Origin of the sequence: Labrenzia sp. VG12, from assembly GCF_002237595.1 — a bacterium.
Lineage (GTDB): Bacteria > Pseudomonadota > Alphaproteobacteria > Rhizobiales > Stappiaceae > Roseibium.
This window is the reverse complement of record NZ_CP022529.1, coordinates 3150168-3380853: the sequence shown is the minus strand read 5'-3', so window position 1 is coordinate 3380853 and position 230686 is coordinate 3150168. Positions and strand designations below refer to the sequence as shown.

193 protein-coding genes and 1 pseudogene (2 of these 194 only partly in view) are annotated in these 230686 nt (G+C 60.4%); 105 read left to right on the top strand and 89 right to left on the bottom strand.

All coding sequences use genetic code 11. The annotated features are described in order from the left end of the window. Window positions 1-743, top strand: partial view of a hypothetical protein gene (locus CHH27_RS15555; protein WP_157738951.1) — the 3' portion only. The gene continues 37 nt to the left of window position 1, outside the view; 743 of the gene's 780 nt are visible here — the last part of the coding sequence; its start codon lies beyond the left edge, outside the window; the stop codon is at window positions 741-743. Window positions 744-793: 50 nt separating this feature from the next. Here CHH27_RS15555 and CHH27_RS15550 read toward each other — a convergent pair whose 3' ends face one another. Continuing rightward, the gene (locus CHH27_RS15550) at window positions 794-2002 is read right to left on the bottom strand and encodes an MFS transporter (protein WP_157738950.1); all 1209 of its coding nucleotides are present in this window, start codon (window positions 2000-2002) and stop codon (window positions 794-796) included. A 66-nt stretch (window positions 2003-2068) separates the two neighbouring features. Here CHH27_RS15550 and CHH27_RS15545 point away from each other — a divergent pair, with 66 nt between their 5' ends. Both CHH27_RS15545 and CHH27_RS15540 read left to right on the top strand, forming a co-directional pair. Beyond that, window positions 2069-2641 carry a CGNR zinc finger domain-containing protein gene (locus tag CHH27_RS15545; protein ID WP_094072402.1) on the top strand — a complete coding sequence of 191 codons (573 nt, stop codon included), beginning with the start codon at window positions 2069-2071 and terminating at the stop codon, window positions 2639-2641. Between the two features lie 21 nt (window positions 2642-2662). Then, window positions 2663-3463, top strand: a complete 801-nt coding sequence (locus CHH27_RS15540; RefSeq protein ID WP_157738949.1) for a hypothetical protein — start codon at window positions 2663-2665, stop codon at window positions 3461-3463. Between the two features lies 1 nt (window position 3464). On the opposite strand, the gene CHH27_RS15535 is transcribed toward CHH27_RS15540, so the two are convergent. Beyond that, complete coding sequence (locus tag CHH27_RS15535; protein ID WP_094072400.1) at window positions 3465-5906, bottom strand: Tex family protein; 2442 nt, start codon at window positions 5904-5906, stop codon at window positions 3465-3467. A 402-nt stretch (window positions 5907-6308) separates the two neighbouring features. Between CHH27_RS15535 and CHH27_RS15530 the strand changes: the two genes are divergently transcribed. After that, window positions 6309-6959, top strand: a complete 651-nt coding sequence (locus CHH27_RS15530) for a TetR/AcrR family transcriptional regulator (RefSeq protein WP_094072399.1) — start codon at window positions 6309-6311, stop codon at window positions 6957-6959. Here CHH27_RS15530 and CHH27_RS15525 read toward each other — a convergent pair. Together CHH27_RS15525 and CHH27_RS15520 are read right to left on the bottom strand one after the other, a co-directional pair. Continuing rightward, entirely contained in the window at window positions 6943-8064 is a 1122-nt protein-coding gene (locus CHH27_RS15525; protein WP_094072398.1) for an ATP-dependent RecD-like DNA helicase, read from the bottom strand. The genes CHH27_RS15530 and CHH27_RS15525 overlap by 17 nt on opposite strands. A gap of 87 nt (window positions 8065-8151) precedes the next feature. Next, window positions 8152-9474, bottom strand: coding sequence for an FAD-binding oxidoreductase (locus tag CHH27_RS15520; protein ID WP_094072397.1), 1323 nt, complete (start codon window positions 9472-9474; stop codon window positions 8152-8154). Window positions 9475-9754: 280 nt separating this feature from the next. On the opposite strand from CHH27_RS15520, the gene CHH27_RS15515 reads away from it, so the two are divergent. Both CHH27_RS15515 and CHH27_RS15510 read left to right on the top strand, forming a co-directional pair. Continuing rightward, window positions 9755-10690, top strand: a complete 936-nt coding sequence (locus tag CHH27_RS15515; protein ID WP_094074785.1) for a fatty acid desaturase — start codon at window positions 9755-9757, stop codon at window positions 10688-10690. After that, on the top strand, window positions 10687-11514 hold the full coding sequence (locus CHH27_RS15510) for a phosphate/phosphite/phosphonate ABC transporter substrate-binding protein (RefSeq protein WP_208988243.1): 828 nt from the start codon (window positions 10687-10689) through the stop codon (window positions 11512-11514). Before CHH27_RS15515 ends, CHH27_RS15510 begins: the two co-directional genes overlap by 4 nt. 17 nt (window positions 11515-11531) lie before the next feature. Here CHH27_RS15510 and CHH27_RS28525 read toward each other — a convergent pair whose 3' ends face one another. Continuing rightward, the gene (locus CHH27_RS28525; protein WP_256386388.1) at window positions 11532-11666 is read right to left on the bottom strand and encodes a hypothetical protein; all 135 of its coding nucleotides are present in this window, start codon (window positions 11664-11666) and stop codon (window positions 11532-11534) included. A gap of 164 nt (window positions 11667-11830) precedes the next feature. Here CHH27_RS28525 and CHH27_RS15505 point away from each other — a divergent pair, with 164 nt between their 5' ends. After that, window positions 11831-12733, top strand: coding sequence for a LysR family transcriptional regulator (locus CHH27_RS15505; RefSeq protein WP_094072395.1), 903 nt, complete (start codon window positions 11831-11833; stop codon window positions 12731-12733). Between the two features lie 3 nt (window positions 12734-12736). On the opposite strand, the gene CHH27_RS15500 is transcribed toward CHH27_RS15505, so the two are convergent. Further along, window positions 12737-13618 (bottom strand): LysR family transcriptional regulator, encoded by an 882-nt coding sequence (locus tag CHH27_RS15500; RefSeq protein WP_094072394.1) that lies wholly within the window; start codon window positions 13616-13618, stop codon window positions 12737-12739. A gap of 153 nt (window positions 13619-13771) precedes the next feature. On the opposite strand from CHH27_RS15500, the gene CHH27_RS15495 reads away from it, so the two are divergent. From CHH27_RS15495 to CHH27_RS15485, 3 genes are all read left to right on the top strand, one after another. Next, window positions 13772-14797 (top strand): haloalkane dehalogenase, encoded by a 1026-nt coding sequence (locus tag CHH27_RS15495; protein WP_094074784.1) that lies wholly within the window; start codon window positions 13772-13774, stop codon window positions 14795-14797. A gap of 23 nt (window positions 14798-14820) precedes the next feature. Continuing rightward, complete coding sequence (locus CHH27_RS15490) at window positions 14821-15297, top strand: SRPBCC family protein (protein WP_157738948.1); 477 nt, start codon at window positions 14821-14823, stop codon at window positions 15295-15297. A gap of 185 nt (window positions 15298-15482) precedes the next feature. Then, on the top strand, window positions 15483-15785 hold the full coding sequence (locus CHH27_RS15485) for a hypothetical protein (RefSeq protein WP_094072392.1): 303 nt from the start codon (window positions 15483-15485) through the stop codon (window positions 15783-15785). An 867-nt stretch (window positions 15786-16652) separates the two neighbouring features. Here the strand turns inward: CHH27_RS15485 and CHH27_RS15480 are convergent. The 3 genes from CHH27_RS15480 to CHH27_RS15470 form a co-directional block, all read right to left on the bottom strand. Further along, entirely contained in the window at window positions 16653-18029 is a 1377-nt protein-coding gene (locus tag CHH27_RS15480) for a Xaa-Pro peptidase family protein (RefSeq protein ID WP_094072391.1), read from the bottom strand. Between the two features lie 60 nt (window positions 18030-18089). After that, window positions 18090-20525 carry an FAD-dependent oxidoreductase gene (locus tag CHH27_RS15475; RefSeq protein ID WP_094072390.1) on the bottom strand — a complete coding sequence of 812 codons (2436 nt, stop codon included), beginning with the start codon at window positions 20523-20525 and terminating at the stop codon, window positions 18090-18092. A 61-nt stretch (window positions 20526-20586) separates the two neighbouring features. After that, window positions 20587-22161, bottom strand: a complete 1575-nt coding sequence (locus CHH27_RS15470) for a trimethylamine methyltransferase family protein (protein ID WP_094074783.1) — start codon at window positions 22159-22161, stop codon at window positions 20587-20589. 251 nt (window positions 22162-22412) lie between these two features. Between CHH27_RS15470 and CHH27_RS15465 the strand changes: the two genes are divergently transcribed. Then, window positions 22413-23324 carry a phosphotransferase gene (locus CHH27_RS15465; RefSeq protein WP_094072389.1) on the top strand — a complete coding sequence of 304 codons (912 nt, stop codon included), beginning with the start codon at window positions 22413-22415 and terminating at the stop codon, window positions 23322-23324. A 63-nt stretch (window positions 23325-23387) separates the two neighbouring features. Next, the gene (locus CHH27_RS15460; RefSeq protein WP_094072388.1) at window positions 23388-24434 is read left to right on the top strand and encodes an ABC transporter ATP-binding protein; all 1047 of its coding nucleotides are present in this window, start codon (window positions 23388-23390) and stop codon (window positions 24432-24434) included. Window positions 24435-24591: 157 nt separating this feature from the next. Here CHH27_RS15460 and CHH27_RS15455 read toward each other — a convergent pair whose 3' ends face one another. Both CHH27_RS15455 and CHH27_RS15450 read right to left on the bottom strand, forming a co-directional pair. Then, window positions 24592-26292 carry an iron ABC transporter permease gene (locus tag CHH27_RS15455; RefSeq protein ID WP_094072387.1) on the bottom strand — a complete coding sequence of 567 codons (1701 nt, stop codon included), beginning with the start codon at window positions 26290-26292 and terminating at the stop codon, window positions 24592-24594. A 95-nt stretch (window positions 26293-26387) separates the two neighbouring features. Further along, window positions 26388-27368 (bottom strand): ABC transporter substrate-binding protein, encoded by a 981-nt coding sequence (locus CHH27_RS15450; protein ID WP_094072386.1) that lies wholly within the window; start codon window positions 27366-27368, stop codon window positions 26388-26390. A gap of 261 nt (window positions 27369-27629) precedes the next feature. Between CHH27_RS15450 and gndA the strand changes: the two genes are divergently transcribed. Next, window positions 27630-29054, top strand: coding sequence for an NADP-dependent phosphogluconate dehydrogenase (gene gndA / locus CHH27_RS15445; protein ID WP_094072385.1), 1425 nt, complete (start codon window positions 27630-27632; stop codon window positions 29052-29054). 60 nt (window positions 29055-29114) lie between these two features. Here the strand turns inward: gndA and CHH27_RS15440 are convergent, their stop codons facing one another. The 5 genes from CHH27_RS15440 to CHH27_RS15420 form a co-directional block, all read right to left on the bottom strand. Then, window positions 29115-29525, bottom strand: coding sequence for a thioredoxin family protein (locus tag CHH27_RS15440; protein WP_208988242.1), 411 nt, complete (start codon window positions 29523-29525; stop codon window positions 29115-29117). A gap of 36 nt (window positions 29526-29561) precedes the next feature. Beyond that, window positions 29562-30278 (bottom strand): cytochrome c biogenesis CcdA family protein, encoded by a 717-nt coding sequence (locus tag CHH27_RS15435; protein ID WP_094072383.1) that lies wholly within the window; start codon window positions 30276-30278, stop codon window positions 29562-29564. A gap of 125 nt (window positions 30279-30403) precedes the next feature. Further along, window positions 30404-31222 carry a sugar phosphate isomerase/epimerase gene (locus tag CHH27_RS15430; RefSeq protein WP_094072382.1) on the bottom strand — a complete coding sequence of 273 codons (819 nt, stop codon included), beginning with the start codon at window positions 31220-31222 and terminating at the stop codon, window positions 30404-30406. Between the two features lie 84 nt (window positions 31223-31306). Then, a complete protein-coding gene (locus tag CHH27_RS15425) occupies window positions 31307-32254 on the bottom strand; it encodes a glyoxylate/hydroxypyruvate reductase A (RefSeq protein ID WP_094072381.1) in 948 nt (315 codons plus the stop codon). Further along, complete coding sequence (locus CHH27_RS15420) at window positions 32251-32664, bottom strand: VOC family protein (protein WP_094074782.1); 414 nt, start codon at window positions 32662-32664, stop codon at window positions 32251-32253. Before CHH27_RS15420 ends, CHH27_RS15425 begins: the two co-directional genes overlap by 4 nt. A 90-nt stretch (window positions 32665-32754) precedes the next feature. On the opposite strand from CHH27_RS15420, the gene CHH27_RS15415 reads away from it, so the two are divergent. The 4 genes from CHH27_RS15415 to CHH27_RS15400 all read left to right on the top strand — a co-directional run bounded on the left by CHH27_RS15415 (window position 32755) and on the right by CHH27_RS15400 (window position 37079). Then, the gene (locus CHH27_RS15415) at window positions 32755-33609 is read left to right on the top strand and encodes a LysR family transcriptional regulator (protein ID WP_094072380.1); all 855 of its coding nucleotides are present in this window, start codon (window positions 32755-32757) and stop codon (window positions 33607-33609) included. A gap of 489 nt (window positions 33610-34098) precedes the next feature. Then, complete coding sequence (locus CHH27_RS15410) at window positions 34099-35091, top strand: ABC transporter substrate-binding protein (protein ID WP_094072379.1); 993 nt, start codon at window positions 34099-34101, stop codon at window positions 35089-35091. 76 nt (window positions 35092-35167) lie between these two features. Next, on the top strand, window positions 35168-36055 hold the full coding sequence (locus CHH27_RS15405; protein ID WP_094072378.1) for a proline/glycine betaine ABC transporter permease: 888 nt from the start codon (window positions 35168-35170) through the stop codon (window positions 36053-36055). Further along, window positions 36048-37079 carry a glycine betaine/L-proline ABC transporter ATP-binding protein gene (locus CHH27_RS15400; RefSeq protein WP_094072377.1) on the top strand — a complete coding sequence of 344 codons (1032 nt, stop codon included), beginning with the start codon at window positions 36048-36050 and terminating at the stop codon, window positions 37077-37079. Before CHH27_RS15405 ends, CHH27_RS15400 begins: the two co-directional genes overlap by 8 nt. Before the next feature lie 77 nt (window positions 37080-37156). Here CHH27_RS15400 and CHH27_RS15395 read toward each other — a convergent pair whose 3' ends face one another. Genes CHH27_RS15395 through CHH27_RS15385 form a run of 3 tightly spaced genes read right to left on the bottom strand, consistent with a single transcriptional unit; the run spans window position 37157 to window position 42401 of the window. After that, on the bottom strand, window positions 37157-38497 hold the full coding sequence (locus tag CHH27_RS15395; RefSeq protein WP_094072376.1) for an HlyD family type I secretion periplasmic adaptor subunit: 1341 nt from the start codon (window positions 38495-38497) through the stop codon (window positions 37157-37159). Between the two features lie 52 nt (window positions 38498-38549). After that, on the bottom strand, window positions 38550-40736 hold the full coding sequence (locus CHH27_RS15390; RefSeq protein WP_094072375.1) for a peptidase domain-containing ABC transporter: 2187 nt from the start codon (window positions 40734-40736) through the stop codon (window positions 38550-38552). A gap of 9 nt (window positions 40737-40745) precedes the next feature. Next, window positions 40746-42401, bottom strand: coding sequence for a peptidase domain-containing ABC transporter (locus CHH27_RS15385; RefSeq protein WP_198338228.1), 1656 nt, complete (start codon window positions 42399-42401; stop codon window positions 40746-40748). Window positions 42402-42687: 286 nt separating this feature from the next. Between CHH27_RS15385 and CHH27_RS15380 the strand changes: the two genes are divergently transcribed. After that, window positions 42688-51981, top strand: coding sequence for a cadherin domain-containing protein (locus tag CHH27_RS15380; RefSeq protein WP_157738947.1), 9294 nt, complete (start codon window positions 42688-42690; stop codon window positions 51979-51981). A gap of 69 nt (window positions 51982-52050) precedes the next feature. Here CHH27_RS15380 and CHH27_RS15375 read toward each other — a convergent pair whose 3' ends face one another. From CHH27_RS15375 to CHH27_RS15350, 6 genes are all read right to left on the bottom strand, one after another. Beyond that, window positions 52051-53553: a TolC family outer membrane protein gene (locus tag CHH27_RS15375; protein WP_208988241.1), complete on the bottom strand. Its 1503-nt coding sequence runs from the start codon at window positions 53551-53553 to the stop codon at window positions 52051-52053. Between the two features lie 193 nt (window positions 53554-53746). Further along, window positions 53747-55648: a bifunctional diguanylate cyclase/phosphodiesterase gene (locus CHH27_RS15370; RefSeq protein ID WP_198338227.1), complete on the bottom strand. Its 1902-nt coding sequence runs from the start codon at window positions 55646-55648 to the stop codon at window positions 53747-53749. 271 nt (window positions 55649-55919) lie between these two features. Beyond that, a complete protein-coding gene (locus CHH27_RS15365) occupies window positions 55920-56843 on the bottom strand; it encodes a metal ABC transporter permease (protein ID WP_094072371.1) in 924 nt (307 codons plus the stop codon). A gap of 9 nt (window positions 56844-56852) precedes the next feature. Next, window positions 56853-58079 carry a metal ABC transporter permease gene (locus CHH27_RS15360; RefSeq protein WP_094072370.1) on the bottom strand — a complete coding sequence of 409 codons (1227 nt, stop codon included), beginning with the start codon at window positions 58077-58079 and terminating at the stop codon, window positions 56853-56855. 3 nt (window positions 58080-58082) lie between these two features. Further along, window positions 58083-58904, bottom strand: coding sequence for a metal ABC transporter ATP-binding protein (locus tag CHH27_RS15355; protein ID WP_247646114.1), 822 nt, complete (start codon window positions 58902-58904; stop codon window positions 58083-58085). Then, a complete protein-coding gene (locus tag CHH27_RS15350; RefSeq protein WP_094072369.1) occupies window positions 58904-59899 on the bottom strand; it encodes a metal ABC transporter solute-binding protein, Zn/Mn family in 996 nt (331 codons plus the stop codon). The genes CHH27_RS15355 and CHH27_RS15350 overlap by 1 nt, the downstream gene beginning before the upstream one ends. 426 nt (window positions 59900-60325) lie before the next feature. Here CHH27_RS15350 and CHH27_RS15345 point away from each other — a divergent pair, with 426 nt between their 5' ends. Then, window positions 60326-60997: a GntR family transcriptional regulator gene (locus CHH27_RS15345; protein ID WP_198338226.1), complete on the top strand. Its 672-nt coding sequence runs from the start codon at window positions 60326-60328 to the stop codon at window positions 60995-60997. Window positions 60998-61043: 46 nt separating this feature from the next. Here CHH27_RS15345 and CHH27_RS15340 read toward each other — a convergent pair whose 3' ends face one another. Beyond that, window positions 61044-62078 carry a LacI family DNA-binding transcriptional regulator gene (locus CHH27_RS15340; protein WP_094072367.1) on the bottom strand — a complete coding sequence of 345 codons (1035 nt, stop codon included), beginning with the start codon at window positions 62076-62078 and terminating at the stop codon, window positions 61044-61046. Window positions 62079-62327: 249 nt separating this feature from the next. Between CHH27_RS15340 and CHH27_RS15335 the strand changes: the two genes are divergently transcribed. From CHH27_RS15335 to CHH27_RS15285, 11 genes are all read left to right on the top strand, one after another. After that, window positions 62328-63695 carry an ABC transporter substrate-binding protein gene (locus CHH27_RS15335; RefSeq protein ID WP_094072366.1) on the top strand — a complete coding sequence of 456 codons (1368 nt, stop codon included), beginning with the start codon at window positions 62328-62330 and terminating at the stop codon, window positions 63693-63695. 163 nt (window positions 63696-63858) lie between these two features. Next, entirely contained in the window at window positions 63859-65100 is a 1242-nt protein-coding gene (locus CHH27_RS15330) for a carbohydrate ABC transporter permease (RefSeq protein WP_094072365.1), read from the top strand. Beyond that, window positions 65100-66248 (top strand): carbohydrate ABC transporter permease, encoded by a 1149-nt coding sequence (locus tag CHH27_RS15325; protein WP_094072364.1) that lies wholly within the window; start codon window positions 65100-65102, stop codon window positions 66246-66248. Before CHH27_RS15330 ends, CHH27_RS15325 begins: the two co-directional genes overlap by 1 nt. 33 nt (window positions 66249-66281) lie before the next feature. Further along, the gene (locus CHH27_RS15320) at window positions 66282-67373 is read left to right on the top strand and encodes an ABC transporter ATP-binding protein (RefSeq protein WP_094072363.1); all 1092 of its coding nucleotides are present in this window, start codon (window positions 66282-66284) and stop codon (window positions 67371-67373) included. Window positions 67374-67873: 500 nt separating this feature from the next. Beyond that, window positions 67874-68680, top strand: a complete 807-nt coding sequence (locus CHH27_RS15315; protein ID WP_094072362.1) for a DeoR/GlpR family DNA-binding transcription regulator — start codon at window positions 67874-67876, stop codon at window positions 68678-68680. Next, on the top strand, window positions 68677-69750 hold the full coding sequence (locus tag CHH27_RS15310; RefSeq protein WP_094072361.1) for an ABC transporter ATP-binding protein: 1074 nt from the start codon (window positions 68677-68679) through the stop codon (window positions 69748-69750). The genes CHH27_RS15315 and CHH27_RS15310 overlap by 4 nt, the downstream gene beginning before the upstream one ends. Window positions 69751-69816: 66 nt before the next feature. Continuing rightward, complete coding sequence (locus CHH27_RS15305) at window positions 69817-71100, top strand: ABC transporter substrate-binding protein (RefSeq protein ID WP_094072360.1); 1284 nt, start codon at window positions 69817-69819, stop codon at window positions 71098-71100. A gap of 104 nt (window positions 71101-71204) precedes the next feature. Then, window positions 71205-72092: a carbohydrate ABC transporter permease gene (locus CHH27_RS15300; protein ID WP_094072359.1), complete on the top strand. Its 888-nt coding sequence runs from the start codon at window positions 71205-71207 to the stop codon at window positions 72090-72092. Next, on the top strand, window positions 72089-72910 hold the full coding sequence (locus CHH27_RS15295) for a carbohydrate ABC transporter permease (RefSeq protein ID WP_094072358.1): 822 nt from the start codon (window positions 72089-72091) through the stop codon (window positions 72908-72910). The genes CHH27_RS15300 and CHH27_RS15295 overlap by 4 nt, the downstream gene beginning before the upstream one ends. 206 nt (window positions 72911-73116) lie before the next feature. Beyond that, on the top strand, window positions 73117-74025 hold the full coding sequence (locus CHH27_RS15290; protein WP_094072357.1) for a sugar kinase: 909 nt from the start codon (window positions 73117-73119) through the stop codon (window positions 74023-74025). A 223-nt stretch (window positions 74026-74248) separates the two neighbouring features. Beyond that, window positions 74249-76672, top strand: a complete 2424-nt coding sequence (locus CHH27_RS15285; protein ID WP_247646113.1) for a methyl-accepting chemotaxis protein — start codon at window positions 74249-74251, stop codon at window positions 76670-76672. Between the two features lie 71 nt (window positions 76673-76743). Here CHH27_RS15285 and CHH27_RS15280 read toward each other — a convergent pair whose 3' ends face one another. The 9 genes from CHH27_RS15280 to CHH27_RS15240 form a co-directional block, all read right to left on the bottom strand. Further along, window positions 76744-77511: an ABC transporter substrate-binding protein gene (locus tag CHH27_RS15280; protein ID WP_094072355.1), complete on the bottom strand. Its 768-nt coding sequence runs from the start codon at window positions 77509-77511 to the stop codon at window positions 76744-76746. 372 nt (window positions 77512-77883) lie between these two features. Then, the gene (gene iolB / locus CHH27_RS15275) at window positions 77884-78705 is read right to left on the bottom strand and encodes a 5-deoxy-glucuronate isomerase (protein ID WP_094072354.1); all 822 of its coding nucleotides are present in this window, start codon (window positions 78703-78705) and stop codon (window positions 77884-77886) included. Beyond that, window positions 78702-79598, bottom strand: a complete 897-nt coding sequence (gene iolE, locus CHH27_RS15270; protein ID WP_094074779.1) for a myo-inosose-2 dehydratase — start codon at window positions 79596-79598, stop codon at window positions 78702-78704. Before iolE ends, iolB begins: the two co-directional genes overlap by 4 nt. Window positions 79599-79973: 375 nt before the next feature. Next, window positions 79974-81815 (bottom strand): 3D-(3,5/4)-trihydroxycyclohexane-1,2-dione acylhydrolase (decyclizing), encoded by a 1842-nt coding sequence (gene iolD / locus CHH27_RS15265; RefSeq protein WP_094072353.1) that lies wholly within the window; start codon window positions 81813-81815, stop codon window positions 79974-79976. Continuing rightward, window positions 81812-83758 (bottom strand): 5-dehydro-2-deoxygluconokinase, encoded by a 1947-nt coding sequence (iolC, locus tag CHH27_RS15260; RefSeq protein ID WP_094072352.1) that lies wholly within the window; start codon window positions 83756-83758, stop codon window positions 81812-81814. The genes iolD and iolC overlap by 4 nt, the downstream gene beginning before the upstream one ends. A gap of 31 nt (window positions 83759-83789) precedes the next feature. Beyond that, window positions 83790-84569, bottom strand: coding sequence for an ATP-binding cassette domain-containing protein (locus CHH27_RS15255; RefSeq protein ID WP_094072351.1), 780 nt, complete (start codon window positions 84567-84569; stop codon window positions 83790-83792). Between the two features lies 1 nt (window position 84570). Then, the gene (locus tag CHH27_RS15250) at window positions 84571-85713 is read right to left on the bottom strand and encodes an ABC transporter permease (protein WP_094072062.1); all 1143 of its coding nucleotides are present in this window, start codon (window positions 85711-85713) and stop codon (window positions 84571-84573) included. A gap of 190 nt (window positions 85714-85903) precedes the next feature. Continuing rightward, a complete protein-coding gene (locus CHH27_RS15245; protein ID WP_094072350.1) occupies window positions 85904-86845 on the bottom strand; it encodes a sugar ABC transporter substrate-binding protein in 942 nt (313 codons plus the stop codon). 145 nt (window positions 86846-86990) lie between these two features. Continuing rightward, window positions 86991-87833, bottom strand: a complete 843-nt coding sequence (locus CHH27_RS15240) for a MurR/RpiR family transcriptional regulator (RefSeq protein WP_094072349.1) — start codon at window positions 87831-87833, stop codon at window positions 86991-86993. 115 nt (window positions 87834-87948) lie between these two features. Between CHH27_RS15240 and iolG the strand changes: the two genes are divergently transcribed. Together iolG and CHH27_RS15230 are read left to right on the top strand one after the other, a co-directional pair. Next, window positions 87949-88947 (top strand): inositol 2-dehydrogenase, encoded by a 999-nt coding sequence (iolG, locus tag CHH27_RS15235; protein ID WP_094072348.1) that lies wholly within the window; start codon window positions 87949-87951, stop codon window positions 88945-88947. Window positions 88948-89149: 202 nt separating this feature from the next. Continuing rightward, window positions 89150-90364, top strand: a complete 1215-nt coding sequence (locus CHH27_RS15230; RefSeq protein ID WP_247646112.1) for a Gfo/Idh/MocA family protein — start codon at window positions 89150-89152, stop codon at window positions 90362-90364. Here the strand turns inward: CHH27_RS15230 and CHH27_RS15225 are convergent. Next, entirely contained in the window at window positions 90361-90732 is a 372-nt protein-coding gene (locus tag CHH27_RS15225; protein ID WP_208988239.1) for a helix-turn-helix domain-containing protein, read from the bottom strand. The two genes, CHH27_RS15230 and CHH27_RS15225, sit on opposite strands and share 4 nt — an antisense overlap. Before the next feature lie 214 nt (window positions 90733-90946). On the opposite strand from CHH27_RS15225, the gene CHH27_RS15220 reads away from it, so the two are divergent. The 5 genes from CHH27_RS15220 to CHH27_RS15200 all read left to right on the top strand — a co-directional run bounded on the left by CHH27_RS15220 (window position 90947) and on the right by CHH27_RS15200 (window position 95799). Then, window positions 90947-91666, top strand: a complete 720-nt coding sequence (locus CHH27_RS15220) for a glutathione S-transferase family protein (RefSeq protein WP_094072347.1) — start codon at window positions 90947-90949, stop codon at window positions 91664-91666. A gap of 109 nt (window positions 91667-91775) precedes the next feature. Next, window positions 91776-92393 carry an NAD(P)H-dependent oxidoreductase gene (locus CHH27_RS15215; RefSeq protein WP_094072346.1) on the top strand — a complete coding sequence of 206 codons (618 nt, stop codon included), beginning with the start codon at window positions 91776-91778 and terminating at the stop codon, window positions 92391-92393. Continuing rightward, window positions 92393-94279, top strand: a complete 1887-nt coding sequence (locus CHH27_RS15210) for a monovalent cation:proton antiporter-2 (CPA2) family protein (RefSeq protein WP_094072345.1) — start codon at window positions 92393-92395, stop codon at window positions 94277-94279. Before CHH27_RS15215 ends, CHH27_RS15210 begins: the two co-directional genes overlap by 1 nt. A gap of 23 nt (window positions 94280-94302) precedes the next feature. After that, a complete protein-coding gene (locus CHH27_RS15205) occupies window positions 94303-94974 on the top strand; it encodes a DsbA family oxidoreductase (protein ID WP_094072344.1) in 672 nt (223 codons plus the stop codon). Window positions 94975-95601: 627 nt separating this feature from the next. Then, window positions 95602-95799, top strand: a complete 198-nt coding sequence (locus CHH27_RS15200; protein ID WP_157738946.1) for a hypothetical protein — start codon at window positions 95602-95604, stop codon at window positions 95797-95799. Window positions 95800-95856: 57 nt separating this feature from the next. On the opposite strand, the gene CHH27_RS15195 is transcribed toward CHH27_RS15200, so the two are convergent. From CHH27_RS15195 to CHH27_RS15155, 9 genes are all read right to left on the bottom strand, one after another. Continuing rightward, window positions 95857-97758: a beta-galactosidase gene (locus CHH27_RS15195; protein WP_094072342.1), complete on the bottom strand. Its 1902-nt coding sequence runs from the start codon at window positions 97756-97758 to the stop codon at window positions 95857-95859. A gap of 210 nt (window positions 97759-97968) precedes the next feature. Next, window positions 97969-98808, bottom strand: a complete 840-nt coding sequence (locus tag CHH27_RS15190) for an SMP-30/gluconolactonase/LRE family protein (protein ID WP_094074776.1) — start codon at window positions 98806-98808, stop codon at window positions 97969-97971. A gap of 5 nt (window positions 98809-98813) precedes the next feature. Beyond that, window positions 98814-99428, bottom strand: coding sequence for a 2-dehydro-3-deoxy-6-phosphogalactonate aldolase (locus tag CHH27_RS15185; RefSeq protein WP_094072341.1), 615 nt, complete (start codon window positions 99426-99428; stop codon window positions 98814-98816). Next, entirely contained in the window at window positions 99425-100345 is a 921-nt protein-coding gene (locus CHH27_RS15180) for a 2-dehydro-3-deoxygalactonokinase (RefSeq protein WP_094072340.1), read from the bottom strand. Before CHH27_RS15180 ends, CHH27_RS15185 begins: the two co-directional genes overlap by 4 nt. Then, window positions 100342-101106, bottom strand: a complete 765-nt coding sequence (locus tag CHH27_RS15175) for an SDR family NAD(P)-dependent oxidoreductase (RefSeq protein ID WP_094072339.1) — start codon at window positions 101104-101106, stop codon at window positions 100342-100344. Before CHH27_RS15175 ends, CHH27_RS15180 begins: the two co-directional genes overlap by 4 nt. A 63-nt stretch (window positions 101107-101169) precedes the next feature. Then, entirely contained in the window at window positions 101170-103257 is a 2088-nt protein-coding gene (locus CHH27_RS15170) for an alpha-galactosidase (RefSeq protein WP_208988238.1), read from the bottom strand. Continuing rightward, a complete protein-coding gene (locus tag CHH27_RS15165; protein WP_094072338.1) occupies window positions 103254-104102 on the bottom strand; it encodes a carbohydrate ABC transporter permease in 849 nt (282 codons plus the stop codon). Before CHH27_RS15165 ends, CHH27_RS15170 begins: the two co-directional genes overlap by 4 nt. 1 nt (window position 104103) lies before the next feature. After that, window positions 104104-105021 (bottom strand): carbohydrate ABC transporter permease, encoded by a 918-nt coding sequence (locus CHH27_RS15160; RefSeq protein ID WP_094072337.1) that lies wholly within the window; start codon window positions 105019-105021, stop codon window positions 104104-104106. Between the two features lie 82 nt (window positions 105022-105103). Next, window positions 105104-106363 (bottom strand): ABC transporter substrate-binding protein, encoded by a 1260-nt coding sequence (locus tag CHH27_RS15155; protein WP_094072336.1) that lies wholly within the window; start codon window positions 106361-106363, stop codon window positions 105104-105106. Between the two features lie 118 nt (window positions 106364-106481). Between CHH27_RS15155 and CHH27_RS15150 the strand changes: the two genes are divergently transcribed. Further along, window positions 106482-107270, top strand: a complete 789-nt coding sequence (locus CHH27_RS15150; protein WP_208988237.1) for an IclR family transcriptional regulator — start codon at window positions 106482-106484, stop codon at window positions 107268-107270. Window positions 107271-107295: 25 nt separating this feature from the next. Then, on the top strand, window positions 107296-108357 hold the full coding sequence (locus CHH27_RS15145) for an ABC transporter ATP-binding protein (RefSeq protein WP_094072334.1): 1062 nt from the start codon (window positions 107296-107298) through the stop codon (window positions 108355-108357). 157 nt (window positions 108358-108514) lie between these two features. On the opposite strand, the gene CHH27_RS15140 is transcribed toward CHH27_RS15145, so the two are convergent. Both CHH27_RS15140 and CHH27_RS15135 read right to left on the bottom strand, forming a co-directional pair. Then, window positions 108515-109321: a hypothetical protein gene (locus tag CHH27_RS15140; protein WP_094072333.1), complete on the bottom strand. Its 807-nt coding sequence runs from the start codon at window positions 109319-109321 to the stop codon at window positions 108515-108517. Between the two features lie 143 nt (window positions 109322-109464). Continuing rightward, complete coding sequence (locus CHH27_RS15135) at window positions 109465-110361, bottom strand: dienelactone hydrolase family protein (protein ID WP_157738945.1); 897 nt, start codon at window positions 110359-110361, stop codon at window positions 109465-109467. Window positions 110362-110884: 523 nt separating this feature from the next. Here CHH27_RS15135 and CHH27_RS15130 point away from each other — a divergent pair. The 6 genes from CHH27_RS15130 (at window position 110885) to CHH27_RS15105 (ending at window position 116621) form a co-directional block, all read left to right on the top strand. Beyond that, window positions 110885-112084 (top strand): substrate-binding domain-containing protein, encoded by a 1200-nt coding sequence (locus tag CHH27_RS15130; protein ID WP_094074774.1) that lies wholly within the window; start codon window positions 110885-110887, stop codon window positions 112082-112084. A 136-nt stretch (window positions 112085-112220) separates the two neighbouring features. Then, window positions 112221-113003: an ABC transporter ATP-binding protein gene (locus CHH27_RS15125; protein ID WP_094072331.1), complete on the top strand. Its 783-nt coding sequence runs from the start codon at window positions 112221-112223 to the stop codon at window positions 113001-113003. Further along, window positions 113003-113728: an ABC transporter ATP-binding protein gene (locus CHH27_RS15120; RefSeq protein WP_094072330.1), complete on the top strand. Its 726-nt coding sequence runs from the start codon at window positions 113003-113005 to the stop codon at window positions 113726-113728. Before CHH27_RS15125 ends, CHH27_RS15120 begins: the two co-directional genes overlap by 1 nt. Beyond that, window positions 113725-114753: a branched-chain amino acid ABC transporter permease gene (locus CHH27_RS15115; RefSeq protein WP_094072329.1), complete on the top strand. Its 1029-nt coding sequence runs from the start codon at window positions 113725-113727 to the stop codon at window positions 114751-114753. The genes CHH27_RS15120 and CHH27_RS15115 overlap by 4 nt, the downstream gene beginning before the upstream one ends. Before the next feature lie 15 nt (window positions 114754-114768). Then, entirely contained in the window at window positions 114769-115830 is a 1062-nt protein-coding gene (locus CHH27_RS15110; protein ID WP_094072328.1) for a branched-chain amino acid ABC transporter permease, read from the top strand. Further along, on the top strand, window positions 115827-116621 hold the full coding sequence (locus tag CHH27_RS15105; RefSeq protein WP_208988236.1) for an alpha/beta fold hydrolase: 795 nt from the start codon (window positions 115827-115829) through the stop codon (window positions 116619-116621). Before CHH27_RS15110 ends, CHH27_RS15105 begins: the two co-directional genes overlap by 4 nt. Before the next feature lie 271 nt (window positions 116622-116892). Here CHH27_RS15105 and CHH27_RS15100 read toward each other — a convergent pair whose 3' ends face one another. From CHH27_RS15100 to hemA, 10 genes are all read right to left on the bottom strand, one after another. Beyond that, entirely contained in the window at window positions 116893-117144 is a 252-nt protein-coding gene (locus CHH27_RS15100) for a hypothetical protein (protein WP_094072327.1), read from the bottom strand. After that, entirely contained in the window at window positions 117141-117902 is a 762-nt protein-coding gene (locus tag CHH27_RS15095; RefSeq protein WP_094072326.1) for a hypothetical protein, read from the bottom strand. The genes CHH27_RS15100 and CHH27_RS15095 overlap by 4 nt, the downstream gene beginning before the upstream one ends. Continuing rightward, complete coding sequence (locus CHH27_RS15090) at window positions 117899-118966, bottom strand: Rieske 2Fe-2S domain-containing protein (RefSeq protein WP_094072325.1); 1068 nt, start codon at window positions 118964-118966, stop codon at window positions 117899-117901. The genes CHH27_RS15095 and CHH27_RS15090 overlap by 4 nt, the downstream gene beginning before the upstream one ends. Then, window positions 118963-119133 carry a hypothetical protein gene (locus CHH27_RS27960; RefSeq protein ID WP_198338225.1) on the bottom strand — a complete coding sequence of 57 codons (171 nt, stop codon included), beginning with the start codon at window positions 119131-119133 and terminating at the stop codon, window positions 118963-118965. The genes CHH27_RS15090 and CHH27_RS27960 overlap by 4 nt, the downstream gene beginning before the upstream one ends. Next, window positions 119130-119351, bottom strand: coding sequence for a hypothetical protein (locus CHH27_RS15085; protein WP_094072324.1), 222 nt, complete (start codon window positions 119349-119351; stop codon window positions 119130-119132). Before CHH27_RS15085 ends, CHH27_RS27960 begins: the two co-directional genes overlap by 4 nt. A gap of 361 nt (window positions 119352-119712) precedes the next feature. After that, the gene (locus CHH27_RS15080; protein ID WP_094072323.1) at window positions 119713-121689 is read right to left on the bottom strand and encodes a thiamine pyrophosphate-dependent enzyme; all 1977 of its coding nucleotides are present in this window, start codon (window positions 121687-121689) and stop codon (window positions 119713-119715) included. 29 nt (window positions 121690-121718) lie between these two features. Next, window positions 121719-123329, bottom strand: coding sequence for a glutamate synthase-related protein (locus CHH27_RS15075; protein WP_094072322.1), 1611 nt, complete (start codon window positions 123327-123329; stop codon window positions 121719-121721). Window positions 123330-123371: 42 nt separating this feature from the next. Then, window positions 123372-124625 carry a cation:proton antiporter gene (locus tag CHH27_RS15070; protein ID WP_094072321.1) on the bottom strand — a complete coding sequence of 418 codons (1254 nt, stop codon included), beginning with the start codon at window positions 124623-124625 and terminating at the stop codon, window positions 123372-123374. Between the two features lie 117 nt (window positions 124626-124742). Continuing rightward, window positions 124743-125525 carry a DUF1194 domain-containing protein gene (locus CHH27_RS15065; protein ID WP_094072320.1) on the bottom strand — a complete coding sequence of 261 codons (783 nt, stop codon included), beginning with the start codon at window positions 125523-125525 and terminating at the stop codon, window positions 124743-124745. A gap of 639 nt (window positions 125526-126164) precedes the next feature. Then, window positions 126165-127382 (bottom strand): 5-aminolevulinate synthase, encoded by a 1218-nt coding sequence (gene hemA, locus CHH27_RS15060; RefSeq protein WP_094072319.1) that lies wholly within the window; start codon window positions 127380-127382, stop codon window positions 126165-126167. Window positions 127383-127726: 344 nt separating this feature from the next. Here hemA and CHH27_RS15055 point away from each other — a divergent pair, with 344 nt between their 5' ends. From CHH27_RS15055 to CHH27_RS15035, 5 genes are read left to right on the top strand one after another with little or no spacing between them, the layout of a single operon-like run. Continuing rightward, complete coding sequence (locus CHH27_RS15055) at window positions 127727-128353, top strand: TetR/AcrR family transcriptional regulator (RefSeq protein WP_247646111.1); 627 nt, start codon at window positions 127727-127729, stop codon at window positions 128351-128353. Between the two features lie 10 nt (window positions 128354-128363). Continuing rightward, a complete protein-coding gene (locus tag CHH27_RS15050; RefSeq protein WP_094072318.1) occupies window positions 128364-129137 on the top strand; it encodes an enoyl-CoA hydratase/isomerase family protein in 774 nt (257 codons plus the stop codon). Window positions 129138-129183: 46 nt separating this feature from the next. Further along, window positions 129184-130725, top strand: coding sequence for an AMP-binding protein (locus CHH27_RS15045; protein ID WP_094072317.1), 1542 nt, complete (start codon window positions 129184-129186; stop codon window positions 130723-130725). 3 nt (window positions 130726-130728) lie between these two features. Continuing rightward, the gene (locus CHH27_RS15040; protein WP_094072316.1) at window positions 130729-131118 is read left to right on the top strand and encodes a MaoC/PaaZ C-terminal domain-containing protein; all 390 of its coding nucleotides are present in this window, start codon (window positions 130729-130731) and stop codon (window positions 131116-131118) included. After that, window positions 131115-131486 carry a phosphate acetyltransferase gene (locus CHH27_RS15035; RefSeq protein WP_094072315.1) on the top strand — a complete coding sequence of 124 codons (372 nt, stop codon included), beginning with the start codon at window positions 131115-131117 and terminating at the stop codon, window positions 131484-131486. Before CHH27_RS15040 ends, CHH27_RS15035 begins: the two co-directional genes overlap by 4 nt. Before the next feature lie 18 nt (window positions 131487-131504). Here the strand turns inward: CHH27_RS15035 and CHH27_RS15030 are convergent, their stop codons facing one another. Next, window positions 131505-131894 (bottom strand): DUF427 domain-containing protein, encoded by a 390-nt coding sequence (locus tag CHH27_RS15030; protein ID WP_094072314.1) that lies wholly within the window; start codon window positions 131892-131894, stop codon window positions 131505-131507. A gap of 187 nt (window positions 131895-132081) precedes the next feature. Between CHH27_RS15030 and CHH27_RS15025 the strand changes: the two genes are divergently transcribed. From CHH27_RS15025 to CHH27_RS14985, 9 genes are all read left to right on the top strand, one after another. Then, the gene (locus CHH27_RS15025; RefSeq protein ID WP_094072313.1) at window positions 132082-133338 is read left to right on the top strand and encodes a glycerate kinase; all 1257 of its coding nucleotides are present in this window, start codon (window positions 132082-132084) and stop codon (window positions 133336-133338) included. A 76-nt stretch (window positions 133339-133414) separates the two neighbouring features. After that, the gene (locus tag CHH27_RS15020) at window positions 133415-134596 is read left to right on the top strand and encodes a GAK system CofD-like protein (protein ID WP_094072312.1); all 1182 of its coding nucleotides are present in this window, start codon (window positions 133415-133417) and stop codon (window positions 134594-134596) included. A gap of 28 nt (window positions 134597-134624) precedes the next feature. Continuing rightward, window positions 134625-135035: a D-ribose pyranase gene (gene rbsD / locus CHH27_RS15015; RefSeq protein ID WP_094072311.1), complete on the top strand. Its 411-nt coding sequence runs from the start codon at window positions 134625-134627 to the stop codon at window positions 135033-135035. Between the two features lie 269 nt (window positions 135036-135304). After that, the gene (locus tag CHH27_RS15010; protein WP_094072310.1) at window positions 135305-136411 is read left to right on the top strand and encodes a LacI family DNA-binding transcriptional regulator; all 1107 of its coding nucleotides are present in this window, start codon (window positions 135305-135307) and stop codon (window positions 136409-136411) included. A 1-nt stretch (window position 136412) separates the two neighbouring features. Further along, complete coding sequence (locus tag CHH27_RS15005; RefSeq protein ID WP_094072309.1) at window positions 136413-137762, top strand: ABC transporter substrate-binding protein; 1350 nt, start codon at window positions 136413-136415, stop codon at window positions 137760-137762. 270 nt (window positions 137763-138032) lie between these two features. Continuing rightward, the gene (locus CHH27_RS15000) at window positions 138033-139280 is read left to right on the top strand and encodes a carbohydrate ABC transporter permease (RefSeq protein WP_198338224.1); all 1248 of its coding nucleotides are present in this window, start codon (window positions 138033-138035) and stop codon (window positions 139278-139280) included. Next, complete coding sequence (locus tag CHH27_RS14995) at window positions 139277-140509, top strand: carbohydrate ABC transporter permease (protein ID WP_094072307.1); 1233 nt, start codon at window positions 139277-139279, stop codon at window positions 140507-140509. Before CHH27_RS15000 ends, CHH27_RS14995 begins: the two co-directional genes overlap by 4 nt. A 43-nt stretch (window positions 140510-140552) precedes the next feature. Then, window positions 140553-141842, top strand: coding sequence for a hypothetical protein (locus CHH27_RS14990; RefSeq protein ID WP_094074771.1), 1290 nt, complete (start codon window positions 140553-140555; stop codon window positions 141840-141842). A gap of 17 nt (window positions 141843-141859) precedes the next feature. Then, window positions 141860-142918, top strand: coding sequence for an ABC transporter ATP-binding protein (locus tag CHH27_RS14985; RefSeq protein WP_094072306.1), 1059 nt, complete (start codon window positions 141860-141862; stop codon window positions 142916-142918). Window positions 142919-142934: 16 nt separating this feature from the next. Here the strand turns inward: CHH27_RS14985 and CHH27_RS14980 are convergent, their stop codons facing one another. From CHH27_RS14980 to CHH27_RS14965, 4 genes are all read right to left on the bottom strand, one after another. Continuing rightward, complete coding sequence (locus CHH27_RS14980) at window positions 142935-144374, bottom strand: serine protease (RefSeq protein ID WP_094072305.1); 1440 nt, start codon at window positions 144372-144374, stop codon at window positions 142935-142937. A gap of 167 nt (window positions 144375-144541) precedes the next feature. Beyond that, the gene (locus tag CHH27_RS14975) at window positions 144542-145417 is read right to left on the bottom strand and encodes a transglutaminase family protein (RefSeq protein WP_094072304.1); all 876 of its coding nucleotides are present in this window, start codon (window positions 145415-145417) and stop codon (window positions 144542-144544) included. A gap of 56 nt (window positions 145418-145473) precedes the next feature. Next, complete coding sequence (locus CHH27_RS14970; protein WP_094072303.1) at window positions 145474-147879, bottom strand: circularly permuted type 2 ATP-grasp protein; 2406 nt, start codon at window positions 147877-147879, stop codon at window positions 145474-145476. 153 nt (window positions 147880-148032) lie between these two features. Further along, the gene (locus CHH27_RS14965) at window positions 148033-151368 is read right to left on the bottom strand and encodes a DUF2126 domain-containing protein (RefSeq protein ID WP_094072302.1); all 3336 of its coding nucleotides are present in this window, start codon (window positions 151366-151368) and stop codon (window positions 148033-148035) included. Window positions 151369-151873: 505 nt separating this feature from the next. Here CHH27_RS14965 and CHH27_RS14960 point away from each other — a divergent pair. From CHH27_RS14960 to CHH27_RS14950, 3 genes are all read left to right on the top strand, one after another. Next, window positions 151874-152962, top strand: coding sequence for an ABC transporter substrate-binding protein (locus CHH27_RS14960; protein WP_094072301.1), 1089 nt, complete (start codon window positions 151874-151876; stop codon window positions 152960-152962). 145 nt (window positions 152963-153107) lie between these two features. Further along, window positions 153108-153962 carry a tryptophan 2,3-dioxygenase gene (gene kynA / locus CHH27_RS14955; protein WP_094072300.1) on the top strand — a complete coding sequence of 285 codons (855 nt, stop codon included), beginning with the start codon at window positions 153108-153110 and terminating at the stop codon, window positions 153960-153962. A gap of 125 nt (window positions 153963-154087) precedes the next feature. After that, complete coding sequence (locus CHH27_RS14950) at window positions 154088-155224, top strand: ABC transporter substrate-binding protein (protein WP_094072299.1); 1137 nt, start codon at window positions 154088-154090, stop codon at window positions 155222-155224. 255 nt (window positions 155225-155479) lie between these two features. On the opposite strand, the gene CHH27_RS14945 is transcribed toward CHH27_RS14950, so the two are convergent. Next, window positions 155480-156535, bottom strand: a complete 1056-nt coding sequence (locus CHH27_RS14945; RefSeq protein WP_094074770.1) for an NAD-dependent epimerase/dehydratase family protein — start codon at window positions 156533-156535, stop codon at window positions 155480-155482. A gap of 524 nt (window positions 156536-157059) precedes the next feature. On the opposite strand from CHH27_RS14945, the gene CHH27_RS14940 reads away from it, so the two are divergent. From CHH27_RS14940 to CHH27_RS14880, 13 genes are all read left to right on the top strand, one after another. Continuing rightward, window positions 157060-158799 carry an ABC transporter substrate-binding protein gene (locus CHH27_RS14940; protein ID WP_094074769.1) on the top strand — a complete coding sequence of 580 codons (1740 nt, stop codon included), beginning with the start codon at window positions 157060-157062 and terminating at the stop codon, window positions 158797-158799. A gap of 126 nt (window positions 158800-158925) precedes the next feature. After that, window positions 158926-159990, top strand: coding sequence for an ABC transporter ATP-binding protein (locus CHH27_RS14935; RefSeq protein WP_094072298.1), 1065 nt, complete (start codon window positions 158926-158928; stop codon window positions 159988-159990). An 11-nt stretch (window positions 159991-160001) separates the two neighbouring features. Further along, window positions 160002-161090, top strand: a complete 1089-nt coding sequence (locus tag CHH27_RS14930) for an ABC transporter ATP-binding protein (RefSeq protein ID WP_094072297.1) — start codon at window positions 160002-160004, stop codon at window positions 161088-161090. Then, window positions 161087-161956, top strand: coding sequence for a carbohydrate ABC transporter permease (locus CHH27_RS14925; protein ID WP_208988965.1), 870 nt, complete (start codon window positions 161087-161089; stop codon window positions 161954-161956). The genes CHH27_RS14930 and CHH27_RS14925 overlap by 4 nt, the downstream gene beginning before the upstream one ends. Window positions 161957-161967: 11 nt before the next feature. Next, on the top strand, window positions 161968-162765 hold the full coding sequence (locus CHH27_RS14920) for a carbohydrate ABC transporter permease (RefSeq protein WP_094072295.1): 798 nt from the start codon (window positions 161968-161970) through the stop codon (window positions 162763-162765). Beyond that, the gene (locus CHH27_RS14915) at window positions 162765-163043 is read left to right on the top strand and encodes a DUF2160 domain-containing protein (protein ID WP_094072294.1); all 279 of its coding nucleotides are present in this window, start codon (window positions 162765-162767) and stop codon (window positions 163041-163043) included. Before CHH27_RS14920 ends, CHH27_RS14915 begins: the two co-directional genes overlap by 1 nt. A gap of 134 nt (window positions 163044-163177) precedes the next feature. Then, window positions 163178-163573 carry a BlaI/MecI/CopY family transcriptional regulator gene (locus CHH27_RS14910; protein WP_094072293.1) on the top strand — a complete coding sequence of 132 codons (396 nt, stop codon included), beginning with the start codon at window positions 163178-163180 and terminating at the stop codon, window positions 163571-163573. After that, window positions 163560-164747: a M56 family metallopeptidase gene (locus CHH27_RS14905; protein ID WP_094072292.1), complete on the top strand. Its 1188-nt coding sequence runs from the start codon at window positions 163560-163562 to the stop codon at window positions 164745-164747. Before CHH27_RS14910 ends, CHH27_RS14905 begins: the two co-directional genes overlap by 14 nt. Window positions 164748-165067: 320 nt before the next feature. Continuing rightward, on the top strand, window positions 165068-166963 hold the full coding sequence (locus CHH27_RS14900; protein ID WP_208988235.1) for an NAD(P)H-dependent oxidoreductase subunit E: 1896 nt from the start codon (window positions 165068-165070) through the stop codon (window positions 166961-166963). After that, the gene (locus tag CHH27_RS14895) at window positions 166960-167688 is read left to right on the top strand and encodes a 2Fe-2S iron-sulfur cluster-binding protein (RefSeq protein WP_094072291.1); all 729 of its coding nucleotides are present in this window, start codon (window positions 166960-166962) and stop codon (window positions 167686-167688) included. The genes CHH27_RS14900 and CHH27_RS14895 overlap by 4 nt, the downstream gene beginning before the upstream one ends. After that, a complete protein-coding gene (locus tag CHH27_RS14890) occupies window positions 167685-168254 on the top strand; it encodes an NADP oxidoreductase (protein ID WP_094072290.1) in 570 nt (189 codons plus the stop codon). Before CHH27_RS14895 ends, CHH27_RS14890 begins: the two co-directional genes overlap by 4 nt. Before the next feature lie 14 nt (window positions 168255-168268). Next, window positions 168269-169711: a Ni/Fe hydrogenase subunit alpha gene (locus CHH27_RS14885; protein WP_094072289.1), complete on the top strand. Its 1443-nt coding sequence runs from the start codon at window positions 168269-168271 to the stop codon at window positions 169709-169711. Between the two features lie 20 nt (window positions 169712-169731). Then, entirely contained in the window at window positions 169732-170190 is a 459-nt protein-coding gene (locus tag CHH27_RS14880) for a hydrogenase maturation protease (RefSeq protein ID WP_157738944.1), read from the top strand. 13 nt (window positions 170191-170203) lie between these two features. On the opposite strand, the gene CHH27_RS14875 is transcribed toward CHH27_RS14880, so the two are convergent. The 8 genes from CHH27_RS14875 to CHH27_RS14835 form a co-directional block, all read right to left on the bottom strand. After that, entirely contained in the window at window positions 170204-170479 is a 276-nt protein-coding gene (locus CHH27_RS14875; protein WP_094072287.1) for an amphi-Trp domain-containing protein, read from the bottom strand. Further along, window positions 170476-171828 carry a metallophosphoesterase gene (locus CHH27_RS14870; RefSeq protein ID WP_094072286.1) on the bottom strand — a complete coding sequence of 451 codons (1353 nt, stop codon included), beginning with the start codon at window positions 171826-171828 and terminating at the stop codon, window positions 170476-170478. The genes CHH27_RS14875 and CHH27_RS14870 overlap by 4 nt, the downstream gene beginning before the upstream one ends. Window positions 171829-171846: 18 nt before the next feature. Next, window positions 171847-172548: a histidine phosphatase family protein gene (locus CHH27_RS14865; protein ID WP_094072285.1), complete on the bottom strand. Its 702-nt coding sequence runs from the start codon at window positions 172546-172548 to the stop codon at window positions 171847-171849. Next, complete coding sequence (locus CHH27_RS14860; protein WP_094072284.1) at window positions 172545-173645, bottom strand: HprK-related kinase B; 1101 nt, start codon at window positions 173643-173645, stop codon at window positions 172545-172547. Before CHH27_RS14860 ends, CHH27_RS14865 begins: the two co-directional genes overlap by 4 nt. Next, window positions 173642-174532 carry a GAK system ATP-grasp enzyme gene (locus CHH27_RS14855; RefSeq protein WP_094072283.1) on the bottom strand — a complete coding sequence of 297 codons (891 nt, stop codon included), beginning with the start codon at window positions 174530-174532 and terminating at the stop codon, window positions 173642-173644. The genes CHH27_RS14860 and CHH27_RS14855 overlap by 4 nt, the downstream gene beginning before the upstream one ends. Next, the gene (locus CHH27_RS14850; RefSeq protein WP_094072282.1) at window positions 174525-176159 is read right to left on the bottom strand and encodes a phosphotransferase; all 1635 of its coding nucleotides are present in this window, start codon (window positions 176157-176159) and stop codon (window positions 174525-174527) included. Before CHH27_RS14850 ends, CHH27_RS14855 begins: the two co-directional genes overlap by 8 nt. Further along, a complete protein-coding gene (locus tag CHH27_RS14845) occupies window positions 176152-176721 on the bottom strand; it encodes an NUDIX domain-containing protein (protein WP_094072281.1) in 570 nt (189 codons plus the stop codon). Before CHH27_RS14845 ends, CHH27_RS14850 begins: the two co-directional genes overlap by 8 nt. Window positions 176722-177510: 789 nt before the next feature. Further along, the gene (locus CHH27_RS14835; RefSeq protein WP_094072279.1) at window positions 177511-178380 is read right to left on the bottom strand and encodes a MurR/RpiR family transcriptional regulator; all 870 of its coding nucleotides are present in this window, start codon (window positions 178378-178380) and stop codon (window positions 177511-177513) included. Window positions 178381-178554: 174 nt separating this feature from the next. Between CHH27_RS14835 and CHH27_RS14830 the strand changes: the two genes are divergently transcribed. The 7 genes from CHH27_RS14830 to CHH27_RS14800 all read left to right on the top strand — a co-directional run bounded on the left by CHH27_RS14830 (window position 178555) and on the right by CHH27_RS14800 (window position 186995). Further along, a complete protein-coding gene (locus CHH27_RS14830) occupies window positions 178555-179313 on the top strand; it encodes an N-formylglutamate amidohydrolase (RefSeq protein ID WP_094072278.1) in 759 nt (252 codons plus the stop codon). Beyond that, the gene (locus tag CHH27_RS14825; protein WP_247646110.1) at window positions 179306-179902 is read left to right on the top strand and encodes a TRAP transporter small permease subunit; all 597 of its coding nucleotides are present in this window, start codon (window positions 179306-179308) and stop codon (window positions 179900-179902) included. The genes CHH27_RS14830 and CHH27_RS14825 overlap by 8 nt, the downstream gene beginning before the upstream one ends. Then, on the top strand, window positions 179902-181242 hold the full coding sequence (locus CHH27_RS14820) for a TRAP transporter large permease subunit (protein ID WP_094072277.1): 1341 nt from the start codon (window positions 179902-179904) through the stop codon (window positions 181240-181242). The genes CHH27_RS14825 and CHH27_RS14820 overlap by 1 nt, the downstream gene beginning before the upstream one ends. 114 nt (window positions 181243-181356) lie before the next feature. Continuing rightward, on the top strand, window positions 181357-182406 hold the full coding sequence (locus CHH27_RS14815; protein WP_094072276.1) for a TRAP transporter substrate-binding protein: 1050 nt from the start codon (window positions 181357-181359) through the stop codon (window positions 182404-182406). Window positions 182407-182543: 137 nt separating this feature from the next. Next, window positions 182544-183911 carry a glutamine synthetase family protein gene (locus CHH27_RS14810; RefSeq protein WP_094072275.1) on the top strand — a complete coding sequence of 456 codons (1368 nt, stop codon included), beginning with the start codon at window positions 182544-182546 and terminating at the stop codon, window positions 183909-183911. A 227-nt stretch (window positions 183912-184138) separates the two neighbouring features. Beyond that, window positions 184139-185527, top strand: a complete 1389-nt coding sequence (locus CHH27_RS14805) for an aldehyde dehydrogenase family protein (protein ID WP_094072274.1) — start codon at window positions 184139-184141, stop codon at window positions 185525-185527. A gap of 304 nt (window positions 185528-185831) precedes the next feature. Continuing rightward, window positions 185832-186995, top strand: coding sequence for an iron-containing alcohol dehydrogenase (locus CHH27_RS14800; protein WP_094074766.1), 1164 nt, complete (start codon window positions 185832-185834; stop codon window positions 186993-186995). Window positions 186996-187275: 280 nt separating this feature from the next. On the opposite strand, the gene CHH27_RS28360 is transcribed toward CHH27_RS14800, so the two are convergent. Then, window positions 187276-187665 carry a hypothetical protein gene (locus CHH27_RS28360; RefSeq protein WP_247646109.1) on the bottom strand — a complete coding sequence of 130 codons (390 nt, stop codon included), beginning with the start codon at window positions 187663-187665 and terminating at the stop codon, window positions 187276-187278. Window positions 187666-187850: 185 nt separating this feature from the next. Beyond that, window positions 187851-188957 (bottom strand): NmrA family NAD(P)-binding protein, encoded by a 1107-nt coding sequence (locus tag CHH27_RS14790; RefSeq protein WP_157738941.1) that lies wholly within the window; start codon window positions 188955-188957, stop codon window positions 187851-187853. Window positions 188958-189053: 96 nt separating this feature from the next. Between CHH27_RS14790 and CHH27_RS14785 the strand changes: the two genes are divergently transcribed. Beyond that, the gene (locus CHH27_RS14785; protein ID WP_157738940.1) at window positions 189054-189623 is read left to right on the top strand and encodes a TetR/AcrR family transcriptional regulator; all 570 of its coding nucleotides are present in this window, start codon (window positions 189054-189056) and stop codon (window positions 189621-189623) included. Between the two features lie 6 nt (window positions 189624-189629). Here CHH27_RS14785 and CHH27_RS14780 read toward each other — a convergent pair whose 3' ends face one another. Beyond that, entirely contained in the window at window positions 189630-190772 is a 1143-nt protein-coding gene (locus CHH27_RS14780; RefSeq protein ID WP_208988234.1) for an AraC family transcriptional regulator, read from the bottom strand. Window positions 190773-190855: 83 nt separating this feature from the next. Here CHH27_RS14780 and CHH27_RS14775 point away from each other — a divergent pair, with 83 nt between their 5' ends. Beyond that, window positions 190856-191905 (top strand): dienelactone hydrolase, encoded by a 1050-nt coding sequence (locus CHH27_RS14775; RefSeq protein WP_198338223.1) that lies wholly within the window; start codon window positions 190856-190858, stop codon window positions 191903-191905. A 59-nt stretch (window positions 191906-191964) separates the two neighbouring features. Here CHH27_RS14775 and CHH27_RS14770 read toward each other — a convergent pair whose 3' ends face one another. Together CHH27_RS14770 and rtcR are read right to left on the bottom strand one after the other, a co-directional pair. Continuing rightward, a complete protein-coding gene (locus tag CHH27_RS14770; protein ID WP_208988233.1) occupies window positions 191965-192477 on the bottom strand; it encodes a hypothetical protein in 513 nt (170 codons plus the stop codon). A 113-nt stretch (window positions 192478-192590) separates the two neighbouring features. Then, window positions 192591-194176: pseudogene (rtcR, locus tag CHH27_RS14765) on the bottom strand (RNA repair transcriptional activator RtcR). A 206-nt stretch (window positions 194177-194382) separates the two neighbouring features. On the opposite strand from rtcR, the gene CHH27_RS14760 reads away from it, so the two are divergent. The 6 genes from CHH27_RS14760 to CHH27_RS14735 all read left to right on the top strand — a co-directional run bounded on the left by CHH27_RS14760 (window position 194383) and on the right by CHH27_RS14735 (window position 202112). Further along, window positions 194383-195957, top strand: a complete 1575-nt coding sequence (locus tag CHH27_RS14760) for a TROVE domain-containing protein (protein WP_094072268.1) — start codon at window positions 194383-194385, stop codon at window positions 195955-195957. Between the two features lie 1069 nt (window positions 195958-197026). Next, window positions 197027-198433: an RtcB family protein gene (locus CHH27_RS14755; protein ID WP_094072267.1), complete on the top strand. Its 1407-nt coding sequence runs from the start codon at window positions 197027-197029 to the stop codon at window positions 198431-198433. 224 nt (window positions 198434-198657) lie between these two features. Then, on the top strand, window positions 198658-199632 hold the full coding sequence (locus CHH27_RS14750) for a CPCC family cysteine-rich protein (RefSeq protein ID WP_094072266.1): 975 nt from the start codon (window positions 198658-198660) through the stop codon (window positions 199630-199632). 29 nt (window positions 199633-199661) lie between these two features. After that, window positions 199662-200072: a hypothetical protein gene (locus tag CHH27_RS14745; RefSeq protein WP_094072265.1), complete on the top strand. Its 411-nt coding sequence runs from the start codon at window positions 199662-199664 to the stop codon at window positions 200070-200072. A gap of 42 nt (window positions 200073-200114) precedes the next feature. Next, complete coding sequence (locus CHH27_RS14740; protein ID WP_094072264.1) at window positions 200115-201110, top strand: hypothetical protein; 996 nt, start codon at window positions 200115-200117, stop codon at window positions 201108-201110. A gap of 123 nt (window positions 201111-201233) precedes the next feature. Continuing rightward, window positions 201234-202112, top strand: a complete 879-nt coding sequence (locus CHH27_RS14735; RefSeq protein WP_157738939.1) for a PhzF family phenazine biosynthesis protein — start codon at window positions 201234-201236, stop codon at window positions 202110-202112. Window positions 202113-202182: 70 nt separating this feature from the next. Here CHH27_RS14735 and CHH27_RS14730 read toward each other — a convergent pair whose 3' ends face one another. From CHH27_RS14730 to CHH27_RS14700, 7 genes are all read right to left on the bottom strand, one after another. Further along, entirely contained in the window at window positions 202183-202515 is a 333-nt protein-coding gene (locus CHH27_RS14730) for a DUF4265 domain-containing protein (RefSeq protein ID WP_157738938.1), read from the bottom strand. A 173-nt stretch (window positions 202516-202688) separates the two neighbouring features. After that, the gene (locus CHH27_RS14725) at window positions 202689-204266 is read right to left on the bottom strand and encodes a serine hydrolase (RefSeq protein ID WP_094072261.1); all 1578 of its coding nucleotides are present in this window, start codon (window positions 204264-204266) and stop codon (window positions 202689-202691) included. A gap of 208 nt (window positions 204267-204474) precedes the next feature. Further along, window positions 204475-205557 (bottom strand): polyphosphate kinase 2, encoded by a 1083-nt coding sequence (gene ppk2 / locus CHH27_RS14720; RefSeq protein WP_208988232.1) that lies wholly within the window; start codon window positions 205555-205557, stop codon window positions 204475-204477. A 319-nt stretch (window positions 205558-205876) separates the two neighbouring features. Further along, the gene (locus CHH27_RS14715) at window positions 205877-206353 is read right to left on the bottom strand and encodes a DUF6505 family protein (protein WP_094072260.1); all 477 of its coding nucleotides are present in this window, start codon (window positions 206351-206353) and stop codon (window positions 205877-205879) included. Window positions 206354-206357: 4 nt separating this feature from the next. Continuing rightward, on the bottom strand, window positions 206358-207059 hold the full coding sequence (locus CHH27_RS14710) for a biotin/lipoate--protein ligase family protein (RefSeq protein ID WP_094072259.1): 702 nt from the start codon (window positions 207057-207059) through the stop codon (window positions 206358-206360). Beyond that, on the bottom strand, window positions 207056-208147 hold the full coding sequence (locus CHH27_RS14705; protein WP_198338222.1) for an Mrp/NBP35 family ATP-binding protein: 1092 nt from the start codon (window positions 208145-208147) through the stop codon (window positions 207056-207058). Before CHH27_RS14705 ends, CHH27_RS14710 begins: the two co-directional genes overlap by 4 nt. A 7-nt stretch (window positions 208148-208154) precedes the next feature. After that, window positions 208155-208343, bottom strand: a complete 189-nt coding sequence (locus CHH27_RS14700) for a DUF6494 family protein (RefSeq protein WP_094072257.1) — start codon at window positions 208341-208343, stop codon at window positions 208155-208157. 93 nt (window positions 208344-208436) lie between these two features. On the opposite strand from CHH27_RS14700, the gene CHH27_RS14695 reads away from it, so the two are divergent. Further along, window positions 208437-209201 carry a hypothetical protein gene (locus CHH27_RS14695; RefSeq protein ID WP_208988231.1) on the top strand — a complete coding sequence of 255 codons (765 nt, stop codon included), beginning with the start codon at window positions 208437-208439 and terminating at the stop codon, window positions 209199-209201. Window positions 209202-209217: 16 nt separating this feature from the next. Here CHH27_RS14695 and CHH27_RS14690 read toward each other — a convergent pair whose 3' ends face one another. Next, window positions 209218-211182: a 4Fe-4S binding protein gene (locus CHH27_RS14690; protein ID WP_094074763.1), complete on the bottom strand. Its 1965-nt coding sequence runs from the start codon at window positions 211180-211182 to the stop codon at window positions 209218-209220. Window positions 211183-211385: 203 nt separating this feature from the next. Between CHH27_RS14690 and CHH27_RS14685 the strand changes: the two genes are divergently transcribed. The 10 genes from CHH27_RS14685 (at window position 211386) to CHH27_RS28520 (ending at window position 220306) form a co-directional block, all read left to right on the top strand. Next, on the top strand, window positions 211386-211955 hold the full coding sequence (locus CHH27_RS14685) for a DUF3305 domain-containing protein (RefSeq protein WP_247646289.1): 570 nt from the start codon (window positions 211386-211388) through the stop codon (window positions 211953-211955). Next, entirely contained in the window at window positions 211952-212635 is a 684-nt protein-coding gene (locus CHH27_RS14680) for a DUF3306 domain-containing protein (protein ID WP_094072255.1), read from the top strand. The genes CHH27_RS14685 and CHH27_RS14680 overlap by 4 nt, the downstream gene beginning before the upstream one ends. Before the next feature lie 84 nt (window positions 212636-212719). Further along, on the top strand, window positions 212720-213328 hold the full coding sequence (locus CHH27_RS14675; RefSeq protein ID WP_094072254.1) for a molecular chaperone: 609 nt from the start codon (window positions 212720-212722) through the stop codon (window positions 213326-213328). Between the two features lie 58 nt (window positions 213329-213386). Continuing rightward, window positions 213387-213587: a twin-arginine translocation pathway signal protein gene (locus CHH27_RS14670; protein WP_094072253.1), complete on the top strand. Its 201-nt coding sequence runs from the start codon at window positions 213387-213389 to the stop codon at window positions 213585-213587. Window positions 213588-213790: 203 nt separating this feature from the next. Next, on the top strand, window positions 213791-216682 hold the full coding sequence (locus tag CHH27_RS14665) for a formate dehydrogenase subunit alpha (RefSeq protein WP_094072252.1): 2892 nt from the start codon (window positions 213791-213793) through the stop codon (window positions 216680-216682). Between the two features lie 12 nt (window positions 216683-216694). Then, window positions 216695-217300 (top strand): formate dehydrogenase FDH3 subunit beta, encoded by a 606-nt coding sequence (gene fdh3B, locus CHH27_RS14660; RefSeq protein ID WP_094072251.1) that lies wholly within the window; start codon window positions 216695-216697, stop codon window positions 217298-217300. Between the two features lie 157 nt (window positions 217301-217457). After that, entirely contained in the window at window positions 217458-218675 is a 1218-nt protein-coding gene (locus CHH27_RS14655; protein ID WP_094072250.1) for a formate dehydrogenase subunit gamma, read from the top strand. A gap of 106 nt (window positions 218676-218781) precedes the next feature. Beyond that, window positions 218782-219543 carry a WD40 repeat domain-containing protein gene (locus CHH27_RS28115; protein WP_208988229.1) on the top strand — a complete coding sequence of 254 codons (762 nt, stop codon included), beginning with the start codon at window positions 218782-218784 and terminating at the stop codon, window positions 219541-219543. 98 nt (window positions 219544-219641) lie between these two features. Beyond that, on the top strand, window positions 219642-220181 hold the full coding sequence (locus CHH27_RS28110; protein ID WP_247646287.1) for a cytochrome c family protein: 540 nt from the start codon (window positions 219642-219644) through the stop codon (window positions 220179-220181). Next, window positions 220178-220306 carry a hypothetical protein gene (locus CHH27_RS28520; RefSeq protein WP_256386387.1) on the top strand — a complete coding sequence of 43 codons (129 nt, stop codon included), beginning with the start codon at window positions 220178-220180 and terminating at the stop codon, window positions 220304-220306. The genes CHH27_RS28110 and CHH27_RS28520 overlap by 4 nt, the downstream gene beginning before the upstream one ends. 59 nt (window positions 220307-220365) lie before the next feature. On the opposite strand, the gene CHH27_RS14645 is transcribed toward CHH27_RS28520, so the two are convergent. The 3 genes from CHH27_RS14645 to CHH27_RS14635 all read right to left on the bottom strand — a co-directional run bounded on the left by CHH27_RS14645 (window position 220366) and on the right by CHH27_RS14635 (window position 223853). Next, window positions 220366-221277 carry a DMT family transporter gene (locus CHH27_RS14645; protein WP_094072249.1) on the bottom strand — a complete coding sequence of 304 codons (912 nt, stop codon included), beginning with the start codon at window positions 221275-221277 and terminating at the stop codon, window positions 220366-220368. Window positions 221278-221340: 63 nt separating this feature from the next. Then, window positions 221341-223359: an MBL fold metallo-hydrolase gene (locus CHH27_RS14640; protein WP_094072248.1), complete on the bottom strand. Its 2019-nt coding sequence runs from the start codon at window positions 223357-223359 to the stop codon at window positions 221341-221343. A gap of 74 nt (window positions 223360-223433) precedes the next feature. Beyond that, on the bottom strand, window positions 223434-223853 hold the full coding sequence (locus CHH27_RS14635; RefSeq protein ID WP_094072247.1) for a MarR family winged helix-turn-helix transcriptional regulator: 420 nt from the start codon (window positions 223851-223853) through the stop codon (window positions 223434-223436). Window positions 223854-224268: 415 nt separating this feature from the next. Here CHH27_RS14635 and CHH27_RS14630 point away from each other — a divergent pair, with 415 nt between their 5' ends. Further along, a complete protein-coding gene (locus CHH27_RS14630; RefSeq protein WP_157738937.1) occupies window positions 224269-225012 on the top strand; it encodes an ABC transporter substrate-binding protein in 744 nt (247 codons plus the stop codon). A gap of 26 nt (window positions 225013-225038) precedes the next feature. Here the strand turns inward: CHH27_RS14630 and CHH27_RS14625 are convergent, their stop codons facing one another. Beyond that, the gene (locus CHH27_RS14625) at window positions 225039-226844 is read right to left on the bottom strand and encodes a sulfatase-like hydrolase/transferase (RefSeq protein ID WP_094072245.1); all 1806 of its coding nucleotides are present in this window, start codon (window positions 226842-226844) and stop codon (window positions 225039-225041) included. 247 nt (window positions 226845-227091) lie between these two features. Here CHH27_RS14625 and CHH27_RS14620 point away from each other — a divergent pair, with 247 nt between their 5' ends. Continuing rightward, a complete protein-coding gene (locus CHH27_RS14620) occupies window positions 227092-227403 on the top strand; it encodes a multidrug efflux SMR transporter (RefSeq protein WP_094074761.1) in 312 nt (103 codons plus the stop codon). 73 nt (window positions 227404-227476) lie between these two features. Then, the gene (locus tag CHH27_RS14615) at window positions 227477-227875 is read left to right on the top strand and encodes a nuclear transport factor 2 family protein (RefSeq protein WP_094074760.1); all 399 of its coding nucleotides are present in this window, start codon (window positions 227477-227479) and stop codon (window positions 227873-227875) included. A gap of 85 nt (window positions 227876-227960) precedes the next feature. On the opposite strand, the gene CHH27_RS14610 is transcribed toward CHH27_RS14615, so the two are convergent. Then, the gene (locus CHH27_RS14610; protein ID WP_208988227.1) at window positions 227961-229760 is read right to left on the bottom strand and encodes an amidohydrolase; all 1800 of its coding nucleotides are present in this window, start codon (window positions 229758-229760) and stop codon (window positions 227961-227963) included. Window positions 229761-230261: 501 nt separating this feature from the next. On the opposite strand from CHH27_RS14610, the gene CHH27_RS14605 reads away from it, so the two are divergent. Next, window positions 230262-230686: the 5' end (the start) of an adenylate/guanylate cyclase domain-containing protein gene (locus CHH27_RS14605; protein WP_094072243.1), read on the top strand. It continues 970 nt past the right edge of the window; the window shows 425 of its 1395 coding nt (coding positions 1-425); it begins with the start codon at window positions 230262-230264; its stop codon lies beyond the right edge, outside the window.

The window sequence follows — 230686 nt, the reverse complement described above, 5'->3', positions numbered from 1 at the left end:
CAGCAATCGTCGCCAGTCGTGGCATGACGCTGGCTTATCTCTGCTTCGTTTTCCTGATTGGTGTTCTCCAGTCCCGGGAGGCCGAAGACACCGGGTTTTCACTTGAAACCGGTCTGACAATTGGCGAGGCCTTTGCTGAAGCAGGTTTGCTTTATGTGTATTGCCTGTTCCTGCTCGGGATTGAGCGTACTTCAGCCGAAACGAGGAAAAGCGTTTGGCAATTTACCGCCCGTTACGTGTTGCTCATCTTCATGCCGTTCTATCTGATCAGTTTTGCTGCCGTTTTCGGCGTGATCTACGCAATGTCATCTCTGTTGACGCCCCTGGAAGGCACGCTTGTGCTGCTTCTGCCCATCATGGTGACAAGTTATCTCCTTCTGTTGCTGGGATTTGGCACAGCACTCCCCTCAAAGCTTGTGGGAACACAGGCTGGCATAAGTGAAGCCTTGCGCCGGGGGTGGCGTCAGTTCCGGTATCAATTTCCACGTCTTTTGGTTGGAGTGGTCGCGTTGAACCTGTTAGCTGTGGCCGTTCAGTTTCTAGCGGAAGGGTTCGCGATCAATCCCGCACCTGTGTCTTCCGAGGATGGTTTCGATCTGCCGGGATCGCTTATTCACCTGGGTGTGCGTTGCATTGATATGTTGGCGTTGGCGGTGCTTTCGGTGGTTGTTTGCGAAGCCTATCTGAGAGACTTGCGCGCCCAGGGGGAATTGATTTCAAAGGACGTTGAAGTGTTCTCGTGAAGGTGATTTGCCCCGGATTGAGCGGGTACGCTCCAGACACTTGGGTTGGTTTAGAAACGCAGCTCATTGGCTTCTGCGACTTGCCGGAACCCCTGTTTTGAAAACACAAAGATAAGCAGTGCAGCCATTGCCGGCGCAGCAAATACCAGAAACGCCAATTGCAATCCGACGAGATTGGCGACAAAACCGCTTAAGCTGGCCCCAATGAAAAATCCACTCCAGCCGATCCAGCGATAGGCGGCGACCACGCGCCCGAGTGAGCTCGCCGGGATGGTCGATTGCTGATGGGTGGCAATGGAAATGGCCCAGGTCACGCCGCCGATGCCGGCAAGGAAAGAAGTGGCCAGGACAGGCCAGAGCCCGAAACCGGCTGCCGGCACCAGCACGAATATGAGAGTTGCGACCGGGTCCAGGAGACGGGTTCTGCCATCACCCAGACGGCTCCGCAGCCAGCGATAGCAGGTAGCGCCCAGGAGTGAGCCGCAGCCCATGGCCGTCATGACATAACCAATGCCGGCAGTGCCGATGTTCAGGAAATTCTCGGACAGCGCATAGGGCACGATCAAGGTCATCCAGGCCCCCCAGGAAACGGACATCAGCGCGAGAAGAAGTGTCAGCCCTCGCTGATCCGGGCTGGCCCACAAGAGATGCGCGCCTTCCAGAAAACCGGCGAAGCCTTTCTGTCCGGAACGCGTCATGCGCTGCGGTTTCGGCAGGGCCAGGAAGCTGACCGCGACCGCAACAAAAGCCACGAGGAACACCGAGAAGGGACTGATACCCAGGAGAAGTGCAATCAGCAGCGGTGCCAGGAGCGTGGCGAAAACAGTTTTCACCCCTTGCAGCAGACTGTTGCCGTCATGAAAGCGGTCTCGGTCAACCAGATCCGGCAAGATGGTCTGGCCCGCAGTCTCTGTCAGCACTTCGCCGATGCCGACCAGGAGGCCAAGGCCGCACAGGAGCAGGACCGGGCTGGCGTCCTGTCCCGCCAGACTCAGCAAGGCGGCTGCAGCAAAGCCCGCTGCAAACAGACCGGACCAGAAACCGGCGATCCTGCCGAACCTGTCCAGGACCCAGCCGGCCGTCAGGCCGAAGAGCGGCCACGCCGCGGCAATGGCGCCGGCAACCAGCCCAACCTTCGCCGGGGAACAGCCAAGTGTGCCAGACAGTGTCGGCAGGGCGATCTTCATCAGCGTGATGCCGAGGCCGGATGCTGCCATGGCGACTGTCATGCGGAATAGAGACTGATTGCAAGGGTTCATTTGTAAGCGCCTTTTTGTATAATGGCGCTTACTAGCATGGATGAGCATGGTTGGTAATCAGATAAAATGAAAATATTGCTTACAATGGATGGGCTGGGTGAAGCGGCGGCCTTCGCGATTGACTTCGTGAACACCTTCGATCCGATGCGAGAGCCAGTGGACCTGCTGGTGGATCACGAGAAGACGGCGCGGTTCCTCGGCGGGTATCTTGAGGAAGGTGAGGTTACGGAAGAGATCGGATCGGCTCTCGTCACACACCGGGACCAATTGCGGGCAGCGTTCAAGGCGGCAGCAGAAGGTGAGCGCCTCCCGGGATCGCAGCAGGCGCAACTTGCGGGGATACCGGAGGTGACCTGGACAATGTCCCTATCGGAAGACGGCGCGCCAGTTCTGCAGATCGACCGGAACATCCCTGTGGTTCAGCGCCTGGAAGCCTGGAGCACGCTCGGCTTCCTGGCTCTTGCAAAACATGCGCCGGACCGCATTCGGGTCTGCCAGTCCGCTCCGTGCGAGGAAATCTTCCAGGATCAAACCAAGGCGGGGCGCCAGAAATTCTGCTCCAAACGCTGCAACACCAGGTTCAACGTGGCTCAACACCGTTTGAGAGAACGGGTAGAGCGGTCACGTCCGGTCAAGTGATGCCGGGCCGGCACTACCTGTTTGCAAACAGGTGCAAAAGGTGATTATTGGCAAAATTATCAATTTCATGGTGGTGACTTGAACCGCGACAAGGGACTGTTTGGGCAAACGTTCGAAACGTTGTTTGCACTCCGAAACCTCGCTCTGGCGTATTTTGTGGTCTACAGCGCGATTTCGATCGTTGATACCTGGTATGAAGACAGCTGGGAAACACTTGCCGCAATTGCAATTGTCGGGGCGGTGTTCAATTTCTTCTTTCTCTGCCGGTTGCTCGGCATCCCAAGGGAACGGCAAGGTTGGCGTTTGTTCGCCGGCTATGCGCCCTGGCACGTGCTGTTGCTCTATGTTGCCGGTTTCGCCGGTCTCCATTTTCTGGAGTGGGTATTTGACCCGCTGATTGCGCAAGCTGAAGAAAACCCGCTGCTGCTGCTGGGGTACCTCCTGTGCGCCCTTTTGCTGATTCTTTTTCCACCCGTTCTGTGTGGAACGGTGTTGCCGGCAAGGCTTCTTCGCCTGCAGGAAGCTGTCTTCAGGGGAGTGCGTCAATCCGGTTATCTGCTGCCAAGGATCATCGGCGTTTTTCTGCCGATTCTCATTTTTGAAGCTGCGCTGGCCGCAAGTGTCTATCTGACCGGCCCCGAGACCCTGCCGGTGACACCCTCCGGGCATATCAGTTCATTCAGTCTCGTCAGTCTTCTTCTGTCAAACCTTATCGGCCTGCTTGCGGAGGCTGTGTTCATGGTGATCACAGCCAACACTTATCTGAAAGATCTGCGGGAACGCGGTGAGCTTCCCGCCGTGGATGCGGACGTTTTTTCCTAGGTCACTTCCGCTTCTTGTTCATGGCCGCGGCCAGGGCTGCCGCCATGGCATTGTTGCCGCCATCGCCACCGGATCCTTTTGGCGCCTCGCCCTTGCCGCCACGCGGTCCCGAGCCGCCGGGACCACGTCCACCCGGGCCCTTGCTTCCCGGACCGCCCGGTCCGCGGCCACCGCGATCCTGCTGGCCCCGTTCGCGCTGACCCTGGTAGTCGGCCTGGGATTTCATGGTCATGGAAATGCGCTTGCGCGGCACGTCCACCTCCAGGATGGTCACCTTGACGATGTCTCCGGCCTTGACGATCTTGTGCGGGTCGTCGACGAAACGGTCTGCGAGCTGCGAGACATGCACCAGCCCGTCCTGGTGTACGCCGACATCGACAAAGGCGCCGAAATTGGTGACGTTGGTGACCGTGCCTTCCAGCTTCATGCCGGGTTTCAGGTCCTTGATCTCCTCGACACCGTCCTGGAGCGCCGCCGTCTTGAATTCCGGGCGCGGGTCACGGCCGGGCTTTTCCAGTTCCGACAGGATATCCTTCACCGTCGGCAGGCCGAAAGTGTCGTCGGTGAATTCAGCCGGGTCGAGGCCGCTCAGAAGTGAAGCGTCGCCCATGATCTGGCGCAGGTCCCGGCCGCAGGCTTTCACGATGCGCTTGGCCAGCGGGTAGGCCTCCGGGTGCACAGAGGAGGCGTCCAGCGGTTCCTTGCCGTCGGTGATGCGCAGGAAACCTGCGCAGAGTTCAAAGGCCTTGGCGCCGAGACGTGGCACGTCCTTCAGCTGCGAGCGCTTTTCGAAGCGGCCGATGGAGTCCCGGTGTTCGACGACCGCCTTGGCAAGGCTGTCGGAAAGACCGGAGATGCGCGACAGCAGGGCCGGGGAAGCGGTGTTGAGATCGACGCCGACGGCGTTCACCGCGTCTTCGACAACGGCATCCAGCGCGCGGGCAAGCTTGCTCTGGTTGACGTCGTGCTGATACTGGCCGACGCCGATGGATTTCGGTTCGATCTTGACCAGTTCGGCCAGTGGATCCTGCAGACGCCGGGCAATCGACGCTGCGCCGCGCAGGGAGACATCGATATCCGGCATTTCCCTTGCCGCCAGTTCGGATGCGGAATAGACCGAGGCACCGGCCTCGTTGACGATCACCTTCACCGGGCGCTGAGCGGACGGAATGTCTGAGAGTACATCGCCGGCCAGTTTATCGGTCTCGCGGCTGGCCGTGCCGTTGCCGATGGCGATCAGGCCGACCTTGTGCTTGGCGATCAGTGCCATGAGCGTTGCCCTGGAACCGGTCAAATCGTTCCGCGGCTGAAACGGATAGATGGTTGCTGTGTCGACAAGCTTGCCGGTTTCGTCGACCACGGCCACCTTGACACCCGTGCGAATGCCCGGGTCAAGGCCAAGCGTCGCCCTGGCGCCGGCCGGAGCGGCGAGCAGAAGGTCCTTGAGGTTGCGGGCAAAGACCTGGATTGCCTCTTCTTCGGCCTTGTCTCGCAAGACCCCCATCAGGTCGAGTTCCAGATGAAGCGCGAGTTTCACCTTCCAGGCAAAGCGGGCCGCTTCCATCAGCCACTTGTCTGCCGGCCGGCCACGATCGGCTATCCCGTATGTGTCGGCGACCATCCTGACGGCCGGGAGCACCGGTGAAACGTCATCGTCATCGACCGTCAGGTCGACGGAGAGAATGCCTTCGTTGCGTCCACGAAAGAGGGCAAGCGCCCGGTGGCTGGGGATCTTCGACCATTTTTCCGAATAGTCGAAATAGTCGGTGAATTTGGCGCCCTTGTCGGCCATGCCGTCAATCAGTTTCGACTGCACGACGCCGCGCTCCTCGACATGACGGCGCAGCCGGCCGACCAGCTCGGCGTTCTCGGCAAAGCGTTCCATCAGGATCTGGCGGGCCCCGTCGAGAGCCGCCTTGGTGTCGGCAATGCCCTTGCCGTCATCGAAAAAGGCCTTCGCTTCCGTTTCCGGGTCCCTTGAGGGATCGGACAGGAGCAGGTCCGCCAGTGGTTCCAGGCCGGCCTCGCGGGCGATCTGGGCTTTCGTGCGGCGCTTTTTCTTGAACGGCAGATAGATGTCTTCCAGCTGGGACTTGGTCTCTGCGGCCTGTATGCTGTTCGTCAGATCGTCGGTGAGCTTGCCCTGCTCTTCGATCGACTTTGTAATGGCAACGCGTCTGTCCTCAAGCTCCCGAAGGTAGATCAGGCGCTCTTCCAGTTTGCGCAGCTGGCTGTCATCCAGGCCGCCGGTGGCTTCCTTGCGGTAGCGGGCGATGAAGGGCACGGTCGAACCTTCATCGAGCATCTGAACGGTGGCGTTGACCTGACCGGCCTTGCAGCCGATTTCGTTCGCTATCCGGTGTGCGATGCGCAGCGCCGTTTCGGCGCCGGCAGGTGCCTTGGTGGCAGGAAGGGTGGTGTCAGAGGTGGGAACACTTGCCATTTACGAAGGTGCTTTCGCTACTGAAAATCCGAGCCGCGAAGATAAGCCGCCTCAATCGGGTGGAAAAGAGACCAGAGGGCTCCTTCCACCATCATTTCGGAAATCGCTCGATTCAGTAAGGTTTTCTTCCGTTCTCAAACCCGACCTGAAACCGGATCGTCTGAATTGCACAACCGCATGCAATTTGGTACGCGCTTATGGGTTGAATCTGCCGTTTTTGTGTACGTGCTGCAATAAAATGCGTATTCTGCGTTCAAAAGGACACGCTATCCTTTTGACAAAATACCGTGTTTGATTTCGCATCATGCAGATCCGAGCCGCGATGGCGGCGTAGCTCAGGCGCCGGGTAAGTGGGCACCCGCAGGACTTGGGCGGACGGTTTGTTATAGGGAGGACAGACCGATGGCCCGTGGCCGACCGAGAAAAGTGAGTACCAAGGACGCGCTTCATTCCGTGATGGTGGCCTTCTGGCAGAACGGCTATTCGGGCACCTCCATGAGCGATCTGGCGGAAGCCTCCGGAATGGCCAAGCCAGGCCTCTATGCAGCCTTTGGCGACAAGGAAGCGCTGTTTGAAAAGGCGCTGCTCCATTACTTCGAAACCTATGGCGGACCGGTCTTTGCCAGGCTGAACCTTGCAAGCAAGGATGTTGTCAGCGACTTCCGCGATTTCCTCGGCGCCATTGCCGACCTGACGCTCGACCGGAACACGCCGGCGGGCTGTTTCCTGGTCAATGCGCTGGTGGACTGCACCTACGGACCGGAACGTCACCAGGAGGTGGTCACCGGCTTGCGCGAGTCGCGGTTCAACGCGATCCGGGACCGCTTGCTGAAAGCCGCAGACGCTGGTGAGCTTCGCGATGACGCGGATATCGACCGCGCGGCGACCTTCCTCGACGGACAGTTTTCGGCAATCGCGCTTCTTGGCCGCAGTGGCATCAGCGAGCCCGAGCTGAAGACCTTTGTCGAGACCGGCCTGCAATCCCTGCCGGTGCGGGACGAGCTGGCCGGGTTTTCCGACAGCGCCTTGAATTCGCCTATCTTACGACAGTAATCCGCTCGGCCGCCCGGGTGACGGCCGTATAGAGCCAGCGGCTCTTGTGTTCGCGAAACGCCCAGCTTTCGTCGAACAGGACGACGCTGTCCCATTGTGAGCCCTGGGCCTTGTGCACGGTGAGCGCATAACCGTAGTCGAATTCGTCGGCCTTGCGCCGGATGGTATAGGGTATGGCCTCGGCGCCATCCTCGAACATGGCCGGCAGCACCTTTACCTTCACGGCCGTCCGCGAAAGTTCGTCCTCCGACACAACATCGAAACGAAGCGTGTTGCCACGCGGCGGTCGTAGCCGCTTGACCGTCCAGAGACCGCCATTGAGCAATCCCTTGGTCTTGTCATTGCGCAGGCAGACGAGTTTGTCACCGACAGCCGGCATCGGCGTGTCGAATTCCTTCAGCTCCCGGATGCGTCCGTTATAGAGCCGGCGGGTCTTGTTGGTTCCGACCAGCACCTGGTCGGCGTCCAGGATCTGGTCCTTGTCGATCTCGCGCCGGTGAATGACCTTGCTCTCGCCAAAGACGCCATAATCGAGCTGGCCGCCGTCCCGGATGGTCATGGACATGCGCACGATCGGATTGTCCTGAGCCTGCCGGTGAACCTCGGTCAGCATCACATCCGGTTCGGCTTCGGTAAAATAGCCTCCGCCCTTGACCGGTGGCAACTGGGCAGGGTCGCCCAGGACAAGCACCGGCGTGCCGAAGGACAGAAGATCCTTGCCGAGCTCTTCGTCGACCATCGAACATTCGTCGATGACGATCAGGCTCGCCGTGGCCGCTGCGCTGTCGCGCTTGATGGCGAATTGCGGTCCGCTGTCCTCCTCATCGTCATCGAGCTCTTCTTCCTCCTTGGCGGAGCGCGGACGGTAGATCAGCGAATGGATCGTCCCGGCATCCTCACAGCCCTTCTGGCGCAGAACATGGGCTGCCTTGCCAGTGAAAGCACCAAAGCACACGTCCCCGTCGATGCCTTCGGCGAGATGACGTGCAAGCGTGGTCTTGCCGGTGCCTGCGTAGCCAAACAGGCGGAACACCTGACGGTCGCCGCGCTTCAGCCAGTCGGCGGTTTGCTGCAGGGCGTCATCTTGTTGCGGGGACCAGGCCACGGAGAAGCTCCTTCGGGATCAGACCCGGTTGCTTACCCTGAAATGTGCGATTCGACCACGGTGGATTTCCGGTTCCCGGCGGTCGGGTCACCCCAGCACGGAGAAGGAACTTTCTTTCGTCAATTCCCGCTTTCTGGAGAAGGTCGCCGTGTTGAGGGCATGGTCGACATGGCTGAGACGGAACTGCAAGGGCGCGTTGTCCTGGTCGCCGCCGTCTTCGCAGTAGGAGATGAGATCGGTCATCAGGCGGCCTGCAACCGGCGCGTTCTTGAACTGGTTGCCGCTGGTGCCGATGGCCAGGTAATAGCCGTCGACATCGGTGCGGTCATAGACCGGCAGCCAGTCGTCGGTGGCATCATAAAGATCGGCAATGCCGACCGGATGCTGCGAAACGCCAAGCTCGGGCAGGCGCTGCGAATAGCGATAGGCATAGGCCAGCGCGCGATCGGTGAGGTCGCGCGCAAAGTTGTCCGGGTTTTCCTCGATATGGACGTCGCAGGCCGGGTTCTGGCTGCCGATCATCAGCTGGCCGCCGCTGCCGGGTTTGACATAGACCGCAATGTCGTTGTCGGAGACAATCAGTCCTTCCCGGGAATAACCGAGGCGTTCCGGTGGCTTGATCTGCACCACTTCCTGCCGTAGCGGGCGATGGCCGATCCTGATGCCGGGATCGCCTTCAAGCAGCGCGTTCACCTTGCCGGAATGCGGCCCGGCGACATTGATCACGATACCGCCCGGAACATGCGTTCCGTCTGCGCACGAGACACCGGTTACCCGGTTGTCCTGGACGGGAATGGCCGTGACCCTGGTGTTGAAGCGGAACTCCGCGCCCAGGCGTGCAGCAGCGTCCTTGAGGTTTCGTGCGGCGATCTGCGGGTCGTCCACATAACCGCTCCAGGGAAAATAGACCCCGCCGTCAAGCACGCCGCCAGTTGGCGTGCCGAAGTCGTCGTCCTCCATGGTCTTGGCAGGTGCATAGCAGGTAAGGTCATAACCGGGCAGCTCTTCCTGGATTTTCTCCGCCCCCCAGTGTTCGTAGGGAATGCCAAGCCGGTCGGCATGTTCCAGCACGTGTTTCTGATAATTGTCCGCGGCCGTCTTCATGACCAGCGTGCCGGTTTCAACAAAGCGTGCAAGGCCTTCCTCGGTATCGGCCCCGATCGTCTGCTGCCAGGCTTTCCAGTCATGATAGCCTTCCAGGGCCATCGCGGTGCCGTCGAGCGTGGAATAATAGGTCCGGATGACGGCGGCAGAGGAAGAGGTCGATCCATAGCCGGCTGCCGGCAGGGCATCGACATTCAGGGTCTTGTAACCCTTGCGAGAAAGGGACAGGGCAACGGCGCAGCCAATGATACCGGCACCGATGATGATGACGTCATAGCGGGCAGGGGAGGCGTTTGGTGCAGCCATTGCAGGTTTCCTTTTGACTTTTGGTCCAAGAACAAAAGACGCGCCGGTCTTTGTCTACCGTTAAAACCGCCACTCGGTGTTCAGATCCGGCCATGGCGGTTAGAAAAACTACGAGAATGAAGATAATTTTCTTCAACTATTTAACTTTGTCACCAATATGGTGAATTTGGTAACCTGTGCAGAATTTGTTCCCAAGTCTCAAATTGAAGCCTGAGATTCTCTTCCGCATAGTGGAGGCGTTCTCGGTTTTTACCGCTATTTCAACAATTTGGAGACTTTCGTGCTGCGCGCAAACTTCTGCGAATGGCCGACGCTGGCGCTGATATTGGCCACGTCGGCAACTTGGATGCTGTTGATTGGATTATACGGCGAACTTGGCCCCTGGGTGGTTTGTCCCTTGGCCGTGCTCACGGTAACGCTGCAATCCTCCCTGCAACATGAAGTGCTGCATGGGCACCCGACCCGCAATCCGGCGGTCAACGAGGCGCTCGTCTATTGCTCGCTCGGTCTCTGGATTCCCTATCGCCGGTTCAAGTCGCTGCATCTGCGTCATCACAACAATGACCGCCTCACTGATCCTTACGATGATCCGGAAAGTTTCTATCTGGCATGGCGCGACTGGCAGAGCCTGCCACGGCCGATCAAATTCGTCCTGACGCTCAACAATTCCCTGCTCGGGCGTCTGTTGATCGGTCCGGCGGTGTCCATGGTCGGTTTTCTGGGAGCGGAAATCCGGATGATGCTGGCCGGAGACCGTGTGGTCATGCGGGCCTGGTTGCACCACATAGCCGGCGCGGTGCCGGTGGTGCTCTTCGTGACACTTGTTGGCGGCATGCCGCTCTGGTTCTATCTTCTGACCGTCGCCTATCCGGCCATGAGCCTGTTGATGCTGCGCACCTTTGCCGAACACCGGGCCCACGAAAATGCCGAAGCCCGGTCGATCATCGTGGAGTTCTGCCCGCTGTTTTCACTTCTGTTCCTGAACAACAACCTGCATGTCGTCCACCATGCCAATCCGAGAACGGCCTGGTACAAGCTGCCGGGGATCTATCGCAGCAATCGGGACGACTGGCAGAAACGCAATGAAGGTTATGTCTTCGCGAGCTATTTCGCTCTGGCGACGCGGTATTTCTTCAAAGTGAAAGAACCTGTGGCCCACCCGCTCAGGCACACGCCGGCTCAGGCGGGCAACGTACCGGAAAGGGTGGCGTCTTGACGGATAGTCCCTTTTTGCAAGTCCGGCTGCCGATGTATGACTGGCCGGAAGTGCGGGATGCCACGGCGGAACTTGAAAGCGCGCTGCAAGGCGCGCTTTCCGGCGTTCTGGGGCTGGCTCCCGGAGATCTGCGGGCCTGGCCGGTGACCGATGATCTTGAAGCGGTCTGGCGGCATCCGGATCTGCTGCTGACCCAGACCTGCGGTTATCCATTGAGCCACGCGCTGGACGGCAGGGTACGGGTGCTGGGCGCGCCGGTTTATGATGCCGAGGGCTGTGACGGTCCGCGGTATTGCAGCCATCTTGTGGTGCACAGTGACAGCCGGTTTCAAAGCCTGGATGAGTTGCGCGGGCGGCGGGCGGTCTTTAACGGATCGGACAGCCAGTCCGGCATGAATGCCTTTCGGCATGCGGTGGCGCAGCTGACATCCGGCCGCGTGTTCTTTTCCGATCTCGTGCAAAGCGGCAGCCATCTCGGGTCGATGAAAGCCGTCGCAGCCGGTGAGGCGGATGTTGCCTGTATCGATGCGGTCTGCTGGTCACTCGCCCGCCAGGAACTTCCCGAACTGACAGCTTCCTTGCGCGCAATCGGGCAGACGGCGAGCGTGCCCGGCCTGCCGTTCATTACATCGCTTCGCTTCTCCGATGCTGAAGCGGATTTGATTGCGGACACGGTTGGAGAGGTTCTGACAGGGCCTGAAACGGCAAAAAGCCGCGAGCGCCTGGGCATTCGCGGCTTTTCAAAACTCAATGTCAGCGACTATTCCGGTATCCTGGCCATGGAAAGCCAGGCGGCTGCGCTGGGATATCCGGAGCTGGCCTGACGGCCAGCTGATCCGGTTCAGCGACCGGTTTTCCGGACTGTTGCGGTTTCACGCAGGCGCAGCGCCTGGTTCATGCGGGCCAGTTCTGCAGCGGAATGGCCGGAGACAACACCCATGAGGTTGGTGCCGAGTGCTTGTGCAAGATAGGTCATGGCGTTCCCAATCCTGATTGTTCGATTGTGAGTAAAACTGCGGTCCACTGCTTTAATTTCAGGCCGCTTGCCCCTTATATGTGCGTTTCTTGCCTTTCAATCAATCGAATAGTATTCATCTATTGGTTCAATTTTTTTGAACTGAGCGCCGGAGGCCCCTTCAGATGCAAAAATTGCCGGGAACAGGCATTCCGCTGATCGATCTCGAACTCTACCGAACCTTTGTAGTGATTGCGGAAACGTCAAGTTTTACAAAGGCTTCCGAGCTGGTTGGGCGAACGCCATCGGCCGTCTCCATGCAGATTAAGAAACTGGAAACCATCCTGGGACTTGCAGTCTTTGCAAGGGAGGGTCGCACGGTGCGCTTAACTCCTGAAGGCGAAGCGCTTTTGGGATATGCCCGCCGGATCCTGATGCTGAACGAAGAAGCGGTCGGTCTGTTCCTGTCGCCGGCCGTTGAAGGCGAGGTGAGATTCGGGGCGCCGTCCGATTTCGGGACGCGATTTCTGCCCAATATCCTGTCGCGTTTCGCACGCTCTCATCCCGGTGTGAATGTCGATGTGCATCTGGATGGCAGTCCGGTGCTGGATGAAAAGATCCGGAAGGGGGAACTGGACCTTGCCCTCTTTACGGCCCGGCCGGATACCGGTCTCGCCAAGGGCGGCGAGATCGTTTTCACCGAGCCGCTGGTCTGGGTCGGCCTTGAAGGCGGCATCGCCTATGAGCGCGATCCCTTGCCCCTTGCGGTCTCAACGCCCGGCTGCCCCTGGCGCCGGGCTGCGCGGATCGCGCTCGACGATGCCCAGAAGCCCTACCGGATTTCCTATACGAGTTTTCACAGCGCCGGACAGGAAGCGGCCCTTCTGGCCGATCTCGCGGTCGCGCCCTTTCCGGCAAGCGTGATTGAAACCCCGCTTCAGGTGCTGGACGAGCGTCACGGGCTTCCGGAAATCGGCGACTATCACATTGTCATGCGCGAGCGCGCCAAGGCCGGCAAGGCAACCCATGCCTTTGCCCAGCATGTCGAGGAGTGTTTCAAGGAACTTGGCTATGGCATGACCGCCTGACGGTCAGCGCGTGAACACGGCCTTCTTCTGAGAGAAATAGTCCTTGGTGAAATCGGCAAAGGCCCGGACCCTGGCAACGCGCCTCAAGTCGCCGTGGTAGAGGATCCAGATGTCATAGCCGCTCTGAACCGGAATTCCCGGTATGCGGACAATGCGGGGGTCGGCATCACCGGCAAAGGCCGGCACCTTGATGAGACCCAGGCCGTGCGCGGCTGCTTCGATCTGCATGGAAACTTCGGGCAGGACATGGCGCACGGCGGCTTTCGGAAACGGGCTCGTGGCTACCCAGTCCTGATGTTCGCTCCAGGCGATCCAGTGTGCCCCTTCTCCGCGGGAGCGAGCGAGTTCCGGATGGCGCTCCAAATAGGCAGGGGCGGCGTAGACAGCCTGGACGAATGTCACCAGCTTGCGCCCATAGACGTCCTCATCGACTTCGCGGGCAACGCGCAGGGAAACATCCGCTTCGTGGCGGCTCAGGTTCGAGATCCGGTTGGTGGCGATCGTGTGAACCGAGATCTCCGGATAGGCTTCTGCAAATCCACACAACATGTCGGCCAGAAGGCCATGTGACAGCGCGGGCGGCAGGCTCAGGCGGATGACGCCGGAGGGTTTGAGATCCAGACCGGACAGCTTGCGGGCGATGCTGCTGACCTGCATTTCCATGTCCTCAGCAGGCTCGATCAGGCTTTCTCCTGATGCGGTCAGCTGTAATCCGCCTGTCGTTCGGTCGAAAATGCGGGTGCCGAGATCCCGTTCAAGCGCGGAGACCGCTCGGTGGACGGTGCCGTGATTGACGCCGAGTTTTTCCGCCGCCTTGCGAAAACTGCCGGTGCGCATGGCGATTAGAAAAATGCGCAGGTGATCCCAGTCGAGGGTCTGTTTCATGACAGATACCGTTGCAGCTCAAAGGTTTGGGTGGGTGGATTGTTTTTTATCCACTCCGGCCAGAATGAGCGTATTCCTTAGTGAAAATCAATCCACCACCTTGGGGAAAGGCGGAGGTCCGCCGGCTCCAATTGATTGTGTGATGGATTGATGATGACCAAAAGTTCTGACCTTGAAACGAACCGGCGCGGATTGCTGAAAGGCGTCGTGGCAGGCGCCGCCGCAGCAACGCTCGCGCCCTCGGCAGCCGCTCGGGCCCAGACGCCTGATGCCGCAGCGAACGCACCCTACGGCGTTCCGATTTCACCGGACTTCCCTTTCACCAAGAAGCAGGCTTCGGTGAAGGGGTCGACGATCAGCTATGTCGACGAAGGCGATGGACAGCCTGTCGTCTACCTGCATGGCAACCCGACGTCGTCCTATCTCTGGCGCAACATCATTCCGCATCTGCCGGAAGGCCACCGGGCCATCGCGCCGGATCTGATCGGCATGGGCGACAGCGGCAAGCCGGACATTGACTACACTTTTGCCGACCATGCGGCCTATCTTGATGCTTTTCTGGATCAGCTGGATTTGAAGAACGCGATCCTGGTGGTGCATGACTGGGGCTCGGCGCTTGGCATGCGCTACGCGCGGCGCAATCCGGAACGGATCGCCGGTCTTGTCTTCATGGAAGCCATCGTGCCGCCCGCCATGCCGGCACCGTCCTACGAAGCGATGCCGGAGCCGATCGCGGACTTCTTTCGTTTGATGCACACCGACGAAGGCGCAGAGCTGGTGCTGCAAAAGAACTTCTTCGTTGAGGAAGTGCTGCCCAGTCTCGGTGTCATGCGCGAAATGACGAAGGCTGAGATGGACGCCTATCGCAAGCCGTTTCCGACGCCGGCAAGCCGGAAGCCGGTTCTGGCCTGGCCACGCGAAGTGCCGATTGCCGGAAAGCCGGCCGATGTGGTTCAGGAAGTGACGGAAAATGGGGCTTGGCTGCTGTCCAGCCAGATCCCGAAGCTGATGTTTTTTGGCGAGCCGGGGGCGATCGCTCCGAAACCCGTCGTCGACTATCTCGCAGCGAATGTGCCGAACCTGGAAGTTCGCTTCGTCGGGGCGGGCACGCATTTCCTGCAGGAAGATCATCCGCATGTCATCGGCCAGGGGATTGCCGACTGGTTGCGCCGTCTTTGACGTTCACTGAGGAGGAAAACATCATGGCCGAACTTGTTGTGGCGCAGACCGTCAAGGCACCGCTCGCCGAGCTCTGGCGGAGCTGGGACCGGTTTGACGAAATCTACCGGTTCAATCCGGTGATCAACCAATCACCGTTGCTGCCCAGGAGTACGGCAACCGGCCTCGGTGCCGAGCGGGTGTGCAAGCATGTCGACGGCAAGACGTTTCTGAAAGAGCGGATCATCGGCTATCAGCCCGAAGAGCATATTGTGGTCGACATCTTCGAAGCGAATGTCCCGCTCAAGCAAGCAAGGGTGACACTCGATTTCGAGGCTCTTTCAGCCATTGAAAGCCGTGTCACCATGCGTTTCAGCTTCACGCCCAAGTTTGGTTTGCTTGGGCGGCTGATGATCCCGCTGATGAAATCCCAGTTCCGCAAGAACCTCGCCGGCCTGCTCGCAGCCAATGCGGATTTCGTCGAGAACGGTGTCGAGACCCATCCGAAGATGGCGGCATGAAACACCTTCGCTAGAGATCTGCAAGGTCCCGGTCTCTGGTCCGGGGCCTTGTGGTGCCGCCTCGTGTCCTTGACGTGTTAACCATGTTTTGGCTTTCCGGGGATGGTTGGCAGCTGGTGACTGGCGCAAAAGTTAACGAGCGGTTACGATTCATGGTAAATGAACCGTTAACAGCGAGACGCGTCATGAAAACCATCTGCAAAACCCTGCTGGCTGCAACCGGCCTCAGCCTGATGGCAAGCGGTGCAGCCCTTGCAGGCGATACCACGCGCATCCTGCATGACGAGCCCTATGGGGCCATCGTCACCAAGGAAGCCGGCGTGCTGGTGTTCCGCGGTCTGCCGCCGACCCGCAAGGTGGTCGTCAATCCGGGCGGTAAAACCCCACTTGAGTTGAAACAGACCGAAGTCAACGAAACCAACGTGGTCGTTGTTACGCAAAGCGACTATGTGCGCAGCCTTGGCGCCAAGATCCTTCGTCTGAAATAGGCTTTCCCGATAGCTCTCGATTGTCACCCCGGACAAGCGCGGCGCAGATCCGGGGGGCAGGACTCCGGGCAGGCAGATGAGCGCATTGCGGCAGCCATGGGAGTGTCCTTGGTCCCCGCTTTCGCGGGAGGACATTGCAAGACCCCCGCACGGCTTATCCATTTTCGTCATTGCAGGGCAGGGCCCTGCAATCCATGCCGTTCCGTCGCTTCAAGCGCAGCGCTGTTCGCGGAGAGCCTATGGCATGGGTCCCATGGTCAAGCCATGGGATGATGAAGAAACGATGGGCGAGCGGTATTCGTGCGTCCCGACGCTCTGCGCCTGCTGTTTGTCATCCCGGACGAAGCGAAGCGGAGATCCGGGACCCAGTACTCCCGGCTCCCTGAATGACGGAACTTGCCTGGCTCAGTGCCTACTGGATCCCGGTCTTGCCGCTGTGCGGCAAACCGGGATGACAAGGTAAGGCCAGTTTCGCGCTGTAGCGGCATGGATGCCATGGTCGAGCCATGGCATGACGAACCGGGATTTGGTGACGGGTCGCCCCTTACTGCATTCCGGCCCCTCAGCTGTGCATCCAACTGAACCCTGCAAAGGCGCTCAGGTGTGGAGCTTCGGGATGATAATTCTTCGGGTGACGCAGGCGGTTTCAAAACTTTCCGTTGTCATCCCGGCCAAGCGAAGCGCGAGCCGGGACCCAGTACACTGTGGGTCCCTGAATGAGGGAACCCGCCTGGTTCTGTGTCTACCGGATCCCGGTCTTGCCGCTTTGCGGCAAGACCGGGATGACAAGGTAAAGCCAGTTTCGCTAGGCAGCGGGTTGGAGGCCATGGTCGAGCCATGTCCTGACGAAGCAGGGGGAAAGAGGTCCTAAACAGCCTGGCCCATGAGCCGTGCATCCCAGGGATAGGTGCTCAGGCGGTCGTAACCAGTTTCGGTGATCAGCAGCTGGTCTTCCAGCTTGACCCCTTCCTGGCCGCCATGGCGGCCGACATAGCTTTCCACACAGACCACCATGCCTGGCTCCAGAAAACCGTCATAGCCACCTGCGGCCCAGTCGGCCGGGTAGGGTACTGCCGGATATTCATCACAGAGGCCAACGCCGTGGAACAGCACGGAATACCGGTTGGCGAGATAGTCTTCCGGCAGGCTCGTCGCTTTGTGGGACAGTTCTCGGAAACTGCGACCCGGGGCCAGCATCTCGATATTGGCCTCGATCTGGTCGACCGCCATCTGGTAGAGCGACCGCTGTTCGTTGGTGGGCAGGCCGTCGCCACATAGCCAGGTGCGGGAAATGTCGCAACACATGCCGTAGGGCCCGACGAGGTCCGTGTCGAAGGCGACCAGCTCGCCGGCGTTGATGACCCTGGCGGAGGCCTCCTGGAACCAGGGATTGGTACGCGGACCGGACGCCAGCAGATGGGTTTCGATCCATTCGCCGCCGCGGCGGATGTTGCCGGCGTGTAGCATGGACCAGAGATCCCATTCGGTCATGCCTGGTCGAAGGGCCGCTTCCATTTCCTTCATGGCCGCTTCACAGGCCGCGATCGAGCGGCGCATGGCCCTGATCTCGTCCGGACATTTGATCGCGCGGGCAAGTTCCATCACCTCTTCGCCGTCATGGATGGTGATGCCATGGCCCTCGAGCGCTGCCACGCCTTCGCGCCGGGCCTTGTCCAGAGCAATCCGGTGATTGCCGCCGCCATGGAGCTTGACCAGATCGGCAAGCTCGTCCGCCCATCTTTGGGCAAGCTCCTCGGAGCGCGGGCCGGATTCAAAATAGAACCAGGGCACACCATGCCGGATTTCGTCGACAAGGTAGTTGTGCGCCGACAGATGTTCGCAATTGTGAAAGTCGAAAGCGACGACCGGTCCTTCCAGCGCCACGAACGTGTAGCGCACGGCGTTGTGCATCGACCAGACCTGCATGTTGGTGGCGTCGGTTGCGTAGCGCACGTTGAGCGGATCGCAGAGGATCGCGGCGGAGAGGTCGAAACGCTCAAGCTGTCCGCGGATGCGCTCCAGCCGGTAGCGGCGCACGGTGTCCAGATCCGGTGCGGCGAGACCCAGGGCCGCCCATTCGCTTTCGGCAAGGTCGCCATAGCCGAGCACATGCCGGTTCAGCACCGTGGCCTTTTCCGTGGCATAGGCGGCCAGCGCCTCGTAGCCTGCCGCATCGCCCGGGTGTGCCGGCAGATGTGCAGGCATGATCTTGCGCCGATGGCGGCCGAAATGTTCTGTATTCATGCAGGCCCACACTCCTCCTTTGTGGCACTCCCTTGTGGCACCACCCGAGCCGGGTGGGATTTACATGCGCATGCGTTCCGCCTTCGGGTCGAACAGCGGCTCCGGGTTGATGGTTGCCTTGCGGCGTTCCCCGAGAATTTCGATCTCGAAGGCGCCGTCGCCGAAGTCCCGGGCGAGCTCGGTCGAGACATAGCCCTGGGCGAGCGACCGGCCGACAAAATGGGCATAGCCACCGGACGTGATCCAGCCGATCACCTTGCCGCCATGCCAGATCGGCTCGTCGCCCATGACGTCGGCATCGCCCGCATCGACCATGAAACTGACGCGCATCCGTTTTGGACCTTCGTCGAACTCCTTCTGGGCAGCCTCGCGGCCGATGAAGCGGTTCTTGCCCAGCTTCACGAACCGGCCGAGGTCGGCTTCATACGGACCGTAGATCGGGCGGAACTCGCGGAACCAGGTGCCGAAGTTTTTTTCCAGTCGCAGCGCCAGCAAAGCCCGCATACCGAAATTCCGGATGCCGAACTCCTCGCCGGCTGCCATCAGAGCTTCATAGACCTGCCGTTCATATTCCGGTGTCATCCAGATCTCGTATCCGAGATCGCCGGTGTAGCTGATCCGGTTGACTTTGCAGGGTGCGTTGGCAACGTCCATCTCGCGGAAATCCATGAAACGGAAAGCGTCCTTCGAGACATCGTCACCTGTGACCTTCTCCAGCACCTTCCGGGCATTCGGCCCGGCAATGGAGAGGCCGACCCAGCCGAGATTGATGGCCCGGAGCGTGACCGAACCGTCCTCCGGCAAATGCTGCTCGAACCAGCGCATGTGGTAGACCTCGGCCTGGGACGAACCGAACATGTAGAAGGTTTCGTCCGCTGCCCGGGCGATGGTGAAGTCACCGATGATCTTGCCGTTTTCATTCAACATCGGGGTCAGCACGATGCGGCCGACCTTGGGCATGGTGTTGGTCATCAGGTTGGAGAGATAATCCTCCGCGCCCGGTCCGCTGATCTCGTACTTGGCGAAGTTGGCGATCTCGGTGATGCCGACGCTTTCCCGGACAGCCCGGCATTCGGCGCCGATCGGATCGAAATCGTTGGACCGGTGGAACGAGAAGATGTCCTTGGCTTCGCTGCCCTCCGGTGCAAACCAGAGCGGCGTTTCCAGGCCCCAGCTGTCTCCCATCACCGCGCCCTGCTGCAGCATGCGGTCATAGAGCGGGGTGGTCTGATGGGGACGGCCGGCCGGCAGTTCCTCGTTTGGAAACCGGATGCGGAACCGGCGGCGGTAGTTTTCCTGCACCTTGGCGTTGGTATAGGCGAGCGTTGCCCAGTCGCCATAGCGGGCGACATCCATGCCCCAGATGTCATAACCGGGATCACCATTGACCATCCAGTTGGCAAGCGTCAGGCCGACGCCGCCGCCCTGGCTGAAGCCGGCCATGACACCGCAGGCGACCCAGTAGTTCCTGAGGCCGCGTACCGGACCGACAAGTGGGTTGCCATCCGGGGCGAAGGTGAAGGGACCGTTGATGATCTGCTTGATGCCGGCATTTTGCAGCGCCGGGAAATGCTCGAAACCGACTTCCAGTTCCGGTGCGATGCGGTCCAGATCCGGGGCGAGCAATTCGTGACCGAAGTCCCAGGGTGTCTCGCGCGGGCACCATGGGCGGCAGTTCTGCTCATAGGTGCCGAGCAGCATGCCCTTGCCTTCCTGGCGGGTGTAGATCTCACCGCCAAAATCCAGAACCCCGATCAGTTCCTTGCCGGTTGCCTCATTGTGGGCGACGACTTCCGGCATCTCGTCGGTGAGGAGATACATGTGCTCCATGGCAAGAACCGGCAGTTCGATGCCGACCATACGGCCGCATTCACGTGCCCAGAGACCACCGGCATTGACCACGTGCTCTGCATGGATCGTGCCCTTGTTGGTAATGACATCCCAGGTGCCGTCCGGCGTCTGAACCAGTTCCTCCACCTTGGTGTGCCGGTAGACGGTGGCGCCGCCGACACGGGCGGCCTTTGCATAGGCATGGGTGGTTCCGGACGGGTCGAGGTGACCTTCGATCGGGTCCCAGAGCGCGCCGATGAAATGCTTCTCGTCCAGCATCGGGAACATGGTCTTGGCCTCGGCCACCGAGATCAGTTCCAGTTCCATGCCAAGATAGCGCCCCTTCGCCTGGGCAAGGCGCAGGAAGTCCATGCGTTCCGGGGTATCGGCGAGCATGACACCGCCGGTCAGATGCAGGCTGCAGGACTGGCCGGAGATTTCCTCCAGTTCCTTGTAGAGATCAACCGTGTAGCTCTGCAACTGGGCGACATTCGGATCACCGTTGAGCGTGTGAAAGCCGCCGGCGGCATGCCAGGAGGAGCCGGAGGTGAGTTCGTCGCGCTCCACAAGCGTGACGTCCTTCCAGCCGAGCTTGGTCAGGTGGTAGAGCACGCTGCAACCGACAACACCGCCGCCAATGATAACAACCTGGGTATGGGTCTTCATGAATTCCGCTCCGGAGTGGCCTGTTCATCGCGGGCAGGCCTCAAGATGTAAGGGTTGAAATCTAGAAATCGGTCGGTGCGCCGCCCTCGGCCTTGCGCTTTTCGACAAAGGCGGTGACTTCCTCGTCGACAGCCGGGTCGAGGGGCGGTTGCTCATAGGCCTTGAGCGCTTCCTTGTAGAGCCTGTTTGCCTTGTCATAGGCGATCGGGCTGCCGGCCTCCTGCCAGGTCTCGTAATTGCGCCAGTCCGAGACGATTGGCGGGTAGAAGGCGTCCTTGTAACGGGCCTGGGTGTGCTCGGTGCCGAAGAAGTGTCCGGCCGGGCCGACATCCCGAATGGCGTCGAGGGCGAGGCTCTCTTCGGAGACGTCCAGCGGCGTCAGGTATTCGGCGATCTTCTGAAGCAGGTCGATATCGGTGATGAATTTCTCGAAACCAGCGCTGAGCCCGCCTTCCAGCCAACCGGCCGCATGCTTGATGATGTTGGCGCCGCCATTGATCGCGCCCCATTCCGACAGGGTCGATTCAAGAGCCGCCTGATAGTCGACCGTGTTGGCGGCACACACGCCGGAGGAGCGGAACGGCAGGTGGTAGCGTCTTGCAAGCTGACCGCTGACCAGCGCCGCTTTCATGTATTCCGGTGTGCCGAAAGCCGGGGCGCCGGACTTCATGTCGACATTGGAGGTAAAGCCGCCATAGACAACTGGCGCGCCCGGACGCACCAGCTGGGCAAAGGCAATCCCCGCCAGTGCTTCGGCATTTTGAAGCGTCAGGGCACCGGCGACCGTGACTGGCGCCATGGCACCTGCGAGCGTGAACGGCGTCACGATGGACACCTGTCCGGCACGGGCCATCTCGATCAGGCCCTGCAGCATCGGCGTGTCGAGACGCAGTGGCGACGAGGTGTTGATCACGGTCACGATGCACGGTGTGTCCACCAGCTCCGACGGTGTCAGGCCAAGAGCGATCCTGGCCAGCTCGATGCCGTCCTGATTGCGTTCCTTGCCGAGCGAGTAGAGATGTAGGGCCTTGTCGGTCAGCCGGACCGCATCGGCGATGCAATCGAGGTGCCGGACGGAGGCGTGAATGTCGACTGGTTCGACCGGGTAGCCGATCGGGGTATGAATGATGTTGAAGAACTGGGCCAGCTTCAGAAGCTTCCGGAAATCCTCCTGATTGCCCGGGCGCCGTCCGCCGTCGCGGTCCACCACATTGGGCGCGCTGGCAACACAGGAAAAGACGATGGCATCGCCGCCGATCTGAAGATTGTGGCTCTTGTTGCGGGCGTGCAGTGTGAACTCGGCGGGTGCCTTGGCGATCAGCTCTTCAACCAGGGCGCGGTCCATGCGGACGCGGTCCTGACCCGGTGTCACGTCTGCGCCGGCGGCCTTCAGCATTGCCTTTGCTTCCTCGTGCAGGAAGTCGATGCCGATCTCTTCCAGAACGCGCATGGAGGCGTCGTGGATCGATTCCAGTTCGTCTGCGGAAATCGCTTCGACAGGCTTGAAGATATGCCGCGGCTGTCTGAACGGTTTTTGCGGGAAGAGGTCCGGCGTTGCCTTTTCGCCGCCGCGGCGCCGACGGCTGCGCCGGGCCGGTTGCGCCTCGCTGACCACTGCCGTGTCGATATCCGCCATCTGCCTGTCCGTTCGCTGGTTTGAAATGTCGGGGTCCGGCTGCTGAAATTTGCAGGACCTCATTCCTGTCAGTGTCATTGACTGTAGCGGAGCGAAGTAATTTTCCGGGCAGTCTCAGAACGACCATCAGTGCTCCGTCTCCGACATTGCGGCCAAGAGCGGGGTTTCAGCCTGCCCGGTGTGCAAGTTTGGCTTGACGCAATGCGCTGTGAAGGCGATCAGGACAGAGGTGACAGGCAAAGAGGATTGGCGTGAACGCTCAGCTGTCGGATACAGATCTACTTGGTTTTCTGCGGGGGCGTCTGCCGGTCAGGGACTGGGGCGCCGCGCATTTGCGGCCATTGCCGGTCGCCTATACCTGCCGGTTCTGGCGTCTCGACGTGCCGGGCCGCAGCTATGTCATCAAGGAGTTTTTTCCCGAGAGCGAAGACAATCCGCTTTTCCCGACCCTGCCGGCACAGGAGGCCGATGCACTTGCTGTTCTGGCGCGGCACGACCTGTCACCGGAACTGGAACTCTTTGCTACCAGTCCGGTCGGCACTCCGGTCCTGGTCTATGGCTATCCAAGCCCTGAAAAGAATGAAATCGACGTTGCCGAGGTCGCCGAGCTGATCGGCCGGTTCGCCGCCCTTGAAGAGCCGATCCAGGGGCATCAGGTCTTTCCGGCGGGCTTTCATGAAGTCCTGGCCAAGGGCGACGAGATGCTTGCTCTCATTCCGGACAGCCGCAAGGCGGCCAATCTCAAGCGCCTGCGACCGGAAGATGCTCTGGTGAGCATGGGGAAGCTTCACCGGTCGCTGGTGCATCGAAGCCTTTGCCTTGGAACCATTCAGGCCACCGGCGTTGGAGCCCGGCTCATTGACTGGCAGTTCGCTGGCCTGGGGGATCCGGTGGAGGACATCGCCTGTTTTGTCTCTCCCGGCCTGGCAACGCTTTACGGCCTGCACCCGCTGGTGGCTCATGCCGAAGAGCTCTTCCTTGAAAGCTACCCGGATCAGAAGATTGTGGAGCGGTTCAAGGCTGAGCGGACCGGTTATCACTGGTGTTTTGCCGCCTATTGCCTCTTCCGCCACGAGACGCTGATGCACACAAATGCACCTGCGGCGCGCGCCTATGGCCGCGCGCTCGAAGAGGAAGTCGATCTGCTGCTGAAGCTTCGATAAACCAGGTTATCGATATTATTTTCGATGTAATCAGCCTGTCACAGGAGAGCGATAACGGGAGGCATGTCCATCCAGCTTGCTTCCGTTACCAAGGCCTTCGGTCCTCACAAGGCACTCAACCAGGTCAATCTTTCGATCGAGGACGGCACTTTTTTTGTGGTTCTTGGGCCGTCCGGTTGTGGCAAGTCCACGCTCTTGAGAGCGATTGCCGGTCTGGAGCCCATCGATGCCGGCGAAATTGAACTGGACGGTGTGCCGGTGGCGCGGGACGGCTTTCATCTGGCGCCTGAAGATCGCCAGGTCGGTGTTGTGTTCCAGTCCTATGCATTGTGGCCGCATATGAGCGTCGCCGGCAATGTGGCCTTTCCCCTGGAAACAGCGGGAAAGCGGCGTGCGGCCGTCTCATCGCGGGTCGCGGAATGCCTGGAGAGCGTTGCGCTGACGCCGTATCTCCATCGCAAACCGGCCGAGCTTTCCGGTGGTCAGCGTCAGCGCGTCGCTCTGGCACGCTGTCTGGCGCAAGGGGCCGGCACCGTGCTCATGGACGAGCCGCTCGCCAATCTCGATCCGCATTTGCGCGCTGCGATGGAAGAGGAGCTTGCCGCGTTTCACAAGGCGAGCGGCGCCACCACGCTGTTCATCACGCATGACCAACGGGAGGCCATGGCTCTGGCGGACCAGGTCGCGGTGATGTGGGATGGCAAGATCCTGCAAGTCGCAGATCCCGACACGCTTTACCGTCGTCCGACAACGAAACAGGTTGCCGGTTTCATCGGCCGCAGCACACTTGTGCCCGTGACGGTGGAACGGGTGGAGGACGGCGAAGCGCTGGTCAGGTTCGGCGAGGTGACCCTCGAGGTCGATTGTCCGGACAATTGTGCGCCCGGCGCGGCGACGCTCTTGTTGCGTCCGGAACATCTTGTCCTGGCCACCGGCGCTCGGGGGTTTGAAGGGACTGTTGAACGGACCATTTATCGAGGCGGCTATTGGGAGGCCTTTGTTCGTGTTCCGGGTGTCGATCAGCCAATGATGATGCTCCTGAACCGCAGAGCTGCAGCCGGCGATGTGCTTCGCCTGGATGTGCTGCGGGGTTGGGTTCTGGCGGATTAGTGGCGTACCCAGATTGTCATCTCCGCGAAGGCGGAGACCCAGGAACACTCATAGCTAGTTTTTTTGCCAAGCAACATTTGCCTGGGAGTCCTGGGCCCCGGATCTCCGCTGCGCTGCGTCCGGGATGACAAGCAGAGAGAGCTGGTTTGCTTGCAGCCTAATCCTTCCAGGGGATGGTGCCGGACGGCACTCTTTTCGACAGCGCATTCATGGCGATCATGATGAAGATGGTGGCGACGACCACGACAGTGGACATGGCTGCCGCCAGGGTCGTGTAACCGCCGTCCTCATAGTTGAAAATCGTGGTGCCGATGGTCTCGTTGCCCGTCGACCAGAGCAGGGCGGAGACCGTGACTTCATTGTAAGCGGTCAGGAAGACCAAGATTGCGCCCGAGGCAGCGGAAGGTGCGGCCAGAGGGGCAAAGATCCGTCGCATGCGCCGGAAAAAACCGGCGCCCGACACCCGGGCAGCGTCTTCCAGCGCACCATCCATCTGCAGAAAGGCGGCGGCGACCGGTTTCAGACCGACGGCCAGGAACACCGAGACATAGGCAAGGCCGATGATCCAGAGCGTGCCGTAAAGCGAGATGTTCAGGATTGGCAGAGGCCGGATGAAAGCCAGGATGAAAGCGATGGACATGACGAGGCCGGGAACTGCAAAGGCGATTTCCGACTGGGTCAGGGCGAGCCCCGCCCACCGTCGGTGACCGGGGCTTTTGTGGGCCAGGAAATAGCCGAGCAACAGGCTGATCAGGGCAATGACGGCGGCTGCCATGCCGGCAATGATGGTGGAATTGGCGAAGGCCCTCAAGGTGACCGATTGGCGCCAGAGCACTTCGGTGAAGTTGTCGAGCGTCAGCGTCTCCAGCGACAGCGGCAGGCCATAGGTCTTCACCAGGGACGTTGCCAGGAGAGATGCAGCTGGCAGCAACAGGACGCCGCCGACGAAACTCCAGAGCAGGGCTTCGACTAAGGGGCGCTTGCGGCCGAGCGAGATTGCCAAGGGGTCCTGAGGCAGTCCGATCAGGCTGGAGCGCATGCGCCGCTGCAACAGGCTCTGCAAAAGGATTGCGACCAGAGCGACACCGGCGAGAATGACGGAGATAACGGCGACATTCGGCAGGACATCCGGTCCGAAGCTGGCAAGACGGCGCCAGACCAGCACAGGCAAGGTGGTGTAGCGGGCAGGAATGCCGATCAGGGCATTGATGCCGAAGTTCCCGAGCGCGGCGACGAAGGCAAGCGCAAACCCCGCAAGCAGGGAAGGCCCCAGCAAGGGCAGGGTGATCCGGCGCAACATCAAAAAGGCGCCTGCTCCGGACACTCTGGCTGCATCTGACAGTTCGCGCGGAAAAGACCTTAAAGCTGCCCGGACCAGCAGGAAGACCAGCGGGCTGTGCTGCAAAGTCAGCAGCAGCACCAGGCCTTCGCGGGAATAGAGCGCATGGGTGGAGCCAAGTTCCGGGGCAATCCCGATCCAGCGCAGCACTGGACTGGCAGGGCCAAGGGCCTGGATCCAGGCAATCGCCGTCACATGCGGCGGGATCATCATTGGCAGCAGGATCAGGAAAACGAGCAGACCCTTTGCCCGAATGTCTGTGAGGCCGACCAGAAGGGCGAGCAGAGTGCCGAGACAGGTGGCCGCCAGCGCGGACCAGAAGCTGCTTTCAATCGAATGCCAGAGCGCGCGGCGCACGGATCGGCTCTCGAGAGCCTCCAGCAGCGGGCCGAGTGCCAGGCCACCTTCGTCTGTCAGGCCGGTCTTGAACAGGAGCAGCAGCGGCAGGCCGCAGATCAACGTGGCGCCGAGGACCAGGAGCAGCAGGGTTGATTTTTCGGAGGTGAATCTAAGTGACATGGGCGCTTTCAGCTACCGCGTCATTCCGAGCAGTTACATAAACGGAGAGGCAGCGCAGGTTTCCCGCGCTGCCAGTAACTTCCTGCAGAAGCCGATTAGCCGCCGAAGATCTCGGTGAACTTGATCTTGTTGGCCTGGTCCTGTTCCAGGGCCTTGGCCGGATCAAAGTCCATCAGCTTGATCTGGTCGCGCGCCGGGAAACCCTCCGGAGCCGCAACGGCCGGGTGGGCCGGCAGATAGCCCTGGGAGGCTGCCAGTTTCTGACCTTCTTCAGAAATCAGGAAGTCGACAAAGGCCTTCGCCGCATCCGGGTTCTGCGCGGTGGAGAGGATGGCAACCGGTTCGGTGACGGCGGAGACACCTTCTTCCGGGAAGACGAACTCAACCGGTGCGCCTTTCAGCTTTTCGCGGATCGGCAGGAAGTCGACGACGAAGCCGTAGAGCTTCTCACCGCCGGCGATGGCCTTGTAGGTGCCGCCATTGCCGCCCTTCGGGTTGGCGCCCTGGTCGGCGAGACCTTCATAATAGGCCCAGCCGAGATCCGGGTTCGAGGTCAGGGCCGCCATGTGAATGGTCGCAGCGCCGGAGGTCAGCGGCGACGGCATGGCCAGCTTGTCCTTGGCTTCCGGCTTCAGCAGATCCTTGTAGGAGGTCGGCTTGATCGGGGCATTGGTGTTGTAGACGATGCCCGACGTGATCAGCTTGGTGGAGAAATAGGTCTTGTCGTCATCCATGATGGCCGGGTCGTAGGCGGAGACGTCCGCGCCTTCGTGGGCCATCAGGCGGCCTTCCTGCTTCAGGCCTTCCATGGTGACCATGTCCGCAATCAATAGAACGTCCGGCTTCGGCGCGCCGGCTTCGAATTCGGCGCGCAGCTTGGCCATCATCTTGGTGGTGCCGTCGCGCACCCACTCGACTTCGACGCCCGGATGTTTGGCGGTGAAGGCATCGACAGTCGCCTGGGCGTCTGCGTTTGGCTGGGAGGTGTAGAGAACCAGTTTGCCGGTAATATCTTCGGCATAAGCGGAGGTGGTTGCCGCTGCCAGAAGGCCGGCTGCAATCAGAAGATTTTTCATGTGACAGATCCCTTGCGCAAAACCGCGTTCATTGGGTGCGGATAAGGCATCGCGTAGCAGGCTTATGTGACAGATTTTTTTGACCGCCAGGTATAATTGCGGTCGGTGCTGATTTCGTTTGGCTTTCCTGTGCCGTTTTTTGAGACGTCTTTGCTTTGAAGCTGAAAATTGTGTTCGCTCGTATGCAAGCATTGCCGGAGGCGCGCAGGTCGGCTATCACCGCCCAACCAGGTGTAAATCGATTTAGGAAAGGCGTCATTCATGAGCTCTCAAGGTGCGGTCGCGGAGATCGGATTGATCGGGTTGGGCACGATGGGCGGCAATCTGGCGCTCAACATTGCCGAAAACGGCTTTCAGATCGCAGTCTATAATCGCACGACCGAAAAGACCGATCAGTTCATGGATAAAGCCGGCGAGCTGGCGCCCCGGCTGGTACCGACCAAGAGCCTGGAAGATTTTGTTGGCTCCATCAAATCCCCGCGTGCGGTCATTCTGATGGTGCCGGCGGGTGAGGCCGTCGATGCCCAGATTGAAGCCTTGCGGCCGCTGCTTAACGCTGAAGATCTGATCATTGACGCCGGTAATGCCAATTATCACGACACCAACCGGCGCGCCGAAGAGGCTGCGGACAAGGGCCCGCGCTTTATGGGGATCGGTGTCTCCGGCGGCGAGGAAGGGGCCCGTTTCGGCCCGTCGATCATGGGCGGTGGCGCCAGGGATGCCTGGGATCAGGTGGGCCATATTCTGGAAGCGATTTCCGCCAAACATGAGACCGAACCTTGTGCAGCCTATCTCGGCGAAGCCGGGGCTGGCCACCTGGTCAAGACCGTTCACAACGGCATCGAATATGCCGACATGCAGATGATTGCCGAGGTCTATGGCGTGATGCGTGACGGTTTCGACATGTCGGCCAATGAGATTGGCGATGTCTTTGAAAAATGGAACGGCGGTATCCTGCAGTCCTATCTGATCGAGATCTCAGGCAAGGTCGCCAAGGCCGCAGACCCGGAAACCGGCAAGCCGATGCTGGATATCATTCTGGACAAGGCGGGGCAGAAGGGCACCGGTCGCTGGACCGCAATTGAAGCCCTGATGCTCGGCACACCTGCCAGCGCCATTGAAGCGGCGGTCGCCACCCGGAACATGTCGGCTCGCCTGGAAGAGCGCAAGGCGGGCGAGGCCGCCTTTGGTGCGGCACCTTCCGGCATGGACCGCGAGGTTGTCACCATCGATGCCCTGGAAGCAGCGCTCGTGGCAGGCAAGATCATCTGCTACGCGCAGGGCTTCGGGCTGATCCTGGAAGCGGCCAGACAATATGGCTGGGCCATGCCTCTGCCGCAGATCGCACGAATCTGGCGCAATGGCTGCATCATCCGCTCCGCCATGCTGAACGACATGTCCGCCGCACTTGCCGACGATGCTGAGCGCAACCTGATGCTGGCGCCGTTCTTTTCGGAAAAACTCAAGCAGACCGAGGCAATGCTGCGCCAGGTGGTTGCCCAGGCGGCGTTGCATGGACTGCCGGTGCCGGCACTCTCCGCGGCGCTGTCCTATTTCGACATCATGCGCACCGGCCGCTCCACGGCCAACATGCTGCAGGGCCAGCGGGACTTTTTCGGCGCGCACGGGTTCGAACGCACGGACAAGGACGGTGGCGGTTACCATGGCCCCTGGGCAATGGGTTAAGCCAGAAGACAAAGAAAAGCCCCGCGATTGCGGGGCTTTTGCTTGCAGCTGTGAGGTTGATCAGCTGCCGGCCTGAAGGCCGGTGTTCATCAGGGCCTTGATCTGGCCTTCGGCGGTGCCGGCGACGATCCGTCCGAGCTCCTGGTCGCCTTTCAGGACGAGCAGTGTGGAGCGGCGCGGGATCCGGCGGGAGGTCGAGACCTCGTGGCCGCCATAGGCATCCCAGTCAACACGCACAAAGACCATGGCTTCGTCATAGGCGGGATTGGCGGCGCGCAGGGCGCTGATCACCCGTTCCTGACGGGCACAGGTGCTGCACCAGCTGGCAGCATAATCGACAAAGACGGTCTTGCCCGCGGCCAGGTGTTCCTCAATGAGACCCGGCGTGTAATCGACCATACCGCTTGCCAATGCGCCCCTCGGAAACAGCCCGGTGCTGAGAACGGTGCCAGCGGCCAAACCAAGAAACATGCGTCTGTTCATCGGAGTTCCTTTCAAGTTCGAAGATCAGAAGCGGACCGAAAGGTCCTGCAGCCAGATGGGCATGATCTGCATCACCCACTCGTCGATGATGTGGTTGATGTTGAAGAAGAGCAGCAGGCCGACCCCCAGAAAGACAGCGCCCATGATCGGTTTGGAGCGCTCGGCTATGCCGCGCAGTTTGTCGGTCCGGCTGCGCAGGGTCTCCCGGGCACCGAACCCGAGGCCGACGATCAGAGTTGAAACGCCCAGGGCGAAGAACACCATGATGAGGGCCGCCCAGGCGAGGTTTTGGCCCTGCGAGGCAAGCGCTATTGCTCCGCCGAGGGTGGGGCCGATACAGGGCGACCAGACGGCGCCCAGAAGAATGCCACCCAGAAACTGCCCTTTCAGACTGCCGGAATCCGTTTCGGTCATTTTCTGACCCGCTGACCCGGAAAAACCGGCAAAGGCCACTTCGAAGCGCTGGGCCAGGGCGGGAACCAGCAAGATCGTTCCGAAGACCATCATCAGGACAGCGCCGACCCTTGACATCAGCTCCGCGGTCAGTCCGATCGCGTAGCCCACTGTTGCGATCACCATGCCGACGGCGACAAACGAAACGCTCATGCCGGCTGCAAGTGCCAGCGGTGCGCGTCGGTCCTGGTTTAGAGCAGAAGCGATTACGATGGGAAGGACAGGCAGGACGCAGGGGTTGATAAGCGTCAGCAACCCGGCGAGATAGGCTAGCGGCAGTTCAAGCATGCGGTTGTCCGGCCCTTGTCCAAGATCAGCTGCAACCGGCCTGCGCAATGCAGGCCGGACAAGCGACTAGATAGGCCGGTGGTTGGCACCTGTCCGCTAACGTTCGATCACAAACGTGTGGGTGACTACCGCGCCAGTCCGAGGTCTTCCAGGTAGGCGATCGAGGACGGCAGGCCAGAAGGGTCGCGCAGTTCGATGATCAGGCGCGGATCGCTGTCGAGCTTGCCAAGCGCTGCGAAGACCGAATGCCAGTTGATGGTGCCTTCACCGAGCGACCAGTGCCGGTCTGCATAACCGTCGGCATCCTGCAGATGGATGTGGCGCAGCCGGTTTCCTGCCGCCTTGACGTAATAGTCGACCGGCGGGGCACCCGTGGACCCATGGGCATAGTGGGCGTGACCGGTGTCAATGGAGATCTTCACGGCCTCCGAGCCGAAGCTTTCGGCAAGTTCGATGCGGGCGTATGGGTCCTTGTCCTCGATATTCTCGATGACCAGTTCGCAACCGATGTCTTCCGCACGCTTGACCGCGTCTTTCAGGCTCAGGTGGCAGAGCTCGATTTTTGTAGCGCGGCCATTTTCGTAGTTGTCGAGATTGTTGTAGTCCCAGGTCGAATAGGGGCTGTGCACCACCATGTGGGTGCCTCCAAGGGCCTCACAGATCTTCAGACCCTGTGCCAGGCGCTTCTTGACGATCTCACGAACGTCCGGGTCCTTGCTGTCGATGGAAAACCCCCAGAAAGGACCGTGAATGCCAACCCGGCCTTCATGGCTGCCGAGAAGGTTTTTGGCCTTGTCCACCAGTGGCTGCCAGTCACCCGTCAGAACCTCGCTGTGAACGAAGTCCTGCAACTCGATGTCGCGCGGCTTGTCGCGCATGAGTTTCAGATGGGTTTCAAGAGCGCCCAGGTTCAACGCGGCGCCGAGGATCGGGAGGTCGGACATAGATTACCTTTGGCAGAAGCAGTAAATTCCCTGCCTGATAGACCGTGTTCCTTGACAGGAATGCGACGGACGCCGAGGAAAATCTCAGTATCCACGCTCCCGGTCGACGCTTGGCGGGATGGTGCCGTCTGCAAAGAAGTGGGCGATGTTTTCAGCGACAATCTTCGAGGCGGTGCTGGTGATGGTGGGCGCGGAGATATGCGGGAGCACCGTCACCTTCTCGTGGCTCCAGAACGGGTGACCGGCTGGCAGGGGCTCCTCGTTGAAGACATCGAGAATCGCGTGTCCCACAGGCCCTTCATTGAGGGCCTTCAGCAGGGCGGTTTCGTTGATGATAGGCCCGCGGGCGAAATTGATCAGAGCGGCCCCGGGTTTCATCTGCGCCAGCTGCGAAGGGCCGATCAGGTCGTGAGTTTCTGCGGTCAGGGGCATAAGCAAAACGGAAATGTCCGTTTGGGCGAGCACTGCCGTCAATCCTTCTGCGCCATGGAAACAGTCGATGCCGTCGACCGATTTGGGGCTGCGGCTCCATCCCAGAACCCTGAACCCATTGGACTTGAGGCGCTGCGCCGCTGCGCTTCCGAGCTTGCCGAGGCCGAGGACACCAACTGTGCGCTCTTCGGGCAGCAGGAGTGTATGGCCTTTCCAGGTCCCTTCGCGCTGCTGAGCCATGTAGCGCGGCATGTCCCGATGAAGATATAGCGTCCAGGCCAGAACGGCTTCCGACATGGTCTCGGCCATTTGCGGGTCGGTCAGGCGCACGATCAGTGGGCCGTCTGCGGGCAACTCCGTCACCAGCCGTTCCACGCCGGCCCAGAGGCTCTGCACCCAGACCAGGTTTGGCAGGGCGGCAACCTGAGCCGGGTCCGGGTTGGCGACGATGGCCACGCGCGCAGCCACACGCTCTTCTTCCGTCAAGGTGTCGAACGGTTTCACCACGGCAATGTCCGCCAACGCCTCCGGCAGGGCATCGCGCCACTCCCGGCGTTCGTCCTGACTGGCTTCGGAGACAAAGGGGATAATCTGCGTCATGTGGCGAACACTCCAGCTTCGTCGGCAAAGCCTTTGATTTCAATCGGGTTGCCGCTCGGATCCATAAAGAACATGGTGCTTTGTTCGCCCGGCTGACCCTCGAAACGAATGGTCGGGGCGATGATGAAGGCGAGATTAGCCTCCGTCAGCTTTTGCGCAAGAGCCTTCCAGCAGTCCATCGCCAGCACCACGCCCAGATGCGGCATCGGCACCATGTGATCGCCCACCTTGCCGGTGTTTGTGGTTTCGAAGGGTTTGCCGAGATGAAGCGAAATCTGGTGCCCGAAGAAGTTGAAGTCGACCCAGGTTTCGGTGCTGCGCCCTTCCTGGCAACCCAGAAGGCCGCCGTAAAACGCACGGGCCTCGTCCAGGTCGGTGACATGATAGGCAAGGTGAAAACAGGGTTGCATGAGCGTCTCCAATTCGGTTCGCCCCTCTACTAGCAGAGCCTATTCAAAACATTTAAGATGTTTTTCTGTCTTTCAGCATAGGAAAAAGTTTTGGATACGCGCTTTCTTGAAAGCCTGCTGGTGGTCGCCGAAACCGGATCGATCGCGGCTGCGGCCAGGCAGCAGGGGCTGACGGCCGCCGGGGTCAGCCAGCGTATCAGGGTGCTCGAAGCACAGCTTGGTGTCGGGCTTTTAAACCGCAGTGCGCATGCCGCGCTGCCGACGGATGCGTGTCTGCGGCTGTTGCCGGCCGCGCGCAAGCTGGTCAACGACGCCCACGACCTGAGCCGGCACATCGATCCAACCGGCCTATCCGGTCCCTTCCGCCTCGGTGCCGTTTCCACCGGGCTTCTGGACTGTGCCCCGGCCGTGAACCGGTTGTTTCAGGAAGAAGCTCCAGAGGCTGAACTCACGTTTCGTCCTGGAACGTCCGCCGGGCTCTATCAGGATCTTCTGGACGGCGCACTTGATGCGATCATCACGGTCGCCGCACCGTTCGAATTGCCCAAATCCCTGCAAAGCACGATCATTGCCACCCAGCCGGTTCTGCATGCCGCGCCACCTCCTGCGTTTGCCCCCGATACAGCGGCCTTGCCCTGGATCGTCTATGACCGCGCCTCCTGGGGTGGCCGGAAGATCTGGGAAGTGCATGGGCGGGAGGTCAACCAGGGCCGGATCCTGTGTGAACTCGATGCGCTGGAAACCATTGCCCTCATGGTCTCGCAGGGCATGGGCCAGGCCTACATCCCGGCCTGGAACCGGCTGGCCGACCAGTTCCCCGATCTTACCCTTTCAAGCAAAGCTGCAAACAGTCACCGTGACATGGTGTTCCTGCGACCGCATGCGTCCGGGGCTTCAGCGCTCGCCAATCTGGTCTTGAAAGCGCTGCAAACACAGGTGGCATGATGTTGCGGAAACTCTTCCCCATGCGTGTATGACGCGCGTTGATGAGGGCGGAAAACTGCCAAAAAGAATCACCTGGAAGGTAAGAAAATTAGCGATCATGACGAATACAGGCATGAAAATGTCGTTTGCAGACGCGTTGCTGAAATTTGCGACATGATCGCCATGAGATTTGCGTCTATACTGTTGTGCTGGGGGCTGCATAATGCAATGGTATCGACCGTGAAGCACCTGGGCTGGAACAAATACCGGCCATGACCTTTTCCGACAGAGAAAGGGTCAATTGAGGGGTGATGGAGCAAGAACAACGTATATGCGTTCGATGAAGGCTAAATTAAATAAAGTTAATCTAACAGCCTTCACGGCTATACTGCGTTCTTTGCGTGTTATACTTTTCCATTGGACGCGTTGGGAGGGGAATGCCTTGGTGAAGGCCTTTTCGCGTTGCGCCCAATTCAAAATCAAACAAACAGACTGCACAGGAGTACCCTCATGAAGAAGTTGTTTGTCTCGGTGGCTGCGACCGCCCTTATCGGCATGGCCTCGTCGGCCATGGCGGAAGACTGCGGAACGGTCACGGTTGCGGAAATGAACTGGGCATCTGCAGGCGCGATCGCTCACATCGACAAGATCATCCTGGAGAACGGCTACGGCTGTAACGTTGAACTGGTGACCGGCGACACCATGCCGACCTTCACCTCCATGAATGAAAAGGGCGAGCCGGACATGGCGCCGGAGCTCTGGATCAACGCCGTGCGCGAGCCGCTCGACAAGGCTGTTGCAGAAGGCTCCCTGATCATCGGTGGCGAGATCCTCAATGAAGGCGGCGTCGAAGGCTTCTGGGTCCCGACTGCCATCGCCGAAGAACACGACATCTACACGGTCAAGGATGCCCTGGCAAAACCGGAACTTTTCCCGGGTGCTGAAGATTCCAGCAAAGGCGCGTTCTTTACCTGCCCGACCGGCTGGAACTGCCGCATCACCACCGGCAACCTGTTCCGCGCCTTCGGTTTCGACAAGGGCGGCTTTGAACTGGTCGATCCGGGTTCTGCAGCCGGTCTCGACGGCTCTCTGGCCAAGGCAAACGAGCGCGGCGACGGCTGGCTCGGCTATTATTGGGCGCCGACTGCGATCCTCGGCAAGTACGACATGACGCTGCTCGACTTCGAGACGCCGCACAACAAGGAGCAGTGGGACAGCTGCACCGTGATTGAAGACTGCCCGGATCCGAAGCCGAATTCCTGGGTCAAGTCCGAGGTCTTTACCGTTGTGACCGACGACTTCGCCAAGAAGGCAGGTCCGACCATGGATTACGTCAAGGGCCGTACCTGGGACAACCGCACCGCCGGTAAGGTTCTCGCATGGATGAGCGACAACCAGGCCACCAACGAAGATGGCGCCTACTACTTCCTGGAGAACTTCGAAGACGTGTGGACCAAGTGGGTCAGCCCGGAAGTTGCCGAGAAGGTCAAGGCCGCTCTCTAAAACGGCAAATCGAACAAGGAGCCCGCGCCAAGGTGCGGGCTCTTCATTTTAGGGGCAAACCAGCGGGACAAGCGTAATGGAGTGGCTACAAGAATTCCCCCAGATGAGTCGGGGCGACCTGCGCGCAATGCGTCAAACATTCGACGGGGCATTCAAGGAATTTACCGGCGCCTATGGTGAGGCTATCGAAGCGGCCTTCGATCCGATCAAGAACTTCCTGATCTTTCTGGAACAACTGCTGATCAACTCGCCTTGGCCGATCATCCTGGCCGTGCTGGTCGGTATTGTGTTTCTGATGAGCCGCAACACCAAAATCACGATCGGCTCTCTCATTGCGCTTTGCGTGATCGGTTATCTGGGCATGTGGGAAGACACCATGCGCACGATCGCCATGGTCACGGTGTGTACGATGCTTGCCATTGTCCTCGGCATTCCGCTCGGTATCCTGATGGCGCGCTCCGATCGTGTGCAGAGCGTTGTCAATCCGGTGCTGGACCTGATGCAGACGATGCCGAGCTTCGTCTACCTCATCCCGGTTGTCATGATCTTCGGCATCGGCAAGGTGCCGGGCCTGATCGCGGTTGTGATCTACGCCATTCCGCCGATGATCCGCCTGACCAATCTGGGCATTCGCCTGGTCGACCAGGACGTCCTGGAAGCGGCCGATGCGTTTGGCTCCAATTCCTGGCAAAAACTGAAGAACGTTCAGCTGCCATTGGCCCTGCCGACCATCATGGCGGGCGTCAACCAGACCATCATGATGGCTCTTGCCATGGTCGTTGTTGCGGCTCTGATCGGCGTCAAAGGCCTCGGACAGCCGGTGCTGAACGCCATTGCCAACCAGTATCTGACGATGGGTGTGATGAACGGTCTGGCGATCGTCGGTATTGCCATCATCTTTGACCGCGCGACCCAGGCCTACGGCAAGCGCCTGCAGAAACACTCGGAGGTCATCCATGGCTGAGGCGACCGGTATTGAAATCAAGAACCTCTACAAGATCTTCGGCCCGAACGGGGCGGACATGGTCCAGAAGGTCAAGGACGGCATCTCCAAGGCCGAGCTGAACGAAAAGTTCAACCATGTGCTGGGTCTGAACAACATCAACATCTCGATGCCCGGTGGCAAGCTCCAGGTGGTGATGGGCTTGTCGGGCTCCGGCAAGTCGACATTGATCCGGCACATCAACCGCCTGATCGACCCGACGGCCGGCGAGGTGCTCTACGGCAACGAGGACGTCTGCAAGATGTCCCAGACGGAACTCCGCGAGTTTCGCCGGCACAAGACGGCGATGGTGTTCCAGAAATTCGCCCTGTTGCCGCACCGGACCGTGATGAAGAACACGATCTACGGCCTGGAAATCCAGGGCGTGCCGATCGGTGAAGCGGAAGAACGGGCGTCGCGCTGGATTGCCCGGGTCGGACTGGAAGGGTTTGAAAACCACTACCCGAACCAGCTGTCCGGTGGCATGCAGCAGCGTGTCGGCCTGGCGCGCGCCCTGACCAACGATGCCGATATCCTGCTGATGGACGAGGCCTTCTCGGCGCTCGATCCGTTGATCCGCATGGACATGCAGACCGTGCTCCTGGACCTGCAGGAAGAGCTGCACAAGACCATCGTCTTCATCACCCACGACCTGGACGAGGCGCTGCGGCTCGGTGACAACATCACCATCTTGCGGGATGGCGCGATCATCCAGCAGGGAACCGGGCAGGAAATCGTCTTGAACCCGGCGGATGCCTATATCGCCGACTTCGTCAAGGAAGTGAATCGCGGCCGGGTGATCCTGGTCGATACCGTGATGGACAAGTCCCGCACGGTGGAAGGCGCGCCGACCATCGCCAGCGGCATCATGCTGGAAGAAGCTGCCCGCACCTTTGCCGATTCCGGTCAAGGCGAGGCCAATGTGGTCAATGGCGAGGGCCGCCCGATCGGGGTCCTGAACGTGCATGACACCATCCACGCCATGGTGACGCCGGCAACGCACTGACCCTCAAGGTCTTTTAAGACAAGAAAAGCCCCGGAGATGTCTCCGGGGCTTTTTGTTGTTTGAAGCTGATCCGGTCTCTAGCGCTCGGAGAAGACCGTCCGCGCCGCTCTGGTGACCGGGTTCAGCAGGTAAACCAGGATCGACTTCGAACCGGTGACGATTTGGGCGTTCACCTGCATGCCAGGGCGGATCGGGCGTTCGTTCGAGCCCTTGCCGATGATCTGTCCGGGGAAGGCGAGGGTCGCCTTGAAGTAATACTCGCCATATTCGTCCTGGAAGCTGGAGGCGGATATCGTGTCCACTTCCGCTGACAAGGTGCCATAGATATTGGGGTCATAGCTGGTGATGGTGATATCGGCCTTGTCGCCGACATTGATATGACCGATGTCCTTCGGATTGACCTTCACATCAGCAACCAGGTTTTCAGACAGCGGCACGATTTCCGCGATCATGTCGCCCGGATTGACAACGGCGCCGCGCCCGGTCTGGCCGAGAGACTTGACGAAACCGTCGACCGGGGCCTTGACGAACAGACGCTCCTGGCGGTCCTTGAGCTTCGCAACTTCCTGGGTCAGTTCTGCGCGTTCCTGGGCGATCCTTGCGCGCTCATCGGCAACTTCGCGGTTCACTTCAGCACCCGCCTGGGCGAGGCTGGCCTGGGCTTCGGTAAGCGTTTCGCGTGCCTGTGCCAGATTGCCGATCAGCTGCTCCAGCGCCACTTGCGAACGCTGATACTCACCTTTGGCCTCAAGATAGCGGCGGCGGGAGGTGTAGCCGTCTTTCAGGAGACCTTCCTGGATCTCGAATTTCTCCTTTTCCAGGGCGACCTGGGACTTCTGCAGCTCGATCTGGGCTTCGAGGCTGACCACTTCGGCGCGCCGCTGCGCCACGCGGGCCGTGTAGGCTTCCTGTTCATCCGCCACGGCCTTCCTGTTTGCCGTCAGCGCGGCGCGCTGCTGTGTGCTCAATCCGTCAACGGCCGGGTCAAGGCGCAGACCCACGGTGTTGGCGTCGCTGTATTCCTGCGCCAGCAGACGGCGTTCTTCCAGCTCGAGGTAGCTGAGACGGCTCTGGATCCGGGCGAGTTCGGCTGTCGTGTCCTGCTTTTCAAGCCTGGCAATCGGGTCGCCGGCGTTTACCAGCTGGCCTTCCTCGACAATGATTTCGTTGACGATGCCACCTTCCAGATGCTCCACCGTGAGGATCTGTCCGGCCGGCGTGATTTCACCGATCGTGCTGGCGACTTCGCGGATCTGGCCGATGGCTGCCCACACAAGAAGCAGGATCGTCGCGATCGCAAGCCCCATGAGAAGCCGTGAGTAGAAGGCGGGCGGGACGCCGTCTTCCAGCTCCAACGGGAGGCCGACGCGGCCGTAAACGGCTTTGCGGAGTGTGTCGGGATCGTCTTTTGCTGCCATTGGAGTGTCCTCGGCGGTTGTCTTTTGCTGTGTCCGGTTACCGTGCGGACTGTTATCGGGATTGCTGTTTCAGAACGTCGTCCAGGATTTCCTTGGGCGGACCGGCCATCGCCACCATGCCGTTCTGCATGTAGACGAGGTTGTCGGCCATGCGCATGTGGCTCGGCCTGTAGGTCGTCAGCAGGACGGTCGACTTGCCACGCACCTGTTCGATCTTCTTCATCAGGAGCTTGTCGCCCTCAAAATCGAGATTGCCGGCCGGGTCGTCCAGAACGTAGATCGGCGCGGGCCGTACGAAGGCACGGGCCAGCAGCAGGCGCTGTTTGACATTGTCCGGAAGCATCGCGATCAGCTGTCCGGTCAGGCGGGTTTCAACCCCCTGGGGAAGCAGTTCCGCGTAGGCATTGAGCCCGAATTCCTCAAAGGCCGAGCGCACCTGATCATTGTCCGCCTGCGGGTTTGCCATGCGGAAATTCTGGGCAATGGTTCCATAGAAGAAGTCGTAATGCTCCGGGGCGTACCCGATGGCATTGCGCCATTCGCCAGGATCCAGCTGGCGAATGTCCAGGTCGTCGACCAGGACCGCCCCCATCTGGGGCCGGTAGAGGCCAAGCGCGGCGCGCACCAGCGAGGTCTTGCCGCAGCCGCTCGGACCGGTGATGGCCGTGACCGACCCCTTGTCCAGTTGCAAGGAGAAATTGCGCAGGGCCGGTTCCTGACGTGCCGGATAGCGCAGGACAACGTTTGAGAACCGGACAGTGCCCTGGAACTGCCGATGCAGGCTTGGCAGCTTGCCCGGCTGGCGTTCCATGTCGATTTTCAGGAGGCCATTGATGCGTTCGATGGTCTGTTGGGCCTGGCCCAGCTGAGAGAGGCTCAAGAAGGCCTGATGCATCGGGCTGAGGGCGCGCCAGGACAGGGCCATGACCGCGATCAGGGCGCCCTGGGTGAGATCCTGGTTCATCACGAGGATCGCGCCGAAGCCAAGGACGCCGATACCGCACATGGTCATGAACATCTGCGACAGAACCTGCATGACCTGAGACAACTGTTTGGTCTTGAGGTTCTTCAGGGCGAAGTCGGCGGAGATGGCCCGGTATTTTTCAACCCAGATGTCGTCGGCCGACAGTTCGCGAATGGACTTGCGCTTTGACAGGATCTCCACGGTGATGTTCTGCATGCGCGACTTGGCGTCACCGGCAAGATTGATCGCCGTTTTCATGCGGGGCACGATAATCAGGGCCGACAGGACATACAGCAGCAGCAGGCCGGCCGGCAGCAGAGCAAGCGGCCCGCCAATCAACGCCAGAACAAGCACGAAGAGGGCCGAGAAGGGCAGGTCGATCAGGGCATTGGCGAGGTTGCCGTGAAAGATCTCGCGTACGCCGTCAAACTGCTTCAGCCGCGTGATCTGGGCGCCGATCGGCGCTGAGGAGATCAGCGGCAGCGGCAGATGGAGGAAGTGCCGGAATGTGGAATTGGCGACAACGGCATCCAGACGCGCACCGAGATAGGCCTGCAGATTGGATTTGGTGCCCTTCACCATCCAGTCCATGCACAGGATGACGGCCATGCCGATCAACAGGGTGATCAGCACCGACACGGATTTTGCACCGATGGCCTTGTCGTAAACATTCATGACGAAGAGCGGCAGGCCGAGCGCCAGGATGTTGGACAGGAAACCAACCGCCATGATGGAAAAAAGCGTGCCCCTGAACTGATGGAAAAGGCGCGACGACCAGTGCCGGAACCCGGCATTGACCGCATCTTCCTCCCGTTCGATCAGAAACAGTTCCACGTCCTTGAGTTCGCTGAAGGCCAGGGCGACCGTGCGCCGGGCTTCGCCGCTATAGGCCTTGAAACGGCCATCACTTGTCCGGCCCAGTCCCACAAGAACGTTGCCGCCCTGCTTGATCAGGCAGGGGAATTGTTCCGCAGTGAGCTGCTTCGGTGCACGCGCGCAGGTCGTGACGCGAAAGTTCAGCCGGGTCAGCACGGCGCGGAGATCGAAAATGCCCTTGATACCTTCCAGGTGCGGCAAGGCCTCGAACAGGTGGCGTTCCATGCCATCCCAATCCAGGGCCTCGAGCAGCGGCAGAAGGCAAGCCTCGGCCGGCGAGGCGCGTTCAATGGTGCTGCCGGAATGCTGCTGAACGCGCGTTTCCAGGTTCATCCGGCTTTGGGCCGGGTTCATGTCCTGGAACATGGTGTCTGCATTTTCAAATGCGGCCAGGGACATTCTGGGCTCCTAAGCTTGCTTCTTGGCGCTGGCGGGGTTCCGCCTGCGGAACTTCGCGCGGGGAGGTTCTGCCGGCTTGGGAGCTGCAGTGAGGCGCCCCTGATCCAGGTGGAACTGTTTGTCGGCAATTGCTCGGAAGGACGGCCGGTGGCTGACGATCAGGGTGGTCAACTGGCCCTTGAGCCGCTTCAGGGCCTCCACCAGTTCGGCTTCGCTCTTGTGGTCGAGTGCACCGTTGGCGTCATTCAGGATCAGGATCTTGGGCTCGCCAGCAAGCGCACGCGCGATTGCGATTCGCTGGACCATGGAATCGGTGAGGTTCTCTTCGATGGCGTTGCCGAGCTGCGTGTCATAGCCGAGGGGAAGCAGATGAATATCCTTCTCCAGGCCGATCATGTCGGCGGCCATGCGGGCCTTTTGCGGCGATGCATGGGACCCGAACAGGGTCAGGTTCTGCAGGATCGTGCCGGAAAACATCTGGGCGTCATTGCCGACATAGGCAATGTGCTTGCGCATGGCGCGGTGGTCCGGCCCGTAGAGATTGTGCCCGTCGATCAGGACCTGGCCGGAGGTTGGTTCCACGTCTCCGGAGACAAGACGCGCAAGCGTCGTGCGGCCACTGCCGTCATTGCCTTCAAAGGCGACGGTCTCGCCGGCATTGATGGTGAGCGTCAGGTTCTGGACGGGAACAATGGCGTCCCCATGAGAGCGCAGGCTGGCACCCTGCAGCTTGATGTTGCCGATGATGGCCAGGTCCGGGTTTTCACTGCGTTCTTCCCGGGGCAGGTCGAACAGGGCGCTGGCCTCGCGATAGTCGTGCTTGACCCGCTGCATGTCGGTCCAGTGATTGATGCCGCGCAGCAGGGGCTGCACCACCTGGCCGGCCAGAAGCGTGCAGGCAGCGACCGCGCCAATGCTGATCAGGCCACCCATGACAAGCAACGCCCCGGCGGAGACAACGCAAACGGTGGTCAGAACCGTGAAGAACCCGGAGGAGTTCCGCGCCTTGTTGTTCAGGTCGATATAGTCATAGCCCAGACGGGAGATCTGGGTTTGCAACCGTTCGAACCGTCGCAGGATCACCGGCTCGAAGGCCATTGCCTTGATGGTGTTGAGACCAGACAAGACCTCGAAGATGAAGTCGTATTTTCTCTGGTCCTGCTCGGCCCGCTTTTCAATCAGCTTGTTGATCCGCACGTTCAGGCTCGCGGTGCGCAGGGCAAAAAGCGCGAGCAGCGCCAGCGGAATGAAGCCGATCGGGCCGCCAATCATGAACAGCACAACCAGAAAGATCAGGCTGGCCGGCAGGTCGATGGAGAGCAGCCGGGCCTGGCCGCCATATTGATCGCCGAGCGCCTGCAGGGAACGGAAGGAGTCGAGATGCTTGGAGACCGTTGCTTCTGAACTGACGTCGGCCCTGGAATTCAGGAGACGTCGTGTGGCTTCCAGATTGGCCTGATGGGTAAACGAAGCGGCCAGCCAGCCAATCAGGTAGGACCGGATGGTTTTCAGGACGGCGTCAATCACCAGGACAAAACCAAGCCCGACGATGAGAATGACAAGCGTGTCGGTGGCATTGTTCGGCAGGATCCTGTCATAGACCTGCAGGATGGTCAGCGGCATGGCCAATCCGAGAATGTTGATCAGAATGGAGGCGGTGATCACCGAGCGCGGTAATCCCGGTGTTTTGATACGGTCGCCAGTCTCTGATGAAAAGAACTCCAGCTGCGGAAGTTTAACACTGTTAAAAGTATCAGTGATAAAAGATGCCATAGTAACCGCCTCCTCAAATACAATTTAGACGCAGAATTGTTTCAAAACCGTTTACCAAGAAATTCAGAAATTCTAAATTTTGCTCAAGATGTATATGTATTTCGAGGAATGGAGTTGGTTTTTATTAAGATAAGCCTGCGCGTGATAAGGCCACGATTTAATGGAGCACGTGCGAGTCATGGCCAACACCGATACTTCAGTAAAAGATGTCAAACCCACTGGAGCTTCCTCTGGGGCAGAATCTGCAAAAGGCAATGCTGGAGACACGCCAACCGCGGCACGCGTAGAAGCGCAAGCCGGTGATCCCTATCGTCCGGATAGCGGAAATGACTATTCTCTCTCGATCGAGCCGGAAGACACGGGCGAGGCAACGATTGCCAACCTGTTCCAGGCGGTTCCTCTGGAGCATGAAGGCTCGGGGGCTGCCCAGGCGGATGGCGCCGGTGACGGCGGCAACGGCATCGGTGGCGGTGATGCGGGCGCAGGCGGCCTCGGCAAAGGGCGGGGCGATGGCCAGGGCGACACGCTGATGCCGGACGGGGCGACCGAAGTGGTGGAAACCGCGGACGGTGGGCCGAATGATGACGGCGGTCTTGGCGACGGAGAGGTGCCCGATGCCCGCGGGTTGGATGCGGGGCTCCCGCAGTTTGATCTTGGCGGTGACGGCATCAGTGCTGCAGGGTCGCAGATTGGTGATGGAACATCGGGAGGGGTCGCCCCGGACGATGATGACGATGGAGGCGATGACGGCGGTGAAAACTCCGATATCGGTCCCGTTGCAGACAGCGACACAACCGTCAACGAGGTTTCCGAGTTTGCGACCGGTGGTGAATACACCGGTGTGACCGCGTTTGCGGACGACCCGGATGTGACCGACATTGTCTCCTACGAGATCACCGGCGGCGACGACCGGTTCGAGATCGACCCGGACACCGGAGAGATCACCGTCAAGTCCGGTTCCTCGTTTGATGCAGAGACGGAGCAGTCCGTCGAAGTGGAAGTGACGGCGACATCGTCTGACGGGTCAACATCAACCGGCACGTTCACGATCACCATCGGTGACGAGAACGAAGATCCGATCGGTCCTGTGACAGACAGCGACACCACGAGCAACGAGGTTTCCGAGTTTGCGACGGGCGGCGAATATTCCGGCGTGACCGCGTTTGCGGACGATCCGGATGTGACGGATGTGGTCTCCTACGAGATCACCGGCGGCGACGACCGGTTCGAGATCGATCCGGATACGGGCGAGATCACGGTGAAGCCTGGCTCGAGCTTCGACGCGGAGACGGAACAGTCTGTCGATGTGGAAGTGACGGCGATCTCTACCGATGGCTCGACCTCCACGGGCACGTTCACGATCACCATCGGCGACGAGAACGAAGATCCGATCGGTCCTGTGACAGACAGCGACACCACGAGCAACGAGGTTTCCGAGTTCGCGACGGGTGGTGAGTACTCCGGCGTGACCGCGTTTGCGGACGATCCGGATGTGACGGATGTGGTCTCCTACGAGATCACCGGCGGCGACGACCGGTTCGAGATCGACCCGGATACGGGCGAGATCACGGTGAAGCCTGGCTCGAGCTTCGACGCGGAGACGGAACAGTCTGTCGATGTGGAAGTGACGGCGACCTCCACGGATGGCTCGACCTCCACGGGCACGTTCACGATCACCATCGGCGACGAGAACGAAGATCCGATCGGTCCTGTGACGGACAGCGACACCACCAGCAACGAGGTTTCCGAGTTCGCGACGGGCGGTGAGTATTCCGGCGTGACCGCGTTTGCGGATGATCCGGATGTGACGGATGTGGTCTCCTACGAGATCACCGGCGGCGACGACCGGTTCGAGATCGACCCGGATACGGGCGAGATCACTGTGAAGCCGGGCTCGAGCTTCGACGCGGAGACGGAACAGTCCGTCGATGTGGAAGTGACGGCGACCTCCACGGATGGCTCGACCTCCACGGGCACGTTCACGATCACCATCGGCGACGAGAACGAAGATCCGATCGGTCCTGTGACAGACAGCGACACCACGAGCAACGAGGTTTCCGAGTTCGCGACGGGTGGTGAGTACTCCGGCGTGACCGCGTTTGCGGACGATCCGGATGTGACGGATGTGGTCTCCTACGAGATCACCGGCGGCGACGACCGGTTCGAGATCGACCCGGATACGGGCGAGATCACGGTGAAGCCTGGCTCGAGCTTCGACGCGGAGACGGAACAGTCCGTCGATGTGGAAGTGACGGCGACCTCCACGGATGGCTCGACCTCCACGGGCACGTTCACGATCACCATCGGCGACGAGAACGAAGATCCGATCGGTCCTGTGACAGACAGCGACACCACGAGCAACGAGGTTTCCGAGTTCGCGACGGGCGGCGAATATTCCGGCGTGACCGCGTTTGCGGACGATCCGGATGTGACGGATGTGGTCTCCTACGAGATCACCGGCGGCGACGACCGGTTCGAGATCGACCCGGACACGGGCGAGATCACGGTGAAGCCTGGCTCGAGCTTCGACGCGGAGACGGAACAGTCCGTCGACGTGGAAGTGACGGCAACGTCTACCGATGGCTCGACCTCCACGGGCACGTTCACGATCACCATCGGCGACGAGAACGAAGATCCGATCGGTCCTGTGACGGACAGTGACACGACCAGCAACGAGGTTTCCGAGTTTGCGACGGGCGGCGAATATTCCGGCGTGACCGCGTTTGCGGACGATCCGGATGTGACGGATGTGGTCTCCTACGAGATCACCGGCGGCGACGACCGGTTCGAGATCGACCCGGATACGGGCGAGATCACGGTGAAGCCTGGCTCGAGCTTCGACGCTGAGACGGAACAGTCCGTCGATGTGGAAGTAACGGCGACCTCCACGGATGGCTCGACCTCCACGGGCACGTTCACGATCACCATCGGCGACGAGAACGAAGATCCGATCGGTCCTGTGACAGACAGCGACACCACGAGCAACGAGGTTTCCGAGTTCGCGACGGGTGGTGAGTACTCCGGCGTGACCGCGTTTGCGGACGATCCGGATGTGACGGATGTGGTCTCCTACGAGATCACCGGCGGCGATGACCGCTTCGAGATCGACCCGGATACGGGCGAGATCACGGTGAAGCCTGGCTCGAGCTTCGACGCTGAGACGGAACAGTCTGTCGATGTGGAAGTGACGGCGACCTCCACGGATGGCTCGACCTCCACGGGCACGTTCACGATCACCATCGGCGACGAGAACGAAGATCCGATCGGTCCTGTGACGGACAGTGACACGACCAGCAACGAGGTTTCCGAGTTTGCGACGGGTGGTGAGTACTCCGGCGTGACCGCGTTTGCGGACGATCCGGATGTGACGGATGTGGTCTCCTACGAGATCACCGGCGGCGATGACCGCTTCGAGATCGACCCGGATACCGGTGTCATCACCGTGAAGGCCGGGTCTTCGTTCGATCACGAGACCGAGCCGAGTGTCGATGTGGAAGTGACGGCCACCTCGACGGACGGCTCGACGTCCACGGGTACCTTCAGCATTGATATTACGGACGGAAACGAACCGCCCGACCTGGTCGTGTGTCTTGAAGACGGACAGTTTGTGGTCAACGGCAGCTTCGAACAGTTCGAGGGCACCCTGTCGGGCACGGATCCCAAAGGATACTACGAGAACCCGACTTCAATCGAAGGCTGGTCTTACCAGGACGTGGACGTTCAGCAGTCGGCACGCTGGGGCACAGGTACGAGCGATGGCGATCATCGCCTGGACCTGTCTGCCAACCAGAACGGCATGGCCTCGCAAGAAATCGAGGGCATGCTCGAGGGGCAGGTCTATACGTTCAGCTTCGATTCCGCTCCGCGCGGTGACGTCGGCGAGACCGTCGCGGAAGTCTACTGGAACGGTGAGCTGATCGATACGATCGACCCGGCCGAAGCCGGCGCAGGCTGGAACACGTACACCTACAATATTGTGGGCGGTTCGGGCGACGGCACGGACACGCTGACCTTTGTTGAGGTCGGCGGCAAGAACGCAAGCTTCGGTACGTTCATCGACAATGTTTCGATCGTCTCTGACAATCGAATCGCCGTTGTCGAAGAATTCTATGGTGCCGAGATCGCGCCCTTGCAGGTCTTCGATCCGGACGTGGGTGACACGCACACCTTCAGCGTGTCCGACGACCGGTTCGAGGTGGTTGTTTCAGACGGCAAATATGTCCTGAAACTCAAGGACGATCAGGCCTTTGACTACGAAACCGAAACCCAGGTCACCGTTGACGTGACGGTGACGGATTCCGGCGGTCTTTCGGACACGGAAACCGTTGTCATCGATGTTCTGGACATTGACGAAAACCTTGGCCCGATCGGCCCTGTCACGGACAGTGACAATGCCTTGAATGCCGTCGCCGAGAACGGTACGGGCGGTGAATATGTCGGCGTGACCGCCTTTGCGGAAGATCCGGATGTCACGGACACGGTCACCTACTCGATCACGGACGACCGGTTCGAGATCGACCCGGACACCGGCGTCATCACTGTCAAGGACGGTGTCAGCTTCGATCATGAAACGATGCCGACCGTTGATCTCGAAGTGACGGCGACTTCTTCTGACGGTTCGTCTTCGACGGGCACGTTCACGGTGAACATCACCGATGTCAACGAAGCGCCGGATCTGGACTTCGATCCGGAACTCGGACCGGGTTGTTCGGTGACGCTGACCTTCGTGGAAGAATATGCCGGCTACAGCAACTCGCTTGGCGTCTTCTACATGGATGGCAACGGCAATCCGATCGGCGGCGAGATCGTCTGGGTCAACCAGAACGAACTGACCCCGGGTGACACGGCGACGGTCTACCTGGAAGGTGTGGAAGCGGCTGAAGTCGGCTACTTCCTGATCCCTGACGGGGCCGACTACAACACGCTGGCCAGCGGCGACGAAGTCACCTTCCAGAAGGATGGCGACGGCAACTGGCAGGCCGTGCTGAACGGTACGCCGCTTGTCGGCAAGGACGCCAACGTGTTCTTCTCAGGCGACGGCTCGCTCAACCCGAACGGTTACGACTACACGGTCGAAAGCGGCATCACCATCGGCTTTGAAGACATTGCCGGCGGCGGTGACGAGGACTTCGATGATCTGGTCTTTGATCAGACCACACAGGAGACCGATGCAACGGCTGCGGTCTACGAAGAAGAATTCGGCGCGGAAGTCGGCGGTCTGTCGGTGTTCGATCCGGATGTCGGCGACACGCATACCTTCACCGTTTCCGACGACCGCTTCGAGGTGGTTGCCCAGAACGGCGAGTATGTGCTGAAGTTGAAGGACGACCAGAAACTCGACTACGAAACCGAAACCCAGGTGACGGTGGACGTGACGGTCACGGATTCAGGTGGTCTCACTGACACGGAAACCATCGTCATCGATGTCATCGATATCGACGAGAACACCGCGCCGGTCGGCCCGGTCAGCGACGTCGACAACGATACGAACTTCGTTCAGGAGAATTCTGCCGGTGGCACGGTTGTCGGCGTGACGGCCTTTGCCAGCGATCCGGATGCCTCCGACAGCGTGACCTATTCGATCACGGACGATCGCTTCGAGATCGATCCGGACACCGGAGTGATCACGGTTGCCGATGGTGCGGTGATCGACCGCGAGGCAACGGCGTTCATCGATATCGAGGTCACCGCGACCTCGACGGACGGCTCGACCTCGACCGGTACGTTCCGCGTCAATATCGGCGACGAGGACGAATATGACATCGGTCCGGTGAGCGACAGTGACACCACGCTGAACAGCGTTGCCGAAAACGGCGCCGGTGGCGAATATGTCGGCATCACGGCGTTTGCCGAGGATCCGGACGCGACCGACAGCGTGACCTATTCGATCACGGATGACCGGTTCGAGATCGACCCGGATACCGGTGTCCTGACCGTCAAGGACGGTGTCAGCTTCGATCACGAGGCAACACCGACTGTCGATGTTGAAGTGACAGCCACCTCAACGGACGGTTCGACGTCGACGGGCACGTTCACGGTGAACATCACCGATGTCAACGAAGCGCCGGATCTGGATTTCGATCCGGAACTTGGACCGGGCACGGCCGTGACGCTGACCTTCGTGGAAGAATATGCCGGTTACAGCAACTCGCTCGGCGTCTTCTACATGGATGGCAACGGCAATCCGATCGGCGGTGAGATCGTCTGGGTCAACCAGAACGAACTGACCCCGGGCGACACGGCGACGGTCTACCTGGAAGGTGTGGAAGCGGCTGAAGTCGGCTACTTCCTGATTCCGGACGGGGCTGATTACAACACGCTGGCCAGCGGCGACGAAGTCACCTTCCAGAAGGATGGCGACGGCAACTGGCAGGCCGTGCTGAACGGTACGCCGCTTGTCGGCAAGGACGCCAACGTGTTCTTCTCCGGCGACGGCTCGCTCAACCCGGACGGTTACGACTACACGGTCGAAAGCGGCATCACCATCGGCTTTGAAGACATTGCCGGCGGCGGTGACGAGGACTTCGATGATCTGGTCTTTGATCAGACCACACAGGAGACCAATGCTACGGCTGCGGTCTACGAAGAAGAATTCGGTGCGGAAGTCGGCGGTCTGTCGGTGTTCGATCCGGATGTTGGCGACACGCATACCTTCACCGTGTCCGACGACCGCTTCGAGGTGGTTGCCCAGAACGGCGAGTATGTGCTGAAGCTGAAGGACGACCAGAAACTCGACTACGAAACCGAAACCCAGGTGACGGTGGACGTGACGGTCACGGATTCAGGTGGTCTCACTGACACGGAAACCATCGTCATCGATGTCATCGATATCGACGAGAACACCGCGCCGGTCGGCCCGGTCAGCGACGTCGACAACGATACGAACTTCGTTCAGGAGAATTCTGCCGGTGGTACGGTTGTCGGCGTGACGGCCTTTGCCAGCGATCCGGATGCCTCCGACAGCGTGACCTATTCGATCACGGACGATCGCTTCGAGATCGATCCGGACACCGGTGTGATCACGGTTGCCGATGGTGCGGTGATCGACCGTGAGGCAACGGCATTCATCGATATCGAGGTCACCGCGACCTCGACGGACGGCTCGACCTCGACCGGTACGTTCCGCGTCAATATCGGCGACGAGGACGAATATGACATCGGTCCGGTGAGCGACAGTGACACCACGCTGAACAGCGTTGCCGAAAACGGCGCCGGTGGCGAATATGTCGGCATCACGGCGTTTGCCGAGGATCCGGACGCGACCGACAGCGTGACCTATTCGATCACGGATGACCGGTTCGAGATCGACCCGGATACCGGTGTCCTGACCGTCAAGGACGGTGTCAGCTTCGATCACGAGGCAACACCGACCGTGGATGTCGAAGTGACGGCCACCTCGACGGACGGTTCGTCTTCGACGGGCACGTTCACGGTCAACATCACCGATGTCAACGAAGCGCCGGATCTGGACTTCGATCCGGAACTCGGACCGGGTTGTTCGGTGACGCTGACCTTCGTGGAAGAATATGCCGGCTACAGCAACTCGCTTGGCGTCTTCTACATGGATGGCAACGGCAATCCGATCGGCGGTGAGATCGTCTGGGTCAACCAGAACGAACTGACCCCGGGTGACACGGCGACGGTTTACCTGGAAGGTGTGGAAGCGGCTGAAGTCGGCTACTTCCTGATCCCGGACGGGGCCGACTACAACACGCTGGCCAGCGGCGACGAAGTCACCTTCCAGAAGGATGGCGACGGCAACTGGCAGGCCGTGCTGAACGGTACGCCGCTTGTCGGCAAAGACGCCAACGTGTTCTTCTCAGGCGACGGCTCGCTCAACCCGAACGGTTACGACTACACGGTCGAAAGCGGCATCACCATCGGCTTTGAAGACATTGCCGGCGGCGGTGACGAGGACTTCGATGATCTGGTCTTTGATCAGACCACACAGGAGACCAATGCTACGGCTGCGGTCTACGAAGAAGAACTCGGTGCGGAAGTTGGCACACTGTCGGTGTTTGATCCGGATGTCGGCGACACGCATACCTTCACCGTTTCCGACGACCGCTTCGAGGTGGTTGCCCAGAACGGCGAGTATGTCCTGAAGCTGAAGGATGACCAGGCGCTCGACTATGAGACGGAGACACAGGTCACCGTTGAAGTCACGGCTACGGATAGTGGCGGTCTGTCCGACACGGAAACCATCGTGATTGACGTCATCGACGTCGAACCCGAGGGACCTGTCGACAACAATGCTCCTATTGGTCCGGTCAGCGATACCGATACTGCGCAGAACCTGGTGGCCGCGACCGCGGCAGCCGGCATGGTGGTTGGCCTGACGGCCTTTGCCCAGGATGCGGATGCCGGCGACACGGTAACCTACGAGATCGATGACGACCGGTTCGACATCGATGCGGATACGGGTGTCGTCACGGTGGCCGACGGCGCGACGCTGATCGCGGGGCAGACCCTCAATGTCACGGTCACGGCGACCTCCAGCGATGGGACGCAGTCAAGCGCCGTGTTCCCGATCGATGTCACCTCCGGAGGTGATGACAATTCGCCGCCGGATCTGATTGTCGGCGCGGCGATCTACGAGCCTCCCAAGTCCGGTGGCCACTATGACGATCATCACGATGATCACCATGGTCATATCAAGGACGGCGACACGGGAACGCATGACCATGATGATGACGATGAGAAGCCGCATGGTCATACCGATGATGAGGGTGGTTTCTATGTGCCGGAAAACGAAGCCGGTGTGGAACTGGTCGAGTTGTCGGTCGTCGATCCGGATGTTGGTGATACTCACACCTTCACCGTTTCGGACGAGCGTTTCGAGGTTGTCTCCGATGGCCAGAACTATCTGCTGAAGCTGAAAGACGATGCAGCGGTCGATTATGAAACCGAGCAAAGCATCACGCTGGATGTGACGGCCACCGATAGTGGCGGCCTGTCGGACACCGAGACCATCACGCTGGATGTCCTGGATGCCAAGGACAAGGCCTTGTGCGAATATGGTACGCGCGGGGACGACACCATGGTCGGCAGTGACTATGGCGATACGCTGGTCGGTCGCAGCGGCAATGACATCCTGATCGGTCAGGGTGGAGCCGACCACCTCTATGGCGGTTCCGGTGACGACGTGATCCGCGGCGGCACCGGCAACGACCATATGGTCGGTGGCGATGGGTCGGATCTGTTCGCCTACATGCTCGGCGACGGTAACGACACGATCGCAGGCGGCGCCGGCGGCAACTGGATCGACATCGTCGATCTGGCCAACGCGGCCGATGGCACCGCACTTGGTGAATATGGCACGGACTGGTCGATCACTATGACCGAAGGCTCCATCGAACAGGTTGACGCGCTTGGCGGCGAAATCACCCTGTCCCAGGATGCCGGTGGTTACATCGAACTGGCCGATGGCGGCCGGGTCGACTTCTCGGATCTGGAAGGCATCCAGTACTGACGACAAGTCCAGTTGACAGAACAATAGGCGGGTCCTCTTGGACCCGCCTTTTTGTGTGCTGTCGTATGATTACTTGATTGACGGCAGTGGCTGGGTCTCGACCACAGGCACAGGGGCCGGAACCGGGTCCGATGTCGCCACTTCGATCACGTAATTCTGGAAGGGATCGTTTTCAGTCGGACCAAGGCGCAGGTCCCAGGTGTTGAACTCCGGCATGATGCGCGGGATCGGGTCCGGGCGTTCCTCGACGATCGAGAAATGCTGCGGGGCCAGCCGGCCGATATTGGCAAGCAGGAAGAAGTCGGCAATGCGTGCGTCATAGCGGGCACGGACATAATCGACCTGGCTGAGCAGCAGCTCCCGTTCGCCATCCAGAACATCCAGAAGCGAGCGCTGGCCGCTGTCGAATTCCACCTGCAGGCCCTTGACGGCGCGGCGGTTGGCCTCGATCGCCCGCTTGCCCGCTTTCGCGCGCAGACGGGAGGCCGCCCGCTGCTTCATCGCCCGGATGACATTCTCGCGAATGATCTGCTGCGTGTCGTCCAGTTCGTACTCTTCCTGTGCGGCCGTGAACTTGGCTTCTCGAACGGAGGCAATGTTGCGCCCGCCGGTAAAGAACGGAGCGGTGACCCGAACGCCGAAGCGCCAGTCTTCCTCGTCCCGGTTGCCCAGATTGCCGCGATAACCGTTCTCCCATTCGCTTTCCAGCGTGACGCGCGGCAGCATGTCGCCAACAGCGGCCCGGGCGGCGTAGCGGGCAGCGCGCGCATCGTTGGTCGCAGCCCGGATGGACGGATTGTTCTGATAGGCAACCGTGATCGCGTCGTCGAGCCCGGTCGGTTCGATGGATTTCGGAATGCCGGGCCAGCCGAGCTTGCCGGGTTTCTGGCCGGTCAGGCGTTCGTAAAGGGCTTCGGAAGCTTCCAGGTCACCGACGGCCTGGTCCGAATTGCCCTGGGCTTCGGCCAGGCGGGCTAGGGCCTGCTCGATATCGGTGCGGGTCGCATCGCCGGACTTGTACCGGGCTCGCGCCGCGTTGACTTCCTTCTGAACCACGTTGGTATAGGCCCTCAACCGGGCAAGAATGGCCCGATCCCGGCAGACGCGCAGAAACGCGTCGGCCGTGTTGAAGAGCAGCGTCTGCTCGACACCGATTAGCTGGTTGCGGCCGGAATTGGCTTCTTCATGCGCCTGGTTCAGCCGGTTGACACCGGCAAAGCCCTGGAACAGCGTCTGCGACATGGAAACGCCGAGTTCATGGAAAAAGGCGCGGTCACTGGTGCCGCTGCGCGTTTCAAAGGCGTTGTGTTCACCCAGATAGGTTCCGGTCACGGTCGGCAGGAATTCCGACCGGGCGGTCCAGATGCCCTGGTTGGTTGCCTGGTATTTCGACCGTTCGGCTTTCAGGGCGGGGTTGATGGCATAGGCGGCCGCCATGGCCTCTTCCAGGGACTGGGCCGCGGCAGGAACACTGGCAATGGACAGGCTGACAAGGGATGCGCCCGCCAGAAGTCCGGCAAGATGAGATCGGGCGATGTGCATCAGCTTTTTTGTGGCAAAGAAGGTCGTCATTGCAGCACCTGTTTGTTGTCTGCACTTACGGTAAATTTTTATAGTTAATCAAAGGTAAGTCGTTGGCGAGAATTATGGTTAATATCTATTAGCAATTACCCAGGGTAATATTTGGATTTACTGGATTGATTAAATATTGATATTAATTACAAGGTGCAAATATGCAATGTTTTCAGTCTGGGTGCAGCTGCGATCAGCTTCCGGTTTTTTGTAAACTGTCCTGTTTCTTTTTTATCTGTGACGCAAGTACATGTTTTCCAAAAAGAAAGCCTTGTACTTGCAGGCAGCCCGCTTCTTTCAGGAATTCCAACTGCCGTTCTGTTTCAACGCCTTCCGCGATCACTGGAATTCCGAAACTGTGTCCGAGCAGGATCGCGGAGCGCAAGATCGCCCTCGCGTGCGGATTTGTCTCCAGAGACTGGGTGAAGGCGCGGTCGACCTTGATCTTGTCGAAGGGGAACGCCTGGAGGGTGTTCAGCGAGGAATACCCCTTGCCGAAATCGTCCATGGCAACTCTGACGCCCATCTGGCGCAGGGACAGGATGGTTTCGTGAACCCTTTCGTGGTCCTCGATGGGCGTCGATTCGGTCAGCTCGATCTCGAGGCGTTCTGCCGGCAGGCCGGTCTTGATCAGAACGGTGGAGACGAGCCCGGCAAAATCGCTGCGTGAAAACTGTAAGGGGGACGCGTTGACTGCCAGCGAGACGGGTTCGGCCCAATTGGCCGCTTCCGCGCAGGCGGCTTCCAGGACCCAGTTGCCGATGTCCAGAATGATGCCCGAGCGCTCCGCGATCGGAATGAAATCCTCCGGGGCGATTGGTCCTTTTTCCGCGTGGCGCCAGCGCACCAGTGCCTCGTAGCCGATCAGGGAGCCCGTTTTGGTGAGATTCTGTTTCTGGAATACCAGGCTCAGCTGGTTCTCCAGGGTGGCGTTGCGCAGGTCGGAGGCCAGGCTGGTTTCCCAGCGATTGGATTCCTCCATGCCGGTCACATAGGGCTGAATGAGATTGCCGCCGATCGACTTGGCCTGTTTCGCGGCAAGATTCGCCCGTTGAACCAGTTTGGTCAGGTCGTTGCCGTCTCTTGGAAACACCGCCAGTCCGATACTGGAACGGATGGACAGGCGGTAGGACCGCCACTGGATCGGCCGGCGGGCGAGTGAACGAACCAGCCTGGCAAATTCGACGGCCTCGTCCTCTGAATTGAGAGCCGGGTTGATGATCAGGAACTCGTCGCCGTAAAAGCGGCTGATGAAAACCTTTTCGCTGAGGTTGTTCTTGAGCGTCTCCGCCATGCTGCACAGGACCATGTCGCCGACTTCGTAGCCGTGAAGGTCGTTGATCGCCTTGAACTGGTCCAGGCTGATCAGCACCACGGAGCAGATCTTGCCGTTCTGGTCGGCCTTTTTAAGAAGATCGGCGGCAACTTTCTGCACATAATGACGGTTCGGCAGATGGGTCAGCGAGTCCTGCAGCGAGAGATGCTGATAGGCCCGGCGCGCGGCTTCCTTTCGTTCCTTTTCCAGTTCACAGCCTGTTGCGGCAAGGGCGGCGCAGAGCGCGCAGATCAGCAACGCCACGCTGATCATCTGACCTTCGCTGAGAAGGCCGGCTTGCGACAACAGGCCGAGCTGGCTGGCGAAGGTTTCAGGCACCGGCATGGACAGATGCAGGGTTACCACCGCCAGGAACAGAAACAGTGTTGCACTCAACAGGGCGCGTCTTGATCGCAGTTGTGGCACGAAACTGAGGGCGATGGCCCCCAGACAGGCGCTCAGCAGCAGGGACCACAAGCTGAAGCCGGCGCCATTGCTGTCAGCGCCCGCAATCACATGGGCAGCGGAAGTGGTCATGCCCATGACCGCAACGGTCAGGCCGAGGACGATGCCGCCGAATTCGGGCGCCAGTCGAATGTCCCGTTTGGTGGAAAGTGCAAATCCGGCGAACACCCCGGCAAACGTGACTGCCAGTGCCAACAGGGCCGTGGGCAGTCTGAAGCCTTCATCTGCGGGCAGAACCATTGCGGCAAGGGCAATGATGTGTGCGGCCCAGATCGCGGACGCGCCGATCAGCGCAGACCAGACCAGCCAGATCAATCGTGTCCTGCTGGCGTCCCGGTGCGCTTTGGAAAGAAGGTAAAGTGAAAACGCGCTTCCGCCGAGGCAAACCACAACGGAAAGCAGGAGAAGAGCAAAATTATGCTCAGTACTCAGTCCTGCTGCAACACGTTCCATAGAAGCCCCCGCCAACGGATGCTTCCATCAAAGCGTAAAAAACATAACAAACAGTATTTTAGACGGGAATTTTTTGCCTATGTCTTTGTGTTTTAAATAATATTGTGGGAAATGACATGTTCTGCTTCGAGATCTAGGCCTCGGTTACTGTCAATTTTGACCTGGCTGGTGCGTAAAGGCAGGCAAGGCCCAGGATCAGGCCGGATATGGTGGCAATCATTCCGGCGGCGCTGACAGCATGTTCGCTGCCCAGCCAAAGGGGGCCGTAACCTGCCAGCACGTAGCCCGCAATGGCGGAGCCGGCGCCAAAGAAGATGCTCCAGGCCAGCTGGCTCTCGAGCCTGTTGGTCATCAGGCGCGCGGCGGCAGGCGGGCAGATGAACATGGCGATCACGATGATGGAGCCAACGGCATCGAACGCGGCCACCGCTGCAACGGCCGACACGATCACCAGGCCGAACCCGAGTGTTTTTACCGGGACGCCAAGCGTGCGTGCGTAACCTTCATCGAACGTGGAGATCTTCAGAACACGCCAGAAGAGCGCGGTCAGGATCAAAATGACCAACGTGGTCAATGCCATACGCGTCAGTTCCGGGGGAAGATCGGCGAGCGCGACCGGATCAAGCAGCGACTCCCAGCCTGTGGCCGACAGCCAGATCAGGCTTTCGAGGTTGCCGTAGAGCGCATGTTCGACGTCGAGATGAACCGAGCTCGTGTCCGTCTGCTCCAGAAGCAGCACGCCGGCTGCAAAGAGCGTGGTGAAGGTGACGCCCATGGCGGCGCCGGTCTCGATGCGGCCAAGGCGGCGGATCGCTTCAATCATGACAACAGCGACGACGGCGGCCCCGGCTGCGCCAAGCATCATCGGCCAGGTCGAGATCGTGCCGGTGAGCAGGAACGCGGCGACGATACCCGGCAGCACCACATGGGAAATGGCATCGCCGATCAAAGCCTGTTTGCGCAACAGCAGAAAGTTGCCAGGGACTGCGCAGGCGATGGCCGCGAGCAGTCCGATCAGGATGGGGGTGAGACTCAATTGAACAAATTCGGCGCCCATGGCGTTTCCTCAGGCCTTGACCGGGGCGGGGGTGCCCAGGGCGGTATCAATGTCGCGGATCTGGTCCGCCGTCAGGACGGCTTCAATCGGGGTCAGGCCGTCATAGCTGGCAAAGATCGCTTCATCCTGAATGATCTGCCGCGCCTTGGCCCAACGGGCTTCGTCGAGAACGGTTTTGGCTGCTGCAGCCCGCCCCTTGTCGGTGGCGACGAGGTCGTCACGCAGATACCCGGCGCGGCGCATGATCTTCTGGGTCAGGCGTTCGTGTATGGTCTCGCCCCGGGCAAGGGCGCTCAGCCCCTGGTGCAAATGCACATCGACCTGGAATTTCCGGTGGCGCAGATAGGCGGCCAGCACGCCACGCTTGGGGGACAGCAGCAGAGACACGACGAAGAAGGCGAAGTTGACCAGCACGATGATCGGGCCGGTCGGTACGTTCGGTGCGGCAGCGGAGAGCGCCGTGCCGACATAACCGGCCAGACCGCCCACGACAGCTGCGATGACCAGCAGCCGGTCCGAGCGATCCGTCCAGAACCTGGCGGACACCGACGGGATGATCAGCGAGGAGACGATCAGGATCAGGCCGACAAGCTTGAGGCCGACCACGGTCACCATCATCACCACGGTCATCATGGCAAGGTCGATCAGCCGGACCGGAACGCCCGAGGCGCCGGCATGTTCCGGGTCGAAGGCCACCAGTGTCATGGGGCGCCTGAGCAGCACCACGATGGCCGTGGAGAGTGCGCCGCCGAGCGCGATGATGACCGCGTCCTGAAACAGCATGCCAGCGGTTGAGCCAAGCAGAAATCCTTCCAGGCCGGCCTGCTTGCCGCTCGACAGGGTCTGGATGACGGTCAGCAGAACAACGCCAAATCCGAAAAACACCGACAGAACGGCGCCGATTGCGGCATCTTCGCTGAGGCGGGTGCGGCGGGTGATCCAGTCGACGGTCAAAAGACCCAGACCGGCTGTAACGGCGGATCCAAGCAGAAGGCCCGGCAGATTGCGGCCGTCACTGCCCAGGAACACCATCAGCATGAAGGCGATGCAGACGCCGGGCAGGGTGGCGTGGGCGACCGCATCACTGACCAGCGTGCGCTTGCGCAGGAACATGAAACAGCCGGCGCAGCCGCCGGCCATGCCAAGCAGCGTGGCGCCGATCGCCACAAGCGCGGCGTTGTAGCCGGCCTGAAAGGTCAGGGCCCCCAGGAACGCGGCCAGGAAATCGGGAAGCATGGCTCAGTCCAGTTTGAGCTGATCGATATGGGCTGTCGCGAGCCGGCCGCCATAAGTGTCGTGCAAAACCGGACCGGTGAAGGTCGTTGCGACAGGTCCTTCCGCAATCTTGCGGATGTTCAGCATGAGCACATGATCGAAATAGTCGGTCACGGTCGCCAGGTCGTGATGCACGCAGACCACTGTCTTGCCCGCCGCCTTGAGCGACTTCAGGACATCGATGATCGCCTTTTCGGTGGCGGCGTCCACGCCGGCGAAGGGTTCGTCCAGGAGGTAGAGATCCGCCTCCTGGGCCAGGGCCCGGGCGAGAAAGACGCGTTGCTGCTGTCCGCCGGACAGCTGGCCGATCTGCCGGTCCGCAAAATCGGCCATGCCCACACGTTCCAGGCAGTCCAGGGTCTTCTGTTTGTGGGAGGGGCGCAGCCAGCCGAGCAGGCCGAGCTGGCGGAACTGGCCCATCGTGACAACATCGTGGACACGGGTCGGAAAATCCCAGTCGACAGAGGCCCGCTGCGGCACATAGGCAATGGCGCTGCGCATGGTTTCCAGCGGTTTCCCACTGACAAAGGCCGAGCCGGACAGGCGCGGTACAATTCCGAGCACGGCCTTCAGGAAGGTCGACTTGCCGGCGCCGTTGGGGCCGATAATGGCCGACATGCTGGCCTTCGGAACAGTCGCATCGACGGAGAAGACTGCGGGCTTGGTGCCATAGGAAACCGTCAGCCCCTTTACCAGAAGGGCGCTCTTGTCCTTACCGGCCGCCGGCTCAGCCGGGCTGCCGTCCAGGGTAGCAAGCTCAGGGCCTGACTGGGCCGTCATGGTCATTACATCGTCTCCGCCAGCTGGCCCAGACGGCCTTTTTCGGGCGCCTCGCCGCCGAGGGCGCGGGTAATCGTCGTGGCGTTGTGGTCGATCATTCCCAGATACGTGCCTTCATAGGTTCCCGGTTCACCCATTGCATCAGAGTAAAGTGATCCACCGATCACAACCTCGTGGCCCTTTGCCGCAGCCCCTTCGATCAGGGCGCGAATGCTGCGGTCGGAAACGGAAGACTCAACGAAGACCGCGTTGATCTTGCGATCCACGAGCAGATCAACCAGCTCGGCGACGCGGTGCAGGCCGGCCTCGCTCTGGGTCGAGATACCCTGAATGCCGATGACTTCGAAATCATTGGCCTTGCCGAAATAGTTGAAAGCATCATGTGCGGACACAAGGACGCGGCTTTCCTTGGGGACCGTTGCCAGAGCCTCGACAGCAAAAGCATTCAGTGCCTCGATTTCTTCCAGATACGCAGCCGTGTTCGCTTCGAACGCAGCGCGCTGGTCCGGACGTACCTCGATCAGGGCATCGCGGATGGCGATCACAACATGCTGCCAGCGGGCGGGATCCATCCAGACATGCGGATCGAACTTGTCGGCGTAGTCGTCATGGCTGATCAGCAGATCTTTCGGCATGGCTTCGGCAACGGCGACCACATTGCGGGTCTTGCCAAGCTTTTCGAAGAAGCCCTCCATCTGAGCTTCCAGGAAGAGGCCGTGCCAGAGGATCAGGTCCGCCTTGGTCATTGCAACAATGTCGGAACGCGTCTGGCGATAGGCATGCGGATCGACACCCGGCCCCATCAGGGCACGCACGTCGACGGTGTCGCCGCCGATCTGCCTGGCGGCATCTGCAATCATGCCGGTTGTCGCAACCACCTGTAGCTTGTCTTCGGCTGCAGCGGTCTGCGGCAAGCTGACGGCAAGGGCTGCAGCGGCGAAGGCGCCTGCCGCGGCAGACAAGAACTGGCGGCGGGAAGCAGAGAAAATCCGGTGAAACATGGAGCTGACAATCGACCCTGGTTGAGATTGCTTTTGCGAATGAGTTGCAACAATAATGCTTTTAAGAATGATTTGCAAGAAGTCATTCGATTGATTTCCCGGTGCAGATCTGACGTTGGGTCCAGCAACGATACCGTAATTTTTGACAATATTTTTTCTATGAGGCGAAACTGAAATTCGACTGAAAAATCAAGGTCTCAGACGTTTGTCAGGGCAAATTGCCGGTCCATCTTGCCGTGGCGGAAGGGATTTTGATAAAATTCTAAAGATATTGTTAGCGATACGGCATTTATTTTACCTTCAAAACAGACCGGCCGCGTCGGGAGCATGACTTCCTGCGCTCAAAACAAGGTGCCGGCTACGCTTAGGAGCGTGCGGGACAATGCAATCTGCATATTCACATCAGGAGACTGGGTGCATCCCGCGATGTCATCGAAAGCCAAATCCACACGCGTCGACAACGCTTATGATCGTTTGAAATCGGAAATCCTGAAAGGGGAGCTGCCTCCCGGGTTTCAGGCCCCGGAACCGGATATCGCCAATCGACTCGGCATGAGCCGAACGCCCGTACGAGAGGCGCTGATCCGCCTGGAAGCCGATGGGCTGGTCGGTCTGGTGCCGCGCCGCGGCGCCAAAGTACTGCCAATCTGCAGCAGGGACATCTGTGAGATCTACCAGATCCTGTCGGCGCTGGAGGCCCTCGCAGTGCGCTCTGCCGCAGGCAAGAAGATCGAGAGTTCGGCGACCGGCGCGATCCGGGATCTGCTCGATCAGTCGGATGAGGTTCTGAAAAAGGGCGACATCGAAGGCTGGGCCGTACTGGACGACCGGTTTCACCGGTGGATGGCGAGCGTCAGCGGCAACAGGCGCCTGGAGGCCGAGATCGGCGGGTTCCTGGACCAGATCTATCGGGCGAACAATGTTCTGCTGCGGCTCAACAAGGCGCCGGCCGCCAATGCGGCGGACCACCGCAAGATCTATGAGGCGATCCTGGCAGGAGATGCGGAGCTGGCGGCAGAAACCGCAAGTGTCCATCGTCTGAACGGCCTCAGCCGGATGAAGATCCTTCTTGAGACCTGCGGTCTGTCGCAGGTCTGATCCGCTTGCAAGAGTGGATGATGAAGAAAGGCGCCTTGCGTTTCGGTCAGGCCGGGGCCGGGCCGGTTGACTGGCCGATAATCAGTTCTGCGTCGAGATGAAGCGAGGCCGGTTTGGCGAGCGGATCGGCAATCATGTTGAGCAGCAGCTCGGCTGCCTTCTGGCCGGCATAGCGCACCGAAGACCGGGTGCAGGTGAAAATCGGCACTTCGCCGCTGTTCGGCAGGAAGGACAGGGCGTCATCATGGGTGATGATCGAGATCTCCTTGCCGGTCTTGAGGCCGCATTGGCCAACCGCGCGGGCCACGCCGATCGCCGAAATCATCGATGAGACGAGGAACGCGGTCGGTGGATTGTCGCTTTTCAGCATGTCCATCGCGTTGTCGCAGCCGAAGGGCTCGGTCATGTCTGCGCTGCGCATGAGCCGCGGGTCGGGTGTCAGGCCCCGGGCAATCAAGGCTTCCTCGAACCCCTTGCGGCGCCGCCGGGCGAAATCCATGTGCTCCAGCCCGTTCAGGAGCGCGATCCGCTTGTGGCCGAGATCGAGCAGCAGGTTGGCTGCACGCTCGAAGGCGCGCCGGTTGTTCATGTCGATCCAGGAGGTTTCTTCCTCGGCGCCCGGAATGCGTCCATGAACGACGAAGGGCAGATTGAGCTGCTGCAGCAGCTTGTGGCGTTGCTCGTCATGGCCCGGGCCATGAATGATCACGCCGTCGGCCTTCTTGCGCGAGGCGATCTGGCGATAGGCGTCTTCTTCCTTGTCATCCTCGACCACGGAGATGATCATGTCGTAGCCGTGCCCGGAATAGGTCTCTCCGGCGCCGGCAATGAATTCCAGGAAGATCGGGTTCATCATCTCGTGAATTGAGCGGGGTATCACATGGCCGATGGCCATGGCGCGGCCGGTGGCAAGGCGCCGTGCCTGGCTGTTGGGGGCATAGCCAAGGCGCTCGGCCATTTCGGTGACACGCTTGCGTGTGTCTTCGCTTACTTCGGGGTAGCCGTTGAGCGCGCGGCTGACGGTTGTCTGCGACAGCTTGAGGCGCTGCGACAGTTCTTTCAGGTTTATGCCATTGCTCATATTGCCCAAAACGCTTTGAAAGCGTTCCTCCCGATAGGCTGTTATTGAAATGCAACAATAATTGGCGAGTTGTATGCTTGACAAGTCCGTTTTGGATCGACATGGTTAGGGCGAAATCCAAAGCGGTTTGGATGACCGGTTCTGGCAGAATTGCTGATCATACCTAGAGGATGGGTATTGCTGCCAGGTGGTGAGGTATGCCACTTTAAATGGAGTGTCCCAGCATAGGGACAATCTGGGAGGACTGACATGAAAACACGTTTGATGGCCTGTGCCGCAGGCCTGGCACTGTCTGTGGGCTTTGGCATGAGCACTGCCATGGCCGCCGACCTGAAATTCACGCCGGGCGAAGGCCCGTTCAACTGGGACAGCTACAACGCATGGGCGGAGAAAGCGCCTGACCTGAAGGGGCAGACCGTGACCATCGCGGGTCCGTGGCTGCAGCCGGAAGACGGCTATTTCCGAAATGTTCTGGCCTATTTCTCCGAAGCCACCGGCGCGGAAGTGATCTATACCGGCTCCGATTCCTTCGAGCAGCAGATCGTGATCGACGCCGAAGCCGGCGCAGCTCCGAACATCGCCGTCTTCCCGCAGCCGGGTCTGGCCGCCGACATGGCTGCCCGCGGTCTGCTGACGCCGCTTCCGGACGGCATGGCCGACTGGGTGGCCGACAATTACGGCGCCGGCGAAAGCTGGGTCAACCTGGGGACCTACAAGGACAAGGACGGCGCGGACCAGCTCTACGGCTTTTTCTACAATGTCAACGTGAAGAGCCTTGTCTGGTACGTTCCGGAAAACTTCGAGGATGCCGGCTACGAAGTGCCGACCACCATGGAAGAGCTGAAAGCGCTGACCGAGCAGATCGTCGCAGACGGTGAAACGCCGTGGTGCATCGGTCTTGGTTCCGGGGCAGCCACCGGCTGGCCGGCGACCGACTGGGTGGAAGACCTGATGCTGCGCACCCAGCCGGCCGATGTCTACGACCAGTGGACCAAGAACGAAATTCCGTTCGATGACGAGCGCGTTGTTGCCGCCATCGAGGAATTCGGCTGGTTCGCACGGGACGATGCCAAAGTTGCCGGTGGTGCCGGCGCCGTCGCATCCACCGACTTCCGCGACAGCCCGAAAGGCATGTTCTCCTCGCCGCCGCAGTGCTACCTGCACCGCCAGGCGTCCTTCGTTCCGGCATTCTTCCCCGATGGTGTTGAATTCGGCACGGATGTCGACTTCTTCTACTTCCCGGCCTATGCCGAGAAAGACCTTGGTAGCCCGGTTCTCGGCGGCGGTACGCTGATGGCGATCACCAACCCGTCCGATGCGACCAGCGAACTGATGAAGTTCTTCGAGCTGCCGATCTCGCATGAAGTGATGATGGCGCAGACCGGCTTCCTGACGCCGCACAAGGGGGTCAACCCGCAGGCCTACAAGGACGATACGCTGCGTGGTCAGGGTGAAATTCTGGTCAATGCCAGCACCTTCCGCTTCGACGGATCCGACCTGATGCCAGGCGGTGTCGGTGCCGGCACGTTCTGGACCGGCATGGTCGACTATACCGGCGGCAAGGATGCCAAGGCCGTGGCCGAGGAAATCCAGAAGAGCTGGGACGCTCTGAAATAATCCTCCAGATGGCCGGTTCTCTTCGGGGAGCCGGCCGTTTTTCTGAAGGACCGGCGCAGGCGCCGTAAAACAACAAAATCACGTCCAAAATCTGAAGTTCCTCAAGACAGGGGTGTGTCCGGTCCGCCGGGCGTGCCCGATAATCAAACGGGAGGGAACGGCCATGTTCACGGACAACCCGGCCTTGTTGGGTCTGTTCACCATCGTCTTTGGCGTTGGGGCATGCTTAGGGTATTTTTTCTTTTCGAATGTCATCCTCGACAAGGTGATCTTTCCTGCCAGGGGGCCGAATGCGGGGAAGAACATCAACCGCGCCAACATGGTGCGTCCCTGGTTGTTCCTGTTTCCGGCCATCTTCGCACTGACGCTCTATCTCGCCTACCCGGTGTTCGAGACCCTGCGCCTGTCGCTGACCGACCGGTCGCTGGACGGGGCATTCGTCGGGTTCGAGAACTATCGCAAGATGATGAACGAGTCGAAGTTCTGGGAAGCGGTGCGCAACAACATGCTTTGGCTGATCGTTGTGCCGGCGGCGTCCACCGCCTTCGGCCTTCTGGTCGCGCAGCTTACCGACCGCATTCGCTGGGGCAACCTGGCGAAGTCTCTCATCTTCATGCCGATGGCGATTTCCTTTGTCGGCGCCTCGGTGATCTTCAAGCTGATCTACGACACCCGTCCGGCTGATCAGAACCAGATCGGCGTGCTCAATCACGTCTGGCTCAAGTTTGACGGCGGCGTCGGGTCAATCCTGATGCTGCAGGTTCTGCCGACGCTGCTCTATCTCGCCTTTGCCGGCATCGTTGCCTATGTCGCCTGGTTGTTTGCCAAGGACATCATCGCCAAGGGCCAGGACCGCTCGCCATGGCTGTTGCCGCTTCGCCTTTTGGTGGCGGTCGCAGGCGTCTGGCTGGTCTGGCTTTCCGTCAGTTCCGCGGTCGGCGTCTGGATTGTCGAGCTGCCCTATGGCGAGCCGCAGACCTGGCTGACGCTGCCCTTCTGGAACAACTTCTTCCTGATGGTGGTCCTGATCTGGATCCAGACCGGCTTTGCCATGGTCATTCTTTCCGCGGCCCTGCGCGGCATCCCGGAAGAAACCGTTGAAGCCGCCATCGTCGACGGCGCCAATCCGTTTCAGATCTTCTTCAAGATCAAGGTGCCGCAGATCATGGGCACGATCGTTGTCGTCTGGACCACGATCACACTCACCGTTCTGAAGGTCTTCGACATCGTCTTTGCCATGACCAACGGTCAGTGGGAAACCCAGGTTCTGGCCAACTATATGTATGACAAGCTCTTCCGCGCCAATGACTGGGGCATCGGCTCGGCAAGCGCGATCATCATCATGCTGCTGGTGACACCAATCCTCGTCTGGAACGTCTACAACGCCCGGAAGGAGATGAAATAATGGCCAGTATCGCCGGTAAAAAATCGGGCCTGACCTGGGCCGTCCACATCTCCGTCGCCGCCCTGGTGCTTTTATGGCTGTTTCCGACCGTCGGCCTGTTCGTGTCGTCCTTCCGCTCCGCGGACCAGATTTCCAGCTCGGGCTGGTGGGCGGCCCTGTTTCCGTCGCAGCAGAACGAGGTTTACCGCACGAGTGATCCGGACGACACGCGCGTTGCCGAAGGCGACCGGTTCGTGGTGACCGGAAATATCTTCGAAGGCGCTCCGCGCGATATTCTCGCCTGGGGTGTGTCCTCGCGGAACATCGATGCCTTCCAGCCCGGCGATACGGCCGAGATGAAGGACGGTGAAACCGTGACGCTGCAGCCGGACGGCAGCTATGTCTGGAGCGGCAACGACAAGCAGATCTCCGGGCGGGGGCAGCGCATCTTCATCACTGCGACCGTGCCGCCGGAATTCTCCCTGGAGAATTACCAGACAATCCTCTTCTCCGGATCGGGCCAGGACAACATGGCCAAGGCGTTCTTCAACACGCTGACCGTGACCATTCCGGCGACGATCATCCCAATCGTGATCGCGGCCTTTGCCGCCTATGCGCTGGCCTGGATGGAGTTTCCGGGCAGGGCTCTGCTGATCGCCGCGGTCGTGGCGCTTCTGGTTGTGCCGCTTCAGCTCGCCCTGATCCCGCTCTTGCGTCTGCATCTCGGTATCGGCATCGGCAAGGGCTATATGGGGGTCTGGTTGGCACACACGGCCTTCGGCATGCCGCTGGCGGTCTATCTCTTGCGCAACTACATGGTCGGTCTGCCTCGGGACATCATCGAGAATGCCAAGGTCGATGGGGCGACGGATTTCCAGATCTTCACCCGGATCATCCTGCCGCTCAGTTTCCCGGCACTCGCCTCCTTTGCGATCTTCCAGTTCCTGTGGACCTGGAACGACCTGCTGGTGGCCAAGGTGTTCCTGATCGACGCGACCGGATCGACCACCGTCATGACCAACCAGATCGTCGAGCTGCTCGGAACGCGCGGCGGCAACTGGGAAATCCTGGCGACGGCCGCCTTCGTTTCGATCGCGGTGCCGCTGGCCGTCTTCTTCCTGATGCAGCGCTATCTGGTGCGGGGTCTCCTCGCAGGATCGGTCAAATAACATGAACAAGATCAAGAATTGGGAGCAGCCGGCATGACCTCCTTGTCTCTGAAAGGCGTCTGCAAGTCCTACGGCACCGTCGAGGTTCTGCGGAACATCAATCTGGAAATCGAACCGGGCGAACTGATCGTCTTTGTCGGTCCCTCGGGCTGCGGAAAGTCGACGCTCCTGCGCATGATTGCAGGGCTGGAAAAGATCACCGGCGGAACGCTGGAAATCGACGACATGGTCGTCAATGACGTGCCGCCGGCGCAGCGCGGCATTGCCATGGTGTTCCAGTCCTACGCGCTCTATCCGCATATGACGGTCTACGACAACATGGCTTTCGCGCTGAAGCTGGCCGGCAAGTCCCGCGACGAGATCGACACGGCCGTGCGGGCGGCGGCGGACCGGCTGCAGCTGACGCAATATCTGGACCGCCTGCCGAAGGCATTGTCCGGCGGTCAGCGCCAGCGTGTTGCCATCGGCCGGTCGATCGTGCGGGACCCGAAGGTGTTCCTCTTCGACGAGCCGTTGTCGAACCTGGATGCGGCCCTGCGTGTCGCAACCCGGATCGAGATCGCTCAGCTGAAGGAAAGCATGCCCGACAGCACGATGATCTACGTCACCCACGACCAGGTGGAGGCCATGACGCTGGCCAGCCGGATCGTTGTCTTGCACGGCGGCGATGTCGAGCAGTTCGGCGCCCCGCTGGATCTTTACGAGCGCCCGGCCAACACGTTCGTTGCCCAGTTCATCGGCTCACCGGCGATGAACCTGGTCGAGGCCAAGGTCACGGCGACGGGCAGCCAGACGTCGGTCGTCATGTCCGACGGCGGCCATGCAGATGTGCCGATCGCCTCGCAGGACAGCGACAAGGACCAGACGGTCAAGCTGGGCGTGCGCCCGGAAGACCTGACGGTGACGGAAAGCGACGACTATCTGGTGTCTGCCGAAGTGGAGATTATTGAGGCGCTTGGCGAAACCACCGTGCTTTACTTCAAGGCGCAAAACGGTGGCGCGCCGCTGATCGCCAAGTTGCCGGGCATTCACAAGATCTCCCGTGGCACCACGATCCGTCTGACCGCGGCCCCGGAAAAACTGCACCTCTTCGACGGCAACGGGAAATCATTCCTGTACCGGTAACCAGGCGCACGTCCTGCGTGGGCCGGGGCTGTCTCGGAAAGTAGATCCTGCGTCCTCCCTCTTCTCGCAAGAGGGCGGACGCCTTACCATTGATGTCGGCCTGTCCATCAGCCAGTTTGGTTGTGCCTATCCTTTGACATCCGGCCTTCAGCCTGCATAGCTGGAGGGACAGCTGCGGCCCTTGTCTTGGGCCAACGGAACTGTCGCCTTGATGCGGCGTGCGTTGTTTTGGAAGGCATTGCAAAGACCCGATTTCGGTCCGGTCAGCAGTCTCAGGTGTGCAAACCGGGACTCGCGATAAACGTGTTTTCTCTCCGGATGCACACGTTTACCGAAAAACCTCTTCCACCAAATCCACTATTGTCACATCATGTTCATATGAGCGTCGAATAACGTTCATATGAACATGATTTAACCGGGCTTCGAAGTCAGGCTCTTTCGAGTCAACACCGGGCCCTTGAAAACAACCAGCCTTCGGGTTTTCCGGAGCAGGTGAGACGATGTCGGATCCAAAGAATATGCTTGGGCAGATAGATATTTCCAAACGCCAGGCCGAGATTGCCGATCTGGTGCAAAAGGCCGGGTTTGCTTCCGTCGAGGAGCTTGCCGAACGGTTCGATGTAACCACCCAGACCATCCGCCGGGATGTGAATGGCCTGTGCGAGCTCGGCATATTGCGCCGAACCCATGGCGGCGTGGAGCCGCCGGCGCCGGCCTCGAACATCCACTATTCCACCCGGCAGATCCTCAATCTCGCCGAGAAGCAGCAGATTGCAAATCTGGTTGCCGGGCATGTCGAGAACAATCAGTCCGTCGCATTTTCGATCGGCACCACGCCGGAAATCGTCATGCAGGCGCTGACCGGGCATGACAAGCTTGCCGTCTTTACCAACAATCTGAACGTTGCCTTCTCCGCGTCCACCAATCCCTCTTTTCAGGTCACGATCGCCGGTGGTCGTCTGCGTCATGGCGACAGGGACGTCCTGGGCTCGGCAGCCCAGGCATTCTTTGCAAATTACAAGGTCGATGTCGGTATTTTCGGCGTGGCGGGTGTCGATGAAGACGGCACGCTGCTCGACTTTCATGAAGACGAGGTGGCCGCGCGTCAGTCGATCCTCGCCAATTGCAGAAAATCCTATCTGGTGCTCGACCACAGCAAGTTCGGCCGCAGCGCTCATGTCCGCGGCGGACGTCTGGAAGAGGTCGACGCGATCTTCACGGACAGGCCGGTTCCGGCCAGCTTTTTGGAAAACCTGAAAGGATCGAAGACGGAAGTCTTCGTGGCCGAACAGGAGGGCAGGGGGTGAAGGCCGACGTCTTCCAGGAAAGCTCGGGCAAGCCGATCACACTCGACGCCGTTTCGCGTGTCTGGGGTGAGACCGTCGCCGTGGACGCCGTGTCGATCGAGATCCCGGCCGGATCCTTCACGGCGTTGCTCGGCCCGTCCGGCTGCGGCAAGTCGACGACCTTGCGCATGATTGCCGGCCTGGAAAACGTCAGCAGCGGCAAGATTCTGATTGGCGGCGAAGACGTGACCGCACGGCCGTCGTCGAAACGGGACCTTTCCATGGTGTTCCAGTCCTACGCCCTGTTTCCGCATCTGAGCGTTGCCGAAAACATCATCTTTGGTCTCAAGGTGCGCAGGGTTGGCCGCGCGGATCGCGATGAACGCCTGAAGAAAGTCGCCGATCTGCTTGGCCTCAGCCAGCTGCTTGACCGCAAGCCGGGACAGCTGTCCGGCGGTCAGCAGCAGAGGGTTGCGCTGGGACGGGCGATCATCGGCGAAAAGCCGATCTGCCTGATGGACGAGCCGCTGTCCAACCTTGATGCCAAGCTGCGCCATGAAATGCGGGTGGAGATCCGCGCACTGCAGCAGCAGCTCGGGTTTACCATGGTCTATGTCACCCATGACCAGGTGGAAGCGATCACCATGGCGGACCAGGTTGTTCTTCTGAACAAGGGGCGGCTTGAGCAGGTCGCAAGCCCTAGGGATCTTTACGAAAAGCCCGCCAATCCGTTTGCGGCCCGCTTTATCGGTACGCCGCCCATGAACCTGTTCCCGGCCAATGCCTTCAAGAAACTGAGTACTGCGCCCGATTTCCAGCTGGGTGTGCGGCCGGAAGCCATGCATGCGCAAGAAGGTGGGCCGCTGCGTGCCGAGATCCGGACCGTTGAATATCTTGGCGCCGACATTCTGGCGGACTGCGCAATCGCCGAAACTTCATTTCAGGTGCGCCTGCCGACCGGCAAATCCGTGACGCCTGGCGACCGGATCGAGCTCGGTTTCGCGCCAGACGCCCTTCACGTTTTTGATGCCGATACCGGCGGCCGCCGGGACGACCTTGTTTCCGAATTTGGAGCGCTGTTGCGCTCCTGACCAGCTGTGCGTGTCAGCGCAGACCGACCGCCCCGGGCGGATGTTCAAATCTTAGGAACCAAACTGATGTTGAAGTCCACTTTCCTGAAAGCCGTTGCTGCAACGGCGCTTTCCCTCAGCACCTGGGCCTCTGCTCAAGCTGTTGATCTGCAATTTTATTTCCCGGTCGCCGTTGGCGGCAAGGCCGCTGATACCATCCAGGAGCTGACGGCCGAATATGTCGCCCAGAACCCGGATGTGAACATTGACGCCGTCTATGCCGGCTCCTACCAGGACACCGTTGCCAAGGCGATCACTGCGTCCCGTGGTGGCAACCCGCCGCAGCTTTCCGTGATCCTCTCGGTCGACATGTTCACCCTGATCGATGAAGACCTGATCGTTCCTTTCGACGACTACCTCTCCACAGAGGAAGACAAGAAATGGATCGAGGGTTTCTACCCGGCATTCATGGAAAACAGCCAGACCGGTGGCAAGACCTACGGCATCCCGTTCCAGCGTTCCACGCCGGTTCTTTACTGGAACAAGGAAGCCTTCAAGGCTGCCGGCCTTGATCCGGATGTTGCCCCGGCAACCTGGGAAGAAATGGTCGAATTCGGCAAGAAGCTGGTGAAGAAAGACGACAGCGGCAACGTCACCCAGTGGGGCGTGCGCATTCCGTCTTCCGGTTTCCCGTACTGGCTGTTCCAGGGCCTGGCCATCGAAAACGGTGCGATCCTGGCCAATGCCGAAGGGAACAAGACCAACTTTGACGATCCGAAAGTGGTCGAGGCCCTGCAGTATCTGGTTGACCTGTCCACCAAATACGACGTCATGGCACCGGGCATCATCGAATGGGGCGCAACCCCGAAGGCTTTCTTCGAGGGCCAGACCGCAATGATGTGGACTTCCACCGGCAACCTGACCAACGTGCGCACCAATGCTCCGTTCGACTTCGGCGTCGCCATGTTGCCGATGAAAGAACAGCGCGGCGCTCCGACGGGCGGCGGCAACTTCTACCTGTTCAAGGGCGCATCTGATGAACAGAACAAGGCAGCTGTCGAGTTCGTCAAGTGGATCACCGCTCCGGAACAGTCCGCCAAGTGGACCATTGCCACCGGTTATGTCGCTCCGCGCGCCGAGACCTGGGAAACCGAAACGATGAAGGCCTATACCGCCGACTTCGCTCCGGCCCTGGTTGCCCGTGACCAGCTGGAATTCGCCAAGGCCGAGCTGTCGACCTACCAGAACCAGCGTGTCACCGGCCTCTTCAACGATGCCCTGGCTGCTGCCATCACCGGCAAGAAAGACCCGGCGACGGCGCTGAAGGAAGCCCAGGAACAGGCTGACGAGATCCTGGCAGAATACCGCTAGGACCTCCGAAAAGGGCGGTGCGCCGGTTTCCCACCCCGGCGCACCGTCTTTTTGCTCTCCCATCCTTTTCCTTTTTTTCTCCAATTGTTGATCACGTGACGCCGATGCGGGACCTCACACTCAAACGCGACTGGATCTATGGCTGGCTGCTGCTGTTGCCGGCGCTGGTGTTCCTGTTTGCCTTCACCCATATTCCTGCGGTCACGACCTTTCTGAACAGCTTCTTTTCAACGCCGCGCGGACGCCGCCCGGCCAAGTTCATCGGTATCGACAATTACGAGCGCATGATCGGCGACCCGGTGTTCTGGAAGGTGCTCTGGAAAAATCTCTGGTACGCCCTCGGCACGATACCGCTGTCGGTCGGCCTGGCGATCGTCATGGCGCTCTGGGTCAACGAGAAGCTGGCCGGACGCAGCTTCGTGCGCATGGCCTATTTTACGCCGACGGTGCTGCCGCTGATTGCGGTCGCCAATATCTGGATGTTCTTCTATACGCCCGGCTTCGGCCTGTTCGACCAGATCACCGGCGCCCTGTTCGGCTGGCCGGCCTCCAACTATCTCGGCAATCCGGACACGGCACTGAATGCGATCATCGTGGTGACCATCTGGAAGGAAGCGGGCTTCTTCATGATCTTCTACCTGGCGGCCCTGCAGGCAATCCCCGTGTCACTGAAGGAAGCGGCGCAGATCGAGGGCGCCGGGCGCTGGACGATCTTCTGGCGGATCACCTTTCCGCTGCTGATGCCGACCACCCTGTTCGTCTGCGTCAATGCGGTGATCAATTCCTTCCGCCTGGTCGACCATATCTTTATCCTGACCGACGGCGGGCCGGACAATGCCTCCGCACTGCTGCTCTTCTACATCTACGAAGTCGCGTTCCGCTTCTGGGAAACGGCCTATGGGGCGACGCTGACCGTGGCCCTGCTGGTGCTGCTGTCGCTGCTTGCGATCGGCCAGTTCTTCTTCTTCGACCGCAAGGTGCATTACAAATGACCGGCGCCGGCCTTGATCTTGACAAGCTGCTGAACACGCTGGCTGCCTGGGCGCTGGCGCTCCTGTGGGTGCTGCCGCTTGCCTATGCGGTCTGGACCGCATTTCATCCGGCCGCCTATGAGGCGCGGTTTGATCTGTTTGCTCCGCTGACGCTGGAGAATTTTTCCAAGGCCTGGGAGGCGGCGCCGTTTGCCCGGTACTTTCTCAACACCTTCCTCCTGGTGAGCATGATCCTGGCCGGGCAGTTCTTCCTCTGTACGCTGGCTGCCTTTGCCTTTGCCCGGTTCCAGTTTCCGGGGCGCACTATCCTCTTCACCCTGGTGCTGCTGCAGCTGCTGGTCATGCCGGACATCCTGATGGTGGAAAACTACCAGACCATGCGGCTCCTGAATCTCGTTGACACGATCCCAGCCATCGCATTGCCCTATATCGCGTCCGGGTTCGGGATCTTCCTGTTGCGCCAGACCTTCATGACAATCCCCAGGGAGCTGGATGAAGCGGCCCGGATCGAAGGGGCTTCCTTTCTGGGGGTGCTCTGGAAGGTCTATATTCCGCTCGCCAAGCCCACCTATCTTGCCTATGGCCTTGTCTCGGTCAGTCACCACTGGAACAATTTTCTCTGGCCGCTGATTGTCACCAATTCGGTGGATACGCGGCCCGTCACGGTCGGGCTCAGCATCTTCTCCGCGATTGACAGTGGCATCGAGTGGTCGGTGATCAACGCGGCCACTCTGATGACATCCGGCCCGCTCCTGATCGCGTTTCTGCTTTTCCAGCGCCAGTTTGTGCAGAGCTTCATGCGCGCCGGCATCAAGTAGTCCGAAATTTTTTTGACCAACCGGGAAGAGCGGCTTTCTGCGGGTTTGAACGTGTGGGTCAGACGGCCAAACCGCTTTGGCCGTTGCCTTGCGCCTTTGGTCGTGTTTCGCGTTTCAGGCATTCTATGCTAATGGATTTAAATCCCGGATTTCTGCGGGATTTTCGCCTTAAGTTTTTCCGCTCTCAAGCGCTTCAGGAGCCCCTCGTGTCGACAAGATTTCTGGCTGTTGGTGAATGCATGGTGGAGATGGCTCCAACCGCCGACGGCACGTTCAAGATGGGGTTTGCCGGCGATACGCTGAACACCGCCTGGTATGCACGCAAATGTCTGCCGCGAAGCTGGGATGTGAGCTATGTCACCGCTGTCGGCAAGGATCAGGTCTCTGCGCAGATGCTGCGGTTCCTGGAAGGCTCGGGTCTTGAAACTGACCGCATCCAGCAGATGGATGACCGCACTGTCGGGCTATATCTGATCCAGTTGAAAGAGGGCGAAAGAAGTTTTGCCTATTGGCGCTCACAGGCGGCGGCCCGATGCCTGGCATCCGACCCTGCGCAGCTTGAAGCGTCGCTGGCGGAGGCCGGTCTTATCTATTTCAGCGGCATTACATTGGCCATTCTGCCGCCAGATGACCGTGCCGCCTTTCTGGAGGCCTTGCGGGTAGCACGTGCGAATGGAGCCAAAGTTGCCTTCGATCCCAATCTGCGGCCGCGTCTCTGGGAGGATGCCGACACGATGCGGGCCTCTGTCACGGAAGCCGCCGGGGTGTGCGACTTCGTCATGCCGTCCTTTGAAGACGAGCTGGCACATTTTTCAGATGAAACGCCCGATGTGAGTGCCGACCGGTATCTGGCCGCAGGCGCTGCCATGGTTGTGGTGAAGAACGGATCGGAAGACGTCATCTGTGCCACCCAAGGGAAGCGTGAGAAATTTCAGCCGCAACCGGTCACGCAGATTGTCGATACCACGGCGGCCGGGGACAGCTTCAATGCCGCTTTTCTTGCGGAGTACCTCGTCACCGGAAATATTGCGGCCAGTGTCGATGCCGGGGCCAATCTCGCAGGACGGGTCATTCAGCAGCGCGGCGCCCTCGTTGAGGCTCTGGTGCCTGCGTGACGGCCCGCGGAGAGGGCTTGTCGCAATTGATTCGGTCACCGGATCTTAAGATAACAGGTATTTCTAACTAAGAATTTTTCTCTTTTCATCGAAGTGCCATTGGTGGTTTTTACTATATTTTTTCACCAGATTATAGTTAACGCATCGTTTTACTAATTGAGCTTACGTTGGGGTGTTTTCGACCGAATGGTTACGTCCCTGGGGGAAGCTCATGTTTTCGGGAATGCGTTTGTCAAAAAAAATTCCGGCGCTTGTTGTAGGGGTCGCTGCCCTGGTCGGTGTCGGTATTGGTGTCGCCAGTTACCTGACATCGGTTGCCAGTCTGGAGCAGCTGACGAAGCAGCGATTGCTTGCGGCCGCCGAAACCGGTGCGGACGAACTGCAAACTTACCTGACGACTATCGAGAAAGAGCTGGTGCTGACGGCCGAACACCCCGGTACGGTCACGGCGGTCAAGGAGTTTGCAAATATCTGGAGCTTCTGGAGCATGTCCGGAGGCGACCCCAAGACATCGCTGCAGGCAGCCTACATCACCGAAAACTCCTATCCGACCGGCGAAAAGGACAAGCTTTATCGCGCTGATACGGGCTCTGCCTATGACGACGCTCACGAAAAATACCACAAGTGGTTTCACAAGCTGCAACAGGACCAGGGCTATTATGATGTGTTCCTGTTCGACACTGAGGGAAACCTTGTCTATTCCGTCTTCAAGGAGCTGGATTATGCCACCAACTTCATGGAAGGCGGGGGCAAATGGGCGGACACCGATCTGGGCAAGGTGTACCGGGCCGCGCTGAAGATTACCGACCACAGCGACGTCGCGTTCACCGATTTTGCGCCTTACGGACCGAGTTATGACGCCCCGGCCAGTTTCATGGCCCATCCGGTGGTCGATGGCGACGGGGAGACCGTAGGCGTGCTGGCCTTTCAGATGCCGGTCGATCGTACCAACGAGCTGATGCGCCATAATCTTGGCCTTGGGGAAACCGGCGAACTCGTTCTGATCGGCGAAGACGGCCTGATGCGCAACGATTCGGCCAATACGGCGGATGTAAATGATATTCTGACCACGAGTATCACCAGCCCCATTGTCGAGGAGGCCAAGGAAATTGGCGCCGCCTTCGGGTATGACACGCTCCATCGCGGCGAACTGCTTGATGTCGAGGCCGTCAAGTTCGACTACCAGGGCAATCACTACATCCTGTTGGCAATGCAGGCCTATGACGAGGCGATTGCACCCGTTGTGACCATGCGCAATCGAATGCTGCTTGCGGGAATGGTTCTCCTTGCGGTCGCGGCCGTTGCCGGCTTCTTTGCAGCGCGGACAGTGACGTTGCCGATCAGCCGGATCGTTGACGCTATGGAACGACTTGCCGGTGGCGACACCAAGGTGGAGACGGGTGGCGCCGACCGGCAGGACGAGATAGGCGACATGTACAAGGCCGTTGATGTCTTCAGGGAAAACGCCATTCAGCGTCTGCATCTGGAAACCCAGACACGCGGCGAACGAGACAAGGAGCGTCAGCGCCAGACCTTCCTGGAGAACCTGATCAAGGACTTCAAGTCGGTCATGTCCGACCGCCTGGCAACCGTCAGCGACCAGATGGGTCGCATGCGCGAAGCAGCTCATACGCTTGAGGAACTGGCCATCAACGCCAAATCGGAATCCGACACGGCCGGGAAGGCCTCCAACAGCGCGTCTGAAAACGTTGCTGCCGTTGCCGCGGCGACGGAAGAGATGACCGCGACCGTCCAGGAAATCGCCCACCAGACGGAAGCGACCACACGCATTGTCACGGAAACCGTGGAAGCTGCCGAGGCGACCAATCGCAACGTGCAGACCCTCTCGGAAGCAGCAGAGCATATCGGCAGCGTGGTCAACCTGATCCGCGATATTGCTGAACAGACCAACCTTCTGGCCCTGAACGCGACCATCGAGGCTGCGCGGGCCGGGGAGGCGGGTCGCGGATTTGCGGTTGTCGCGTCCGAGGTCAAGGAGCTGGCGGAGCAAACCTCCAAGGCGACGGATGAGATTTCCGGCCGCATCACCGGAATTCAGACGTCGGTCAAGGACGCGGCCGGGGCCATTGAGCATATCGCCGACAAGGTGTCCGAGATTAGAAATCTGACCAGTTCCGTCGCCGGCGCAATCGAGGAGCAGCGTGCAGCAAACCAGGAAATCGCACGGTCGGCCCGGTCGGCCAGTGACAGCACCGGTGAAGCGGCCAACAGCATGTCTACCGTGTCTGGTGCCGTCATGCAGACCTCCGATGAGGCCGGTTCGGTCAACAACGCGTCCAATCTTGTTTCGGAGGCCAGCGACAGCCTGGCGACCGAGGTCGAGAAGTTCCTGGCCGATGTCACAAGGGATGTCGAAGACCGGCGCCGCAGCGTCCGCAAGGCGATTTCCGAAGATGTCACGCTCACGTTCAAGGACGGGAGCAAGCGAGTCGCGCAGCTGATAGACGTCAGCATCTCCGGGGCACAGATCCTCGACATGCACGACATTCCGATCGGCGAAAAGATGACGCTCGACTTCCTGGATGGCACATGCCTGCATGGCACGGTGGTGCGCGAGACCGGCTCGGGATCCGGTGTGCAGTTCGATGAAAGGCTGCCGGAGGACCACATCCTGATCGCCGCCTGAGAAAGCTGAACCTTCATGAAAAAGGGCGCCGATCGGCGCCCTTGGCATATTGAAATGGGGATCAGGAGCGCTCAGTCCAGCGTCACGTTGTACTCTGCCTTGAGCGCAGCCACCTTGTCCGTGTTTTCGGCCATCCACGCGTTGAAATCCTCGATCAGCGCCGGTTTGGTTGTCGTGCTGAGATAGTAGAAGTCGCGGGTGTGTTTCAGGTCCGGGTCGAATTTCAGGCTGCCGCTCTGACCCATTTCGCCAAGCTGGTGCTGGATCACGGAGACGTTGGCATAAGCTGCGTCGATGCGGCCAGCCGCGGCCTGTTTGATCAGGCCGTCGAGAGCTCCGAGCTCGGACAGTTCGACGGAGCCGCCGTTGATTTCGTCCAGCCAGGCCCAGGGCGTGAAGCCGCGCACGGTGCCGAGTTTCTTGACGGATCCCATGCCCTTGCCGACATTGTCCGGCGCGACCGAGACACCGTCGATATATTCAACGACGGCCTCCGAATAGGTCACGTTCTTGCCGTCCTTGAGGTCGGAGGACCAGTAGGCATTGTCCGGATATTTCAGGTCGATCTGGCCTTCGACCAGCATCGACATCAGCCGTTTGATCGGAAAGGCCTTGTAGGTCACGGTGTGTCCGTTGTCGGCGGCCCAGGCATCCAGCACAGCGCGGCCGAAGCCGGCATATTCGCCACCTTCCATCGTGTAGTGCGGATAATAGGTCAGATCCTCGACGCCGATGAGAATGTCCTCCGCGAGCGCAGAGCCCGGAACCAGCAGCAGGCTGGCGGCGAGTGCGGTGTGTCTGGAGCACTTCTTTGCGAGGGTAAGTATATTGTAAGCCATGTTCACCTCTTAAGGGAGTTGTGATCGACTGACTTGGGAGTGTGGAGTTTCTTCCTCTGAGGAAATATTAATAGAAATTCGCAAATGCCGCTTTATTGCCTTGCCTGTTTTGAAGCTATTTCAAAAATTATAGTTGTTGTTGCGTAAAGTCGCAGTTGGTGCTTGAGGAAAGTAGCAGTGTTTTTCCAGTCCAACCGGCAAGTGCTCTGGTGACCTCATCCTGAGGCGGCCGTCAGGTTCGCCTCAAGAAGATCGGCAACGTCTCAAGGAACAAGCGGCCGATCCTTAAAGACAGAGCGACGCGCTTCCTCAGGATAAGGTTGATGGGAGAGGCGTGCCCTGAAATGCGGCGGGCAGGCAAAAGGCCTTCGTTTACCCGGCATCCCTTTGAGCGATCCAGTCGTGGTCCGGATGGTTCTGGAAGCGCCACTTGCGCATTGGGCCGGCCATGACGTTGAGATAATACATCTCGTAGCCATAGGGCGCGCCGCAGGGATGGTGGCCCCTGGGGACCAGCACCACGTCATGGCTGTTCATGGAGATGGTCTCGTCCAGGCTGCCGTCTTCGGTGAAGACCCGCTGGTGGCCATAGCCCTGGTCCGGGTTCAGGCGGTGGTAATAGGTCTCTTCCAGATAGGTCATGTCGGGGAAGTTGTCCTCGTCATGCCGGTGCGGCGGATAGGACGACCAGTTGCCCTGCGGTGTGAACACTTCGGTCACCAGAAGACTGTCGGCAACGTCAGATTCTTCCATGGCGATCGGGAAGATGTAGCGCGTGTTGGCGCCCTTGCCGCGCGTGACCTTTTCCGGTGTCGGCAGGACCCGTGCCTTGTGGCCGCCCTTGCCCGGGGCCGTGCAGACACCGATCGTGCAGTCGGTCACGGCCGCCGCCGACCAGTCCGTGCCGTTCGGCACATAGACACTGTGGGGCGGAAGCTGTTCGAAGACACTCATGCGCTCGCCCTGGGTGCCGAAGTCCTCGCCGCCGGCGGAGATGCCGGCCTTGCCCTCGACCATGACCAGGATCACCTCGCGGTCGCCGGTCTGCTCGGCGACCGTCTCGCCCGCTTTCAAGCGGTAGAGGCCGAAGCCAACGTAGCCCCAGTCCGGCGCCTTCGGTCCCCTGGCGGTGTCGACGGTGATGTCATGCACCTTGCCGCTGGTGCCATCGGGTTTGCGGAGCAGCTCGCTCATTTAAGGTCCACCTCTTTTGCAATGTCCTTCAGAGTTCTGAGACCCAGGCTCTGATACTGGAACGGTTCGCGGACCTCCGGGTCCTGTTCCGCCTCGATCACGATCCAGCCCTGATAGCCATTGTCCTTCAGGATCTGGATGAGCGGCCTGAAGTCAATGCCGCCGTCCTCATCTCCCGGCACCGTGAAGACCCCGGCGCGTACGCCGTCCATGAAGGATTTCCCGTTGTCGCGGATGTCCTTCATGACTGCGGGGCGTACGTTCTTGGCATGGAAGTGTTTCATCCGGTCGGCGTATTTCTTCAGGACCGGGGCCGGGTCGGCGCCCCTGGCGCCGAAGTAGCAATGACCGGCATCGAAGAGCAGCTTCGTGGCTGGTCCTGTTGCCGACATGAAGGCGTCGATCTCTTCCAGCGTCTCAACAACCGTGCCCATGTGGTGATGGTAGACAAGATCGATGCCTTGCTCTGCACAGAAGGCGGCCAGCTCTTCCACCTTTGCCCCAAAGGCGGTCATCTCTTCCGCCGACAGGACCGGGCTGGTGTTGATGTCAACATCAGACCCCTGAATGGTGTTGGAGGTCTCGCAGGCAATGCAGACCTTGCAGCCATTGTGTTTCAGCTTGTCGAGATGCGGCTGGATTGCCTTTTTCTCGTCCTCGACGGACTGTGCCAGCAGGTTGAGCGAGTACCAGCCGGAGATGAACTTGAGACCGTGGCTGCCGAGCAGCTGTTTCAGGGCCTCCGGTTCGTCCGGCCAGCGGTGGCCATTCTCGATGCCGTCAAAGCCGATCTCTGCGGCTTCCGCCAGGATCTGCTGCGTCGGAATATGTGCGCCAAGGCTCTGGTCGTCGTCATTGGCCCAGGCAATCGGGTTGGTGCCGTAAAGGATCATGTTGGTGTCCTGGTCCGCGAATACGGGACTGTTGTTGATGCCATTTTTCTCCGACCTCATCCTGAGGAAGCGCTTCAGCGCTGTCTCGAAGGATGGGCCGCTTGCTAGGAATTCGCCGCCCATCCTTCGAGACGGACCTGAGTGTCCTCCTCAGGATGAGGTTAGAGTTTGTTGAAGCGCATGAAATGCGCCGGTTCTTCACTTCGAGTTCGTCATTGCAGGGCTTGACCCTGCAATCCACGCCGTTTCCGTGCCAAAGGCATGGAAGTGTTGGGTTCGTGAACGGCATGGATCCCCCGATCCAGTCGAGGGCAGGCCCATGGTCAAGCCATGGGATGACGAGGTGTGGAGTGGAGGCTTCTTGTTTTGCTCCCTTCACTCCACAAGGCTCTGATCCTTCAGCGCTGCGACATAGCCTTCGCGCGCCGCCCGGACCTGCGGTCTTTCGGAGACTTCCGGAACAGCCACGTCCCACCAGTGGCCGCCACCGGCTTCGCCGGGCCCGTGCATCGGGTCCGTGTCGATCACGATCACCGTTGGGATCGCACGCTCCCTTGAGGCCAGGATCTGCGCTTCCAGGTCGGCAATGTCCCTTGCCTTGACCGCATGAGCGCCCATGGCGGCGGCATGGGCAACGAAGTCGATCTCCGGCTGGGCCTCGACATTGCAGTTCTTGTAGAGATTGTTGAACTGCTCCCCGCCGGTGCCCATCTGCAGCCGGTTGATGCAGCCAAAGCCGCGGTTGTCGGTCAGGACCACCGTGAACGGCACCTGCCGCATGACGGCGGTGGCAAGTTCCGAATTGGCCATCATGTAGGAGCCGTCGCCGACAAAGCAGACCACATCCCGCTCCGGCTGCGCGAGCTTCACACCCATGGCGCCGGCAATCTCGTATCCCATGCAGGAAAAGCCGTATTCCATGTGATAGCCGCCCTGCGGCGCCTGCCACAGAAGCTTCAGCGCGCCGGGCATGGTGCCTGCCGCACACATGGCGATGGTCTTGTCGGTCGAGGTCCGCTGGACGGCTCCAATCACCTCCGCATCGAGAGGCAGATACCCCTCCGGCACATCCGTGCGGGCGCTGCAATGGGCGTCGACCCTTGCCAGCCAGTCGAGGCGGGCTTCAGGATCGAACGCGCCGGACTGGTAATCGCCGAGAACAGCCGACAGGTTTTCCAGCGACACTTTGGCGTCGCCGACTACACCGACTGCACCGTGTTTGTCGGCGTCATAGCCCTGCACGTTGAGGGAGACGAGCTTGCGGCCCGGCTCCTTGAACAGCGCCCAGGACCCGGTGGTGAAGTCCTGGAAACGGGTGCCGACGCCAATCACGAGATCGGCGGCTTCGGCAAGCGCGTTGGCGCTCGCAGCACCATCGACACCGGCAGCCCCAAAGTTCATCGGATGCGCCTGGGCGAGGGCTGACTTGCCGGCCTGGGTCTCGATCACCGGAATGCCGTGGGTGGAAGCGAAAGCGCCCAAGGTCTCTTCGGCCCGGGAATAGACAACACCTCCACCGCAGACGAGGACGGGCCGCTTTGCCTCCTTGATCAGGGCAGCGACATCGGCAATGTCGCGTCTGTCAGGCTCGGGCCGGCGGATACGCCACACCTTCGGTTCGAAGAAACTTGCCGGATAATCGAACGCCTCGGCCTGGGTGTCCTGGCAGAAGGACAGGGTCACCGGGCCGCACTGCGCCGGATCGGTCATCACGCGGAAGGCACGGGGCAGCGCGGTGAGCAAGTGTTCCGGTCGGCTGATCCTGTCGAAATAGCGCGAGACCGGCCGGAAGCAGTCATTGGCCGAGACCGTGCCGTCGTCGAAATCCTCGACCTGCTGCAGGACCGGGTCGGGCGCGCGGTTTGCGAAGACATCGCCCGGGATCAGCAGCAGCGGCAGGCGGTTCACATGGGCAAGCGCCGCAGCCGTGACCATGTTGGTGGCGCCCGGCCCGATGGAGGAAGTCACCGCCATGGCACGCGTGCGTTTCTTCGCCTTGGCATAGGCAATGGCCGTGTGGGCCATGGTCTGTTCATTCTGGCCGCGCCAGGTCGGCAGGGCGTTGCCGGCCTGCTCCAGCGCCTCGCCCAGCCCGGCCACATTGCCGTGGCCGAAGATCGCCCAGATCCCGTCAATGAAGCGCTCGCCGTCTTCGGTCATTTGCGCCGACAGGTAGCGGACCATCGCCTGGGCCGCGGTCAGTCGAAGGGTGCTCATGCAGGGGTTCCTTGGGTGTCGTTGAAACGGGCCTGTGCGCGGGCCTCGTCCCAGAGGCTGCAGAGGCGTTCAAATCGGGTGCTCATGTCGGCAACAGCGTCTTCATCGGAAAGGTCACCGGCCAGCCACTTTCGGGCCGCATCGGCGAAGATCGTGCGTCCAACGGCGAAGCCCTTGACCAGACTGAACTGAGCGGCTTCGGCAAAACTTGCGGCCAGCTGGTCTTCCGGGGCGTCCAGACCCAGAACGACAATTCCGCGCGTATAGGGATCATTCTCGGTGATGGCGGCGCAGGCCCTGGCCCAGGCGGTTTTGGACGTCATGGGTTCCAGTTTCCACCAGTCCGGATAGATGCCGATCTCGTAGATCCGCCGGATGACGTCGGCCGTGGTGTCGTCGTTGACGGGGCCCACCTTGGAGGGAATGACCTCCAGAAGCATTTCCAGGCGGTTGCGCCGGCAGGCCGCGAAGAGGCGCTTGAGCACGTCTTCCTGTTGCGCCTTCATGGTGTCCGTGTCTTCCGGATGATAGAAGCAGAGCACCTTGACCACATGCTCCGCAGGCCATTCGGCCAGGCCGCCGAAATCGGGTCCGATTTCCGGTTCAAGCGTCAGTGGCCGGGAGGCTGGCCACTCCACCGGATGACCGATCCAAAGACCCGTTCCGGCGGCCTGATAAAGGGCCTCTCGGCCGAGGCGGCTGTCGCAGAGGATGCCATAGCCGGGCTGGCCGCCGGCGACGTTCTTTGCCGCATCAAGACACAGTGCCTTGAACGAGCCGATCCGGTCGTGGGCCGCGCCGGCCTCGTCCGCCATCTGCTCCAGCTGGATGCGATGATCGAAGGCGAAGACCCGCATGGTCGACCAGTCGCCGCCATGGGTGAACCGGCGGTTGGTCGACCAGTGGATCTGCTCCAGGTCCGGATCCTTGCGGAGGGCCTTGTCCCTGACGCCGCGCTTCAGGAAAAATTGCAGTTCCTCCCAGCTCGGATAGGCGGGGGTGCAGCCATGGCGGGAGACCGCAAAGGCGCCACAGGCATTGGCATAGGTGAGGGACTTGACCCAGTCCTCGCCTGTGATCCAGCCCTTCAGCAGACCGGACATGAAGCCGTCGCCAGCGCCAAGCACGTTGAACACGTCAATCGGAAAACCCGGGCCGGAGACACCGTCGTCGAGACTGTCCGGAATGGCGCCTTCAAAAGCGGTGGCCCCCATCGGTCCGCGTTTGCAGACGAGGGTAGCGCCAGACACCTTGCGCACGTTCCGGAGCGCCTCGATCGTGTCGGTGGTTCCACCGGCGATATGGAACTCTTCTTCCGTGCCGACGATCAGGTCGAAGAGATGCAGCGTCGATTGTAATTTCGCCGTGACCTTGTCGGAGGCGATAAAGCGGTTCTCACCGTCGCCGTGGCCCGACAGGCCCCAGAGATTGGGCCGGTAATCGATGTCGAGCGCCGTCTTGCTGCCATTGCCGCGGGCGAGCCGGAGCGCCTTCAGAACGGCGGCTTCCGTTTGTGGATGGCTGAGATGGGTTCCCGTGGCCACCACCGCCTTGGCCGAGGCGATGAAGGCCGGGTCGATGTCGTCTTCACAAAGCGCCATGTCGGCGCAGTTCTCGCGGTAGAAAATCAGCGGGAACTGTTCCTGGTCGCGAATGCCGAGAAGCACCAGCGCCGTCAGCCGCTCCTTGTCCGTGACGACGCCTTTGGTATCGACCCCGTGCCGTTCCAGTTCCTCACGGATGAAGCGGCCCATATGTTCGTCGCCGACACGGGTGATCAGGCCGGACTTCAGGCCAAGACGCGCCGTGCCGGTGGCCATGTTGGTGGGGGAGCCGCCGATATACTTGTTGAAGCTGGCCATGTCCTCCAGGCGGCCGCCCACCTGCGCGCCATAGAGGTCGACCGACGAGCGGCCGATGGTGATGACATCGAGTTTGGTCACGTGCACATTCCGTCCGTTTGGATCTTTCCCGTCAGATTGTCCCGCCGAGGGAACCTTCGAGTTCTGCGAGTTCCTGTCCGCCGGCCATGAGGTCCTGAAGTTCCTCGGCCTTGATCTCGCCGCGGGTGGCGGTGCCGAGGGTCTTGCCGCGGTTTAGCACGGTGAAGCGGTCGCCGACAGCCATGGCATGGCGGACATTGTGGGTGATGAAGACCACGCCGATGCCCTTCTTGCGCACCTTGTCGACGGTCGCCAGGACGTTGGAGGTCTGGCGGACACCAAGGGCAGAAGTCGGCTCATCGAGGATCAGCACCTTGGCCCCGAAATAGACCGCCCGGGAGATGGCCACCGTCTGGCGCTCGCCGCCCGACAGCGTGCCGACCGCCTGGTCGGGCGAGCGCAGATGAATGCCCATCCTGGCCATCTCGCTCATGGTGACCTCGTTTGCTTTGGCAAAGTCGAAGAACTTGAACGGGCCGATGCTCTTCTGCGGCTCGCGCCCCATCCAGAAATTCCGCGTCACCGACATCAGCGGGATCATGGCCAGATCCTGATAGACGGTGGCAATGCCGGCATTCATGGCATCGCGCGGGCTGGAGAAGTTGACCTCCTTGCCCTCGATCAGGATCTTGCCTTTCGTCGGCTTGTGAACGCCGGACATGGTCTTGATGAAGGTGGACTTGCCGGCGCCGTTGTCGCCCAGAAGGCAGTGGCATTCCCCCGGCTTGACGGACACGGTGACGCCGTTGAGCGCAATCACCGGGCCGAAGTGCTTTTCGATATCGACGAGTTCGATCAATGCATCGGACATCTTAGCGTTCTCCCGTGATCATGCGGCGAATGTAAGTGTTGAGGATCACGGCGAGCAGCAGGATCACACCGAGGAAAACGCGGAAGAGAGAGCTTTCAACGCCTGCAAAGAACAGGCCCTGCTGGACGACGCCGAAGACGAGAGCGCCGAGGGCGGCCCCGATGACCGAGCCGTAGCCTCCGGTCAGAAGCGCCCCGCCAATGACCACGGAGATGATCGCCTCGAACTCCTTCAGAAGACCGCGGTCGGCCGCCGCCGAGCCGAACTCCATCACCTGGCAGGTGGCAAAGACGGTGGCGCAGAAGGCGGAGAACATGAACATCAGAACCTTCACCCGGTTGACCGGAACGCCGACATAGCGGGCGGCCTGGGCATCACCGCCGGAGGCGAAGATCCAGTTGCCGAAGCGGGTGCGGGTGAGGAGGAAGTGACCGAAGATGATCAGGATGATGGCCCAGATCATGAGCATCGGGATGCCCTCGACCACGGGCTGACCGGCCTTCGGCCCGGCCACGAACTTGCCGACGACGCCCAGATCGGCGAGCCAGACAAAGAGGCCGTTGAAGACCTTGCCACCGAAGAGCCAGGCGATGGGATCGCCCTCGGCCGCATCCTTGACGCCGCCGATGATGGTTTTGCGGGTGGTGGCGATGGCGGTGAAGATGGTCAGGCCGCGCAGGATGTAGAGAAAGGCGAGGGTGACGATGAAGGAGGGCAGGCCGGTCTTGATGACGAGGTAACCGTTGAGGGCGCCGATGGTGAGCGCCAGGAGGAAGGCGACGACGATGGCGAACCAGACGGGGTAGCCCCATTGCACGGAGATGAGGGCAATGACGATGCCGGAAAAGCCGATCATGGAGCCGACGGAGAGGTCGAACTCGCCGGCGATCATGAGAAGACAGGCGCCGACGGCGATGATGGCGAACTGGGCGGCGACGGTGCCCCAGTTGATGATGCCTTCGGGGGCGAACATGCCGCTGTCGCGGGCGATGGCGACGAAGAACATGAAGACCAGGATGGTGCCGCAGATGGCACCGAGTTCGGGTCGGATCAACGCCTTGCGGAGCGCCGACATCTCGCGGACACGTTCGTCCTTTTCGGGCGCGGCCGGATCTGGCGCTGATGGCGTCTGTGTCTCAGACATGAGGTTCCTCCTGCGGTCCGGTCAGCCGGCCGCCTTGACTGCTGCGGCCCGGCCGCTTGGTGTGTTCCGGATAGGGGCGCTCGACCGCGGGCATCTGCCCAAAGGAGCGCGGGTCGTTTCAAAGTGGAGAGGCAGCAAGCCGCCTCTCCAGTTGGCCGCAAAGGCTGTCGGATGTGGGCAGAAACAGCCCTTAGCGGTATTCGCCTGCGTATTTCTCCACGAGGGCAATGTTGCCTTTGGTGACGAAGCCCGGGCCGGAGTTGATGGAGTTGCCCGGAACCACGCCGTAGCGGGAGAGGTTCGTCAGGATGACCACCGGCAGGTAGCCTTGCAGGTAAGGCTGCTGGTCGATGGCAAAGGCAATCACGTCGGACTTGATGCCTTCGGCGATTTCACCGGACAGGTCGAAGGTGCCGAAGTGGATCGAACCGGACTTGCCCATTTCCTCAAGCGCGGCCAGCGTCGGGTGCGCGGAGGTCGGGCCAAGCGTCAGGACGCCGTTGGTGTCCGGGTTGCCCTGCAGGTAGGCCATGACCTTGGACTTGATTTCGGCCGGGTCCTGGCCGCTGTCGATCATCTGGCCGCCGAGTTCCACGCCGAGTGCATCTGCATAGCCCTGGCAGCGCTCAACGGAGGCCGGGTTGGTGATGTAGTGATTGACACAGAGGAAGCTGGTGACCCCGGCCGCCTTGGCCTTTTCGCCTGCCCCCTTGCCGGCGTCATATTCCGGCTGGCCGACATGCATCAGCGCGCCGAGTTCCCGGGACTGGTCCTGGGTGCCGGAGTTGATGGTGATCACCGGAATGCCCTTGGCAACCGCGTTGGACAGCGGGCCGGAGAGGACGTCGTAGTCGGCGATGGTTGCGATGATGCCGTCCGGGTTGGACGCGGAAGCCTGTTCGATGATGCGGGCCATGTCGGCCAGGTCACCGGTCGGCGGGTTGCGGTATTCCACCTCGACGCCCATCTGGTCGCCGGCAACTGCAATCGCGTTCTTGATGGTGTTCCACCAGCTGTCACTGTCCGGCGCATGGCTGACAAGCACGAAACGCTCGCCCTCTGCGGATGCCGGAGCCGTCAGGCCGGTAAAGGCAACGGCGGCAGCTGCCATTGCGATCAGTGTCTTTTTCATCGTGTTCCTCCCAGAACGTTACTTCGCGGGCCTCAATGTGTCCCGCCCGCGGTTCAGAAGTCGTGGGTGGTCCCGGTCTGCCGAAACCACTTTTGGAATTTAAATTCTATTTTTTGTTTATTGCAACAGATTTTTTCCAAAATCGTCAGGAGCGGTTGCGCTGCGCCCCCACCGAAACGGCCAAAGCGATGGCCAGAGAAAGACTTGCAGAGAGCGCACGGAACGCGCCGACATCCAGTTCCGAGACCAGCAACTGGATCGCCTTGAGCCGCGCGAGCGGGCTGGTGACCACGTCCGTGATCGCGACAATATCGGCCCCGACAGCGCGGGCCCTGGTGGCCATGTCGATGGTCATCTCGGTGTAGGGTGCAAAGGTGACGGCAATGACGGCATCGTTCGGCCGGATCAGATGCTCCATGTTGATGCTGGCGATGCCGGAATGCAGGACAGCCGGTACATCCATTTTTTCAAAGGCATAGGCGAGGTAGGAGGTCACCGGAAAAGCCCGGCGGAAACCGATCATGTGAATGGTTTCGGCACGCGCCAGCACGTCGACCGCCTGCTGAAGCGACGTCGGGTCGACCGTGGTCAGCAGGTTCTCAAGGGACGAGCGTCCCACCTCAACAAATTCGGCCAGAAGCGCGGACGGCGATTCGGTGCCGTGTTCCCTGAGCTTCGCCAGGCGCGTTGCATAGTCCGGCCACTTCTGGGAATAATTGGAGCGGAACAGTTTCTGCATTTGCGAAAAGCCGGAAAACCCCATTTCCTGGCAGAAGCGCATGACGGCAGAGGGTTGCACGTCCGCGCCTTCGGCGAGCTCCGCGACGGTGGAGACCGCGACGCGGTCGGGGTTGGCGGCGATGAAGTCGGCAAACTGCTTGAGCCGTTTTGGCAGCCTTTCGGCCGTGGCGCCGAGACGCTTGAAAAACGCGTCGATGGTCTCGGGCGGCGAGGAGGGGAGAGGGGCTTCCGGTTCGGTTTCGGGCATCCGTTTCTTCTTTTCCGACTTGACACATTCCGTGGAAAGTGATTTTGGAATTTTTATTCTATATTTGCAAGATGGTCCGGTCATGACGCCGCGCCAACACCCGGGAGGAATACACATGGCCGTCAATGTTGCGCTGCTCGGCGCCGGGCGTATCGGCAAGGTCCACGCCAAGGCCATCGATGCGACCGCTGGAGCAAAACTCGTTGCCGTTGCAGACACCTTCCCGGAAGCCGCCGAAACGCTGGCTGCCGCCTATGACGCACGTGTCGGCAGCATCGACGAGATCGCGGCGGCCGGTGATGTCGATGCGGTGGTCATCTGCACGCCGACCGATACCCATGCCGACCTGATCGAACAGTTCGCACATGCCGGCAAGGCCGTCTTCTGCGAGAAACCGATCGATCTGTCGCTGGACCGGGTCAAGGCCTGCCTCAAGACCGTCGAAGATCTCGATGCCACCTTGATGATGGGGTTCAATCGCCGTTTCGACCCGCATTTCAGTGCGGTCCGCGCCGCGATCGATGAAGGCCGCATCGGTGACGTGGAGATGGTTCAGATCACCTCGCGCGATCCGGGCGCGCCGCCGCCCTCCTATATCCAGGTCTCCGGCGGCATCTTCCGGGACATGACCATCCATGATTTCGACATTGCCCGTTTCCTGCTGGGCGAAGAGGTCACCACCGTCTATGCAACGGCGTCCGTTCTGGTCGATCCGGAAATCGGCAAGCTTGGTGACTATGACAGCGCCAGCGTCGTTCTGACCACGGCGTCCGGCAAGCAGTGCTCGATCTCGAATTCGCGCCGGGCAACCTATGGCTATGACCAGCGCATCGAGGTGCACGGTTCCAAGGGCAGCGTATCTGCTGAAAACCAGCGGCCTGTCTCCATCGAGGTGGCGACCGCGGAGGGCTATCTGCGTCCACCGCTGCACGACTTCTTCATGACCCGTTACACCGAAGCCTATGCGGCCGAGATCACCGCCTTTGTCGAGGCGATGGAAAAAGGCGTCAAACCCTCGCCGAGCGGCGAGGACGGGTTGAAGGCGCTGGCACTGGCCGAAGCGGCGCTGAAGTCGGTCGCCGAACGTCGGGCCGTTGCTGTCGACGAGATCTGATCGAAGGAAACTTAACCCCGTTTGTTTGTCATCCCATGGCTTGACCATGGGATCCATACCGGTGCGGTCCCAGTTGTCAACGATTGCTTGTGGGGCGGTCACGGAAGGGATTACCGGGTCAGGCCCGGTAGTGACGAACAAAAAAAGTATCGAAGACAAAAGCGTGGCGCTGTCCTAAAGGACGGGCCGCGGACACGTGAACTTGCTGCCGCCCCTTCGAGACGGACCTGTCGGTCCTCCTCGGGATGACGTCTTCACCTGGGTGGCAAAGAAGCTACAGGAGATCCGGGACATGGACAGCCTCGGCATTGGATTGATCGGCACCGGCTTCATGGGCAAGTGCCACGCATTGGCCTATGGCTCGGTGAAAGCCGTTTTTGGCGACGTTCCGCCGACCAGGCTGGAAGTGTTGTGTGATGTGCCGTCCGAGAAGGCCGACGCCTTTGCGGATCAATTCGGTTTTGCGCGCGGCACAAGTGACTGGACGGATCTGATTGCCGACCCGAAAGTCGACATCGTCTGCATCACCACGCCGAACAAGGTCCACCGGGACATGGCCATGGCCGCGCTGGAGGCAGGCAAGCACGTCCATCTGGAAAAGCCGATGGCGCTGACGCTGGAGGATGCGCGCGAGATGCTGGCGCTTGCGGAGAAGACAGGCGCCAAGACCATCGTTGGCTACAATTACCTGCACAATCCCGCCATCGCACATGCGCGCAAGCTGATTGCCGAGGGCGCCATTGGCCGGATCGTGCATTTCCGCGGCATGGTCGACGAGGACTACCAGGCCGACCCGGAGCTGGCCTGGACCTGGCGCGCCACCAAGGCGGATGCAGGGCTCGGCACGCTTGGCGACCTCGGCTGCCATCTGGTCTCGCTGGCAACAGCCATGGTCGGGCCGGTCGAAAGCCTGATCGCCGAAACGAAAACGGTGCACGAGACCCGGCCGATGGGCGATGGTTCCAGCGAACGGCGTCCTGTCGAAAACGAGGACATTGCCTCAGCGCTCCTGACGTTTCAGAACGGCGTCCATGGCGTGATCTCCACGTCGCGCAGCGCCTGGGGCCGCAAGAGTTACATCGGTTTCGAGGTTCATGGCACGAAGGGCATGCTCACCTTCGATCAGGAACGCATGAACGAGTTGCGCCTTTACCAGAACCGCGGGCCGCTGGCCGAGCAGGGCTTCAAAACCCTGCTGACCGGACCGGCCCATCCGCCCTATGGCCAGTTCGTTCCAGCGGCCGGCCACCAGCTCGGCTTCAACGATCTGAAGGTGATCGAGGTGCACGAATTCCTGCGCGCCATTGCCGAGAACCGCCAGGCGGTACCGTCCTTCAAGGAAGCTCTGCATTTCGAGGCTGTCATCCACGCGATTGCCGAAAGCGGGGCGAGCTGCGCACGGGTCAGCGTCCGTTAAGCCAGGTCTATCTGGTCCCGGGGCAAGGACTCGGACCAGATCCTGAGCGCATCCAGGAAGGACAGGGCGGTTTGCCCGAATTCCGTGATCTCGTATTCGACCGAGACCGGAGCGGTCTGCAGAACCGTGCGCGAGACAAGGCCGCGCTCGTCCAGCTGACGCAGACGCTCGGCAACCATCTTCTTGCTGGCACCACCCAGCATGCGCGCCAGGTCGTTGAAACGCACCGGGCCATCCTTCAGGTGCCACAGGATCGAGCCGGTCCATTTGCCGCCCAGAATGCGCATGCCACGTTCGATCGGGCAGGGGCCTGCACAGGCGTCGCTGACCACCCTGCGGCGGCCTTCCGTCTTCAAATGTGCATCCAAGATCGTGTCCTCAACTAGGTTACCAAAAGTATACTGGTTGATATTTGTTTCCTTATCTCTCATCTGTGCAGCGAGATCAAGACGGCGCACAGTCTGAAGCGCCGAACCCAGCGGAGGGAGTTGCACATGGCGCATGGTCTGATCATCAACCGGCAGCCGGCTGAATTGAGTGCCGACAGCGGGGCGAAAACCGATTTCTGCAGGGAGGCCGGTCATGTCGAGGCCTGACATTCATCTTTATACAGCCGCCACGATGAACGGTTACAAACCGGTGATCTTTCTGGAGGAGGCCGGGGTGCCCTACGACCTGACCTTCATCGACTTCTCGAAGAAGGAACAGAAGGCACCGGACTACATGCAGCTCAATCCGAACGGGCGCATCCCGACGATAGTCGACCGGAGCAATGGTGATTTCCCGGTATTCGAGAGTGGGGCCATCCTCTGGTATCTGGCGGAGAAATATGGCCGGTTTCTTCCCGAGGACCAGAAAGCCAGATCGGAAACACTGCAATGGCTGATGTTCCAGATGGGCGGCATCGGGCCGATGATGGGCCAGGCCATGTATTTCCAGCGCATCGCGGCCCCCAACGGTCATGAAGAGCCTTTTTCCATCAAGCGCTATGTCGATGAAACCCGCCGGCTCCTTGAAGTGCTCGACACACGCCTTGACGGGCGCGACTGGCTCGCCGGGGATCAATACACGATTGCCGATATGGCAACCTATCCCTGGGCGCGGGCTTATGTCTGGGCCAAAGTGTCGGTCGACGGGCTGGACAATCTGAAAGCCTGGTTCGACCGGATCGATGCCCGACCGGCGGTCCAGAAGGCTTTGACCATTCCGAAGGCGCAACCTGCCTTCTGGGGAGACGCGGATGAAAGTGAATTCCTGAAGGAAAACGCTGCCCGTTTCGCCAGTGACGTGAAAACAGACTGAAGCGACGACACCGGAATTTGTCGGCGAGGCGCCGACGCTCTACCTTCAAGGAAACGTTGAGGGCCAGCCCGACCGGCTGGTCCTTTCTGTCCGCATATCGGGGGCTCCATTGGCCAAAGTTCTTGTTCTATTTGCCCACCCGCGACCTGACCGGTCCGAGGTGAATCTGCCGCTCTTTCAGACCGCGCAATCCGTGCAGGGCGTGACTGCGAAGGATCTTTATGCCGAATATCCGGATTTCGGCATCGACGTCGACAGGGAACAGGCCCTGCTGGTCGCGCATGACGTGATTGTCTTTCAGCATCCGCTCTACTGGTATTCGACCCCGTCCATCCTCAAGGAGTGGCAGGACCTGGTTCTGGAACACGGATTTGCCTATGGGCTGCACGGCAAGGCGCTGCGCGGCAAGACCCTGTTCAACGCGTTGACGACCGGTGCCAAGCCGGAGGCCTATTCCGCTGATGGCATGAACCATGCGGATCTGCGCAGCCTGCTGGCCCCGTTTGAAAAGACGGCGGACCTGTGCGGCATGCGCTACCTGGCGCCCTTCGTGATGTTTGGCGCAGGCCGGGCGGACGAGGAGAACCGGCTGAACATTCACCGCAATGCCTATGACGATCTCCTGAAAGCCCTGGTGGCGGACCGGTTCGATCTGGAAAAAGCGTCCAGCGCAGCCGTCCTGACGGACGTGCTCGATGACTTCATTCTGAAAGGGGAGGCTGTCTGATGGAGCTTTTGAGCGCAGCCTTCGTCTATCTCTGTGCCGCGGTGATCGCGGTGCCGATTGCCAATCGCCTCGGCCTCGGCTCGGTTCTGGGCTACCTGATTGCCGGTGTGGTGATCGGGCCTGTTATTGGCCTGGTCGGATCCGAAACAACGGATGTGCAGCATTTCGCCGAATTCGGTGTGGTGATGATGCTGTTCCTGGTCGGGCTGGAATTGAAGCCGGCCATGCTCTGGAAAATGCGTCAGCAACTGATCGGGCTCGGCGGCCTGCAGGTGGTCGGCACGACGGCAGTGCTGGCCGGGTTCGGCATCGCCTTCGGTCTGGCCTGGCAGAGCGCGCTGGCGCTTGGCATGATCCTGGCGCTTTCCTCCACTGCCATCGTGCTGCAGACGCTGAACGAGAAGGGCTGGCTGAAGACGCAAGGCGGGCAGAGCTCCTTCTCCGTCCTGCTGACGCAGGACATTGCCGTGATCCCGATGCTGGCGGTGCTGCCGCTGTTGGCGCTCGGTGGCAGTCACGGGGCGGACAGCCACGGCGATGGCCACGGAGGAGGTCATGGCGGCGAAGCGCTGGCCTCCCTGCCTGGCTGGGTCCAGATGCTGGTCATCCTGGCGGTGATTGCCGCAATCATCATTGCCGGCCGCCATCTGTTGCGCCCGATCTTCCGATTCATCGCCGAAGCACGGCTGCGGGAAATCTTCACCGCGACGGCTCTGTTGCTGGTGATCGGCATTGCCCTCCTGATGGATTTTGTCGGCCTGTCGCCCGCGCTCGGCACCTTTCTGGCTGGTGTTGTCCTGTCGGACAGCGACTACCGGCACGAGCTGGAAGCCGATATCGAGCCTTTCAAGGGACTACTGCTCGGCCTGTTCTTCCTGACCGTCGGGGCCGGTATCGATTTCAACCTGCTCTTCGGTGCGCCGCTTGTCATCGTCGGTCTGGCCCTTGGCCTGATGGCTGTGAAATTCGCGGTGCTTTTCGGGCTCGGCATGCTGTTCAAGCTGCAGGGGGCGGACCGCTGGCTGTTTGCGCTGGGTCTGGCGCAGGCCGGTGAATTCGCCTTTGTCCTCTTCGGCATTGCCTCTGGCAGTGGCGTTTTCGAACGGGATCTGCTCCAGACCATGACGCTGGTCGTGGCGATATCGATGCTGCTGACACCGGCGCTCTTCATCTTCTACGAAAAGGTCGTTGCACCGCGAGCGGTGGCCTCGTCCGACCGCGAGCCTGACGCGATCGACAGCCGCGGGCGTGTCGTTGTTGCGGGCATGGGCCGCTATGGCCAGATCGTCTCGCGCATGCTCATGACCAGCGGCTATGACGTGGTCATTCTGGACCACGATCCGCAGACCATTGATAACCTGCACCGCATCGGCATCCGCACCTTCTATGGCGATGCCACGCGGCCGGACCTGCTGCATGGAACCGGTCTCGACGATGCGGATGTTTTCATCGCGGCCGTCGACGACCGGGACAAGCAGACGCTGATGGTCGAGCATGTCGCCAAGACCTATCCGAAGGTGAAGATCCTGGCGCGCGCCCGCGACCGGCACCATGTCTATGAGCTGGAGAATGCCGGTGCACATTATGCCGAGCGCGAGGTGTTCGAAGGGGCGCTGTCTCTCGGACGGCAAGCGCTCGTTGAACTCGGCCGCCATCCTTATAGGGCGCGCAGCAAGGCGCAGGAGTTCCGGCATCACGATCTCGCGATGCTCGACGATCTGCGCACGAACTACAATGACGGCGGTGTCGACAAGTCCTATATCGACGCGATGCGCGCCCATTCCGAGACGATGTTCGAAATCATGCGGGCGGATCGCGGCGAGGACCGGCATGAACGGACGGAGCGGGGCTGGAACCCGCCACCCAAAGGCGATGCGACGCTCTGAGGGCGGAATACAAGGAGAAACTCATGACTGAGACGACCGACCAATCCCTCGATGATGTCCTGCAGATCGACATCGTTTCCGATGTGGTCTGCCCCTGGTGCATTGTCGGTTTCAAGCAGCTTGAACAGGCCATTGCAGACACCGGCATTTCGGCGGCGATCAAGTGGCACCCGTTCGAGCTCAATCCGGACATGGCGGACGAGGGCGAGAACCTTCGAGAGCATATCATGCGCAAATACGGGTCCACCGCAGAGCAATCCGCGGCCGCCCGTGACCGTCTGACTGCGGTGGGTGCGGATCTCGGGTTCGAGTTCCGCTTTACCGATGACATGCGCATGGTCAACACGTTCAAGGCGCATCAGCTGATCCACTGGGCCGGACCAGACGGCAAGGAACACCCGCTGAAGATGGCGCTGTTCGAGGCCTATTTCAAAGATCGCAAGGATCTGAATGATGATGCCGTCCTGGCCGACGTCGCTGCGACGGTCGGGCTTGACCGGGCTGAAGCGCTCAAGGTGCTGGAGGATGGGCGCTTCGCCGACACCGTCCGCCAGGAAGAAGCCTTCTGGACCGGAAACGGCATTCAGGGTGTTCCGGCTGTCATTTTCGAACGGCGGCACCTGATCACCGGGGCGCAGGGCGCTGACAATTATGCGTCGATTATCCGACAGCTGGTGGACGGCGAGGCGGCATAGGAAGCGGCCGCCTGTACACGATGTCATCCCCGCGAAAGCGGGGATCCCGGACCCTTCATCCTTTGACGTAGTGCCCGCAAGTGAGCGCCCAGGACTCCTGGGTCCCGGGTCTTCGCTGCGCTTCGCCCGGGATGACAATTAAAAGGAGCGCGCTGTGGCGCGCTTTTCTGTCTTCACAGCTTCTCGAACAACACGCCTGCCGCTTCGACCCGCCCTGCCGGCGTGTCCGCAACCTCGGCGCCGCAATTGACCTAGATCCTGAGAGCTTCCCTATTGTGGCAGCGAACATTGCCCGACGGTTCAGTGGATACGATATCGGCTTCCTCACAGAGCTGCCCATAGATCCGCTGCAGGCCTGTTCGTCGTCCGAGTTGAACAGCCGTCGGGACGCAGCAGGTGTTCCGACCCGCTGCCTTTCGAGATTCATTTCGCTCGCACGACGCTCGGGAAGGTCCGGCGGAATTTGCCGAAAACAGGAAGCTTCTTTTCTGTTTCGCGAATCCCGGGCAATATAGTTAACCTTGCAACTCATTTAACGCATTGAAATTAATGCTGAAAATTTGTCATGAAGGACTGGCTTCCGGTTTGCCACTTGTATTCCAGGACACTCTAACTGGAGGCAATGACATGACGCTCTATCTTTCCGACACGGTGAAAAACAACAAGCGCCAGAACAGACCTTGTCAGCATACCGGCTTGAGAAAATTCCCGACCACAAAACTCGGTCTGGCGAGCCACTACAAGCCTGTCGGGATTGCAGCCTTGTCTGCGGCAGCATTGTGCATGAAGACCGCCCGCAAGGCCGAGAGGCGAACTGTCAGCTGACAGGAGCGCGGACAATGCGACAAGAGCAAGAGGGCCGGGGTTTTCCGGCCCTTTCGCTTATTTCGGCTCAAACAAGACACCAGCCGCCTCAATTCTACCTGCGGGTGTCTCGGCAGCGTCGGCGCCATAATTGACCCAGATCCTGAGATCGTCTGTATCGCGGCAACGAACACCACCCGAAAGTTCAGTGGTTCCGATACCGGCTTCCTCGCAGAGTTGTTCATAGATCCGCTTGAGGGCATGTTCATCACCCCAGCCGCCGACATAGGTCAGGTTCTCCTGACGGATAACGGCCGGCTCACCGGTTTCCAGTTCCAGAATTGTTTCTGCGGCGGTTTCCAGCTCCTCGCGATAGCCGACAAAAGCCCCTCCGCCTTTCAGCGGCATCGGCATATCCGGGCGCAGGCTTTCCACGCGCGACACGGCGAGCTCCAGGCCGGGCATGTCGGGTGGCAATGGAACGGGAATGACCATATCGGCATTGCGGGCGGCGGAACGCGGGCCCAGCACGACGTCCGCATCGGCTTCCGCCAGAGCCTGTTTCAGGTCCTGGGGCATGTAGATCAGGCCGGGGGCGGCCACGATCTTGTAGCCAGTGAAGTCCCGGGTCTCACCGCGCAGGATATCCACGGAAAGACCGAGTTTGCGCAGCGCCTTGTATGTGTCGAAGACACATTGGAAATAGGAGAGGCCTGCCCCATGCGGCTGGGTCGCCCAGGCAAAATCGGCGTCATAATCGAAGAGAAGGGCAACGGGTGCCTGCGGCGCGGAAACGTCCGGGGCCTTGCGCAGTTCATCTGCCACCTTCCGGGCCTCGATCAGCGCGGGCGCATCGGCATTGTCCGGCCGCAGCATGCCGGCATGCATCTGTTCCTGGGCAAAGGGAGCCTGGCGCCAACGGAAATAGCAGACCGCCTCGGCACCGTGGGCATAGGCCTCCCAGGCCCAGAGCCGCATCATGCCGGGCAGGGGAGCCGGATTGTATGGGGCCCAGTTGACCGGGCCTGGCTGCTGTTCCATCACCCACCAGCGGCCTTTGCCGACGGCGCGGTAAAGATCGTGGTGGAAGGCCTGAAAATCCGGATCGCCCTGGCGCATATAGGTCCGTTGATGACCGGCATCGGCGCCGACCCGGTCTTCCAGAAAGCCGAGCGGATAGCTGTCCCAGGTGGCGATTTCGAGATCATCACCGACCTTGAAATGATCGAATTCGGTGATCCGGCCCATGTAGTTGTGGCTGATCGGGGCATCTGAATGCGCCCGGATGATGTCGACCTGGCGCTTGTTGAAGACGGCGACCTGATCGGAGGAAAACCGCCGAAACGCAAGCGTGTGCGACGGGTTCGGTTCGGTCACCGTCAGGTTGGGCAGATCGATCTCGTCAAAGGACGCGTAGTCCATCGACCAGAACACATTGCCCCAGGCGCGGTTGAGGGCCTCTATCGAACCGTATCGGTTCTGGAGCCAGATCCGGAAGCCCCGGCGGGCTGCTCCTGAATAGGAGATGACCGTGTCGTGGCAACCATATTCATTGTCTGTCTGCCAGGCCGCCACATGCGGGTTCCTGCCATAGCGCTCGGCGATCAACCGGACGATCCGGTCACTCTCTTCCCGAAAGCCCTCGTGGGAAAAGCAGTAATGTCTGCGGGAGCCGAACTTGCGCGGGTGACCATTGGCGTCGACGGCGACCATGTCGGGATGTCTGTCGATCATCCAGCGCGGCGGTGTTGCCGTCGGTGTGCCGAGCACGACCTTCAGACCCGCCTGGCCGAGCGTGTCGATGGCACGATCCAGCCAGTCGAATTGCAGATCGCCCGGAGCCGGTTCAAGCCGTGACCAGGCAAACTCGCCGATCCTGACCCAGGTCAGGCCGGTTTCTGCCATGCGGCGGGCATCCGCCTCCCACATCTCTTCCGGCCAGTGCTCCGGATAGTAACAGGTGCCAAGGGTGCGTTTCATGACGATTGCTCACTGATGCTTCGTGCTGCGACGCTCATCCGAGTGTGGATGCGTCGCCAGACATTCGGTGTCTTCCCTGCGAAGACAGGGAAAGAAAACCCTTTGCAGGGCCATTGAATTGTTGCCTTTGCCGTTGTCCAGGAGGCCTGGGTTCCGAAACTTCGCTACGCTCCGTCCGGAACGGCAATGGTATGGGATAAGGTGTCGGTCCTAAAGCGCCACACGGTGCTCGTTCTGGCCCTTGGCGCCGACTTCTGCGACATAGGTCCTGCCTTCCTCCTCCCCGGAAAGGCCGTCGGCGGCCGTCGTGGAAAAGAGCGACGTTAGGTCACTTCCGCCAAAGGCTGGGCAGGTCGCCTGTTTGCCCGGCAAGGAAACGGCATCGACAAAGCGGCCGTCGGGGGTGTAGCGGGCGACCCGGCTCGCACCCCACTGGGCGTTCCAGAGACACCCGTCTGCGTCGACAACGGCCCCATCCGGATTGAGATTCTCTGCGCTCAGATCCACGAAAGGTTCGGGGCTGCCTGTCGGCCAGCCGGCATCGTCAAGCGCGACCTTCTGGATGACCTGCGTTTCCGTATCGGCGAAATAGGCGGTCTCACCGTCCGGGGCAAAGCAGATGGCGTTGGAAATGGTGATGTCTCCAAACAGCTTGTGGAGCTGGCCGTGCTGGAAGCGGTAGATCGCGCCGGCGCCCTTTTCGGCGTTGATGCCCATGGTGCCGATCCAGAAGCCCCCTTTCGGATCCGCCCGGCCATCATTTGATCGGGTGACCGGGTTGTCGGCTTCCAGGTCGCAGAGCTTTTCCGAAGCACCCGTGTCGAGATTGAACAGGAACAGCTTGCTTTGGCTGGCAATCATCAATTCGGACCGGTTCACCCAGCCTGCGGCCGACACATATTCGTCGAACTGCCAGACCAGCGGTGTGTCACCCTCACGGGACAGCAATTGCCGGTTCAAAATGTCGAACCAGAACATCTGTTGGCGCTCGGGATGCCAAAGCGGTCCCTCGCCAAGAGTGCACCGGCGGTCATCAAATACCCTGGTCATGAAAGTCACCCGTTGTCAGAAACCGCCGCATCATAGGCTGCAACAATCGTTTCCGCACGGCTCCTGATCTCCGCGACCGAGAAACCGGGCTTGTAGAGCGCGGTGCCGATGCCGAAACCGGCGGCGCCGGCACGGATCCAGTCGGTAAAATTGTCTGGGCCGGCACCGCCGACTGCGTAGGTCGGCGTTCCCTTCGGCAAGACCGCCAGCATGGCCTTGAGGCCGTCGGGGCCGATCTGGGCCGCGGGGAAGAACTTCAGTCCGTCGGCGCCGTTGCGCAGGGCAGTGAAGCATTCTGTTGGCGTCATGACACCTGGAAACGAAGACATGCCACAAATCTTGGTGGCGCGAATGACATCGGGATTGCAGTCCGGCGAGACGATCAACGTGCCGCCAACGGACTTGACGTCGTTCACCTGGTCAGGTTCCAGGACCGTTCCTGCACCGATTTCAGCGCGGTCGGAGAAGCTCGCAGCCATGGAGCCAATGCTTTTCAGAGGGTCGGTCGAATTGAGCGGGACCTCGATGCGGGTGATGCCGGTGTCGATCAGCGCTTCGGTGACGGGAAGTGCTTCGTCCGGTGTAATACCTCGCAAAATGGCGATCAGATTGCGGCTCATGATGATCCTTTGGAAAAAGAAGAATAGGCAAGCGCAAGGCCGCGCAAGGTGATGCTGCCGGCATCCAGCATCTGCACCTGATAGCCGAGACAGCCAAGGGCGCTGCGATAGCTTGTGGCGATCCTGTCGCTTCCGAGCAGCACGACATCGTCCAGATTGAAATTGTCACGCACGGCTGCGAGTTCGGCGCCGATCAAAAGCCCGGACAGGCGGCCGCTGGCCTCTTCCGGTGTTTGGCCGGCGATCAGGCCGGCAGCACGTACGGCGAACAGCTCGGACGCAAACCCGGAGGGCGTTTCGACCGTTCTGACCACGGCGTCCCGGAACGTATCCATGTTGAGAGTGCCACTGGCCAGTCCGTGACGCAGGACCGAGTGTTCGGAATAAAGGGCGAAGCTTTCGCCGGTCATGAAGGTCTGGAAGCGTTCCACCCGGCCATCCTTCAGGGCGACCCATTTCGAATGTGTGCCTGGAAGGCAAAGGGTTCCGGAAAAGGCGGTGTGGTCGGCCAGAAACCCCGCGATCTGGGTTTCCTCGCCGCGCATGACGTCTGGCGGAGCCATCTGCTTGATGCCTGGCAGTATGCGTACGTCAAGCCGCGCGTCGTCGGATGATAAGATCGTAGCGTCGTCAATTGTTGGCGGTGCACAAGGCGCGGACTTGTAAGGGGCCTCTGCCCAGCCCTGACGGGAACCGGCCATGCCGCAGATGATGACGGGCAGACTGCCTTCTCCGGGAAGAAGGTCGGAAATCAGGTCCAGCAGGGCCGGTTCGAACCCATCCCTGTTGAGCTTGCCCATGCCCCTGTCCGACTGGCGGTGCGCGCGTATGTCACCAGCAGCGTCAAGCGCCCAGATACGCAGATTGGTCGTACCCCAATCCGCTGCGATCCAAGCAATTTCCGTTCCCGTTGTCATCCCGTCACCACGACGCCACCGTCAACCACCATGGATTGGCCGGTCATGGCCTTGCTGGCCCTGGAGGCCAGGAACAGCACCGGATCGATCATGTCTTCCGGCGCCAGTTCTTCCTTCAGACACTGGCGGCCGATGTGAGCAGCGAGGCCTTCCGGCGTCACCCACATGTCCTTCTGTTTCTGGGTCAGGACCCAGCCTGGCGCGATGGCATTGACACGGATGTTGTCCGGGCCGAACTCGCGGGCCAGGCTGCGGGTCAGGCCATTGATGCCGGAGTTCGCGGTCGTGTAGGCCGGATATCCGGCGTTGCCCATCATGTAGGAAATCGAGGTGAAGTTGACGATCGAGCCGCCGCCGGCGGCCCGCATTCCCGGCACCACGTGCTGACAGGCAAAGAAATAGGCTTTCAGGTTGATCGCCTGGGACCAGTCCCAGAATTCCTCGTCGACTTCCTCGGTCGTGTGCCGCTTGTCGTTGGCCGCATTGTTGACCAGCACGGTCACCGGACCGTGTGCTGCCGCGGACTTGTCGAGAGACGCCTTGAGGGCTGTCATGTCGGTGATGTCGCACGGGAGATAAAGCGGCCGACGGCCGTGCTTCTGTTCCATCTCGTCGCAAAACGCCGAGGCGTCGGAGCGCTGCACGAAGGCGACCTTCGCCCCCTGGGCGAGAAAGCCGTCGGTCAGGGCTGCGCCAATGCCGGAGCCGCCGCCGGTGATGAAAACCGAAGCGTCCTTGAGATCCGGAAAATTCGCGTACATGGACGGTCCTCTGTTCGGTTTGGCGGCAACGCCGCTCTATTGATATTCGAAGTGCAACAGCACTCAGAGCCGCTGGCCTTCCAGAACCCAGATCGTTTCCGGGAACCGCCAGGGCAGCGTCAGGCCATGGGACATCAGATACTGTCCGCTGACCTCAAGATCTTCTGTTTTCAGGAAAGGCGATCCGCGTGAAAGCTGCGGGGCCTGATCGCGATTGGCGAGAGATATCCTGTAAAGGCTTGCCGGGTCCAGCCCCGTCAACCGCACCGGATGCGGCAGGATCTGGTCGGAAGCACGTATCTGGGCCGCAAATACTGCAAATCGGTCGCCGTTTTCGGCCAGCTGCTGTTCGGCAATCACAGCCGGGTCGGAGCTGTCGAGGCGCAAGATGTCGGCACGCATCATCCAGTCCCGATTGGCTTTCCACCAGGATGTAACCTCACGCAGGACATCGGTTTCGTCTTCCGTCAGTTCGCGCGGGTCCATCTCGAAGCCCATGTGTCTTTGGGCGGCGGTCCAGGCGCGGATCCGGATGTCCAGCGTTCGGCCGGACGTGTGGCAGCGACGCGGTCCGACATGGGAGCCGGTGACAGCGGCGGGTAGATAAAGGGCCGCGTCATGCTGGATGCGCTGGCGTTCCAGGGCATCGTTGCTGTCTGACAGCCAGACCCGCTGGGTGCGCTCCAGGATGCCGAAATCAATGCGTCCGCCGCCGGAGGCGCAGCTTTCGATTTCGACCTGCGGGAAGTTGGCCCGCAGCCGATCGATCAGCTGATAAACCCCTTCGGTCTGGGCGGCATCGACAAGCGGCAGGACCCGGTTATGGTCCCACTTGATGTAGCCGATGTCATTGTCGCGCAGGATGGTGGCGATCTGGCCGTACAGATGGGTGCGGACGTCCTCGCGTGCCATGTCGAGCACCAGCTGCTGCCGGCCCCGGGTCTGGTCGGACGGGCCGAGCACCCAGTCGGGGTGCGCGCGGTAAAGGTCGCTGTCCTCGTTGATCATTTCCGGTTCGAACCAGAGACCGAATTCAAGGCCGAGCGCTTTGACATGGTCGATCAGCGGGGTCAGGCCGTCCGGATATTTCCGGCCGTCAATGACCCAGTCGCCAAGAGAGGACGTGTCGTCGTCTCTCAGGCCGAACCAGCCGTCGTCCAGTACAAAGCGCTCGGCACCCAGGCCCGCCGCATGCGTGGCAATGGCTTTGAGTTCATCGAGCTTGTGATCGAAATAGACCGCTTCCCAGCAATTGTAGTGCACCGGCCGAGGCGTGCGCATGTCCTTGACGACCGCATCCCGGACATGGCGCTGGAAACGGATGGCAGCACCGTTGAAACCGCCTGCCGAATAGGTGGCATAAAGCGGCGCTGTCACGAAATGCCGCCCTGCGGCCTGAGAGCCGCCCGCATGGCCGAACTGGACCTGGCGGCGGCCGTCGGCAAGTTCTTCGGCGACCATCCTGTGTCCGCCGGACCAGCCATAATGAAAGGCCAAAGCCTCGCCTTGCGTGTTGGATGTGCCGGGGGTGCAGACGATCAGACCCGGGAAATGGGCATGGTCCGTGCGTCCGCTGCGATTGTCACGCAGACGTGCGCCCGGCGCAAACGGCAGGCGGCGGGTCAGGAATTCCGCGCACCAGCGGCCGGAAAACTCGATCATCTCCCCGGTATGGGCAGGGACCGGCAGAACGGGCGCCGCAAGCCAGTCAACCTGGACGATGTCCGCGCTTTCCAGCCTGGTCTGCAGTTTCAGGAGCGACGTTTCCGGCGTCAGCGTCAGGTCGAGAACAAGAGTGAGGTCGAGCGCCTTGTCGGCAAAGACAAGGGACAGGCCGTGCTCCGATGCAGCCTCGCTTTCATATCGGAAGGCCGGCGCCAGCGGGTTGCCGTCGCGGCTCCGGACCGTCAGGCCGGTCTGTCCCGGAAAGGTCTGTGAGGCTTCCGGGCACAGGCTGATGGCTGCATTTTTATCGACCATGCCGCCGGTGACATCCATGAGCGAGGCTGCCGAAAGCGTCTTGTGGGACTCGCCTGTGGGAAGGGCTGGGCCCCAATAGACGGCTTCCGGCAACCTGTTGTCAAAGCTGGCCAGCACCAGGCTCTGGTGCTGATCCCCCAGATGCCAGGTTTTCACGGGCTGGCAGATCACTTCACGGCTCCCAGGGTCAGGCCGGCAATGAAATGCCGCTGCATCAGGAAGAACATGGCGACCGGCGGCAGCGCGGCGACGATGGAGCCGGCGCTCATCAGGTGGTAGGCGGCCCGGTACTGGGCGTTGAACGAGGTGATGCCGGCGGTGACGGGCTGGCTCTCGACGCCCTGGGTCAGCACGACCGCCCAGAAATAGTCGTTCCAGATAAAGGTGAAGATCAGAACGGACAGGGCGGCGATGGCCGGCTTCATAAGCGGCAGCACCACGTACCAGAAGATCTTCCATTCGGCGATGCCCTCGACCCGTGCGGCCTCGATCAGCTCGAACGGCAGGGCGCGGATGAAGTTGCGCATGAACAGGGTGCAGAAGCCGGTCTGGAAGGCGATGTGGAACAGCACCAGCCCGGTGATGGTGTTGTAGAGGCCCATCTGCAGGGTGAGATCGCGCACCGGCACCATCAGGATCTGGAACGGCACGAAGTTGCCGGCCACGAACATGAAGAAGATCCAGATATTGGCCTTGAACTTGTAGATGCCGAGCGCAAACCCGGTCATGCAGGACAGGGCAACGGCGCCGATCACCGTGGGAATGGTGATCTTGAACGAGTTCAAGAGATATTGCGGCATGTCCGAGCCGGTGAAGACCAGCGCGTAATTGGTGAAGCCCTCGAAGGAGGAGGGCCAGCCCCAGTAGTTGGCGTTGGCGAAGTCCGCGTCCGGCTTGACGGAAAAGATCGCGACGGCGATCAGCGGCAGCAGCCAGAGGATCAGGGCCAGCGGCAGGAGGGCCTGGTAGGTGACCTGCCAGGACCGGGAGGTGCGTTCGATCGGTGTCGGAAACATCTCAGCGCGCCCTTTCTTCTTTGTACATCGACCAGAGGAAATAGGCGATGAAGGCCAGCATGATCAGGAACAGGACAACCGCGATGGCGGCGCCATAGCCCATGCGGAAGCCGTATTCGGACAGCGCGACCTCGAACATGTAGAACGAGAGCACCCGGCTGGCGCCGAACGGCCCGCCATTGGTCATGACCGAGATCAGGTCGAAGGAGCGCAGCGCGCCGATGATGGTGACGACGAAGGCGATGAAGGTCGCCGGGCGCAGTTGCGGCACGATGATGTACCAGAGCATGCGCCAGCCCTTGGCACCGTCGAGGCGGCCGGCCTCGATCTGCTCCGGATCTACGGCGTTCAGACCGGTGAGATAGAGGATCATGCAATAGGCGGTCTGCGGCCACAGGCCCGCGACGATGATGCCGACGGTGACCCAGTTCTCGTCGCCGAGCACGTTGATCGGCGGCAGGCCGACGGCGCCGAGCAGCACGTTCAGGATGCCGAAGGTCGGGTCGTAGAACCAGGTGAACACAAGGCCGACAACGACCTGGGAGATCACGAAGGGAAAGAAGAACAGGGACTTGTAGAGCCGTATGCCGGTCACTGTCTGGTTCAGGAACAGCGCGATGAACAGGCCCGCCGGAATGGCGGCCAGATAGAGCAGAAGCCAGATGACGTTGTTCTTCAGCGAGGTGTAGAACGCATCGTCCCAGTAGAGTTCCTCGTAGTTGTAAAGACCGACATATTCCGCCTGGCCGAGCCCGTCCCACTCGTAGAGCGACAGGTTGAACGACTGGAAGATCGGAAAGATCACGTAGAACAGGAAAAACAGGATCCCGGGCGCCAGGAACAGCCATGGGGTCAGTTGCTGCTGGTTGCGGTGCCACCAGGAACTCTGGCGGGCCTCGGTAACGGACGCTTGGGCCATGTCGTGAACTCTTGGGCGCGGCGGCTGGAACGGGTCGGAGGACGGGGAGCAGGGCTCCCCGTCCGGCTACGCATTGCGCAGCTTACTTGTAGATGCGCTCCTGGGCGCGATCCAGGCGGGCCAGGATCTTGTCCAGGTTGTCAGGCTTGACCATGAATTCCTGCAGGCCTTCCATGGCCACCTTGGCCATCTCGGCCGGGGCGTCCCGGTCGAAGAACTGGGCAACGCCGCCCGGGGAGTTCGAGGACAGCATCTCGAAGCCCTGCTCCAGGAACTTGTCGTTGTCGACGGAGGACTTGGAGTTCACCGGCAGCTGGCCGAGGTGCTTGCCGTCGTTGATCCAGGTCTGGACGTCGGCGGAGGCCACGAACTTCAGGAATTCGCGGGCGTTTTCCTTGTTCTCGGCATTGGCCGGGATGTGGAACGTGTCCGTCGGCGCGTCTTCCGCCAGTTCGACGTCCGGGTTGATTTCAACGAACTGGTAGAAATCGATCTGGTCGTCGGAAAGGCCTGCCTCACGCAGCGGGGCGACGGCAAAGTTGCCCATCAGGTAGGCGGCGGCATCGCCCTTGACCATGAACGGCAGCGCTTCCTGCCAGGAATAGGTCTGGTGGTTGTCGATGAAGGCGCCCATGTCGATCAGCTCGCGCCAGTTGGCAAACGTCTGACGGACTTCATCGGACGTCCACTTGGCCTTGCCGGTCAGCAGGTCCATGTGGAAGTCGAAACCGTTGGTGCGCATGTTCAGGTAGTCGAACCAGCCGCCGGCGGTCCAGAGGAACTTGGTGCCGATCGTGTAGCATTTCTTGCCGGCATCGATGATCTTCTGGCAGTTGGCCTTTTCTTCTTCCCAGGTGGTGGGTTCGGACAGGCCGAGCTCGTCGAAGATGTCTTTCCGGTAGTAAACGCCCCACTGATAGTAGGTGTAGGGCACGCCCCACTGTTTGCCGTCAATGGTCATTGCGCCTTTCGTCGAGGCCAGGTTCTCGCCGAGGTCGGTGCCGTCCCACAGGTCGGACACGTCTTCAAACAGGCCGGCTTCCACGTAAGGACGCATGCGGTTCGCTGCATACCAGGTGGCAACATCCGGCGCATTGGCGGTCAGGAAGTTGCGGATCTGGGTCTTGTAGGCTTCCCGGTCGATCACCGTGGTCTCGATGGTCAGGTCCGGGTTCTTTTCCTGAAACTGGGCGATCATCTCTTCCATGGTCGCGCGGGGCGCCGGGTTCGACGTGTCGAGGAAGATTTTCAGATTGCCTGTCAGGCCGTCAGCATTGGCTGCGCCCATCGCGGTTGCCAACATGGCAAATGCCGCTACGGACGTTTTCAGCATGGAACGCATGGTGTCCTCCCTTTCGGTTCCATTATGTGAAACTTGGTTTTGTATATTGATACTTTGATCCCGTCGGGTTAAGTTGTCAACAGGTTCGACGTCAAGAAACGGGCCGATGGAGGAATGGATGAACAAACAGGCGGGTCCGGCGACCGGCGATGGCACGGTCGGAAAGGCGTTGGAAGTGCTGGACAGGGTGGCGGCCGTCGGCCGGCCCGTGCGCTTCTCGGAGCTTCTGGCCGACAGCACACATCCCAAGGCAACGCTCTACCGGTTGCTGCAGACCCTGGTGAGCCAGGGCATGCTGGCCTATGACGACAGCCAGCAGACCTATTCGCTCGGCATCCGTCTCGTGCGTCTTGCCCATGCCGCCTGGCGCCAGAGCTCGATCGCGCCGATCGCCCGGCCATTTGTCAGCGCGCTGTCCGAAGCCGCCGGCGAGACCGTTCACCTGGCGCAGCTCGACAGCGGCCAGGTGCTTTATGTCGACAAGCGCAATCCGCTCAATGCCATCGACATGTTCTCGCAGGCCGGCAAGGTCGGGCCGGCCTACTGCACCGGTGTCGGCAAGGCGCTGATGGCCTTTCTTGAGCCGGGCGAACTCGATCACGTCCTGCGCAAGCAGTCCTTCTATGCCTATACGCCGGCGACGCTCAGCACCGAGGCCGCCCTGCGCGCCGACCTGGAGAGGATCCGCCGGGAGGGCGTCGCCTTCGACCGGGAGGAGCACGAGCCGGGCATCATCTGCATTGCCGCGCCGATCCTGAATTCAAAGGGCAGGCCCATCGGGGCGCTGTCCGTGACCACATCCACGCAGCGGAAGAGCCTGGAGCAACTGATGGACGTGCGCCCGGTTCTGCTCGACACCGCCTCCAAGATTGCCGCGGCAGTCGAGGACTGGCAGTTCCCCGCCTGAACCTGATCCTGGGAGAGAGAATTTCATGTCTGGCGTCACCCTGACAAAAGCCGTCAAGCAATATGGCGATCTGGAAGTCATTCACGGAGTGGACCTTGAGATCGAGCACGGCGAGTTCTGTGTGTTTGTCGGTCCGTCCGGCTGCGGCAAGTCAACGCTTCTGCGCATGATCGCCGGCCTGGAGGAGACCACAGCGGGCAAGATCGAGATCGGCGGGCGCGACGTCACCAGGACGGATCCGGCGGAACGCGGGGTTGCCATGGTGTTCCAGACCTATGCGCTCTATCCGCACATGAGTGTCGAGGAAAACATGGGCTTCGGCCTGAAGATGAACGGCCATCCCAAGGCCGAGATCCAGGAGAAGGTCGCCGAAGCCAGCCGGATCCTGAAGCTCGATCCCTATCTGAAACGCAAGCCGAAGGCCCTGTCCGGCGGCCAGCGCCAGCGGGTCGCCATCGGCCGCGCGATCGTGCGCGGGCCGGAAGTGTTCCTGTTCGACGAGCCGCTTTCCAACCTCGATGCCGAGCTGCGTGTCGACATGCGCGTGGAAATCGCCCGCCTGCACAAGGACATCGGCGCGACCATGATCTACGTCACCCACGACCAGGTCGAGGCGATGACGCTCGCCGACAAGATCGTGGTGCTGCGTGGCGGCAATATCGAGCAGGTCGGCTCGCCGATGCAGCTCTACTCCGATCCCGACAACAAGTTCGTCGCCGGCTTCATCGGCAGCCCGAGCATGAATTTCGTCGAGGGTGTCGCCGGTGAGGGGGCTGTCAGCATTGCCGCCTTTGGCGACGTCTCCGTACCGACTTCCGTCACCTTGCCAGCCAAGGGAGAAAAGGTGCTGGTCGGCCTGCGTCCGCAGCATCTGCAGGTCTCAGCCGCAAGCGAAGGGGCCAAGGTGGACCTGTGCGAGCAGCTTGGCGGTGTTGCCTATTCCTATCTCATCTGCCCGACCGGAGAACGTGTGATCGTCGAAACCAAGGGCGAAGATGCGCCTGTTTCCGACGGGAGGGTCTCCATCAACTTCGACCCGGCCTCGGCGCTGTTCTTCGATGCCAGGACGGAACAGAGGTTGCGTTAGAAATCTCCCGCCTGCCGGAGTTATCTGCAAGAGTTTGCTGGTGATGTGCCTGCCCGGAACCGTGGGCAGGCGCCACTGCAATTCTGCGGGCTGATCATGTTCTGCAGCGCGGATGACATGACAAACCGGCTCGCTGACAGAGCGTCAATGGCGTGACTCAGGTGCGGCAGGAGCCTTGGACATAGTGATAAAACAGTCCTGTCAGCTCCTTTGCCTTCTCGTCGGAACCGACACTGAAGGTCAACTGTCTCGGGATCGTCACCAGGCCGCCAAACAGCTGGTCCGGGGCTGCGGTGTCACCGAGAAAGGTAAGGTTGACCAGCAGCGCCTCCGGTTTTTCCAGGGTAAGTGCATTTTCGGCAAATGCATGAAACGCCGGACCGTCCTCGTGCGGCGTTGGCAATTGGGTGACGCCGTTTGCGTCCCCGGTCATGAGGCTGGTCAGGCGAAAACTGACTGTTCCGCCGGGCTTTTGAAAGAGGTCTACGAGATCCTGCGCGTCTGCCCCCTGAAGATCGCTCGGTGTCATGCGTTTTTCTTCACTGACTGAGCCATCTGACGCCTTGAGTGTCAGCTCTCCAGGCTGAAAATCCTTGTGGCTCTGCGTTGAGAATTCGAGCAGCTTGCTTGCCAGTGGCGTCGGGTATTCCGCAGTTTCGAGCCATTTAGCGATGAGCACGGAACCACCGTCCGGCAGTGGCCGGATCCCGACCGTTTGAAAATCGAATTTCGAAAGGTCGGCCATGAGCACAGCCTTGCTCAGGAGCGCAATCGCGTTCGGTCCCTTTACATCACTCTCAAAGGATATCTTGAGGTGGCAGGCATCCAGCGAAATCTTCGCCTGATCAGCGCCCTGGGTATTGGCTTCAAGAAAGGCAACGACGTCGGAGGAGGTGGGAGCCGGATCGGAAGAGCAGCCAGCAACAATCAGGGCCAGGCTCAAAGCTGCAATTGAAATCTTCATTTCAGGTCCGAATCCGAGTTCTTTCGCGTGATCAGCCTCCCAGTAGCTGCCAATTGAGCCTGTGGCAATTGAATTGGGATTTCCGCCCTCTCCGCATTCGCGGTGAGGGCGGTTGGGCTGGTCGGGCACTGCATTTGACCCGCCTAGATTTTTTCCTTCAGAAACTCCAGGGCAGACGTTTCGGCCTTGGCGCGCGCTGCTTCGTCAAATCCGAAGGTGACGCCGTAGGTCGGGCTTTTCAGCGTGTTCTGATAGTCCGTCATCACGGTTTCCGTGCCCCATTTCGGATCATCAAACCCTTGAAGGACTTCGGGGAATTCGACGATCTCGACATTTGCATCCGCTGCGGCAAGGGAGGAGCAGAGCTCCGGCTGGGTCCAGTCATTCCTGCCGGCGTTCAGGATCAGGATCGGATCGGCAAAAACGGCCGACGCCACCGATTTGCAGTTGGGATAGAACGAGACGACCGCTTTGAAACCCGCCCCGAAAAACTGGCGCGAACCGTCCCTGAGAGCGCTGCCCGTGGTCGAGCTCCTCGACCAGCCAACGGCTCCGATCCGGTCCGGATCGATCTTCTGGTGTGCTTTCAGGTAGGCCAGGGCGCCAAAGGCGTCCATGACACGCTCCCCGCCGAGACCGCTGACGCCTTCCCCCAGCACGTCTTCACAGGTGCCCGAGACATCGCGGGAAGAAAAACTGTCGACCTGGAGTGTGGCGTAGCCGGACCGGCGAAAGATTTCGGCCCAGCTGTCCTGGAAGTCCTGAGGTCCCTGGCAGTCATGCAGCAGCACCAGGGCCGGAAAGGGGCCTTCGCCATCGGGAAAGCCAAGCTTGCCGGATATCGGAAAACCCGGCTTTGGCTTCAGCTCGATGCCCTTGGCCTTGGCCTGCTTGATCTTGAATTTGCTCGGTGGCGTGGTGGCGCTCGTGAAGTCGACAGCGCTGACCTCGTCTGCGGTGCCGAGCGCCGGAACGGCAACAATGGCTCCAGATGCTGCCAGCAGCAGTGATAACAAACGTCCCTTGATGGTCTTTGGCATGATGTTCCCCCGGTTAATTGTCATTTTTGACGATCATAGGTGGAGTGGATGCCGTTGTCTTGGTGTTTTCGGGCCTTTGTGGCTGCTAAGGCTGACCTCGCCATCATTGCGCTGATGTTTTTGAGGGAATGTACCGCCGGACGGGCCTGTCAAAACGCTTTGTCTTCCGTTCCGCGGCATTGTTCTTAGCCGGAGCAGCGGCGAAGCTTCATCAGCTGCAACTGTTGAACTTACAGGTTGCGGGTCTCGCGCAGGCTCTGTCATCATGACGTGTCAGCGACACGTTATCGGGTTGATCTCTCGGTGTGATTGCAGCGTTTGACCTGCTCACCACCGCTTCGAAATCGCACGGTGAACAGCGGCAACTTCACCAAACTGCCTGCAAATCCTTCGTTTTCTTTCTTGACATGAATACTGATTCATGTGTCATATGTTGCAGCGTCAGGCGGCAATTCGGGCGTTGGCGGGCTGTGGGAGCGGCTTCGTCAATACGCGAGCCTCGCGCGCAACGGGAGGAGAATTCATGACGAAACGCGTATTCCGCTGGGCAGTGCCGGTTCTGGCCGGTCTCGGCTTCGCGGCGGCTTCTGCGGCAGGTGCCATGGCAGAAGATATCAAGATCGCGCATGTCTACGGCAAGACCGGGCCGTTTGAAGCCTATGCCAAGCAATCGCATACCGGCCTTCTCATGGGGCTGGAATATGCCACTGACGGCACGATGGAGATCGATGGCCGCAAGATCGTGGTGATCGAAAAGGACACGCAGCTGAAGCCGGATATCGGCAAGGCGGCGCTGGCCGAAGCCTATGGCGACGATGAAGTCGATGTTGCGGTGGGACCGGTTTCCTCCGGTGTTGCACTGGCCATGCTGCCGGTCGCCGAGGAATATGAAAAACTTCTGATCGTCGAGCCGGCTGTGGCAGACTCCATCACGGGTGCCAACTGGAACCGCTACGTTTTCCGCACGTCGCGCAACTCCTCGCAGGACGCAATCGCCAATGCCGTCGCGCTTGGTCAGGAAGGTGTTTCCATCGCGACACTGGCTCAGGACTATGCCTTTGGCCGTGATGGTGTAGCCGCCTTCAAGGAAGCGCTGGAAGGCACGGGTGCCAAGCTGGTGTTCGAGGAATATGCGCCGACCGATACCAAGGATTTCACGGCCAATGCGCAGCGTGTCTTTGATGCGCTCAAGGACGAGCCGGGCCGCAAGTTCCTTTTCGTGATCTGGGCCGGTGGCGGCAACCCGATCAGCAAGATCAAGGCAATGGAGCCGGAGCGCTTCGGTGTCGAGATTGCGACCGGTGGCAATATCCTGGCGGCGATGAAGGCCTACAAGGAACTGCCGGGCATGGAAGGGGCGACCTATTACTACTACGAGATTCCGAAGAACCCGGTGAATGACTGGCTGGTGTCGGAACACCAGAAGCGTTTCGATGCGCCGCCGGACTTCTTCACCGCAGGTGGCATGTCTGCGGGGATCGCGATCGTTGAGGCCATCCGCAAGGCCGGGTCCACCGACACCGAAGAGCTGATCACGGCGATGGAAGGCATGGAATTCGACAGCCCGAAGGGCAAGATGATGTTCCGCGCCGAAGACCACCAGGCCCTGCAGCCGATGTATCACTTCAAGATCCGGGTTGATCCGGACGTCGAGTGGGGCATCCCGGAGCTGGTGCGCGAACTCAAGATCGAGGACATGAACATCCCGATCCGCAACCAGTAAAAATTTTCTTGGCGCGGGCCTTCGTGGCCCGCGCCATTGACCTTCAGGTCAGATTTCGACCGGCATTCGCTTGCCTGTGCAGCCGGTGTCTCATCCGATACAGTTTCGTCTTCGTTGCAACCTGGGAACACTTACCGTGGCCAAGGAACACCCGATTCTTGAAACCAAGGACCTCACGATCCGCTTTGGCGGTCACGTGGCGGTCGATCATGTCTCCTGCGCTTTCGACCGGGGCACGCTGACGGCGATTGTCGGACCGAACGGGGCCGGCAAGACCACCTATTTCAATCTCATCTCCGGCCAGCTGACCGCGACCAGCGGCACAGTGCTCCTGAATGGGGAAGTCATCACGAAGATGTCCGTGCCGGACCGTACGGATCGCGGCATCGGGCGGGCATTTCAGCTCACCAATCTCTTTCCGACCTTGAGCGTGCGCGAGAACGTGCGGCTGGTGGCTCAGGCCAAGGCACGCAAGGGCTTCGATCTCTTCTCCATTGCCGAAAGCCATGTCGAGCTTCTGGAGCGGGCCGACCATGTTCTGTCCGAAGTCCGGCTGATCGATCAGGCCGACCAGACAGTCTCGGCCTTGCCTCATGGCGATCAACGCAAGTTGGAAGTGGCGCTGCTGATCGCGCTCGGGCCGCAGGTGCTGATGTTCGACGAGCCGACCGCCGGCATGAGTGTCGATGAAGTGCCGGTGATCCTGGAACTGATCCAGAAGCTGAAGGCCGACATGGACCGCACCATCTTGCTGGTCGAACACAAGATGGACGTCATCCGCACGCTCGCGGACAGGATCATTGTCCTGCATAACGGCGAACTCGTTGCCGACGGCGAACCGGCCGAGGTGATTGCCCTGCCGGTGGTGCAGGAGGCCTATCTCGGCAAGGCGCCGGACGCGGCCGGGGAGGCAGCTTGATGGCCGACAATCTTCTGACACTCTCCGGTGTGCACACCCATATCGGCCCCTATCACATTCTCCAGGGCGTGGACCTGACGGTACCTGTGGGCGGTGTCACGGTGCTTCTGGGCCGCAATGGTGCCGGAAAGACCACCACCTTGCGCACGATCATGGGGCTCTGGACGGCCAGCCAGGGCGATATCCGTTTCGAGGACCATGTCATCACACGGCTGTCGACGCCGGAGATTTCCCGCCGGGGCATCGCTTTTGTCCCGGAAGACATGGGTATCTTCACAGACCTGACCGTGGCGGAGAACATGATCCTGGCCGCGGCCAGCGGACCCCTGGACACCAAGCGGCTCGCCTGGATCAAGGAACTGTTCCCGCCGATCGGCACGTTCTGGAATTCTTCTGCCGGAACCCTGTCCGGCGGCCAGAAACAGATGCTGTCGGTTGCAAGGGCGATCATCGAGCCGCGGCGCCTGATCCTGATCGACGAACCGACCAAGGGGCTCGCACCGGCGATCATCCGCGCGATGACCGATGCGCTGCGGGAGCTGAAGGAAACCGACACCACGATTCTGCTGGTGGAGCAGAACTTCGCGATGGCCTCTTCGATCGGCGACACGGTCGCCGTCATGGATGACGGCCGCATCATTCATTCCGGCTGCATGCAGGAGCTATCGAACGACGCCGGCTTGCAGGAAAAGCTGATGGGACTGAGCCTGGAGGCACATCAATGAGCGAAACTTCGATCAAACCCCGCATCGAGAAAGTGCCGATCAGCGAGCAGTTTTTCCAGAAGCTGCCGCTTCTGCTCGTGCCGCTGCTGGCGGTCGCCGGCCTTGTCGCGATCGGCAATCCGGCGAGCTGGCTGACACTGACGGTCGCCGGTCTTGCCATGGGCATGATGATCTTCATCATGGCATCCGGCCTGACGGTGGTCTTCGGCCTGATGGACGTGATCAATTTCGGCCACGGGGCCTTTGTGGCGGTCGGCGCCTTTGTCGGTTTCACTGTGCTCGCCTGGCTCGCCGGCTGGACGGCCTCGCCAAGCGTGATGATGAACCTCGTCGCCGTCCTGATCGCCATACTGGCGGCGATGCTGGTCACCGGGCTGCTTGGTTATGCCTTTGAACGGGTGATTGTGATGCCCGTCTATGGGGAGCACCTGAAACAGATCCTGGTGACCATGGGCGGACTGATCGTTGCCCAGCAGATGATCTACGTGGTCTGGGGCCCCGATGAGCTGCACATTTCACGACCCGAAGCCCTTCAGGGGTCCTGGGTGCTCGGAGAAGCCGCCATCGAGAAATACCGGCTGGTCGCCGTCGGCATTGGGGTCGCACTGTTTCTGGCCATGCGCCACATTCTCAAGAACACCAAGATCGGATTGCTGGTGCGGGCCGGCGTGGAAAACGGCGAGATGGTCGAGTCGCTCGGCTACCGCATCCGCCGCCTGTTCCTGATCGTCTTCATGACCGGTTCGGCGCTGGCCGGGCTCGGCGGTGTCATGTGGGGGCTCTACCAGGAAACGATCACGGCCCATATGGGCTCGGAGATCATGGTGCTGGTCTTCATCGTGGTGATCATTGGCGGGCTCGGCTCGGTCGAGGGCTGCTTTATCGGCGCGATGCTGGTCGGGCTCCTGGCCAATTACACGGCGTTCCTGGCGCCAAAGGTGGCGCTGATTTCAACGATTGCATTGATGGTGGTGATCCTGATGTGGCGGCCGCAGGGGCTCTACCCCGTGGTCAAGGCGAAGTAAGGGGCGGAAAGAGACATGCTGACAAGACTTCTTTCGGGCGACACACCGCGCAGCGGCCTCCTGACCGCGCTCTTGCTGATCGTACTGATCTCGCTTGCTTTCGCCCCCTTTCTGTTTCCGGGCACCAAGTCGCTGGAGACGGCGGCGCGCATCTGCATCTTCATCGTGCTGGTGGCCAGTTATGACCTGCTGCTCGGCTATGCCGGGATCGTGTCCTTTGCCCATACGATGTTTTTCGGGATCGGCGCCTATGGAACAGCGCTTGCGCTGTCCTCCACCGGACCCTCCTACACGTCACTCATCTGGGGCACGGCTGCCGGCGCGCTGGTGGCGGCCCTCTTCGCGCTGGCTATCGGACTGTTCTCCCTGCGCGTGAAGGCCATCTTCTTTGCCATGGTAACGTTGGCGGTCGCGAGCGCCTTTGCCGTTTTCATCTCGCAGATGTCCTGGCTCACCGGCGGCGAGGACGGGCTCAACTACAAGATCCCGCGAGAGCTGACGCCTGCCTTCAAGCTGGTGAAGGAGAAGGTGTTCGGGGTCTGGATCAATGGCAAGCTGCTGGCCTATTACCTGGTGTTCTTCGGTTCCGCGATCCTGTTCCTGGTCATGCTGCGCATCGTCAACTCGCCCTTCGGCCGAACGCTGAAGGCGGTGAGGGACAATGCCTTCCGTGCCGAGGCGATCGGCTATCGGGTGGTCTGGTACCGGACGACGGCAACGGTTCTGTCCGCCGTCATGGCTGCCCTGGCCGGGTCGCTGCTGGCCATCTGGCTGCGCTACACGGGTCCGGCAACTACACTTTCGATGGAAATCATGATCGACATACTGCTCATGGTCGTGATAGGGGGCATGGGGACGCTCTATGGAGCCGTGCTCGGGGCCACCTTGTTCATCCTGGCGCAGACCTATCTGCAGAACCTGATGGGCGTGGCGGCCGACGCGACCAGTGCCGTACCGTTTCTGTCGACACTGGTGGCGCCCGAACGCTGGCTGCTCTGGCTGGGTGTCCTGTTTATTTTGTCGGTTTATTTCTTCCCGTCAGGCATTGTCGGGCGATTACGGGCAGGGCGTGCGTGAACGACAATTTGCTGCATATCCGGGATGAAGGCACGGGCCGGCCGCTGGTCCTGATCCATGGCTGGTCCTGTCCCGGGCAGTTCTTTCAAGGCCAGATCGATGCGCTGAAATCACACGCGCGGTGCATTGTTCCAGATCTTCCCGGCCATGGCATAACGGCGGGGCGCTTGCCGCTCTCCATCGCTTCGGCGGCCGATGCGGTCTATGCCGCCCTGGTCGAGCGGGAGCTTGAGAACATCATTCTGGTTGGCTGGTCGATGGGAGCGCTGGTTTCCTACGCCCTCATCGAGCGTTACGGCGCCGACCGGATTGCAGAATTCGTGGCCATCGACATGTCGCCGAAGGTGCTGAACACGGCAGACTGGACGAACGGCACCCTGAACGGCCTGAATGCGGACCTGAACCGGCATGTTCTGGAGGCCATGGTGGCCGACTGGCCAAAACTGCCCGGCCGGATTGCGTTGCGGCTGTTCGCGGAAGGGATTGAACCTGCTCCGGGGCAACTGGCTGCCGCCCGCAAGGAAATTGCTGCGGCAGACCCGGAAATGCTGCGCCCGATGTGGGCGTCGCTGACGGCACAGGACTTTCGGCCGCTCCTGAAAGACTTCCCGGTGCCGTTCCATCTGGCGGCGGGCCTCAAGAGCCAGCTTTATGGTGAAGGCGTGCATGCCTGGCACGCCGCGAACGTACCGGATTATCATTTCCACGGCTTCGAAAACTCCGGCCATGCGCCGCACATGGAAGAGCTGGATAAGTTCAACGCGTTGCTGCGGGACCTGGTGCGCGGTTAACTAGCCAGCTCCCTGTGAAACCTCATCCTGAGGAGCGCGCTTGCGCGCGTCTCGAAGGAGTGGTCGCTTGTTCCAGTGTTTGCTGCCCCCCCTTCGAGACGGGCCTTCGACCCTCCTCAGGATGAGGTGAAAAGGTGGAGACCGATAGCCATCCTGGACGGAGCGTATCGGAGATCCGGGGCCCTGATCCCCACAACAACTTGATTGAAGCTGCTAGTTTTGAAGCTTCCTGGGTCCCCGCTTTTGCGGGGATGACAGGGAGAGATAAGGCCTAGTGTCCGCCGCCGCTTTTCGATTTCACGAATTCGATGATCCTGTCGAGCACTGACAGGACCAGAAACACCGCGAGCAGACCGATGAAGAACCTGAGATCGGTGAACAGTGTGCCTTTGGTGAGGTCGAACGTTCTGACACCGATATTGGCGTAGATCCAGACGTAGTAGGCGGCGGTGACAAAGATCGCGGTTGCGATCAGTGCCACCAGGATGGTCTGCCAGGCGGGTTTTTGCGGGGTGTCGCTCATTTCAGGATCCTCGCACTTGCCAGATCCACCTTGAAGACCAGGAGATCGTCAAGCTGTTCGACATCGCCTTCCACCTCGATGAAAAGGGCCAGCAGCGGATCGATCTCGTCGCCCAGGAGATTGCCGTCGCTGTCGGCCATCAGGAAAAAGTTGCGGCCGTTGACGTCGCCTGAGGAGACGAAGACGGGCGGGATACCGCCGGTGAGGCACAAATCGGCACAGGCCTTGTGGGCGAGGCCCCGGCCCGGACGCATGGCTCCGGCGTAGCATTTGCCGTCGCAGATCTCGCCGGTCAGTTTCCAGCGACCGAGGGGGACAGGTTCTGATGGAGTAAATCCGGCAACTTCACCTTCAACGGCTTCAACACGGCCGACCTGGATCATCGTGAGGTCGCCCCGTGCGACCGGGACACCGCGCAGGGTCACGGATTCGCCCCTGTTGGTTTCGGCCTGGTCAAATGCGCCGCGTTTGCCCTGTCCGGTCAGCATGTAGGTCCGCGCAGGTGTCTCGCCGTCCGAAGGGACGCGCAAAACGGGGTAGGGGCGGAGTTCCAGGATGCCGACATTTTCAAAGCGGTTGCCCCACTGAAAGCCGCCGCTGCCCGGGTCGTTCTGGGTGGAGGACAGCGCCAGCGCCGCCAGTCCGAGGCCAGCGGCAAAGCAGACCGAGAAGACGGCCAGGAACATCACAAGGGGTTTTGGCACTGCGTTCAGGTAGCCGACGAAAAACGGTGCATCTTTTGTCTGTCTCCAGCTCATGCCGCGTCTCCGATCTCGACTGGGTCCACATGGGTTCCGGGGGGAAGGGCGTTCGGATCCAGCAGGATGGTCGAGCCGATCAGCTGCAGCCGGTAGGTGGAGATCTTTTCGGTAAACGGTGCCGGGGCGCGCCCGTCAGCCAGATTGTACTGGTAACCATGCCAGGGACAGGTGATGCAGCCCCAGAGCACCTTGCCCTCACCGAGCGGACCATTCTGGTGGGCGCAGGCATTGGTGATCGCCGACAGCTTGCCGTCATACTTGAAGATGGCGACCCGTTCGTCTTCGGCGAGGGTGACGACCTTCGCGCAGTCGTCATCGATCTCGTCGAGGTCACCGGCAACGACCCAGCCCTGCTGCTCCAGCGAGGCTTGAGCGGTGCGTTCACCGCGTTCGCGCCTCGCTTCCATGCGACCGGTCGCAAAATGAAGGCCGGAGACAAGTACGACGCTCGCAGCCACGACACTGGTGAAGATCGGATCGGCCGGGCCCTGCAAGGCTCCAAGCGCCACATGCAGGACGACACAGGCATAGGCCACGTAAATGGACATATGCAGCGCCTTCCAGATCGGTGCGCCCAGGAAACTCAGCCAGAAATCATGGCTGGTGGCTGCCAGGACGAACAGGATCAGAAGCGCGACGATCCCCAGGGTCTCGAACGGAAATCCGAGAAGCTGACCATAGCTGGTGTTGGAAGAAAGAAGCGCGACATAGCGATCCGTCGGCGAGAAGTTGAAATACCAGGTCAGGACGTAGTTGGCGTGCACGGCCGCGATGCCGGCAGTCATCACGCCAAAATGCCGGCGATTGTACAGGAGCGGCAGGAAGCGCCGGTCAAGCCGGGCAAGCGGTCCGATGCACAGGATCACGGTCAACATCAGGAAGGCGCAGCTGCCGAAGGCCCGCATGCGCAGGATGGCGCCGTCGATCGGCTTGCTGACATCCTCATAAGACGGGCCGACGCGGATGAAGACATAGAGATAGAGCGCAACGGCAATCAGAAGGACCGCGTCGTAGAAGATCTTGTTCCGGTTCCAGATGACCGGGGTGTATTGAACACTCATTGTGCGGTCTCTCCGGCGGAGGTAGCGGCAGGAGCCTCGATCAGGACGGCAGGACGGTCGGCCGGTGGTGTCTGCCTCAGGGCCAGGATCGTGAAGAAGACCAGCGGCAACAGGATGCCGAGAACGGTCCAGATCCGGGCATGGGCGGTTCGGTGGGCACGTTTCATCTTGCGTCCTCCTCGCCGCGTTCAAGCTTGAGCCAGCGGTAGAGCACAAGGGGCCAGATCAGGCAGATGCCGGGAATGAGCAAGGGCCGGAAGACGTATGAGCCGCGCGCGGAGGGCTCGACCCGGTCAATGCCGATCACCAGGAAGGCGGCGGCGACCACGCCGCCGGCCATCAGGTAATAGCGGCCGATCTCTAGCAACAAGGATGCTGTCTGCACTGCGTGCTCCCCTCCCTCAGCTCGGAATGCCCTGACAACAGACTAGCCGAGACGGCTGCGTTGCCAAGAGCTGAAAAGCCATCTGTTTGCGTTATTGCGGGGCTCGACCTCGTCGTCCGTAACCCAACCATGCCCCCGAAACGAGCATTCAAGCGGATGGGAAACGGTGTGGATCCCATGGTCAAGCCATGGGATGACGACGTGAAGAAGGTGTTGCCCCAACCTGTCATCCCCGCGACAGCGGGGACCAAGGACCTTTCATCATCAGACGGTCGATGGCACCGGGGTTTCCGGGGAGTCCTGGGTCCCGGCTCTGCGCTTCGCTTCGGCCGGGATGACAAAGTGGGAGAGTGGACCGCCATCACACCAGATCCGCATCCGTGACGATTTCCACCAGCGACGGCCCGTCAAGGGCGATTGCCGCGCCGATGGCATCCCCTAGCTCTGAGGCGTCCGTGACCCGGTGGCCATGCCCGCCGCAAAGCCGGGCGAAGGCGGCGAAGGACGGGTTCGTGAGGGTGGTTTCCCAGACTGGCCATTCACCGGAACGCTGTTCCTTGGAAATCTTGCCGAGTTCGGAATTGTTCAGGAGGATATGGGTGATGTTCATGCCGTATTTCACGGCGGTGGTAAACTCCATCGCGTATTGGCCGAAGCCACCGTCACCCGAAATCGAGATCACCTTGCGGCCCCGGTATTCCTCGAAATCCTGCGTGGCGCACCAGGCGCCGATCGCCGCCGGCAGACCGAAGCCGATGGAGCCCAGATAGCCGGACATCAGGATGCGCTGACCGCGCGGTTCGAAATAGCGGCCGAAGGAATAGGTGTTGTTGCCGACATCGACCGGAATGATCGCGTCTTCCGGGCAAAGCTCCGTCAGGACCTTGAAGATTGCAGCCGAGTGAATGCCCTGGCCACGGTCTTCCGTCAGACGGGTTTCCTTTTCATCGCGCCAGATTTGCCAGCGTTCGAAAAGTTCGGCGAGCTGATAGGCCGCATGCGCAGACTTTTCCAGCTTCGGCCGGATTGCGTCACAGAAGGCGCCGATCTCGCCCCAGATGGGAAGTGAAACGGGATGGAACTTGCCGAGCTGCATGCGCTCGTAGTCGACCTGGATGATAGTCTTGTAAGACGCAATGCCCGTGTGGTTGGAGAAGGAACTGCCGAGCGCCAGGATCAGATCGGCCTCGTTCATCAGCCAGCTTGCGATCGGCGTGCCGGACCGCCCGAGTACACCGGCGGCGTTCGGATGATTGTCCGGTATCAGGCCCTTGCCCTTGAAGGTCGTCAGCACCGGTGCGCCCAGATGTTCGGCCAGTTCGATGACCTTCTCACGGGCCTGCAACGCACCGTAGCCCATGATGATCACGGGCCGTTTGGCCTCCTGCAACATCTCGCGGGCCTTTTGCAGGTCCTCCGGCGGCGGGCTGATTTCGGAACGGGAGACCCGTCCTTCGGGCCCGGACGGAGCCTGGTCGCTCGCGATGGTCTGGACGTCGTCCGGGAAAATCAGGTGGCTGACGTCCTGCTCCAGTGTGGCGGTCTTCAGCGCGAGCGTCATCAGTTCCGCATGGTTGGATGAGGACAGGACGGGCTGCGAAAACCGGGCGACGGCCTCGAACGCCGATTTCAGATCGATATCCTGAAAGGCACCCGGCCCGAACACCTGGGTCTGTACCTGGCCGGTCAGGGCCAGGACGGGCGCCCTGTCGACCTTGGCATCCCAGAGCCCGGTCAGGAGATTGGTGGCCCCCGGTCCGGCAATTGTCAGGCAGCCAGCGGGTTTGCCGGTCAGCTTGCCATAGGCGGAGGCCGCAAAGGCGGCTGCGCCCTCATGACGAATACCGACATAACCGAGATTACCCTTGTTGACCTGCAGGCGAATGGCATCCGCAAGGCCGAGATTGGAATGGCCGACCATGCCGAAGATGCGTTTCACGCCCCAGTTGACCATGGTCTCGGCCATGACGTCGGTCACCGTGCGCTCATGCGGCGGTTCGGCTTCCAGGCCGACAAAGATCTCGCCGTCCTCGATCTTGAGAGGGAAGATCTTCTGGCCCGAATCCTCGTGGCCACCGGGAGGGGCACCCGTCAGCGGGTCGAAATCCCAACCATGCCAGGGGCAGCGGATCCAGCATTTGCCGTCCGTGCCCTTTTCGATGGAGCCTTCGCCCAGAGGACCGCGCTGATGCGGGCAGTGATTGTCCATGGCCGCCCACTGGCCGTCGAAATGGGACAGGCAGATCGAGGTGGTGCGGGCCGTGACCGTCTTGACCCGGCCTTCGGGCAGATCGTCAGTGGTGCCGACCTTGATCCAGTCGAGATTTTCCGTGTCCATAAGTCTCTCTCCCTCAAAGTCGTGTCAGGTCAGGCAACGCCGCCATAGGCGACACCGGACAGATCGGCCATTTCCCGTTTCCAGGTTGTCAGGTCGTCCGGGTTGAACTGGTTCAGATGCGAATAGCCGCAGGCACGCGCCATCACCTGCATCAGCTCCACGGACGCTTCGAAGAAATTCGTCAGCTGGCGGGCGGATTTTTCGATCTGCAGGCGGTTGACCAGATGGGGTTTCTGGGTGGCAATCCCGACCGGACAGTTGTTGGTGTGGCAGGCGCGCATGGCAATGCAGCCAATCGCCTGCATTGCAGAGTTGGAAACGGCAATTGCGTCGGCACCAAGAGCCATGGCCTTCACGAAATCGGCCGGTTTCCTGAGGCCGCCCGTGATGACCAGTGACACATCGCTGCGACCGCTTCTGTCGAGATGGCGCCGCGCGCGGGCAAGCGCCGGGATGGTCGGCACGGATATGTTGTCCCGGAAGATGATCGGGGCCGCCCCGGTGCCACCGCCGCGGCCGTCCAGAATGATGTAGTCCACGCCGATCTCAAGCGCGGCGTCGATGTCCTTTTCGATATGCTGGGCGGAGAGCTTGTAGCCGATCGGGATGCCGCCCGTGCGGCTGCGCACCTCGTCGGCAAAATCCTTCACCTCAGAACACTCCGTCCAGTCCGGGAAGCGCGGCGGCGAGATGGCATCCGTACCTTCTTCTAGCCCCCGCACCTCGGCGATCTTGCCTTTGACCTTCGCGCCGGGCAGATGCCCGCCGGTGCCGGTCTTCGCGCCTTGACCTCCCTTGAAATGGAAAGCCTGGACCTTGTTGAGCTTCGGCCAGTCAAAGCCGAACCGCGCCGAGGCAAGTTCGTAAAAGTAACGGGAATTGGCTTCCTGCTCTTCCGGCAGCATGCCGCCTTCGCCGGAACAGATGCCGGTGCCGGCAAGCTCGGCGCCGCGGGCAAGCGCGATCTTCGCCGGCTCCGAAAGCGCGCCGAAACTCATGTCGGAGACAAAGAGCGGGATCTTCAGGCGCAGCGGCTTCTGGGCGTTCGGGCCGATAACGACATCGGTGCCGACGGGGTCGCCGTCAAGCAGGGGAAAGCGCTGCAGCTGGGCGGTCAGGATCTGGATATCGTCCCAGTCGGGCAGCTGCGTGCGCGGCACGCCCATGGCGTCGACACGTCCGTGATGGCCGGTCTTGGTGAGGCCGTCGCGGGCATATTGCTGGATGAGGCCAGTGTAAGGTTCTTCCTCGGTGCCGTGGCTGGTATCGGCATAAAGGCCGAGATACTGATCGCGCTGAAACGGTTGCGGATGATCTTTTGCCCAGGCCGCGATTTCCTCTTCATCGACAAGAACGTCGTCACCCTCGACCCAGCTCTGGAACTTGGGCAGGGCCTCGGAATTGTTGTATTCCGAGACGCCGCTGTCGAGGCGGTAGTCCCAGTAGTGCAGACCGCAAATCAGGTTGTCGCCCTGGACATAACCATCCGACATCAGCGCGCCGCGGTGGAGGCATCGGCCGTAGAACACCGAGACGTCATCATCGAAGCGCACGACGACCAGATCGACATCGGCGACCAGCGCATATTGGGGCTCTCTGTCCGGCAATGTACTGAGTTTGGCAACGGCTTGTTTTTTCATCTTGTCCCCCGGCTAACGGCGTTTTCGCCCTGGCTGTTTCGGTCAAATCTTGTCAGTGGAAATGTCGGGTCTCATCGGTGGCGAAGCCTTCATCTCCGCTGCACCTTCATTGGCGGACATGCGTGCGCCGTACCATTTGGCAAAGGGCACGGCGGTGACGCCATGCAGCACCGCGCTGATCCACACGGCGTTGACGGCAAGGTTCAGAAGATATTCGCCGATGTCGTGATCGAGCTGGTCGACAATCAGCAGCGCAAACAGGGCGGTTGCCAATCCGCGCGGGCCGAACCAGCCGAAGAAGAGTTTCGTGAGAGGCGCCGCGTCGGTTCCGGCGAGCGACAGCCAGACGGCCAGCGGGCGCACGATGAAGAGGCTGGTCAGAATGATCGCGAGCGTGGTCGCGTCCAGGTGGACGATCGCATTTGGTACGAGCGCCAGTCCGATCAGGAAGAAGGCGCCCCAGGCCAGCATCTGGCCTTCGCTTTCGGTGAATTCGAAGATGAAGGCGCATTGCCCCTTGATGAAATTGCCGAAGAAGAGCCCGGCGACGAAAGCGGAGATGAAGCCGTTGCCGTCGACCATGCCGGCGGCCAGATAGGCGCCGCCCGCCATGGCAAGGGCGCCGATGCCTTCAATGGTCACCGAGGTCATCTGGCGGCGCTTGGCGGCGAGGAACATGACACCGCCAACCGCGCCGATCACACCGCCGACCAGCGGGCCGAAAACAAGCTGCTTGGCACCGAAGAGCAGCCAGTCGGTTGCTTCCGGCTGCATCATTTCGCCGACAAGGCTTGCGAACAGGAGAATGATCGGCAGGGCCATGCCGTCATTGAGACCGCTTTCCAGGGTGAGGGCCCGGCGCACCCGTTCCGGCACGGCTTCATTGGTGACAACGGCTTGGCCGAGGGCGGCATCGGTTGGGGCCAGCAGGGCTGCAGCGAGCGCTGCCACCAGCAGCGGCATCGGTGACAGGAGAGGGGCAGCCACGGCCGTGCCGATGACGACGGCGAGCGGCAGGCCGATGATCAACATGCGCAAGGGCCATTGATGGCGGGCGCGGAGCGCTTTCAGATTGATCTGGGCAGCGTCCAGAAACAGCAGGATGATCAGGGCGACTTCCGCAACGATATGCAGGAGATGTTCCGCCTCGGCAAAGGGAAACAGTCCGGTCTGCGCCATCAGGACGCCGAAACCGATAAACAGGATCGGGGCAGTAAGAATGCCATTGGACAGGGTTTTTGCCAGCAGCGTGTAGCAGACCGTAAACATCGCCAGCATCAGAAGACCGGTGGTCATCTAATCATCTCTCTCCCAAAGCCCACGGCGTCATTAGGGCAGGTCTGCTTTGTCATCTCAAATCATAAGCAGATGACACTCCTGTGTGGCAATCGTGAAATTCCGCAGGGGAAGTTTTCAGTTCGGAACCAGGAGGAACCGGGCGGGGGCAACACGTGACAAGCCGGTATCAAGCCGGGCAGTCTGGCGGAGAATGGCATCGGCGTCGTCCGGACGGGCGGCTATTTCGAGAATCAGTTTCTTGCGCACGGCATCAGCGAAGGTTTCCGGACTGTCGGCGGTGACAACAAAGGCGGCCGGTCCGCCAATGATGTTGCGGAAGAACCGGTCTTCCAGGTCATAGGCGACCGGACGACCTGAACAATGGCGGCACAGCACCGCCAACCCGTTGATGACAATGCCGGACGAGACCACCGCTTCGCGGGCCTCCGAAATGGTTGGCCCATTCCAGTTGTTGGCGCTGTCGGCGGACAGATCGATCACCCGGCGCAGCCCGGTATAGGCATTGGTGTCGATGAGTTCCTTGCCCTTCAGCAGTGCTGCTCCAATGGCATTGCGCCCATACGCCCGTCTTGGTGGCTCCATCAGGCGTGTGGCGAAGTCCTGGGCAGAAGCCGGGCCGTCGATCACCATCCAGTCGACAACCACGTCCTGGGAGAACATGTCGGCCCATTCGACATAGGTGACGGCGATCTTGCCATAGGCGTTGCTGGCAATGGCATTCAGCACTGACGGGTCCGTGATCGCGTCGGCATAACCCTGACGCTGAAAGCGGATTTCGGCGTCGTCAATCGAACCTGTTGCATCGGCGAGCAGCACCAGTTCGAGGTCGAGTTCCTCCGAAACGACGGGCGCGGTGGCCCAAAGGCTCCAGGCAAGAAGGGCAAACAGGATCCGCATAGGCATCGCTCCGGGCTAGGCACGCCAAGATGTAGCTAGGGCAGGGAGGGGGGCTGGCAAAGGGAACAGGGCGATTGTCTGGTCGAACCAGCCTGGCCGCACAAGGTTCGTCATTGCAGGGCTTGACCCACTGCTGTCCGGTATAAGTCGGCCCAGTTTCAACAGATCATTGATTCATCGTCGATATTTACGCTTCTCCCAATCCTGGATACGCAGCGCCTTACCGCTTGTTCCAGTCTCCCCCCTGGAGGGGGAGATGTCCGGGAACCGGACAGAGGGGGGCACAGCGGTTCCTCGAATTCGGAGAAGGCCTTGTATGCGGGGAGGTCGAGCTCCCCCTCTGTCTCCTGACGGAGACATCTCCCCCTCCAGGGGGGAGACTGGAACAAGCAGCGAAGCCTATATACGGTCAGATGCATCTGTTTAACCGGACAGCAGTGGGCTTGACCCTGAAATCCGTGCCCTTGAGCTTCATTGTCGATTTCGTTCGCGTGGAAAATGCGAGGCATGGATCCCATGGTCAAGCCATGGGATGACGAGAAAAATGCGGTTGGTTTGCCTGATGGCACAGGCAGAAAAAAGAAGAAGCCGCCCTTCAAAGAAGTGCGGCTCCAAATGAACAGAAAACTTTACCCGCAGTTACGCCACGGCCCGGGCCAGGGCACATTGCGACCAGAGATCGTTGATCGCATCCGCCAATTGCTCGATGTCGGCGGCCGTGTGCAATGGGGTCGGGGTGAAGCGCAGGCGCTCGGTGCCGACCGGCACGGTCGGGTAATTGATCGGCTGCACATAAACGCCATAGGTGTCGAGCAGGATGTCGGAGATCCACTTGCACTTCTTGGCATCGCCCACCATCACCGGCACGATGTGGCTCGGGTTTTCCATATGCGGAATGCCGCGCTTGTCGAGTGCCGCACGCAGTTGGGCGACCCGGTCCTTGTGCGCCTTGCGCTCGAACGGGCTTTCCTTCAGGTGGCGGATCGAGGCGGTTGCGCCTGCGGCCAGTGCCGGCGGCAATGCCGTGGTAAAGATGAAGCCGGAGGCGAAGGAACGGATGAAGTCGATCACCGTCTTCGACCCGGTGATGTAGCCGCCCATGACGCCGAAGGCCTTGCCGAGCGTGCCTTCAATGATCGTCAGGCGATCCATCAGGCCTTCGCGTTCGGCAACGCCGCCGCCGCGCGGGCCGTACATGCCGACCGCGTGCACTTCGTCGAGATAGGTCAGCGCGCCGTATTTTTCTGCGACGTCGCACAGTTCCTTGATCGGCGCGATGTCGCCATCCATGGAATAGACGCTTTCAAAGGCAACCATTTTCGGCGCGTCCGGATCGTCAGCTGCCATCAGGCGCTCCAGATCCTCGACGTCATTGTGCTTGAAGATGCGCTTCTCGCAGCGGGCATGGCGGATGCCCTCGATCATCGAGGCGTGGTTCAGCGCGTCGGAATAGACGATCATGCCCGGAACCTGGGAGGCCAGAGTGCCAAGCGCGGCCCAGTTGGACACGTAGCCGGACGTAAAGATCAGTGCGGCTTCCTTGCCATGCAGGTCGGCCAGCTCGTTTTCCAGGAGCACATGGTAGTGATTGGTGCCGGATATGTTGCGGGTGCCACCGGCACCGGCGCCGCATTTCGACAGCACGTCCTGCATGGCACCGACAACCTTGTCGTTCTGGCCCATGCCGAGATAGTCATTGGAGCACCAGACGGTCACGTCCTGGATGCTGCCGTCCTCACGATAACGTTTGGCGCGCGGAAAATTGCCGGCCTGGCGTTCGAGATCGGCAAAAACACGGTAATTACCGTTGTCATGCAGTTTGCCCAGGCGCTCTTCCAGATACGCGTTCACGTCCATCTTCGGGATCCTCTCTTCGCAGGCCCCTTTGCCTGCGCCTCATTCCAGCCTCAGTCCAATCCGTCCTGACCAAGACCAGCGGCTACGTTATAGCCATTCAAAACTGCTTAGCAAAGTTTTGGCCTTGATCAAGGTCAATTGCGTGCCTGCGTCCATACGTCATATATGAATTTTTGCATGTTTTGGAGTTTAAATCCATCCGGGATGTGTCCCAATCGCTCCGGCAAGTGTCCTGAAAGCCTAGAAAATCCGCAAAATCGGCCGTTTATTGAAGAAGTTTCTTGCTTTCAGACAACAAACATGAATACTGATTCATGTTTCAGGAATTTGGGAGGACCTCGGACGTGCGCAAACCGGCCGAAGCGGCGGACATGCCAAGCAAGGTGGCAGCCAACCAACCCAAGACGGCGCGGGGAGAGGCCACGCGACGAGCGATTCTGGCTGCGGCCGAGAAAGTCATCGGCGCCAAGGGCTACAATGACGCTTCCATCGGTCATATTACCAGCGAGGCCGGGGTCGCCCAAGGAACTTTCTACATCTATTTCACGACAAAAGAGCAGGTCTTTTCCGAGCTTGTGCTGGAAATGGGCCGTCTGGTGCGTCACACGATCGCCGAAGCAACCCAGGGTATCGACAACCGGCTGGAAGCGGAGAAGGCCGGTCTTTACGCCTTCCTGGATTTCGTGCAGGCCCATCCGGATCTTTACCGGATCGTCCAGGAGGCGCTGTTCGTCGATCCGGACGCCTATGAAGAATACTACAAGGCCTTTGCCTCCGGATATCGCACGGGGCTTGAGGCGGCCGAAGCGGCCGGCCAGATTTCCAGTGGCGACAGTGAAACCCGGGCCTGGGCGCTCATGGGCATTGCCCGATCGCTGGGGGAACAGCTCGTTGTGTTCAAGTCGGACAAACCGATCTCCGACCTTGTCGCAAGCGCCTATGACCTCATTGAAAACGGTATCAAGCCGTGAGGTTGCGGCAATGAGCTTCGTTGAAACCGAGTGCCGCAATGGCGCCATCTGGCTCTGGCTAAGCCGGCCCGACCGTCACAATGCGTTGATCCCGGCCTTGATTTTCGACCTGCGAACAGCAATTGCCGAGGCTGCGGACAAGGACCCGGTCGCGCTTGTCCTGTCCGGGCGGGGCAGCAGTTTTTCGACCGGCGGCGATCTCGGCGGGTTTCTCGATCATGCCCGTTCGCAGATCGAACTCAGGGCCTATGCCGATCTTCTGGTCGGCGGGCTGCATGATGCCATTCTGGATCTGCTTGCGTTTCCCGCACCGGTCATGGCAGCGGTCAATGGTCCGGTGACGGGCGGGTCGACCGGCCTGATGCTGGCAACCGACTTGGTTGCGATTGCAGAAACTGCTTTCATCCAGCCCTATTACAGCCAGGTCGGGTTCGGGCCGGATGGTGGCTGGACAGCGCTGTTGCCCGACCGGATCGGCACTTCCCGTGCGCTGGCAATCCAGTACCGCAACACCCGGATCAGCGCGGGAGAGGCTGTTGAACTGGGGTTGGCGGCAGCCTTGGGGCCAGTTCCGGACCTGCCGGCAACGATTGACAGTTGGGTGGAAGACCTCGGCAAGGGCTATGCGCAGACCCATCAGGTGACGCGTCAGAATGTCTGGGACGTTTCGCGCCGCGAAGAGGTCCGGCGACGGCTCGACCAGGAAAAAACCAGGTTTCTCGACCTGATCGGCCGGCAAGGCACCCTGGAAGGCATGAAGGACTTCACGAGGAAACGCGCCTGAGACGCACCGCTTCTATCGCTGGAGCGCCGGGTGTTTGGGAGGATGCATGGACTTTGTTACCGATATGGCTGCGAAACGCGCCGAGCTGACGCCGGACGCCATCGCCTTTATCGATCATGAAACAGGTCGGCGATTCACGTTTTGCGACATCAATACCCGGGCCAGCCGTCTCGGAAATCTGCTCCTGAACAAGGGGCTCGCCAGGGGCGACCGGGTGGCTGCGCTGTGTCTCAATCATCCCGACTTCTTTGTGCTGCTGTTTGCGGCCCAGAAGACAGGCATTCTGCTGGTGCCGCTCAACTGGCGCCAGCCTGCAGGTGAACTCCGGCCCATCCTGGCAGCCTCTGGCGCAAAGCTGCTGTTCCATGACGAGGCCTTTGCCGAGACAGCAAACGAGCTGGCTGATGGCGCCGGTATGGACCTTCTGCCGCTCGGCGCCTCTGCGGACAGCAGCAGCCTTCTGGATGAGCTGTTGGAGGAGGCCAGTCCGGCGGCGATCGGATGTGGACGCATCAAGGCGAACGCCCCCTGGTATCTGCTCTATACGTCGGGCACCACGGGGCTGCCAAAAGCTGTCATTCAGACGGCCGGAATGGCCTATGCAAACATGATCAACTACAGCCAGGCGAGCGGGCTTTCTATCGGCGAGAAGGGGGTCAATTTTCTGCCGCTGTTCCACACGGCCGGCATCAACCTGCCGACCTTGCCGATTTTTCTGAATGGCGGGTCTTCGACGGTGATGCGCAAGTTCGACCCGGACACCGTTCTCGGCCTGATCGATTCCGGCGAGGTGACCTGTTTCTTCGGCGTGCCCGCCATTTATCAGGCGCTTTCCCTGTCTTCCAAGATCGGTGCCGCCCGCTTTGACGCGGTCAGGTCACTTGGGTGCGGTGGGGCGCCGGTGCCCAAGCACCTTCTGACCGAATTCCAGGGCAGGGGCGTTACCATCTGCAATGGCATGGGCATGACGGAAACCGGACCAACCGTCTTCCTGATGGACAAGGCGCATGCGGCCAGAAAAATCGGTTCTGTCGGTAAACCACAGCTGCTGACGGATGTCAGGCTGATCGATGGTGACGGCGGAATTGTCGAAGGGCCAGGTGAAGGCGAGCTCCAGTTCCGCGGTCCGAATATCACACCGGGTTACATGGACAATCCGGACGCGACCTTTGGCACATTTACGGTCGATGGGTGGTTGAAATCCGGCGATATCGGCCGGCGCGACGAGGACGGCTATTACTTTATCGTCGACCGGATCAAGGACATGTTCATTTCAGGGGGCGAGAACGTTTACCCCGCCGAAGTCGAAAAGGTGTTGCTCACCCACCCGTCGGTGCTTGAGGCGGTGGTGATCGGCGTGCCAAATGAAAAATGGGGCGAGGTCGGTGCCGCCTATCTGATCGCCCGACCGGGCATGGAGATCGATACCGCCGCTCTGCCCGCCTGGTGCCGCACCCATCTTGCGCCCTACAAGATCCCGAGAAGCTTCGAGGTGGTGGAAGATCTGCCTCGGACGGCGGCCGGCAAGGTGCGCAAGAACGTGCTCAAAGACAGTTTTCAGACCGAAAAAACACCGGAGGATGCGTGAGTCATGAGCCTCACCGCAGACGCGCCCTTGAGCGCAACATTCACCTGGATCCCGCGACAGGCCGATTTTGATGCCTTTGCAAGACTCTCCGGTGATGACAACCCGATCCATGTCGATCCCGAGTTTTCGGCCAGAACCCGGTTCGGACGGACTGTCTCGCATGGCATGCTGCTCTACACGCGGGTCTTTGCGCATCTGAAGGCGCTTTTTCCCGGCCGGACCCACGCGGTTCAGAACCTGATGTTTCCGAACCCGTCCTATGCCGACGAGGAACTGACCTTTTCCTTTCTCGAAAGGGATGATAAGCCCGGGATGATCGATATCGAGATCAAGCGCAGCGCCGACGGAGCCGTGACCCTTTCCGGAAGCTGCAAGCTTGGAGGCGCGGCATGACCCTGGAACTCGGCAATCGTTCGGAACTGACCCGCAGCTATACGGTTCAGGACATGAAGGACTTCGCACTTTTGGCCGGTGAAGACACAAGTGTGCCGGAAAGCGTTCCGGGTCCGCTGATCGGCGGACTGTTCTCCTATCTGCTCGGGGTGAAACTTCCGGGCCGGGGCACGAATTATCTGAAGCAGAGCCTGGAGTTTCTTGCCCCTGCGCCCGTTGGTGAACCGCTGACGGCCTCGGTCACGATCACACGCTTGAGGCCTGAAAAGCATCTTGTTGATCTGGAAACCGTCTGTCAGACCTCGGATGGCACGAGGGTCTGTGAGGGCCGGGCGCTGGTTTATGTCGAGGATGTCGGCAAGGACTGATCTCTGTGTCCATCAAGGTCACTCTCCCTCGACGACACGCACCTTGGCCGGCCAGAAGGCGTAATGCGCAGTCAACCTGTCGGCCATCGGGATCGGGGTGCGGTAGACCCAGCCGATTTCGGTGCCGTCAACGGCAACATAGCTGGCGTCTCCCTTGATCGGGCAGTGCGTTGACCGGTCGACCGGCACCAGGCCGGTTTTCAGATCCGCTTCGGGAAGATAGAAGACCGGATCGTAAAAGGATTTGCCGATTTCCAGAACACGAAGCGCGCTGGTGCTGTCCGCAATCAGTGTTGCGCCGTGGTAGATCCGTATCCGGCGGGGCACATCCTTGATCACCATGAGATGATCGGGATTGCCCGGGTTTCGGATCGCGTCGTTGAAAGCCTGCAAAGCCGTTGCGGTCATCTCTGTCTCCTTCAGCTTAAACTGATATGGTTCAGGTGCAAAAAGACGCAACCGGCGAACGGCAGCTGTGCAGATTTCGTCCGCAACGGATCGGTCCGGGAACCGAACGCCGCCAATTTGACCTTGAAATTCGCCTGTGACCTGCGCTCAAACAGAGCCTCTGGTTTCAAAGCAGGAAAATCGACCTATGAACGGCACACAAAACGACTTCTTGAGAAAACTGTTTCAGCGTGCCGTCGAAGTCGCAGATCCGATGAAAAGCCTTGCCGCGTTTCTACCGGAAAAACCGTCCGGCCGTGTGGTCGTGATCGGCGCAGGCAAGGCATCGGCGCGCATGGCAGAAGCGGTCGAAGCCGAATGGGGGCCGTGCGAAGGTCTGGTCCTCACACGCTATGGCTATGCGCGTCCCTGTGAAGGCATCGAGATCGTCGAAGCGGCCCATCCGGTGCCGGATGCCGCCGGCCAGGAGGCGACACAGCGCCTGCTGGATTATCTCGGGTCCCTGGACGAAGACACATTTGTGCTGGCCCTGATCTCCGGCGGTGCGTCTGCCCTGCTGACGGCTCCGGCAGGCAATATCACCCTGGCGGAGAAACAGCAGGTCAACCAGAGCCTGCTTGCTTCCGGTGCGCCGATTGGCCAGATGAATGTTGTTCGCAAACATCTGAGCCGCGTGAAAGGTGGTCAGCTGGCGGGCGCGGTCTCTCCGGCGCGACTGCTTGCCTTGCTCCTGTCTGATGTGCCGGGGGATGATCCGGCCGAAATTGGCTCCGGACCCACTGTAGGCGACAGCACAACAGCGGCAGACGCCAGGGCGATCATCGAGCAATGGAAAATTGAAGTGCCGACTGCCGTGAGCGAGGTTCTGGCCGCACCAACCGGCGTGCTGCGGCCGGACGATCCAAGGCTTGCCAATGTAACGAACACGATTTTCGCAGCGCCCTCCCAGTCGCTGGAGGCGGCCGGGGCACTGGCAGAAGCCGAGGGCTGTGAGATCCGGATACTGGGTGATGCCCTGGAAGGAGAGGCACGGGAGGTGGCTGCGGAGCATGCAGCCCTCGCCCTTCGGCTGCAGGCCGAGCGCCCGGCGGACAGCAAGCCGCTGGTGCTGCTGTCGGGCGGCGAACTGACTGTAACGCGGCGTGGAAACGGGGTCGGTGGGCCCAATGCGGAATATGCGCTGGCGCTCGCGCATGCTCTTGATGGCGCACCCGGTATCCATGCGATTGCCTGTGACACGGATGGCGTCGACGGAGCGGCAGAAGTCGCTGGTGCCGTTATCGGTCCGGAAACGCCCGCCAAGGCCAGGAACGCGGGTGAGAACCTTCAGGAAGCGCTTGGTGCCAACAACGCCCATGGTTTCTTTGAAAAAATCGACGATCAGGTGGTCACAGGACCGACACTAACAAATGTCAATGATTTCCGTGCTATCTGGATCGGATAACACGCTGTCTCGAGGTCGCTCCGGGTTTCGGTAGCCGGTGGCCTTGCTGGCAAAGGCTAGTGTCGAAAGGCCCGACGTGAGCGAACTCACCATTACACGCGCGGTGCGCATACCGGATGCGTTCCGGATCGAGCGGTTCCTGTCCAACCCCAAACTGGGGCCAAGGCTGCTGTTCTTCAGTGGCGGTTCAGCCCTCAATGGCGTGTCACAGCAACTGAAACGCTATACGCATAATTCCATTCATCTGGTTACACCTTTCGACAGCGGTGGTAGCTCGCAGGGCCTGCGCCTTGCCTTCGACATGCCGGCCATCGGCGATCTCAGAAGCCGGCTGATGGCGCTGGCCGACGAAACGGTTCTTGGACACCCGGATGTCTTCCGGTTGTTCACGCATCGCTATGCCAGGACGGCGGATCAGGCCGATCTGGCTGGCGAACTGGATGCCATGATTTCCGGGAGCCATCCGCTGGTCGAGGCGATCGAGCAACCGATGCGTACGCTCATTCAGAACCAGCTCGGCACATTCCGGGCTGCCTGTCCGAAGAGTTTCGACCTTCGTGGTGCCAGCATCGGCAATCTGATCCTGGCCGGTGGTTATCTCAATCAGAACCAACAGCTTGAACCGATCATCTTCCTTGTGTCCAAACTGGTTGGCGTGCAGGGAACCGTCCGGGCGGTTGCCGACGACAATCTGCATCTTGGTGCGGAGCTGGCGAATGGTGAGACGGTCATCGGCCAGCATCTGCTGACCGGCAAGGAACATGCGCCGCTGACCTCGCCGATCAAGGACTTCTTTCTCAACCAGGGTCTCAAGGCCAAAGACCGGGCGGAAGCTGTTTTCCCGGAGCGGAACCGGTCACTGGTGCAATCGGCCGATCTGATCTGTTACGCGCCTGGCAGTTTCTATACCAGCCTGGTCGCAAATCTGTTGCCGGCGGGGGTTGGTCAGGCGGTTGCCTCGCGCACGGTGCCGAAGGTCTATGTGCCCAGCCTGGGGCCGGATCCGGAAACGGGCGAGCTGACCCTGCCGGACAAGGTGCACACGTTGCTGACCTATCTGTTGCGGGATGCCGGTTCCAATTGCCCGGTGCACAAGTTGTTGAATTTTGTCATTGTCGACGAAAGTGTTCCGGAAGAGGAAGCACAGGAAATCCGGGCCAGGGGCATCAGCGTCGTGCGGTTGAACCTCGTCAGCCGGGCGTCCGCTCCCTATTATGATCCGGTGCCGCTCTGCGAAGCTCTTGTGTCGCTGACATGAGAGACCAGCATAAGGAAAGGAAGAGGCCATGAAACGCACCAAGCTATTGAACCGGCATCTGAGCAAGCTTGTGGCCTCGCTCGGACATCTGGACGAGATCGTTGTTGCCGATGCCGGACTACCGGTTCCGCCGAATGTCGGTGTCATCGATCTGGCTGTCAGTCCGGGTGTGCCGGGCTTTTTCGATGTCCTTGATGCACTGATTGACGAAATGGTTGTTGAGCAGGCCGTCTTTGCCGATGAGGCCTCGCCGGAGCTCACGACGGAAATCGAGGTTCGCCTGGCGCACTGGGCGGCTGAAATCGGCAAACCCATCGAACATGTCCGGGTTCCGCACGAAGCCTTCAAAGGCCGGACCGGCAAGGCGCGAGCCGTCATCAGGACGGGCGAATGCACGCCTTACGCCAATCTCATTCTGGTTTCGGGCATTCCCTTCTAGCCAACGGGACGAGCCTGCCTCTGAAAAAGAGGCCACCTGCTTTCTCAACAATGCAGGTGGCATTCTTTTCCGTAACTGCGTTCCGAAACTTTCCGCTACGTAGTTTTGTTGCAGGGACAGGGTCTTCCCGCTCTGCGAAAAAAATAGTGCATGGCACCAAAACCGATTTTGTTGACTTACAAAATCGGTTTTGTAACACTTTATTCAACAAAAGCCGCAGCGGCGCAAGACTGCGGCAGGGTCGGGTCGAGAGAATCCGGGGAGGAAAGATGTCGCGGATACGCGGTTCCGTCACGATCGACGACGTGGCCCGGCACGTGGGTGTCGCCAAGGGCACCGTGTCGCGTGTTCTGAACAACTACACAGACATTTCGGAAGAGACCCGCAAACGTATTCTGAAAGCGGTTCAGGATCTTGGCTACCAGCCGTCTGCGACAGCGCGAAACCTGAAGCGCGGACGTCAGGATACGCTTGGTATCGTTATTCCGGTCGGTCATGGCAGCGGGGCAGATCCCTTCCTGTCGGAATTCATCGACGGCATTGCCCGGGCCCTGGACGAGCTGGGACTGGACCTGCTGGTGACAACGGCGCATTCGCGCAGCCACATGATCGAAACAATGCAGCGCCTGATCGCGCGGCGCAAAGTGGACGGTTTCATCGTGACGCGCACCGAAGTCGACGATCCGCGCATCGCCTATCTGAAAGAGCAGAATTTCGCCTTCGTCGCCCACGGCCGCACCCGGGATCCCTCCGGATATGCCTGGTTCGATATCGACAATGAAGCCGCCTTTGCCGACGGCGTGCGCCACCTCTACAGCCTGGGTCATGAGCGCATCGGGTTGATCGGTGGTTCGCTGGACCTGAATTTCGCGCTGCAACGCCGCAACGGCTATCGCCAGGGTCTGGAGGCTCTTGGGCTCGCGCATGACCCAGGTCTGGAGAGCTTGCAAAGCGTTGGCGAAAAGGGCGGTTTTGCCGGTGCCCAGGAATTGCTGTCGCAGGACACGCCGCCAACCGCGCTTCTGTGTGTCACGGATGCGCTGGCGATCGGTGCGGTGCAGTTCTGTCGCAAGTTCGGTCTGAAGGTCGGCTCGGACGTCACCGTGATCGGCTATGACGGCCTGCCGGTCGGCGAATATCTCGATCCGCCGCTGACCACGTTTTCTCAGAGCGCGCAGGAGGCCGGTGGCCGAGTGGCGCGCATGCTGATCGATGTTCTGGACGGCAAGGATCCGTCGAGTTTGCAGGCGCTTGCAAAGGCTGACCTGATCCGGCGCGCGTCTGACGGTGCGCCAAGCAAGACACCGGAGGCGCTTGCTGATGCGCTCCGGGACCGGCTGAACCAACAGCCACATTCTGGCAGGAAGGGAGAGTAATATGTTTGGGAGGAGTAAGTTCCTGGCCTCGACCATCGCGGGTGTGCTCGCACTTGGTCTGACGTCGGCTCAGGCGGACACGCTGCGGTTCTGGACAACGGAAGAGCAGCCTGAGCGTCTGGCCAAGCAGGAAGAAATGGCGGCGGCCTTCAAGGACAAGACCGGCATCGAGGTTGAAGTCATTCCGGTGTCTGAATCCGATCTCGGCACGCGTGCGACGGCCGCTTTCGCAGCCGGCGACTTGCCGGACGTGATCTATCACACGCTGCAATATGCCCTGCCCTGGGCTGAAGCCGGCATCCTGGACACGGAAGCTGCGACGGAAGTTCTTGAAAATCTCGGTGCCGACACGTTTGCACCGGGGGCTGTTGCCATGGCGGCCGTGGAAGACGGTATTGCGTCCGTTCCGGTGGACGGCTGGACGCAGATGGTCGTCTACCGCAAGGACCTGTTCGATGCGAACGGCCTGGCGGCGCCCGACAGCTACGAGGCGATCCTGGCAGCCGTTGAAAAACTGCACAATCCGCCGGAAATGTTCGCCTTTGTCGCGGCGACCAAGATCGACGAAAACTTCATGAGCCAGGTGCTGGAGCATGTGCTTCTGGCCAATGGCGTGACGCCGGTCGACGACAACGGGTTCAAGGCGCTGGATGAAAAGAAGACCATCGAGGCGCTGGAATTCTACAAGGCCATCGCAGAAGCGTCTCCTCCCGGTGACCTTTACTGGAAACAGTCGCGCGAACTTTATTTTGCCGGCAAAGCAGCGATGATCATCTGGTCGCCCTTCATTCTGGACGAACTGGCCGGCCTGCGTGACAGCGCCCCGCCGACCATCACCGACGACCCGACCTCCAAGGAGCTCGCCTCCAAGACCGGCATCGTGACGACCCTCAAGGGTCCGTCTAACCCGGACGGGGCAGCCTGGGGTGACATTCGCTACTTCGGTATCACCAACGATGCGGACACGGAAGCGGCGATGCAGTTTGTCGAGTTCTCCGTGGACGACGGCTACATGTCGACCCTGTCGATCGCTCCGGAAGGCAAGTTCCCGGTGCGCCGCGGCAACAAGGACAATGCCACCGCCTTTGTCGATGGCTGGGCCAAGCTGCCGGTTGGTGTCGACCGCAAGGCGCCGCTGACGGATCTCTATGACGCTGAGACCATCAACGTGATCGTATCCGGTCTGGATACCGCCAGCCGCTGGGGCGTGACCGAAGGTCAGCTGTCGCTTGCCTCCAAGATCATCAACAGCCAGGTGATCAACCGGTACGTTCGCGAATATATCGACGGCGAACGCGATGCAGCGGCAACGGTTGCCAAGCTCAACGAAGAACTGGCCAAGGTCCAGTAACGCTGCACCGTCCCGCCTTCTGTAAAAGGCGGGACGGGTCCCATCACCATCAAGACAAACCAAGGGACAGGCGCTGCCTGCAGCCAAGGCCGGCCTGTCCACCTCGAATGGATCCTGCGCGATGCGCGGGAGATCGGGGAAGCTTTGTCCCTCATTGCCGGGGCAGGGCGCATCAAGACCTGAACACCACGCACGAACGACAGGGCCGGAACGATGAGCTCGCAAGATCAGGACACCGCTTCTTTAGGCCCGCCAAAGGGCGTCGGTCCCATGCAACGGCGGGAAATGTGGCTGGCCTACATGATGCTGGCACCGACATTTGCCATCATCCTGATGATCGTTGCCGGGCCGCTCCTGGCCAATTTCTGGATCAGTGTGAAACCGGTGCAGCTCGCCGATCTTCGCCCGCCGACCGTGCTGGTCAACGAGCGTGTGCGCGGCCGGCCGGAAGCGCCCGGCGACACCGCGACCCTGGAATATCGCGTGCGCAACTCCTCGCAGGAGGAAGAGATCCGCAACGTGGTTCTGACAGACCAGATCCCGGCCGGTTTCGATGCTGTCACCGTTCCGGATATCTGCAGTCTTCAAGGCACAGCGCTGACCTGTACCCTCGGGACGGTTGAGCCCGGATGGCGCGACCGGCTTCGGCTGGAAGGAACCGTGACGGAGGCGTTTCTTGCTGCCAACCGTCCGGAACGTGCCAGCACGCCGCAGGTGAGCGGGGAGGCCAACAACGTCCTGACCAATCTCGATTTCACCTTCGAGAACTTTCAGCGGATCTTCAGCGCCGACGAGTTCTGGTCGGTGCTGCGGGTCACGTTCTACTACACGATCTTCGGCACCGGCGGTGCCCTGGTGCTTGGTCTGTTTGCAGCGCAGCTGTTGCACACGGTCTTTCCCGGGCGCGGGTTGATGCGCGGCCTGTTCCTGTTTCCCTATGTCTCGCCTGTGATCGCGGTCGCGTTTACCTGGGTGGTTCTGTTTGATCCGTTTTCGGGAACGCTCAACGCGCTTCTGACCAAGATGGGCGTGGTCTCCGACCCGATCAATTTCTTCGGTCAACGGGCAATCGAGTTCTCGTTCTTCGGCATTCCCATGGAGTTTCCGCTGGCGCTGACCACTGTCATTGCCTTCGAGGCCTGGCGCTACTTTCCTCTGTCCTTCCTGTTCATCCTGGCGCGCATGCAGTCGATCAACACCGATATGTATGAAGCTGCCGAGATGGATGGTGCCACACCGCTGCAGCAGTTCTGGTATCTGTCCCTGCCGCAATTGATGGGCATCCTGTCGGTGCTGTTCTTGCTCCGCTTCATCTGGACCTTCAACAAGTTCGACGACATCTTCCTGCTGACCGGCGGCAATGCGGGCACGCGCACGCTGACCGTCGATGTCTATGAGCAGGGCTTTGCGCTCTCCAATCTCGGGGCAGGGGCCGCCGTCGCGGTGGTCGTCTTCGTCGTGCTCGTCACTTTCGCCACAATCTTCATCCGCTTCTCGCCGAAGGAGGAAGGCCTATGAGACCGGGCAGTATCCTGCTGACAGCCCTGACCGGCCTTGTCTGGGGCGTCACCGCCATTCTCGTGATTGCTGTCACGCTGACGCTGATCACCGGGGAAGTTGCTTTACCGCAGGCAACGGCCGGCGGCCTCGCCGGCCTGCTCGCCGCGCTCACCTTTGTCTGGCGCCATTCGTCCGAGACCAAGGGCGGACTGCCGGACTGGGCGCTGTCGGCCCTTGTGCTCTTTCTGGTTCTGATGGTCGCCAGTTTTGCGGCGCCGTTCAGCCTGCCGCTCGGCAAGGCGCCGGTCTGGCAGGGCCTGGGTCTGATCGCCTTTGTTGTCTGCGTCACCGGGGCCAACCGGGTCACGCTGACGGGCGCCCGGCTCGGGGCCATGTCCCGTTACGAGCGCGAGGTCATCTATATCCGTATCGCGAAAGGCGTCGGATTTGTGGTTTTCACCATCATTGTGGCGCTGCCCTTCTACGTGATGGTCATGACGTCGCTGAAAAGCCAGCAGGCGCTGCTGGCCAATCCGCTCGATCTCTCGATCGATGTCAGCCAGGGCCTGAGCGGTCTGTTCCGCTCCTATGTGGAACTCTTCACCCAGTTCAATTTCGGCCGCTACCTGCTGGTGTCCGCCTTTGTTTCGGTCGCCACCGTCGTGCTGACCTTGCTGTTCTCCGTGCCCGGCGCCTATGCGGTGTCGCGGCTGCGGTTCCCGGGGCAGGCCATGCTCGCCCGGTCCGTGCTGCTGATCTACATGGTGCCTGCCATCGTGCTGGTAATCCCGCTCTACGCGGTCTTCTCGCAGCTTGGCTTGCGCAACACGCTGACCGGTCTTTTGATCGTTTATCCGGCGACGACCATTCCCGTGGCGCTCTACATGTTGCAGGGCTATTTCCGCGGGCTGCCGTCCGAGCTTGAAGAAGCCGGTCTGATGGACGGCTTGTCGCGGATCGGCGTGATCCTGAAGATCACGTTGCCGCTGTCTCTGCCGGCGCTGGCCTCCGTCTCGCTCTATGTCTTCATGATTGCCTGGAACGAGTTCCTGTTTGCTTTCATGTTCCTGGACGATCCGGACATCTTCACCCTGTCACGCGGTGTCGTTTCACTGAATTCCTCCGAGGTGCCGCGACAGCATCTGATGGCGGGGGCCGTGATCGCAACGGTTCCGGTGCTCGTGATCTTCCTGTGGTTCGAACGTTTCCTTGTCCAGGGCCTGACGGCCGGCAGCGTCAAGGGTTGAATTTTCAAAAGTGAAGGGCGGCGAAACGCCCAAGGAGTTGACTGTGGCACACACAGATCTGGACCAAACGGCCAAAACCATTCTGATCGAAAACGATCAGGGCGGCTACACCATCCCGACCAAGGGGCTTTATCCCTACCAGTGGAACTGGGATTCCGTCTTTGTCGCTTTGGGATTTGCGGAGTTCGACCAGGATCGTGCCTGGCGGGAAATCGAAATGCTGTTTCAGGGGCAGTGGCGTGACGGCATGGTGCCGCACATCCTTTTCCGCAAGGACGATCCGAGCTATTTCCCGGGGCCGAGCGTCTGGGGCACGGATGGCGGCCCGATCCCGAGTTCGGGCCACTCCCAGCCGCCGGTTGCCGCTTCCATCATCCTGGATCTGGTCAAGAGCGACCGAACCGGAAAGGGACTTGAGCGGGCTGCAACGCTGTTGCCTCAACTGATGGCCTGGCACCGCTGGTACCTGATCTACCGCGATCCGAAGGGCAAAGGCGTCATGGCGGTGATTCATCCCTGGGAATCCGGCCGCGACAACCTGCCAGACTGGGACGAGGCTCTGCGCGCCGTCGAGGTGAAGGACATTGCACCCTATGAGCGCAAGGACACGTCCCATGTCGATCCGGCAATGCGCCCGCACAAGGAAGACTATGACCGTTACCTGAGCATTGTCGCGGCCTGCCGGAAAGTCGGCTGGGACCCGGCGAAGGTGGCCGAGACGTGTCCCTTCTTTGTGGCCGATCCCGGCATCACCTTCATTTTCCTGAGAGCCAACCGCGATCTGCTGGACCTTGCCGAACGGCTCGGCAAGGCCGAGGAGGCAGCGGAAATCCGCGGCTGGATTGGCCTAATGAAGGCCGGTGCCGAGACGCTCTGGAATGCGGATCTCAAGGCGCATGTCGCCGTTGATCAGCGGTCCGGGCAGATGACCGACGGCATTTCCAGTGCTTCGTTCCTGGCGCCCTATGCCGGTCTGCGGGACGCTGACACGCTGGGGGCCTTGCAAGATCATTTCGACCGGATCGCGTCGAAGGTTCGCTACATGATGCCCTCCTATGATCCCGACCACCGGTGTTTTGAACATCTGCGCTACTGGCGCGGGCCGGTCTGGGCAATGATCAACTACATGATCGCGCGCGGCTTTGCCGAAGCCGGTGACACGGCACGGGCCGACAGGCTGCGCCAGGATACGGCAGCGCTCATCCAGACGAGCGGCTTTGCCGAATATTTCAGCCCGGAAACGGGAGCAGGTGCCGGTGGCGGGTCCTTCTCCTGGACGGCGGCGATCTGGCTCACCTGGGCCTCACCCACACATGCGCAACAGGCAGCTTAAGAGTAGGAGAGCGGAAAATGGGAGCGATCCAGCTCAACAAGGTCGAAAAATGGTTCGGTAGTCTCCAGGTGATCAAGGGGATCGACCTGGACATTCAGGATGGCGAATTCGTGATTTTTGTCGGACCGTCAGGATGCGGCAAGTCCACCTTGTTGCGCCTGATCTCAGGTCTGGAGGAAACCAGCCGGGGAACGATCGACATTGACGGCAAGGACGTCACGGCTCTGCCGCCATCCGGGCGCGGACTGTCGATGGTGTTCCAGTCCTATGCGCTTTATCCGCATATGTCCGTGCGAGAAAATGTCGGGTTCGGCTTGAAGACGGCAGGTGTGCCCAAGGCAGAAATCGAACGCAAGGTCAATGACGCGGCGGATGTCCTGAAGCTTGGCGATTACCTGGACCGGCGGCCGAAGGCGCTCTCGGGCGGGCAGCGTCAGCGGGTTGCCATCGGCCGCGCGATTGTGCGCGAACCGAGCGCCTTCCTATTCGACGAACCGCTGTCAAACCTCGATGCCGCCCTGCGTGTCGAGATGCGTTTCGAAGTTGCGCGTCTGCACAAGAGCCTTGGCACGACCATGATCTACGTCACCCATGATCAGGTCGAGGCGATGACGCTGGCCGACAAGATCGTGGTGCTGCAAAGCGGCAAGATCGAACAGGTCGGCTCACCGCGCGAGCTCTATGAACGGCCGGACAATCTGTTTGTCGCCCAGTTCATCGGCTCTCCGAAAATGAACGTGCTGCCCTGCTCGGTGGAGGGTGATCAGTTTTCCCTGCAGGGCCACGGCGGCGGGCATTACCCGCATGCCGGATCCGCGCAATTGCCGGTGAAACTCGGCATTCGCCCGGAGCACATGCACATCGTCGGATCGGGCGAAGGACATTGTGTTGGCACGGTTGAAGTTGCCGAATATCTGGGGGCCGACACGTTCCTTTATGTCGCGCTGGATGGCCTGGAGACTGTCCTGGTGCGCATCAGCGGCTCGGAAACCGTGGAAGAAGGGGCGCGCGTCGGTCTGAGGTTTGACGAGAGCCGCATGCATTTCTTTGACGCAGGCGGCCAGGCAGTGCGCTGATTTCCTGCTTGAGCGCTCAGTTCTTGCAGAGGATCAGCACCGTGTAGCGCGCGGCTTCCTCGTCGATCTGGGTCGGGCTCTTGAGGCTTGTGATCGTGTTGTAGGACGGGCTCAGGCCGAGGCTTTCCATGAAGGTTGCCATCAGCCGGCCCCGGATCGCAAAGTTGATATTCTCGGGCAAGTCGCCTGCAACCCGAAGTGTCTTGAACTTGTCGAGCCGGGAGACAACGGTGCCGATCAGCGCGCCGGTCCGGTCGAGAACGGGGCCACCCGAGTTGCCGGGCTGGACAGGGGCGGACACCATGAAGTGGCGGATGTCGCCTTGTACGCCGGCAAGCGACGACACGATACCATGGGTGAAATTCAGATTGTTGTCGAGCAGCTGCGCGAAGGGATAGCCGAGGACGAAGATTTCCTCACCGCGCAGGATCGGCTGTTTCGCCCGGAATTTGACAACGTGGTCGGCGTGTTTCCTGTCGAGCTGGATGATGGCCAGATCGTTGACGAGATCGGCCTGGATCAGCGTGGCAGTACCGTATCCAGGAACGTCAAGATAGCTGCACTCGCTGACGACATGCGCATTGGTTCCGATATGACCCTCTTTGGTCAGGACGTAACCCGAGCCGGAAGAGGAGCCGGCGGGTTTCCTGTAAACCTGGCCTGACGGGTCTGCCTGCTCCTGTGGACCGTTTGCCCGCGGCAGGGACTTCAGCTCCGGCGCGGAAGTCATGGCATCCAGTTTTCCGGCCTCCGGACCGCCGTCATAGTAACGCAAGCTGTTGGACATGGCGACAGCCACACGTCTCATGAAGACGGCGTGTTTCTTGTCCCAGAACAAGGAAAACCCCCGGCTGTCTTCCGGCGTCTTCATGATTCTGACAAAAAAATCCCGACCGTCCTGCTGGCCTGAGACGACAAAATAGTCGTTGCGAAACAACTTGGTGTCGAGTGATCTGCCATTTCTTGAAGAGGTCAGACGCTGATAGAGTTCCTTGTAGGACGTGTCACCCTTTGCAATGCGCAGGGTTTCCAGTTCGATGCTGCTGTCATAGGCCTGCCAGCGGTGTCCGCGTTCCGATTTTGAACTTGCCTCAAACAGCTTGGCCGGAATTCCGAAGGTAATGCCGGTCAAGGCTTCGTTTCGGGTTTCAAAACCGACCCGTTTGACCAGATCCAGTCCGTCTCTTTGAAGGATCAGGGTTTGCGCGGCGTCCAGCACGCCATCGGAGCCGAACTCCCGGTGTTTCTGAAAGCTCTTCAGGGCCTTGTAGGTCTGTGGGCCGAATGCGCCGTCGACGATCGTTTCGTAGTCGCCGGTGAAGACAAGCAGGAACTGTGTGCGAATGCGCTCCTGGTAGGTCAAATCGTTGAACCAGGCCTTCGAACGATTGTAGTCGGCGAAGCTCGCGCCTGCCGAAACAAGAAGGACAAGGACTGCAAATAACACCGAACGCATCACCAGCTCCCGCACCCTAGAGCATGAAAAAACACCTCTTGATCGCGCTCCAGAGTTTAGCAAAAGCGGGCATGAGGGAACAGTTCGGTTCGGGTCAGCGGGGGATATCTTGCGATAAAATTCCAGGCCCTTGATAAGCTTGGAGAAGTTTTCCCGGGCAAACCGGGTTACCGCGGAATGACGTCCACCTTGTGCCCCGTCGTCTGGCCTCCGGCCGTGCGCAAGACACCTTTCACGGGCGCAACGTCGCCGTAGTCGCGGCCACGAGCAACGACGATGTGGTCCTGCCCGACCCGCAGGGCATTGGTCGGGTCATATTCTATCCAGCCGACCTCGATACCGCACCAGGCCCTTACCCAGGCATGCATGGCATCGGCCCCTTCCAGCCGCGGCTGGCCCTTGGGGGGGATCGTGCGCAGAAACCCGCTGACATATCCGGCGGGCACGCCAAGGCTTCTGAGGCAGGCGATCATGATATGCGAGAAGTCCTGGCAGACGCCCTGACGTCGCTCGAACGCCTCGATGGCCGGCGTGTCGACCGTTGTCGCATCGGGGTCGAAGGTCAGGTCCTCGTGCAGCGCCCGGCCGATTGTCTCGACAGCTGCGATGACGCTCATGTCGGATGAAACATGTTCCTCGGCATAGACTGCGAAAGCGGGATCGGATGGTAATCTCGGTGAGGCGGAGAGGAAATGCACGGGTTCGTTCGGGCCAAGGCACTGGATTGCGGACACTTCCCTGGCAAGTGATGGCAGCGCGGGGGAAATGTCGAACTCTTCTGGCGTCGCCGTTCGGTCGACCCGCGCCTTCAGAGTGAAAACCAGTTCGCTGTGGGCCTTGCGGAAAGTGACATCGGTAACCGCATTGGTGAAAAAGTCGACGCGGTCGTGGCGCTCCGATGGTCCCGGCTTCACATGCACCTGTCCAGCCAGCAGCTTTTGCTCACCGGGGATCGTTGCGGGCATCAGGCGCAGGGCATGGATCCCGGAATTGGCCGGACTGGCATAAGTGTAGTTGATCTCCAGATTCAGGTCGTAAAGCACGGGCGTCTCATCGGCGGTGTCTGGAGCAGATAACCCGCCCCGGTTCGATTTTGTTTTCAGCGGATATAGGCATCGGTCAGTTCAACCGAGAGATAGGCGATCTGGTCCCGCAGCTCGCCGAGTTTTTCCGGCGTCAGCGTTTCGGGTGTCGAGATGGCCAGGCTGGTGTGAACCTGCAGAACGGAACGGGCGAGGTCCGACAGGTGACCCTGATCCGTCGCACCGGGCAGGACTTCGATGTGATCCTTCATGTCGCTCAGCTGATAGAGCACGGAGCGGGGGTTCTTGGTGTCCATTGCCAACAGGTCCAGCACGGTGGACTGGCTGAGGGAAACAGCGTAACGGCGGCTCATGGACATCGCGCTGTCGCCGACCTCCAGCAGCAGTTCAAGAGCGCCTTCAGGCGCGTCTGCGGCCGTGAACTCGGTCAGCAGATCGGCCATTCGGTGGGCGCGTTCCAGGGCGCGGCCGATGCTCAGGAAACGCCAACCGGTAAAGCGATACATGTTTTCATGAACCAGCCCGGAGAAGCCGGTGATCTTGCGCAGCAGCAGCCCCATCGCGCGGGTGACGTCGGCACTCTCGCGCATGGTGCGCCGGGCGCCATTGGCGGTCTGGGCGAGATCATTCAGTGCCAGCCAGCCATCGACCGAAAAGCGGTCGCGTACCTTGCCGGCGCTTCCCACCGCTGCCTGCAGCATGTCGCAAAGGCCGGCCGGGATCGGATGGTCGGGGGCGACGCCGATCTTGTCGAGAAACTCCTCTGTCTGGGCAACAAGGGGAGCGTCCGGGTCGGCGGTTTCCAGGAGACGTGCGTGATAGGCGCGCAGCAACCGGACTGCGCCTTCCGCCCGTTCCACATAGCGGCCGAGCCAGAAGAGGTTGTCGGCGGCACGGGAGGGCAAGGTGCCGCTCTGCGCCTTGAAGAACGGCGACTCGATCTGGTGCAGCAAGGTTTCCTTGACGGGTTTCTGACCGCCAACGATCCAGACATCGGCGGCCGAACCGCCCGCCTGCATCGCGATGGCACTGGCATCCTCCGTGCGGCCGATGCGGGCAAAACCACCGGACATGACTTCCCACCCCCTGGCGGTGCGCGCCAGAAACACCCGCAAGGACATGGGGCGCGGCACCAGACGTTCGTCCTGATACGCCGGTGTCGTAGACAGCGTCACGGCTTCCTGGGCAACCAGGTCGCCTGCCTTGCTGTCGATCCAGCTATCAAGAACCCCCTGGTTCAACCGGTGAAAATCCTTGCCGATGAAATCGGTCTGGGCCGAGGCGAACGGCAGGGCCGTGCTGAGCGCCGGACTGAACATCATGGTTTCGGCGTGGTCCTTGACGTAGCTCCGCGTTGCTGCCTCGCCGCACCACCATGTGGCAACATTGGGCAGTTTCAGCTGTTCTCCAATGAGGTGTTCGCTGATCCGCGGCAGGAAGGCGAGCAGCGCGCGGGTCTCCAGAATGCCGGTGCCGAGTGCGTTGATCATGGTGACGGCACCCTGGCGAACTGCCTGGACCAGTCCGGGTGTTCCGATCTGCGAGGTCTCGTTCATTTCAACCGGGTCGATCCAGGCACTGTCGAGGCGGCGCCACAGCACGCTGACGGGCCTGAGCCCGGCAACGGTCCTGACCATCAAGCGCCCGTTTTCAACCGTCAGGTCTTCACCTTCCAGCAGCATGAAACCGAGATAGCGGGCAATATAGGCATGTTCGAAATAAGTGTCGTTCAATGGACCCGGCGTCAGGATCGAGACCCTGCTGTCCGGCTCGCCGCGCAGGTCGACCAGGTGATCGCGGAAGCGGCGGAAAAAGCTGGCCAGGCGATGCACATTGGCCTTGGCGAAGAATTCATTGAAGACGCGGCCCGTTGCCACCCGGTTTTCCAAAGCGAAACCGGCACCGGACGGTGCCTGGGCGCGGTCCGACAGCACCCACCAGGTGCCGTCCGGCCCCCGGCCGATCTCGAATGCCAGAAAATGCAGGAAATGGCCGGATTTCGGTGAGACGCCGACCAGGGGACGCTGCCATTCGGGGCTCCGGGCAATCAGGCTGGCCGGAAGGAAACCGTCGGCAACAAGCCGGTTCTGTCCATAGAGATCGGCCACCACGTGCTCAAGCAGTTCCGCCCGCTGGATGAGGCCTTCCGAAATGACCTGCCAGTCGTCCTGGCTGATGATCACCGGAATGTGGCTGAGCGGCCACTCGCGTTCATTGGCGCCGTCCTGGCCATATTGGCGAAAGTAGACGCCGGCATCGTTCAGATACTGGTTGCCGCGGGCAAAGCGCTCTTGAATGTCTTCAGCTGACAGGGAGGACAGGTGGTCCAGGAAGGGGCGCCAGACCTGGCGTACCCGGCCTTCGGGATCAAGGAGTTCGTCCGAGACATCCGGAAAAGGACGATAGGCCTTTAACAGGCTGTAGGCATGTGCCCCTTTTTCTGCGTTTTCGTCCAGACTCATGCATCGTTTCCAAGCGGCGGGTCAGTGTCAGGTTTTTGACAGACAATAGCTGATCTCGGCAGAAATCGTAGCGCATCTTGTTTGCGCTCCGTTAAACTGGGAAGCTCTGCCCGTTTTGCCTGATCTTCTAACCCGGACCGCCGGATCTGGTCATCAGACATTGTGCGGTCTGCGCAGGTCCAGGGTCAATGGAAACTCCGGATGCGGCCGTTCGGGTTCGGGCATGTAGAGGCCCGGTGTATGCCCGTGGGGCTCGAACCGCGCGAGACGCCGGGCTTCCGCTTCGTTGCCATTGACCGGAAACGTCTCGTAGTTGCGTCCGCCCGGATGGGCGACATGATAGACGCAGCCGCCAAGGGCCCGTCCGCTCCAGCGATCGAAGATGTCGAAGGTGAGCGGAGCATCGACAGGATGGACCGGATGCAGGGCCATGGCCGGTTGCCAGGCCTTGTAGCGCACGCCTGCCACGGAGACGCCGTTGGTTTCGGTCTTCTGCAAAGGCATCATGCGGCGATTGCAGGTGACCAGATAGCGGTCCGGGTCGCTGGTCGTGAGCTTGACCTGCAGCCGTTCCGTGGAACTGTCGGTATAACGGACCGTCCCGCCGATCGCGCCGGTTTCCCCCAGAACATGCCAGGGTTCCAGCGCCTGGCGCAGTTCCAGGTGAACACCGTCAACCTCGATCTCGCCGCAGAACGGAAAGCGGAATTCGCCCTGGGCCTTGAACCAGTCGGGACGCATCTGGAAACCGTGGTGGTCAAGGTCCTTCAGGACGTCCATGAAATCGGCCCAGACAAAATGCGGCAGCATGAAACGGTCATGCAGGGTCGTGCCCCAGCGGGTCAGGTCGCCGGAGAGCGGGTGTTGCCACAGCCGGGCGATCAGGGCGCGCAGAAGCAGCTGCTGGGCGAGGCTCATGCGCGGGTCCGGCGGCATTTCAAAGCCGCGGAATTCGACCAGGCCGAGCCGGCCGGTTGGACCATCCGGAGAATAGAGCTTGTCGATGCAGATTTCCGCGCGGTGGGTATTGCCGGTGACATCGACCAGCAGATTGCGCAGGAGCCGGTCGACAAGCCAGGGGAAGGGCGTCGGGCCTTCCTGCGGGCGATGGATCTGAGACAGGGCAACCTCCAGCTCGTAAAGCCCGTCATGACGGGCCTCGTCGATGCGCGGCGCCTGGGAGGTCGGGCCGATGAACAGACCTGAAAACAGGTAGGACAGGCTCGGATGGCGCTGCCAGTGCAGGATCAGGCTGCGCAGCAGGTCTGGCCGGCGCAGGAACGGGCTGTCCAGGGGCGTCGCACCGCCCACCACCACATGATTGCCGCCGCCGGTTCCGGTGTGCTTGCCGTCAATCATGAACTTGTCGGCGCCGAGCCGGGACTGTCTTGCGTCTTCATAAACCCCCTCGGTGATGGCAACGCAGTCCTGCCAGCTGGCCGCCGGGTGAATGTTGACCTCGACCACTCCCGGATCGGGGGCTACCCGGATGACATTCATGCGCGGGTCGGGCGGAGGCGGGTAGCCTTCGATATGAACCGGCAGGCCAAGCTCTCCTGCGGCGGCTTCTGCAACGGATACCAGTTCCAGATAATCCTCGATCCGTTCCACCGGTGGCATGAACACACAGAGCCGGCCATCGCGGGGCTCGATCGACATCGCGGTCCGGACAGCGGCGTCTCCCAACTCGTTCTCGGGCAAGGTCTGTTCGCGCCGGTCCTGTTGCGCTTCGCTGGCGGTGAAACGGGCAATGTCCTGGGCACGATCCGGTTTCGGGCCGGCTGGAAATTCCGGCAGCGGGTCCCGCGGAACGGTCGGATCGGCGATATTGGTATAGGGATACTGGGCCGGGCTCACATAGGGCAGTGATTCCAGTGGCAGGCGATAGCCGACCGGACTGTCGCCGGGCACCAGAAACAGCGCGTCGCGGCGCAGTTTCCAGTGTTCGGAGCGCCAGCGGCGTCCTTCGCTTGCCCTGGCCTGCCAGCGCTGCACCGGCAGAACATATCCGGCCGGCGTGGCAAGGCCGCGGTCGAACACCCGGGCAATCCGGTGCCGCGCTTCCGCGTCTTCCAACTCAGAGTTTTCCGGGGTGACGTTGGCCGGAAGATTGGCTTCCTTGATCATCCAGTGCGCCGGGTCTTCATAAGCGGGCACGACATGGTCCGGATCGATCTCCAACCGCTCTGCGATCGCCGTCATCAGGGCTTCTGCCTTCGCCGGGGTGGCGTCCGCGTCACTGCCCTCATCGGCAATCAGGTCCGGATCGTGCCAGATCGGCTTTTCATCCCGGCGCCAGAAGAGAGAGAAGGTCCAGCGGGGGAGCGTCTCGCCCGGATACCATTTGCCCTGGCCGTAATGCAGGAACCCGCCGGGAGCGAACCGGTCGCGCAACTTGCGGATCAGGGTGTCCGCCTTCTGCCGTTTGGTGGGACCGACAGCATCCGTGTTCCATTCCGCCGATTCAAAATCGTCGATGGAAACGAAAGTCGGTTCACCGCCCATGGTCAGGCGGACATCCTCCTGGCCCAGGATCCGGTCGACCTTTTCACCCATCTGGTTCAGGGCCGCCCAGGCGTCGTCTGAAAAGGGTTTGGTGATGCGCGGGTGCTCGGCAACGCGCGCCACCTTCATGTCAAAGGCAAAATCCACATCGGCTTTGCTGGCCATGCCGACAATGGGCGCCGCATTGGCGTAGTGCGGGGTCGCGGCTAGGGGAATGTGGCTCTCGCCGGTCAGCAAACCAGAAGTCGGGTCCAGACCGATCCAACCGGCCCCGGGCAGATAGACCTCGGCCCAGGCATGCAGATCCGTGAAATCGTGATCCGTGCCGGACGGGCCGTCGAGGGCTTCCAGATCCGGTTTCAACTGAATGAGGTAACCGGACACGAACCGCGCGGCAAATCCGAGGTGCCGGAGCGCCTGCACCAGAAGCCAGCTGGAATCCCGGCAGGAGCCAGTGCCCTTTTCAAACGTTTCCTCGGGTGTCTGAACGCCCGGTTCCATGCGAATGACGTAGCCGACTTCCTGCGACACGCGTGCATTCAGCCCGACAATGAAATCCACCGTGCGCTGGCTGTCCCTTGGCACCGCCTCAAGGAAGGCCTTCATGCGCGGACCGGTCGGGTCGAGGCGTCTGTAGATCTGGAGGTCTTCGCTGAGCTCGGGCGGATAGTCGAACGGCCATTCCTCGGCGCTTTCCTCGATGAAGAAGTCGAACGGATTGTAGACCGTCATGTCGGCGACCAGATCGACCTCGATCTTGAACTCGCGCACTGGCTCGGGGAAGACAAAGCGCGCCAGCCAGTTGCCATACGGGTCCTGCTGGTGATTGACGAAGTGGCCGGAGGGGGAAACCTTCAGCGAATGCGACAGCACACGTGTGCGGCTATGCGGTGCGGGGCGGAGCCGGATGATCTGGGGGCTTAAGGTGACCGGCCGGTCGTAACGATAATGCGTAAGATGATAAATGCTTGCTCTGATGGACATTTTCTGGGCCCCGAACTGCTACCGGTCACATGCGCACTCAGGGTTTCACAAAACTGGACCCGGCACCACGTCAATCTGTAGGCAATGACGGTTCGACAGGATCAACTGCCTCCTGTCGCCTGTTTCGTGAACGAGGTGAAACGAGGACGACCATCGCATTGCTAGTATTAGTCAGCTGTTCCTACTGATTTCGTTAAGCATTTTGCGACGGTTCCGCCCTATGATGCGGCTAGATGTTTGACTTTGGTGTTGTGGAATTGCCAAATGAAAACTGATTTTTGCCGGGCAGGCTGAATTCTGCTTGCGCGGGAAACTCGAGAACGGTTGTTCGAGCATGTTCAATTGCAGCCTTTTCGGGAAAACGTGTGTAGGCGAAAAACTAAATTGTGCGTAAGTGGCTGCATCAACCGGTGATCTCAGCCAATGTCGCTAGTATGATAGCACAATTGCCGCTTTCGGTTTGGAACCCGCCCGTATCGAATGAGGGCCTGAGCGAAGGAATGCGATGATCGTCAGATTGGTGTGCATCTTCTGTTTCTGGGCCGTTTCCTTTGCGGCCCAAGCTGCCGACTTTCGCGTCACCTTCATCAATCCCGGCGACCACCGCGGGTTTTGGGGCGAAGTCACGCGGACCATGGCGGCTGCCGCGTCTGATCTGAATGTCGACCTGGAAGTCTTGCATGCCGGCCGGCAACCTTACGAAATGGAAGCCCTGCTTGCCCGGCGTCTCGCGGAAGGTGACCTGCCGGATTATTTCATTCTGGTCAACGAGAACCAGTCGGCAGCGCGGTTGATGCAGCTGATGGACGGGCATGGAAGCAAAGTGCTCTTCCTGCTCAATAATCTGACCTCGAAGCAGAAGACAGAGCTCGAGCGGCGTAACATCGATGTCGAGAAGGTGATTGCGTCGATCGTGCCCGACAATGAGACAGCCGGTTTTGATATGGCGGAAAGTCTCATCGAGACATCAAGACTGTTGCAGCCTGACAAGGATGAATTGAGACTGCTGGCCCTGACGGGCGACAGCACCACACCTGCCGCGCTGCAGCGTGAACTGGGCATGATGCGCGCCGTGGCTGCGCATCCACATGTCACGCTTTTGCATTCCATTCCCGTCAACTGGAGTGAGGACGAGGCCTACCGGCACACCAAGGCCGTTCTCTCCCGCACGACAGTGGATGTCGTCTGGGGCGCCAACGACGATCTGGCGATCGGAGCACGAAGGGCTGCGGAAGAAGCAGGGCTGATCGCCGGCAAGGACATTTTTTTCGCCGGGTTGAACTGGTCGAGGCGCGGCATGGAGGCGGTCAAGACATCCGGCATGACCATGAGCCATGGCGGTCATTTCTTCGCCGGGGCCTGGTCCGTTGTGATGCTACGCGACCACTATTTCAGGGACGCACAGGGAGAGATCTTCGTGGATGTCCTGTTCAAGATGTCTCCTATTACTCCGGACAATGTAGAAATGTACATGCAGCGGCTTGGCGACGGAGACTGGAACAAGATCGATTTCAGGCAGTTCTGCAAGTCGCGTACGGGCAACAGCAATTATGATTTTTCGGCCGAGGCCATCCTGGAAGCCGCCGGCAGCTAGAGTCCGTCCCTTGAATGCTTTTGGGCTTGTAGAGCACACTTAAGTGGTTTTCCTGACTTCTTGAATTCTCTCCTATCCAACGCCCGCGTCAGGGCGTTATAGAAGCCTGACAAAGGGTCTGAAAGAACCCCCAAGGGAGAGAGTGATGACTGACACCACGGACAAGGACAGCGCCTATAATCCGGAAAGCGAAGGCGCGGAGATGCGCTTTGCCGACAAGATGTCCTATGGCGACTATCTCGGGCTGTCGCAGATCCTGTCGGCGCAGGCGCCGCTGTCCAAGGCGCCGGATGAATTGCTGTTCATTATCCAGCATCAGACTTCCGAACTCTGGATGAAACTGATGCTGCACGAGCTGAACGCGGCAAGGGATGCCATTTCCGAGGATCACATGCCTGAGGCCATGAAACTGCTGGCACGGGTCAGCCGCATCATGGAACAGCTGAATTCGGCCTGGGATGTGCTCAGGACCATGACGCCGAGCGACTACACCCAGTTCCGCGATGCGCTCGGCATGTCCTCCGGCTTCCAGTCACTGCAATACCGTCTGATCGAATATGCGCTGGGCAACCGGAACCTTGCGATGGTGCGGCCGCATGACCATGATCCGGCAAGTGTGGCCCTGCTTGAGGCCGAGCTGGCACGGCCGAGCCTTTACCAGGTGGTGCTGGAATTCGCCCGCCGGCGCGGACTGGCCGTTCCGGAGGCCGTGACCGATACACCGGCAGCGGCGCCTCACACGGAAGTTCCTGAAATCATGGCCCTCTGGCAGACCGTCTATCAGGATCCGTCGGCGCATTGGGCGCTCTATGAAGTCGGAGAAAAGCTGGTCGACCTGGAAGACTATTTCCGCCGTTGGCGCTTCAACCACGTGACCACGGTCGAGCGGGTGATCGGCTTCAAGCGCGGCACCGGCGGAACCGGTGGCGTGAGCTATCTGAAGCGCATGCTCGAAGTCGAGCTCTTTCCCGAACTCTGGCACGTGCGCACCGCGCTCTGAGGCGCGCCGGGCGTTGCCGGCCTTTGGACCAATTGCGTGTTTGCCATCTGCGCCAGTGCCGATAGAGTAACCCGCCAAGGGCTTGCAAGAAGGCTCGACGGGATTGTTAAGAGAGGGGATTTCCAATGTTCAAACAACTCGCTGCGGCGGCAAGCGTGCTCGCCCTTGTGACGGGCAGCGCGCTGGCCGAACCGGTCAAGGTCGGCATGATCACCACGCTCTCCGGTGGTGGCGCCGGTCTCGGCATCGATGTGCGCGATGGTTTTCTGCTGGCGGTAAAACAGGCCGGCAACACCGACCTGGAAGTGATCGTCGAAGACGACCAGCGCAAGCCGGATATTGCCGTCCAGCTCGCCGACAAGATGGTGCAGTCGGAAAAGGTCGATGTCCTGACCGGCATCATCTGGTCGAACCTGGCGATGGCCGTGGTGCCGTCGGTCACCGCGCAGGGCAAGTTCTATCTTTCGCCCAATGCCGGCCCCTCCGCGCTGGCGGGCAAGGGCTGTCATCCGAACTATTTCAATGTGGCCTGGCAGAACGACAACCTGCATGAGGCCGCCGGTGCTTATGCCAAGGACACCGGCTACAAGAACAGCTTCATCCTGGCGCCGAATTATCCGGCCGGCAAGGATGCCCTGACCGGTTACAAGCGGTTCTACGGTGGCGATCTCGCCGGCGAAATCTACACCAAGCTTGGACAGACGGATTATGCAGCTGAACTTGCGCAGATCCGTGCGTCGGGTGCCGACAGCGTCTTCTTCTTCCTGCCGGGTGGCATGGGCATTTCCTTCCTGAAGCAATATGCCGACAGCGGCATTGATCTTCCGGTGGTCGGCCCGGCCTTTTCCTTCGACCAGGGCATCCTGCAGGCTGTCGGTGATGCAGCGCTCGGCGTGAAAAACACCAGCCAGTGGAACAAGGATCTCGACAACGACGCCAACAAGGCCTTCGTTGAAGCGTTCCAGGCCGAATATGGCCGTCTGCCGTCGCTTTATGCCTCGCAGGGCTACGACACGGCCAACCTGCTGCTGTCTGCGATGGCCAAGGCGGATGTGAAGGATGCTGATGCCTTCCGGGCAGCTTTGAAAGAAGCAGATTTCGCCTCCACGCGTGGTGATTTCAGCTTTGGTCCGAACCATCACCCGGTCCAGGACATTTATGTGCGTGAAGTGATCAAGGAAGGTGACGTCTACACCAACAAGATCATTGCCACCGGTCTGACCGGTCACTCGGATGCCTATGCGGCTGAGTGCAAGATGTAGGTCTTGCCGAAAGCGATCTTGAAGAACGGGAGGCGCGGCCGGAAGGCCGCGCCTTTTTTATGGATCCGGAATATCCTCGGATTGGGTCACCGCGAATCCACCCCGACCTAGCCTCCGTCATTGCGGGGCTTGCCCCTGCAATCCATGCCGTGGCGGTGCCGCAAGCAAGGTCGTGCAATCGGAAACGGAACGGCATGGATCCCATGGTCTAGCCATGGGATGACGAACACGAGGGGGCAGCGGATTTTGGTACTCTTACCTCCGAAACGCGCCCGCCTCGATCATTTGCTGGAACATGTCTTCCATGGACACCTTGAACGGCCGGTAGGTCACCCCGAGCACGCGTTTGCTCTTGGAGTTGTCGGCGCGCCACCTGATATCGACATTGTTGGTCACGAACTTGCGCGGAATGCCGCCGATGATCGGACCAATGGCCCAAACGACCCATTTGGGCAGGGATTTGCGCGGCACCGGGTAGCGGTCGCCATATTTTTCAATCAGCGACTTTCCGAGTTCCAGCAGGTTGGTGTTGTGGCCGGAGACAATGTGCCGGCCGTCCGCGTTTTCCAGGAAGCCCGCAGCGACATGGGCCTGGGCTAGGTCGCGCACGTCAACGACACCCAGGCCAAGTTTGGGTGCACCGGGCTTCATGGTGCCGTCGCCCATCTGGCGAACGATGTTGAAGCTCTCGGACGTTGGGTTGTCTGCAAGAGCAGGGCCAATCACCAGCGACGGGTTGACCGTCACCAGCTTGAACTGATCCTGGCCTTCGGCGATCTTCCAGGCTTCCTTCTCCGCCAGCGTCTTGGAATAGCTGTAGGGCTGATAGGCGAGGGAGGCCGTCGTGTTCCAGATGTCTTCGGTCAGAACACCGCCGGGGGCCTTCTCGCAATCGATGGCATCGGTGTAGATCGCGGCACAGGAACTGGTCACCACGACGCGTTTCACGCTTGGCGTCGCAGCTGCCGTTTCCAGCACGTTTCGTGTGCCCATGACGGCCGGGTCGATCAGTTCCTTCTGCGGGTCCTTGACATCGATCGTGAAGGGGGAGGCGGTGTGAAAGACCACCGCGCAGCCTCGCATGGCCTCTTCATAAGACCCCGGCTGAAGCAGATCCGCCTTGAAGAACCGGAGGGAGCCGGGCGTTTCATCCGCGATCCTGGTCAGGTGAGCCAGTTTGTCTGTGGCGTCCGGATTGCGCACGGTGGCATGGACGGTGATGCCGGCTTCCAGAAGGTCTTTCACCAGCCACCCGGCGACATAACCCGTGGCGCCCGTGACGAGAACCGGTGCATCGGTTAAAATCTTCATGATCATCTTGCTCCTGTCGCAACGCCGCTCCGGGTCGCCTCTTTCAGATACAGGCTTGGACAGACCGGTCAACGTTCTGATTGTTCCTGACCGATACCTAGTCAGGCTTGTGGCGCGCATCAAAGCGGATGGCGCCATTGCACTTGCAGATCGCGCCAAATAGCGAGGCGATCTCATTCTGTTGCGCTGCAGTATTTGTGACTGATTTTCGTTTTGCACTGCAAAACGAAGCCAAATAGAAGTCAATTTGCATTTCAAATGAAAGAGTCGAAACCTGATTTCTGACTCCCTATCCTGTCAAATTTGTGCCACACTGAAGATGCTCAGGCGCTCAGATGACACTGAGATGACAGCTGATCATCCTAGATCGCATCTGAAAAAAGAAATAAAAATCAATAATATAAGACTCCTTTTGGCAGAGTCTGAAATCTACTAAAAAATTAGTTTGACATCATGGCGAGGCTGTGACTTTTTATCCGTAGCCGGATAGTCACGGCGAAATTATCTCACGGGAGGAGATGCAGATGCGTAAGTATCTACTCTCCGCAGTCGCAGCTGGTGCTGTGCTTGCGGGAGCAGGGTCCGCTTTTGCTGACGAAGCAGCGGCCAAAAAATGGATCGACCAGGAATTCCAGCCGTCCGTGCTGACCAAGGATGAGCAACTTGCAGAAATGCAGTGGTTCATCAATGCAGCACAGCCGTTCTCTGGAATGGAGATCAATGTTCTTTCCGAAGGCATTCCGACACACTCCTACGAGTCGGAAGTCCTGACCAAGGCCTTCGAAGAAATCACCGGTATCAAGGTCAACCACCAGATCCTCGGCGAGGGTGAAGTGGTGCAGGCCGTGCAGACCCAGATGCAGACCGGCCGGAACCTCTATGACGCCTATGTCAACGATTCCGACCTGATCGGCACCCATTCCCGTCTGCAGCTGGCCTACAACCTGACCGACTGGATGGAAGGCGCAGCCAAGGATGTCACCAACCCGGGTCTCGACCTCGGCGACTTCATGGGCACGCAGTTCACCACCGGCCCGGATGGTGACCTTTACCAGCTGCCCGATCAGCAGTTCGCGAACCTCTACTGGTTCCGCAAGGACTGGTTCGATCGCGAAGACCTGAAGACGGCCTTCAAGGAGAAATACGGCTACGACCTCGGCGTTCCGGTCAACTGGTCCGCTTATGAAGACATTGCCGAGTTCTTCTCCAAGGACGTCAAGGAAATCGACGGTGTCGCAATCTATGGTCACATGGATTACGGCAAGCGCGCACCGGATCTCGGCTGGCGCATGACCGATGCCTGGCTCTCCATGGCAGGTGCCGGCGACAAGGGTGAGCCGAACGGCATCCCGGTCGACGAATGGGGCATCCGCATGGAAGAAGGCACCTGTAACCCGGTAGGCGCTTCTGTCTCCCGCGGTGGTGCCGCCAACGGCCCGGCTGCCGTCTACGCGATCCGCAAATGGGACGAGTGGCTGCGCAACTACGCGCCTCCGGGTGCTGCCAGCTTCGACTTCTACCAGTCTCTGCCGGCGCTCAGCCAGGGCAACGTTGCCCAGCAGATCTTCTGGTACACCGCGTTCACCGCGGACATGGTGAAGCCGAAGTCGGAAGGCAACAACACCGTGGATGACGAAGGCACGCCGCTGTGGCGCATGGCTCCGTCCCCGCATGGTCCTTACTGGGAAGAAGGCCAGAAGGTCGGTTACCAGGACGTGGGTTCCTGGACCATCCTGAAGTCCACCCCGGAAGATCGTGCGAAAGCGGCCTGGCTCTATGCTCAGTTCGTGGTCTCCAAGACCGTCGACACCAAGAAGAGCCACGTTGGTCTGACCTTCATTCGTGACAGTACCGTCAACCACGAGTCCTTCACCGAGCGTGCAGGTAAACTCGGCGGCCTGGTCGAGTTCTACCGCTCGCCTGACCGCGTGGCCTGGTCCCCGACCGGCGTCAACGTTCCGGACTATCCGAAGCTGGCCCAGATCTGGTGGCAGCAGATCGGTGACGTGAACTCCGGCGCCTTCACGCCGCAGGAAGCGATGGATCGTCTGGCTGAAGAAATGGACATCGTCATGGCCCGCATGCAGCAGGCTGACGAACGCGCCAACGTCTACGGTGGCTGCGGTCCGCGTCTGAACGAAGAGTCCGATCCTCAGGAGTGGCTGAACAAGCCGGGTGCTCCGAAGGCCAAGCTCGACAACGAGAAGCCGCAGGGCGAGACCGTCAACTACGACGATCTGGTTGCGCGCTGGTCGCAAAACTAAGCCTTGAGCTGACCAAACCAACTGGACCGGGGCAATGTCCCCGGTCCTTCACCGATCCGAAAGTGACGGGCCGCGACCGCACAAAGGTTGCCTGATACGCCCAGTCCGGACGCGGGCAAGAACACAATGTCTCTAGAACTTAAAAACGTCAGCAAGCGCGTTGCAGGCATCACGCATGTCAAGGAAACGAGCCTGACGCTCCAACCCGGCCACTTCAATGTTCTCCTCGGAGAAACCGGCTCGGGCAAAACCTCGCTGATCAAGCTGATGGCCGGTCTCGACAGCCTGGCCTCCGGGCAGATCATCCTCAATGGCAAGGATGTGTCCCGCCTGTCGGCGCAAAAGCGCAACATCAGCCTGGTGCACCAGTTTTTCGTCAACTACCCGCATATGTCGGTCTATGACAACATCGCCTCGCCGCTGAAAGTCGCGGGTGTTGCCAAGTCGGAGATCGATGGCCGGGTGGAAGAAGCTGCGGCGATCCTGAAGCTGAAGCCTTATCTGAGCCGCAAACCGAACGAGCTCTCTGGCGGTCAGCAACAGCGCACGGCGCTCGCCCGCGCGATCGTCAAGGAAAGCGATGCGGTGTTCCTCGACGAGCCGCTGGCCAACCTCGATTACAAGCTGCGCGAAGAATTGCGCGATCAGCTTCCAGAACTCTTTGCCGGCCGCGGTGCCGTCGTGGTCTACGCCACCTCCGAGCCGGAAGAAGCACTGCTGCTGGGCGGTCACACGGCACTGATGACCGATGGCAACGTGGTTCAGTTCGGCCCGACCGCCGACATCTACCGCCAGCCGAAGGACCTGGATGCGGCCAAGGTGTTCTCCAACCCGCCGATCAATACGGCACCGGTGAACAAGCAGGGCGACACCATTATCCTGACGGACGACATTCGCTGGAAGGCATCGGATGCAGTCGCCAGCCTGCGCGACGGCCCCTACACATTGGCGATCCGGCCGCACCATGTGATGCCGGTGGAAAGTGAACATCACAGCGTGCGCCTTGAGGGCCACGTGCAGGTGACCGAACTCAGCGGCTCGGAAAGCAGCGCCCATTTCGACATGCACGGCCAGTCCTGGGTGTCGCTGTCACCGGGTGTGCATCCCTATTTTGTCGGCGAGGTCCATACCTTCTATCTGGACCCGAGCCATTGTTTCTTCTTTGCGCCCAATGGCGACCTGGCGGCCTGAGGAGATAAGTCATGGCACAAATCAAACTCTCCAATCTGCGCCACAGCTATCGCCCGGATCCCCAGAGCGATGCCGACTATGCGCTGAAAAAGATCGACCTGACCTGGGACGATGGCGGGGCCTACGCGCTGCTCGGACCGTCCGGCTGCGGGAAGTCCACGCTCCTCAACATCATATCGGGCCTGCTGGTGCCGTCGGAAGGCAAGATCTTGTTCGACGATCAGGATGTGACCGACCTGCCGCCGGCCAAGCGCAACATTGCGCAGGTGTTCCAGTTCCCGGTCATCTACGACACGATGACGGTTTACGACAATCTGGCCTTCCCGCTGCGTAACCGCGGCCGGGATGAGGACATCGTCAAGCAGCGTGTCATGGCGATCGCGGAAATGCTGGAAGTCGAGAGCATGCTGGGAACGCGGGCGGCCAATCTGTCGCCCGACAACAAGCAGAAGATCTCCATGGGCCGCGGCCTCGTCCGCCAGGACGTCAATGTCGTCATGTTCGACGAGCCGCTCACCGTGATCGACCCGCATCTGAAGTGGAAGCTCCGTTCCAAGCTGAAAGAGCTGCATCAGCGGGTCAAGGCGACGATGATCTACGTGACGCACGACCAGACCGAAGCGCTTACCTTTGCCGATCAGGTGGTGGTGATGCAGGACGGCGAGATCGTGCAGATCGGCACACCGGTCGAATTGTTCGAACGTCCCGCACACACGTTTGTCGGTCACTTCATCGGCTCACCGGGCATGAATGTCCTGCCGTGCGACGTGAAAGGTGGCGCTGCCTTCTTCGGCGGTGAGAAAGTCGATCTGGAAGGCGCTGTTAAATGCTCCGGCGACGGCTCAGCCGAGATCGGCATCCGTCCGGAATTCGTCTCGATCGCGTCCAATGGCTCCGGCGTTTCGGCAACGGTGCGCAAGGTCTCCGACATCGGCCGCCACAAGGTGGTCGAGGCCGTTGCACATGACCAGCGCATCCACGCGATCCTGGAAGGCGAAGCGCCCAATCAGGGCGACGCCGTCAAGCTCGACTTCAAACAATCCCAGACCCGTCTTTACAAGGACGGCTGGCTGGCAAGCACGCCGGGAGGGGGTGCCTGATGAAAACGCAAAACCAACGCGCCTGGCTGTTCGTCCTGCCGGTGCTTCTTCTGGTCGCCTTCAACGCGCTCATCCCGATGATGACCGTGGTGAACTACTCGGTCCAGGAAACCTTCGGCGACAACCTGTTCTTCTGGGAAGGCCTTGGCTGGTTCGAGCAGATCCTGCGCTCCGAACGCTTCCATGCGGCCCTCGGACGCCAGCTCTTCTTCACAGTGATGATCCTGATCATCGAGGTGCCGCTCGGCGTCGCCATCGCGCTCGCCATGCCCAAGAAGGGCTTCTGGGTGCCGTTCTGCCTGATCACCATGGCTTTGCCGATGCTGATCCCGTGGAACGTGGTCGGCGCCATGTGGAACATTTTCACCCTGCCGGATATCGGGCTTCTGGGTTACTTCATGAACCACACTCTGGGCATTTCCTATGACATGACCCAGGACCCGGTGGCCGCCTGGGTGACCATCATCGTCATGGATGTCTGGCACTGGACGTCGCTGGTGGTATTGCTTGCCTATGCCGGTCTCGTCTCGATCCCGAACGCCTATTATCAGGCGGCGGAAATCGACGGCGCGTCCAACTGGGCGGTGTTCCGCTTCATCCAGCTGCCGAAGATGAAAACGGTACTGACCATTGCCGTGCTGCTGCGCTTCATGGACAGCTTCAACATCTACACCGAACCGTTCGTCCTGACCGGTGGCGGGCCCGGCAACTCCACGACGTTGCTCTCGATCGACCTTGTGAAGATTGCCCTTGGTCAGTTCGACCTTGGTCCGGCAGCCGCCATGTCCCTCATCTACTTCGCCATCACGCTGTTCGCCTCCTGGCTGTTCTACACGCTGATGACGATGAACGATAACAAGTCCTGAGGAGACCTATCATGCGACTGAAAAGCCTGGTCCCCATCCTCTATATTCTCTTCCTGATGCTGCCGATCTACTGGCTCGTCGCGATGAGTTTCAAGACCACCAACGAGATCCTGTCCGGGTTCACCCTGTTCCCGCAGACATGGACCTTCGACAACTACATCGAGATTTTCACGGACCCGACCTGGTATTGGGGCTACATCAACTCGATCATCTACGTGACCATCAACACGGTGATTTCGATCACCGTGGCCCTGCCGGCGGCTTATGCCTTCTCCCGCTTCTCCTTTGTGGGCGACAAGCATCTGTTCTTCTGGCTTCTGACCAACCGCATGGCGCCGGCCGCCGTCTTCGCGCTGCCGTTCTTCCAGCTCTATTCGGCTGTGGGCCTGTTCGACACGCACCTGGCCGTCGCCCTCGCGCACTGTCTCTTCAACGTGCCGCTGGCGGTCTGGATCCTGGAAGGGTTCATGAGTGGTGTGCCGAAGGAACTGGACGAGACCGCCTATGTGGATGGCTATTCCTTCCCGCGGTTCTTCATGACCATCTTCCTGCCGGCCATCAAGTCCGGCGTCGGGGTCGCCGCGTTCTTCTGCTTCATGTTCTCCTGGGTGGAAATGCTGCTCTCCAAGACCCTGACAGCTGTTGAAGCCAAACCCATTGCCGCCGTGATGACCCGGACCGCTTCCTCCGCGGGCTATGAACTCGGGCTACTGGCGGCCGCCGGGACCCTGACCATCATTCCCGGCGCCATCGTCATCTACTTTGTCCGTAACTACATTGCCAAGGGCTTTGCCCTGGGGAGGGTCTGATGCTGGGATGGATGGCCTGGACCTGGCCGACAGCACTTCTGTTCGTCGGCATCTTTTCCGCGATCGGTTTCCTGACCGTGGTGGAACTCAAATATCCCGGTGGGCATGCCCGCAAGGGTGTCCTGGGACTGGAAACGACCCGCGGCGACCGCCTGTTCATGACCCTTCTGGGCACGGCCTATATCTTCCTGGCCTGGCTCGGTCTGATGGGTGAACCGCTCTGGTGGCCGCTGGCGATCAGCATCGGCTGGGGAGCATTCTGTTTCTGGAAAGTCTGACCACATGCCGCGCTCCGGGATTTTCGGAGCGCGGCATCACCGTTTGCCAACTAAAGGAATAGTAATTTTCGCTGATCTGGTGCATGAATAGATGTCGCTAGCCAAATCCATTCCGAGACGAGCACAAGATTGTAATGAGAAAGCGTAAGAGCAACGAGTTTTTGACCGAAGTCGAACTGGAGTTCATGACCGAACTCTGGAAGCTCGGCGAAGGCTCCGTGCGGGATATCCTGGCAAACCTGCCACCCGAGCGCAAACTCGCCTACACATCCTGTGCCACCATCATGCGGATCCTGGATGAAAAGGGCTTTGTGGACAGCCGGAAAGAAGGCAAGACATTCATCTATTCCCCCCGGCTGACGCGCGACACCTACCAGTCCCGTTCTCTCAGAAACCTGTCGGACAAACTGTTTGACGGCACGCCAGCCTCGCTGGTGGCCCGTCTGGTCGACGAATACGAACTATCGGGAGACGATCTGGAGGAAATCAGAGCGTTGCTGGACAGGAGGAGGACAGATGACGCTACTTAACCAGGTCTTCGATGTTTACATCGATCTGAACATCACGCTGGCCATGACCGCGCTGGTCTGGCTGAGCGCCAAGCTTCTGATGGCCCGTTTCGGAAACAAGCTCGATTTCAATATCCAGCTTGGCCTCCTGAACGGGCTGTTTGCCCTTATCCTGCTGTCTCCGCTTGCCGTGATCGGTTACCAGCACCTGCAGGCTGCCGCCATGGTTCCTGCGGTACCGTCGGTCAATCTGTCCGACTACGCGGTCTCGCAATATCTGCGCGGCGGCATCGCCATTCCGGCGGAAGACTTCCAGTCCCTGCTCGGCCTGCGGGCCCGGATCAGTGAGAACATCCTGACCCTCGCGCCCGGCATCGGCATCGGTGTTGCCGTGATGCTTTTCGCAGGCTTTGCCTGGTTCGCCGGCAAGCTGGTGCTCGGCTTCATGCGCCTCAACCGTCTTCTTGACGCCTGCCACACCTGGCGGCGCCAGGGCCGGGTTCACCTGCTTTTGTCCGACCATGCACTGGTGCCGTTTTCCGCGCGAGGCCTGTTCAACCACTATGTGGTGGTGCCGACAGAACTGCTGGCGGAACCTGAGGACCTGAAACTGGTGCTGAAGCACGAGTTCCAGCATCTGCGTCAGGGCGATGTGACGTGGGAGATCGGCCTTGAGATGCTGCGGCCTTTGTTCTTCTGGAACCCGTTCTTCTATGTCTGGAAGTCGGAAGTGGAGCGTCTTCGCGAGCTCGCCTGTGACCAGAAGGTCGCCGAGCATGCCCAGGTGGATCTCAAGTCCTATTGCATGTGCCTGCTCCGCGCCGCCCAGGCCGGTCTTAAGAAGCGCCAGACCCTCATTGCGCAGGGGCGGGCTGTCGGCGTGGCCGCCGTGGCGCTGCTGGAAGTCCAGGACCGTTTGCTGCGCCGATCACCGGCGCAGAAGCTGCGCCGCCGTGTGGAGGCTCTTCTGGAAACCAACCGCATCCGTCCTCACTGGGGCCTGGTCGGCGTGGCGGTTCTGCCGATGATTGCACTGATCTTCCTGACCTCGCTGTCTTTGCAAAAGCCGGCTGACTGGAGCCATGATCGCCTGATGCTGTCGACGATCATCAATCTGGAACGCCTGGAAGTCCGCAACGACACGATGGCTCAGCTTGAATCCGTCAACACGTTTGGACAGCGCCCCTTGCGCTGACGACACAGCACATTCTTCCGGGCGCCGCGGCGCCCGGTTTCATGTTGAGACCCCTTTGCCGCCTTCGCGTTTTTTGCGTTTCTTTTAAGTGTTTCAGAGACAGGTGCAGACCTCCGGTACCCGAACTGACAACGTTTCCGGACATCCTTTTGCTGCCCCTATTTTGCGCAGCTTGATCTGTCTCAAAGACCTTTTGCCGCATCTTTGGGAGCGTGGCCCCACTGAGATTTTTCACGAGTGGTGCGGCGCGTTTTCAATTTTTGCCAACGAACCGCTGCTCCATTCAAATCGATTTAGCTCCGGTAAATCCCGGACAAATCATGAGGGAGATCACCATGCAGAACGGTCACGAGACCGGAAATGGTGTTGCCGCGCCGGCCTGCAACGTTGCGCCGGTGCCGGAAGGAGAAATCGAAGCCATCTGTGCGGCCTTCGGCAACGACAAGCATCGCATGCTGGATATCCTGCGCGAAGTTCAGGACCGGTATCGGTGCATCGCTCCCTCGACCATGGACCGGGTGGCTGCAGCAACCGATCTGACGCGGATCGAGGTCGAGGGCGTCGCCAGTTTCTATTCGTTCCTGTCCCTGACCCCGAAAGGCAGGGTCACGATCCGGCTGTGTGACGATATCGTCGACCGTTACACCGGCCTTGAAGCGGTCACCGCCGTCTTTGAAGACGTCCTTGGCATCAAGCTCGGGGAAACCTCTTCCGACGGCGCCTTTTCGCTGGAAGTCACGCCCTGTATCGGCATGTGCGATCAGGCGCCAGCCGCGATGATCAACGACATCATCCTGACCAGGCTGACACCTGAGACGGCCCGGTCTGCCGCCGAGGCGCTCAAGGCCGGGCGTCCGGCAGAGCATCTTGTCAGCGAGCGGTTTGCCTCCCTGACACCGCATGAGCGGGCCCTGCACATGGTGGACAACAACATCCGTCATGCCGGCGAAGTGTTGCTCGGACCGGTTCCCGAGGAGGCTGGCCTCAACAACGCGATGTCCATGACACCGACGCAGATCATTACGGCGGTGGAAGAAAGCGGTCTCAGGGGCTGTGGAGGTGCCGGTTTCACGACCGGTCGGAAATGGCGGTTTGCGGCCAGCGAGCGAGCCGAGAAACATTACGTGATCTGCAACGCGGACGAAGGCGAGCCGGGCACCTTCAAGGACAGGGTGCTGCTCACCGAGCGGCCGCATCTGCTGATCGAAGGCATGACCATTGCCGCGCGGGCCGTGGGCGCCCGCCACGGCATACTTTATCTGCGCGGTGAGTATGTCTATCTGCGCGAGCTTCTGGAGCAGGTGCTGGAAGACCGGCGTCGCCGCGGTTTGCTGGGCGAGGGCATCCTGGGTGTCAAAGGCTTTGACTTCGACATTCGCCTGCAGCTCGGCGCCGGCGCTTACATCTGCGGTGAGGAGGGTGCACTTATCAGTTCCTGCGAAGGGCTGCCGGGCGAGCCCAAGACCCGGCCTCCTTTCCCGGTCAACCGGGGCTATCTCGGCTATCCGACCGTGGTCAACAATGTGGAGACATTCTGCCACGCCGCGCGCATCCTGGATCGCGGCGCCAAATGGTTCCACGACATGGGCACGGAGGGCTCTCACGGCACCAAGCTGTTTTCCATTTGTGGCGATTGCCTCAACCCGGGAATCTATGAGCTGCCCTATGGCCATACGGTCTGGGAGATGCTGGAGATGGTCGGCGCCGAGGATGCCGCAGCCGTACAAGTCGGCGGCCCGAGCGGCACCATGATCGCGCGTGACAGCTTCCACCGCAAACTCACCTTCGACGATCTGGCCACCGGTGGCGCGATCATCGTCTTCAACGGCGAACGCAACATCCTCGAGATCGTCGAGTACTACATGTCCTTCTTCGTGCATGAGAGCTGCGGCTACTGCACACCCTGCCGGGTTGGCAATGTCTTCCTGCAAAAGGCCATCCAGAAGTTCCGCAAGGGGCTCGCCAATCCGGAGGACATTGACTACCTGAAGGATCTTTCCGGGACGATCATCGAGACCAGTCGCTGCGGTCTCGGCATGACCTCGCCCAATCCGATCCTCTCCACCTTGCAGAATTTTCCGCTGGTCTATTCGGTTGTCTCCAAGCCGAGCAAGGATGGCATTCGCGATACGTTCGACATTCAGTCGGCCATCGATGGCGCACGCAAGATCGCCAAGCGCCGTTCCTACATCTTCGACAAGGATTTCACGCAATGAGCGGGACGAAGAAAGAGACGGGCTTCACCTTCACCATCGACGGGGTCGAGGTCACCGCATATGCCGGCCAGACCATCATGGAGGCAGCCGACGAGGCCGGGGTCTATATCCCGCGTCTGTGCGACCATGAAGGCCTGCGCCATCAGGGCAGCTGCCGGGTCTGCACGGTGAAGGCCGGCGGTCGCAGCGTGGCCGCCTGCACCCAGCCGGCAGCCCCCGGTCAGGCCGTTGAAAACGAGACGCCGCATCTCACCAAGATGCGCCGGGACCTGGTGGAAATGCTGTTCCATGAGGGCAATCACCTCTGCCCGATCTGCGAGGCTAGCGGCAATTGCGAATTGCAGGCCATGGCCTACCGGCTCGACATGACGGAGGCAACGAAGTTTCCGTACCTGGAACCCTGCCGGGCGCTGGATGCCTCCCATCCGGATATCGCGCTCGACACCAACCGTTGCATTAGTTGCGGGCGCTGTATCCGGGCCTCCCAGGACGTCGATGGCAAGGGGATTTTCGGCTATGTCGGCCGCGGTATTCATCGCCGTGTTGCGGTCAATGGCGAGAACCTGGCCGATACGGATGCGGCGGCTGCCGACCACGCCATGAGCGCGGAAGTCTGCCCCGTTGGCTGCATCATCCGGAAGCGGGTCGGCTTCAGTGTTCCGATCGGCGAACGCGAGTTCGACAAGGGCCTGATCGGTCACGAGATTGAGGAGAAGCGCAAATGAGCGAGCTTCCCAAGGCAAGAATCGCGACGGCCTCGCTGGCCGGCTGTTTCGGCTGCCACATGGCAATCCTCGACATCGATGAGCGGCTGATCGAACTGATGAAACTGGTTGATGTCGACCGCTCGCCGCTGACCGACAAGAAGCGGTTCACCCAGCGCTGCGACATCGGCATCATCGAGGGCGGCTGCTGTAACGAGGAAAACGTCCATGTCCTGCATGACTTCCGCCGCAATTGCGATGTCCTGATCGCCCTCGGACAGTGTGCGATCATGGGCGGCTTGCCGGCCATGCGCAACGCGATCATGCATTCCGACGCGCCGCTCAGGGAATGTCTGGACGAGGCCTATATCACCGGCAAATACATCCGCAACACCACCCACAACGTGCCCAACGACCCGGCGCTGCCGCTTTTGCTGGACGAGGTCTATCCGTGTTCGCAGGTGGTGGAGATCGACTACCAGATCCCGGGATGTGCGCCGAGCGGCGACATCATTTTCGACACGCTTGCCAAGCTCCTGACCGGAAAGTTCCGGGGCTTCGAGCGCGACATGATCAAGTTCGACTGAGGCGGGATACCGAGATGAGCGAACCCAGACTGATAGAAATTTCGCCGGTCACCCGCGTTGAGGGGCATGGCAAGGTCACCATTCACCTGAATGCCGAAAACCAGGTCGACGAGGCCCGGCTGCACATTGTCGAATTCCGCGGCTTCGAGCGGTTCATCCGTGGCCGGCTGATGTGGGAAGTGCCGGTGATCGTGCAGCGGCTTTGCGGCATCTGCCCGGTCAGCCATCACTTGGCAGCCGCCAAGGCCATGGACATGATCGCGGGCGTCGATCAGCTGACACCGACGGGCGAGAAGATGCGCCGGCTGATGCATTATGGCCAGGTGATGCAGTCGCATGTCCTGCATTTCTTTCATCTGGCTGCGCCGGATCTCTTGTTCGGCTTTGGCGCGCCGGCCGAAAAACGCAACATCTTCGAAGTGATCAAGGAACAGCCGGAGCTGGGCAAGCGCGCGGTTCTCATGCGCAAATACGGCCAGGAGATCATCGAGGCGACAGCTGGCAAGAAGATCCATGGCACCGGTGCCATTCCGGGCGGCATCAACCGCAATCTGCCGATCGAGCGGCGGGATCATTTCCTGTCGACCATCGACGAAATGATCGAGTGGTCGCTGGACGCCGTGAAACTGGCCCGGGACTACACGCTGGAACATGAAGACGTGGTTGCCGAATTCGGCTCCTTCCCGTCGAACTACATGTCGCTGGTACGCGAAAGCGACGGCGCGCTCGATCTCTATCACGGCAATCTGAGAGCGCTCAGTTCAATCGGGGACACGATCTTCGACCAGGTGTCTTATACGCGCTATCACGAGTTGATCGTCGAAGACGTACGGTCCTGGTCCTACATGAAATTCCCCTACATCACCGAGCTCGGGCCGGAGGCCGGCTGGTACAGGGTCGGGCCGCTTGCCCGGATGAACACGGCGAGCTTCATCGATACGCCGCTGGCGGACGCCGCGCACAAGGACCTGAAAGCCGTGACAAGCGGCACGCCGAACAACTCAACGCTGGCGAACCACTGGGCGCGCATGATCGAGGTGCTGCACTGTGTCGAAAAGATCCGGGAACTGCTGAATGATCCGGACCTGCAGGGTACTGATCTGATCGCCAAAGGCGACCGGCGCGAGGAAGGCATCGGTGTGATCGAGGCGCCGCGCGGCAATCTGATCCATCACTACAAGGTCGATGAGAATGACCAGGTGACCTATTGCAACCTGATCGTCTCCACGACACACAACAACGAGGGCATGAACCGGGCGGTGAAGGACGTTGCCGTCAAGCATCTCTCGGGTCAGGAGCAGATCACGGAAGGCATGCTCAACCATGTCGAGGTGGCGATCCGGGCCTATGACCCGTGTCTTTCCTGCGCGACGCATGCCCTGGGGCAGATGCCGCTGCAGGTGGAGCTGTTCGATGCGGATGGCGGTCTGGTCGACAGCCGCGCGCAATGCATCTGAGGTCACCGAGGGAGGAGCGGATGCTGCTGATCGGCTACGGGAATCCAGGACGAGGGGACGACGGGCTTGGGCCGGCCTTTTCTGAAAACATGGCTGCTCGATCTCTACCGGAGCTTGATGTCGACACCGACTACCAGCTTGTCGCCGAACATGCGCTGACGATTTCTGATCACGACCTGGTGGTCTTTGCCGACGCTGAGATCGGAGGGACCAAGGCCTATTCCTTTCGGGAGATCAGCCCCGGTGCACCGGAAGTGCTCGGCAGTCACAGCCTTGTTCCGGAAACGGTGCTGGCGCTGTGCGAGACCCTCTATGGCGCGCGCCCGAAAGCCTATGCGCTGGGCATTTCCGGTTATGAATATGGCGACGTGAAAGAGGGACTTTCCGAAAGGGCATCCGCGAACCTCGCCGATGCGGAGGCCTTTTTTCTGGACTGGCTGAAGCAACAGGCAGCTTCGAAAGTCGTTCTTCCAGCCTGACACGAAAGCTCCGTTAGCCGCCTTTCACCTTCAGCTTGCCGCTGTCCTTGGCATCGTCGTTTTCGTTGGTCCAGGTGATGCGCAGGTCGAGGCGGGACTGGTCGTCCTCGACGGTGGCTGTGACCCGCAAGGTCATCAGGCCTTTTGGTTCCAGCACGATTTCGCCGGTGTCGTCGCCAAATTCCAGTTCGCCCTTGGTGATGCCGCGTTTGACGGCGTCGAGCATTTTCTGGATCGATTTCTTGTCCTGCAGAGACTGGTGCCGGAAGCGGCCCTTGCGTTCCATCATTGCGACAATCCGTGTTGCTGTAGGATCTCAACCGGGTTGAACAGCTTGGCATGCGGGTAGTCCCGGCTGATGCCGATGATGTTGCCGTCCGGATAGATGATCGTGGCTCCCGTGCCGATACCTTCTAGACCTTCGGAACTTCTGGAATGCCGGTCAAGCGTGATGTCTGCTTCCAGGTGCAACAGACCATGCTTCGACTTCAGTTGCTGTCCGCTGTGCTGGTTGACATGACCGTGGACCAGCAGCTTGATGCCCGCCAGATGCAGGTCGTCAACCCCGGTCTCCGTCAACGGATGATCGACATCCCGGTACTTGGTGCGCATCAGGTTCGCGACCGTGCCGGAATAGAAGACGAAAGGGTCCTTGCGGCTTTCCTTCCTGAAGCGCCGATTGATATGGGCAACGCCTTTGCGGGAGATTTGCGCGGCCATCTGGTCGTCAACGCCCGCGTGAACAAAGAGCAGCGAACCGCTCTGGTGGGCCGCTTTCAGCTGCTTGAAGAACCAGGCATATCGGCCGGCTGGGTCGACGAAGAGCTCCCGGCATTTCAGCGCGGCGGCATAAAGCTCTCTGAGGGTGAGGCCGACTTCCGCCGCATGATCGGCGAACCTGTTGGTCTTCTTCTTCAGCCGTGCCATCTCCTTCTTGATGGCGGCGTCCTTCATGTAGACCGAAGCGGCCTTGGGAAACTGCTTCGTCCATTTCTTTCCCGGGATCATCAGGTCGCGGCAGGCTTTTTCGTCCGGCAGACCGGCAAGGTCCTTTTCACGGTCGACATGGCGATCGAACACTTCCTTCAACAACGGCATGACCTTCTTGCCCATGCGCACGAACATATGGGCGTTGAGTGAACCCCGTTTCACCGTCAACGCTTCCAGGCCGAGATAAAGCCGAAGATCGTGATTGCCGGCCAGAAGAACAACGTCGGCGCCGGACTTGATCAAAAAGGCCAGACTGTCGAGCAGGTCCAGATTGCTCGGTCCCTTGTCGAGGCAATCGCCGCCGATGATGAACTGGCAGCTGCGGCCAAAGGCCGTGAGATCAAAGTCAGTCAGCCCCGGTCCGGTGCGCCTGATCGCGCGGGCCGCCACCAGAGACCGCAGCAGGCTTTCGGCATCCGCGTGCAGATCGGACACGAAGACGACGGGCCTCGCTGGCCAGTCCCAGGGTCCGAGATCGTTGACTTTTGACAGGCTGTCGACAAGCTCCGGTCCCAGCGTGCTGGCGCAGGGTCTCTGCGTTTCCCGGTCCAGTGGCCATGGCACCAGGCTTTCCGGCAGATCAAGCTCGTGACCTGTGGCGCAGGTTATCGGCGGCAACAACGGGCTCAGGGACTTGGTGTTCATCATGGCGATCTGTCGCTCCAGTCAGTCCGTCGCGGTTTCCAGGACATGGCGCTGTTTCCAGGCGCCAAGGTGATGGGTCCAGCCAGTGGCGGCATTGAATTTCAGGATCACGGGTTTGGCGTGGTGCATGCTGAACCTGCGTATGTCGTCAAAGGCCAGCACGCCCAGGTGATGCGCCGCATGGCGGAATGCTGCGCCGTGGCCGACAAAGATCTGCGCGGTGCCGGACATCTTCGCTTCGCTGCGTTCCATGGAGGTTTTCAGGAAGGCGGCGACACGTTCACCTGCTTCCAGAAGGCTTTCGGCCCCCTGTGCTGGCAACCGGTAATGACTGTTCGATTTCCAGTCCTCCGGTGGCAGCTGATGACGGGGATCCTCCATCAGGATCTGTTCGATTTCCGGAATGGTCAGGTTTGCAAACGCCCCGACACTGCGTTCGGCCAGGGCGGCCTGCTCGAGAACGGAGAAATCCTCGTTGATCGCTTCCGACAGGCTCTGGCACAGGAGCTGGGCGGTTTGCCAGGCGCGCTGCTGAAGAGAGCAATAGACGGTCCTGGACAGCTGCCAGCCATGTTCGGCCGCCAGACCGGCCAGTTCCTTGCCAAGGGCCAGCGCCTGGGCCTTGCCGCCATCCGTCAGCGGAAACGGCTGCAAGGCACTCGGCGTGCCGGGCTTTTGATGGTAGGCGCCGTGTCTGACAAGAATGGCAAATCGGTCGGTCATGTCATCTGTCCCAGGAGGTCCGCGCCCGCATCGAACAGGGCGTCAAAATCGATCTGGCCGGTGACCTCCCAGACCTGCACGCCGTTGAGAGCGTTCAGATAGGAAGCCGTGTCCATCTCCGTCCGGTCCGTCCAGAAGATGCCGTCAGGCGCCTGGTAGAACGGGCCCGGGCTTTTCATGATGGCGGACAGGAGATCCGGTCGATCCTTGAGTTCGACCTTTTTGACTTCCGTCGGGGCTGCGCTGTCGCGCGACCAGTTCAGCACCCAGAAGTCGGTCAGGTGGGCGTCGTGGGAGATCCGGCCGGGACCGTAGATGTCGTCGATGAAAAGGTCGTATTTCTCTTCCAGGTGCCAGAGTTCATCCGGCTCCATGTTGCGCAGTTCTTCCTCGCGTTCCTCGTCGATGATGCCGGCGAGGCGGGCATTGTTCACGATGGTGCCCGGGTTGATGCGCGGCAGTTTCGGGATGCCGAGAGCGTCCGTGTGTTCCTGCGCATTGCGGACCAGCAACCGGTCATTGGTGACATATTGTGTGCCGGCAATTTCCATCAGGCGCAGCATGGTTGTCGACTTGCCACCGCCGCTGAGCCCGGAAATGGCAAGGCCCTTCAGCTGTGTGCGAACAGCTGCTGCATGACAGGCGACCCAGTCCGCTCTCTGGAAGTGATTGAGGATCTGCGTGTTGACGAAATTGATCACCTGGTTGGGGTAGGATTCTGTCGGGCCGAAGGCGATGGCCCAGTCCGGTGCCTGAAGGAACTGGACACCGGTGCGCACCTTCAGAACCAGGCGACCATTTTCCAAATCGCAAATGGCGTCCTTGCGGCCGGTCTTGCCAGGTTCACGGGCCCAATCTGCAAAATCCACCGTAAATGGTATTTCCGCCTCGCCGAGTACATGAACCGTCATGTCGGGCGCAGCGGGCGCGGAAATGACATGCTGGAAATAGCGCAGAAGCTCGGCCAGCAGCACGCCGGACATGCACCGGACCTCGACGACATAGCCGCCAACGGTCAGGAACACCGGATCGGAATTCCGGGTTTCCCGCTCCGGGCGAAGCGCGTCGACAATGTCCTGAACGCTGATCCCGGTCATGCGCGCACCTTTTCAATGACATGATCGGCGTAGAGCGTCGCCGCGTCGATCGACGCACCTTCCAAGGCCCCCTTGAAGCCGCCGAAGGCTGAAACCTCGAAGATGATCGGTCCGTTCTCCGTGAGGCCGACATCGACGGTCGTGAAATCCAGATTGAAGGGCGCCTGGGCGCGCCGGGCCAGTTCGATCAACTCAGCATCGGGCTCAAACGGCTCGTATTTGCCACCGTGCAGGATGGTCGTGTTCCAGCTGTCTGTCTGGGCAACACGGGCATAAGTGCCAAGATAGTTTCCGCCGAGAAACACCATGCCGAGATCCCGGCCCGAGAGGTTGACCTTCTGCTGCAGATACATGACCGGATTGCCGGCTCTGAAGGCCTCGATCTTCTGGCGCAGAGTGGCTTCGCCTTCATTGGCCTCCATCAGCGTCATGCCACGGGCCTTGGTGGAAAAGAGCGGTTTGAAGACCGCGCCGCCAAAACGCTGGACTGCGCTGAGTGCCTGTTCTGTGCTCTCGGTGACGCAGGTGGCGGGCATCGGAACACCGGCATTGGAGAGCGTGACCGTGCAGCTCAGACGGTTTACCAGGCCGAGGATGGAATTTGTCGGGGAGAAGACCTTCACTCCGGATGCTTCGGCAACCCGCAGCATTTCCAGCCGGTCGAGTGTGGCGGGACTGTAGTCCTGGCTGATCTTCTTGATCACCAGCCCATCCAGTTGACAGAGGTCGGTCTCACCCGCCATCAGGGCTCGGGTGTTCAGGTCAAGAGCGACGTCCGCCATGTCGACGACGCAGCGAAACCCGGTTTTCTGTTCCAGGGCGTCGGCAAGTACTTCCGTCGACCATTTGCCAGGGATGCCGATGACGCCGATTTTCAGATCAGTCAACGAAGAGTTCCTTCATCTGCAACCGGAAACGGGCTTCGTCGCCGGGAGGGCAGGCAAGCGCCTGCTCGATCAGGTAGCGTGACCGCAGCCACATGCGCCGGGCGTGGGATTTGTCGAAAATGAACCGGGTGGAACTTGCAAAGGATCGGGCAAGCCCCAGCGCCAGCCGATACTCGAACGTGTCGTCGCCCTGTTTGCGGGCAAAGGCGCGTGCGGATTTATAGAAGTCCTGAGAGACAGCCATGATGCGCAGGCGCGTGTCACGGTCGAGCACCTGGAGGCGGTAGTTGGACACCATGAAGACGGAGACGTCCTGGACATAGTCCATGTAGCGCGAGCGGTGCAGGTCAATGAAATGGATCCGGTCCTCGCCCGGATCGTAGATGATATTGTCGACGTTGAAGTCGCCGTGGATATAGACCGAGAAGGGGGCGGGGACCTTGGCCTCGCGTTCTGCGGCCTGCTCGATCAGCCTGTCGAAGGACGGCAGTTCCGTGCCTGAGAAACTGACCTTGGTGTCCTTGAACTCCGGGTGGACGCGGCGCACTTCGCCTAGCCTTTTGGCAAGCTGCTGCATACTGTCCAGTTCTGCCGGTTCCCTGGTTCTGGTCTGCTTCCAGACATCCTTGAGGGTTCGTGTCAGGCGATTGAGCGCCGTTGCGCAGACGGTGTCCTTTTCGTTGAGGACGATATGCTCAAAGGTCAGTCCTGGCAGATGCTCGATCAAAAGGGCCGCAGACTGACTGCGTTTTTCATAAGACAGGATCTTCGGGGCGAGGCCCGGATAGATCGAATGCCAGCTCTTCACACCCTGGCGTTCTTCCTTGACCTTGCTCTTTTCGCCATCCTTGAAGACGGCTGCGACTTCCTCGGTCTTGCGGTTCTTGATGGCGGAGATCGAGCTGCCCGAGCGGGTCTCGGCAATGGTTTCAACGGTCAGATCGCCGTTCACACCGTCCAGATCGGACATGAGGCTCTGGAGCGCAAAATACCGCTCGAAATTGACGGCCTGACCGATATTGGCGGAAATCAGCGCTTCACTGATGGAGTTCAGCGAGTCGCCCATGCGCTGCATCTCGCTGGCCACCAGCAGGCTGTTGGCAATATCCGCCGAACGGATGTCCGCGTTGCGCATGTCCTTGGTGTAGATCTTGAAGAGCTTGCGGTAATCCGCTTCGATCTTGCCCTGCAGCTGGCCGATCTGGATGGCCAACGCGCTGTCGCTGCTCGCAAAGGCCTCTTCAATCCGGCCCACCCCCTCGCGGACCCTGCCGACGATTGCCGGATAGCGCTCCGGAACCAGCGTTGAGAAGGTCTCGATATTCTCCACGTGGCGCAGGGATTGTCGGGCAAGGTTCGACAGGCGCTGCAGATCGGAGGCAATGAATTCGAGGCTGCGCAAGGTCAGGTGCTTGCGGTTGTTGTTTTTTGCCCCTGCCATGTGACGCACGCAGGCCGCCAGGATTCGGGTCTTCAGATTGTGGGCATACCCGGCCCGATCCATGATCCGGCGCGCGGTCGCAGCCGTCGGCTCCTTGAAGAAGGCCTCGAGCTGGATCAGCTGTCCGTCGATCTCCGCGCACAGAAAATGGAGATTTTCCCGGATTATCTTGGGTGCGTTAGTCATTCTGGGGCCCGAGATAGACTTTGGGGACCCGCGTACAGCCAAGTGAAAACAGTTTTGTGACATAAAGCGGACGTAGATGTGCCGCGTCTTCGGCCGAGATCCATCGGGTGGCGGTCTGATGCGGGTCCGGATGACAGCCCAGCTTGGGCTCATAGTCTTCGTCGACCGTGCAGGAAAAGATGAAATCGAGCTGGTGCTGACGCTCCTTGCCTTCCGATTTCAACCGGAAAAGATCGGCCACATGGAGCAGTGCTCCAACGGTAATTTCCGCGCCGATTTCCTCCAGGCACTCGCGTTTCAGCGCTTCTTCCAGGCTCTCGCCCGGCTCCTGCTTGCCACCGGGCAGCGTGTAGTAAAGCCCTTTGTCTGCATGATGTTTTTCCTGCACCAGCAGCTTGTCTTCATGCAGGATGAAGGCTCTTGGCGTTGAACGGATGATCGGGCGAAAAGGGGGAGAGGAAAGGTCGCTGGAGATTGTGTTGCGTCCTTCTATATTCCGGGTGTGCCCAGGGTTGACCTGCTTGCCGGCTTCCTTGAATGCGCAGGCTGTGGTTCTGCCCAATGCCCTGGCTGGGAGCCGTCTGGATTATAGATGAGTCGCAGACTCCCGGCTAAGTGATAAAAGCCTGTGAATTATATAAGCTTCAGGCCAAAAGGCGCCTTCTTTGCCCATCGTGGCTCGTGAGCCCTGACCGGAAGAATCAGTTTCCTGCACTCGCCAAACTCATTCCGACAAGCGCGCTTGGGTGTATCTAGAAGGAGAACCGCGCATTCTGAATGGGTAATCGCTCCTATGAGGCGGGCCGCAGGGTTCTCCTCAGAGTCTGGCCCGAAAGTGATGGCCGGGGCGAATGCTTCAGTCACATTTGTCATTCCCGCGAAAGCGGGAAACCAGGACTCCGTGAGGTTAGATATAATTTTTAGCGCCGATTCATGAGGTTACTGGGTCCCCGCTTTCGCGGGGAAGACAACCGAGAGGGGGCGAGTTCGTGCCAGGAACCATGAAAGCTGCCTCCTAGATCACTTTCGGGCCAGACACTCAGAAGGAGGCTGCTGGATCTGGAGCTGTTGAACATCGGGTTGGTTGCCACAAACTCCGTGTCTTCCCGGCCTTGAGCCGGGAACCAATCCAAATCTCGGCGTGTCGGGGCGTTGGAAAGAGGTGTGGCTGTGCTTGCGGAACTCCCTTTGCCTTGTTTCGAAGGCTCTGGAAATGAGTAGGTCCCGGCTCAAGGCCGGGATGACCGCAATGCGTAAGGTGAGGCAGGGCACTCCGGCAAGGCCGGGACGATTATTGCGTTGGGCGGCAATTCGGCGGGTCCGGCATGATCGCCCGTGGGCACGGTCACCCTCAGATATCCGGCCCCATGGCCCGGCCCTCGGTGGTGGGGTCGATGTCGTTGCGCAGTTTTTCCAACGCGCGCATGCGCTCCTGGGCGCGGGCCTGGTTCTCGCGGGTGACGCCCGCAATCAGCACCTCGGCGACGGCCATCAGCGCCAGCGAGGAATCCCACGGCGACGGCACCGCCACGCGGGCGGGCAGGACATAGCTGGCGATCCGCCCGACCGGGGACATCCAGCTGTCGGTGACGAGGGCAACCGTCGCGCCCTGCTTGGCGGCGGCTTCGGCGAACTGGATGATCTCGGCCTGATAGCGGCGGATATCGAAGACAAGCACCACATCCTTCGGGCCGATGCCGATGAGCTGGTCCAGCCAGTTGCCCTGCTGGCCGGCGACGTGATTGACGTTGGGCCTGACGATCCTGAGATGGGCTGCCATGTAGCGGGCGAGACCATCGGTGAAGCGGCCACCGATCAGGTGTACCGTCTTGCGCTCGTCGGCCAGGAGCTTGGTGAGGCCGCTGAGTTCGCCCTTGGGCAGATGGGCAAAGGTCTCGCGGACATTGTCCAGGAGCTGGCTGACATGGGGGTCGCGGTCGGGGTCGTCGCCCATGTTGGCGCTGCGGGCAAGCGGTGAATTCAGCTGACTTTCCAATTCGCTGCGCAGTTTCTTCTGAAACTCCGCAAAGCCCGGAAAGCCGAGCCTTCCGATGAAGCGCAGGATGGTGGGCGAACTGACATTTGCAGCCGCTGCAAACTGGGCAACCGTGCCCAGACCCTGCATCGGATAATTGGCCATCAGGGCATGGGCCGCCTTCTTTTCCGTCGCCGTGAACTCGTCGAGACGGTCGCGAATATCATCCAAGAGTGGGCGTTCCATGGGCTCCGGCCTTTTTCTTATCGGGGCCGCTGAATTTCATTTGACAGCGGTTCCAATCTGCGTATCAAATATTACAGATCTTAATTAAGTCGGCAATCCTGTAACAAACATTACAAGCTTGGATGTCGGTCTTTCAGGGAGTTGGGAATGGGTGCAGGTCTTCCCTCAGGAGGAATGAACCGGGCTGTCGCGGTTGAAAACGCGGAGGGCGCCGGGCCGTTTGTTCTGGTTTGCGATCATGCCTCCAATTTTCTGCCTCCGCCCTATGACACCAGCCTGCAGATCTCGGATGCCGACAAGATCGCCCATATTGCCTGGGACCCGGGCGCGCTCGGTGTTGCGCGCGGCCTGTCGCAGGCGCTGGATGCCCCGCTGGTCGCGACGACCGTCTCGCGGCTGATCATCGACTGTAACCGCGAAGAAAGCCGGGCCGATCTGATCCCGTGCCTGAGCGAGACCACCCAGATTGCCGGCAATCGGGATCTGTCTGCCGATGAAAAGGCGTTCCGGCTCAACCTGGCGCACCGGCCGTTCCACAAGGCGATCGACAAGGTTCTGAACGAGCGCAAGGACAGGGGACTGCCAAGCGCCGTTGTCTCGATCCATTCCTTCACGCCGGTCTACAAGGGCAAGTCCCGCCCCTGGGAAATCGGCCTGATCTCCGAAAACGATCGCCGCCTCGCCGATCCGGTGTTGTCCGATCTGGCTGCGCGCGGCGATCTGACGGTGGGCGACAATGAACCCTATTCGCCGGCGGACGGGGTCTATTACACGATCCGCCGTCACGGCGAGGACCGGCAATTGCCGTGTCTGATGATCGAGATCCGCAACGACGAAGTCCGCACCCCGGATGAAGAAGCGCGCTGGACCGAGCTGCTGGCACCTGTCTTGAAACGTGCTGCGGAGACGATTGCGGGAGGCGCCCGTGTTTAAGGTCGCCAGCCTCTACATCCGTATCGTCGACGGCTTCAACCGCGGTCTCGGCAAGATCATCATGTGGGGCGTCTTCGTGATGGCTGCGATCCTGCTCTGGTCGTCGATCTCCAAGACCTTTTTCAATCCATCGCTGTGGACGCTGGAAATCGCGCAGTTCGCGATGGTCGCCTATTATGTTCTGGGCGGGCCTTATTCGATCCAGATGGGATCGAATGTGCGCATGGATCTTTTCTATGCGGAATGGAGCGTGAAGAAGAAGGCCTGGTTCGATGCCTTCACCGTGCTCCTGCTGATCTTCTATCTCTGTGTGCTGCTTTATGGTGCGCTCAATTCCACGGCCTATTCGCTCGGTTATTTCGGCAAGGATTCAATCAGCTTCTGGTGGGATCTCTTTGTCACCTTCGTTACCGGCGGTCCGTCGGCGGCCAGCGAGAAGCTTGGCTTCATCGAGCGCAGTCCTACCGCCTGGCGGCCCTATCTCTGGCCCGTCAAGGTGATCATGATCATCGGTTTCTTCCTGATGCTGCTTCAGACCGTCTCTGAACTCCTGAAAGACATTGCCCGGATCAAGGGAGTGACGCTCTGATGTCCTATGAGTTGATCGCTCTCTTGATGTTCTCGTCGATGATGCTGATGCTCCTGACGGGGCAGCGCGTCTTCGGTGCGATTGGCGGCATCGCGGCCATTGCAGCCCTGGCGCTCTGGGGCACCGGCGGTGGTGACATTCCCTTCTCGGCTGCCATGAAGCTGATGAAATGGTATCCGCTTCTGACGCTGCCGATGTTCATCTTCATGGGCTATGTGTTGTCGGAAACCAAGATTGCCGACGACCTCTACAAGATGTTCCACGTCTGGATGGGGCCGATCCATGGCGGGCTGGCCATCGGCACGATCCTCCTGATGGTCCTGATCTCGGCGATGAACGGTCTGTCGGTTGCAGGCATGGCCATCGGCGCGACCATTGCGCTGCCGGAGCTTCTCAAACGCAAATATGACAAGCGCATGGTCACGGGGGTGATCCAGGCCGGATCCTCCCTGGGGATCCTTGTGCCACCCTCGGTCGTGCTGGTGCTTTACGCCATGATTGCGCGTGCGCCGGTCGGCCAGCTCTGGCTTGCCGGCATCGTGCCGGGCCTGATGATGGCAACGATGTTCGTCATCTATATCGCCGTGCGCTGCAAGATCCAGCCGGAGCTCGGCCCGGTGCTGACGCGCGAGGGGCGCGAAGCCTCCAAGGATGACAAGTACAAGCTGCTGCTGGCCGGCATCCTGCCGATCGTGATCTTCGCTGCCATGATGGTACCCTTCGTGATGGGCAAGACCAGCCTGGTCGAAGCGTCCGCCATCGGCGCCCTGACGGCTTTGCTGGCCGCGATCTTCCGCCGCCGCATGACCTGGGACATCCTGATCCTGTGTCTGAAGAACACGCTCGGCATTTCCTGCATGTTCATGTGGATCATCCTGGCCGCGCTCGGCTTCGGCGCTGTCTTTGATGGTCTCGGCGCAGTCAAGGCGATCGAGAACCTCTTCACCGACCAGCTCGGCCTGTCACCCTGGATGATCCTGATCCTGATGCAGCTGTCCTTCCTGGTGATGGGCACCTTCCTGGACGACACGGCGATGCTGGTGATCGTGGCGCCGCTTTACGTGCCGCTGGTGGCCTCGCTCGACCTCGGCATGCCGCGCGGCGAAATCCTGATCTGGTACGGCGTGCTCTACACGATCACCACCCAGATCGCCTATATGACGCCACCCTTTGGCTACAACCTCTTCCTGATGCGGGCGATGGCGCCCAAGGACATCACCATGCGCGACATCTACGGCTCGATCACGCCGTTCGTCCTGGTGATGATGCTGGCGCTCGCGCTCGTGATGGCCTTCCCGCAAATCGCTCTCTGGCTGCCGGAGCTTGTCTACGGCAGATAGCGCGAGGAACGGGCAACAAACAACGTCCGGAGGAACGGAGTTGGACTGCGGTATATCAGAGCCGGAAAACGGCCGACCCGCGCGAACTGAAACTGGAACTTAGGGGAACTAGAGATGAAGAATAGACGTGAGTTTCTGAAAAAAGCCGGTCTCGGCACGGCAGCCGCCGCCGGTGCAACGACGCTTGCGGCCCCGGCCGTTCATGGCCAGACGCAGATCAAGTGGCGCCTGCAGACCTATGCCGGTCCGGCGCTGGCCGAGCATGTCATCAAGCCGCATATCGACGCCTTCAACAAGGCCGCCAACGGCGAGATGGTGATCGAGCTCTTCACGGCCGACCAGCTGGTGCCGACGGGCGAGCTGTTCCGCGCCATGCAGCAGGGCACGATCGATGCCGTGCAGTCCGATGACGATTCCATGGCGTCTCCGACCGAAGTCACCGTGTTCGGCGGCTACTTCCCGTTTGCGTCCCGCTATTCCCTCGACGTGCCGGTGCTGTTCAACCAGTACGGCCTGAAGGAAATCTGGGAAGAGGAATACGCCAAGGTCGGCGTGAAGCACATTTCCGCAGGCGCCTGGGATCCGTGCCACTTCGCCACCAAGGACCCGATCCGCTCGCTGAAGGACCTGGAAGGCAAGCGCGTCTTCACCTTCCCGACCGCCGGCCGCTTCATGAGCCAGTTCGGCGTCGTGCCGGTCACCCTGCCGTGGGAAGACATTGAAGTCGCCGTCCAGACCGGCGAACTCGACGGCATTGCCTGGTCGGGCATCACCGAGGATTACACCGTCGGCTGGGCGGATGTGACCAACTACTTCCTGACCAACAACATCTCCGGCGCCTGGGCGGGCTCCTTCTTTGCCAACCAGGAACGCTGGAACGAGCTTCCGGACCACCTGAAATCGATGCTGCAGCTGGCCATGGACGCCTCCCACTATTATCGCCAGTGGTGGTACTGGGGCGGCGAAGCCAACCTGCGTGTCAACGGCACCAAGATGGAGCTGACCTCCATTCCGGATGCAGAATGGGCCACCGTTGAAGAAGCTGCCATGGCGTTCTGGGACGAGATCGCAGCCGAAAGCCCGACCAAGGCCAAGGTGGTGGAGATCTTCAAGAAGTATAACCAGGACATGCAGAAAGCAGGCCGTCCTTACCGTTACACCTGATGCAGGCCCTGGCCGCGCCGGCTTTCCGCAGGTGCGGCCACACCTACCGGTCCGGAGCAGAACCCTCCGGGCCGGGACTTTTGAGATTTTGAGAACACGACCCGCCTGCCGCGGGCCAAGAAACGGACACGCTGAAAATGCCTGGCAACCTGACCTTCGACGGATTGAAGTCGCTCGTTTCCTCAGGAGAGATCGATACGGTGCTCACCTGTATCGTCGACATGCAGGGACGGCTGATGGGCAAGCGTTTCCACGCCCAGCACTTTGTCGACAGCGCCTATGAAGAGACCCATTGCTGCAACTACCTGCTGGCAACCGACCTGGAAATGTACACGGTCGAGGGCTATGCGGCGACGAGCTGGTCGGGCGGCTATGGCGACTATGTGATGAAGCCGGACCTGTCGACGCTGCGCCTGGTGCCCTGGCTGGACGGCACTGCCATGGTGCTGTGCGATGTGCAGGATCACCACACACATGGGGACGTGCCGCATTCGCCGCGGGCGATGCTGAAGGCCCAGGTCGCGAAACTGGCCGAATTGGGCCTGACGCCGATCATGGCGACCGAGCTGGAATTCTTCCTGTTCGAGAAAAGCTACGACGACATGCGCAAGGGCGGCTTCCGCGACATGGAGCCGATCTCCGGCTACAACGAGGATTACCACATCCTGCAGACGACCAAGGAAGAGGATGTCATGCGCCCGGTGCGCAACGGCCTCTATGCGGCCGGGGTCCCGGTGGAAAACACCAAGGGCGAGGCCGAAACCGGTCAGGAAGAGCTCAACATCCGCTATGCGCCCGCGCTGGACACGGCCGAGTATCATACGATCGCCAAACAGGCGGTGAAGGAAATCGCCTGGGCCAAGGGCCGTTCAGCGTCCTTCCTGGCCAAGTGGCATCATGACAAGGTCGGCTCGTCCTCGCATGTGCACCAGTCCCTGTTCGACAAGAACGGCAACAATGTCTTCTGCGATGCCGATGGCCATTACGGCATGTCGGAAACGATGCGCCACTACCTTGCCGGCCTGATCAAATACGCACCGGATTACACCTATTTCCTGGCGCCCTACATCAACAGCTACAAGCGTTTCCAGAAGGGCACCTTCGCACCGACCAAGACCGTCTGGTCGGTCGACAACCGCACCGCCGGTTTCCGCCTCTGCGGTGAGGGCACCAAGGGGCTGCGCATCGAATGCCGCATCGGCGGCTCCGATCTCAATCCCTACCTGGCGCTTGCGGTCCAGATCGCAGCCGGTCTGAAGGGGATCGAGGAAAAACTGACTCTCGATCCTCCGACCACCGGGGATGTCTACGAGGCCAAGCGCGCCAGGGAAATTCCGCAGACGCTGCGCGAGGCCCGTGAAACCTTGCGCAAGTCCAAATTCCTGCGAGAAGCCTTCTCCGATGCCGTGATCGACCACTATGCGCGGGCCGCTGAATGGGAGCTGGAGGAATTCGATAGGGTGGTCACCGATTACGAGATTGCCCGCGGCTTCGAGCGGGCGTAAAGGGCGAAGAGACGAGAAGGCGCGCGACACACCATAGCCTCATCCTGAGGAGGACCGGAAGGTCCGTCTCGAAGGATGGGCGGCACGCTCCGAGAAAGCGGCTGATCCTTCGAGACGCCGCTTTGCAGCTCCTCAGGATGAGGGTGGTGGGGAAGCGGACTTAGGAAATCAAAGAGCCAACCACTTTTGAAGACGCCGCCCGGAAGAGGCGGGTTTGAGAGGTTCAAATGTCAGATGTGATCAAACTGATTTCGCCGATCGACGGCTCGGTCTATGCCGAGCGTCCGGCGCTGGACGAAGCTGCTGTCGACCGCGTGGTCACCGCGGCGCGTGCGGCCCAGCCAGGCTGGGCGGCCCTGCCCATTGCCGAGCGCGTCGCCTATTGCGAAAAGGCTCTGGAAGCCCTGAAGGCAATGAATGACGACGTTGTTCAGGAACTGGCCTGGCAGATGGGCCGTCCGGTCCGTTTCGGCGGCGAACTTGGCGGCACCATCGAGCGGACCGAATATTGCGCGCGCACCGCGGCTGAAGCTCTGGCCGATATCGAGCGCACCGACAAGGCCGGTTTCAAACGGTACCTGAAACGCGTGCCGCTCGGCATCGTCATGGTCATCGCGCCCTGGAACTATCCGTTCATGACGGCGATCAACACCATCATGCCGGCGCTTATGGCCGGCAACGTGATCGTGCTGAAACATGCCGCGCAGACTCTGCTGGTCGGTGAGCGCCTCGCCAAGGCTTTCGAGATTGCAGGCCTGCCGAAAGGTGTCTTCCAGAATATCGTTCTGACCCATGCCGGCACGGAAAAGCTGCTTGGATCCGGCCTGATCGACCATGTCAATTTCACAGGGTCCGTCGGCGGTGGCCGCGCCATTGAAAAGGCCCTGGCCGGCACCTTCGCCACGCTCGGTCTTGAGCTGGGCGGCAAGGACCCCGCCTATGTCCGTGCCGATGCGGATCTGAATTATGCGGTTGAAAATCTCGTGGACGGTGCTTTCTACAATGCCGGTCAGTGCTGCTGCGGCATCGAGCGTGTCTATGTGCATGAAAGCCTTTATGACCGGTTCGTCGAGGGCTTTGTCGACCTGACAAGCCAGTACAAGCTCGGCAATCCGCTGGACGAAGCGACCACCCTCGGCCCGATGGCCCAGGCCCGCTTTGCGGCCTGGGTGCGCGAGCAGACCGAAGAGGCGCTGCGCAAGGGTGCCAAAGCCCATATCGACACGTCCGGTTTCGAGGCCGATGCAGCGGGTACGCCCTATCTGGCGCCTCAGGTCCTGACCGACGTCAATCACCAGATGTCGGTGATGCGCGAGGAAAGCTTCGGACCGGTGGTCGGCATCATGAAGGTGAAGGACGACGAAGAAGCGCTGCAGTTCATGAATGACAGCCCCTATGGTCTGACCGCGTCGATCTGGACCGAAGATGTCGCCGCAGCAGCGGAGATCGGCGATCGGATCGAAACCGGCACCGTCTTCATGAACCGCTGCGACTATCTCGACCCGGCGCTGGTCTGGACGGGCGTGAAGGACACCGGCAAGGGTGCCGCCCTCTCCGAGATCGGCTTTCATAACCTGACAAGGCCGAAGTCGTTCCACTTCCGCGTGGAACACTGAAGCGGCGAGACGAAAACCTGAGCAAGCCCGGTTTCCCTCGTTTCAATTGGAATTGGGACGTTGGGCTTGCTCCCCTCTCCCCCCTTGCGGGGGAGATTTCTCCGTCAGGAGACAGAGGGGGGGCAACCTCTCGGCAAATCCGGCACCGGAATTAAGGCATACCGCCCGGTACCCCCTCTGTCCGCTGAAGCGGACATCTCCCCCGCAAGGGGGGAGAGGGGTGCAAGCGGTGACGTTAAAAAAGACAACTGCGATCGCGGAATGTGGTGGCAGAAAAACAGACGATCAAACCAACGAGACGACCATGAGCTCACTTCCTTCCGTCAACTGGTCCTATCCGACCTCCGTCCGTTTCGGCGTCGGCCGTATCAAGGAATTGCCTGATGCGGTGAAAGCGTCCGGCATGACCAACCCGCTGCTGGTGACCGACCCGGGCCTTGCCGGCCTGCCGATGGTGGCAGAGGCGATCGAGAGCCTGAAGGCCGCCGGTCTTCAGGCCGCCGTCTTTTCCGACGTCAAGCCGAACCCGGTCGACAGCAACATCAATGCCGGTGTCGCCGCTTTCAAGGCAGGTGGGCATGACGGCGTTATCGCCTTCGGCGGCGGCTCGGGCCTCGATGCGGGCAAGCTGATTGCCTTCATGTCCGGTCAGTCCCGGCCGATCTGGGATTTTGAAGACATCGGCGACTGGTGGACCCGCGCCGACCCGGCCGGTATTGCGCCGATCGTTGCCGTCCCGACAACGGCGGGCACCGGTTCGGAAGTCGGCCGCGCCGGCGTGGTCACGAACGAGGCGACCCACACGAAGAAAGTGATCTTCCATCCGAAGATGCTGCCTGAAACCGTCATCTGCGATCCGGAGCTGACGGTCGGCATGCCGCGCTTCATCACGGTCGGCACCGGCATGGACGCGCTCGCCCATTGCCTGGAGGCTTATTCCGCTCCGATGTATCATCCGATGTCGGAAGGCATCGCGCTGGAAGGCATGCGGCTGGTGTTTGAAAACCTGCCGAAGGTTGCCGCCGATGGCGCGGATCTTGAAGCACGTGGCCACCTGATGAGCGCAGCGGCCATGGGCGCCGTTGCCTTCCAGAAGGGGCTCGGTGCGATTCACTCGCTGTCGCATCCGGTCGGTGCTCTCTATGACACCCATCACGGCATGACCAATGCGGTCTTCATGCCTTATGTGCTGCAGTTCAACCGGCCGGCGATCGAGCAGAAATTCGAGCGCCTGGCCGGCTTCCTCGGCATCTCCGGTGGTTATCAGGGCGTGCTTGACGCGATCCTGAAACTGCGCGCGGACCTCGATGTGCCGCATACGCTTGGCGGACTGAATGTCGATGATGGCAAACGCGAGCTGATCGCGGAGATGGCCATCGTCGACCCGACCGCCGGCGGCAATCCGGTGGAACTCACCAAGGACGGCGCTCTGGAAATCTTCGACAAGGCGCAGGCGGGAACGGTCTGACGTTCTGTGCCTGAGGACACAAGAGGCGCACCTTCTGGTGCGCCTCACCAGGCGTTCTGCCAACGCCGTCATTCCGGACGGTCTGCAGCGCAGCTGCATGGCCAGATCCGGAATCCAGCGCTCAAATCGCACCGTAGGTGCTCCGTATTACTTGGCCTAAATTTCCCCAATCTGTGCTCGCTTTCGCTCGCGCTGATGCGCTGGTTTCCGGATCGGCGTGCAGCTTTACTGCATTTGTCCGGAATGACTAATCAGCAGAGCTTGGTCCTTCCAATGAGCGTCAGGCCGTCGCCGCCGCTTGGCGCAGATCCGCAAGTGTTGCCGGAGCCGCGATCTCCGACAGTTGACCCGTCTTGACATCGTAAAGCACGGCGGAAACGCTCAGGGAACCTGGAAGCACCGGGGCATCACGCAGCCTTGCAATGTCCCTTTTCAGGTCGGTGTCGTGATCGGAGATGGCCGATTCAGACACGTCGATTCCAAGCTTTTCCTTCAGCGTCGCCTGGAACTCCGGATTGGCGAAGTTCTGTGCACCGCACTGGGTGTGCTGCATCAGGACGACATTGAAAGCGGGCGGCGCCTTTGTCAGTTTGCCGACCATGGCGGCGAGAGCGGCGATTTCCTCGATCACGGCACGGGGTTGCTCGGCCGCCATTGTTGCGGATGACAACCGCGTCGCCAAGATCGAGCCCGAGCACATGGGCCGGATCGACCCGCGCGTCGATACAAGTGATCAATAACGTGTTCAGCCTGGGCAGGATCGGCAGGTCGGCCTTGTCAAAGCCTTCGGCGAATTGCGCATTGCGGTCAAAAAGAACAGATGTGTCGGTCATGGTGTTTTCCTTCTGTGGCAGGTCAGGCAACCCGGGTTGCCGGGGCAGTGGCTTGGGTGAAGTCGTGGCTTTGGACCCAGTCCGGCGTTTCCTGCGCAAAACGTGGGGTTTCGAGGCGGACGTAGTCGCGGCTTGACTGGATGCGGTCGAGATCGAGCGCCGGGGTCAGGGCGATCCTGGTAAAACCGAACAGGGCACGGGCCGTCCGGGAGATGCTCCGGCGGAGATCCGGGCGTCTGGCGACCAGCCGACGGGTGATGCTTTCAAAGGATTCCGGCGCATGGCCACCGACGTCCTCGACATGCCGTGTCGGCGCACTCACAGCAAAGGCGCCGCGCCGGTATTCTTCAGCGTAGATGGCGAGCTGGGAGACGGCAGCCTCGGAAAAATTCGAGGGCGGCATTGCGCGCAGCGCCTTGGTCATCATCTTCTCCGAAATGTTCTGGTACCTGACCTTGCGACCGAGCGCGCGTCCCATGGCTGCAGCAATTTCGTCCGGCGACATCAGCTCCGGCCCGGTCGGGCGATAAGTCCTGCCTGCGTGACGGTCCGGATCGGCAAGAGCGGCAACGACGACACGCGCGATATCCTCGTTGGAGGGCGGGGCGTTCTTCTTCTCGTGGCCCGGTCCTAGCGGCATGGTGAAGAGGCCGAGATGGGCCGCCATGTCGATCACCATCAGATAGTTGTCGGCAAACCAGCCCGGGTTGATGGAGGTGACGGTCATGTTTGGCGCCAGCCGGATCAGCGCGTCGGAGAGATAGACTTCCCGGGTGAAAAGGGACGGGTGGTCGCAGGCGGTCAGCCATTGGCCGAGTGTGACCACGTGCTCCAGAGCGGCCTCGTTGGCGGCGACCGTGAAGACCGCGTTGAAATGCAGCCCGTTCGGTGCTGTTGGTGCACATTGATAGGCGCGCCGAACCCCTGCCATCGCCCTGCGCATGTCAGCAAGCGCATATTGATTGCCGACGAAGACTTCAGCCCCGGCGCGCTTCAGCAGGACTGCGCGGTGATCTTGCCGTCGCAGGAATGCACGCACCGGGAACCCCTTTTCAAGCAGTTGCAAGGTGACGGGCAGGCCGGTTTTTCCGCCGGCGCTGGTGACGAGAATTTTCGGTTTTGAGGGCACGGGACACCTTTTAGATGATGGTTGTAATCTATAAATATAGATGATAGGTGAAATCTATATTGTCAAGCCCAGAAGAAAGGTGCCCCGATGCCGCGCATGTCAGAAGCTGAAAAGCAGAAGTCTCACAACAAGATACTGGAAGCTGCCGCGCGCATGCTGCGCGCCGGGGGAACTGACGCGACCAGCGTATCGGATGTGATGCAGGCGGCCGGGCTGACCCATGGCGGCTTCTATCGACACTTCAAATCGAAGGACGAACTGGTCTCCGCCGCGTTCCGCAAGGCGGTCGATGATGTGCTGACGGAGATGGAGCGGGCAACGGACGACGCGGAAAAGACGAGGGCCCGTCGCGACTATATCGATACCTATCTGTCAAAATGTCATGTCGACAATCGGGGAGACGGCTGCCCCCTGGCGGCTCTGGCAAACGATCTCAGCCGGGGCGAGGAGGTCGCGCGGCGAGAGGGCGTGGCGGCGGTTGACCGTGTGTCGGCGCTTTTGAAAACCGGCGATGCAGCGGCTCAGGGGACGGCACTGCTGGCGCTCATGGTCGGCACGGTCACGCTGGCGCGCCTGGCAGAGGCAGCCGGCAAGTCTGAGAGCATTTTGGAAGCCGGCCGGACCGCTGCGGAACTGCTCGAGCGCAATTGGTCGACCAGGACGTGAGTCGGATTAATTAATCGTCCGCAAATCCGGTTCGGCCGCGTCAATCGGCAAAGCTGCTGCGTCTGCTTTTCGCCAGGCCTCCGGGGTTTTGCCCGTTACGCGCAGGAATTCGCGGTTGAAGTTGGATTTGGTGGAGAAGCCGGCAAGATGCATGGCGTGGATCACTGTAATGTCAGGATCGGCCAGCAACCGGCAGACTTCCTTGACACGATACCCGTTGACGAAGCGCGAAACATTTTGACCGGTTACCCGATTGACTGCTTGCGACACGAGGCGCGTCGGGAAACCCGACTTTCGAGACAGCTTGGCAAGGTTCAGGCTATCATCTCTGTATAGGTGTTGTTCCGACATGAGCCTGTTGAGTCGGTCCACAATTTCAGCATCCTGAGGAGACGGGGCCAACGTCGCTTTTGAGGCCTCTGATTGCTCTGCTTCCCCGGTACCTGCCTGCGCATGTCCTGCAGACAAGGCGGAGAGGCCGATCAACAGCAGGCTGACGAGGTTGGCGTTGCTGACAAGGGCTGCGGCATGCACGCCGCCAGAGCGCTCGAAATCCACCAGGACCAACACATCGAGGCATGCAGAAAGACCAAGACAGACCGCCGCCAGCCAGATCGCACGATGCGCATTGGCAGCGGCGTCAAGACGGGCATTTCCGAGACCGTCCGGACCTGCCAGAGCGAGCCTTGCCAGTATCAGTGCGGCGGCGAGGTAGAGAAGGATCAGGGCCAAATCCACCAGTTCCGGTTTGAAAAACAGCAGCACCGCCACGGTGACCATTGCTGACGGTGCGAAGACTTTCAGGTTTCGTCCCGACCGAATGCCTCCGGCAAGGCCTCCAAAACATGCGAGCGTTATCAGCGGCAGCGAGGCTGCAAGAACCGGAATGGCATGGCGAACAGCCTCGATCCCATAACCCCAGCGCAATCCGATCAAGACCGATTGCAGGGCGCAAAGGGCAATCAACAGCAGGAACGGTTTGGTGGCGATCAAGGCATTGCTGCGCCCAAGCCGCGCGAAGATCAGCGCCAGCAGCAACGCGTTGACGAAGGGCAAGGGGACAAACAGCAAGAATACCACCCGCAGAGAGGGACTGAAACGTGTTTCGAAAGGACTGAATCGCGATTGAGGACGACGGCTCAGCGTCAATTAGCAAATCTGCCGGCATTGCTCCACAGACTGAAGGAGGTCTTATGAAACGTTTTGTAAAAAGGACTGCTTTGACATTGTGCATGGCACTTTCCTCCACGCTGCCGGCCGCTTCGGCCAAGGTATTCGAAACAGTCGGTTTTGAGAAAACCCTGGTCCACTCAAAGGAAAGAGACGAAAACCTGACGGTCCTGATCTGGTATCCGGCCTTACCCGGTGGTGACCTCGAAGCTGTCGGCGAAAACCGGGTCTTCGCAGGCACGAAAGCCTTTCAAAACGCCCCCGTCGCAAAAGGCATGCATCCGCTGGTGCTCCTGTCGCATGGATCGGGCGCGAGCGTCGAACGCATGGCCTGGATTGCGGTGGAGCTGGCCGCAAACGGTTTTGTCGTGGCTGGACCAAATCATCCGGGCACGACAAGCGGAGATTCCACACCGGAAGATACGCCGAAACTCTGGCAGCGGACGAACGACCTTTCTACGCTTCTCGATCACTTGCTGCAGGATCCGGTGTGGCGAGCGGCAATCGATCCGGAAAGGGTTGGAAGTCTTGGTTTTTCGCTCGGCGGTGCCGCGGTGCTCAGAAGTGTCGGGGCGCTGGCGACCGTGGAAGCCTATGTACGCTATTGCGACACTTATCCGGGCATGGCGGATTGCCGGTGGTTCAAGGGAGGCAGGGCGTATCGCCACGGTGAGGAAATCAAAGTCAGGCCATTCGATCTACGCTCAGTCAACCGGGCAAGGTTCGAGCAACGGGAACAGGATCTGCGCATCCGGGCGGTAGTCGCGGTCGATCCGGCTCTGGCGGCAGTGTTCGATCCGGCAAGCCTGGAGCCAGTCAACATTCCACTCCATTTTATCAATCTCGGTTTGCCGAAGACGATTCCGATTGCGGTAAAATCTGATGAACTTGCCGAAGGCGCCTCCTCGGGAAGTCTCGACTATGTTGCCAACGCAGTTCACTTCAGCTTTTTGCCGGAATGCGCGCCAGGCGCTGCCGATTTCCTGAAGCGGATTGGGGAAACGGATGAACTTTGCGCGGACGGTGGGGCGCGGCCCCGTGCGGAACTTCATCAGGAGCTCGCCGACAAAATCGTAACAGTCCTTCAGAACAGTTTGTCGGTTGGAAAGTGAGACCAATACCAGACTGCCCCGTGGTTGGGGAGCACGGGGCAGACCTTTCATGAAAGGGTTCACGCAGTGTTCTGACGCTCGATCAGCTTCAGCATGGCGACCAGAACGATGCCGTAGAGCACATGGCCGACGAGGGCGACCCAGACGATGCCGGTGAAGTTCAGGAAGAACGGCAGACCGGCGAGGGAGGTGATGCCGCCAATGGCAAAGATCCAGAGACCGAAACCGTAGATCGCGGACGGGACAAGCCAGTGGGTGTCACCGACAACACGCTGCCAGAGCGGAGCGAAGATGAACATCCATCCGAGCGGATAGCCGATCAGGCCAACCACGTAGAAGTGCACGAAGTAACCGGCAAAGGCGTTGTTGGGCAGGCCGAGACTGCCGAGCAGGCTCTGAGCAAGGCCGTGGGGCGAGAGGTTGGCAAAGCCAAGGCCGGGGCTGAGGATCTGGCCCCAGACGTCAAAGGCGATGGTGGCAAAAAAACCTGAGATGAACATCAGGCCGAGCGTGTTGAAATTGAGGGCCGGCAGTGAAACGGCCGGGCGTGTCTCTGAAGTGGTCATGGTCATGGTCGTCTCTCTTCCCAGATGAGAATGTCGTTGCAGCCCTGAAGTGGGAACGGAGGCGATCACATGGAAATAAAATGGCGCCGGCATTTTGTGACGAGTTTGTGAGCGCCAGTTTATCGGTCGTTTTCAGCAACATCCGTCCAGCTCAGGCCAAACCGATCGAGATATTTCTTCAACCGGTCGGCGTCATTGCGGCTGGTCTTGGTGGCGCGGGAGGCGGCGAAGAGCACGCGGCCGGCCGCGCTCAGGGTGGGGCTCTTCCTGCAGATGCGGACCACATAAGCCAGCTGGACCCGGTCGAAGGGATCGACCTCGGAGAGACGGTCTCCGACCAGTGTCTGCAGCAGCGCATCGTCCGGATTGATCTCCGCGCTCGACCATTGCCGTTCCAGGGCGTCGATTTCCTGGTCGACAAGGGCGAGTGTGATGCGTCCCCGGGGGCCAGGGTGCACAGACGCTGCACGGACGCGCCGAGGTCGCGGAAGTTGCCGGGCCAGGCCGTGCCGGGCGATGTGGCAAAGTCCAGATATCGCGCCCTAGCATCGGCGTTGAAGCCGACCCGGTTGCCGAGCAGCCGTTCGGAGCGGTTCAGCTCGAATTCGATGTTCGGTTCGATATCCTCGCGCCGTTCGCTCAAGGATGGCAGGCGGAAGGTCCAGAGATTGAGCCTGGCATAGAGATCCGGCCGGAACTTGCCTTCGGACACCAGGTGCCCGAGGTTCTTGTTGGTGCCGGCGATCAGCTGGAACCGGCTGGTGATTTCATGATCCGAGCCGAGCGGCAGGAACCGGCCGGTTTCAACCGCATGCAGGATCATCGCCTGTTCATCGAGCCCGAGTTCGTTGATCTCGTCCAGAAAAAGTACGCCGCCGTCTGCCTCGCGTAGCAGGCCGCGCCGGTCGGAGCTGCCGCTGCCGACCGCACCTCTGCGATGCCCGAACAGGCTGGACATGGCGCGTTCGCCTTTCAGCGTGGCGCAGTTGACGTGAACAAGGCGCCCCTTTACGCGCCGCCGCTGCAGCTTGAGTTCGTAGATGCGTTCGGCGAGCTCACTCTTGCCGGTCCCCGTATCGCCGAGCAGTAGCAGGGGGGCATCGGAGTTGGTCGCGACAAGCTCTATCCGCTCTATCAGGCTGTTGAAGCCGGCGTTGCGCGTTTCGATGCCGGCCTTCAAAAGCGCATTATATTCCTCGGCCACAAGATCGAAGCGCTGCTGCAAGGCGTCGTAGCGGGAGAGATCCAGGTCGACAATATTGTAGTTGCCGGTGACGTCGTCTGCGTCACGGGGCGGCGGCGAGGTCTGCACCAGTTTGGCGGGGACATGGCGGGATTCGGTCAGCAGAAACCAGCAGATCTGGGCCACATGGGTGCCGGTGGTCAGGTGGACAAAATAGTCCTCCCGATCCTCGTCGAAGCCGTAATCGCGGGCAAAGTCGAACAGCGCGCCATAGACTTCCTGAAAATCCCAGGGATCGCGTAGATCAACCTGTTGCAGCAGGACCTCGGTGGCCGGACTGGCCTCCTCGATTTCGCGCTTCACGTGATGGGCGAGGCGGTGGAACGCCCTGTCGTGGAGTAGTTCCAGCCGGTGCACCGGAAAGGTGCCGTGCTGGGTAACGGCAATGGACGGTCGCCAGCGGCGCTTCTTGCCGGCATCCAGTTGGGTGCCGAGAAAGCCGATCACCACGTTCTTTTTCAGGTCGGTATTCAATTTTATAATTCCTTATCTGTAAGTATAAGATTATTTACTGTCATAAATGTCAATAATGAAAATAATCAATAAAAATCAATAGTTTGTATGATTTTGCGTTTTTTGTTTTTGTCCGCCATAACGGCAGGCATTCTCCTTCTCGAAACGAACACGAGAGACACGGCTGTCCGGCAGCTGGGTCCGAGGAGCAGAAAATGGCGAACAAAATGCTTTTTGCCTCCCTGAGGGGACGCCTTGCCAAGAAGGCCGATGCCAGGAACCTGGCTGGTGGCCGCGCCTATCTTTACGAGGATCGCCAGAAGCTTGCGCAACTGGCGGCGACCGGATCCATCGGAGACCTGTTCTACCAGAGTGCCGAGATGGAACTGGACCAGGTGCTGGCGGCGACGGAATCTGTGCCGGATGATTTCCTGGCCAGGACCGCGGTCTATGCCCGCCAGAAGGGTCACATGAAAGACCTGCCGGCCCTGCTGCTGGCGGTTCTTGCCTCCAGGGATACCGGGCTGTTTGCCCAGGCTTTTCCGATGGTCGTGACCGACGGCAAGATGCTGCGCAACTTCGTGCAGATCATGCGGTCCGGTCAGACCGGGCGTAGGTCTCTGGGAACCCGGCCGAAGGCCCTGGTGCGCGCCTGGCTGAACACGGCCAGCACCTATCAGCTGCTTCAGGCCAGCATCGGTAATGATCCGTCCCTGGCGGACGTCATCAAGATGGTGCACCCGAAGCCTCGTGACGAGGAGCGGGAAGCCCTGTTTGCCTGGCTGATCGGCAAGCCGTGCGATGTGGAGAAGCTGCCGGTTGAAGTGCGTGACTATGTAGCCTTCAAGGAAAACCCGAAGGGCCGCAGGGTCCCGGACGTACCGTTCCAGATGCTGACGCACCTGCCGCTCACCCGGGAAGACTGGACCGCGCTGGCAGAGCGCGGAAGCTGGACCATGGTGCGCATGAACCTGAACACCTTCCTGCGTCACGGCGTCTTCGAAGGTGGGCGGTTCTTCAAGGCCAAGGCAGTTGGGATGGTGGCCGATATCCTGAGGGATCCGAAGCGGATCAGGAAGGCGCGGGTGTTCCCGTATCAGCTGCTGACGGCCTACCAGGCCCTGTCGGGCGAGATGCCGGCCGAAATCCGCGAGGCCCTGCACGATGCGATGGAAATCTCTGTTGCCAACGTGCCGGCCTTCAAGGGACAGGTTGTCGTCTGCCCCGATGTCTCCGGGTCCATGGTGTCGCCGGTGACCGGCTACAGGAAGGGAGCGACCACGGTGACGCGCTGCGTCGACGTTGCCGCGCTGATCTCCGCCGCCGTTCTGAGGCGCAACCGCGGCGCGACCGTGCTGCCGTTCGAGGTGGATGTGCGTGAGGTCAAGCTGACTGCACGCGACACGATCCTGACCAATGCCCAGAAGCTCATCGAGCAGTGGGGCGGCGGAACGAACTGTGCAGCGCCACTGATCTGGCTGAACAGGAAGGGCCGTGCGCCGGACCTGGTCATCCTGGTCTCGGATAACCAGTCCTGGGCAGGTCTCCACCGCGGTGCGTCCACGGGCGTGATGCGGGAATGGGAGAAGCTGAAAAGGCGGAACCCGGACGCCAAGCTGGTGTGCATCGATATCGCGCCCTACGGCACGGCGCAGGCGGTTTCCAGGCCGGACATCCTCAATGTCGGAGGTTTCTCCGACGCGGTGTTCGACCAGGTCGCGGCCTTTGCCGAAGACCGAATGAATGCGGACCAGTGGGTCGGCGAGATCGAAGCGATCGAGCTGACCTGACACAAACAATGACGCGGCGGGCAATCCGCCCGCCGCGTACACCGGAAGAGACAGGCGAATGCCGAAGGAACTACATTGCTCCACCATGGGATCAGTCCGAGTGGGTTCGACTCCCCTCCTTGCAGGCGCTCTCAGGCTCGAGCGGGACCCCCGATGTTTCTTCAAACTTGTCGCCTGGACTTCCCGGGAAATTTCAAACCGTGGCGGATGCCGATGGAACTACATCCACACCGGAGACGCGTGGGTCGAGCCACGCCATCGCGAACCTGCGATGTCGTCCAGCGAGGAAGGACACCGGCGCTTGTTTCATCACTCGCTTGCCGCTGCAAAAAACTTAAACCGGTCAGGGCGAATGCCTGCAGAACTACATCGACTGTGAATCGCCAGGTTGCGGGTTCGAATCCCGCCGCCGCAACCACTTCATGCGGCGTAGCTCAATCGGATAGAGCAGGAACGTTTTGCACCCACCTTGTCGCCCTGACCGGACCGACATGACGACTGGACCCGCGGCGCAGGCCGCACAAAGGAGACAGGACAGATAGTATTCACGGCGGATGCCGGCAGGACTACAGCTTTGGAACTCGCCGTCTTGTCACAAACTTGCCGCCACCTTTTCAGACCGCCGGTCAGGGCGGATGCGGAAGAAACTACATCTCCGGGCGTGGGGTTCGACTCCCCATCCGTCATCACCTTCGTGGATTGGCGGGCTCCGATCAGGAGTGGCCCCGGCACTTCTGTTTCTTTCACTTTGCCGCCTTGACCGGCCCTTTTGACAAATACGGCAGCTTGACCGCAGCTGTGCTGCGGTTTCGGGGATGCCGGCAGGATTACAGGTAGACGCACCCGGCAAGGCCGGGAGGGGAGCGGTGAGCCGTCCCCGTGCCGGTTCAAACCCGGCCCGGAGCAATCCGGTGGCGGAAAGATCATCCTGCCAAACCTTGCCCCGCGACGCCTGGCGGATGCCAGCAGGACTACATTGGCCATTGCCGGTTCGAGCCCGGCCCGCACATTTGCGGAAAGGTCTTGCTATCCCGCTTGCCGCCGGGCCCATTGGAAAGAAGAGACGAAGATGACGATGGAAACGGAAACCGAAAAACTCACCAGCGACATGCTGGCGACCTGGGGACACCTGCCGGGCAAGGCCTTCGGCGCTGCCCTGCGTGATGGGCAGGACGCGCTGGATCGCGGCGAACCGCTCGAGGCTGTGCGTCAGATGCTGGAAGCCTACAAACCGGCGCCGACCCTGCCGCTGGCCGCCTCCGGTGAAAAGCCGTTCCACGTCAACCTGGATGCGGAAAGCGCGGACGAAAAGGCCAACCTGGACGCCGTCATGCACCACATGACAGAGCTGATGCGCACGCCGACCATCGAGGCCGGCGCCATCATGCCGGATGCCTGTCCGGCGGGACCGCTCGGGACGATCCCGGTCGGCGGTGTGGTCGCGGCCCGCAACGCGATCCATCCGGGCATGCACAGCGCCGACATCTGCTGTTCGGTGATGATGACCGAGTTTCAGGACGCCGACCCGAAGGCGGTTCTGGACGCGGCCCAGTCCGTGACCCATTTTGGTGCCGGCGGCCGGCCGAACGGCAAGCGGTTCACCATGTCGACGAGCCTGTTCGACAAGTTCCGGGAGAACCGGTTCCTGAGCAACCCGAAGATCCTGCGCATGGCGCAGGAGCATCTGGGCACGCAGGGGGACGGCAACCACTTCCTGTTTGTCGGCGTGTCGCGCAAGACCGGCAGGACCGCGATGGTCACCCATCACGGGTCTCGCGGGCCGGGTGCGGGGCTTTACAAGATCGGCATCAATGTCGCGGACAAGTTCCGCCGCAAGCTGTCGCCGAAAACGCTGAAGCAGAATGGCTGGATCCCGGCCGACAGCGAGGAGGGTATCGCCTATTGGGAGGCCCTGCAGCTGATCCGCAAATGGACCAAGGCCAACCACAACGCCATTCACCAGGCAACGGTGGAGGCGAGTGGCGCAGCGGCCGGGAACCGGTTCTGGAACGAGCACAATTTCGTCTTCGAACGGGACGGGCTCTTCTATCACGGCAAGGGGGCGACCCCGGCCTGGGACGGATATGCGGCAGATGCCACGGGGCTGACGCTGATCCCGCTCAACATGGCCGAGCCGGTGCTTGTGGTGCGCGGCAAGGATGCCGGCCACGCGCTCGGGTTCTCGCCGCACGGGGCGGGGCGCAACTATTCGCGCTCCGAGCACAAGCGCCGCTCTTCGGCCAGGACGCCGGAAGAAATGCTGAAGGCGGAAACGGACGGTCTCGACATCCGTTTCTTCGAGGACGGCATCGACATCTCCGAACTGCCGTCCAGCTACAAGAAGGCGGACGCGGTGGTGGCCCAGATCGAAAAATACGGCCTCGCCGACATCGAGGACTACATCGATCCCTATGGCTGCATCATGGCCGGCGACATGGAGCCGTTCTGGAAGAAAAGAAAGGACGCAAGGCGGTAAGCCGCCTTGCGTCGAGGAAAAAGCCCGGGACGGATGCCGGCAGAACTGCAAGTCCGCAGGTTCGGCGCCTGCCGCTGTGTCCCACCACGCAGCGCAGCCGAGCGGTTTAGCAAGTTCTGTCTTCCCTTGCCGTCCCGGCAGCAACAAACGACACCAGGTCAGCTGGTTCCCGGCAGGGCAATACGGCGGAGCAACGTGCCGGGCTCGGAGTTTCCGAGGACAAGATGAAAAAGATCAGAAGACTGTCGCGGGAACAGGCCTTGCGGACACTCGCGGAATTTCACCAGAGCTGTGGTCGTTTGAAGGTCGACGCTCTGGTTCAGGACGGATTTGAAGGCGCGACGGAGGCCGAGATCCTGCTCGATTGGATTCGGAGCCAATATGGTGCCAGCCCCAATCCGTTTCTCGGCGAACTGGTCGAATTTGCGACTGGTGACCAGGTTGACGTTCACGGTCTGCCGGACAATCTGGGCACTTGCCCGTGCTGTGGTTTCAAGACCCTGACAGAAGCGCGGGGAGACTACGAAGTCTGCCGGTTGTGCAACTGGGAAGACACTGGATCGGACCATCCCGGAGGCTGCCAGTCTCCCAACAAGGGCTCGATGTACGAATATCGGCACCTGCTGTCGCAACGCGGCAAGTCCGGCGGTTTTCATCGCTGGCAATGCGGGCCCCGGGTGGCTGCCAAGGACCTGAAGTTCCTGCCCGCTAACGACGAGCTGCGGGTGAGCGAGGGTGCCGACCACTTGATGCAATGGGCCTCGGCGCGTGCGACCGCATATCTGACCGAAACGCTGCAATTGCCGGCGCGCGGTGATGAGCAGGACTGGGAAATCGAGTTGGCAGATGAAGCCCGGCTCGAGGAGTTCATCTCGTTGTTTCCGGACCTCGCCTCTGACGATGAATACGCCTACGCGATGGTCGCGCTGATCATTGCAAGTTTCGATGACCGACTGGGACAGCGTCTTTATCCGTTTGGCGGCGAGTATATCGATCAAATGCGTGAGGCCGATTTCGACGTGTCACGGATGTACACACAGGACGAAAGACGGCTCTGGCTGGAAATCTCCAGAATTCTGAACTCGAGAGTGTGTCTGTTCGACTGGCTTATTCGCTACTGGAGCTCGGCAGACGAGCCTGAAAGCGCGTTTGCCTGCACGTTGTTCTTTCGGACCGAATTTCGAACGTTCTCCCGTTGATGGTTCTTCTATCCGGAGGTGAGCGGGGTATGAACATGCTGAAATTCGGAAATGAAACGGACTGGGTGTCTCTCACTGTCGTCGACTACCAGTTCGGTGCTGCGGAGGACGCCTTTGACCGGAACTGGTTATTGCTCGAGGCAACGCGTTCGGTCGATGGCAACACCAGGGTTTTGCGTGACCTGGCGCTGCTGACATGGGAGCTGCGGGACATGAAGCGTTTCTTTCAAGTGCCGGAGACACGCACGCGTCTGGAATTCCTGGAGCCCTGCGTTGCCTTTTCCCGCCAGGGTGAAACAGTGCTGCTCCACCTTGATTCCGGTTTGAGTTTTGACAAGGACGGCAACGCCATGTCTTTCGAGACCCGTATGGATCGGACTTGGGGCGAGCGGACGCTTTGCGCAATTGAAGATCTCTGCCGGAGGTTTCCTGATAGATGAACCGTATTTCCTGGTTAGGAAGGCATGTGCTAGGCGGCAGAGTTGGCCAAAAAATCCGATAAAAAACAGAAGGCACTCTGGTTCCACAACGCCGGAGATGTTCCGGTTGCACCTGCCGGCTTCGAGTTTGTTTCCGCATCGGTATCGACCGGCGGCGAAGGGCTGTTCCTGTTCATAGAAGCTCCCTTCGGCGATGAGGCGCGCGGCACATTCACGCGATATGGCGCTCAATTCCCCGAACCAAGGCTGTCGGAAGAAAAAATCTATCGCCTCGTCGTCGTCGATGGGTGGGAAACGTCCTATGAAATCGAGTTTCCGCCGCTCGATCTGGCTCACCCTCTGGTGGACCTGTTTGCCGATGGCCGAGTGCTGATTGCCGGTTCACGTGCGGCCTGGCACGGGCCGGGCAAATTTGATCTGAACGGTGCGATCTTTGATCCGCTGACGGGAAACCTGGACAGGTTTCTGCTCGGAGATGGGATCGAATCGCTGGGCATCGACGGCGATAACCGGATCTGGGTGTCCTATTTCGATGAGGGTGTTTGCGGAAATCTCGGTTGGAACGGGCCAGGTCCTTGGGGGCTTAGCTCTGGCGGACTGGTCTGCTTCGATGTGCAAGGCGAGGTTCTGTTTCAATTCAACACGAAGAGCCGCGAAACATACATTCTCGATTGCTATGCGCTCAATGTTTCGCAACGAGAGGTCTGGGCTTACTACAGCGATGATTTTGACATCTGCCGGGTTGATGGCTTGTTTTCGCCGAAGGTCCTGAAGCTTCAAGACATTGAAGGATCCAGTGTGCTGGCCGTGGCCGACGCGGGGCTCGTCCTGGGGAGGCAGTATCATGAACCACCGGACATGTTTCATCTGGTCCGGCGCGATGGCGACTGGCTGGAGCCGATGGGCCAGGTTCGCGGGCGTCTGCCGGAAGGAACACTCTGCAACGTGAGCAAGCTTTTCGGACGCGGTCGGCATCTTCATGTCATCAACGGACATGGCTGGTTCCGCGCTGATATTTCGGAGTTGTTTTGCGGCTGAAAAGACCGGGGAGCCTGGTTGCTTGCGGGCAAACTTCATTCTCTGGAAAACGCTTCTCCGCAATTGCCTCTGCCGGCTTGCCATGATCGGATGGCGCCGTTGTCACCTGTAGTCGAGCCCGCAATGGAAAGCCTGCCCGTCCGTCTTTATGCCGCTTTTGCCGCCGATGAAACCGGCGGCAACATGGGAGCGGTCGTCTTTGAGGACATGCCGCTCTGGCCGGCGGCACGCCAGCGCATTGCGGCGGATCTTTGCGCGCCGACGACAGGCTTTGTCAGGGAGCTTTCCGACGGGCGCTATGAAACACGGTTCCATTCCACGCGCTCTGAAATGGATATGTGCGGCCATGTCACCCTGGCGGTCTTTGCTGCCCTGAAAGAAGACGGCCGGATCGGCCCGGGCAGTTATGTCCAGCAAACTGCTGCCGGTGAGATTGGCGTTGAAGTGACGTCGGATGGCGCCGTGACCCTGCACCAGCCGTTGCCCTCCTTCGACCGGAACGAGGTAATGCGCGAGGAGATTGCCCCGCTGCTCGGGCTGGAGCAGGACCTCGTTTGGCGCGTCACCGCGTCATCGACAGCCCTGCGTCACGTCTTTGTCCAGCTGGCCGATCTGGAGACATTGGCGTCGATCCGGCCCGATGACGCCGCCTTGCGCGCTTTTTGCCGCGACCGGTCGATCGATACGATCGGTGTCTGGTGCCGACAGGCCTCCGGGCTTGGCAAGGCCAAGGTGCGCCTGCGCGATCTCTGCCACGGTGTCGGCGATCCGGAAGAGGCGGCAAGCGGCACCACCAACGGGGCGCTTGCCTGCGACATGTTCCGGTCCGAGAACCTGTTGCCGGGCGCCGGTGGAACAGCGGTCCTGGTGGCGGAGCAGGGCTTTGAAATGGGGCGGCCAAGCATCGTGCGCACGGTGCTGGGGACTTCCGGCAAGGACATCACCAGCGTTTCGGTGGGTGGCTATGCGGCGCTCCGGTTGAGAGGAGAGTTTTCTATTTAGCTGACTAAACTTCCAAATTCCACCAATTGAGCGGTGTAACGCCGTCATCGGGATCGTAAACGTTCCCGTATTACCACTCGGCATTTCCCAGGCCTGTGACGATCTGTTCCAGAACGGCTTCGATTTCCTGGAACCCGCGCGCGTACGGCAGGGAGAGAACCACTTGTTTGTCGGTTATTGCGTCGATGGTTCCCATAAGCACAGTCTCGACATGAATGGAAAGTGCCTCTCTGTCTGACACGGGAGACTCGAGATAGATCTGCACGGCGATCAAACCGGACCGTGACACAATTTCAAAGGAGCGCGAGGGCAGATGGGTCTTGATGACGTCGCCTTTCGCAATTCCCAGCACCAGTCCGGGAGAGTGCTCGAGACGGTAAGTGTCCTTTGCGAGTTCCTTCACGCGGAGCCGCTCGTAAACGGGATTCCCGGAAGACGCAGTGTCGGCAAATATGTCGATTGTCGTCAGCGCGCCAGTATCTTACATCGACGTGTTCCACCCACCTTCAGATTCAATTGGCCTTGTCTGTCAAACGCGCTCGGCGTCCGCAAGCCCGCAATTTGTTTGCCATTGTCTCAAATCCGCTGAAACCGCGCCGGTCCATCTTCCCCAAAAACTTCGATCTCAAGGCTTCGCACCTGGCCGTTGTCCATCTCCAGGAACGTTAGCGCGGAGCGGGATCCGATGGGGGCGTTTTCGGTGACGAAGTCGAACACCATCACCGGGCCATCCCAGGGTTTGAGCGCATAGAGTTGCGGCTCGGGACCGGCCGACAGGACAAGACCGTCACCGACGGCATACACTTCCACCGTTCCGAAATAGGGATGGGCGTATAGGCCGGCGACAGCCGGTGCCTCAGGGGGCGGAGCCGCCGCGGCCGGAGGTTCCAGGCCGGCGGTTCGGCCGCGCGGTGTGAAAAAGGCCTCGAAACGCTGCGCATACCCGGAATACCAGTCGCGGGTCTCGCGGCCGAACTGGACAAGGTCGGTGAAAGCGGCGGCGATCGATTCCGCAGCGCCGACCGGAGCGGCGTTGGTCAGGACGAGAATGCCGAGATCGAGCGAGGGGATCATCGAGAAGCAGGTACCCGTTCCCATCAAGAAAGCGCCGGAATGGCTCAGCTTGATCCGTCCCGAGGGTTCCACGCTGACATTGAAGCCGAAGCCGTAGAACCCGGCTCTTGCATCGGGCGCATGTGGCTGGCCGGAAAAGCTCTGAGGGCTGAGTGCCGGCAGCAGAGCCTCTGGCGCAATGATCTGGTTGCCGCCATGACGGCCGTTTGCGAGCACCATCTTGAGCCAGGCTGCAAGATCATTGGCAGTTGAGCTGACACCGCCTGCGGGCGATTGCGCATCCGGATCGCGCTGGAACAACGGTGCGAACGCGTCGCCATCACGTGCGTGCGGGACGGCCCGGTTGTCTGCAGTCATGAAATCCGCGAAACGCGAACTCGTTCGGGTCATGCCAAGGGGCTGGTAGAGCGCGCCTTCGGAGAGGCTGGCCCAGTGGGTGCCGGAGGCTTGCGCGACCGCCTCAGCGGCGGCTGTCAGGCCAAAATTGGTGTAGGCGTAGGAGGTGCGAAACGCTTCGAGTGGCAAGAGGTGCAGCCGTTCCAGGATGGTTCGGCGGCCAAAGCCGAGATCCTCCAAGTCGTCGCCCGCGTGATCGGGCAGACCGGACCGGTGGCTGTAGAGATCGCCGATCGTGAGCTTCTCGGAACGGGCGGGATCGGACAGCGTGAACCAGGGCAGGAGATCGCGCATGCGGCTCGACCAGGAGACCACCCCCTCGCTCACCTGCCGCGCGACCACCGTTGCGCCGACCGGCTTCGACAGCGAGGCGAGCTGGAAGACCGTGTCTGCGGTGATCGGGTCCTTCTGGTCGATACGCCTGACCCCGTAGCCTTCTGCGAAGACGGTTTCCTCCTTATGGACCACGGCAATGGCAAGGCCGGGAATGCCGCTGCGCGCCATGATGTCCGCGACAATCCGCGGAAGTTCGGCGACAGCGGCATCGATCTGTCCGGGCGGCACGTCGACGCCCGGCGTTTGGGGAGGCGAGAGACTTTGTGCCAGGGCGCTGAACGGCAGCAGGGCCAGGGACGCGGCGGAAGACCTCAATAAGAGGCGGCGGGAGATTTCGGTCCGGGACATGTCTCGCTCCAGTAGGGTCACGCATCCCAGACTAGCAGTCCCGTTGCAGGTGGACAGGCCAGGAAACTGACAGGGTAAACAGGCACAAGCCATACCCTCGTTCCGGTCATGAAGACCTATCAGGTGGGCGGCAAACGCGGTGCGCCGAGCAAAGAAAACCCGCCTGCCGGGCTGGCAGACGGGTTTGTCTCGATCAGGCCATGGCCGCTCAGGTGTTCGGGTGTGATCCGTCTCCGTTGCGCCGGCCCTTTGTGTCCGGGTGCAGGGTCTTGCCGAGGATGTGGCTGTCCTTGCCGATGACATGCTGGCTGGAACCGACGATCAGCGGGTCGGGCTCACCGACAATGCGCCGATCCTTGTCCGGATAGGGCAGGGCGTTCAGGAAATGCTCCATGCAGTTCAGGCGGGCGCGTTTCTTGTCGTCCGACTTGACGATGGTCCAGGGGGCATCCGCGGTGTCGGTGTAGAAGAACATGGCTTCCTTGGCTTCGGTATAATCGTCCCACTTGTCGAGGGAGGCCATGTCGATCGGTGACAGTTTCCACTGCTTGAGCGGATCGGTCTTGCGCTGGTTGAATCGGCGGCGCTGTTCCGACTGGGTCACGGAGAACCAGTATTTGAAAAGCAGGATGCCGTCGCGGGTCAGCATGCGCTCGATCTCGGGCGCCTGGCGCATGAATTCCAGATATTGCGACGGAGAGCAGAAGCCCATCACCCGTTCAACGCCCGCGCGGTTGTACCAGGACCGGTCGAAGAGGATCATCTGGCCGGCGGTCGGAAGATGTTCGATGTAGCGCTGGAAATACCACTGGCTCATCTCGCTTTCCGACGGTTTCTGCAGGGCAACCACGCTGGCACCGCGCGGGTTCAGATGTTCCATGAAGCGCTTGATCGTGCCGCCCTTGCCGGCAGCATCACGGCCCTCAAACAGAAGGACCACGCGCTTGCCTGTTTCCTGGATCCACTTCTGGGCTTTCAGGAGTTCCGCCTGCAGTTTCGCCTTGCGTTTTTCATAGGCCGCACGGCGCATCTTGGTGGCATAGGGATATTCACCGGTTTCAAAGACGTTCTGGATGGCCTCGGTGGAGTGGCGCATTTCCGCGAGCACATGGCGCAGTTCGGCACCCGTCGGGTGATGCTCTGCCGCCGCATCGGGCTTGGTGCCTGCCTCGTTCTCGATTGCCACAGGCGCTTTCTTCTGCCGTGTTGCCGCTTTGGGTTTTGTTGTCTTGGGAGCCGGCGCCTTGCCGTTTGCGGGTTTGCGTGCCGATGCGGTTGCCTGTGATGCCATAAAGAATGCCTCCTCGTCTGAATTACCCAAGGTAACAGATAATCGTTCCGAAAGCATTGATGCGCATCAACTTGCCATTTTGTCGCAGTTGACCAGGCTTGAATGGTAAATTTTCTACAAATTTACTTATGTACGTGTTTTTACTACTTTGGCTTGTTTGCGGTCGAAATCTAAGGAAGGCGAAGGAAGTGGCTTTTTCGAAATTCAAATAACGGCAGTCGTGGCTTCGGCGAGCCGGCACACACAGGGACGTATCCTGCGCTGAGGTTTCCTTAAGCGCGGTAACAACGTGTCGGCCCTGGATGCAGTTCCGACGGGATCAGTACTGGTCGCCGTGCACGGCCACTATGTCGAGCTCCGCGTCCGGTGCTGCGATTGTCCGGAAACCTTCCCGGACGCCTTCCTCGGTCAATTCCCGCTGCACGGCCATCAGCGTGTTTTCCGGATGCTCTTCGCACAGATCGGCCATGTAACGCAGTTCTTCTTCCGCGACGCCTCTTGCCGCGTCGACGGAGGGGGCGCCGTACATGTCGACAAAATGCTGCGCCAGCCGGTCGACCAGTTGCCCGAATTCCGCTTCCTCGATCGGGGTGACGGCAACAAAGGTTACCCGTCCGAAGGTTTCGAGGCCCAGCCAGCCGTTGGCAAAGGCCTGGCGGGCCTTGCCTTCCAGGTCGGCGTCCGACCAGTCGGAGAACTCAAAGCCACCGGACAGGCACCACTCGCCGGTGCGAGCAGGGGAAAAGAAGACATTGCGGTCGCTGTCATCCAGGTGAATGGCGCGGGCGAGTTTCATGGGGTCAAACCTCCAGCCGGGTGGATAGCGGGATCAGATTGGTGTCGTTGCCCTGGCGAAGCAGCAGGCCAAAGGTCTCGTCGACACCCACAAAGGTTCCCGCCTGTCCGTCAATCTCGACGGGCTCGCCGATATTCGGCACAAGCGCACGCCAGTCGTCATGAACGGGACGGGGGCCGTCTTCCAGCCAGCGGTTGATCCAGTAAAGGCTGTGGCGGACCCAGGCTTCCAGAAGCGCTTCGGCCGTGACATCCGCGCAGCCTTCTTCTGAAAGATATGTGTGCGTCGGGTCGCTGCCGGGGTTGTCCTCCGGACTTGTCATGTCGAGTTCAAGGCCGATGACGAGCCAGTCGGGCTCGGCATCCGGCAGGACGGATGACGCCTTGGCGCGCAGCCGTCCGCAGGTGGCGCCGTTGACCCTGACCCGGCCATCCCATTCAAGATGCACGGCGACTTCCGGCGGTGCAAGGGCGCCGAGGGCAGCCTGCAGTCCGAGACCGCAGACGGGCAGGGCGGTCATCGCCCGTTCGAGGGGCTGTTCCGGTGCAAAGATCAGACTGGCCCGCAGCTGCGATCCGTGAAGGTTATAGACCACCGTGCCCGCATCGGTGCCGGCAATGGCAAGCGCAATGGCCCTGTCGAACGGATCGGCCCGGCCAGTGAGCGGTTCGCCCTGAAACAGCGGCGGGAACTGCGGTTCGCTCATGCATGCCCCTCCTCGACAAGCGTTTTGGCCAGCTGGCGGAAGACGCCGGCTTCCGGCGCGTCGGGCGTCTTGATCGCAATGGGCACACCGCCGTCGCCGGCCATCCTGATATTCAGATGCAGCGGCACTTCGGCCAGCAGCGGAACGCCGAGCTTTTCCGCTTCCGCGGCGACGCCGCCATGACCGAAAACGTGTTCCTCGTGACCGCAATTGGAGCATATATGGGTCGACATGTTCTCGATCATGCCGATGATCGGCACCTGCATTTCGGTGAACATGTTGATGCCCTTGCGGGCGTCGAGCAGGGCAACGTCCTGCGGTGTCGACACGATGACGGCGCCGTCGACGATGAACTTCTGGCAAAGCGTCATCTGAACGTCACCGGTACCAGGCGGCAGGTCAACGATCAGCACATCCAGCTTGCCCCATTGGACCTGGGCCATCATCTGCTGCAGCGCGCCCATCAGCATGGGGCCGCGCCAGACCACGGCTTCGTCTTCCCTGGTCATCAGTCCGATGGAGATAACGGTGACACCGTGATTGCGAAGCGGCAGGATCATCTGGCCGTCGGGGGACGTCGGCCGACCGGAAACCCCGAGCATCTTCGGTTGCGAGGGCCCATAGACATCGGCATCGAGCAGGCCGACCTTGCGACCTGCGGCGGCAAGAGCGCACGCCAGGTTTGCCGCGACGGTCGACTTGCCGACGCCACCCTTGCCGGACGCAACTGCAATCACCCGGTCGATGCCGGGAACTTTCTGAGGTCCGGAGGTGCCGGGCGGCGCCGGGCGCTGTTTGATCGGCTGTGGTTCGGAGGGTTGTTTCGGAGCGGGCGCCTGGTCTGCATGGGCGGTCAGGGCAATCTGCACGCTGTCACAGCCGTCCAAGTTGCCCAGCTTTTTCTCCGCTTCGGCGGCCAGGGCCTCCATCTCGGCAACACGGCTGCCGTCGATCTCCATGACAAACCGGACTTCGCTGTCCGAAACGCGCAGCGCGCGCATCATGCCGGAGGCAACGATGTTCTCGCCCGTTGCCGGGTCGCTGACGGTTTTCAGGACGTCAAGAACGCTTTCGCGGCTTAGCGGCACTGTCGTCCTACCCCTCGATTTCGCCGGTGACGACATGTTCCATGCCGAGTTCCTCGATCGTGACGACCGCCTTGACCTTGAAGGTCTTGCCGTCCGCATTGTCTGCTTCGCGGACCGCTTTTTCGATCGCCTGCTGCGAGGTGACGCCCACCTGTTTCAGGAACTTGCGCATGGACATGTTGAAATCGTCGCTCATCTTATCCTCCCGTTGCAATTGTCAATGCATTGACGGCCTGGCGTTTCCGCTCCTACCCTAACGTCATCGACCGGCAACGTGAGGGAGGAGCGCGTGGGCTGTCGTCTTGTCTTCTTGTGGCTGTTGAGCCTGATGCTTTGCAGCGTAGTGCCCGGGACGGGCGCGGCACAATCCAAAAGCTTCCGGCTGAGTGCGCCGGAAGACCTGGTGAACAGCGGGTTTCTCAAACACCTGCTGCCGCGTTTTTCCCTGAAAACGCAGATCCGGATCGAACTTGTGGACGAGGGCGCGCCGGCGGAAGCCGCATTGTCGGCGAGCGGTGCGGGCCAGCCCGTGTTCGAGGGACTAGACCGGATGTGGTCCCTGGCGGTTCTTGACGCGGAAAATGTCCATCTCGCGCGCTTTACGGACTGGCTTGCCAGTGATGTCGGCCAGAAAACCATCGGGTCCTTCCAGCCGGAGGGCAAACCCCTGTTCGTTGCCGCACTCGGCCAGCAGGCGGCAGTCGAGGCGGTGGTCTTGCCGGGAAACGCGCAGGAGGGGGAGAAGCTGTCCGTATTGCATTGCGGGCGTTGCCACATGGTCAACGAAGCCACGCGCATGTCGACGATCGGCTCGTCGCCCTCCTTTGCCGTGATGCGGTCCTTCTCGGACTGGCAGGCGCGGTTCGAGGCGTTTTTTGTGCTCAAGCCCCATCCGGCCTTCACCATCATTGACGGCGTCACGCCGCCCTTCGACATCAGCCGGCCGTCTCCGATCGCACCGGTGGAGATGACCCTGGAGGACCTTGAAGCCATTCTGGCATTCGTCTCCCAGATCCCTCCGGCGGATCTGGGCGCGCCGATCCAGTACCAGTGAGTGCCTGCTACATCCGTCAATGATCGCGCCGCTTGCTGATATAGTCATCGGTGGTGCGCACGCGCGGCCGCTCGCCCATGGCGAATGGATTGTTCTCCGAGTGGTAGACCGAATTGACCCGGCAGTCGTCGCACATCTGGATCAGCCGGGCGGCCTTGTTGTCCTGGAACATGGAGTGATTGCCGGCGAGTTTTTCTGTCATGCGTTCGACCATCGAGCGCACGCCGAACGGCTTGCCGCATTCAACGCAGTGGAACGGTTCTTCTTCCTTGAGCACGCGCGGACGGAGCGCCTCGTCGGCAAGATTGAGGCGCGGATCGAGGCTCAGAGCGCTTTCGGGGCAAATGTTGGTGCAGATGCCGCATTGCAGACAGGCATCTTCCTGGAAACGCAGTTGCGGTTGATCCGGATTTTCCTTGAGCGCTCCGGATGGGCACAGGGAAACACAGGACAGGCAAAGTGTGCAGGCGTCCTGGTCGAGTGTGACAGAACCATAAGGGGCACCGGTGGGCAGGGGCAGAACGCTGCCTTCCGGATGGATCGCCTTTGCCGCAAGCCGTGTGATCTGGCGCCGCGTCCCGAGCGGCAGGATCGGTTGCTCGGTCAGCGCCGAGGCAGGTTCAAGGTAAAGGGCCGCTTCCAGCTGATCCGGATCGGTCGGCTCGATCACGGAAATGCGGTTCTGGCCGGCAAGCGTGTTGCCAAGCTCGACCTGGAAGGGAATGCCGTCGGTTTCCGTCGTCGGAGAGGCAAGCAGCGTGACTGAGCTGAAACCGGATGCCAGGGCGCCCAGGGCTTCGGCATGGCCGAACCCGGCAAGCCCGGGCATTTCCATCGGAATGACATCGGCCGGCAGGCCCTTGCCATAGCGGGCGCTCAGGCGGATCAGGTCGGCTCCATGGCCACTGTCATGAACCAGAAGACGCGGGGCCGTGTCGCTCAGTTTGCGCCAGCTGGAGGCAAGTGTCTTCAGGCGCTGAAAAGTGTGGGCGACAGGTGGCGCATCATAGGAAATCGCGCCGGAGGGGCAGGCCGCGGAACAGCTGCCGCAACCGGCACAGATAATGGCGTCAACGGCAACGTGATCCCCGGCCGGTGTGATCGCGCCGGTCGGGCACAGATCAAGGCAACGGCTGCAACCGGTTTTCTGCGCGCGGGAGTGGGCGCAGAGCGTTTCATCGAGACGAATGTGGATCGGTTTTTCGAAAGTGCCGATCAGTTGGGAGGCTTCCAGAACGGCGCGCCGGAAGGCATCTGCGCTGCCCGGGTCGGCGCGCAAATAACCTTCGCGCTTCTCGGCGGCCGGGAAGAGTGGCTGGGTGCGGCGGAGATCAATAACAATATCGCATTCAGTCCGGCCGCCGTTTTTGGGCTCTGTCCAGGCGGGGGCGCCGCGGCCCCCCGGAATGCGCTCCTGCAGGGCATCGAAGGTGAGTTTGAACTGACCCAGGGCACCCGTTGCCGATTTCAGGCGGCCGCGCACGATGTCGAAGCGTCTGTCGTCACTCACAGGAAGTTCGGCTTCTGGGGCGAGCAGCACGGTCACGCTGAGCGTGTTGCAGAGGTCCGCTGCTGCGGCAAGAGCAGGCTCGGTATCTCCCAGGATCAGACAGGTGCCGGTGGACGAGATGTCCATGACCTTCTCGCCGGGATGCGGCAACAGGGCGTCGGCAATGAGTGCCGCCATCTTGGGCGTGACCGAACTCGCGTCTACGGTCCAGCCGGCCCGGTCGCGAATGTCGACAAAAACCGGATCAGCGACCTCCAACTCCGCCGCTAGGTCCTCAAAAGCCTGTCGCTCCTGCTGGCAGGCAATGACGACATTTCCTGCCCTGAGCGCGTCTTCGGCAAAACCCGCTTCCTTCCGGCAAAGTTCAGTATGCACTTTCGAGCAGGTCAAACCGCTCGCGTTTTCAATGGCTTCGGCATCGATCGCCTGAGACTTCAGGCAGTCACAAAGCAGCAGCTTTGTCTCCGTCATCTTGTGCGCGTCCTCTCCCCCGCTTGGATTGTCGATGCCCTTTTCAGCCGGGCGTTTCGACGAATCCCACTCACCATAACAAGGGCGCAGCTTCACCTGCGTCAAGTTCGACTTCTGCGGGGCTTGAAATTTGTCGGACATGCGACAGCATTAGCAGGATAAGAAACTAAGTCCGATTGCCGGATCTGGGAGGATGCTTGGCTGTGAATACGGAACGGACGCGGACCATGCCGCTTGGCGTCGTGGTCCGGCGCCTGCCCGGCGTGACCAAATGGCAGAAATTTTCGTGGCGCCCGGTCTCGGTCCTGCCAGGAGCGGGGCCGGCCGATTGGGCGGTGCTGCGCGAGGAAGGCGAGGCGGTTGAATATCATGCCGCAACGGTTCCGCTCGAACTGCACCGGGCGGATACCGAAGCCTATCTGACGGCACTCTCCGACAAGGTCCCGTCTGTCTATGTGGTGCTGCGCCCGGTTGAGGAAATCGAGGCCGAAGTGCCGCTGGAAGTCGCCCTTGTGACGGCTTCCGCCTATGAGGGGCAGGACTATGCCGATTCCAGCGAAGTCCAGGTTGAGAAGATCCCGATGCCTCCCGGCCTGATCGCCTGGATCCGGGATTTTGTCGAGACCCATCATGAAGAAGAGATCTTCATCAAGCGCAAGCGTGACAAGAAACGCATCGATCTTGTCGAGGATGGGATCGGCGATCCACGCATCAAGCAGTTGAGCGACGTTTACCGGTCTCCCGGACGAAAACCGAAGGACACGTTGCAGTGACGGGCGGCGACGACACACCTGGCGACTTCTGGTCCCGGCGCAAGGCAGCTGTCCGGGCAGCGGAGGAGGCCGAGCAGGCTGAAAGGGTGGCCGAAGCCGTTGCCGGGGAGCGGTCGAGGCTGGAAGAGATGCCGGATGAGGAGATCCTGGAAGAGCTTGGCCTTCCGGATCCCGACAGCCTGAACGAAAGCGATGACTTCAAGAGGTTTCTGGGCGCTGCTGTTCCGGAGCGTCTGCGCCGGCGCGCGCTCAGGCGGCTCTGGACCCTGAACCCGGTGCTGGCCAATCTTGATGGCCTTGTCGACTACGCGGAGGATTACACAGACGCGGCGACGGTGATCTCCGACATGCAGACCGTCTACCAGGTTGGCAAGGGCATGTTCGACAAGTTCGCAGAACTCACCGAAGCGGAGCCAGAAAGCGAGCCGGACGCCCCGCCGGAGGAAGACAGTGCCGCGGTGGCGTCCGACGCAGAAAGTGTGCAGCGCAAAGAAAATACTGCAACGCAAAACGATCTGGTTGAAAAAAGAAAAGCACTTTTTCAATTGACGCAAGGTGACGACCTCGTCCAATCTTCTGAAGAGGACGCGGTTACACTTGATTTGGAAGAATCTGCCCTAGATGAACAGGTAGATATCCCCCCGCCAAGAAAACGACGGCTTCGCTTCGACTATTCGTAATACTAAAGTCTATGTCGGGTCGAAATCGGTTTTACAACAACAGGGGTGGTACCCGTACCGCGCAGTGAGGGAGGAAGGCGGCGTATGTCCGCAGTGGTCAGGGAATTTGTGATTGACCCGGAAGATCAGGCCCGGGCAGACCTTTATGACTTTCTTGGAACTCTGTTGGCCGCACCCGCCGACGGGGTTCTGCTTGGTCAGATCGCAGCGCTCAAGGGCAGCGATACGCCGATCGGCCGATCGCTGGATGTGCTGGCCCGGATCGCGCCGGTGACCGCGCCGGAAACGGTGGAGCGGGAGTTCAATACGCTCTTCATCGGGCTCGGGCGTGGCGAACTTCTCCCCTATGCCAGTCACTATCTGACCGGTTTCCTCAATGAAAAACCGCTGGCCAACCTGCGTGCCGACATGATGTCGCGAGGGATCCAGCGCGCCGACGGTAAACACGAGCCGGAAGACAATATCGCATCGCTGATGGAAATGATGGCCGGCCTGATCACGGGCCGCTTCGGCTCCGTCACGCCGGTTGCCGGTCAGCGCGAATTCTTCAAGGCCCATATCGAGCCCTGGGCCGTTCACTTCTTCACCGATCTTGAGGCGACCAAGAGTTCCGTTTTTTACGGGGCGGTCGGCTCGTTGGGGCGGCAGTTCATGGAGGTCGAAGCCGAGGCTTTCGAAATGCTGCCCAACTAGAGCTTGCGTAGGCAATTTAGGCGGCTGGAGCCGCCGCAAGGAGAGGAGGATTGCTGCGATGAAACGACCCGAACAGGCGGAGCCCAAAGAGGGCACTGGCCGCCGGGATTTCCTGAAACTGGCCGCTCTTTCGGCGCCCGTTGCCGTGGCTGCGACAGCCGCAGGCGGGACTGCCGAAGCTGCGACCCCTGATCTGTCTTCGGACAAGATGCAGGACACGGCGCATACCCGCGCCTATTTCGACAGCGCCCGGTTCTGACCGGACGCCCTGAGCATCCCTTTTGCTGAAGTTCGCAGATCCGATGCTCGAAGACGTTGGACAGGATCAGTGACACGGCCGTCAGATAAGGCGACCTTTTTCTGATCTCATTTGCCCCGGCCAATGGTTGCGTGACGCCCGACGGCCGGACACTGACATCCAACCCAGCCGTATCGAGTTCGATACAAGCAAGGTAGGGCAACATGCTTAGGAAAAAGACCAATGGGGTTGCGCGACGCCCCCAGGGTGCAAGTATCCTTAGAGACGCTGCACACAAATCGGTAGACCGCCGGACCTTCCTGAAAGGATCCGGTCTTGCCGCAGGCGGCCTTGCCGCCATCACCGCCACAGGCGGTTCCGTGACCAGGGCTGAGGCGCAAGCTGGCAGCAACGCGGTCGATCTTGTTAAATCCGTCTGTACCCACTGTTCCGTCGGCTGCACCGTGATTGCGGAAGTCTCCAACGGCGTCTGGGTCGGCCAGGAGCCCGGATGGGACAGCCCGTTCAACCTCGGCGCCCACTGCGCGAAAGGCGCGGCCGTCCGCGAACACGCCCATGGCGAGCGCCGGCTGAAATATCCGATGAAAAAGGAAGGCGGCGAGTGGAAGCGCATCAGCTGGGACGAGGCGATCAACGAGATCGGCGACCAGATGATGCAGATCCGGGAAGAAAGCGGCCCGGACAGCGTCTACTGGCTCGGCTCGGCCAAGCACAATAACGAGCAAGCCTATCTGTTCCGCAAGTTCGCAGCCTATTGGGGCACGAACAATGTGGATCACCAGGCCCGTATCTGTCACTCCACAACGGTTGCCGGCGTAGCCAACACATGGGGCTACGGCGCCATGACCAACAGCTACAACGACATCCATAATTCCAAGGCGATCTTCATCATCGGCGGCAATCCCGCGGAAGCCCATCCGGTTTCCCTGCTGCATGTGCTGCGTGCCAAGGAACAGAACAACGCGCCGGTGATCGTCTGTGATCCGCGCTTCACCCGAACGGCGGCCCATGCCGACGAATATGTGCGTTTCCGCCCGGGCACCGACGTCGCCCTGGTCTGGGGCATTCTCTGGCACATCTTCGACAATGGCTGGGAGGACAAGGAGTTCATCCGCACCCGTGTCTGGGGCATGGACCAGATCCGCGAGGAAGTCGCCCGCTGGACGCCGGATGAAGTCGAGCGTGTGACCGGCACGCCGGAAAGCCAGCTGAAACGCGTGGCGCGGACGCTTGCCAACAACCGTCCGGGCACCGTGATCTGGTGCATGGGCGGCACCCAGCACACCAACGGCAACAACAACACCCGCGCCTACTGCATCCTGCAGCTTGCTCTCGGAAACATGGGTACCTCCGGCGGTGGTACCAACATCTTCCGTGGCCATGACAACGTGCAGGGCGCAACGGACCTTGGCGTTCTGAGCCACACGTTGCCGGGCTATTATGGCCTGTCGGCTGGGGCCTGGGGCCACTGGTCACGTGTCTGGGACGAGGATCTCGACTGGCTGAAAGGCCAGTTCGCCACCACCACTGGTGCAGATGGCAAAGAGAAGAACCTCATGAACCTGACCGGTATCCCGGTCAGCCGCTGGATCGACGGTGTTCTGGAAGATCCGGCCAATACCGACCAGCCCAACGCGGTCCGGGCCATGGTGCTTTGGGGACATGCCCCGAACTCCCAGACCCGCATGGTGGAAATGAAGAAAGCGATGGAACAGCTGGATACACTGGTCGTGGTCGACCCGTATCCGACGGTCTCTGCCGTGCTTCATGACCGCACGGACGGTGTCTATCTGCTGCCGGCCTGTACCCAGTTCGAAACCCGGGGCTCCGTGACCGCGTCGAACCGCTCACTGCAGTGGCGCGACAAGGTGGTGGAACCGCTGTTCGAGAGCCTGCCGGATCATGTGATCATGGCCAAGTTCGCGAACAAGTTCGGCTGGGGCGACCGTCTCTTCCGCAACATCGAGATGGAAGATGCGGAAACACCGAACATCGAGGATATCACCCGCGAACTGAACCGCGGCCTCTGGACGATCGGTTACACCGGTCAGTCGCCGGAGCGGATCAAGTCGCACATGGCCAACCAGCACACCTTCGACAGAACGACGCTGCAGGCCGTGGGTGGCCCGAATGACGGCGACTATTACGGCATGCCGTGGCCCTGCTGGGGTACGCCGGAAATGAAGCATCCGGGCACACCGAACCTCTACGACATGTCCAAGCCTGTTGCGGAAGGAGGCCTGTGCTTCCGGGCCCGTTTCGGTGTGGAGCGCGACGGCCAGAACCTGTTGGCAGACGGCGTTTCCAACCCGGGCGCGGAAATCCAGGACGGCTATCCCGAGTTCACCATGCAGATGCTGATTGATCTCGGCTGGGATGGTGATCTGACCGACGAGGAACGGGCTGCCATCGATGCGGTTGCAGGACCGAAGACCAACTGGAAGACCGACCTCTCCGGCGGTATCCAGAGGGTTGCCATCAAACATGGCTGCGCCCCATTCGGCAACGCAAAGGCGCGAGCCGTGGTCTGGACTTTCCCGGATCCGATCCCGCTCCACCGCGAGCCGCTCTACACCAACCGCCGGGACCTGGTGGCAGATTATCCGACCTACGAGGACCGGAAATTCTACCGCCTGCCGACGCTTTACGCTTCCATCCAGAAGCAGGACTTCTCCAAGGATTACCCGATTATCCTGACGTCCGGCCGACTGGTGGAATATGAAGGCGGCGGGGATGAAACCCGGTCAAACCCATGGCTTGCCGAGCTTCAGCAGGACATGTTCGTCGAAATCAATCCACGAGATGCGAACAATCTCGGGGTGCGGGACGGCGCGCAGGTCTGGGTTGAAGGTCCGGAAGGCGGCAAGGTCAAGGTCATGGCGATGGTGACCGAACGGGTCGGCGAGGGCGTTGCCTTCATGCCGTTCCACTTCGGCGGCCATTTCCAGGGCGAAGACCAGCGGTCCAAGTATCCGTCGGGAGCCGATCCGTATGTCCTGGGCGAAAGCACCAACACGGCGCAGACCTACGGCTACGATTCGGTCACCCAGATGCAGGAGACCAAAGCCACTCTCTGCAAGATCTCGGCAGCGTAAGGAGGAAATGCAATGGCACTTGGACAAGCGAGGGCTAAGTTCCTTTGTGACGCTGAGCGTTGCATTGAGTGCAATGCCTGTGTGACGGCTTGTAAGAACGAGCATGAGGTGCCCTGGGGCATCAACCGCCGCCGGGTGGTGACCATCAATGATGGCAAGCCTGGCGAACGGTCGATCTCGGTCGCCTGCATGCACTGTTCGGACGCACCCTGCATGGCGGTGTGCCCGGTCGATTGTTTCTACCAGAACGAAGAAGGCGTGGTGCTTCACTCGAAGGACCTGTGCATTGGCTGCGGCTACTGCTTCTACGCCTGTCCGTTCGGCGCGCCGCAATTCCCGCAAGCGGGCAATTTCGGATCACGCGGCAAGATGGACAAATGCACCTTCTGTGCAGGTGGTCCGGAAGAGAACAACTCGACCGCGGAGTTTGCCAAATACGGCCGCAACCGTATTGCTGAAGGTAAACTTCCGATCTGTGCGGAAATGTGCTCCACCAAGGCGCTCCTGGCAGGTGATGGGGACGTCGTCTCCGCGATCTACCGTGAGCGTGTGGTTGCCCGTGGCTTCGGCTCCGGCGCCTGGGGCTGGGGTTCTGCCTACGGCCGTCAGGGCAACTGATCGGACGGAATGTCTGGTGGCGTTGGAGGGGCTTCGTCACTGGACTTTTCGGGCCCGCGTGCCCGCAATCGACAAAAAGCGGGGCGGTACATCAGTGTGCCGCCCGGTTTGTCTGACATGACGAAACCCGAGATTTCAAGATGATGAGGACCCGGTGATGAAACGCCTTGCCTTGGCAGTTGTTGTTCTCTTCGCCTTCCTGTCCCAGGGATTTGCGCAGGACCAGGCTCTGGAAAACGTTCCCGACCGGTCCGCGACCGGCGGCGCCCAGACCCTGGAAGACATCATGAAGCGTCAGCGCGGCGAGAAGGTCGACAACGATTTCCGTCGCAACGCCACCGGGGATCCGAATTCTGCCGCCGGCCTTTCCTCTCAGCTTGGAACTTTGGGTGGGGTGTCCGATCCGGAACTCTGGCGCGCGCTGCGTTTCGGGTCGGCAGATATCAAGGTGTCTTCCGGAGGCAAGGAGGCCACTGTCCTCATGCAGGATGGCGGCATGCGCTGGCTGGAATGGCGCAAGGGACCGCTTGCGACCTATGGCGCCTATCTGCTTGGCGCGACGATTGTGTTCCTGGGACTGTTTTACCTGCTCCGTGGCCGCATTCGGATCGACGGCCAGAAAACCGGCCGGACCATTACCCGCTTCAAGGCTGTGGAACGGTTCGGGCACTGGCTGCTTGCCGGGTCTTTCATTCTGCTTGGTGTGACCGGTCTTCTGACACTGTTCGGCCGCCTCGTGATCATCCCGCTGATCGGCAAGGATGCCTTCGCTCCGATCGCGCTGGCGTCCAAGTGGATCCACAACAACGTTGCCTGGGCCTTCATGCTCGGGCTCGCCATGGTGTTCGTGATGTGGGTGGTGCACAACATCCCGAACAAGACCGATCTGAAATGGATCGCCGTCGGCGGAGGCCTCCTGAAAAAAGGCGTTCATCCGCCCGCACGCAAGTTCAATTTCGGCCAGAAGATGATCTTCTGGGGTGTCATCGTCCTCGGCGCCTCGATTTCCGCTTCCGGCCTGTCGCTGCTGTTTCCGTTTGAAATGCCGATGTTTGCGGGAACCTTCGAACTCCTGAATGCGACCGGCCTGCCGCAACTCTTTGGCTTTGGCACGCTGCCGACAGTCCTGGCGCCGCACGAGGAGATGCAATACGCCCAGCTCTGGCACTCGATCATTGCGTTCGTGATGATCGCGATGATCCTGGCGCATATCTATATCGGCTCGGTCGGCATGGAAGGTGCCTACGACGCCATGGGGTCCGGCGAAGTCGAGCTGCAATGGGCGCGCGAGCATCACGGCCTCTGGGTCGAGGAGGTCGAGGAAGCCGACCGGAAGGCCGGCTCTGCGGCAAAAGACGCGGTTCCAGCGGAATAAGGCCGATCCAGGTATGACCGGTTTGCCTCGGAAGGAAGAACCCTGGACGTTTTGCTTGCGCCGTCTGTCATCCCCGCGCATGCGGGGACTCAGGGCCCTTCATCCTGTGCAGTCGATTGAAGCGACCAACAGAGAGCCCAGGAGCCCGGTACACGCTGAGCTTGGCCGGCCTGAACGATGCGCCGGCTATTTCATCACGCTCCTGGTTTCGGCCGCGCTGACAACACTTGCCCAGGCCGCCGATTTCCAGACCCTGAAGGGGCACGGTGGCCCGATCATGGGCATTGATGTCTCGCCGGAGACCGGAAAAGTGGCGACTGCGAGCTTCGACAATTCGGTCGGTCTCTGGTCTGGCCGGGCGCCCGCCTGGCTGGAAGGGCACGCAGCAGCGGTCAAGGTGGTGCGCTTCGTCGACGGTGACAAGGTCGTTTCCGCAGGCGATGACAACGACCTGATCCTGTGGGACCCGGCGGCGGCAGCATCCACTCGCCTTGTGGGCCATACCGCCAAGGTGATTGGGCTCGCTGTTTCGCCCGACAAGTCGCTGATCGCCAGTGCCAGCTGGGATGCCCGTGTCGGGCTCTGGCCCGTGTCCGGGGGCGCGCCGGACTTTCTTGAGGGCCACACGGCCGGGGTCAACGCGGTCGTCTTTTCGGGCGACGGTCAGCGGCTCTATTCGGCCTCGGTCGATGGCTCGATCAAGCTCTGGGATATTGCCGGGCGATCTGAAAAACGCATCGTCGACCGCAATGGCTTCGGCATCAACGTGATTGCCCTTGGGGGGCGGGGGAGACGGAAAGCTGGATTGCCTATGGGTCCCAGGACGGAGTCACACGCATCGTCGACATCGAGACCGGTGAACGGCTGAAAGACATTTCCTTCGAGCGCCGGCCGATCCTGGCCCTTGCCATCAGTCCGGACGGCACCAAGCTGGCCACGGGCGACGGTCATGGGTACATCACGGTGATGGACACGGAGAGCTGGGCGATCGAGACCGATTTTCGCGCGGCGCTGAAAGGACCGATCTGGGCGCTGGCCTTTTCGAAGGACGGCACGGTTCTGCATGCCGGCGGCATTGAAAACATCGTCTATTCCTGGCCGCTGGCGGATCTGGCCAGCTTTGATCCGATGGCGACCGAAACGCCGCAGTTCCTGAAGAAACCGGAAGAGATGAGCAATGGCGAGCGGCAATTCGCCCGCAAGTGTTCGATCTGCCATGCGCTCAGCGAAGAGGGGGGGCGCAAGGCCGGGCCAACACTCTACAAGGTCTTCGGCCGCCAGGCCGGCACGCTTCCTGGCTATCCTTATTCCGAAACCCTGATCGGATCTGATATCATCTGGTCGGCCGAAACGATCAACCAGCTGTTCCTGGACGGTCCCGACCACTATATACCCGGGTCGAAGATGCCGATGCAGCGGATCGTCAAGCCGGAAGATCGCGACGACCTGATCGACTACATGCGAACGGCAGGTGCCGGTGGAGCCACTGAGGGAGAGACACAATGAAAGCGATGCTTCTGGCCTTTGCGGCCATCGTGGTGATTTCCGTAGGTGCCAACCAGGTCCTGCACAATATCGGTTTTTCCAGCGCTGACCAGTCAACCAGCTCTTCGGTGCGGCTGGGTAACTGACATCAACGCATACTGATCGGCAGGAAGCGAACGGCGGGTGCAGGTGCCGGCCATTCGCATTAGACGTGCCTGGCGTCGGTACGTCGAGGGATCCGGAAGGTGCCGGTGACGAGACTGGCACCGGAAATGATGAAGCCGAAACCCAGGATCGCGAACCAGCCGAGGCTTTCTCCCAGGACCAGAACACCCAGAAGGACCGATGCGACGGGCATGAAGAAGGCCAGCAGGGATGTGTTCGATGCGCCTGCCTTGCCGATCAGCCAGAACATCAAAAGCACCGGTATGGCCGTGTTGAAGAGGGCCACCACGACAAGGCCGACCAGGTGACCAGGTTCGGGTGACAGCGACCAGGGGGTGTCAATCAGCAGGCTGAGGGGGATGAGCGCAAACGAGGCGACAACCAGCTGACCCGCTGCGAGGACGACAGGGCTCGTGCTGCTCAGGGTCCGCGCGAACAGCGTGCCGATGGCATAGCTCAGGGCTGCAAACACAGTGACCCCGGCCCCCAGTACTTGTGTGCCCAGGGTCGAGAAAGCACCGGGGCCAATCGCCAGGATGACACCGGCAAAGCCGATCAGCACTCCGAATACCCTGGTCGGTGTCAGATGCTCCTCCGCGAGGACCAGAGGTGCAAGCAGGACACTGAAGACCGGGATGGTGGCAAATAGAATTCCGCCGAGACTGCTGTCGATGTGGAGCTGCCCGAAGGCGATAGCGACATAGGGGATGACGGCCGTCAGCAGACCGAGCACGATCATGGGAAGCCAGACCTTGCCTGGCTTGGGCAATTGTCCACCGTTGAGATAAAGGAACAGGACCACCGCAACGGCCGCAAGGGCGGCGCGACCCGCTGCGAGTGTGAACGGAGGGATGCTGGTTACGGACACCTTGATGAACAGGAAGGATGAGCCGAACAGTGTTGCCGTCAGGATCAGAATGGCCCATAGGGGCAGGGACATGGATCGGGTCATGGGGATCTCCGAAGTGAGGTGGTCAGTCTGCGGGCATGGATCCCGCAGGCCTTTTCGCAATGCTCAGGCGGTGTTTGAAGATTCCGGCATCGGCTTGTGTTCCTGGCCGATCATTTCGGTGTAGGTGACAAAACGGAACGGGTCGAAGAACTGGATGGCGCTGCGCAGCCTGTCGGCAGCCTCGCACTTGAGAGCTGTCAGTGCCTTGCTCGGGCCAAAACGCTGTTCGGCCGCGATCGCAAATTTGAGCGCCAGTTCGTTGTCGCCGTCTCGGATCATCTTGCGGATAGCCCGTGCGGCCTGGTTCGCCGACAGGCCGAGATAGCGCTCCAGGAGACGGCCAAAATCGGTGCTGACCAAAGTGTCGAGACCCTGTGGATCCTGACCGGTCCGGTCTTCCTGCCAGATACCCACCATGTGGTCTGCCGTGCGGGCAATGACATTGTCCCGCGCAGCCAGGAAGGAGAGATAGGCCTCGGGCTGGTCCTGCAGACCGGGTGGTACAAGATTGAGCCGGATGATGTCTTTGGCCGAATATCCGTGGCTGATGTGCTTGCGAACGGCATCGACCAGCCAGACGTAGTGCTCCCGGAAGGCTGCCAGTTGCTCCGGTCCATAAAGGGCCGTCAGCGGGTGATGGCCATGCAGGATGTGCTTCGGCCGTCTGGTCAGGACAGCGTCTATGCTTTCAACGGCGCCATCCATGAAGCCTTCGTTGATCCAGGGTTCGCCGTACCAGGGCATGACGATGTCGCCGACAAAGATCGTGGCAAGGCCCGGGAAATGAACCAGAAGCGCGTCTTCCGTCTCGCCTCCGGTGACCGGAACAAGTTCTATCGATGTGCCGCCGGCCGTCAGCTCCAGGCGGTCGCCGACCGGCACATCGGGCGCGTAAGCCGTCACCCATCGATGGTCGAAGTCCCGTCCGCGAAAGAGACTGTAGCTGTGATGCCGGTCAACGCGGTCGACAACGGCCTGGTAATTGTCTCGACCGTAGAAAACGGCCTCCGGAAAGACCTGGCGAATATAGCTGTGCCCGCCGATGTGGTCCCAGTGGGAATGGGTGATGAACACCTTGGTGACCGGCGGCAGATCCGGGTGATGTGACAGAAGATATTCATGCGCGGCCCGCAGCGAGTGCGGCTGGGTTCCCGCGTCCAAGGCCAGAAGTTCCGTGCCATCGTCCGACAACACGAAATAGATATCGGAATAGCCGAAGCCATAAAGGGCAAAGACGCGACCGGGAAGAATTTCATCCAGCACGGGCTCGGGTGCCATGGTGGCGCCGGCGTCCACGGTCGCGGTGAACCAGCCCATCAGCATGGCGTTCGGCCGGTAGCTGTCAAAGCCGCTGCGGCGCCAGAAAGCCTCGGCCAGATCCTTGCGCCCGTCGCTTTCGTGCAAGCGGGCAAGCTGGCGATAGACCTCGCGGTAAAAGCCGAAGACGGGTTCTGTTTCCGGGCGCTCCGCCAGCCAGTTGAGATCCTCATAGGCCTGCTTCTTTTTGCCGAAGAAAAACGGCACCTGGGCGTAGATCTGCCCGGCGGCCCACCGCACCACCGGATCTTCACCTCTCGTTATGCGGCGGGCCTCCTCCAGGATCCGGAAACTCTTCAAAACCCAGGGAATGCGCCTGTGCAAGGGAACGCGCTCGGCGTGGGTCGCGCGAAGGATTGCGAGCGCAGCAAGATAGACGGCCCGGACATCGTCGGTCATGTTGGCGCCATGTGTGCTCAAAAGGCGGTCGAAGAAAGGGATGCCCACGGCCTGCTGATTGGCGTTGAGATAGCCATTGAGCATCAGGAGCGTGGCGCGGGGATCTGTGTTCCGTCCGTAGGACATCACCGTTTCAAAAAAATGCAGCGGGGCATGGAAACTGCGATCCGGATTGGGTGACGTCAGGTGGTCTGCAAACCCCTCGGCTGGCACGAGGCTCTCGACAAGGCCCCGAAGTTCGGTCGCCGTGCGAATATCGGGCTTGGGCGGGGACGAGGCGCGCAACCGGTCACGCGCTACAGATTGCTCTTGGTTCGGAAGATCACGTGCGACGGGCGCCGCGATAACATCAGATGGGCCTTGCATGTTTTACCTCATTTTAGGTGTATCTACACCTATTTGAACTGGAAAGATGAACCTGTAGCCATGCGCATGAGGGCTCAGCTCATGACGTAGTTGATATCGGCCAATTCCTGTCTCAGGATCTGCCAGCGGTCTTCGCCGAATTTTTCCAGGAAATCCGCCTGTGCCTGGCGCCAGAAGGGCGTGGCCTCGGCGATTGCAGTTTCCCCATTTTCGGTCAACGCCAGCAAGCGCATGCGCGCATCCTCCCCGGGGCGTTCGTCTATCAAACCGTCCTTCTTCAGCACCCGCACGTTGCGGGTGAGGGTCGTCCGGTCCATGCCGAGCAGCTCGGCGAGCCGGGTGATGGAAACCGGAGCGTGCTGGCGCAGCACCACGAGCAGCGTGAACTGCGTATTCTTCAGCCCGCCCTGCTGCAGGCGCTGATCATAGAACTGGGCGATCAGGCGCGTGGTCTTGCGCAGGTTCATGCAGGCACAGGCGTCGACGTCGCTCATGACGGGGCCTCATAAAAGTGTATCTGCACCTATAAATGTGTAGATACACATAAAAGTCAAGAGCCGGGCTTTGCCGTAAGGAAAAAGGCTTCATCAAAAAGAGCTGTCTGGAAGATGGCGCGATCAAGTTGCCGGGTATTGGGCCTGCACAATTGTGCGACCGATTTTGTCAAACGACCATGCGGTCAGCTCAAATCGGAGGAACCGGGTTCAGCACAAAGCTGGAATGCAGTTACTTCGCTGGTCGTGACGGGAATGGTTGCAAATAGAAATCGAATTTCAACTCTCGGTGTGCGGGGCTTTTCTTCTGAGAGATAGTGATAGCCTCCAGAAAAAGGTCAGGTATGTCATTAACTGTTCATTGGAGTGTCTGTTTTACTTTGTTTCCATGCGATCAGGATGTCGGGAAAGAGGAATGGAAAGTCTCTTGAACGCCGCATTTGCCTGGGCACTGCAGAGAAGAATCTGGCTGATTCTTGTTGTGTGCGTATTGGCGGTTTCGCCGGTGAGAGCCGCGGAACGTCTTGTCTTTTCGACCTTTGAAGGGTCGCCCCTGTCGACGGTTGGTGGACTGGTCCTCAAACGGGCTTATTCCAAACTGGGAATAGAGGTGGAGATCTATGAAACCTCCGGCTCCAGGTCCCTCGTGTTGGCCTCGACCGGGCACGTTGATGGCGAGGTCATCCGGATCCGCGACGTGGAAGACCGGTTCCCGAGTTTGCTTCGAGTCCCGACACCCACTGTTTTTCTGGAAGGAATGGTCTTTGTTCAGGAACGTGGGGCGGAGGCCATGACCCTTGAAAACCTGCCTGAAAAACATGTCGGCTACCTTGTGGGGGCGGTGCATGCGGAAATCTTTACAGAGGGTTTTTCAAATGTCTGGACCGCGCCGGATGAAGGCGAGCTGTTCCGGTTGCTGGCCTCAGGCAGGCTGGATGCAGTGATAAGCGACCGGATCGACGGTGGCCTGACAATCGCCAAGCTGAAACTGTCCGGTATCGTCCCCCTTGGGGCCCCGTTTCAAGTCGAACCGCTCTATCACTATCTTCACATCCGGCATCGTGCATTGCTTCCCCGGATCGAAGCCGTTCTGACCGAAATGAGCGCCAGCGGTGAGGCCGCGGAGATTGTCAGAGAGGCGATTGCCGAAGGCAGGTAAGTGCACCGTTCCGGCGAGGCAGGTGGCTACTGCTGTCGCAATCCATCCGGAAAAAAGCGGTCGTCATTGAAGCCGACTTCCTTTTCGATCATGCGATTAAGCAGGTCGTTCATGCGCATGATCAGGTCGCCATTGGTCTTTGGATCGGCCGCCAGATTGACGACTTCGTCCGGATCGGTTTGTAGGTCGAACAGTTCCAACTCATTGTCTGCAAGCAGGTCGTCCAGCGTCTCCGGCGTATTGAACCTGTCAGGTGCGTAGTAGCGCGCAAACTTGTAGCGGCCGTCATAGACGAAACTGATGAACCCGCGACGGGACATGTCGGGTTTGGCGACTGCGAAGGACGGTGCGGGCCGACCTTCGGCGATGTCCCGGCACACCCGCATCATGTAGAGGGAATCGACAGTCTGAAGGCCGACATAGTTGAACAGCACGGCTTCGCGGATGGCATCGACCCCGGCGCCGCCCGGGTTCTTGAGCAGGGGCGAAAAATCATGGCCCGGCAGCCCGGAGACGGCAGCATCCCGCCTGGTCTTGTCCGCATTGGTTAGCCCGACAAGTGTCGGGATGAGATCCATGTGGCTCGTGAGGGCCTGACAATTGCGGCCGCCGTCATGTTCCGGGTGCACAACAACAGCCGGCACATGGACTTCCTGCTCGTAGGGCAAGGGCCCCTTGCCGCGCAGCCCGCCATGGGCGCCGCCAAGCTCGCCATGGTCGGCCGTTCGCATGACGACGGTCGATTTCCAGAGATCGAGATTGCTGATGGTCTCCAGAAGGGAGTGCAGGTTGCGGTCATTGTCGCGGACGAGATTCAGATAGAAATTGTAGTAGCTGTTCCACATTCCAGCTTCATGGACAGGTATTTCGCCGAGAAATGCCGACCAGCCGATCATGTAGGACAGGTGCGCGCGCGGCCGTCCCGGTGCATCCATGCGTTCTGTGGCGCTGGGTGACGGAGCAAACTTCCACTGGGTTGCAAAAAAACTGTTGTCGGGCGGGGGCACGATTTTCATGCCCACCTGCGACTCCTGCACCCTTTTGCCCGGTTCGTTGACTTCCGCATACATGATGTCATGCGGCGAAACGAAACTGACAATCAGGCACCAGGGTTTGCCCTTCTTGTTGATTTCCTGGGCGTTGGTCCGGAGCCAGCGAATGGCCGCACCCGCCGTGTAGGTGTCCGTGTCGTAGGCCTGATCAGGAGCCCCGACCTTGTCGCCGTCGGGCGCAAACGTGTCAAAACCATAGGCCTTCAGCGCATCGGTGTAATTCACGTCCGACTTCGGCGCGATAATGTCCTTGCGCAGTTCGAACTTGCCGAAATAGGCGGTTTCGTAGCCAAGGTCCTTGAAGATGGTGCCAAGGCTGGGGCGGTCCGTCCTGAGGCTCGGCACATAACCGAGTTCCATCTGGTCGAAGACACCGTTGATCTGGGGCGGCTGGCCCGAAAACATCACGCCGCGTGACGGCGTGCACATGGCGGCGCCGATATAGTGATTGTGAAAGGTCGTGCCGCGCCGTTGAAGCTCGTCACGGGCAGGCGTCGTGAAGCCTTCAGCCGGGCGCAGGTGATAGGCTTCTTCGTCGGAAATGAACAGGATGACGTTATAGGGATGGTCGGCTGGGGCCGCGCGGCTGGCCCTGAAGGCGGCTGGCTTCTGCTCAACCGGTGTTTCACCTGTCGATGTTGCCGCCGATGCTGAAAATCCGGCAAGCGGCGCGAATGCCGCTGCTCCGGTGCCTGCCTTCAGCACATTCCGGCGGCTGACCCCTTTTCGGTCTTTGTCGGTGTCGGATGGTCCGCCGGGCGGTGTCTTGCGCTTGGTCATCAGTCCACCTTGGTGCTTCAAACGAACTGGTTGGATCTGCCCTAGGGTAAGAGCGTAGATCAGGGACAGGGGAATTGGAACCCGGCAGCCAGGTCCCGTCAGACAGTTCGGAAGTCTCCGCGCCCGGGCATTCTCAGAATTACCGAAATTTCATTTGCTTTGCGGGAACCCATCCCCACCTTTGAAGGCGGAGGACGACCTCCATTTTCCTCAACACGAACCGGGGCGACCCGCCAGGGAAACCACCATGGCATGGGTCTTTCTTTTTGCGGCCGGTCTGCTGGAGATCGTCTGGGCGTTCTTCATGAAGGAGTCGCATGGCTTCACGCGCCTGACACCAACACTGATCACGCTCGGGGCGATGATTGCTTCGTTCGGTCTTTTGTCGCTTTCGATGCGCAGCCTGCCCCTGGGCACCAGCTACATGATCTGGACTGGCATCGGCGCCGTTGGCGCCTTCGTGGTCGGGGTCATGTTTCTCGGTGAAACGGTCAGCTTGCAGCGTGCGGTCGCAGCGCTTCTGATCATCGCCGGGATCGTCACGATGAAACTTGCCTGAAACGGCAAACGCTGTTTCGCTGGCAATTCCAACCCGCGGCCTGAACCGCGACGGCTGGAACGGAGATATGTCAATGTTGAGCAAAGACAGTGTGAGAGACCTGTTTTCAAATCTGGAGACGGGGCACAGTGACCAGTTTTTCGAGAGGGTTCGGGACGATGTCGACTGGACCGTCATGGGCACGCATCCGCTCGCGGGGCACTACCGGTCCAAAAGCGCCTTTCTCGACGCAACCTTCGCGCGGCTCGGAAAGGTCCTGAAAGACGGCGTGATCCTGAAGGTTGTTGATCTCCATGTGGATGGCGATGTCGCCATCGTCGAATTACGGGCCCTCTCGACCGCCAACAACGGCAAACCTTTCGACAACACCTATTGCTGGGTCTGCACCTTTGACAGGGACGGCAGGATTGCCAAGGTGCGTGCCTATCTGGATTCGGCCCTTGTTGCCCAGTTGATTGAAGAAAACGAATAGGCCTGTCTGCGGAGGCTGCGTCCACCTTCAACGACTTGTTGGGCTTACTAAAAGGCGGTTGCACCCGTCGTCAGATCGCCAGGGGTTAGCCCTTGGCGCCAAACAGGATCGCCGTCAGTGCGCTGGGTACGCAGGCTGGTCCGTGGCGTCCTGTTTTCATTCCTGCGCGAACTATGAAGTTGTTCTGAAGCGATGCTGGCAGCGCGGCAAGTTCGTGCTGGGCAACGAGGCCTTTCAATGCGCTGGCAAAGGATCTTTCGGCCGCGCTGCCTGGTTCGATCCACCTGCCGCGATCAGCGCTGCGGCGATAGATCGTCTTGCCTTCCTTAATCGTTTCCGTAACCCGGAGCGTTTCCAGGTCTTCCGGATCGATCGCCAGAGGATCCCCTGACAGGATGACAAGATCGGCAAGCTTGCCGATTTCAATCGATCCCTTTTCCTCTTCTTCGAAATGCTGGTAGGCGGCCCACAATGTCATGGATTTCAACGCAGTGATCACGTCCACACGCTGCGTTGGACCAATGATGTCGCCGCTCCGTGAACGACGGGTCACAGTTGCATCGAGCACTCTCATGGAGTCCGGGAATGCGACCGGCGCATCGTGATGGCTGCCGAATTTCATGCCTCGCTGAAGCATCCAGCCCGTCGGGGAAATGTTGTCGGCAAGAGCAGGTCCGACCGTGTGGTCGCGGTGCCAGTCTCCCCAATAGAACGTGTGCATGGGAAAGAGCGAGGGAAAGACTTTCAGCTTCTTGTAGGCATCGACCTGATCCTCGCGCAGAAACTGACCGTGAATGAGTACTGGTCGCCGGTCGGCGTCGCCGTGCTTGGCCGTTGCAGCCTCTATGGCGGCAATCAGGCGGTCGGAAGCTCCTTCACCGTTGGCATGTGAGAGAAGCTGAACATCATTCTCGAAAGCCCAGTCGACCATGTCGAGAACCGTTTCCATGGTTTCATAGGCAATGCCTTTGTAACCGGGTGGATAGTCGCCGACCGGATCGTAATAGGGACGGTCTCGCAAAGCGGTAAAGCCCTGGGGGGAGCCATCCAACGTCAGCTTGCCACCGGCAATCCGAACCCTGTTGGTGTATTCGCGTGACTGATTGGCAGCCACAAAGTCACGATCGACCATGACATCCGGATAGACGGCCACGTCTATCTCGAGTTCCTGCAGATCGGCGAGCTCGTTGAGAACGTCGACCACCAGTGGGACGGCCCGGCCTTCCTGCGCAGTCGTGAAACCGTAGCTCGCCCAGAGTTTTGTGCCGGCGCGGCCAAGTTCTAGGAAGCCTTTCTGACCGAGGTTGCCGAAGAGCCTGCCCAGGGAACTGAAGTGTATGTTGCCTTCCAGCACGCCATCCGGTTCGTTGGCGGGTCCGCGGCGAATGACACCGCCGGGCACGTCTTCAGAATTCGCATTCAACCCCAGAAACTCCAGTCCCCTGGAATTGGTGACGCCGATGTGACCAGATTGGTGGACGATGTAGATAGGAAACTCCGTCGAAACCTTGTCGAGGTCTTCACGGGTCGGATGGCGCTGTTCGGCAAGCTGGGCCGGGTCATATCCAAAACCGACGATCAGATTGACCGCTTCCACGGTCGACCGGTTTTCTTCAGTCCAAAGCTTCAACTCGTCAACAAGGCCAGCAATGTCCTGAACCGTGCCGTCGGGCGGGGCGAGCAGGTTTGCAGAAAGCGCCTGGAGCCCACCCATGACAACGTGTCCGTGCGAGTCGATAAAGCCCGGAACCATCGCACGGCCCTTCAGGTCGATGACCTCGGTGCCGTCACCCTTGTGCATCATCACGTGGTCGCTGGATCCGACGGCGAGAATGCGGCCGTCTTTTTCCGCAACCGCATCAACGGTCATGGCGGCATCGTTCATTGTATGAACGGGACCTCCCACCCAGATGCGATCGGCAATCTCCTGAGCCGACACAGGCGACGCAAATGCTAATGCCATTAGGAAAAAAGGGAGAATGCGTGCGGAAGTCATTCTTTTACTCCGGAGCTTGCCAGGCTGGCATGACACGTCGGGTTTGCACCTCGTGTCCGCACAAATTAATCCCTCGCATTTCATTCAAATGAATGGGTCCTGACCCTGGGCGTGGACAATTGTTAAACTGTAAGGCGTACGCGGCCAGTGATGAAGTCGCGAAAATGCTTATCGACTTTGGTGTCAGCGGAATAAACGAAGTTGGCTCGGGGATGAATTCGCTCAAGTGTCGCGGATTTGTTCCGGGTGGAGTGGCCATTCCATTCCTGGTTCGACATGGCGGTTGATGGCGATAGTGGTTAGGTTGTGACTCGCCGACAGCGGCTGGACCCTGATCTGGTCCGCGTGCTGACCGCGACCTCCTGCAAGCTTCACCGGGGAACCCGACGCATGTCTCGGAAAAACACACTCTCGCTGCTCAATTTCCCAAGCTGGATGCGGCGCTTGCGGGAAGAGGAAAAACGGCAGGCAAAGACCAATCCGTTTCTGGCCCAGGCGATCGCGGACGAGAAAATGGCCGGCCACCGGATCGCGATCATAGCCCGCACGATAGCCTTTGGTGCCGTCGGGCTCCTGCTACCGTTCCTCAACCCGAACCTCAACGTTCTCTACTACGAAGCTTTCATTCTGCTCTTCATTGCGCTTGGCTGGCTGCAGCTGCGCATGGCAAAGGTAGGCTACTCAAAGAGCGAACTCGGACTGATCCTCCTCGATCTTGTTCTGCTGACGGCGGTCATCATCATTCCGAACCCTTTTCTTGGACAGGATATCCCCACAGCCTTTGTCTATCGGTTCGAGGGCTTCATCTATTTCTT

What these genes read in the sequence shown, in the direction of transcription:
- CHH27_RS15035 (WP_094072315.1), top strand. Translation starts at nt 131,115, where the DNA reads ATGACCCTGGAACTCGGCAATCGTTCGGAACTGACCCGCAGCTATACG.
- CHH27_RS14935 (WP_094072298.1), top strand. Translation starts at nt 158,926, where the DNA reads ATGTCTCTAGAACTTAAAAACGTCAGCAAGCGCGTTGCAGGCATCACG.
- CHH27_RS14860 (WP_094072284.1), bottom strand. Translation starts at nt 173,645, where the DNA reads ATGACCGGGATCAGCGTTCAGGACATTGTCGACGCGCTTCGCCCGGAG.
- CHH27_RS14980 (WP_094072305.1), bottom strand. Translation starts at nt 144,374, where the DNA reads ATGCGTTCGGTGTTATTTGCAGTCCTTGTCCTTCTTGTTTCGGCAGGC.
- CHH27_RS15175 (WP_094072339.1), bottom strand. Translation starts at nt 101,106, where the DNA reads ATGTACGCGAATTTTCCGGATCTCAAGGACGCTTCGGTTTTCATCACC.
- CHH27_RS14640 (WP_094072248.1), bottom strand. Translation starts at nt 223,359, where the DNA reads ATGCAAGGCCCATCTGATGTTATCGCGGCGCCCGTCGCACGTGATCTT.
- CHH27_RS14900 (WP_208988235.1), top strand. Translation starts at nt 165,068, where the DNA reads ATGAGGGAGATCACCATGCAGAACGGTCACGAGACCGGAAATGGTGTT.
- CHH27_RS14965 (WP_094072302.1), bottom strand. Translation starts at nt 151,368, where the DNA reads ATGTCCATCAGAGCAAGCATTTATCATCTTACGCATTATCGTTACGAC.
- CHH27_RS15355 (WP_247646114.1), bottom strand. Translation starts at nt 58,904, where the DNA reads ATGACCATGACGGCCCAGTCAGGCCCTGAGCTTGCTACCCTGGACGGC.
- CHH27_RS14885 (WP_094072289.1), top strand. Translation starts at nt 168,269, where the DNA reads ATGAGCGAACCCAGACTGATAGAAATTTCGCCGGTCACCCGCGTTGAG.
- kynA (WP_094072300.1), top strand. Translation starts at nt 153,108, where the DNA reads ATGACTGACACCACGGACAAGGACAGCGCCTATAATCCGGAAAGCGAA.
- CHH27_RS15365 (WP_094072371.1), bottom strand. Translation starts at nt 56,843, where the DNA reads ATGGGCGCCGAATTTGTTCAATTGAGTCTCACCCCCATCCTGATCGGA.
- CHH27_RS14715 (WP_094072260.1), bottom strand. Translation starts at nt 206,353, where the DNA reads ATGAAACTCGCCCGCGCCATTCACCTGGATGACAGCGACCGCAATGTC.
- CHH27_RS15350 (WP_094072369.1), bottom strand. Translation starts at nt 59,899, where the DNA reads ATGTTTCACCGGATTTTCTCTGCTTCCCGCCGCCAGTTCTTGTCTGCC.
- CHH27_RS14725 (WP_094072261.1), bottom strand. Translation starts at nt 204,266, where the DNA reads ATGTCCCGGACCGAAATCTCCCGCCGCCTCTTATTGAGGTCTTCCGCC.
- CHH27_RS14785 (WP_157738940.1), top strand. Translation starts at nt 189,054, where the DNA reads ATGTCAGAAGCTGAAAAGCAGAAGTCTCACAACAAGATACTGGAAGCT.
- CHH27_RS15425 (WP_094072381.1), bottom strand. Translation starts at nt 32,254, where the DNA reads ATGACGCAGATTATCCCCTTTGTCTCCGAAGCCAGTCAGGACGAACGC.
- CHH27_RS15550 (WP_157738950.1), bottom strand. Translation starts at nt 2,002, where the DNA reads ATGAACCCTTGCAATCAGTCTCTATTCCGCATGACAGTCGCCATGGCA.
- CHH27_RS14835 (WP_094072279.1), bottom strand. Translation starts at nt 178,380, where the DNA reads ATGGAACGCCCACTCTTGGATGATATTCGCGACCGTCTCGACGAGTTC.
- fdh3B (WP_094072251.1), top strand. Translation starts at nt 216,695, where the DNA reads ATGGCACTTGGACAAGCGAGGGCTAAGTTCCTTTGTGACGCTGAGCGT.
- CHH27_RS15455 (WP_094072387.1), bottom strand. Translation starts at nt 26,292, where the DNA reads ATGTCACTTAGATTCACCTCCGAAAAATCAACCCTGCTGCTCCTGGTC.
- CHH27_RS15150 (WP_208988237.1), top strand. Translation starts at nt 106,482, where the DNA reads ATGAACAAACAGGCGGGTCCGGCGACCGGCGATGGCACGGTCGGAAAG.
- CHH27_RS15345 (WP_198338226.1), top strand. Translation starts at nt 60,326, where the DNA reads ATGTCATCGAAAGCCAAATCCACACGCGTCGACAACGCTTATGATCGT.
- CHH27_RS15040 (WP_094072316.1), top strand. Translation starts at nt 130,729, where the DNA reads ATGAGCCTCACCGCAGACGCGCCCTTGAGCGCAACATTCACCTGGATC.
- CHH27_RS15250 (WP_094072062.1), bottom strand. Translation starts at nt 85,713, where the DNA reads ATGTCTGAGACACAGACGCCATCAGCGCCAGATCCGGCCGCGCCCGAA.
- CHH27_RS15395 (WP_094072376.1), bottom strand. Translation starts at nt 38,497, where the DNA reads ATGGCAGCAAAAGACGATCCCGACACACTCCGCAAAGCCGTTTACGGC.
- CHH27_RS14850 (WP_094072282.1), bottom strand. Translation starts at nt 176,159, where the DNA reads ATGACTAACGCACCCAAGATAATCCGGGAAAATCTCCATTTTCTGTGC.
- CHH27_RS14770 (WP_208988233.1), bottom strand. Translation starts at nt 192,477, where the DNA reads ATGACCATGACCACTTCAGAGACACGCCCGGCCGTTTCACTGCCGGCC.
- hemA (WP_094072319.1), bottom strand. Translation starts at nt 127,382, where the DNA reads ATGGACGTGAACGCGTATCTGGAAGAGCGCCTGGGCAAACTGCATGAC.
- CHH27_RS14960 (WP_094072301.1), top strand. Translation starts at nt 151,874, where the DNA reads ATGATCGTCAGATTGGTGTGCATCTTCTGTTTCTGGGCCGTTTCCTTT.
- CHH27_RS14865 (WP_094072285.1), bottom strand. Translation starts at nt 172,548, where the DNA reads ATGACCGACCGATTTGCCATTCTTGTCAGACACGGCGCCTACCATCAA.
- CHH27_RS14710 (WP_094072259.1), bottom strand. Translation starts at nt 207,059, where the DNA reads ATGAGCGAACCGCAGTTCCCGCCGCTGTTTCAGGGCGAACCGCTCACT.
- CHH27_RS15305 (WP_094072360.1), top strand. Translation starts at nt 69,817, where the DNA reads ATGTTGAAGTCCACTTTCCTGAAAGCCGTTGCTGCAACGGCGCTTTCC.
- CHH27_RS14940 (WP_094074769.1), top strand. Translation starts at nt 157,060, where the DNA reads ATGCGTAAGTATCTACTCTCCGCAGTCGCAGCTGGTGCTGTGCTTGCG.
- CHH27_RS15325 (WP_094072364.1), top strand. Translation starts at nt 65,100, where the DNA reads ATGGCCAGTATCGCCGGTAAAAAATCGGGCCTGACCTGGGCCGTCCAC.
- iolE (WP_094074779.1), bottom strand. Translation starts at nt 79,598, where the DNA reads ATGATCCTTTACGGCACCAACCCGATTGCCTGGGCCAATGACGACGAC.
- CHH27_RS15210 (WP_094072345.1), top strand. Translation starts at nt 92,393, where the DNA reads ATGGAGCTTTTGAGCGCAGCCTTCGTCTATCTCTGTGCCGCGGTGATC.
- CHH27_RS14755 (WP_094072267.1), top strand. Translation starts at nt 197,027, where the DNA reads ATGACGATGGAAACGGAAACCGAAAAACTCACCAGCGACATGCTGGCG.
- CHH27_RS15245 (WP_094072350.1), bottom strand. Translation starts at nt 86,845, where the DNA reads ATGAAAAAGACACTGATCGCAATGGCAGCTGCCGCCGTTGCCTTTACC.
- CHH27_RS14995 (WP_094072307.1), top strand. Translation starts at nt 139,277, where the DNA reads ATGAGACCGGGCAGTATCCTGCTGACAGCCCTGACCGGCCTTGTCTGG.
- CHH27_RS15420 (WP_094074782.1), bottom strand. Translation starts at nt 32,664, where the DNA reads ATGCAACCCTGTTTTCACCTTGCCTATCATGTCACCGACCTGGACGAG.
- CHH27_RS15285 (WP_247646113.1), top strand. Translation starts at nt 74,249, where the DNA reads ATGCGTTTGTCAAAAAAAATTCCGGCGCTTGTTGTAGGGGTCGCTGCC.
- CHH27_RS15135 (WP_157738945.1), bottom strand. Translation starts at nt 110,361, where the DNA reads ATGCCAAAGACCATCAAGGGACGTTTGTTATCACTGCTGCTGGCAGCA.
- rbsD (WP_094072311.1), top strand. Translation starts at nt 134,625, where the DNA reads ATGAAACGCACCAAGCTATTGAACCGGCATCTGAGCAAGCTTGTGGCC.
- CHH27_RS15145 (WP_094072334.1), top strand. Translation starts at nt 107,296, where the DNA reads ATGTCTGGCGTCACCCTGACAAAAGCCGTCAAGCAATATGGCGATCTG.
- CHH27_RS15280 (WP_094072355.1), bottom strand. Translation starts at nt 77,511, where the DNA reads ATGGCTTACAATATACTTACCCTCGCAAAGAAGTGCTCCAGACACACC.
- CHH27_RS15155 (WP_094072336.1), bottom strand. Translation starts at nt 106,363, where the DNA reads ATGCGTTCCATGCTGAAAACGTCCGTAGCGGCATTTGCCATGTTGGCA.
- CHH27_RS15375 (WP_208988241.1), bottom strand. Translation starts at nt 53,553, where the DNA reads ATGACGACCTTCTTTGCCACAAAAAAGCTGATGCACATCGCCCGATCT.
- CHH27_RS14625 (WP_094072245.1), bottom strand. Translation starts at nt 226,844, where the DNA reads ATGACCAAGCGCAAGACACCGCCCGGCGGACCATCCGACACCGACAAA.
- CHH27_RS14810 (WP_094072275.1), top strand. Translation starts at nt 182,544, where the DNA reads ATGCCTGGCAACCTGACCTTCGACGGATTGAAGTCGCTCGTTTCCTCA.
- iolD (WP_094072353.1), bottom strand. Translation starts at nt 81,815, where the DNA reads ATGAGCACCCTTCGACTGACCGCGGCCCAGGCGATGGTCCGCTACCTG.
- CHH27_RS28110 (WP_247646287.1), top strand. Translation starts at nt 219,642, where the DNA reads ATGGACACGGAGAGCTGGGCGATCGAGACCGATTTTCGCGCGGCGCTG.
- CHH27_RS15050 (WP_094072318.1), top strand. Translation starts at nt 128,364, where the DNA reads ATGAGCTTCGTTGAAACCGAGTGCCGCAATGGCGCCATCTGGCTCTGG.
- CHH27_RS15180 (WP_094072340.1), bottom strand. Translation starts at nt 100,345, where the DNA reads ATGACAACGGGAACGGAAATTGCTTGGATCGCAGCGGATTGGGGTACG.
- CHH27_RS15115 (WP_094072329.1), top strand. Translation starts at nt 113,725, where the DNA reads ATGAGCGAAACTTCGATCAAACCCCGCATCGAGAAAGTGCCGATCAGC.
- CHH27_RS15335 (WP_094072366.1), top strand. Translation starts at nt 62,328, where the DNA reads ATGAAAACACGTTTGATGGCCTGTGCCGCAGGCCTGGCACTGTCTGTG.
- CHH27_RS15530 (WP_094072399.1), top strand. Translation starts at nt 6,309, where the DNA reads ATGGCCCGTGGCCGACCGAGAAAAGTGAGTACCAAGGACGCGCTTCAT.
- CHH27_RS15005 (WP_094072309.1), top strand. Translation starts at nt 136,413, where the DNA reads ATGTTTGGGAGGAGTAAGTTCCTGGCCTCGACCATCGCGGGTGTGCTC.
- CHH27_RS15255 (WP_094072351.1), bottom strand. Translation starts at nt 84,569, where the DNA reads ATGTCCGATGCATTGATCGAACTCGTCGATATCGAAAAGCACTTCGGC.
- CHH27_RS15300 (WP_094072359.1), top strand. Translation starts at nt 71,205, where the DNA reads ATGCGGGACCTCACACTCAAACGCGACTGGATCTATGGCTGGCTGCTG.
- CHH27_RS15200 (WP_157738946.1), top strand. Translation starts at nt 95,602, where the DNA reads ATGACGCTCTATCTTTCCGACACGGTGAAAAACAACAAGCGCCAGAAC.
- CHH27_RS15140 (WP_094072333.1), bottom strand. Translation starts at nt 109,321, where the DNA reads ATGAAGATTTCAATTGCAGCTTTGAGCCTGGCCCTGATTGTTGCTGGC.
- CHH27_RS15535 (WP_094072400.1), bottom strand. Translation starts at nt 5,906, where the DNA reads ATGGCAAGTGTTCCCACCTCTGACACCACCCTTCCTGCCACCAAGGCA.
- CHH27_RS14655 (WP_094072250.1), top strand. Translation starts at nt 217,458, where the DNA reads ATGAAACGCCTTGCCTTGGCAGTTGTTGTTCTCTTCGCCTTCCTGTCC.
- CHH27_RS15475 (WP_094072390.1), bottom strand. Translation starts at nt 20,525, where the DNA reads ATGAAGACCCATACCCAGGTTGTTATCATTGGCGGCGGTGTTGTCGGT.
- CHH27_RS15480 (WP_094072391.1), bottom strand. Translation starts at nt 18,029, where the DNA reads ATGAATACAGAACATTTCGGCCGCCATCGGCGCAAGATCATGCCTGCA.
- CHH27_RS15190 (WP_094074776.1), bottom strand. Translation starts at nt 98,808, where the DNA reads ATGACCAGGGTATTTGATGACCGCCGGTGCACTCTTGGCGAGGGACCG.
- CHH27_RS15380 (WP_157738947.1), top strand. Translation starts at nt 42,688, where the DNA reads ATGGCCAACACCGATACTTCAGTAAAAGATGTCAAACCCACTGGAGCT.
- CHH27_RS15405 (WP_094072378.1), top strand. Translation starts at nt 35,168, where the DNA reads ATGGAGTGGCTACAAGAATTCCCCCAGATGAGTCGGGGCGACCTGCGC.
- iolB (WP_094072354.1), bottom strand. Translation starts at nt 78,705, where the DNA reads ATGAGCGAGCTGCTCCGCAAACCCGATGGCACCAGCGGCAAGGTGCAT.
- CHH27_RS14805 (WP_094072274.1), top strand. Translation starts at nt 184,139, where the DNA reads ATGTCAGATGTGATCAAACTGATTTCGCCGATCGACGGCTCGGTCTAT.
- CHH27_RS15000 (WP_198338224.1), top strand. Translation starts at nt 138,033, where the DNA reads ATGCAACGGCGGGAAATGTGGCTGGCCTACATGATGCTGGCACCGACA.
- CHH27_RS15080 (WP_094072323.1), bottom strand. Translation starts at nt 121,689, where the DNA reads ATGGACACGGAAAATCTCGACTGGATCAAGGTCGGCACCACTGACGAT.
- CHH27_RS28525 (WP_256386388.1), bottom strand. Translation starts at nt 11,666, where the DNA reads ATGACCTATCTTGCACAAGCACTCGGCACCAACCTCATGGGTGTTGTC.
- CHH27_RS15165 (WP_094072338.1), bottom strand. Translation starts at nt 104,102, where the DNA reads ATGTTTCCGACACCGATCGAACGCACCTCCCGGTCCTGGCAGGTCACC.
- CHH27_RS15410 (WP_094072379.1), top strand. Translation starts at nt 34,099, where the DNA reads ATGAAGAAGTTGTTTGTCTCGGTGGCTGCGACCGCCCTTATCGGCATG.
- CHH27_RS14910 (WP_094072293.1), top strand. Translation starts at nt 163,178, where the DNA reads ATGAGAAAGCGTAAGAGCAACGAGTTTTTGACCGAAGTCGAACTGGAG.
- CHH27_RS14815 (WP_094072276.1), top strand. Translation starts at nt 181,357, where the DNA reads ATGAAGAATAGACGTGAGTTTCTGAAAAAAGCCGGTCTCGGCACGGCA.
- CHH27_RS14890 (WP_094072290.1), top strand. Translation starts at nt 167,685, where the DNA reads ATGAGCGAGCTTCCCAAGGCAAGAATCGCGACGGCCTCGCTGGCCGGC.
- CHH27_RS15435 (WP_094072383.1), bottom strand. Translation starts at nt 30,278, where the DNA reads ATGCTTGAACTGCCGCTAGCCTATCTCGCCGGGTTGCTGACGCTTATC.
- CHH27_RS14635 (WP_094072247.1), bottom strand. Translation starts at nt 223,853, where the DNA reads ATGAGCGACGTCGACGCCTGTGCCTGCATGAACCTGCGCAAGACCACG.
- CHH27_RS14970 (WP_094072303.1), bottom strand. Translation starts at nt 147,879, where the DNA reads ATGAGTCTGGACGAAAACGCAGAAAAAGGGGCACATGCCTACAGCCTG.
- CHH27_RS14985 (WP_094072306.1), top strand. Translation starts at nt 141,860, where the DNA reads ATGGGAGCGATCCAGCTCAACAAGGTCGAAAAATGGTTCGGTAGTCTC.
- CHH27_RS14620 (WP_094074761.1), top strand. Translation starts at nt 227,092, where the DNA reads ATGGCATGGGTCTTTCTTTTTGCGGCCGGTCTGCTGGAGATCGTCTGG.
- CHH27_RS14905 (WP_094072292.1), top strand. Translation starts at nt 163,560, where the DNA reads ATGACGCTACTTAACCAGGTCTTCGATGTTTACATCGATCTGAACATC.
- CHH27_RS15185 (WP_094072341.1), bottom strand. Translation starts at nt 99,428, where the DNA reads ATGAGCCGCAATCTGATCGCCATTTTGCGAGGTATTACACCGGACGAA.
- CHH27_RS15195 (WP_094072342.1), bottom strand. Translation starts at nt 97,758, where the DNA reads ATGAAACGCACCCTTGGCACCTGTTACTATCCGGAGCACTGGCCGGAA.
- CHH27_RS15160 (WP_094072337.1), bottom strand. Translation starts at nt 105,021, where the DNA reads ATGGCCCAAGCGTCCGTTACCGAGGCCCGCCAGAGTTCCTGGTGGCAC.
- CHH27_RS14760 (WP_094072268.1), top strand. Translation starts at nt 194,383, where the DNA reads ATGGCGAACAAAATGCTTTTTGCCTCCCTGAGGGGACGCCTTGCCAAG.
- CHH27_RS15100 (WP_094072327.1), bottom strand. Translation starts at nt 117,144, where the DNA reads ATGAGCGACACCCCGCAAAAACCCGCCTGGCAGACCATCCTGGTGGCA.
- CHH27_RS14645 (WP_094072249.1), bottom strand. Translation starts at nt 221,277, where the DNA reads ATGACCCGATCCATGTCCCTGCCCCTATGGGCCATTCTGATCCTGACG.
- CHH27_RS15320 (WP_094072363.1), top strand. Translation starts at nt 66,282, where the DNA reads ATGACCTCCTTGTCTCTGAAAGGCGTCTGCAAGTCCTACGGCACCGTC.
- CHH27_RS27960 (WP_198338225.1), bottom strand. Translation starts at nt 119,133, where the DNA reads ATGAAACGTGCCCACCGAACCGCCCATGCCCGGATCTGGACCGTTCTC.
- CHH27_RS28520 (WP_256386387.1), top strand. Translation starts at nt 220,178, where the DNA reads ATGAAAGCGATGCTTCTGGCCTTTGCGGCCATCGTGGTGATTTCCGTA.
- CHH27_RS15075 (WP_094072322.1), bottom strand. Translation starts at nt 123,329, where the DNA reads ATGAAAAAACAAGCCGTTGCCAAACTCAGTACATTGCCGGACAGAGAG.
- CHH27_RS14930 (WP_094072297.1), top strand. Translation starts at nt 160,002, where the DNA reads ATGGCACAAATCAAACTCTCCAATCTGCGCCACAGCTATCGCCCGGAT.
- CHH27_RS14880 (WP_157738944.1), top strand. Translation starts at nt 169,732, where the DNA reads ATGCTGCTGATCGGCTACGGGAATCCAGGACGAGGGGACGACGGGCTT.
- CHH27_RS15500 (WP_094072394.1), bottom strand. Translation starts at nt 13,618, where the DNA reads ATGAAACAGACCCTCGACTGGGATCACCTGCGCATTTTTCTAATCGCC.
- CHH27_RS14675 (WP_094072254.1), top strand. Translation starts at nt 212,720, where the DNA reads ATGTCCGCAGTGGTCAGGGAATTTGTGATTGACCCGGAAGATCAGGCC.
- CHH27_RS14630 (WP_157738937.1), top strand. Translation starts at nt 224,269, where the DNA reads ATGGAAAGTCTCTTGAACGCCGCATTTGCCTGGGCACTGCAGAGAAGA.
- CHH27_RS14875 (WP_094072287.1), bottom strand. Translation starts at nt 170,479, where the DNA reads ATGATGGAACGCAAGGGCCGCTTCCGGCACCAGTCTCTGCAGGACAAG.
- CHH27_RS14750 (WP_094072266.1), top strand. Translation starts at nt 198,658, where the DNA reads ATGAAAAAGATCAGAAGACTGTCGCGGGAACAGGCCTTGCGGACACTC.
- CHH27_RS15095 (WP_094072326.1), bottom strand. Translation starts at nt 117,902, where the DNA reads ATGAGCTGGAGACAGACAAAAGATGCACCGTTTTTCGTCGGCTACCTG.
- CHH27_RS15110 (WP_094072328.1), top strand. Translation starts at nt 114,769, where the DNA reads ATGCTGACAAGACTTCTTTCGGGCGACACACCGCGCAGCGGCCTCCTG.
- CHH27_RS15070 (WP_094072321.1), bottom strand. Translation starts at nt 124,625, where the DNA reads ATGACCACCGGTCTTCTGATGCTGGCGATGTTTACGGTCTGCTACACG.
- CHH27_RS15440 (WP_208988242.1), bottom strand. Translation starts at nt 29,525, where the DNA reads ATGTTTCTTGGTTTGGCCGCTGGCACCGTTCTCAGCACCGGGCTGTTT.
- CHH27_RS14830 (WP_094072278.1), top strand. Translation starts at nt 178,555, where the DNA reads ATGAACCGGGCTGTCGCGGTTGAAAACGCGGAGGGCGCCGGGCCGTTT.
- CHH27_RS14800 (WP_094074766.1), top strand. Translation starts at nt 185,832, where the DNA reads ATGAGCTCACTTCCTTCCGTCAACTGGTCCTATCCGACCTCCGTCCGT.
- CHH27_RS15505 (WP_094072395.1), top strand. Translation starts at nt 11,831, where the DNA reads ATGCAAAAATTGCCGGGAACAGGCATTCCGCTGATCGATCTCGAACTC.
- CHH27_RS14775 (WP_198338223.1), top strand. Translation starts at nt 190,856, where the DNA reads ATGGCACTTTCCTCCACGCTGCCGGCCGCTTCGGCCAAGGTATTCGAA.
- CHH27_RS14745 (WP_094072265.1), top strand. Translation starts at nt 199,662, where the DNA reads ATGAACATGCTGAAATTCGGAAATGAAACGGACTGGGTGTCTCTCACT.
- CHH27_RS15090 (WP_094072325.1), bottom strand. Translation starts at nt 118,966, where the DNA reads ATGAGTGTTCAATACACCCCGGTCATCTGGAACCGGAACAAGATCTTC.
- CHH27_RS14945 (WP_094074770.1), bottom strand. Translation starts at nt 156,535, where the DNA reads ATGAAGATTTTAACCGATGCACCGGTTCTCGTCACGGGCGCCACGGGT.
- CHH27_RS15045 (WP_094072317.1), top strand. Translation starts at nt 129,184, where the DNA reads ATGGACTTTGTTACCGATATGGCTGCGAAACGCGCCGAGCTGACGCCG.
- CHH27_RS15495 (WP_094074784.1), top strand. Translation starts at nt 13,772, where the DNA reads ATGACCAAAAGTTCTGACCTTGAAACGAACCGGCGCGGATTGCTGAAA.
- CHH27_RS15430 (WP_094072382.1), bottom strand. Translation starts at nt 31,222, where the DNA reads ATGTCCGACCTCCCGATCCTCGGCGCCGCGTTGAACCTGGGCGCTCTT.
- CHH27_RS15340 (WP_094072367.1), bottom strand. Translation starts at nt 62,078, where the DNA reads ATGAGCAATGGCATAAACCTGAAAGAACTGTCGCAGCGCCTCAAGCTG.
- CHH27_RS15450 (WP_094072386.1), bottom strand. Translation starts at nt 27,368, where the DNA reads ATGAAAAATCTTCTGATTGCAGCCGGCCTTCTGGCAGCGGCAACCACC.
- ppk2 (WP_208988232.1), bottom strand. Translation starts at nt 205,557, where the DNA reads ATGGCATCACAGGCAACCGCATCGGCACGCAAACCCGCAAACGGCAAG.
- CHH27_RS15490 (WP_157738948.1), top strand. Translation starts at nt 14,821, where the DNA reads ATGGCCGAACTTGTTGTGGCGCAGACCGTCAAGGCACCGCTCGCCGAG.
- CHH27_RS15545 (WP_094072402.1), top strand. Translation starts at nt 2,069, where the DNA reads ATGAAAATATTGCTTACAATGGATGGGCTGGGTGAAGCGGCGGCCTTC.
- CHH27_RS14735 (WP_157738939.1), top strand. Translation starts at nt 201,234, where the DNA reads ATGGAAAGCCTGCCCGTCCGTCTTTATGCCGCTTTTGCCGCCGATGAA.
- CHH27_RS15010 (WP_094072310.1), top strand. Translation starts at nt 135,305, where the DNA reads ATGTCGCGGATACGCGGTTCCGTCACGATCGACGACGTGGCCCGGCAC.
- CHH27_RS15205 (WP_094072344.1), top strand. Translation starts at nt 94,303, where the DNA reads ATGACTGAGACGACCGACCAATCCCTCGATGATGTCCTGCAGATCGAC.
- CHH27_RS15390 (WP_094072375.1), bottom strand. Translation starts at nt 40,736, where the DNA reads ATGTCCCTGGCCGCATTTGAAAATGCAGACACCATGTTCCAGGACATG.
- CHH27_RS15330 (WP_094072365.1), top strand. Translation starts at nt 63,859, where the DNA reads ATGTTCACGGACAACCCGGCCTTGTTGGGTCTGTTCACCATCGTCTTT.
- CHH27_RS14950 (WP_094072299.1), top strand. Translation starts at nt 154,088, where the DNA reads ATGTTCAAACAACTCGCTGCGGCGGCAAGCGTGCTCGCCCTTGTGACG.
- gndA (WP_094072385.1), top strand. Translation starts at nt 27,630, where the DNA reads ATGAGCTCTCAAGGTGCGGTCGCGGAGATCGGATTGATCGGGTTGGGC.
- CHH27_RS14920 (WP_094072295.1), top strand. Translation starts at nt 161,968, where the DNA reads ATGCGACTGAAAAGCCTGGTCCCCATCCTCTATATTCTCTTCCTGATG.
- CHH27_RS15220 (WP_094072347.1), top strand. Translation starts at nt 90,947, where the DNA reads ATGTCGAGGCCTGACATTCATCTTTATACAGCCGCCACGATGAACGGT.
- CHH27_RS14615 (WP_094074760.1), top strand. Translation starts at nt 227,477, where the DNA reads ATGTTGAGCAAAGACAGTGTGAGAGACCTGTTTTCAAATCTGGAGACG.
- CHH27_RS14915 (WP_094072294.1), top strand. Translation starts at nt 162,765, where the DNA reads ATGCTGGGATGGATGGCCTGGACCTGGCCGACAGCACTTCTGTTCGTC.
- CHH27_RS14700 (WP_094072257.1), bottom strand. Translation starts at nt 208,343, where the DNA reads ATGAGCGACGATTTCAACATGTCCATGCGCAAGTTCCTGAAACAGGTG.
- CHH27_RS14820 (WP_094072277.1), top strand. Translation starts at nt 179,902, where the DNA reads ATGTCCTATGAGTTGATCGCTCTCTTGATGTTCTCGTCGATGATGCTG.
- CHH27_RS15470 (WP_094074783.1), bottom strand. Translation starts at nt 22,161, where the DNA reads ATGGCGGATATCGACACGGCAGTGGTCAGCGAGGCGCAACCGGCCCGG.
- CHH27_RS15030 (WP_094072314.1), bottom strand. Translation starts at nt 131,894, where the DNA reads ATGACCGCAACGGCTTTGCAGGCTTTCAACGACGCGATCCGAAACCCG.
- CHH27_RS15400 (WP_094072377.1), top strand. Translation starts at nt 36,048, where the DNA reads ATGGCTGAGGCGACCGGTATTGAAATCAAGAACCTCTACAAGATCTTC.
- CHH27_RS15295 (WP_094072358.1), top strand. Translation starts at nt 72,089, where the DNA reads ATGACCGGCGCCGGCCTTGATCTTGACAAGCTGCTGAACACGCTGGCT.
- CHH27_RS15315 (WP_094072362.1), top strand. Translation starts at nt 67,874, where the DNA reads ATGTCGGATCCAAAGAATATGCTTGGGCAGATAGATATTTCCAAACGC.
- CHH27_RS15485 (WP_094072392.1), top strand. Translation starts at nt 15,483, where the DNA reads ATGAAAACCATCTGCAAAACCCTGCTGGCTGCAACCGGCCTCAGCCTG.
- CHH27_RS15360 (WP_094072370.1), bottom strand. Translation starts at nt 58,079, where the DNA reads ATGCTTCCCGATTTCCTGGCCGCGTTCCTGGGGGCCCTGACCTTTCAG.
- CHH27_RS15065 (WP_094072320.1), bottom strand. Translation starts at nt 125,525, where the DNA reads ATGCGGATCCTGTTTGCCCTTCTTGCCTGGAGCCTTTGGGCCACCGCG.
- CHH27_RS14895 (WP_094072291.1), top strand. Translation starts at nt 166,960, where the DNA reads ATGAGCGGGACGAAGAAAGAGACGGGCTTCACCTTCACCATCGACGGG.
- CHH27_RS14665 (WP_094072252.1), top strand. Translation starts at nt 213,791, where the DNA reads ATGCTTAGGAAAAAGACCAATGGGGTTGCGCGACGCCCCCAGGGTGCA.
- CHH27_RS15130 (WP_094074774.1), top strand. Translation starts at nt 110,885, where the DNA reads ATGACGAAACGCGTATTCCGCTGGGCAGTGCCGGTTCTGGCCGGTCTC.
- CHH27_RS15520 (WP_094072397.1), bottom strand. Translation starts at nt 9,474, where the DNA reads ATGGCTGCACCAAACGCCTCCCCTGCCCGCTATGACGTCATCATCATC.
- CHH27_RS14670 (WP_094072253.1), top strand. Translation starts at nt 213,387, where the DNA reads ATGAAACGACCCGAACAGGCGGAGCCCAAAGAGGGCACTGGCCGCCGG.
- CHH27_RS14690 (WP_094074763.1), bottom strand. Translation starts at nt 211,182, where the DNA reads ATGACGGAGACAAAGCTGCTGCTTTGTGACTGCCTGAAGTCTCAGGCG.
- iolG (WP_094072348.1), top strand. Translation starts at nt 87,949, where the DNA reads ATGGCCGTCAATGTTGCGCTGCTCGGCGCCGGGCGTATCGGCAAGGTC.
- CHH27_RS14870 (WP_094072286.1), bottom strand. Translation starts at nt 171,828, where the DNA reads ATGATGAACACCAAGTCCCTGAGCCCGTTGTTGCCGCCGATAACCTGC.
- CHH27_RS15460 (WP_094072388.1), top strand. Translation starts at nt 23,388, where the DNA reads ATGTCCATCCAGCTTGCTTCCGTTACCAAGGCCTTCGGTCCTCACAAG.
- CHH27_RS14610 (WP_208988227.1), bottom strand. Translation starts at nt 229,760, where the DNA reads ATGAACGATGCCGCCATGACCGTTGATGCGGTTGCGGAAAAAGACGGC.
- CHH27_RS15120 (WP_094072330.1), top strand. Translation starts at nt 113,003, where the DNA reads ATGGCCGACAATCTTCTGACACTCTCCGGTGTGCACACCCATATCGGC.
- CHH27_RS15025 (WP_094072313.1), top strand. Translation starts at nt 132,082, where the DNA reads ATGAACGGCACACAAAACGACTTCTTGAGAAAACTGTTTCAGCGTGCC.
- CHH27_RS15240 (WP_094072349.1), bottom strand. Translation starts at nt 87,833, where the DNA reads ATGCCCGAAACCGAACCGGAAGCCCCTCTCCCCTCCTCGCCGCCCGAG.